206 protein-coding genes, 3 tRNA genes and 1 riboswitch (2 of these 210 only partly in view) are annotated in these 229300 nt (G+C 65.4%); of the genes, 105 read left to right on the plus strand and 104 right to left on the minus strand.

The features are described from left to right. Both K2Y42_RS12660 and K2Y42_RS12665 read left to right on the plus strand, forming a co-directional pair. On the plus strand, positions 1-126 hold the 3' portion of the coding sequence (locus K2Y42_RS12660) for a tyrosine-type recombinase/integrase (protein WP_291152942.1). The gene continues 957 nt to the left of window position 1, outside the view; the window shows 126 of its 1083 coding nt (coding positions 958-1083); its start codon lies beyond the left edge, outside the window; the stop codon is at positions 124-126. 944 nt (positions 127-1070) lie between these two features. After that, positions 1071-2297 (plus strand): hypothetical protein, encoded by a 1227-nt coding sequence (locus K2Y42_RS12665; RefSeq protein WP_291152945.1) that lies wholly within the window; start codon positions 1071-1073, stop codon positions 2295-2297. Between the two features lie 95 nt (positions 2298-2392). On the opposite strand, the gene K2Y42_RS12670 is transcribed toward K2Y42_RS12665, so the two are convergent. The 3 genes from K2Y42_RS12670 to K2Y42_RS12680 all read right to left on the minus strand — a co-directional run bounded on the left by K2Y42_RS12670 (position 2393) and on the right by K2Y42_RS12680 (position 4051). Then, the gene (locus tag K2Y42_RS12670; protein WP_291152947.1) at positions 2393-2599 is read right to left on the minus strand and encodes a hypothetical protein; all 207 of its coding nucleotides are present in this window, start codon (positions 2597-2599) and stop codon (positions 2393-2395) included. A gap of 2 nt (positions 2600-2601) precedes the next feature. After that, positions 2602-3246 (minus strand): acyl-homoserine-lactone synthase, encoded by a 645-nt coding sequence (locus K2Y42_RS12675; protein WP_291152950.1) that lies wholly within the window; start codon positions 3244-3246, stop codon positions 2602-2604. 91 nt (positions 3247-3337) lie between these two features. Further along, entirely contained in the window at positions 3338-4051 is a 714-nt protein-coding gene (locus tag K2Y42_RS12680; protein WP_291152952.1) for a LuxR family transcriptional regulator, read from the minus strand. Between the two features lie 267 nt (positions 4052-4318). Between K2Y42_RS12680 and K2Y42_RS12685 the strand changes: the two genes are divergently transcribed. Next, complete coding sequence (locus K2Y42_RS12685) at positions 4319-4507, plus strand: hypothetical protein (protein WP_291152955.1); 189 nt, start codon at positions 4319-4321, stop codon at positions 4505-4507. Positions 4508-4599: 92 nt separating this feature from the next. Here the strand turns inward: K2Y42_RS12685 and K2Y42_RS12690 are convergent, their stop codons facing one another. Next, positions 4600-5769, minus strand: a complete 1170-nt coding sequence (locus K2Y42_RS12690; protein WP_291152958.1) for a helix-turn-helix domain-containing protein — start codon at positions 5767-5769, stop codon at positions 4600-4602. 184 nt (positions 5770-5953) lie between these two features. On the opposite strand from K2Y42_RS12690, the gene K2Y42_RS12695 reads away from it, so the two are divergent. Continuing rightward, positions 5954-6151 carry a hypothetical protein gene (locus K2Y42_RS12695; RefSeq protein ID WP_291152959.1) on the plus strand — a complete coding sequence of 66 codons (198 nt, stop codon included), beginning with the start codon at positions 5954-5956 and terminating at the stop codon, positions 6149-6151. Between the two features lie 11 nt (positions 6152-6162). Continuing rightward, entirely contained in the window at positions 6163-6825 is a 663-nt protein-coding gene (locus K2Y42_RS12700) for a hypothetical protein (RefSeq protein WP_291152961.1), read from the plus strand. A 179-nt stretch (positions 6826-7004) separates the two neighbouring features. On the opposite strand, the gene K2Y42_RS12705 is transcribed toward K2Y42_RS12700, so the two are convergent. From K2Y42_RS12705 to K2Y42_RS12720, 4 genes are all read right to left on the minus strand, one after another. Continuing rightward, a complete protein-coding gene (locus tag K2Y42_RS12705; RefSeq protein WP_291152963.1) occupies positions 7005-7943 on the minus strand; it encodes a MerR family transcriptional regulator in 939 nt (312 codons plus the stop codon). Between the two features lie 118 nt (positions 7944-8061). Further along, entirely contained in the window at positions 8062-9840 is a 1779-nt protein-coding gene (locus K2Y42_RS12710) for a protein kinase (protein ID WP_291152965.1), read from the minus strand. A 158-nt stretch (positions 9841-9998) separates the two neighbouring features. Beyond that, positions 9999-11129 (minus strand): N-methyl-L-tryptophan oxidase, encoded by a 1131-nt coding sequence (gene solA / locus K2Y42_RS12715; protein ID WP_291152967.1) that lies wholly within the window; start codon positions 11127-11129, stop codon positions 9999-10001. A gap of 26 nt (positions 11130-11155) precedes the next feature. After that, entirely contained in the window at positions 11156-12265 is a 1110-nt protein-coding gene (locus tag K2Y42_RS12720; RefSeq protein WP_291152969.1) for an ELM1/GtrOC1 family putative glycosyltransferase, read from the minus strand. A gap of 269 nt (positions 12266-12534) precedes the next feature. On the opposite strand from K2Y42_RS12720, the gene K2Y42_RS12725 reads away from it, so the two are divergent. Then, positions 12535-13743, plus strand: coding sequence for a hypothetical protein (locus K2Y42_RS12725; RefSeq protein WP_291152971.1), 1209 nt, complete (start codon positions 12535-12537; stop codon positions 13741-13743). 135 nt (positions 13744-13878) lie between these two features. On the opposite strand, the gene K2Y42_RS12730 is transcribed toward K2Y42_RS12725, so the two are convergent. Next, on the minus strand, positions 13879-14199 hold the full coding sequence (locus K2Y42_RS12730; protein WP_291152973.1) for a phasin family protein: 321 nt from the start codon (positions 14197-14199) through the stop codon (positions 13879-13881). Between the two features lie 444 nt (positions 14200-14643). Here K2Y42_RS12730 and K2Y42_RS12735 point away from each other — a divergent pair, with 444 nt between their 5' ends. Beyond that, positions 14644-15546, plus strand: coding sequence for an SDR family oxidoreductase (locus K2Y42_RS12735; RefSeq protein WP_291152975.1), 903 nt, complete (start codon positions 14644-14646; stop codon positions 15544-15546). A 327-nt stretch (positions 15547-15873) separates the two neighbouring features. Here K2Y42_RS12735 and K2Y42_RS12740 read toward each other — a convergent pair whose 3' ends face one another. Together K2Y42_RS12740 and K2Y42_RS12745 are read right to left on the minus strand one after the other, a co-directional pair. Further along, entirely contained in the window at positions 15874-16134 is a 261-nt protein-coding gene (locus tag K2Y42_RS12740; protein ID WP_291152978.1) for a hypothetical protein, read from the minus strand. A 199-nt stretch (positions 16135-16333) separates the two neighbouring features. Further along, positions 16334-16672, minus strand: coding sequence for a hypothetical protein (locus K2Y42_RS12745; protein WP_291152980.1), 339 nt, complete (start codon positions 16670-16672; stop codon positions 16334-16336). Positions 16673-16997: 325 nt separating this feature from the next. Here K2Y42_RS12745 and K2Y42_RS12750 point away from each other — a divergent pair, with 325 nt between their 5' ends. Continuing rightward, positions 16998-17183, plus strand: a complete 186-nt coding sequence (locus K2Y42_RS12750; protein WP_291152983.1) for a hypothetical protein — start codon at positions 16998-17000, stop codon at positions 17181-17183. A gap of 249 nt (positions 17184-17432) precedes the next feature. Here the strand turns inward: K2Y42_RS12750 and K2Y42_RS12755 are convergent. After that, positions 17433-17508 (minus strand) — tRNA-Thr (locus K2Y42_RS12755). Positions 17509-17704: 196 nt separating this feature from the next. Between K2Y42_RS12755 and K2Y42_RS12760 the strand changes: the two genes are divergently transcribed. Continuing rightward, complete coding sequence (locus K2Y42_RS12760; protein WP_291152985.1) at positions 17705-17962, plus strand: hypothetical protein; 258 nt, start codon at positions 17705-17707, stop codon at positions 17960-17962. A gap of 40 nt (positions 17963-18002) precedes the next feature. Here K2Y42_RS12760 and K2Y42_RS12765 read toward each other — a convergent pair whose 3' ends face one another. From K2Y42_RS12765 to tsaD, 4 genes are all read right to left on the minus strand, one after another. Then, complete coding sequence (locus tag K2Y42_RS12765) at positions 18003-18698, minus strand: 50S ribosomal protein L11 methyltransferase (protein WP_291152988.1); 696 nt, start codon at positions 18696-18698, stop codon at positions 18003-18005. Continuing rightward, entirely contained in the window at positions 18695-19138 is a 444-nt protein-coding gene (locus tag K2Y42_RS12770; RefSeq protein ID WP_291152991.1) for an EVE domain-containing protein, read from the minus strand. The genes K2Y42_RS12765 and K2Y42_RS12770 overlap by 4 nt, the downstream gene beginning before the upstream one ends. Before the next feature lie 85 nt (positions 19139-19223). After that, complete coding sequence (locus K2Y42_RS12775; RefSeq protein WP_291152993.1) at positions 19224-20225, minus strand: NAD(P)H-dependent glycerol-3-phosphate dehydrogenase; 1002 nt, start codon at positions 20223-20225, stop codon at positions 19224-19226. A 96-nt stretch (positions 20226-20321) separates the two neighbouring features. Next, positions 20322-21413 carry a tRNA (adenosine(37)-N6)-threonylcarbamoyltransferase complex transferase subunit TsaD gene (gene tsaD, locus K2Y42_RS12780; protein ID WP_291152995.1) on the minus strand — a complete coding sequence of 364 codons (1092 nt, stop codon included), beginning with the start codon at positions 21411-21413 and terminating at the stop codon, positions 20322-20324. A 202-nt stretch (positions 21414-21615) separates the two neighbouring features. On the opposite strand from tsaD, the gene hemC reads away from it, so the two are divergent. The 5 genes from hemC to acs all read left to right on the plus strand — a co-directional run bounded on the left by hemC (position 21616) and on the right by acs (position 29091). After that, the gene (gene hemC, locus K2Y42_RS12785; RefSeq protein WP_291152998.1) at positions 21616-22545 is read left to right on the plus strand and encodes a hydroxymethylbilane synthase; all 930 of its coding nucleotides are present in this window, start codon (positions 21616-21618) and stop codon (positions 22543-22545) included. Beyond that, positions 22545-23282 (plus strand): uroporphyrinogen-III synthase, encoded by a 738-nt coding sequence (locus tag K2Y42_RS12790; protein WP_291153000.1) that lies wholly within the window; start codon positions 22545-22547, stop codon positions 23280-23282. Before hemC ends, K2Y42_RS12790 begins: the two co-directional genes overlap by 1 nt. A gap of 64 nt (positions 23283-23346) precedes the next feature. Continuing rightward, a complete protein-coding gene (locus K2Y42_RS12795) occupies positions 23347-25182 on the plus strand; it encodes a hypothetical protein (RefSeq protein ID WP_291153002.1) in 1836 nt (611 codons plus the stop codon). Between the two features lie 13 nt (positions 25183-25195). Next, positions 25196-26950, plus strand: a complete 1755-nt coding sequence (locus tag K2Y42_RS12800) for a heme biosynthesis HemY N-terminal domain-containing protein (protein ID WP_291153004.1) — start codon at positions 25196-25198, stop codon at positions 26948-26950. 191 nt (positions 26951-27141) lie between these two features. Further along, a complete protein-coding gene (gene acs / locus K2Y42_RS12805) occupies positions 27142-29091 on the plus strand; it encodes an acetate--CoA ligase (RefSeq protein ID WP_291153007.1) in 1950 nt (649 codons plus the stop codon). Between the two features lie 276 nt (positions 29092-29367). Here the strand turns inward: acs and K2Y42_RS12810 are convergent, their stop codons facing one another. Then, entirely contained in the window at positions 29368-31470 is a 2103-nt protein-coding gene (locus tag K2Y42_RS12810) for a M3 family metallopeptidase (protein ID WP_291153010.1), read from the minus strand. Between the two features lie 575 nt (positions 31471-32045). Here K2Y42_RS12810 and K2Y42_RS12815 point away from each other — a divergent pair. Continuing rightward, a complete protein-coding gene (locus K2Y42_RS12815) occupies positions 32046-32450 on the plus strand; it encodes a DUF2794 domain-containing protein (protein WP_291154043.1) in 405 nt (134 codons plus the stop codon). A 109-nt stretch (positions 32451-32559) separates the two neighbouring features. On the opposite strand, the gene K2Y42_RS12820 is transcribed toward K2Y42_RS12815, so the two are convergent. The 3 genes from K2Y42_RS12820 to K2Y42_RS12830 form a co-directional block, all read right to left on the minus strand. Beyond that, positions 32560-33333 carry a Bax inhibitor-1/YccA family protein gene (locus K2Y42_RS12820; RefSeq protein ID WP_291153012.1) on the minus strand — a complete coding sequence of 258 codons (774 nt, stop codon included), beginning with the start codon at positions 33331-33333 and terminating at the stop codon, positions 32560-32562. Positions 33334-33605: 272 nt separating this feature from the next. Next, entirely contained in the window at positions 33606-36188 is a 2583-nt protein-coding gene (locus tag K2Y42_RS12825) for an FtsX-like permease family protein (RefSeq protein ID WP_291153014.1), read from the minus strand. Between the two features lie 5 nt (positions 36189-36193). After that, a complete protein-coding gene (locus tag K2Y42_RS12830; protein WP_291154045.1) occupies positions 36194-36916 on the minus strand; it encodes an ABC transporter ATP-binding protein in 723 nt (240 codons plus the stop codon). 135 nt (positions 36917-37051) lie between these two features. On the opposite strand from K2Y42_RS12830, the gene K2Y42_RS12835 reads away from it, so the two are divergent. Together K2Y42_RS12835 and thpR are read left to right on the plus strand one after the other, a co-directional pair. After that, positions 37052-37765, plus strand: a complete 714-nt coding sequence (locus K2Y42_RS12835) for an arylesterase (RefSeq protein ID WP_291153017.1) — start codon at positions 37052-37054, stop codon at positions 37763-37765. A gap of 15 nt (positions 37766-37780) precedes the next feature. Further along, positions 37781-38359, plus strand: coding sequence for an RNA 2',3'-cyclic phosphodiesterase (gene thpR, locus K2Y42_RS12840; RefSeq protein ID WP_291153020.1), 579 nt, complete (start codon positions 37781-37783; stop codon positions 38357-38359). 33 nt (positions 38360-38392) lie between these two features. On the opposite strand, the gene K2Y42_RS12845 is transcribed toward thpR, so the two are convergent. Next, complete coding sequence (locus K2Y42_RS12845; protein ID WP_291153023.1) at positions 38393-39340, minus strand: DUF2865 domain-containing protein; 948 nt, start codon at positions 39338-39340, stop codon at positions 38393-38395. Between the two features lie 227 nt (positions 39341-39567). On the opposite strand from K2Y42_RS12845, the gene K2Y42_RS12850 reads away from it, so the two are divergent. Continuing rightward, positions 39568-40977, plus strand: coding sequence for an MFS transporter (locus K2Y42_RS12850; protein WP_291153026.1), 1410 nt, complete (start codon positions 39568-39570; stop codon positions 40975-40977). A 36-nt stretch (positions 40978-41013) separates the two neighbouring features. Here K2Y42_RS12850 and K2Y42_RS12855 read toward each other — a convergent pair whose 3' ends face one another. The 6 genes from K2Y42_RS12855 to htpX all read right to left on the minus strand — a co-directional run bounded on the left by K2Y42_RS12855 (position 41014) and on the right by htpX (position 49237). Then, on the minus strand, positions 41014-42678 hold the full coding sequence (locus tag K2Y42_RS12855) for an FMN-binding glutamate synthase family protein (protein ID WP_291153028.1): 1665 nt from the start codon (positions 42676-42678) through the stop codon (positions 41014-41016). Between the two features lie 154 nt (positions 42679-42832). After that, positions 42833-43339, minus strand: a complete 507-nt coding sequence (locus K2Y42_RS12860) for a GNAT family N-acetyltransferase (RefSeq protein WP_291153030.1) — start codon at positions 43337-43339, stop codon at positions 42833-42835. Next, positions 43339-44922 (minus strand): bifunctional phosphoribosylaminoimidazolecarboxamide formyltransferase/IMP cyclohydrolase, encoded by a 1584-nt coding sequence (purH, locus tag K2Y42_RS12865; protein WP_291153033.1) that lies wholly within the window; start codon positions 44920-44922, stop codon positions 43339-43341. Before purH ends, K2Y42_RS12860 begins: the two co-directional genes overlap by 1 nt. A gap of 36 nt (positions 44923-44958) precedes the next feature. Then, on the minus strand, positions 44959-46659 hold the full coding sequence (locus K2Y42_RS12870; RefSeq protein ID WP_291153036.1) for a heparinase II/III family protein: 1701 nt from the start codon (positions 46657-46659) through the stop codon (positions 44959-44961). Between the two features lie 108 nt (positions 46660-46767). Continuing rightward, complete coding sequence (locus K2Y42_RS12875; protein ID WP_291153037.1) at positions 46768-48117, minus strand: transcription antitermination factor NusB; 1350 nt, start codon at positions 48115-48117, stop codon at positions 46768-46770. Between the two features lie 121 nt (positions 48118-48238). After that, complete coding sequence (gene htpX / locus K2Y42_RS12880) at positions 48239-49237, minus strand: zinc metalloprotease HtpX (RefSeq protein WP_291153039.1); 999 nt, start codon at positions 49235-49237, stop codon at positions 48239-48241. Positions 49238-49392: 155 nt separating this feature from the next. On the opposite strand from htpX, the gene K2Y42_RS12885 reads away from it, so the two are divergent. The 4 genes from K2Y42_RS12885 to K2Y42_RS12900 all read left to right on the plus strand — a co-directional run bounded on the left by K2Y42_RS12885 (position 49393) and on the right by K2Y42_RS12900 (position 52594). Beyond that, entirely contained in the window at positions 49393-49650 is a 258-nt protein-coding gene (locus tag K2Y42_RS12885; protein WP_291153041.1) for a DUF1674 domain-containing protein, read from the plus strand. A gap of 142 nt (positions 49651-49792) precedes the next feature. Then, on the plus strand, positions 49793-50224 hold the full coding sequence (locus K2Y42_RS12890) for a pilus assembly protein TadG-related protein (protein ID WP_291153043.1): 432 nt from the start codon (positions 49793-49795) through the stop codon (positions 50222-50224). A gap of 258 nt (positions 50225-50482) precedes the next feature. Next, entirely contained in the window at positions 50483-51709 is a 1227-nt protein-coding gene (locus K2Y42_RS12895; protein WP_291153046.1) for a VWA domain-containing protein, read from the plus strand. A 174-nt stretch (positions 51710-51883) separates the two neighbouring features. Then, positions 51884-52594, plus strand: coding sequence for an extensin family protein (locus tag K2Y42_RS12900; protein ID WP_291153049.1), 711 nt, complete (start codon positions 51884-51886; stop codon positions 52592-52594). Positions 52595-52748: 154 nt separating this feature from the next. On the opposite strand, the gene K2Y42_RS12905 is transcribed toward K2Y42_RS12900, so the two are convergent. Further along, positions 52749-53540, minus strand: coding sequence for a thioredoxin family protein (locus tag K2Y42_RS12905; RefSeq protein ID WP_291153052.1), 792 nt, complete (start codon positions 53538-53540; stop codon positions 52749-52751). A 77-nt stretch (positions 53541-53617) separates the two neighbouring features. Further along, positions 53618-56347: an aconitate hydratase AcnA gene (gene acnA / locus K2Y42_RS12910; protein ID WP_291153054.1), complete on the minus strand. Its 2730-nt coding sequence runs from the start codon at positions 56345-56347 to the stop codon at positions 53618-53620. Positions 56348-56514: 167 nt separating this feature from the next. On the opposite strand from acnA, the gene ccmA reads away from it, so the two are divergent. The 5 genes from ccmA to K2Y42_RS12935 all read left to right on the plus strand — a co-directional run bounded on the left by ccmA (position 56515) and on the right by K2Y42_RS12935 (position 59521). Then, a complete protein-coding gene (ccmA, locus tag K2Y42_RS12915) occupies positions 56515-57231 on the plus strand; it encodes a heme ABC exporter ATP-binding protein CcmA (protein WP_366512397.1) in 717 nt (238 codons plus the stop codon). After that, entirely contained in the window at positions 57228-57896 is a 669-nt protein-coding gene (gene ccmB / locus K2Y42_RS12920) for a heme exporter protein CcmB (protein WP_291153059.1), read from the plus strand. The genes ccmA and ccmB overlap by 4 nt, the downstream gene beginning before the upstream one ends. Before the next feature lie 54 nt (positions 57897-57950). Then, positions 57951-58703 carry a heme ABC transporter permease CcmC gene (gene ccmC, locus K2Y42_RS12925; RefSeq protein WP_291153061.1) on the plus strand — a complete coding sequence of 251 codons (753 nt, stop codon included), beginning with the start codon at positions 57951-57953 and terminating at the stop codon, positions 58701-58703. A gap of 4 nt (positions 58704-58707) precedes the next feature. Further along, positions 58708-58890 (plus strand): heme exporter protein CcmD, encoded by a 183-nt coding sequence (gene ccmD, locus K2Y42_RS12930; RefSeq protein WP_291153064.1) that lies wholly within the window; start codon positions 58708-58710, stop codon positions 58888-58890. A 76-nt stretch (positions 58891-58966) separates the two neighbouring features. Next, entirely contained in the window at positions 58967-59521 is a 555-nt protein-coding gene (locus tag K2Y42_RS12935; RefSeq protein WP_291154047.1) for a DsbE family thiol:disulfide interchange protein, read from the plus strand. A 61-nt stretch (positions 59522-59582) separates the two neighbouring features. Here the strand turns inward: K2Y42_RS12935 and K2Y42_RS12940 are convergent, their stop codons facing one another. Beyond that, positions 59583-60221, minus strand: coding sequence for a carbonic anhydrase (locus K2Y42_RS12940; RefSeq protein WP_291153067.1), 639 nt, complete (start codon positions 60219-60221; stop codon positions 59583-59585). 304 nt (positions 60222-60525) lie between these two features. On the opposite strand from K2Y42_RS12940, the gene K2Y42_RS12945 reads away from it, so the two are divergent. Then, positions 60526-62067: a SulP family inorganic anion transporter gene (locus K2Y42_RS12945; RefSeq protein ID WP_291153070.1), complete on the plus strand. Its 1542-nt coding sequence runs from the start codon at positions 60526-60528 to the stop codon at positions 62065-62067. A gap of 74 nt (positions 62068-62141) precedes the next feature. Here the strand turns inward: K2Y42_RS12945 and nhaA are convergent, their stop codons facing one another. Both nhaA and K2Y42_RS12955 read right to left on the minus strand, forming a co-directional pair. Continuing rightward, a complete protein-coding gene (gene nhaA / locus K2Y42_RS12950) occupies positions 62142-63335 on the minus strand; it encodes a Na+/H+ antiporter NhaA (protein WP_291153072.1) in 1194 nt (397 codons plus the stop codon). Between the two features lie 82 nt (positions 63336-63417). Continuing rightward, positions 63418-64245 (minus strand): bifunctional hydroxymethylpyrimidine kinase/phosphomethylpyrimidine kinase, encoded by an 828-nt coding sequence (locus K2Y42_RS12955; protein ID WP_291153074.1) that lies wholly within the window; start codon positions 64243-64245, stop codon positions 63418-63420. Positions 64246-64361: 116 nt separating this feature from the next. Here K2Y42_RS12955 and K2Y42_RS12960 point away from each other — a divergent pair, with 116 nt between their 5' ends. The 7 genes from K2Y42_RS12960 (at position 64362) to K2Y42_RS12990 (ending at position 71476) form a co-directional block, all read left to right on the plus strand. Then, positions 64362-65252, plus strand: coding sequence for a CoA ester lyase (locus tag K2Y42_RS12960; protein WP_291153076.1), 891 nt, complete (start codon positions 64362-64364; stop codon positions 65250-65252). Between the two features lie 137 nt (positions 65253-65389). Beyond that, positions 65390-66457, plus strand: a complete 1068-nt coding sequence (locus K2Y42_RS12965) for a MaoC family dehydratase (protein ID WP_366512407.1) — start codon at positions 65390-65392, stop codon at positions 66455-66457. Between the two features lie 342 nt (positions 66458-66799). Further along, the gene (locus K2Y42_RS12970; protein ID WP_291153081.1) at positions 66800-67762 is read left to right on the plus strand and encodes an FAD-dependent oxidoreductase; all 963 of its coding nucleotides are present in this window, start codon (positions 66800-66802) and stop codon (positions 67760-67762) included. A 172-nt stretch (positions 67763-67934) separates the two neighbouring features. Continuing rightward, positions 67935-68369, plus strand: a complete 435-nt coding sequence (gene sdhC / locus K2Y42_RS12975) for a succinate dehydrogenase, cytochrome b556 subunit (protein ID WP_291153084.1) — start codon at positions 67935-67937, stop codon at positions 68367-68369. Next, positions 68369-68749: a succinate dehydrogenase, hydrophobic membrane anchor protein gene (gene sdhD / locus K2Y42_RS12980; RefSeq protein WP_291153086.1), complete on the plus strand. Its 381-nt coding sequence runs from the start codon at positions 68369-68371 to the stop codon at positions 68747-68749. Before sdhC ends, sdhD begins: the two co-directional genes overlap by 1 nt. A gap of 7 nt (positions 68750-68756) precedes the next feature. Continuing rightward, positions 68757-70610 (plus strand): succinate dehydrogenase flavoprotein subunit, encoded by a 1854-nt coding sequence (gene sdhA, locus K2Y42_RS12985; protein WP_291153088.1) that lies wholly within the window; start codon positions 68757-68759, stop codon positions 70608-70610. A 266-nt stretch (positions 70611-70876) separates the two neighbouring features. Further along, complete coding sequence (locus K2Y42_RS12990; RefSeq protein WP_291153090.1) at positions 70877-71476, plus strand: hypothetical protein; 600 nt, start codon at positions 70877-70879, stop codon at positions 71474-71476. A gap of 10 nt (positions 71477-71486) precedes the next feature. Here K2Y42_RS12990 and K2Y42_RS12995 read toward each other — a convergent pair whose 3' ends face one another. After that, a complete protein-coding gene (locus tag K2Y42_RS12995) occupies positions 71487-72842 on the minus strand; it encodes an ATP-binding protein (RefSeq protein ID WP_291153091.1) in 1356 nt (451 codons plus the stop codon). A gap of 210 nt (positions 72843-73052) precedes the next feature. On the opposite strand from K2Y42_RS12995, the gene ppk2 reads away from it, so the two are divergent. After that, positions 73053-73970 (plus strand): polyphosphate kinase 2, encoded by a 918-nt coding sequence (gene ppk2, locus K2Y42_RS13000; protein WP_291153092.1) that lies wholly within the window; start codon positions 73053-73055, stop codon positions 73968-73970. 140 nt (positions 73971-74110) lie between these two features. Here ppk2 and K2Y42_RS13005 read toward each other — a convergent pair whose 3' ends face one another. Continuing rightward, positions 74111-74551: a hypothetical protein gene (locus tag K2Y42_RS13005; protein WP_291153094.1), complete on the minus strand. Its 441-nt coding sequence runs from the start codon at positions 74549-74551 to the stop codon at positions 74111-74113. Between the two features lie 214 nt (positions 74552-74765). On the opposite strand from K2Y42_RS13005, the gene K2Y42_RS13010 reads away from it, so the two are divergent. Together K2Y42_RS13010 and K2Y42_RS13015 are read left to right on the plus strand one after the other, a co-directional pair. After that, positions 74766-76058 (plus strand): hypothetical protein, encoded by a 1293-nt coding sequence (locus K2Y42_RS13010; RefSeq protein ID WP_291153096.1) that lies wholly within the window; start codon positions 74766-74768, stop codon positions 76056-76058. Continuing rightward, entirely contained in the window at positions 76055-76969 is a 915-nt protein-coding gene (locus tag K2Y42_RS13015) for a thermonuclease family protein (RefSeq protein WP_291153097.1), read from the plus strand. Before K2Y42_RS13010 ends, K2Y42_RS13015 begins: the two co-directional genes overlap by 4 nt. 192 nt (positions 76970-77161) lie before the next feature. Here the strand turns inward: K2Y42_RS13015 and K2Y42_RS13020 are convergent, their stop codons facing one another. The 5 genes from K2Y42_RS13020 to K2Y42_RS13040 all read right to left on the minus strand — a co-directional run bounded on the left by K2Y42_RS13020 (position 77162) and on the right by K2Y42_RS13040 (position 83907). Then, positions 77162-78019, minus strand: a complete 858-nt coding sequence (locus K2Y42_RS13020) for a CarD family transcriptional regulator (RefSeq protein ID WP_291153098.1) — start codon at positions 78017-78019, stop codon at positions 77162-77164. 680 nt (positions 78020-78699) lie between these two features. After that, positions 78700-79038, minus strand: coding sequence for a ferredoxin FdxA (gene fdxA, locus K2Y42_RS13025; protein WP_291153100.1), 339 nt, complete (start codon positions 79036-79038; stop codon positions 78700-78702). A 130-nt stretch (positions 79039-79168) separates the two neighbouring features. Then, on the minus strand, positions 79169-79579 hold the full coding sequence (locus K2Y42_RS13030) for an RNA-binding S4 domain-containing protein (RefSeq protein WP_291153102.1): 411 nt from the start codon (positions 79577-79579) through the stop codon (positions 79169-79171). Further along, positions 79576-82854: a helicase-related protein gene (locus tag K2Y42_RS13035; protein WP_291153105.1), complete on the minus strand. Its 3279-nt coding sequence runs from the start codon at positions 82852-82854 to the stop codon at positions 79576-79578. Before K2Y42_RS13035 ends, K2Y42_RS13030 begins: the two co-directional genes overlap by 4 nt. A gap of 255 nt (positions 82855-83109) precedes the next feature. Continuing rightward, a complete protein-coding gene (locus K2Y42_RS13040) occupies positions 83110-83907 on the minus strand; it encodes a DUF3108 domain-containing protein (protein WP_291153107.1) in 798 nt (265 codons plus the stop codon). Between the two features lie 457 nt (positions 83908-84364). On the opposite strand from K2Y42_RS13040, the gene rpmB reads away from it, so the two are divergent. Further along, on the plus strand, positions 84365-84667 hold the full coding sequence (gene rpmB / locus K2Y42_RS13045) for a 50S ribosomal protein L28 (RefSeq protein ID WP_291153110.1): 303 nt from the start codon (positions 84365-84367) through the stop codon (positions 84665-84667). A gap of 86 nt (positions 84668-84753) precedes the next feature. On the opposite strand, the gene K2Y42_RS13050 is transcribed toward rpmB, so the two are convergent. Next, on the minus strand, positions 84754-85245 hold the full coding sequence (locus K2Y42_RS13050; protein ID WP_291153113.1) for a VOC family protein: 492 nt from the start codon (positions 85243-85245) through the stop codon (positions 84754-84756). A 245-nt stretch (positions 85246-85490) separates the two neighbouring features. Beyond that, entirely contained in the window at positions 85491-85736 is a 246-nt protein-coding gene (locus K2Y42_RS13055; protein ID WP_291153116.1) for a GlsB/YeaQ/YmgE family stress response membrane protein, read from the minus strand. A 144-nt stretch (positions 85737-85880) separates the two neighbouring features. Between K2Y42_RS13055 and ada the strand changes: the two genes are divergently transcribed. Continuing rightward, a complete protein-coding gene (ada, locus tag K2Y42_RS13060; protein ID WP_291153118.1) occupies positions 85881-87095 on the plus strand; it encodes a bifunctional DNA-binding transcriptional regulator/O6-methylguanine-DNA methyltransferase Ada in 1215 nt (404 codons plus the stop codon). Positions 87096-87390: 295 nt separating this feature from the next. On the opposite strand, the gene K2Y42_RS13065 is transcribed toward ada, so the two are convergent. Continuing rightward, a complete protein-coding gene (locus K2Y42_RS13065) occupies positions 87391-88230 on the minus strand; it encodes an N-acyl homoserine lactonase family protein (RefSeq protein ID WP_291153120.1) in 840 nt (279 codons plus the stop codon). 91 nt (positions 88231-88321) lie between these two features. Between K2Y42_RS13065 and K2Y42_RS13070 the strand changes: the two genes are divergently transcribed. Continuing rightward, complete coding sequence (locus K2Y42_RS13070; protein WP_291153121.1) at positions 88322-88933, plus strand: TetR/AcrR family transcriptional regulator; 612 nt, start codon at positions 88322-88324, stop codon at positions 88931-88933. Between the two features lie 55 nt (positions 88934-88988). Here the strand turns inward: K2Y42_RS13070 and K2Y42_RS13075 are convergent, their stop codons facing one another. Then, positions 88989-89840 carry an ABC transporter substrate-binding protein gene (locus tag K2Y42_RS13075; protein WP_291153123.1) on the minus strand — a complete coding sequence of 284 codons (852 nt, stop codon included), beginning with the start codon at positions 89838-89840 and terminating at the stop codon, positions 88989-88991. Positions 89841-89906: 66 nt separating this feature from the next. On the opposite strand from K2Y42_RS13075, the gene K2Y42_RS13080 reads away from it, so the two are divergent. The 11 genes from K2Y42_RS13080 to K2Y42_RS13130 all read left to right on the plus strand — a co-directional run bounded on the left by K2Y42_RS13080 (position 89907) and on the right by K2Y42_RS13130 (position 103647). Beyond that, positions 89907-90131, plus strand: coding sequence for a helix-turn-helix domain-containing protein (locus K2Y42_RS13080; protein WP_291153126.1), 225 nt, complete (start codon positions 89907-89909; stop codon positions 90129-90131). Between the two features lie 399 nt (positions 90132-90530). Then, positions 90531-92213 (plus strand): PQQ-dependent methanol/ethanol family dehydrogenase, encoded by a 1683-nt coding sequence (locus K2Y42_RS13085; protein ID WP_291154049.1) that lies wholly within the window; start codon positions 90531-90533, stop codon positions 92211-92213. Positions 92214-92272: 59 nt separating this feature from the next. After that, positions 92273-93145: a DUF1194 domain-containing protein gene (locus K2Y42_RS13090; RefSeq protein ID WP_291153130.1), complete on the plus strand. Its 873-nt coding sequence runs from the start codon at positions 92273-92275 to the stop codon at positions 93143-93145. Positions 93146-93337: 192 nt separating this feature from the next. After that, positions 93338-93733 carry a VOC family protein gene (locus K2Y42_RS13095; RefSeq protein WP_291153133.1) on the plus strand — a complete coding sequence of 132 codons (396 nt, stop codon included), beginning with the start codon at positions 93338-93340 and terminating at the stop codon, positions 93731-93733. Between the two features lie 43 nt (positions 93734-93776). Further along, positions 93777-94304, plus strand: coding sequence for a twin-arginine translocation signal domain-containing protein (locus tag K2Y42_RS13100; RefSeq protein ID WP_291153136.1), 528 nt, complete (start codon positions 93777-93779; stop codon positions 94302-94304). A 19-nt stretch (positions 94305-94323) separates the two neighbouring features. Then, complete coding sequence (locus K2Y42_RS13105) at positions 94324-95892, plus strand: GMC family oxidoreductase (RefSeq protein ID WP_291153139.1); 1569 nt, start codon at positions 94324-94326, stop codon at positions 95890-95892. A 99-nt stretch (positions 95893-95991) separates the two neighbouring features. Then, on the plus strand, positions 95992-97683 hold the full coding sequence (dld, locus tag K2Y42_RS13110; RefSeq protein WP_291153142.1) for a D-lactate dehydrogenase: 1692 nt from the start codon (positions 95992-95994) through the stop codon (positions 97681-97683). A gap of 37 nt (positions 97684-97720) precedes the next feature. After that, positions 97721-100405: a pyruvate dehydrogenase (acetyl-transferring), homodimeric type gene (gene aceE / locus K2Y42_RS13115; RefSeq protein WP_291153144.1), complete on the plus strand. Its 2685-nt coding sequence runs from the start codon at positions 97721-97723 to the stop codon at positions 100403-100405. A 25-nt stretch (positions 100406-100430) separates the two neighbouring features. Beyond that, positions 100431-101723 (plus strand): 2-oxo acid dehydrogenase subunit E2, encoded by a 1293-nt coding sequence (locus K2Y42_RS13120; RefSeq protein ID WP_291153147.1) that lies wholly within the window; start codon positions 100431-100433, stop codon positions 101721-101723. 9 nt (positions 101724-101732) lie between these two features. Next, on the plus strand, positions 101733-103154 hold the full coding sequence (gene lpdA, locus K2Y42_RS13125) for a dihydrolipoyl dehydrogenase (RefSeq protein ID WP_291153149.1): 1422 nt from the start codon (positions 101733-101735) through the stop codon (positions 103152-103154). A gap of 109 nt (positions 103155-103263) precedes the next feature. Further along, complete coding sequence (locus tag K2Y42_RS13130) at positions 103264-103647, plus strand: DUF6157 family protein (protein ID WP_291153152.1); 384 nt, start codon at positions 103264-103266, stop codon at positions 103645-103647. Between the two features lie 65 nt (positions 103648-103712). Here K2Y42_RS13130 and K2Y42_RS13135 read toward each other — a convergent pair whose 3' ends face one another. Both K2Y42_RS13135 and K2Y42_RS13140 read right to left on the minus strand, forming a co-directional pair. After that, the gene (locus K2Y42_RS13135; RefSeq protein ID WP_291153153.1) at positions 103713-105764 is read right to left on the minus strand and encodes a prolyl oligopeptidase family serine peptidase; all 2052 of its coding nucleotides are present in this window, start codon (positions 105762-105764) and stop codon (positions 103713-103715) included. A 25-nt stretch (positions 105765-105789) separates the two neighbouring features. Further along, on the minus strand, positions 105790-106191 hold the full coding sequence (locus tag K2Y42_RS13140; protein WP_291153156.1) for a RidA family protein: 402 nt from the start codon (positions 106189-106191) through the stop codon (positions 105790-105792). A gap of 217 nt (positions 106192-106408) precedes the next feature. Between K2Y42_RS13140 and K2Y42_RS13145 the strand changes: the two genes are divergently transcribed. From K2Y42_RS13145 to K2Y42_RS13155, 3 genes are all read left to right on the plus strand, one after another. After that, the gene (locus K2Y42_RS13145; protein ID WP_291153159.1) at positions 106409-106660 is read left to right on the plus strand and encodes a cytochrome c; all 252 of its coding nucleotides are present in this window, start codon (positions 106409-106411) and stop codon (positions 106658-106660) included. A gap of 139 nt (positions 106661-106799) precedes the next feature. Beyond that, positions 106800-107099, plus strand: coding sequence for a DUF305 domain-containing protein (locus K2Y42_RS13150; protein WP_291153161.1), 300 nt, complete (start codon positions 106800-106802; stop codon positions 107097-107099). Positions 107100-107110: 11 nt separating this feature from the next. Then, positions 107111-108490, plus strand: coding sequence for a YncE family protein (locus K2Y42_RS13155; RefSeq protein WP_291153163.1), 1380 nt, complete (start codon positions 107111-107113; stop codon positions 108488-108490). A 181-nt stretch (positions 108491-108671) separates the two neighbouring features. Here the strand turns inward: K2Y42_RS13155 and K2Y42_RS13160 are convergent. Then, a tRNA-Arg gene (locus K2Y42_RS13160) sits at positions 108672-108748 on the minus strand. 187 nt (positions 108749-108935) lie between these two features. Here K2Y42_RS13160 and polA point away from each other — a divergent pair. Together polA and K2Y42_RS13170 are read left to right on the plus strand one after the other, a co-directional pair. Next, positions 108936-111959 carry a DNA polymerase I gene (gene polA / locus K2Y42_RS13165; RefSeq protein ID WP_291153166.1) on the plus strand — a complete coding sequence of 1008 codons (3024 nt, stop codon included), beginning with the start codon at positions 108936-108938 and terminating at the stop codon, positions 111957-111959. Between the two features lie 135 nt (positions 111960-112094). Next, positions 112095-112427, plus strand: coding sequence for a GIY-YIG nuclease family protein (locus tag K2Y42_RS13170; protein ID WP_291153167.1), 333 nt, complete (start codon positions 112095-112097; stop codon positions 112425-112427). Between the two features lie 146 nt (positions 112428-112573). Here the strand turns inward: K2Y42_RS13170 and K2Y42_RS13175 are convergent, their stop codons facing one another. From K2Y42_RS13175 to trxA, 6 genes are all read right to left on the minus strand, one after another. After that, entirely contained in the window at positions 112574-115342 is a 2769-nt protein-coding gene (locus K2Y42_RS13175; protein ID WP_291153169.1) for a [protein-PII] uridylyltransferase, read from the minus strand. A 42-nt stretch (positions 115343-115384) separates the two neighbouring features. Then, on the minus strand, positions 115385-118123 hold the full coding sequence (mutS, locus tag K2Y42_RS13180; protein WP_291154051.1) for a DNA mismatch repair protein MutS: 2739 nt from the start codon (positions 118121-118123) through the stop codon (positions 115385-115387). Between the two features lie 284 nt (positions 118124-118407). Then, a complete protein-coding gene (locus K2Y42_RS13185; protein WP_291153171.1) occupies positions 118408-119418 on the minus strand; it encodes a GNAT family N-acyltransferase in 1011 nt (336 codons plus the stop codon). A gap of 97 nt (positions 119419-119515) precedes the next feature. Beyond that, positions 119516-119746, minus strand: coding sequence for a Trm112 family protein (locus tag K2Y42_RS13190; protein WP_291153173.1), 231 nt, complete (start codon positions 119744-119746; stop codon positions 119516-119518). A 34-nt stretch (positions 119747-119780) separates the two neighbouring features. Beyond that, on the minus strand, positions 119781-120461 hold the full coding sequence (locus K2Y42_RS13195) for an LON peptidase substrate-binding domain-containing protein (protein WP_291153176.1): 681 nt from the start codon (positions 120459-120461) through the stop codon (positions 119781-119783). Between the two features lie 109 nt (positions 120462-120570). Then, positions 120571-121479: a thioredoxin gene (gene trxA / locus K2Y42_RS13200; RefSeq protein ID WP_291153178.1), complete on the minus strand. Its 909-nt coding sequence runs from the start codon at positions 121477-121479 to the stop codon at positions 120571-120573. A gap of 341 nt (positions 121480-121820) precedes the next feature. Here trxA and K2Y42_RS13205 point away from each other — a divergent pair. After that, a tRNA-Gly gene (locus K2Y42_RS13205) sits at positions 121821-121895 on the plus strand. 72 nt (positions 121896-121967) lie between these two features. On the opposite strand, the gene K2Y42_RS13210 is transcribed toward K2Y42_RS13205, so the two are convergent. Both K2Y42_RS13210 and K2Y42_RS13215 read right to left on the minus strand, forming a co-directional pair. Then, a complete protein-coding gene (locus K2Y42_RS13210) occupies positions 121968-122900 on the minus strand; it encodes a ParA family protein (RefSeq protein ID WP_291153181.1) in 933 nt (310 codons plus the stop codon). A gap of 326 nt (positions 122901-123226) precedes the next feature. Further along, positions 123227-123823 (minus strand): hypothetical protein, encoded by a 597-nt coding sequence (locus tag K2Y42_RS13215; RefSeq protein ID WP_291153184.1) that lies wholly within the window; start codon positions 123821-123823, stop codon positions 123227-123229. A 219-nt stretch (positions 123824-124042) separates the two neighbouring features. On the opposite strand from K2Y42_RS13215, the gene K2Y42_RS13220 reads away from it, so the two are divergent. From K2Y42_RS13220 to K2Y42_RS13230, 3 genes are all read left to right on the plus strand, one after another. Continuing rightward, positions 124043-124666: a LemA family protein gene (locus tag K2Y42_RS13220; protein WP_291153186.1), complete on the plus strand. Its 624-nt coding sequence runs from the start codon at positions 124043-124045 to the stop codon at positions 124664-124666. An 83-nt stretch (positions 124667-124749) separates the two neighbouring features. Further along, positions 124750-125619 carry a TPM domain-containing protein gene (locus K2Y42_RS13225; protein ID WP_291153189.1) on the plus strand — a complete coding sequence of 290 codons (870 nt, stop codon included), beginning with the start codon at positions 124750-124752 and terminating at the stop codon, positions 125617-125619. Between the two features lie 63 nt (positions 125620-125682). After that, positions 125683-126309: a TPM domain-containing protein gene (locus tag K2Y42_RS13230; RefSeq protein WP_291153191.1), complete on the plus strand. Its 627-nt coding sequence runs from the start codon at positions 125683-125685 to the stop codon at positions 126307-126309. Positions 126310-126319: 10 nt separating this feature from the next. Here the strand turns inward: K2Y42_RS13230 and K2Y42_RS13235 are convergent, their stop codons facing one another. Continuing rightward, positions 126320-127297, minus strand: coding sequence for an NADPH:quinone oxidoreductase family protein (locus K2Y42_RS13235; protein ID WP_291153194.1), 978 nt, complete (start codon positions 127295-127297; stop codon positions 126320-126322). Between the two features lie 177 nt (positions 127298-127474). Here K2Y42_RS13235 and K2Y42_RS13240 point away from each other — a divergent pair, with 177 nt between their 5' ends. Both K2Y42_RS13240 and K2Y42_RS13245 read left to right on the plus strand, forming a co-directional pair. Then, complete coding sequence (locus K2Y42_RS13240; protein WP_291153196.1) at positions 127475-128032, plus strand: RNA methyltransferase; 558 nt, start codon at positions 127475-127477, stop codon at positions 128030-128032. Between the two features lie 102 nt (positions 128033-128134). Further along, the gene (locus K2Y42_RS13245; RefSeq protein ID WP_291153198.1) at positions 128135-128671 is read left to right on the plus strand and encodes an invasion associated locus B family protein; all 537 of its coding nucleotides are present in this window, start codon (positions 128135-128137) and stop codon (positions 128669-128671) included. Positions 128672-128684: 13 nt separating this feature from the next. Here the strand turns inward: K2Y42_RS13245 and K2Y42_RS13250 are convergent, their stop codons facing one another. From K2Y42_RS13250 to K2Y42_RS13260, 3 genes are read right to left on the minus strand one after another with little or no spacing between them, the layout of a single operon-like run. Beyond that, complete coding sequence (locus tag K2Y42_RS13250) at positions 128685-129305, minus strand: Smr/MutS family protein (RefSeq protein ID WP_291153200.1); 621 nt, start codon at positions 129303-129305, stop codon at positions 128685-128687. Beyond that, entirely contained in the window at positions 129302-130441 is a 1140-nt protein-coding gene (locus K2Y42_RS13255) for an MltA domain-containing protein (protein WP_291153203.1), read from the minus strand. The genes K2Y42_RS13250 and K2Y42_RS13255 overlap by 4 nt, the downstream gene beginning before the upstream one ends. Before the next feature lie 34 nt (positions 130442-130475). Further along, entirely contained in the window at positions 130476-131222 is a 747-nt protein-coding gene (locus K2Y42_RS13260; protein WP_291153206.1) for a Tim44/TimA family putative adaptor protein, read from the minus strand. 331 nt (positions 131223-131553) lie between these two features. On the opposite strand from K2Y42_RS13260, the gene secB reads away from it, so the two are divergent. Beyond that, positions 131554-132060, plus strand: a complete 507-nt coding sequence (gene secB / locus K2Y42_RS13265; protein ID WP_291153209.1) for a protein-export chaperone SecB — start codon at positions 131554-131556, stop codon at positions 132058-132060. A 14-nt stretch (positions 132061-132074) separates the two neighbouring features. On the opposite strand, the gene dnaQ is transcribed toward secB, so the two are convergent. From dnaQ to K2Y42_RS13290, 5 genes are all read right to left on the minus strand, one after another. After that, a complete protein-coding gene (dnaQ, locus tag K2Y42_RS13270) occupies positions 132075-132803 on the minus strand; it encodes a DNA polymerase III subunit epsilon (protein WP_291154053.1) in 729 nt (242 codons plus the stop codon). A gap of 92 nt (positions 132804-132895) precedes the next feature. Then, positions 132896-133510 carry a dephospho-CoA kinase gene (gene coaE, locus K2Y42_RS13275; RefSeq protein ID WP_291154055.1) on the minus strand — a complete coding sequence of 205 codons (615 nt, stop codon included), beginning with the start codon at positions 133508-133510 and terminating at the stop codon, positions 132896-132898. Next, complete coding sequence (locus tag K2Y42_RS13280) at positions 133510-134352, minus strand: shikimate dehydrogenase (protein WP_291153211.1); 843 nt, start codon at positions 134350-134352, stop codon at positions 133510-133512. Before K2Y42_RS13280 ends, coaE begins: the two co-directional genes overlap by 1 nt. Next, a complete protein-coding gene (locus K2Y42_RS13285; RefSeq protein WP_291153215.1) occupies positions 134349-134957 on the minus strand; it encodes a Maf family protein in 609 nt (202 codons plus the stop codon). Before K2Y42_RS13285 ends, K2Y42_RS13280 begins: the two co-directional genes overlap by 4 nt. Continuing rightward, positions 134947-135834, minus strand: coding sequence for a pyruvate, water dikinase regulatory protein (locus K2Y42_RS13290; protein ID WP_291153218.1), 888 nt, complete (start codon positions 135832-135834; stop codon positions 134947-134949). Before K2Y42_RS13290 ends, K2Y42_RS13285 begins: the two co-directional genes overlap by 11 nt. Positions 135835-136246: 412 nt before the next feature. Here K2Y42_RS13290 and hemE point away from each other — a divergent pair, with 412 nt between their 5' ends. From hemE to rho, 3 genes are all read left to right on the plus strand, one after another. Continuing rightward, on the plus strand, positions 136247-137314 hold the full coding sequence (hemE, locus tag K2Y42_RS13295) for a uroporphyrinogen decarboxylase (RefSeq protein ID WP_291153221.1): 1068 nt from the start codon (positions 136247-136249) through the stop codon (positions 137312-137314). Between the two features lie 41 nt (positions 137315-137355). Then, the gene (gene hemJ, locus K2Y42_RS13300) at positions 137356-137883 is read left to right on the plus strand and encodes a protoporphyrinogen oxidase HemJ (protein WP_291153224.1); all 528 of its coding nucleotides are present in this window, start codon (positions 137356-137358) and stop codon (positions 137881-137883) included. Between the two features lie 218 nt (positions 137884-138101). Next, the gene (gene rho / locus K2Y42_RS13305) at positions 138102-139367 is read left to right on the plus strand and encodes a transcription termination factor Rho (RefSeq protein WP_291153227.1); all 1266 of its coding nucleotides are present in this window, start codon (positions 138102-138104) and stop codon (positions 139365-139367) included. A gap of 80 nt (positions 139368-139447) precedes the next feature. Here rho and K2Y42_RS13310 read toward each other — a convergent pair whose 3' ends face one another. The 4 genes from K2Y42_RS13310 to K2Y42_RS13325 all read right to left on the minus strand — a co-directional run bounded on the left by K2Y42_RS13310 (position 139448) and on the right by K2Y42_RS13325 (position 145516). Then, the gene (locus K2Y42_RS13310) at positions 139448-140929 is read right to left on the minus strand and encodes a PAS domain-containing methyl-accepting chemotaxis protein (protein ID WP_291153229.1); all 1482 of its coding nucleotides are present in this window, start codon (positions 140927-140929) and stop codon (positions 139448-139450) included. Positions 140930-141160: 231 nt separating this feature from the next. Beyond that, positions 141161-142114 carry a sterol desaturase family protein gene (locus tag K2Y42_RS13315; protein ID WP_291153232.1) on the minus strand — a complete coding sequence of 318 codons (954 nt, stop codon included), beginning with the start codon at positions 142112-142114 and terminating at the stop codon, positions 141161-141163. A gap of 271 nt (positions 142115-142385) precedes the next feature. Then, positions 142386-143357, minus strand: coding sequence for a sterol desaturase family protein (locus tag K2Y42_RS13320; protein ID WP_291153235.1), 972 nt, complete (start codon positions 143355-143357; stop codon positions 142386-142388). 116 nt (positions 143358-143473) lie between these two features. Beyond that, positions 143474-145516, minus strand: coding sequence for a thioredoxin domain-containing protein (locus K2Y42_RS13325; RefSeq protein ID WP_291153238.1), 2043 nt, complete (start codon positions 145514-145516; stop codon positions 143474-143476). A 96-nt stretch (positions 145517-145612) separates the two neighbouring features. On the opposite strand from K2Y42_RS13325, the gene mnmE reads away from it, so the two are divergent. Continuing rightward, on the plus strand, positions 145613-146962 hold the full coding sequence (gene mnmE / locus K2Y42_RS13330) for a tRNA uridine-5-carboxymethylaminomethyl(34) synthesis GTPase MnmE (protein ID WP_291153239.1): 1350 nt from the start codon (positions 145613-145615) through the stop codon (positions 146960-146962). A gap of 855 nt (positions 146963-147817) precedes the next feature. Here the strand turns inward: mnmE and K2Y42_RS13335 are convergent. Continuing rightward, a complete protein-coding gene (locus tag K2Y42_RS13335) occupies positions 147818-148264 on the minus strand; it encodes a hypothetical protein (protein WP_291153241.1) in 447 nt (148 codons plus the stop codon). Between the two features lie 172 nt (positions 148265-148436). Between K2Y42_RS13335 and mnmG the strand changes: the two genes are divergently transcribed. From mnmG to K2Y42_RS13370, 7 genes are all read left to right on the plus strand, one after another. Then, on the plus strand, positions 148437-150311 hold the full coding sequence (gene mnmG / locus K2Y42_RS13340; protein WP_291153244.1) for a tRNA uridine-5-carboxymethylaminomethyl(34) synthesis enzyme MnmG: 1875 nt from the start codon (positions 148437-148439) through the stop codon (positions 150309-150311). After that, the gene (gene rsmG, locus K2Y42_RS13345) at positions 150308-151027 is read left to right on the plus strand and encodes a 16S rRNA (guanine(527)-N(7))-methyltransferase RsmG (RefSeq protein WP_291153248.1); all 720 of its coding nucleotides are present in this window, start codon (positions 150308-150310) and stop codon (positions 151025-151027) included. Before mnmG ends, rsmG begins: the two co-directional genes overlap by 4 nt. Before the next feature lie 4 nt (positions 151028-151031). Then, entirely contained in the window at positions 151032-151856 is an 825-nt protein-coding gene (locus tag K2Y42_RS13350) for a ParA family protein (protein ID WP_291153251.1), read from the plus strand. A 33-nt stretch (positions 151857-151889) separates the two neighbouring features. Further along, entirely contained in the window at positions 151890-152780 is an 891-nt protein-coding gene (locus K2Y42_RS13355) for a ParB/RepB/Spo0J family partition protein (protein WP_291153254.1), read from the plus strand. A 194-nt stretch (positions 152781-152974) separates the two neighbouring features. Further along, on the plus strand, positions 152975-153295 hold the full coding sequence (locus K2Y42_RS13360; RefSeq protein WP_291153257.1) for a phosphoribosyl-ATP diphosphatase: 321 nt from the start codon (positions 152975-152977) through the stop codon (positions 153293-153295). A 99-nt stretch (positions 153296-153394) separates the two neighbouring features. Further along, positions 153395-154405: a type I pantothenate kinase gene (gene coaA, locus K2Y42_RS13365; protein WP_291153260.1), complete on the plus strand. Its 1011-nt coding sequence runs from the start codon at positions 153395-153397 to the stop codon at positions 154403-154405. A gap of 226 nt (positions 154406-154631) precedes the next feature. Further along, on the plus strand, positions 154632-154886 hold the full coding sequence (locus K2Y42_RS13370; protein WP_291153263.1) for a hypothetical protein: 255 nt from the start codon (positions 154632-154634) through the stop codon (positions 154884-154886). 124 nt (positions 154887-155010) lie between these two features. Here the strand turns inward: K2Y42_RS13370 and leuB are convergent, their stop codons facing one another. From leuB to dapB, 4 genes are all read right to left on the minus strand, one after another. Next, positions 155011-156126, minus strand: a complete 1116-nt coding sequence (leuB, locus tag K2Y42_RS13375) for a 3-isopropylmalate dehydrogenase (RefSeq protein ID WP_291153266.1) — start codon at positions 156124-156126, stop codon at positions 155011-155013. Positions 156127-156249: 123 nt separating this feature from the next. Then, complete coding sequence (locus tag K2Y42_RS13380) at positions 156250-156840, minus strand: DUF4337 domain-containing protein (RefSeq protein WP_291153271.1); 591 nt, start codon at positions 156838-156840, stop codon at positions 156250-156252. Next, a complete protein-coding gene (locus tag K2Y42_RS13385; protein WP_291153273.1) occupies positions 156833-157480 on the minus strand; it encodes a 2,3-bisphosphoglycerate-dependent phosphoglycerate mutase in 648 nt (215 codons plus the stop codon). The genes K2Y42_RS13380 and K2Y42_RS13385 overlap by 8 nt, the downstream gene beginning before the upstream one ends. A 41-nt stretch (positions 157481-157521) precedes the next feature. Continuing rightward, entirely contained in the window at positions 157522-158328 is an 807-nt protein-coding gene (gene dapB / locus K2Y42_RS13390; protein WP_291153276.1) for a 4-hydroxy-tetrahydrodipicolinate reductase, read from the minus strand. Positions 158329-158522: 194 nt separating this feature from the next. Here dapB and K2Y42_RS13395 point away from each other — a divergent pair, with 194 nt between their 5' ends. Continuing rightward, a complete protein-coding gene (locus K2Y42_RS13395) occupies positions 158523-159098 on the plus strand; it encodes a hypothetical protein (protein ID WP_291153278.1) in 576 nt (191 codons plus the stop codon). A 41-nt stretch (positions 159099-159139) separates the two neighbouring features. Here K2Y42_RS13395 and K2Y42_RS13400 read toward each other — a convergent pair whose 3' ends face one another. The 3 genes from K2Y42_RS13400 to K2Y42_RS13410 form a co-directional block, all read right to left on the minus strand. Then, positions 159140-159652 (minus strand): GNAT family N-acetyltransferase, encoded by a 513-nt coding sequence (locus tag K2Y42_RS13400; RefSeq protein ID WP_291153281.1) that lies wholly within the window; start codon positions 159650-159652, stop codon positions 159140-159142. 143 nt (positions 159653-159795) lie between these two features. Further along, the gene (locus K2Y42_RS13405) at positions 159796-160248 is read right to left on the minus strand and encodes a phasin family protein (RefSeq protein ID WP_291153282.1); all 453 of its coding nucleotides are present in this window, start codon (positions 160246-160248) and stop codon (positions 159796-159798) included. Positions 160249-160504: 256 nt separating this feature from the next. Then, positions 160505-161857, minus strand: coding sequence for an AAA family ATPase (locus K2Y42_RS13410; RefSeq protein ID WP_291153284.1), 1353 nt, complete (start codon positions 161855-161857; stop codon positions 160505-160507). A 237-nt stretch (positions 161858-162094) separates the two neighbouring features. Between K2Y42_RS13410 and K2Y42_RS13415 the strand changes: the two genes are divergently transcribed. Then, positions 162095-163123: an aspartate-semialdehyde dehydrogenase gene (locus tag K2Y42_RS13415; RefSeq protein ID WP_291153287.1), complete on the plus strand. Its 1029-nt coding sequence runs from the start codon at positions 162095-162097 to the stop codon at positions 163121-163123. A 59-nt stretch (positions 163124-163182) separates the two neighbouring features. On the opposite strand, the gene K2Y42_RS13420 is transcribed toward K2Y42_RS13415, so the two are convergent. The 5 genes from K2Y42_RS13420 to dapF form a co-directional block, all read right to left on the minus strand. Next, positions 163183-163791, minus strand: coding sequence for a septation protein A (locus K2Y42_RS13420; protein ID WP_291153290.1), 609 nt, complete (start codon positions 163789-163791; stop codon positions 163183-163185). A gap of 51 nt (positions 163792-163842) precedes the next feature. After that, positions 163843-164448 (minus strand): septation protein IspZ, encoded by a 606-nt coding sequence (locus tag K2Y42_RS13425; RefSeq protein WP_291153291.1) that lies wholly within the window; start codon positions 164446-164448, stop codon positions 163843-163845. 63 nt (positions 164449-164511) lie between these two features. After that, on the minus strand, positions 164512-165714 hold the full coding sequence (ftsY, locus tag K2Y42_RS13430) for a signal recognition particle-docking protein FtsY (RefSeq protein WP_291153295.1): 1203 nt from the start codon (positions 165712-165714) through the stop codon (positions 164512-164514). Next, positions 165711-166964, minus strand: a complete 1254-nt coding sequence (gene mtaB / locus K2Y42_RS13435) for a tRNA (N(6)-L-threonylcarbamoyladenosine(37)-C(2))-methylthiotransferase MtaB (protein ID WP_291153298.1) — start codon at positions 166962-166964, stop codon at positions 165711-165713. The genes ftsY and mtaB overlap by 4 nt, the downstream gene beginning before the upstream one ends. A gap of 204 nt (positions 166965-167168) precedes the next feature. Then, on the minus strand, positions 167169-168035 hold the full coding sequence (gene dapF, locus K2Y42_RS13440) for a diaminopimelate epimerase (RefSeq protein WP_291153301.1): 867 nt from the start codon (positions 168033-168035) through the stop codon (positions 167169-167171). A 127-nt stretch (positions 168036-168162) separates the two neighbouring features. Between dapF and K2Y42_RS13445 the strand changes: the two genes are divergently transcribed. Then, on the plus strand, positions 168163-169299 hold the full coding sequence (locus K2Y42_RS13445; protein WP_291153304.1) for a PQQ-dependent sugar dehydrogenase: 1137 nt from the start codon (positions 168163-168165) through the stop codon (positions 169297-169299). Between the two features lie 100 nt (positions 169300-169399). Here the strand turns inward: K2Y42_RS13445 and K2Y42_RS13450 are convergent, their stop codons facing one another. After that, positions 169400-169915, minus strand: a complete 516-nt coding sequence (locus K2Y42_RS13450; RefSeq protein ID WP_291153306.1) for an EF-hand domain-containing protein — start codon at positions 169913-169915, stop codon at positions 169400-169402. Between the two features lie 528 nt (positions 169916-170443). Here K2Y42_RS13450 and ffh point away from each other — a divergent pair. The 6 genes from ffh (at position 170444) to K2Y42_RS13480 (ending at position 174590) form a co-directional block, all read left to right on the plus strand. After that, positions 170444-172021 (plus strand): signal recognition particle protein, encoded by a 1578-nt coding sequence (ffh, locus tag K2Y42_RS13455; protein ID WP_291153309.1) that lies wholly within the window; start codon positions 170444-170446, stop codon positions 172019-172021. A 71-nt stretch (positions 172022-172092) separates the two neighbouring features. After that, positions 172093-172464 carry a 30S ribosomal protein S16 gene (gene rpsP, locus K2Y42_RS13460; protein WP_291153312.1) on the plus strand — a complete coding sequence of 124 codons (372 nt, stop codon included), beginning with the start codon at positions 172093-172095 and terminating at the stop codon, positions 172462-172464. Positions 172465-172763: 299 nt separating this feature from the next. Continuing rightward, positions 172764-172946, plus strand: coding sequence for a hypothetical protein (locus tag K2Y42_RS13465; RefSeq protein WP_291153314.1), 183 nt, complete (start codon positions 172764-172766; stop codon positions 172944-172946). A gap of 120 nt (positions 172947-173066) precedes the next feature. Continuing rightward, entirely contained in the window at positions 173067-173474 is a 408-nt protein-coding gene (locus tag K2Y42_RS13470; RefSeq protein WP_291153316.1) for a hypothetical protein, read from the plus strand. 22 nt (positions 173475-173496) lie between these two features. Beyond that, positions 173497-174069: a ribosome maturation factor RimM gene (gene rimM / locus K2Y42_RS13475; RefSeq protein ID WP_291153318.1), complete on the plus strand. Its 573-nt coding sequence runs from the start codon at positions 173497-173499 to the stop codon at positions 174067-174069. Between the two features lie 83 nt (positions 174070-174152). Beyond that, positions 174153-174590: a nuclear transport factor 2 family protein gene (locus K2Y42_RS13480; protein ID WP_291153321.1), complete on the plus strand. Its 438-nt coding sequence runs from the start codon at positions 174153-174155 to the stop codon at positions 174588-174590. 35 nt (positions 174591-174625) lie between these two features. Here K2Y42_RS13480 and K2Y42_RS13485 read toward each other — a convergent pair whose 3' ends face one another. Beyond that, complete coding sequence (locus tag K2Y42_RS13485) at positions 174626-175939, minus strand: FAD-dependent monooxygenase (protein ID WP_291153323.1); 1314 nt, start codon at positions 175937-175939, stop codon at positions 174626-174628. 122 nt (positions 175940-176061) lie between these two features. On the opposite strand from K2Y42_RS13485, the gene tesB reads away from it, so the two are divergent. The 5 genes from tesB (at position 176062) to K2Y42_RS13510 (ending at position 180888) form a co-directional block, all read left to right on the plus strand. Next, positions 176062-176976, plus strand: coding sequence for an acyl-CoA thioesterase II (gene tesB, locus K2Y42_RS13490; RefSeq protein WP_291153326.1), 915 nt, complete (start codon positions 176062-176064; stop codon positions 176974-176976). 243 nt (positions 176977-177219) lie between these two features. After that, entirely contained in the window at positions 177220-177558 is a 339-nt protein-coding gene (locus K2Y42_RS13495) for a P-II family nitrogen regulator (RefSeq protein WP_291153328.1), read from the plus strand. 45 nt (positions 177559-177603) lie between these two features. Further along, a complete protein-coding gene (locus K2Y42_RS13500; protein ID WP_291153331.1) occupies positions 177604-178932 on the plus strand; it encodes an ammonium transporter in 1329 nt (442 codons plus the stop codon). Between the two features lie 310 nt (positions 178933-179242). Beyond that, positions 179243-179449, plus strand: a complete 207-nt coding sequence (locus tag K2Y42_RS13505; protein WP_291153334.1) for a hypothetical protein — start codon at positions 179243-179245, stop codon at positions 179447-179449. Beyond that, positions 179446-180888: an ammonium transporter gene (locus tag K2Y42_RS13510; RefSeq protein ID WP_291153337.1), complete on the plus strand. Its 1443-nt coding sequence runs from the start codon at positions 179446-179448 to the stop codon at positions 180886-180888. Before K2Y42_RS13505 ends, K2Y42_RS13510 begins: the two co-directional genes overlap by 4 nt. Positions 180889-181232: 344 nt before the next feature. Here K2Y42_RS13510 and K2Y42_RS13515 read toward each other — a convergent pair whose 3' ends face one another. Then, the gene (locus tag K2Y42_RS13515) at positions 181233-181733 is read right to left on the minus strand and encodes a L,D-transpeptidase family protein (protein WP_291153340.1); all 501 of its coding nucleotides are present in this window, start codon (positions 181731-181733) and stop codon (positions 181233-181235) included. 151 nt (positions 181734-181884) lie between these two features. Between K2Y42_RS13515 and K2Y42_RS13520 the strand changes: the two genes are divergently transcribed. Next, positions 181885-182571 (plus strand): response regulator transcription factor, encoded by a 687-nt coding sequence (locus K2Y42_RS13520; RefSeq protein WP_291153343.1) that lies wholly within the window; start codon positions 181885-181887, stop codon positions 182569-182571. A gap of 205 nt (positions 182572-182776) precedes the next feature. Then, positions 182777-183298, plus strand: a complete 522-nt coding sequence (locus K2Y42_RS13525; RefSeq protein WP_291153346.1) for a cyclic nucleotide-binding domain-containing protein — start codon at positions 182777-182779, stop codon at positions 183296-183298. Between the two features lie 86 nt (positions 183299-183384). On the opposite strand, the gene K2Y42_RS13530 is transcribed toward K2Y42_RS13525, so the two are convergent. The 3 genes from K2Y42_RS13530 to K2Y42_RS13540 all read right to left on the minus strand — a co-directional run bounded on the left by K2Y42_RS13530 (position 183385) and on the right by K2Y42_RS13540 (position 186653). After that, positions 183385-184614 (minus strand): ammonium transporter, encoded by a 1230-nt coding sequence (locus K2Y42_RS13530; RefSeq protein WP_291153349.1) that lies wholly within the window; start codon positions 184612-184614, stop codon positions 183385-183387. A gap of 225 nt (positions 184615-184839) precedes the next feature. Next, a complete protein-coding gene (locus K2Y42_RS13535) occupies positions 184840-185763 on the minus strand; it encodes a hypothetical protein (protein WP_291153352.1) in 924 nt (307 codons plus the stop codon). A gap of 212 nt (positions 185764-185975) precedes the next feature. Then, positions 185976-186653, minus strand: a complete 678-nt coding sequence (locus K2Y42_RS13540) for a YggS family pyridoxal phosphate-dependent enzyme (protein ID WP_291153355.1) — start codon at positions 186651-186653, stop codon at positions 185976-185978. A 199-nt stretch (positions 186654-186852) separates the two neighbouring features. On the opposite strand from K2Y42_RS13540, the gene fic reads away from it, so the two are divergent. The 6 genes from fic to K2Y42_RS13570 all read left to right on the plus strand — a co-directional run bounded on the left by fic (position 186853) and on the right by K2Y42_RS13570 (position 194311). After that, positions 186853-187977, plus strand: a complete 1125-nt coding sequence (fic, locus tag K2Y42_RS13545) for a protein adenylyltransferase Fic (RefSeq protein WP_291153358.1) — start codon at positions 186853-186855, stop codon at positions 187975-187977. Positions 187978-188075: 98 nt separating this feature from the next. Beyond that, positions 188076-190712, plus strand: coding sequence for a leucine--tRNA ligase (gene leuS, locus K2Y42_RS13550; protein ID WP_291153361.1), 2637 nt, complete (start codon positions 188076-188078; stop codon positions 190710-190712). Next, complete coding sequence (gene lptE, locus K2Y42_RS13555; protein WP_291153365.1) at positions 190699-191295, plus strand: LPS assembly lipoprotein LptE; 597 nt, start codon at positions 190699-190701, stop codon at positions 191293-191295. Before leuS ends, lptE begins: the two co-directional genes overlap by 14 nt. 106 nt (positions 191296-191401) lie before the next feature. Continuing rightward, the gene (holA, locus tag K2Y42_RS13560) at positions 191402-192448 is read left to right on the plus strand and encodes a DNA polymerase III subunit delta (protein ID WP_291153368.1); all 1047 of its coding nucleotides are present in this window, start codon (positions 191402-191404) and stop codon (positions 192446-192448) included. 125 nt (positions 192449-192573) lie between these two features. After that, the gene (locus K2Y42_RS13565; protein WP_291153371.1) at positions 192574-193572 is read left to right on the plus strand and encodes an adenosine kinase; all 999 of its coding nucleotides are present in this window, start codon (positions 192574-192576) and stop codon (positions 193570-193572) included. A 190-nt stretch (positions 193573-193762) separates the two neighbouring features. Continuing rightward, on the plus strand, positions 193763-194311 hold the full coding sequence (locus K2Y42_RS13570; protein WP_291153374.1) for a hypothetical protein: 549 nt from the start codon (positions 193763-193765) through the stop codon (positions 194309-194311). Positions 194312-194510: 199 nt separating this feature from the next. On the opposite strand, the gene argE is transcribed toward K2Y42_RS13570, so the two are convergent. From argE to K2Y42_RS13585, 3 genes are all read right to left on the minus strand, one after another. Further along, positions 194511-195665 (minus strand): acetylornithine deacetylase, encoded by a 1155-nt coding sequence (argE, locus tag K2Y42_RS13575; protein WP_291153377.1) that lies wholly within the window; start codon positions 195663-195665, stop codon positions 194511-194513. A 10-nt stretch (positions 195666-195675) separates the two neighbouring features. After that, on the minus strand, positions 195676-196086 hold the full coding sequence (gene apaG, locus K2Y42_RS13580) for a Co2+/Mg2+ efflux protein ApaG (protein WP_291153380.1): 411 nt from the start codon (positions 196084-196086) through the stop codon (positions 195676-195678). 116 nt (positions 196087-196202) lie between these two features. Then, the gene (locus tag K2Y42_RS13585) at positions 196203-197420 is read right to left on the minus strand and encodes an O-succinylhomoserine sulfhydrylase (RefSeq protein WP_291153384.1); all 1218 of its coding nucleotides are present in this window, start codon (positions 197418-197420) and stop codon (positions 196203-196205) included. Between the two features lie 90 nt (positions 197421-197510). Further along, positions 197511-197589: riboswitch (SAM riboswitch) on the minus strand. 103 nt (positions 197590-197692) lie between these two features. On the opposite strand from K2Y42_RS13585, the gene K2Y42_RS13590 reads away from it, so the two are divergent. Further along, complete coding sequence (locus K2Y42_RS13590) at positions 197693-198832, plus strand: 2'-deoxycytidine 5'-triphosphate deaminase (RefSeq protein WP_291153386.1); 1140 nt, start codon at positions 197693-197695, stop codon at positions 198830-198832. A 118-nt stretch (positions 198833-198950) separates the two neighbouring features. Here K2Y42_RS13590 and K2Y42_RS13595 read toward each other — a convergent pair whose 3' ends face one another. Further along, positions 198951-199292, minus strand: a complete 342-nt coding sequence (locus tag K2Y42_RS13595; RefSeq protein WP_291153389.1) for a metalloregulator ArsR/SmtB family transcription factor — start codon at positions 199290-199292, stop codon at positions 198951-198953. 202 nt (positions 199293-199494) lie between these two features. On the opposite strand from K2Y42_RS13595, the gene K2Y42_RS13600 reads away from it, so the two are divergent. Next, entirely contained in the window at positions 199495-200268 is a 774-nt protein-coding gene (locus K2Y42_RS13600) for an SDR family oxidoreductase (RefSeq protein WP_291153390.1), read from the plus strand. 206 nt (positions 200269-200474) lie between these two features. Here the strand turns inward: K2Y42_RS13600 and dapE are convergent, their stop codons facing one another. The 4 genes from dapE to dapD all read right to left on the minus strand — a co-directional run bounded on the left by dapE (position 200475) and on the right by dapD (position 203835). Beyond that, positions 200475-201653, minus strand: coding sequence for a succinyl-diaminopimelate desuccinylase (gene dapE, locus K2Y42_RS13605; RefSeq protein WP_291153392.1), 1179 nt, complete (start codon positions 201651-201653; stop codon positions 200475-200477). A gap of 81 nt (positions 201654-201734) precedes the next feature. Then, the gene (locus K2Y42_RS13610) at positions 201735-202187 is read right to left on the minus strand and encodes a DUF805 domain-containing protein (RefSeq protein WP_291153394.1); all 453 of its coding nucleotides are present in this window, start codon (positions 202185-202187) and stop codon (positions 201735-201737) included. A 13-nt stretch (positions 202188-202200) separates the two neighbouring features. Then, on the minus strand, positions 202201-202953 hold the full coding sequence (locus tag K2Y42_RS13615; RefSeq protein WP_291153397.1) for a hypothetical protein: 753 nt from the start codon (positions 202951-202953) through the stop codon (positions 202201-202203). Between the two features lie 45 nt (positions 202954-202998). Then, positions 202999-203835 (minus strand): 2,3,4,5-tetrahydropyridine-2,6-dicarboxylate N-succinyltransferase, encoded by an 837-nt coding sequence (dapD, locus tag K2Y42_RS13620; RefSeq protein WP_291153399.1) that lies wholly within the window; start codon positions 203833-203835, stop codon positions 202999-203001. Between the two features lie 248 nt (positions 203836-204083). On the opposite strand from dapD, the gene K2Y42_RS13625 reads away from it, so the two are divergent. Both K2Y42_RS13625 and K2Y42_RS13630 read left to right on the plus strand, forming a co-directional pair. After that, entirely contained in the window at positions 204084-204575 is a 492-nt protein-coding gene (locus K2Y42_RS13625; RefSeq protein ID WP_291153402.1) for a hypothetical protein, read from the plus strand. 182 nt (positions 204576-204757) lie between these two features. Continuing rightward, positions 204758-205126, plus strand: coding sequence for a flagellin (locus K2Y42_RS13630; protein WP_291153403.1), 369 nt, complete (start codon positions 204758-204760; stop codon positions 205124-205126). A 31-nt stretch (positions 205127-205157) separates the two neighbouring features. Here K2Y42_RS13630 and K2Y42_RS13635 read toward each other — a convergent pair whose 3' ends face one another. Then, complete coding sequence (locus K2Y42_RS13635) at positions 205158-205811, minus strand: TlpA disulfide reductase family protein (RefSeq protein WP_291153405.1); 654 nt, start codon at positions 205809-205811, stop codon at positions 205158-205160. A 66-nt stretch (positions 205812-205877) separates the two neighbouring features. Here K2Y42_RS13635 and argH point away from each other — a divergent pair, with 66 nt between their 5' ends. From argH to K2Y42_RS13655, 4 genes are all read left to right on the plus strand, one after another. Continuing rightward, positions 205878-207263, plus strand: coding sequence for an argininosuccinate lyase (gene argH / locus K2Y42_RS13640; protein WP_291154057.1), 1386 nt, complete (start codon positions 205878-205880; stop codon positions 207261-207263). 64 nt (positions 207264-207327) lie between these two features. Then, positions 207328-207525 carry a lipoprotein gene (locus tag K2Y42_RS13645; protein ID WP_291153407.1) on the plus strand — a complete coding sequence of 66 codons (198 nt, stop codon included), beginning with the start codon at positions 207328-207330 and terminating at the stop codon, positions 207523-207525. Positions 207526-207649: 124 nt separating this feature from the next. After that, positions 207650-208927 carry a diaminopimelate decarboxylase gene (lysA, locus tag K2Y42_RS13650; RefSeq protein ID WP_291153409.1) on the plus strand — a complete coding sequence of 426 codons (1278 nt, stop codon included), beginning with the start codon at positions 207650-207652 and terminating at the stop codon, positions 208925-208927. A gap of 96 nt (positions 208928-209023) precedes the next feature. Next, positions 209024-211717 carry a TIGR02302 family protein gene (locus tag K2Y42_RS13655; protein WP_291153411.1) on the plus strand — a complete coding sequence of 898 codons (2694 nt, stop codon included), beginning with the start codon at positions 209024-209026 and terminating at the stop codon, positions 211715-211717. A 39-nt stretch (positions 211718-211756) separates the two neighbouring features. On the opposite strand, the gene K2Y42_RS13660 is transcribed toward K2Y42_RS13655, so the two are convergent. The 9 genes from K2Y42_RS13660 to phoB all read right to left on the minus strand — a co-directional run. Further along, complete coding sequence (locus K2Y42_RS13660) at positions 211757-213427, minus strand: calcineurin-like phosphoesterase family protein (protein WP_291153413.1); 1671 nt, start codon at positions 213425-213427, stop codon at positions 211757-211759. Positions 213428-213589: 162 nt separating this feature from the next. Continuing rightward, a complete protein-coding gene (locus tag K2Y42_RS13665) occupies positions 213590-214924 on the minus strand; it encodes an APC family permease (RefSeq protein WP_291153414.1) in 1335 nt (444 codons plus the stop codon). Positions 214925-215152: 228 nt separating this feature from the next. After that, positions 215153-216109: a hypothetical protein gene (locus K2Y42_RS13670; RefSeq protein ID WP_291153416.1), complete on the minus strand. Its 957-nt coding sequence runs from the start codon at positions 216107-216109 to the stop codon at positions 215153-215155. Positions 216110-216203: 94 nt separating this feature from the next. Then, on the minus strand, positions 216204-217277 hold the full coding sequence (locus K2Y42_RS13675; RefSeq protein ID WP_291153417.1) for a poly(3-hydroxybutyrate) depolymerase: 1074 nt from the start codon (positions 217275-217277) through the stop codon (positions 216204-216206). A gap of 146 nt (positions 217278-217423) precedes the next feature. Continuing rightward, complete coding sequence (gene pbpC / locus K2Y42_RS13680) at positions 217424-219607, minus strand: penicillin-binding protein 1C (protein ID WP_291153418.1); 2184 nt, start codon at positions 219605-219607, stop codon at positions 217424-217426. Between the two features lie 8 nt (positions 219608-219615). Further along, entirely contained in the window at positions 219616-224967 is a 5352-nt protein-coding gene (locus K2Y42_RS13685; protein WP_291153420.1) for an alpha-2-macroglobulin, read from the minus strand. 303 nt (positions 224968-225270) lie between these two features. Further along, positions 225271-225852, minus strand: a complete 582-nt coding sequence (locus K2Y42_RS13690) for a hypothetical protein (protein ID WP_291153422.1) — start codon at positions 225850-225852, stop codon at positions 225271-225273. A 133-nt stretch (positions 225853-225985) separates the two neighbouring features. After that, a complete protein-coding gene (locus tag K2Y42_RS13695) occupies positions 225986-228628 on the minus strand; it encodes a hypothetical protein (protein WP_291153424.1) in 2643 nt (880 codons plus the stop codon). Positions 228629-228837: 209 nt separating this feature from the next. Continuing rightward, a protein-coding gene (gene phoB, locus K2Y42_RS13700; protein WP_291153425.1) for a phosphate regulon transcriptional regulator PhoB crosses the window boundary here: on the minus strand, positions 228838-229300 show its 3' portion. 233 nt of this gene lie beyond the right edge of the window; only the last 463 of its 696 coding nucleotides appear in the window; its start codon lies beyond the right edge, outside the window — the gene reads right to left on this strand; it ends in the stop codon at positions 228838-228840.

Below are 229300 nucleotides of genomic sequence, written 5' to 3' on the forward strand. Positions count from 1 at the left end.
ATGAGCGTCACGGGGCACAAATGCGTGCCGATTGTCATGGGATACACCGCTGCCGCTGATCGGGCCCGCATAAGCCCGCATCGGATCAAAGGCGTGGGATTGTCTGTCACGAGCGCCGCTAAGTAGTTGTCTCCTTCGTCGGCGAATCTTGCTCTCCCCGCACGCGGAGAGGGAGCCGACGGAGGGCAAAGCATTTAAGCGGGTAGGTGTCCGTAAACTTCTGTGGCTTGGTCTCAGCGGCTTTGCGCTGCTAGTCCTTTTCGGGCCGAAGCCCACAGAAGAGCAGGCTGCGTGAGCGACAGATCAAGCGAACCAACGCTGAGATCGCGAGGGCATCTAAATCGGATTCCCTTACCAGGGATAACGCTCGGCTCGATGCCGAGATTCAACACGCTCGGAAGACCACGGGAGCTTGCGTCCCACCCGCTACCGGCCACTCTGCTTCATCTCGGGGCGACGCCGTTTGGGTTGCCCGCGTCGACGCCTTGGCCTGCCTGTCGGAGCGGAACGCGGCGGCATCCGGAGCTGGGGTGACGGCAGCCGTGTGCCGCACGTGAGTGGCGCTGTCTTGGCGGAGGAGAGAGCAGGGGACAGACCCCCACGCTTCACAAGGGCTCGACGCATCCGCGCCGGACGCCCCCTCCAAATCACGTTTCCGGACCTCCGCATAAGAATTTTATGGAAGTGTTTGAGCGACTTGCTAACGTGGCGTGCTTGTCGACGAGGCCGAGCTTTCTAGCTTGCCGATGCGCCGCCAAGGAGGCGGCCGCCCACCGCTTTTGGGGAAGAAAATCGATGACAGCACGATTGGTTCGCAGCTTGCGCTCCTGGCAGCCCACCATTTCACAGTTTTCCACTTTGGCGGACTGCCAATCCCGCCGCCGCCCAAGCACCCAGCGGAGAGGCGGCACCGCCGTAGAGCGTCATCGTCAAGATCGCGCAGATGCGCGACATCACCGATCAGTCGGCGTTTACAGGGCGCGCGCAGCCGTCTGGGGAGACCGAACTCGTCATGAAACCGCAGTGGTTCTCACGGGCGGCAAAGCACTATCGAAAGGAGAGACAGACAAATGACACGGCTGCTGTTTTTGGGGTTTGCGCTATTGCTGTCCGTTTCCTGCGCCGAAGCTGACGCACTCCAGATAACATCGTTCAAGTTCCCACGGATCAAGGCGTCTACCTACATTGATCATGCGCAACGAAAGATACTGATCTACGTGCCGCACGGCACTGACCCGAAGTCGCTTGAGCCGGAAATTACTCACAACGCCGCTTCATTGAAGCGCACGCCGGAAGGTGTCGTCGGATTCCCATACGCCATCGGTTATGAGTTAACTGGGCTTAATGGTGAAAAGGTCAAGTACGGAGTTTTCGTCACTGTCCACCACTGGGAACTGATCACGAACTCGCCGGGACCGAAACCGCGCGACGGTGCTGGATTGCTTTCATTCAAAGGCAAGCTCTGGCTGCTCGGCGGTTGGGAAGCGCCGCTCACCACGAACCAAGTCTGGAACTCTGACGACGACGGCAAGTCGTGGACGCGCCTAGCCGACGCTCCTTGGCGTCCGCGCCATGGGGCCGGGTGGGTGGTATTCAACGACCGTATGTGGGTCATTTCGGGGGACGAACTCGCCGACGTTTGGTCGAGTCCTGACGGCATCAACTGGACCGAGGAAACCAGCGCCGCGCCGTTCGGCCGGCGTTACACACCCTATGTCGCGCCGTTCAAGGGCCGCCTTTGGGTGATGGGCGGACTATCGTGGATCGACCGTGATGGAAAATCGGTTTGGCCAGGCGTGCGCGCATTCGACGATGTGTGGTCATCTGAAGACGGTCGCGAATGGAAGCTGGAACTTGAACATGCGCCGTGGGCGGCGCGTGGCTTGATCCACGGCTTTGCGGTGCTGCGTGACCGACTTTACATCATGGGAGGCGGCGTAAAGTCTGGCATCGGCGCAGGTCGCGGCACGGACACAACCGCCGAGTATAGTGATGTCTGGTACACAACGGACGGCCGCGATTGGGTCCGATTGTTGGATCGAGCGCCTTGGTCGGCGAGAACGCATTTTACCGTTACCTCGACACCCCTATACATCTATGTCACCGACGGATCGGTCCGCTCGCAACAAAAAATGTCGAATGATGTTTGGCGAACTGCAAGCGGACACACGTGGGAACAACTGACTCCGACCCCGTGGACACCGCGACATGCGTCGGCCCTTACCTACCACAAAGGGCGCCTCTACCTGGCAACCGGATTTCTCACTGCCGACGTCTGGGCGATGGACAGTCGTTAGCCAAGCGAAGCTTTGCGATTGTAGCTAGCTGACTTGTTCGACAATAGTGTGCCATACCCATAACGCCCCCCGCAGCGTCGCTGCGGGGGGCGTTGTCATTGTTCGCCCAAATGGGGTGGTTCTGCGCCGGCGCAGTGGTCGATTTCGATAGCAACGAATGCCAAAACGCGTTCAAGCGCGATGACGTCGTTAGCCGTCGCAACCACGCTCGCGTCGTCCGCCATGGCATGAAGTTGATCCATGATCGCGAACAGGATCGGTGGCGGCTTTTGTGTAACGCTGGATACGATGGATTTGTACATCGCTAAGCCGCGCGGCCGAGCGATGACAGCTGAGAGTCGGCAAAGCAGTCCAGAGGCACGTTGTTTCTGCGGTGCATCTCGGCGACCGTTTCCTCCGAGCACTCCATCAGGATCGCAAGCGAAGGCACGCCCCCGAAATCCCGCGGCTCGGTGAGCCGATCGACCGGGCAGCCCGCCCGCCGCACGATCTTCTCCATGCGGACGTCGAGGACCGTCAGGATGTGCGTGAGGCCGGAGTTGAAACCCGTTTCGAGCAGGGTCGTGAGCATCAACCCGGTTACCTCCGCGAGGCCGCGCGGGCCGCGATCGCGCGCCAGTGAGGTATCGACTGCGAACCGCGTGCTTTCCCAGATGAGCGGGCTGCGGATTGGAATGCCCTCCGGCATCAGCCCGCGGAACACGTCTGCCAACATGTGTGGTCCGGTGGTTTGCAGCAGCCTGAAGGTTGCGACGACCCGGTTCAGATCGTCGATTGCAAGCGCATAGAGAGGATTGAGGTCATCGAACTGGTCGCGTTCGCGGCCGTCGACAACCGTGACTTCCCAGTCGAGCCTGTCCTTGAAGACGCGGGCTCTCAGCTTGAACATTTCGTCGATGAGGTGTGGGTGGTTGCCGGCCTCGTGGCCGGAGATAAGCTGAACTTTCATTGAGCGATCCCCATTGTTTGCACAATCGCGGGGGGATCGTCCGTCCAAGTCCGTTTACCATCTACTGGTCACCTTGCCAGTGGACCGCGGCTCAGATGAGGTTCAGCTTAATTGCGCGCGCGACGGCCTGGATGATCGACGACACTTGCATCTTCGAGCGCACGCATTCGAAGTGGTAGCGGACCAGTCTCTCGGAGATGCAGAGGATGACGCTGATGTCGAAAGCGGATTTGCCGTTGGCAGCCCACTTCAGGCATTCAAGCTCTCGCGTCGTGAGCTTGAAGTCGGGCGGCGGTGCACCAAGCTGCTCCAGCACCCGATTGTGGAAATGGTTTGAGATGACGAGGAAGTCGCGCCTGATGCGCCGCTGTTCCGCCTTCCACCTGCGGCTGGTCCAATCGGCGTTGAGGCTGAACATCGCCGTTTCGTTGTTCGCGCCACGTATCGGAATAGAAAGGCCTTGGTGGCCAAGGCCGAACTCGATCGACTCGCCAAAAAAGTTGCGCGCTGCGGGAGTATGATCGCGCACGTCCGACCAATCAAGCGGCAGAATGCGCCCCAGCCCGACCTGGATGACGGGGTCGATTGAAACGTAGTCCTGGCTGACGTAGCGGTGAACCCAGTCGCGGCTGTAGCTGGTGAGGATGTATGCTGGGTCTTTGACGCGGGGAATGTTTACGCCGAGGTAGGACGCATTGCTGAGCCCGTATCTGGAGGCGATGGCCTTCAGCGTGTCGTCGCCGAGGTCGGAGCTCACGACGTTGTCCAGGTCTTCCACGAGCTGGAAGAAGACTTTCTCCAACATCCGCCACCTGCACCGCTTCTGCTCTTAAATAGTATATCGTGGGATACACCCTCACAAGCAGAGATTGAAACGTGCAGAGAATGTTTGAACACGTTCGGGCGGTTCTGCTCACTCTTGCTGGGGCATTGGCGATTTGGGTCTACTACTCTTGGCTGTATGACGCGGTGGTCGGGCTCTGGTCGTTGTTCTTCAACTGAGAGGGAAAGTTATCCCCGCCCCTTGTACGCGTGTCAGTCTCGCGGCGGATGGAGCGCGGAGGTGGCTGACATGAAGGCAATTGTGAGCGTGTGGGGTGGCGCGGACGGCTTCGACTATCTTGCGTCGTTCACATGCTCCGAAAACGACGCCATCGAGATTGTGCGCGAGGAGCTTCACAAGGGGAACCGCGTGACCCTGCACATGTCGGACGACGCGCCGCGCGGCTTCGTGTTTGATCGCCGCGAGACGATGCATTGAGGCGCGCAGTCCGCGCGGCGCACAAAAAACCCCGAAGGCGTGAGCCTCCGGGGTGAAGCGTTACAATGATACCGAAATTGATTTCGGTAACATCAGTCCGCCGGCGCCAGGCGATGGCAACGACCGACTCGCTGCGACGTGGGAATGAGGTCGTCGGCCCGCCACCGTTTCAGCCATTTGGAAACGGTTGACTTGTTGCGGCCCCATGCCTCGGCGAGTTGGTCTTGAGCGTCAACCGTTTCCCCGGATGCAAGGCGCCGGGTGACGTCGAGAAGAGCCTCGGCGCGCGAGTAGACCCGCTTGCCGCCATTGTTGCCGCCACCGTTTCCGCGATTTCCGCCACCGTTTGGTGGGTTGCCGCGGTTTCCAGTGTCATCGTTGCCGCAATTTTTGCCGCTGTTGCCCGAGTTTCCCCAGTTGCCAGCGCCCGGCTCGCCACCGATCCCGAGTTTCCGGGCTTCGTCAGTGTCAGAGCCGCCGAAGTCGCTTTGCTCGGATGGCGACAACGGTTGACGGGTTGGGGCCTGAGTTTCCGCATGTGCCGCCTTGCGTTCACCGATGACGGCGAACGCCATCGCGATCAGGTGCTCGGCGAGGCCGCCGAGAGCGAAAATCGCGAAGTCGATCCCGACGGCGAACGACAGGACGGAAACCTTGCGGATCGTGGCAGCCGTCATGCCGAACCACGACAGGGCCCATGCCCAAAGCGTCGACCCGAGGTCGCCGGTCGCGCCGGACGTGCCGGCGGCCTTCACTTCGGTTTCGAGCTTGGCTTGACGCTCTTCGAGCGACGTCACCGTGCCTTTCTTGCGACGGCATTTCGGCCAGCCTTCGGGCGGTAGCGGGTCGGGAGCGCCGTCGCACTCGGCCAGCATATCCGGCTTGGCCACGCTCAGAGTGAGCGCGATCGAGGCGAGTTCGGCCTTGTGGCGGGCGACGTCTTCAGCGGTGCTCGCCTTGGCTTCCTTGATCTCGCCCGAGCGTCCCGTCGTGGCGGGCAGGCTGTAGGCGAGGAAGGCAACGAAGGCGATCGAGAGCGCCGCCGCATACTTGCCGGCGCCGTGGCGCCGAGCGAGTGCGACGAACATCGGCAACAGGAAGAGCGCGACCATGGCCGCGATCATCGATAGTTGTGTGCCGGCCGAGCCGCCGGCAGTGTATTCGAGGCCGAGCACGACTTGCAGAGCGAGAAGAGCGCCGGCGCCGAGGATGCAGAACGCGCCGCCCGTGACAAGGGCGGCCGGGGATGCTACGTGTTTCATGTCGAAAGTCCTTTCTTTGCGGAAGTGGGTTTGAGACACGGCCCGGAGGTGTTCGCGCACCTGTCGGGCTTTTTGGGCGCTTGACAGTTATAAATATAACTCATAGCTTCGTTGTCGACAAGTTTGCAATTAAACTCTTGAAAGGGTAGAAGCACCATGGACAGAGCAAATCTTGGAAGTCGGCATGTCTCCCAAAAAGGACCAGCGCGAAGCCTATCTGCAGCCAAGTCGGGAAGGAAAAAAGGCCCTCTTGCTGTGGCTTCCGGAGGAGCTTCACAGGAAACTAAAGCTCTCGGCGGTGGAAGACGGCGTCACCCTGCAGGAAGTCGGGGAAATGGTATTTCGCGCGTACTTAGGCAAGCGAAGCAAGCGAAAGGATTAGCTGAGCCCGCCTTGGCACCGAACTCGACCGCCAACGTGGCGGGCTGGCCGGAAATGGAAGAGTGGCAAGAGTTAGCGGCGAAGGAACGCGACTTCTTCGCGCGAGAGTACCTCGAATGCGAGACAGACGAGGAAGCCGAAGCGATCATAGGGCCGATCGAAGAGCGGTTGCGTTGCCTCGAAGATCAGATGCGCTCCAGACCGTTCCACGGAACGCCAGTCGAAATTATGGCTCTTGCCGTGATGGCACTTCGACATCAAGACATCGTAGGGCCTGACGCGGTAAAATTCGATGGGTCAATGCGTTCGCTTTACAGCGACGACATCGCAGAACGGTCCGCGGCCGAACTCATACGTCATGTTTGCGGGCTTGCCCAGGCAAGTGGGCTATTCCCTATTCTTTCAATCGCGGACTTCCGCCGGCGGCCCGACCTTAAGTTGCTCGACCTCGGCAAGTGTTTCGAGGAGGGATCGCGCGTCTCGGAGAATGTCGTCGGGATGTATGCTGACGAAGCGCTGGGATTGAGAGCCCATACAGTAGCCGGAGTCCGAGTGAAAATGCAGGCGCTCGCACATTTAAGCCGGACACTCGGAGCTGACGAAGTGGCCGAGAAACTACGTCAACTTGCGGGCGAAATGCGCGTCGCTGCGAGGGGCCGCAATCCCTCGATCTGAGTGGTGGACCGATCAGGCTAGAACAGTGGATCCGCTAATGGCTGGCTCGCTTGTTGGTATATTTGTTGGTTTTGGTGAGCGCCATCATAACCTAACCTGCTGTTCTAGATTGATGTTTTATCTCTGTTGTGCACGGCACTCTCCCGCCACTCCCCCGCTTGCGCGCCGCGTATTGCCGATTAGCTTGCGATGGGGAGCGCCTTCAATGCATCGTTCAGCCAGCCCCAGACCTCCCGGTCGGCCGCCATCGGCGACGTTTCTCCGCGCAGGATGACAAGAAGGTCGCGATAGCGCCCTAGGCGTCCGGCATAGGCATCATATTGCGAGAGATGCCAATCGAGCACGCCTCGATCCGCAGTCTTTCCCATCGCCCGCGCTGATCCTTCAAACCATTTCCTGGCGATCGTCTGCGCTTCGGCACTGTCGGGTGAAAGCCCCTCGCACGAAGCCTTGGCGGCGGCATTATAGGCTTCGATCGACACACGCTGATAGGCTTCCGGATCGAGCGCATCGGTCCAGAACGCGGTGGTGCCCTCCTGCACCTCACGCACGAAGCTGGGATCGGCCAACAACGTCGCCAGTTCATCCCACGCCGCCAACTGTTCGGGCGTCGGATCGTCGGGTAGCTCGGGAATGCTCATATCCAGAACCTGTTGTCGCCAATCATCGTTGAGCGACGAGCCGGTGGAGATGTCGTCGATGAAGGCCTCGATCCGCGCCTTCATCTGCTGGTTGCTTAAGCTGCTCATGGTCCAAATCCTCCTCAGGTCATCATCGGCAGGGTTTGGGAGGCGAAGGGTGGCACGCAGAACAGTTGCTGCTCGACGCTTGGACGCGATTTCGGCCTCGAGGACATCGAGCCGGGTTTGCAGCACGTCCTTCAACGTCAGGCGACGGGTCAACAGCCTTTGGATTGTCGCCAGGTCGACCCCGGCGCCGCGAAGCGCCTGGATGAGGTCGAGACGGGCAATGTCCGTATCGGTATAGAGACGATAATTGGTCGCGGTCCGGAGCATCGGGGGTAACAACCCCTTGTCCGAATAGAACCGGATTCGCCTGACCGACTGCCCCGTCAGCCGGGCCAGTTCACCGATCGAATATGCCGCCTTCACTCCCATGGCGTCTCAATTAGGGTCTCCACCAAGTGGAGGGTCAAGAGCTGCTTTGATCAGCGGCCAAGTCGCCTAAGCCATTTCCGCGATGGGTCAGGCCTATCGGGCGCGACAGAGTATTTCGTCACAGCGTCTGCTCGCGCAGGTCGACCACGATCACGATTGCGTTGTCCGGCGCGCCTCCCGACAGCACCGCGTCGATGATGGCCTCCGCGGCGTCCTGAGCCGAAGGGCTCGCGACAATGATCTCGCGCACCCGTTCCGGAGACAGCACCTCGAATACGCCATCCGAGCCCATGACGAGGAACAGATCGTCGTCGCGCCGCTCGATCCGGATCGCGTCCGGCGCACTTCCGACAGCCGGTTTGAACGGGAACAGGCCGAGCGCGCGCGACAGCGCAATGCCGCCCTTGGCCTCGCCGCTTTCCGGCGCGCAAACCCGAAGCGGGCCCCACGGCACCAGCTCGCCGCTATCCATCATTTTCTGTTCGCGGCGGATCTCGCCTCCCCTGGCGCGCACGTCCGCAGCCTCGTCCTCACGATCGGGATGGTGGCCGGTCACGAGCTTGACGGGCGAGACGTCCGCGCCGCCTTCTGCTTTTCGGTAGAGAAAGGCGGGCGAGTCCCCAAGCCAGGACACGAACAGATCGCGGCCACGCAGCACCGCCACGGTGGCCGTGCTTCCGCATTCGATGGCGGGCATCATGCGCTGAAGCGATGCTTCCGTCGTCTCGAATGCGGTTCGCATCGCGCGTTCGGGATCCTGCGCCTCCTTAGCCAAGGTATCGGCGAGCGCGAGAGCCAGCCTCCTCGCGGCAAACGTGCTTGTCCGCGATCCGCGCAGGCCGTCGAACACGCCCAAGACCAAAGCATCCGGCGTTTGCAGCACGCATGCGGCGTCTTCCATCGCGCGGCGCTGCCTTCCGATGGTGCTCGCAATTCCAGCGCGCTCGATCGGAGCCGGTCCGCTTTTGCGCTCGGTCGTTGCAGGTTGGGGCGACCTCTGCCGAGGTGAGCGCGCTTTCAGAAGTCCGGCGATCTCCTCGAACTCCGGGCGATCTGCCGGACTTTCCGCCCAGCACCGCTCTGCGAGGCTCTTCAACGCTTCGTCGTCGTGCACCCAGACGGGACGATACCCCTCGGCCATGACCTTCTCGGAAAACTCAGTGCGGGGAAGCGAGCCCGGCATGCCGGTGGCGACGTTCGCATAAGGCCTCGCGCCGGCGTGCACCACCTCGAACATGAGGATACCGAAGGCGTAGACGTCGACCTTCCGATCGTACTTGCCGTGCGCGAGCAGTTCCGGGGCCATGTGAAAGAGCGATCCGACAGGTTCTTCCAGAAATGTCGCATCGCGCAAACTCACCGTGCGATCGAAATCCGAAACCTTCGCGCGGATGTCATGCCCGCCTCCGGCATTAGCGTCCCGATCAAAGACCAGCACATTCTCGGCCTTGAGATCCCGGTGGACCAGATTGAGCGCGTGGATGTTCACCATGGTTTCAGCGATGTCAGCCAGGATGGATCTGGCCAGATCCGCGTCGAGCATGCCGGTCCCCATTGCGACCCCGCGCAGGACCTTGTCGAGCGAGCCGCGATGAGACCGCTCCATGACGCGAATGACATGCTCTTCCGTGCCCGAGAGTCCCACAAGCTGGACGATGCCCGATGCATCCTCGATATCGCGCAGCCTGGCGTAGGCGTCGATCTCGTCGAACGCCAACGCCGAGCCGACCCACGGCGTGAACTTGTAGAGCAACGACGGCGCCGCTTCGTCCGTCACGATGATCGTGCCATTGGGCTGCCTGCTTCCAGCGGGCGACGCGGGAGGGAGCAGGTAGGGGTGAGCGATCAGCGGTACGGCCTGGTTGGGGCAGCACAGAAGGGCATGGAAGGGTGTCATTGCGGTCAGCCGGGCATTGGAGTGAAGGATGCGCGGTCGATTTTCTCGACCGGAGCGTTCCATCGCACACGCGCGGAACGATCGCTATTCCGGCAATGCCGAGCAGGTCTGCATCATACTCGGATGCCAACGTACGATCGGGGCTCGTGCGACATCGATCAGAGGAACCGGCTCAGCGAAAACAACGAGAGATCGAAGCGCGCGGCGCGCGCGGTTACGAGGTCGGCCAGAATCTCGCCGATGGCGCTCGCGAATTTGAAACCGTGGCCCGAGCAGGGCGAGGCGACGATCACGTCTTCGAAGCCGGGCAGGCGATCGATGATGAAATGCTCGTCGGGCGTGTTCGTGAACATGCAGGTGCGGAGCGCCAGCACGTCGCCGTCCGCGTCGGGAAAGAACTCCGCCACGCCGCGACGCAGCACCGCTTCGTCGGCCGCCGTCGGCTCACGCGAGAGCTGCTCCGGCGCGCCCTGCTCGTGCAGGTGATGATAGAGCCCGATCTTGAAGCCCGGCACGTTCCAGACCGGGAACTGGTAGAAATGACCGAGATCGCCTTTCAGGTTCGACACGGGAAACGCGCCGAGCCGGAACAGCTCCGGGCGTTTGGGCTGAAACCAGCCGAGCACTTGGCGCTCCGGAACTGCGGTGGCGCTGAGGCCGGGCACGAGCTCGCCGACCCACGCGCCGGCTGACACGATGACCTGGCCGGCTTCGTATACGCCGCGCCCGGTGCGCACGCGCACGCCGCCGCCCGCAATCGGCGTCATGTCCAGCACCGGCTCGCGGGCGCGCAGCACGGCACCGCTTTGCAGTGCGAGGTTGGCCGCCGCGACGATGGCGCGTTCCGACGCCACGAAGCCGCCTTCGGGCTGGTGGAGCGCGACGAAATTCTCCGGCAGCCGATAACCCGGATAACGCGCCATGGCGTCCGCAGCGCTGAGGACCTCGTGGTCGAGGCCATGCTGACGGCAGCTCGCGAGCGCGCCCTCGACGATCTTGCTGCCGCTCGCGCCGATGTCGAGCGAACCGGTGATCCACAGGAGCTGCTCGCCCGCAAGCTGCTCCGTTTCCCGCCACAACTCATAAGCCCGGCGCAGGATCGGCACGTAGGCGGGATGCTCGAAGTAGGCGAGGCGGATGATGCGATTGACGCCGTGCGAGGAGCCCATGGCGTTTGGAATGTCGTAGCGGTCGAGGGCGAGCACCTTCTGGCCGCGCCGCGCGAGCTGCCAGCAGGCGGCCGCGCCCATGGCGCCCGTGCCGACGACGATGACATCGAATGCAGCCATGATGCGTGCGCTCCGTTGCGGATGGTTCAGACGCCGATGCGCGTTGCGCGCGCGATCAGGCTCGCGAGGCGATCGAGATGGTTTTCGCGCATCGGCGCAAGGCTCGCGGCCGTCTCCGCGACGCGTTGCGCATCGAGGCCGGCGAGAGGAAGAACGGCAAGCCATCGCTCCGCAACGAGACCGGCCACGGCTTCGTCGTCGCGGTGCGGGCGCGTGATTTCCGGTGCGAGCGCGATGGCCGGGCGTCGCGACAGCGCGGCTTCCGTCGTCATCGACATGGAATCGGCCGTGACGAGCATCACGTCGCAATCGAACGCGGCATCGATGGAGCCGGGACCGGCGACGCGAAAATCGATCATCGAGACGGCACCTGCGGCGCGCTCGACAACGGGCGCGAGGGCCGCGTAGGCGATCTCAGGCGTGCGCGGCGAGGTGGCGAGGGTGATGCGGCATGCCCACTGCGCGGCGAGGGCTTCGACCAAGTTTGCGAGCCGCACCCAGTCTTCAGATTTGAAATCCGCGTTGGGCGTCGGTCCGCCGATCAGCAGACCCACGCGTGCGCCGCGCATCGCATCGGCTGTCGCGATGGCGCGCGGCGGCGGCGACCGGTCCGGGTCGAAGGGCGTGGGCTTTGCGCCAGCCATCACCACCGGTGGGCGGGCGACGGAGGGATAGGGCGTCAACACGAGGCTGAACCCTTCGAGGGGAAAGCCGCGCGTCGACCCGCTGAACACATTCGGCGCGCCCAGAATTTTCGCGAGCACGACGTTGGCGCCGAGCGTGGCGCCGCCCGACGACACGATGATGTCCGGCTTGGAGATCGCGCGAGGATCGATGCCATGCAGGCGCAGCACGCTGCGCGGCGGCAGGAGGCGGCCGAGCTTGGGAATAAAACCCTTCGGTAGCGGCAGCCGCGTTTTCAGCTCGACGCGATCGACCACGACGGGGCCACGCCGTTTCAGGGCCGCCACCACGCCTTCGCTTTGCCGATAATGCCCGGGGCGGCCATCCGAGATGAGCAGCACGCGGGTGGCGGGTGCCGCGAGGGCGGGCTGTCGTTTCTGGTCGGGCAGGCTGTGTCTCGCTCGCTGGCGCTGAAGAGCCGTATTGTCGGCGTGCGCCCCGGTCTTGTCCATATTCCTCGCAACGGTCTCGGGCAACGGCTTGCGGGGTTCCTGACCGCTCGGGAGATGCCCCGACGCAACGCCTCGACTGCCGAAATCGCAGCCCCGGCCGTTAATCTTGACTGGTCGGGCGCGGCCCGGAATCTAGTGCGTCGTTTGTCGCAATGTCTTGCGATGAACCGGTATCCACTTGGTCGGAAAATGCTCTCGGCCGCGTTTGCCCCCTTCCTGCATCCTCTTGCATACTGGGGCGGCCCTTTCGTATCGACAGGACCCTATTCATGTCCCTCGGCGCCCGCCTCTTCGTGTTCTTCGTCTACCTTTTGCTGGGGCTCTCGTTCCTGGCAGTGCCGGCGGTGCTGGTGTGGGAGTTCGGGCTCGACCGGGCGATGGACTTCGCCACATTCGACAGCCACCTGTTCCTCTTCTTCCCGACGCTCGGTCTCGTCGCGCTGGCGGCCTTCTATTTGCCGTCGTGCGCCTTCGTGGACATGTACTGGCGACACGTGACGCTGGGGCCGATCCGTTTTCTGGTCGGACTCGCCGTGCTCGCGGCGGCGGCCGTGCACATCGCCTCGGGGCTCGCGGCGAACCCGCACCGCTCGGTGTGGGACATCGAGCCGGCGACGCTCGCGGCCGACAAGAGCCAGCCGGCCGGATGCGGCGGCGAAGCGCGCCCCTGCGAGCGCATCGCCCTGATCGACGGCATCGCGAACCTGCGCGAGGTGAGCCAGCGCCGCCTGGGCGTGCGCGAGTTCTACCGGGCGTGCCAGGCCGAACCGCTGATCGAGCCCGATGCCGCCGAGGAAGCGCGCCGGTTCTGCTTCGCCTCGACGCCCCTTTCAGCGACGCCGCGTCTCAGCAACGACACAGAGTGCTGCCAGGCGCAGCGGCGGTACCAAACCGCCATCGACACCTACTATCAGGACCCGACGCAGCAATCGATCACGGGGCGCGTGCACAAGCTGCTGCTGCCAGGGAAAGTGTTCTTCCTGTTCATCCTGCTGGCCATCAGCGTGATGCTGACGTTCCGCCATTCGGGCGTGAAGCGGCATTATCCGGATCGCGTCAGCCGCATCGAGTTGTGCGTGCTGGTCGGCGCGGCGGCGATGATCTTCTTCCCGCTCATGAGCCAGGGTTATGTGCAATCGGCCGACGCGTTGTTCGGCGTGCAGCAGAAGGGCGGCTTCCGCTCCATCGTGACGATGATGAGCTTCCTGTTCGGGGCGTGGGCGATGCTGCTGCTGCTGTTCTCGTTCCGCCAGCACGATCAGGATCTGGAGCTGGCGGCAAAGCTCGCCGGTGTCGCCGCAAGTACCATCGCGGTGTTCAAATACGACATCCTGGTTTCGATTATCGTGCGCTACATCGGATCGGGCGCGGATGAGTTCTCCGTGCTGCTGCTGGCGGCGCTCGCGCTGATCGCTGTGATCGTTCTGCTTTCGCCGCTGGCGCGCCGTATCGCGGTCGGGTCCGACACCGCGGCGTAACCTGCGACGCGCGTTGCTCTCGACCGGCAACGCCCTTCAACCGGCAACGCGGGCGCGTGCCGGTGCATCAACGGCCGGTCGTCGTTCAAACTTCGGTGCAGCCGCGGGCAACCGCCGCGGCGGGGCGGCCTGCGCCTAGTGGCGCAGATCCGCCTCGGCTTCTTCCATGCGCGACTTCAACACCGTGGCGGTTTCATCGGCGAGCTTCTGATTGAGCCGCGCGAAATACTGGAACTCCGCCTGATACTGCTGCTGCGCGCGCTGGACGAAGTCCGAGTAGGCGAAAAAGACGTCCTGCACGGTTCTGCATTCCATGAAGCGCTTCGAGGCCGCCATGTCTTCCTTCATGCGGCGGTTCACGAAGCCGAGCCATTCGTTGTTGGCTCGTGATACCTGTTCGATCAGGCGTCCGTTGATCTCCGTCATGGCCTCCAGCATCGGCCTGTTGATGCTCATCCATGTATCGAGAGAGGCGAGGCCCGGATTCTTATCCAAGCCCTGGTCGGCTAGCGATCTTGACGCATTCGCATTCATCGTACGCTCCTCCACCAGTGGGCCGGCACACATGAGCCGGCTCCTACGCGACGTGTTTTTTTGCTCACGACTTCGGGGTAATGCGATCTCCGTTGAAAAGTTGCTGTTTCGAAATGCCGGGATCATGGACTTCAATGTCTAGGACAGTGCCGGCTCTTCGGTCCGCCAGGCTGGCGCGCGGCAGGTTTTCAGCTGCGATTGCGACGCCGGATTACCCGCGGGCGAAACGCCAAGCGGACTAGTGTTGCGCTGGCCGCACGCGCGTGCTGTTCACATTCGGAGTTATCCACAGCATATGCCGTGAACTGTCATATTAAACCCTGACGCCCCTCAACGCAAAATTTCGCCAAGTCCCGGAGCGCGCACATGCTGGACACGTTGGTTTCCCTCGCGGATCTCTGGATCGGACGGCGCGCCACGCCTCAGCCGGGCGCGATGGCGGACGTCGCGAGCCTCCAACCGTGCGTTGTCGTGACGGGCGCGTCGCAGGGCATCGGGTTCGCGCTCGCGTCGCATTTTGCCAACTCGGGGCGGCCGGTGGCGATGGTCGCCCGTTCACGCGACGCGCTCGACAGGGCTGCCGCGTCGCTCCGCCATGGGCGCGGGCCCGCCATCCTCGTCGTGCCGCTCGACGTGACGGACACCGACGCGCCTGCCCGGCTGGATGCGGCGCTGCGCGAAGCCGGGTTCTACGCCGACATCCTGATCAACAACGCAGGCATGGGTCTCTCGGGTAGTTTCTCTACGGATGACGCGGATCGTCTCACGACCCTCATCACGCTCAACATCACCGCGGCCACGCGGCTCATGCGCCACGCGCTTCCCGCAATGATCCGCCGCGGGCGCGGCGGCATTCTCAACGTCAGCTCGCTCGGCGGTCTGGTGCCCGGCCCGCATCAGGCGGCCTACTACGCCAGCAAGGCGTATCTGATCTCGCTCACCGAAGCCGTCGCGTACGAGGAACGGGGGCGGGGCGTGCGCATCGCCACGGTCGCACCGGGGCCCGTCAATACGGGCTTTCATCGAGCGATGCAGGCGGAGAACGCTCTCTATCGCCGCGTCGTGCCGGCGCTCAGCACGCAGGCCGTTGCGGCAAGCGCGTATCGCGGATTCATGTTGGGGCGACGCGTCATCGTGCCGGGATTCCTACCCTGGGCCGCGGCCTTGGCCGTGAAAATCCTGCCGCACGCGCTCACCGTGCCCCTGGTCTCGCTGTTGCTCGCGCCTGCGCCGGAGACCGATGCCGTCCCGGGCGGCGAGGCGCGCTAGCGTCCGACTTTGCGTCCAACGACCGTCGCCACGCTCGAAGAAGTGCGACAGAATGGCTGCTACGTAAGAAAATCGAACGGCGTTTGCCAAGTTGAAACGATTTGGCGCTTTAATGTCTCTCATGCGCCAGGGATTTAGGTCCCGCGTACCTTGGTGCGAATGCAGCGGCGGCCTGGCGAGAGCATGCTCTCGATAGGCTGCCGCAACTGCATTTCGCGCTGCGCTTTAAGGAGCGCCCACCGCGGCCGTTTCAGGCTACCGCGCGAATCCGCGCCCAATTCCCGTTAACGAAATCTTACAGCCGGAAAGTCACCCGAGGGCCGTCGTTTATGCGGCGCCTGTCGTGTCCTTGTTTCCGTGCTCATGATGCTTGGCGACCTCGCGCGCGAGACGATCGACGAGATCGCGATCGAGCGCTGCTGGCTTGCGATGCAGCGGCCGGTCCGGCTCCGCCGTGGTGACGTCGCCGATGGCGATCGGATCGCTGGCGGGGAATGTGTCTTCAAGCGCCTGGTCGAGCTGCTCTTCGAGCTCGGCGTCCGGCCGATCGTTGGTTCTGGCCTTGGTCTGGGCCTTGATGCGGGTCATGCGGTGTCCTCCCGACTGAACTGATCCGTAAACGCGCCGATTGGCGCATCTGTTCCTCGGGCCTGTCCGACAGGGCCGATCCGTGAGGACCTTCCGGTGCAGCACGGCGTCCGCACGAAAAAGGCCCGTCCGAGGGGACGGGCCATAGGTCTTTCAGTTGCGCGGGAGAAACGCGAAGTCGGTGTCGAATGTCGCCGCGTCAGATGCGGCGACGAAGCGCGCGATAGCCGGGTTCGATGTAGCTTGAAACACGCTCCATGAGATCCTGGTCGCGGCGGCCCGACGACAACTTCCAGAGAGCGCCGACCGCGCAGGCGAGCGCGACTACGGTGCCGATGGCGACCACGGGCTGCTGCTGGACGAAACGCTTGGTGGCGTCGATGGCCGTTTCAGCGGTTTCGCTCGCCGTGCGGTAGGCCTTCGCGCCTTCCGTGGCGACGGTGTCGTACGCGTCTTCGGCCTTCTTCTTCAACTGGTGGACGGCATCCTGGGCTTCGGATGAGCGATTGCCCTGCTGCGATTGATACGTCTGGCCCATGTGGCGAGGCTCCTTATGCGACGAGGTGTGAGGTGAGGTCTCGAATTGGATGGTCGCTCGGAAAACGCGGCGCGGGGCGATTTCGTTCCGCCCTTCGCTCCGCCCGCCGTTCCATGGCGCCCGCGCGCGGCGCAGCCATCCAAACTCATATGCCACGCCTCACAGGCCACACCTCGCGTGCCGCAGCCGTTTCCGGGCTTGCAATCGCCTTGGCCCCGCGCCTCAGGAGTGTCCCGATTGCACGCCGATGTGGTTTCTCCGCACTAGAGGCGTCGGGCCGGCGCGGTGAAGATATGAGGGAGATGATTCGATCCGAGGGGATCTCATGCGCAAGCAGACACTTTGCTATTTCGTCATCGGCACAAGCCTGGCGGTTCTTCTGCAGCGGCTCGCTCAGCGTCGGACAAGCGCCCGCCCTGTCACACGGCGCGCCATCAGCGCCGAGGTCATCGATCTCGCAGCGTGGAAGCAATCGCGCGGCCTCGAAGCCGTCGCCGCCGCGTTGAAATAGCCGCGTACTTTCCGCGGGCATGCGGCAATTGCGGATTGCGCATCCGTGATGGCTCGCGTCGCGCACGCTCGTAAAGACCGGACGCATTTGTTCGTGCCGGCACCTCAAGTCTCAGCCGAAATTTCTGGCCGACACCGCGCTCTCTCGAAAGCCCGTCTGGCGCGATGATGCGCGTCATCGCGCCTTCGATATGGCGGCGTCTGTCATGGCGCGGCTGCGCATTGAACTGGACTGATGATCTTGGGGAAATGGTGCCGCAAACAGGACTCGAACCTGTGACCCCGTCATTACGAATGACGTGCTCTACCAACTGAGCTATTGCGGCTGCGCCACCCATCGAGCGGCGGGACTTGATAGGCTGATTTCGCCGCCTGTTCAAGGCCCGCATGTGCCGATTTGGTCGCAGACCACCAACCCGGCCGCCCCCAGGCCGTCAGCGCGGAATTCTGAGGGAACCCGCTTTGGGACTCAATGCGTTATGGTGGGGTCTCTAGCACTGCCGGTTACCAGGGGAGCAGGTCATGACGTCCCGGGACCCCGTTCTGGACGACCTCATTTCGCGCATGCGACAGCCGATCCAGCTCCACGATCTGGCGGATGAAGAGGCGCTGCGGATCATGGTGCGCTACGGCCTTTCGCACCCCGTGACCCTGGCTGCGGCCATCAAGATTGTGGGCGCCGAGATGCGCCACGGGAGGCTCCGGGAGATCGAGGCGACGGCGCGGGCGCTGCATGCGAAGTTGCTTCGCCACCACGACGAGCCCGGCACCAAGCAATAGAGCCATCCCGCCGTCCGCCTGCCTTCAGCCCGCACCGCCTTCAGACGGCCAGCCGCCAGACCGACGTGCGCTTGATTTCCGAATCCTCCAGCTCCCGCGTCACCGGAACCTGATACTCAGCAACGCGCTCGAAGCGGCCTTGCGGGAAATAGCTCCGCTTCGGATCGCCGATCAGCACCAGGGCGCCGCCCGCGGCCGCCGCCTCGATGTAGCTCGTGACGCGTTCGGCGAGCGGGCGCTCATAAAAGAGATCGCCGACGAGGATGACCCCGAACGTCTCCGGCGGGCGGGCTAGAAGGTCCTCGTCCGTGACGGCGACGGGGACGGCATTCAACTCGGCGTTCAGCGCAACGGCGGCCAGCGCCAGACGATCGATGTCGGCGGCAAGGACAGAGGCGGCACGCGCCTGCATGGAGGCGATGGCCGTCAGACCGGACCCTGTGCCGAGGTCCAGCACCGTTTTTCCAGCGACCAGAGACGGCGTGTCGAGCAGATAGCGCGCCAGCGCCTGCCCGCCCGCCCAGGCGAACGCCCAGAACGGCGGCGGCACGTTCAACTCGCCGAGCTCCTCCTCGGTCTTCTGCCAGATGGGCAGGCTTTCCTCAGCCAGGTGCAGGCGGATTTCAGGAACGAGCGGCGGCGAGAGCACGCGCGTGTTGGCAGCTATGAAGCGCCTAGCGGCAGCGCGATCTCCAGGATCCAGTGCACGGGTCTCAGCGCCGGGGGATGGGCTCATGTGGCCTTCTTCGCGCGCTTCGGTGTCGAGACGCCCGCCATGCGGCAGACCTCGGCCCATTCGGCGTCGGTCACGGGTTGCACGGAGAGGCGCGAGGTTTTGACGAGCGCCATGGCGGCAAGACGCGGATTGGCTTTGACGTCGGCGAGCGTGACCGGACGCGGCAGGGGCTCGAGCGCGCGCACGTCGACGCAGAACCATTTGCCGGTGTCATCGGTCGGATCGGGATGGGCGAGGGCGATGACCTCGCAAATGCCGACGACCTCCTTGCCGATGTTCGAGTGATAGAAGAAGCCGAGATCGCCCTTCTTCATGGCCTGCATGTTGTTGCGCGCGGTGAAATTGCGCACGCCCGTCCAGGGCTCGCCCTTCGCGCCCTTGGCGACGAGGTCGTCCCAGGAAAAGGCATCGGGTTCGGATTTCAAAAGCCAGTAAGCCATTGCCGTGCGGTCTCGCTCTTTCGGTCGGTTCGCCGTCGATGCGGTTCACTTCTGCCCATCATCATGCGCGGCGCGTCAGATGGGATCAATCCTCGGCCTTGAACGGGCGGCTCATGAGCCCGGCGATAGCGTCGTCGACCGAGCGGTGGCCTTCGAGGACGCTGTGCACCGCTTCGGTGATCGGCATCTCGATGCGCTTCTCCTGCGCGATGCGAACCACGGCGGCGGCAGTGAAGACGCCCTCCGTCACCGCTACCCGTTCGCCGAGCACGGCCGACAGGCTTTCGCCCTCGCCGAGCGCTCGACCCAGGCTCATATTGCGCGACTGCCGGCTGCCGCACGTCAGCACCAGATCGCCGAGGCCGGAGAGGCCCATCATGGTTTCGTGGCGCGCGCCCAGCGCGTGGCCGAGCCGGCGCATTTCCGCAAACCCACGCGTGACGATGGCGGCGTGTGCACTCGCGCCCAACCCCTTGCCGTCGACGATGCCGGCGGCGATGGCGAGCACATTCTTCAAGGCGCCGCCCAACTCGACGCCGACAATGTCGTCCGACCAGTAGAGACGAAGCTGACGGTCTCCCAGGCGCTCGGCGAGCAGCTTGCCCAGGCGTTCGTCGCGGCAGGCAATCGTCAGGGCCGCGGGGAGGCCGCGCGCGACGTCGGCCGCGAAACTTGGGCCGGAGAGCGCGGCGAGCGTCATGTCGGGCACGGTCGCGGCCGCTACCGCGCCCATCATCAGCCCCGTCGACTGCTCGATGCCCTTGGCGCAGATCACCAGCGGCTGGCCGGGACGAACATGAGGCGCGAGGTCTTTCGTCACCGCGCGCACATGCTGAGCCGGGCAGACGAGGAGAATGGCATCGGCGGATGCGCATGCGGCCAGGCTTTGCGTGGCGCGCAGCTTCTCATCCAGCGCCACGCCCGGCAGGAACGTGCGGTTGACGTGGCGGTCGTTGATGTCGGCCACGGTCTCGGACTCGCGCGCCCAGAGCGTCACCGTGCGCCCGGATTGGACCAGGGTCTGGGCGAGGGCCGTGCCCCAGGCTCCGGCGCCGATGACGGCAATGCTATCGAGGGTCGTGGCCATCCGGCTTTCTCTTGTGGCTGGCGGGGCTCTTACCTAGCATCTTTCGCGTCTCACGCGCACGACAGTGCACAGGTCTCTCCAGGCTTTGGCGCTCTATTACGCTTTGACACCGGCGCCGATGGCGGCAGGCGCGTTGGGGTCGAGCGGCCAGCGCGGCTTGGCGGCAAAGTCGAGCCCGTCGACGAGGCCGCGCGCCAGCCGCTCCGCCCCGGCCCACGCGATCATGGCGCCGTTGTCCGTGCAGAGAGACGACGGCGGCACGGCGAGGCGATATCCGCGTTTGTCGACCAGCGCGGAGAGCGCACCCGAGATGCGCTTGTTGGCGGCAACGCCGCCCGCAACGGTCAGGCAGCGGGGCGTGTTCGGCGGGAAGGCGCCTTCGGCGAGATCCATGGCGCGGGCAACGCGATCGATGACGATGTCGCAAACGGCGGCTTCGAACGCGGCGCAGAGATCGGCCACGTCGCGATCGGTCAAGGTGCCGACGGCTTCAGCGCGCTGGCGCACGGCCGTCTTGAGGCCCGCGAGTGAGAAGTGAGGCTCGGCGCGGCCCAGCATCGGGCGCGGCAGGGGAAAGCGAGCAGGATCGCCGTCGCGAGCGCGCCGCTCCACCTCGGGGCCGCCGGGATAGCCCAAACCGAGCAGCTTGGCGGTCTTGTCGAAGGCTTCGCCGATGGCGTCGTCGACGGTGGTGCCGATGCGCGTGTAGCGGCCGACGTCTTCCACCACCAGCGTCTGCGTGTGGCCGCCGGAGACGAGCAGCATGAGGTAGGGCGGCGCAATGCCGTCCGTCAGCCCCACCGTCAGGGCGTGGGCTTCGAGATGATTGATGGCGAGGAACGGGCGTCCGGCGGCCATCGCGAGCGCCTTGCCGGTGACGAGCCCGACCACGAGACCACCGTTGAGGCCGGGGCCGGCCGTGGCCGCAATTCCCGAAAGATCGCGCAAGCCCACGCCCGCCTGTTCAAGGGCCGCCTCGACTAGCGCGTCCAGGCATTCGACATGGGCGCGGGCGGCGATTTCCGGCACGACGCCGCCGTACGGGCTGTGCTCGTCGATCTGTGAGCGAACGATATTGGAAAGGATGCGGCCCCTGGCAGGCCCCTCGCGCACGACGACGGCGGCGGCCGTTTCGTCGCAGCTCGTCTCGATGCCGAGCACGACGCGGGGGGCTTCCGGCGCGTTCACGCTATTCTCCTTTGGCCGCACATCATTCCCTTCGCCGCCATTCTCTTCGCTGCCGTGTCCGGTCCTGTTTGCGTTCGTCGCACGGGGCGGGCATTAATGGCGCCGCCGGGCCCGGCCCGTCATGGCGGCTCTGTCCGTCTGACCTCCGTCTGACCCGGCCGGCCCAATCTCGTCCGTCGCCCTACCACCCGGAGCCCGAAACGTGCAAGCTCGCGTCCTTCGTATCGGCACTCGCGGATCGCCGCTGGCGCTCGCCCAGGCACATGAAGTGCGCGCGCGGCTGATGGCGGCGCACGCCCTGCCTGAAGATGCGTTCGAAATCCGTACCTTCAAGACGACCGGGGACGTGATCGTCGACCGGCCGCTGGCGGAAGTCGGCGGCAAGGGGCTGTTCACGAAGGAACTCGAGGTGGCGCTGTTTGCGCGCGAGATCGATCTCGCCGTGCATTCCATGAAGGACATGCAGACCGACCTGCCGGACGGACTCGACGTCGGCGCCGTGCTGCCGCGCGAGGACGTGCGCGATGCTTTTCTGTCGCTCAAGTACGCCAGCCTCGCCGCGCTCCCCGAGGGCGCGGTGGTGGGCACGTCGAGTTTGCGCCGCCAGGCGCAGGTGAAGCGCGTGCGGCCGGATCTGCGCGTGGTCGGCTTCCGCGGCAACGTGCAGACGCGCCTCGGCAAGCTCGCCGACGGAGTGGCGGACGCGACGCTGCTGGCCTGCGCCGGTCTCAATCGGCTCGGTCTCGCGGACCGCATCACGTCGGCAATCGAAACGGAGACGATGCTGCCGGCCGTAGCGCAAGGCGCGATCGCCATCGAAATTCATACCGGCGATGCGCGGACGGCCGAGCTGGTCGCGCCGCTCCATCACATCGAAACGGCCATCCGCGTGCGGGCCGAGCGCGCTTTCCTGCGCCGCCTCGAAGGCTCGTGCCGGACGGCGATCGCGGGACTGGCCGAGATCGCGGGCGACGCGCTCGTGTTTCGCGGCATGGTGTTCTCGCCCAACGGCGCGGAATGCTTCGAGATCACGCGCGACGGGACGATCCATGACGCGGAGGCTTTGGGCACTGCCGCGGCCGACGTGCTGCTGGAGCGCGGCGCGGGGGCTCTGATCTCAGAGACGACCTGATGCATCTCCTGTTGACGCGTCCGGAGGGCGGCCCGGAGCGGGACGGGCTTCACGTCGCTCTCGAAGCGGCCGGACATCGCGTGACGTCTGTCCCGCTGCTCACCGTGGTGTTCAAGGACACGGTGCCGCCGCTCGACGGCGTGCAGGGTCTCATCGTGACCAGCCGGAACGGACTGCGCGCCGTGGCGGCGGGCATCATTCCGGACGCCGCGTTCGGCTTGCCGCTGTTCGCGGTGGGGCCCGGGACCGGCGCCTATGCACGCGATCTCGGGTTCCGGCATGTCATCGAGGGGCCGGGAACGGGCCGCGAGCTGGCCGAGGTCATCCGGGCGTCGGCCCAGTCGGACAAGGGCGCGCTGGTGCATCTTGCCGCCGAGCGCCTTGCGTTCGACCTCAAAGCGGCGCTTGCGGCCGACGGCTTCGATGTCGTCGCACACGTGGTCTACGCAACGGAGCCTGCGACGTCATTTCCGCCTGCAGCGGTCCAGAATTTCCAGGCTGGCGCTTTCGATGGCGTGGTGCTGATGTCGCCCCGGACGGCCCGCGTTTACGTTACTCTGATCGCGCAAGCCGGCCTTAACGGGGCGGCAAGGCGTCTTGCACATTTTTGCCTGTCGGACGCCGTTGCGCAGGAACTGCGCGCGCTCGGTTCCGTTAACAACGTTGCTGTCGCCCGCCTGCCCCATTCGCAAGAAATGCTTGCCCTTATCGCCCGCGAGGCGTCAGACTTCTCCTAAGCAATGACGCCCTGCCCCCGCAGGCGCGCGAGCCGACCCCCACGTTCCCGGAGACCCTGCTCCCATGACCGACAAGCCCGATCCCGCAAAGGATGCTGGCCGGACCGATAGTCCTGGCGGAAAGCGTCCGCATGCGACGCTCGAACTCAAAGCGACGGAGGTGCGAGACCCCGCATCGACCGCCGGCGCGAGCGCGTCGGCCGCGGCGGGATCGACGACCTCCAGCGCAACCGGCGACGCGGGCAAACCGTCAGGCGCTTCCTCAGGCCCGACGGCAAGCTCGACCGTTCCGCCCGTGACGCCGCCGTCCGGAACAGACAAAGACAAGGACAAAGCCGGTGCGGCCTCGGCCGCCAAGGCCGCCGCATCCGGCCCGGCCGGGAAATCCACGGCGACGCCTCCTCCTCCGGCCGGCACCGCGAAGCCTGCACCGGCAGGCGGCGGCGGGTTCTTCTCGCATCTGGCTGCGGGCGTGATCGGCGGCGGGCTCGTTTATGCGGGCGCGGCGTTCCTCGGGCCGGGCTGGCTTCCGGTCGCATCGAACGCAACCGTCTCGCAATTGAAGGACCGGATCGCATCGCTCGAAGCGGCGCAGCCGGCCGGCGACATCGCAGTCCTCACCTCGAAGGTGTCTGACGCGGAAAGCCGCCTAGCCGACGTTCAGGCGCTGAAGGACACGCTCGCCACGCTCAAGGCCGAGCAGGAGAAGCTGGCCGCAGCCACGCAGGCCCACGAAGAAGCAAACAGCGGAGGCAGGCTCTCCAAGCTCGAAGAGCGGCTCGCGATGATTGCCTCCAGCGCTGCGCAGAGCGAGGGACGCGTGCCGCAGCTTGCGGCCATCACGGGCAAGATTTCCGACCTCGAAACGACGCTCACGGCGCAGCTCGGCGAGTTGCGCAAGAGCCTGCCCACTGAAATCGATCAGCGCCTCGCATCGACGGCGGAGGCGAGCGAAGCCGCCAAGGCCGCCGCGACGCGTCTCGACCGCGAGCTCGGTCAGTTGCGCACCGATCAGGCGCGCGGCGCTCAGCGCGACGAAGGCGCCAAGTCCGAAATGGACCGCCTCACGGCAGCCGTTGCGGCCGTGAAGGAAGAGGCGGGCCGGCTGACCGGCGACGTCAGCGAGTTGCGCAGCTCCATTGCGACGCAGCTCAAATCCGTCTCGCGACCGGCCGACGTGACGGCCGCCATCAATCCGGTGTCGACCAAGCTCGCCGAACTCGAACAGAATGTGCAGGGCGTCGTCAAAAGCGAGCAGAGCCGCAAGCAGAATGCCGAGCGGATCGTGCTCTCGCTCGAACTGTCCAACCTGAAACGCGCGCTCGATCGCGGGCAGGGCCAGGGCTATGCCGCCGAGCTTGCGGAAGTGCGCAACGCGTCCGCCGGGCGTCTCGATCTCGCGCCGCTCGAGCGCTACTCGCAGTCCGGCGTCACGACGGTGCCCGAACTCAAGACGGAATTCCGGCCGGTGATGAATGCCGTCATCGACGCCGATCTCGATCCCGTCGACGGGTCCGTGATCGACCGCCTGCTGGCGGGTGCAAAATCCGTCGTGCGCGTGCGCAAGGTCAGCCACGAGGCGGGCGACAACAGCACCGAAGCCATCGTGGCGCGCATCGAGACCGCGCTCAACGAGAACCGGCTGGGCGATGTCGTGGCGCAGGCGAAGGCGCTGCCGCCTCGCGCGCAGGCGCCGATCGAAGACTGGCTGAGCAAGGTTTCGGCGCGCCATGCCGTCGATCAGGCCATCGCCACCATCGAGGGCCAGCTCAAGGCATCGCTTGCGGGTGCGGCCGAGCCGGCTCCGGCCGGCGGCGCTGCTCCTCCCGCTGCTGCTCCTCCGGCCGCCGCCGCACCACCTGCCGCTCCGGTTCCGCCGGCGGCTCCCGCGCCCAACTGAGAGGATCGCGCCTATGACGCGTCTCGTTCTGTTTCTTCTCGGTGTGATCGCGCTGGCGACCGGACTGGCCTGGCTCGCGGACCGGCCGGGTTCGCTGCTGGTGGTCTGGCAAGGCTATGAGATCGAAACCAGCGTGTTCCGTGCCGTCGTGATCTTCGCGGCGTTCCTCGGCGTGGCGCTGTTCGTCTGGTCGCTGCTGGGCCAGGTCTGGTCGAGCCCTGCGGCTGTCAGCCATTTCCTGCGGCGCAGGCGGCAACGGCGCGGTCTCGACGCGCTCTCCAGCGGTATGATCGCGATCGGCGCGGGCGACCGTTCCATGGCGACGCGCTATGCCTTGCAGGCGCGCAAGTCGCTTCCCAACGAGCCGCTGACGCATCTCCTGCGGGCGCAGGCGGCACAGCTTTCCGGCGACAAGGCCACGGCGCGGCGCATTTTCGAAGCCATGCTGGCCTCGCCCGACACGGAGCAGCTCGGCCTGCGCGGCCTGTTCCTCGAAGCGGGCCGCGAGAACGAGCGCGAGGCGCAGCGGCAGTTCGCGGAGCGCGCGCTGAAGCTCAATCCCAAGCTGTCGTGGCCGGTCGAAGCGCTGTTCGAGCTGCAATGCCAGTCCGGCGACTGGGAGGGCGCGCTGCAGACGCTGACGCTCGCGAAGCGTCATGGTCATATCGAACGGCCCGTGGCCGACCGCCGCCGCGCCGTGCTGCTGGCTGGACAGGCCCAGGCGCTCGAGGAGGAGGATCCCGAGCGCGCGCTCACGCTGGCCATCGAGGCGCACGGGCTCGCCCCGTCGCTCATTCCCGCGGCCGCCATCGCAGGCCGGCTGCTGGCCGCACGCGGTAACACACCGCGCGCCGCCAAGATCATCCAGAAGACGTGGGTCAAGTCTCCGCATCCCGAACTGGCGACGGCCTATGCCTACGCCCGGATCGGCGACAGCCCGCGCGATCGCCTCGACCGCGCCAAGCAGCTCTTCTCGCTCAACCCGCATTCGATCGAAAGCTCGATTGCCGTCGCGCTCGCCGCCATCGAGGCGCACGACTACGACGAGGCGCGCCGCATTCTGCAGCCCTACACCGAGCAGGGTCTGACGCGGCGCGTGGCCGCCCTGCTGGCGCGCATCGAAGCCGAGGACAGCGGCGACAAGGGGCGGGCGCGCGAATGGCTCGCACGCGCCGTCAGCGCGCCGCGCGATGCGGCCTGGACTGCCGACGGCGTCACCTCCGACCGCTGGTCGCCGATCTCCCCGGTCACGGGCGTGCTCGACGCGTTCGAGTGGCGCGTGCCGGTCGAAGACTTCGACGGCGGGGACGACCGCATTCTCGGCGCGGGCCTCACGGAGCTGATGACAGGTCCCGATTCCGAGACCGTGATCGGCGCCGACACGGTGATCATCGAAAGCGGCAACGTCACGCCGTCCGCCCCTCGCGCGACGACGCCCGAGCCGGATGACAGCGCCGACGAGCCTGCCGACCGCAGCCCCGCTCCGGCGCCCGCCCAGGACGCGACTGCCAAACCGGCGGCCCCTGCCGCAGCGCCGCCCGCACCTGCCGCCGCCGCGTCGCAACCGGCGGAAGCTGCCGCCAAACCCGGCCGCGCGCCGTCCGCACCGTCTTCATCGGCTGCGGCGAAGACCGCGCGCACTGCGGCCCCCGAGCGATCTGCGATTTTCACCTCGCCCCGGCCGCCGGACGATCCGGGCCTCGATGAGGATGGACTTGTTTCAGAGGGCAATGGTTTGAGGACGGCGACGTCCGGGACGCGAAGCTGAGCATCCGGCTCAGCCGCGCACCCTAAGCGTGGTCAACACCGTCTTTGGATCGTTAGTCTTCAAGCGATTTCCGGGGCTTGATGACGTGCGACGGCATGGTTCATCTGTCATTCGACCAAGGACGACGTTGTCGGCCTTCATTGCTTTGCCCATAATGAACCTAGAAAAAAATACTCCCGGGAGGACTAATAATGACGGAAAAGACGTATCCCGTTTCCCCTGAGTGGGCCAAACGTGCGTGGCTCGACGATCAGGCGTACCAGGCGCTCTACGAACAATCCGTCAAAGACCCCGATGCATTCTGGGGCGAAAACGGCCAGCGCCTCGACTGGAGCAAGCCGTACACGAAGGTCAAGAACACCAACTTCGGCCCCGGCGACGTTTCGATCAATTGGTTCGAAGACGGCGAGCTCAATGTGTCGGTGAACTGCATCGACCGTCACCTCGAAACGCGCGGCGATCAGGTCGCCATCATCTGGGAAGGCGATGACCCGACCGAAGACAAGACGATCACCTATCGCCAACTGCATGAGGAAGTCTGCAAGTTTGCGAACGTGCTCAAGGCGCATGGCGTCAAGAAGGGCGACCGCGTCACCATCTATCTGCCGATGATTCCGGAAGCGGCCTACGCGATGCTCGCCTCGGCTCGTCTCGGCGCCATCCATTCGATCGTGTTTGCCGGCTTCTCTCCGGATAGCCTTGCGGGACGCATCGAAGACGCCGGCTCGAAGTTCATCATCACGGCCGATGAAGGTCTGCGCGGCGGAAAGGCCGTGCCGCTCAAGAAGAACGCGGACGAAGCGCTCAAGAAGTGCGCCAAGGGCGACGAGAAGATGCTGGTCGTGCGCCGCACGGGCAATCCTGTCGCCTGGACGGCGGGGCGCGACATGTGGCTCCACGACGAGATCGCAAAGGTCGACGCCGACTGCCCGGCCGTTCCCGTCAACTCGGAGCATCCGCTGTTCATCCTCTACACGTCCGGCTCGACGGGCAAGCCGAAGGGCGTGGTGCACACCACGGGCGGGTATCTCCTGTTTGCGGCCATGACGCATCAGTACGTGTTCGACTACCACCCGGGCGACGTCTACTGGTGCACGGCTGACGTGGGCTGGGTGACGGGCCACAGCTACATCGTCTACGGGCCGCTCGCGAACGGCGCGACGACCATCATGTTCGAGGGCGTGCCGACGTATCCGACGGCGTCGCGCTTCTGGAACGTGGTCGACAAGTGGAAGGTCAACACGTTCTACACCGCGCCGACCGCCATCCGCTCTCTCATGGGCGCCGGCGACGACCTCGTGAAGAGCACGGACCGCTCGTCGCTGCGTCTGCTCGGCAGCGTGGGCGAGCCCATCAATCCGGAAGCCTGGGAGTGGTATCACCGCGTCGTCGGCGAGCACCGCTGCCCGATCGTCGACACCTGGTGGCAGACCGAGACCGGCGGCATCCTGATCACGCCGCTGCCGGGTGCCACGGCCCTCAAGCCCGGCTCGGCGACGCGTCCGTTCTTCGGCGTGCAGCCTGCGCTGGTCGACGACAAGGGCGCGACGATCGAGGGCGCGGATCAGGGCAACCTGGTTATCCTCGACAGCTGGCCGGGACAGGCCCGCACGCTGTTCGGCGATCACGAGCGCTTCGTGCAGACCTACTTCAGCACCTACCCCGGCACCTACTTCACCGGTGACGGCTGCCGTCGCGACGAGGACGACTACTACTGGATCACGGGCCGCGTGGACGACGTGATCAACGTCTCCGGCCATCGCATGGGCACGGCGGAAGTCGAGAGCGCGCTGGTCAGCCACCCGAAGGTCGCGGAAGCGGCCGTGGTCGGCTATCCGCACGACATCAAGGGCCAGGGCATCTACTGCTACATCACGCTCAATGCGGGCGAGCAGCCGTCGGATGCGCTGCGCAAGGAGCTCGTGCAGCACGTGCGCCGCGAGATCGGACCGATTGCATCGCCCGATGCGGTGCAGTTCGCGCCGGGTCTTCCGAAGACGCGCTCGGGCAAGATCATGCGCCGCATCCTGCGCAAGATCGCCGAAGACGAGTTCGGCAGCCTCGGCGATACGTCGACGCTAGCGGATCCGACGGTGGTCGACGACCTGATCGAGAACCGCCAGAACCGCAAGGCTGGCTGACGCGCTTCATCTTCAAGGAAAAGAAATGGCCGCCTGTCCCTTCGGACGGCGGCCATTTTTATTACCCACACCGGTCTCCGCAAGTTCGCCGTCTCGTTAGCGCACCCCGGCTGCAACGTGTTCTGGGCCCCGGCCTTCGCCGGGGTGACGTTGGTGGGTGTGTGGCTGTCGCGCAAACAACGACCTGCCTGCCTTTCCCCCGCTGCGCGATGGATCCTGGGCACAAGGCCTAGGATGACAGAGGGCGGGGCCGCGGCGGCGCGGCGTTGTACGGAGCTAGGCAAGCCCGCGCTTCTTGAGGAGGCCCTCGATCTCGGGTGGGCGGCCGCGGAAGGCCACGTAGGCGTCGAGCGCGTCCTGACGATTGCCGGCGGCGTAGATAAACGTCTTGAGCTTGTTCGCCGTCTTGCGATCGAAAATGTTGCCCGTCTCCTCGAAGGCCGCGAACGCATCGGCGTCCATCACCTCCGACCACAGGTAGCTGTAATACCCCGCCGCGTAGCCGCCGATGATGTGCTGGAAATGCGGAATGCGATGACGCGGCGTGATCTCGGCCGGCATGCCGATGCGCGCCAGCACCTCGCTCTCGAAGGCATCCACGTCGAGGCCGGACGTGTCGGCGAGCGAATGCAGCTCAAGATCGAGAAGCGTCGAAGCCGTGTACTCGACCGTCTGGAAGCCCTGGTTGAACGTGCGAGCGGCCTCGAGCTGCTTCAGGATCCGTTCCGGCATCGGCTTGCCCGTCTTCTCGTGCAGCGCGAATTTCTTCAGCACCTCCGGACGCGACAGCCAGTGCTCGTATAGCTGCGACGGCAGCTCGACGAAGTCGTGCAGCACGTTGGTCATGGCGAGCGACGGGTAGGTGACATCCGAGAGCAGGCCGTGCAGCCCGTGGCCCAGCTCATGGAAGAGCGTGCGGGCATCGTCGAAGGACAACAGCGTCGGCGCACCGGGCGCGCCCTGCGCGACGCTCATGACGTTGACGACGATGGGGCGAACGTTGTTGCCGCCAAGCTTGTGCTGGCCGCGATAGGACGACATCCAGGCACCCGAGCGCTTCGAGGGCCGCGCGTAGTAGTCGCCGTAGAAGACGCCGACGTGCTCGCCCGCCTTCGTGCGGACTTCCCACGCGCGCACGTCCGGATGGTAGACCGGCGCGTTCGGCGCCGGTTCGAAGACCAGGCCGAACAGGCGGCCGGCCGTATCGAATGCGGCGGCAAGCACATTATCGAGGGTGAGATAGGAGCGCACCTCGGCTTCGTCGAGCTCATAGCGCGCCTTGCGCTCCTTCTCGGCGTAGTAGCGCCAGTCCCAGGCCGCGATCTTGAAGTTCTCGCCTTCTGCGCGGGCGCGCTTTTCGAGCGCATCGCGTTCGGCTCGCGCGCTGCGGAGCGCTGCAGGCCAGACCTTGTCGAGCAGCTTGCGGACCTCGGCGGGGGTCTTGGCCATCGTGTCGTCGAGCACGTAGGCGGCGTAGGTGTCGTAGCCGATCAGGCGGGCCAGCTCGCTGCGGAGCGCCATCATGCGGACGACGGTCTTGCGATTGTCCGTCTTGCCGCCGTTCTCGCCGCGCTTGATCCATGCCTTCCACGCGTCCTCGCGCAGGTCGCGGCGGGCCGAGAACTGCAGGAACGGCTCGACGCTGGAGCGCGCGAGCGTGATGGCGTGGCTGCCGGGCCTGCCGAGCTGGACGGCCGCCTGGGCTGCGGCATCGCGAACCGAGGCGGGCAGGCCGTCGAGGTCGGTGTCGCCATCCAGCATCATGTGCCAGGCCTGCTCGTCGGCCAGCACGTTCTGCGAGAACGCCGTGCCGAGGGTCGCGAGCTCGGTGTTGATTTCAGAAATCCGCTTGCGCGCCTTGGCGTCGAGGGCGGCGCCGGCGCGGACGTAGCCCGTGTAGGTGCGCTCAAGCAGACGCAGCGCTTCGGCGTCGAGGCCCAGCTCGTCGCGGCGCGCGTAGAGATCGGCGATGCGCTGGAAGAGACGGCGGTTCAGCAGCACCGCACTCTGGTGCTGAGCGAGCTTCGGGGCGATGTCGCGCTCGATGGCCTGCAGCGCATCGTTCGTGTCGGCGCCGGACAGGTTGAAGAAGACGTTGGCGACCTTGATCAGCAGCGCGCCGCTCTTTTCGAGTGCGACGATGGTGTTGGCGAACGACGGCTTGGCGTCGCGGGTGGCGATCTCCGCAATTTCGCGCTTGTGCGCCTTGAGAGCCTGGGAAAACGCCGGGCCGAAGTGGGCCGGCTTGATGGACGCGAACGGCGGCGCCTTGAAGGGTCCGCGCCACGGCGCGAGGAGGGGGTTGGCACTTGCGGCCTTGGGTGCCTTCTTGGTCTTCGTGGCCGTCTTCTTCGCGATCGTCTTCTTCGCGGTCTTCATTCGCTTTGCCCTCGCATGTGCACGAGTCATGTCGTGCTGCCGTGACCGATACCTGAAGGTAGGGCCACGCGCAAAAAAACAAAGAGCCGGTTGGGGGAACCGGCTCTTCTAGGAGACAAGGAGAAGATGAGGGCATTGGCCCGCTCGGCAGTCCGTTCTCAACCGGACAGGGGGGCTCGGGGTTCCAGTCAGTCAGGACCACCGAGCGGGGATCAATGATGTGAGAGTGCCTGCGATTCTTGGCGCCCGCAGGGCCGAGGCACGACGGCATTCCGGCGGGGCCAAGGAATTTCTGTGCGCGGCCTGCCGCGCGGTCGCCGCGCCCGTGGGGGCGCGCTCACTCATGGAGGAAGGCCTAGAAGGCGAAAGGCCCGGTCCAGGGAGATCTAGCTCGGAAGGGGGCTTGGGATCGGTTCCGAGGCTGGGGATTGGACCGGGCCTGATGCGCAGACTACCGGGCAATGGGGCCGTCCCAGGGACGCTTTGTGGCAGGCATGTGAAAAAGGCGCGCCATGCGTCTTGAAAAAATTGGAGGGCGGCGCGATCATCCTTATGAAACCGTCGAGGAGGACGCATTGAGCGAATCCGATCCCATACGTTTTCGCCCGCGCGACGCGGGCAGCCATTCGCGCAATCCAACGTCGCTTTCTTCCGTCATCGGACACCCCGCACATAGCAGCTCGCCGGTCGTGGCGTTCAACCGCGCTGAGCTGGAGGCGATCCTCGACGTGTACGCGCGCAAGGTCGCGGCCGGGGAGTGGCGGGACTACGCGCTCGAGATGGGGCGGGAGAAGGCGGTGTTCGCCATCTTTCAGCGCGCGAGCGAGTATCCGCTGTTTCGGGTCGAGAAATGCCCGCGGCTGGCGCGACGGCAGGGCGCCTACAGCGTCGTGCTGCGAAGCGGGGCGGTGCTGAAGCGTGGCCACGAGCTGGCGCGCGTGCTGGCGGCCTGCGAAAGCGTAAAGCTCGCGGGGCGCTAGGCTGGAGGCGACGCCTCCAGGCGCGCAGGCACGTCGCTTTGGCTTGGCACAAAAGGAAAGGGCCCCGCCTTGCGGCGGAGCCCCGTTTCGTCAGTCAGACGTTCGGTCGTTACTCGCGGTTGCCCATCAGCGACAGCAAGTTCACGAAGAGACCCACGAAGTCCTGGTAGAGCGAGAGCGCGCCGAAGATCGAGGCCTTGGCGGCGGCTTCCGCGTTGCCGGCCACTTCGAAGTAGGTGTCCTTGATGCGCTGCGTGTCATAGGCCGTGAGGCCGGCGAACACGAGCACGCCGATCACCGAGATCGCGAACTGGATGGCGCTCGACTGCATGAAGATGTTCACGAGGCTGGCGATGATGACGCCGATGAGGCCCATGAACAGGAACGAACCCCAGCCGGAGATGTCCTTCTTCGTGGTGTAGCCCCAGATGCTGAGGCTCGCGAAGGTGGCTGCCGTGATGAAGAACACGTTCGCAACCGACGAGCCGGTGAAGACCAGCAAAATCGACGACAGCGACGCGCCAACCAGCGCGGCGTAGATCCAGAACGAGGTCTGTGCGGCGCCGACGCTCATGCTGTTCGCCTTAAAGGCGAAGAAGAACACGAACGCGATCGGCGCGAGGAAGAACACCCACTTGAGCGGGCTTGCGAAGATCGCGACGCCGAACGACGTCAGCATCTTGCCGTTCGCCAACGTTGCCGCGGCGGAGCCGGGGTCGGTCGTCACGGCCATGGAGTAGATGAGGTAGGAGACGATGCCCGTCAGTGCGACGCCGGCCGCCATGTAGTTGTAAACGCCCAGCATGTATGCGCGCAGACCCGCGTCCACATCGGCGCGGCCGACGGTCGTCGGGTGCGAGTATCTGCTGTCAAACTGTGCCATCGTGATCGAGTCCCCTTAAAGACTTCTAGCGCAAACTCAATTTGCCCCAGCGCATATCGGAACGAATTTGCTCCCTTTCAAGAGAGATCGACCGCCCGTGCGCCAGACGCTTGAAATTTATATAAGACAATTCGGTCAGAAAGTTAATGCGCGACTTCTCGTAAATCGCCGGTCAACACTGACGTATACTTACCTATGGCAGTTTGACTTGGCTTGCGGCGGTTAGACTTTGCCGAAGTCTCGGCGATCGGCCCTTTACTGGCATCTGTCGGCTAGGCTGTCCGCAGCGCCTGGGCGGGCTTGGTCCGCAAAACCGACCACGTGCCGAACGCGCCGAACAGCAGCACCAGTCCCACCGCCACGCCGAGCGCCATCAGCACCGCCCCGAGGCTGAACGAGAACGGGATGTGCATGATCTCCGTGACGGCGATCCAGGCCGCGAACGCGCCGAGCCCGACCGCGAACAGCGCCGAGATCACCGCCAGCAGCAGATACTCGACGAGGTGCGTCGTCAGCACACGCCGGCGGGTCGCCCCCAGCACCTTTAGCACCACGGCATCGAGAATGCGCCGCCGCTGGGCGGTGGCGAGCGCGCCGGCCAGAACCAGCGCCCCGGCCAGCAGCGTCACCGTGCCGGCGGCGCGCACGGCCACCATGACCTTGGACAGAATGGCCGTCGCCGCTTCGAGCGCGTCACGCACACGGATCACCGTGACCGACGGGAAGGCCTTGCCGATGGCGCGGCCGAGCTGGGCTTCCGCGGCGACGGCCGTGCCCTCGGGCAGGCTGACAGTGGCGAGCAGGTTGTGCGGCGCGTTCTCGAGGGTGTTGGCCGAAAAGACCATGACGAAGTTCAATGTCAGGCTTTCCCACTTCACCTCGCGCAAGTTGGCGATGCGGGCCGTAACGTTGCGGCCCAGCACGTTGACCGTCACCATGTCTCCAATCTTGAGGCCGAGATGTCCGGCGAGGTCGCGCTCGAACGAGATCAGCGGCTCGCCGCGGTAGCCTACCGGCCACCACTCGCCTTCAACCAGCGTCGAGCCTTCGGGAATCGTATCGGAATAGGTGAGGCCGCGATCGCCGTTGAGCACCCATTGCGCTTCCGGCGGCACCTTGAACTCCTCCGCCTTGCGGCCCCGCATCTCGACGAGGCGGCCGCGCAGCATCGGGGCTTCCACGACGTGCGCGCCAGGCACCTCGCGTTCGACGATGCCGACCAGCGCAGCCGCGTCCGACTTGGGGACGTCGAGCAGGAAGTGGCTCGGCGCCTTTTCGGGTAACCGGCTTGTCAGCTCCCTGGTCAGCGACGCATCGGCGAGCGCGACGGCGACGAGCAGCGACAGGCCCGCGCCGAGCGAAATCACCACCGACCGCGTCAAGCCGCCCGGGGCGCCGAGATTGCCGATGGCGAGCGCCAGCTCGGGCCACTTGGGACGCGGCACGCGCCGTGCGATCCAGGTCACGGCGTAGCCGAGCGCGGTAAAGACGGCGAACACCAGCACGAGCGCGCCACAGAAGTAGAGCGCGATGCGCGTCGATTCCGACATCATCAGCACGAAACCGAGCAGCGTGGCGGCGATGGCCGCCGTGAGCACGATGATGGACGTGCGCGGCCAGACCCGCTCCGGGGCGACCTCATCGCGAAACAGCACGCTCGGCTTGATCAATTCGGCACGGCCGAGCGGCCAGAGCGTAAACAGCAGCGCGACGAGCACGCCGTAGGTTGCGCTGATCAGCGCGGTCATGGGCGAAAACGCGTATTCGGCCTGGATCGGGAGCTGGTCGCCGTAGGCGGCGATCAGAATGCGCGGCGCCGTGAGGCCCACGGCCAATCCGACCGCCACGCCAATGAGGGTGATGACGACCACCTGGACCAGGAAGATCCAGAGCACCGTGCGGCTCGGCGCGCCGACGGTCTTCATCGTGGCGATGACGTCGCGGCGGCGGTCGATGAACGTTGCCACGGCGCTCGCGATGCCGACGCCGCCGACGAGAAGAGCTGCAAGGCCGAGGAAGGTCAGGAACTGACGCAGCCGGTCGAGCGTGCGCGACACCTGGGGCGAAGGATTGCGCCGGTCGGCGATGACGAAGCCGGACGGCTCCAGCTCCCGCTTCGCCAGCTCGCGAAACGCGCCGACGTCTTCCGGTACGGCGCCGGTGGGCTCCGGGCGCTTTAGCGCGTAGCGCCAGCGCACGAGGGCGCCCGGCTGGATCAGGCCGGTTTTTTCGAGGTTCACGATCGAGAGAAACACGCGCGGGCCGTAGGTGAGCCGGTCGGCTACGGAATCGGGCTCGCTCTCCAGCTCGGCGCGGACGGTGAAATCTACCTGGCCGATACGGATTTTGTCGCCGATGCCGAGGCCGAGCTGGCTCAACAGAACGGGATCGGCCACGACGCCGGGGTCGCCGGGAGCATCGATCGCCTCATGGAAGGACGCGCCTTTCGCCTCCACACGTCCGGCCAGCGGATAGGCCGCGTCGACACCCTTGAGCTCGATCAACGCCTGCTGCTCGCCGTCGATGCTGCGCGCCATCGTGCGCAGGGTGGCGGCTTCGCTCACGGTGCCCTTGCCGGCCAGCCATTGCCGTTCGGCATCGGTGGCGCGGGTGTGCATGCGCGCAAACGCCAGATCGCCGCCGAGAAGAACCTCGCCCTGGCGCTCGAAGCCGTCGCGCAAGGCATCCGACAGGGAGCCGACGGTCGCGATGACGGCCACGCCGAGCGCGACGCAGGCCATAAAAATGTAGAAGCCGCCAAAGCCCGAGCGCAGATCGCGCAACGCAATCGAAACAAGGCGCGCGGGCGAAAGGCCCGTCCGCTTGTGCGGCTCGCCGGTAAAGGGTCCTGCCATGGCCGTCATGCTGCCACCACGGACTGCTCGTCTGCCACGATGCGGCCGTCGGCCATGCGGATCGTGCGTTCGCATTGCTGGGCGAGGCGCTCGTCGTGCGTGACGAGGACGAGCGTGGCGCCGGACTTGCGCTTCATCCCGAACAGGAGATCGACGACGGTGCGTCCCGTCTGGCCGTCGAGATTGCCGGTGGGTTCGTCGGCGAGCAGAAGCTTGGGCCGCGGCGCGAGGGCGCGGGCGAGCGCGACGCGCTGCTGCTCGCCGCCGGAAAGTTGCGCCGGGAAGTGGTCGAGGCGGAGCCCGAGGCCAACGTCGGCCAGCAGGTCGCGCGCGCGGAATCGCGCGTCGGCAACGCCGGAAAACTCCAGCGGCAACGCCACGTTCTCAAGCGCCGTCATGGTCGGGATGAGATGGAACGACTGAAACACAATGCCGATATCCTCGCCGCGCGCCAGCGCGAGCTGGTCCTCGTCCAGAGCATTGAAATCGCGCCCGGCAACATGCACATGCCCATTGGTGGCGCGCTCCAATCCCGCGAGGATCATGAGCAACGAGGTTTTTCCCGACCCGGATGGGCCGACGATGGCAAGCGACTGGCCACGCGCAATATCGAGCGAAATCCCCTTGAGGATCTCGACGAGACCGGCTCTGCTGGCGAGGTTGAGCCGAACGTCGGCAAGGCTGATGATTGGCTGGGACGTCGGCTGGGACAAGGCGTGGGGCTCCATCTGTCGCAAATGCGTCGGCATCCGAATTGTCCGGGTGCGGGATCGGCGCGTGCTGCGGCGCGCATCGCTTCAACCCGGGCTCAAACCCGAACGGAAACAAGCTCGCCGAGTGTTACGGCGTCGTGAGGCAAAAAAATGAAGGCAAAGCAAAGCGCTCCAACTCTCGCAGGTCAGATGGTGCGGTTGCTCGCATTGTTCAACCTTTGGCTGGCGATCGTGGTGGCGCTCTCGGCGCAGGCCGCAGCGCTCGACTCCAGCGACGCCGCGCCGATCCGGATCGTGGCCTTTGGCGATAGCCTGACGGCGGGATACCGGCTCAAGCCGAGCGAGGCGTTCCCGGTCCAGCTCGCCGCGGCCCTGAAGGCCAAAGGCTACAACGTCGACGTGGCCAACGCGGGCGTCTCTGGCGATACGACCGCGGCCGGGCTTGCGCGCCTCGACTGGTCCGTGCCCGACGGCACCGAAGCTGTGATCCTCGAGCTTGGCGCCAACGATGCCTTGCGCGGCATCGCGCCGAACGTGACGCGCACCAACCTCGATGCGATCGTGAAAAAGCTCCGCGAGCGCAAGATCGAGGTGCTGGTCGCCGGCATGAAAGCGCCCAAAAACCTCGGAGACGACTACGAACGGCAATTCGAGCCGATCTTCGTCGATCTGGCCGAGCAATACGGCGCGCTGCGCTACCCGTTTTTTCTCGACGGCGTGGTCCTCGACGCCAAACTCAACCTAGATGACGGCATGCATCCGACGGGCGAGGGCGTCGGCGTCATCGTTTCGCGCATCCTGCCCACGGTCGAGCAATTGATCGAACGCGTGCGCGCGAAGCGCCCCGTGTTGGCGACCCCCTAGCTGAACGGTTCACAAATGCCCCGCCTGTTCACCGCCATCGCGCTGCCCGAGCAACTGGCCGACTATCTGGCCGACCTCGCCATGCCGCTCGCGGGCGCGCGGTGGGTCGAGCCGCAAGACATGCACATCACGTTGCGTTTCGCGGGCGATATCGACAATCCGACTGCCAACGAGTTTCACGCGTCTCTCGCGACCATCGACGAGCCGGCGTTCACATTGCGGCTGTCCGGGTTTGGCGCGTTCGGAGGGCAGCAGCCGCGCACACTGTGGGCGGGCGTCGAGGATAGCCCGTGGCTCGAAGGGCTGGCGCGCGCCAACGAGCGGGCGGCGCGCGTGGCGGGCCTCAAACAAGACAAGCACGGCTTCAAGCCGCATGTGACGCTGGCGCGCCTGCGCGGAACGCGGCCCGAGGCGGTCGCGCGCGTGCTGCAGGAGCTTGGCGCCTATCGCAGCAAGCCGTTTTCTGTCGAGAGCTTCGGGCTCTATTCGTCGCGGCCGAAGGTGGGCGGCGGGCCGTACGTGATCGAGGACAGCTTCAGCTTGCGCGGCGGATCGGCCGATGCGTCCGATTGGGCCGACGAGCGCAGCAGGTGACGCGCCGAAATCGCAGGACCTGGCGGACGCGAGCTAGCGCCGGATGATCAGGCTGGCATCCGACACGCGAATGCGGCGCTCGGTGATGCGGTTCGATGCGCCGGCCCGCAGTGCGCGCACGAGGCGGGGCTGCACTTCCGCCTGCCGCACGAGGCGGACCTTCACGCGCTCCGTGGCGCGAACCTTTGCACGCACGACCAGCTCGCGCGCGGCGGCCTTGCGGACACTCGCGGTTTCGATGCGCTGGCCCGTTGCCCCGGCCAGCACCTCGGGCGACCGGCCGGTGACGAGATCCGCGCCCGTCAGAGCGCGCCCCCGCGCCCGTGTTTCCTGCACAGCTGTGGCGAGCGCTGCCACCTGCGCCCCGCTTACGGGATCGCCGCTCCGGGCCGCCTGCTCGGCCGCGTAGAGACGGTGGCGCTCGGCGGAGGCTTCCGTCCACGGATTCGGCGAGCAGGTGCACTGGGCGTCATAGGAGACGCGGTGCTTGAAGGCGGTCGCGAGCGACGCATAGGGCTTGCCGTCGAGGCTGGTCATCGTTTCCGGCGCGCCGCCGCTGTTCTTGTAGACGAACAGCATGGCGGGCGAACCGCACGTCGCGCGGCACGTCTCTTCGTCGCGCTGGAATTCGCCCGGCTGGGCGGCCGCGCTGATCGGGAAGTAGAAGCCGTCGCAGAGACGGACGCAGAGCGTGCGATAGCCGCCGTTGAGATCACGCAGCTTGGGCTTGCGGCTGGCGCACGCGGTGCCGTCCCTGCCGCAGCGCGCCTTGCGCTTGGCGGTCTTCTGCACGGCGAGGTGCACTTTCGCCTTGCGGCGGCCGTTTTCCTCCGGGCGATCGTAGGTGCCGGAGATGACATCAGACAGGCTCATGGCCGAGCCGAGCACGGCTGAGCCCGCAGGCGCTGGCGCCTCATCGCCACCCCAAAGGATGAACGAGGCGAGGCCGATGACAGCGAGGATCGACAGACGAAGAAACACGGTACGCAATCCTGCCCGGTGAAACGCACTCGAATTAACCACGCGAGGGCTTCGCGCCCTTGCCTTCGTCGAGATCTATCGGAACGCTGCAGCCTCGGCAAACACAAGTTTTTCCGTATGTTAAACGCGACGGCTGCGGCATCTCCCGCAACACCGCGGCGTGCTTTCGGCGCGCATGCGGGCTGCGATTAGGTTAAGACTGGGACGAAGCTTCCGGGGGGGACTACGTGCAGGATTCAATCGCCACCACCGATATTGCGGCTCAGCGCGGCGGCGCGCCTGTCGTTGCCGCTCCGCGGCGCGCGCTCGTCTCCTGGGCGCTGTTCGATTGGGCGGCGCAGCCCTACTACACCCTCGTTCTGACGTTCCTGTTTGCGCCCTACTTCGCCAATTTCGTCGCCGCGTCTCCCGCGCAGGGCCAGGCGCTCTGGGGTTACGCGGCCGCCACGGCCGGCATCCTCATCGCCGTCGGCAGCCCGTTCCTGGGCGCGCTCGCCGATGGCGGCGGACGGCGGAAGCCCTGGATCGCGCTGTTCTCTGTCGTGTTCGTTGCGGGGCTCGCGACGCTCTGGCTCGCGCGGCCGGCCGCCGATACCTCGACCATCGTTCTTGTGCTGGCCGCGTTCGTCGCGGCGACGGCGATGGCCGAGTTCACGACCGTTTTCACCAACGCGATGATGCCGACGCTGGTGCCGCAGAGCCAGCTCGGCCGGCTTTCGGGTCTGGCGTGGGCCATCGGCTATGCGGGTGGGCTCGTCAGCCTCGCTCTCATGGCGGGCTTCATCGTTGCCGATCCGGCCACGGGGCGCTCGGTGCTCGGGTTCGAGCCGGTGCTGACCCTCGATGCCGTGCAGCGCGAGGGCGAGCGCCTCGTCGGGCCGTTCGCGGCGATCTGGTACGTGCTGTTCATGATCCCGTTCTTCCTGTTCGTGCCGGACAAGCGCGGCGCGGGTGGTGCCTCGGGGCGGCCTGCGCTCGCCGAGCTGTGGTCGACCATCCGGTCGCTTTCCGGCGACCGCAACATGCTGCACTTCCTCGCCGCGCGGATGCTCTACTCGGACGGCCTGGCCGCCATCTTCGCGTTCGGCGGTATCTATGGCGCATCCGTGTTCGGCTGGGGCGCGCTCGAACTCGGGCTGTTCGGCATCGTGCTGACCCTCGCGGGCACGGTCGGAGCCGTGATCGGCGGCGTGCTCGACGACAAAGTCGGATCGAAGACCGTCATCATGGTGTCGCTGGTGCTGCTGCTCGCGGGCGCGCTCGGCATCCTGTCGGTCGACGCCGGCCACGTGCTTTATGTGAACGAGGTGGTACCCAAGGCGCCGGGCTCCGGCCCGTTCTCGTCGACCGGCGAACTGGTGTTTCTCGCCTTCGCCGTGCTGGTCGGCATGGTGGCGGCCCCCGTGCAGGCAGCCAGCCGCGCGCTGCTCGCCCGCCTCGCGCCGCCCGAGAAGATGACGCAGTATTTCGGGCTGTTCGCATTCTCGGGAAAGGTCACGGCGTTCCTGGCTCCGCTGCTCGTGGCGGCGGTGACGCAGGCGACCGGAAGCCAACGCATCGGCATGGCGTCGATCGCGGTGTTCCTGATCGCGGGCCTCGTGCTGATGCTGCCCGTGCGCACACCTGTCCGTACCTGATCCGGCCGGACATGAGCCGGTCCGGAACGGCGGCGCTTACTCTGCGGCGACCGCGTGAATAACGGCGCCACCGCGGCCGATGGGCGCGAAGCTCTCGGCGGTGGCGATCGCCCACGCATTCTCGAAGCGTGCGTCTGAGGTTCCGAGCAACAGCTCGCCCGGCTTCAGGGGATGGTACAGCTCGGCGAACGTCACGACGCGGTCGGGCGCAGCGCGGTGCATGAAGTGGTGCGGCTCGAGCTGGCGCGGGTGATCGAGGCCGGCCGCAGCGACCAGCTCGGCTAGCGCCTTGACGGTCTCCTTGTGGAACTGCGCCACGCGTTCGGCCTTGCTCGGCACGTCGATGGCGCGCTGGCGCATCGGGTCCTGCGTGGCGACGCCCGTGGGGCAACGGTCCGTGTGGCACTGCTGGGCCTGGATGCAGCCGACGGCGAACATGAAGCCGCGCGCGGCGTTGCACCAGTCCGCGCCGAGCGCCATCACGCGCGCCATGTCGAAAGCGGTCGTGATCTTGCCCGACACGCCGATCTTGATGCGGTCGCGAAGGTTGGCGCCGACGAGGGCGGCGTGCACGAAGGCGAGGCCATCCCGCAGTGGTGTGCCGACGTGATCCATGAACTCGAGCGGGGCGGCGCCGGTGCCGCCTTCCTTGCCGTCGACGACGATGAAATCGGGCGTGATGTCGGTTTCCAGCATCGCCTTCACGACGGCCAGGAATTCCCACGGATGGCCGACGCAGAGCTTGAACCCGACCGGCTTGCCGCCCGAAAGGTGGCGCAGCTCGGCAATGAAGCTCATCATTTCAATGGGCGTGGAGAACGACGGATGGCGCGCGGGCGAGATGCAATCGCGGCCCATCTCGATGCCGCGGATGCGGGCGACCTCTTCCGTCACCTTGGCGGCGGGCAGCACGCCGCCGTGGCCGGGTTTGGCGCCTTGCGAGAGCTTGAGCTCGATCATCTTGACTTGCGGATTGGCGGAGATCTCGGCGAACTTTTCGGGCGAGAACGTGCCGTCCGCGTTGCGGCAGGCGAAGTATCCGGAGCCGATCTGCAGAATGATGTCGCCGCCGTTCTCGCGGTGATAGGGCGAGTAGCCGCCTTCGCCGGTGTCGTGCGCGAATCCGCCGAGGGCCGCGCCCTTGTTGAGCGCGCGGATGGCATTGGCGGAGAGCGAGCCGTAGCTCATGGCTGAAATGTTGAAGACGGATGCCGAGTACGGCTGAGCGCAGTGCGGCCCGCCGATCACGATGCGGAACGGCTCGGGCGATGCCCGCTTCGGCGCCATCGAATGATGCAGCCACTCGTAGCGGCTCTCGTAGACGTCGTACATCGTGCCGAACGGACGCTTGTCCAGCTCCTTCTTGGCGCGCTGGTAGACGATGGCGCGCTTGTCGCGCGGGAACGGTGCGCCGTCCTTGTCGGCCTCGAAGAAGTACTGGCGCAGCTCGGGGCGGATCTCTTCGAGGATGAAGCGCATGTGCGCGACGATGGGGTAGTTGCGCAGAATGGCGTGGCGCGTCTGCGTGATATCGCGCAGGCCGAGCGCGGCGAGGGACGCGGAGGCCGCCAGCAGCAGGGCCGTCACCGGCGTGACTGCTGCGAGACCGCCCAGCATGAGCACGGCCAGCGCGACCGTTACGGCGACGGCAACCGTTAACGAAAGGTAGCGGGGCGTGAACGGCGTCAGGACAAAGTTCATGGAAACCCCCGGGCGGAGACCGGACAGCGCCTGCGGCGCGTCCTTTGCGCGCGATTTTAGTCGAAATGAATATACGAATTGTTCGATGACGGCTTTTCTGTCGCCGCGCGGCCCATGATGGCGGGCCTTTGCGGCGATTCCCTGCGGGGACGGCCTACTCCCCGCGGCGGGCGACCATGAACCAGGCGGGGCCGGTCTGGGGGTCGTGCCAGACGCGCTGCCAGCGGAACCCGGCTTTCTCGTAGGCGCGCACGGCGCGCTCGTTCTTGACCGAAGGAAACACACAGACAGCCACAGCCAGTGTGGTCGCGAACACTTCCTCGCGCAGCTTCGCGAGCGCGATCTGGCCGACGCCACGGCCGCGTTGGTCTTCGGCGGCGATGAAGAGATCGAGATCCCAGGTGCCGGGCTCCAGCTCGTCCGGCAGGTTTTCGCCCCACAGGGTGGCGTCGACCGCGTGGGCATAGCCGACCGCAACCCCGTCCACCTCGATGACGCGGCAGATGGCGTGGCCGGAGCCGAGCGCCATGTTGACCTCGGCTTCCGTTGCCGACACCGGTCCCCACCAGTCCTGAACGTCGGGACGGGCGAGCCAGCGGCGAATGAGATCGAAATCGGCGCGCGTGGCCGGCCGCAGGGCGATATGGCCGGCCGCGTCCATCAGTGGCGGAAGTGGCGCATGCCGGTCAGGACCATAGCGAGGTCCTTTTCGTCGGCAGCGCGGATCACGTCCTCGTCGCGCATCGAGCCGCCGGGCTGGATGACCGCCGTCGCGCCTGCTTCGGCGGCGGCGAGCAATCCGTCCGGGAAGGGGAAGAACGCGTCCGAGGCGACGGCCGCGCCCTTCACGTCGAGCCCCGCCATCTCGGCCTTGATGGCGGCGATGCGCGAGGAGTTCACGCGGCTCATCTGTCCCGCGCCGATGCCAACTGTCGCGCCGTCCTTCGCATAGACGATGGCGTTCGACTTGACGAACTTGGCGACCTTCCACGCAAACACGAGGTCCGCCATCTCGGCGGGCGTGGGCTGTCGCCTGGTCACGACCTTGATGCTGTCCTGGAAGGCGAGGTCGGCATCCTGAGCGAGAAGCCCGCCGGCGACCGATTTGATGTCCATGCGAGGGGTGGCCTCGGCGGACCACGCGCCCGTCACGAGCAGGCGCACGTTCTTCTTGGCGGCGACGGCCTCCTTGGCCGCGTCCGTCACGGACGGCGCGAGGATGACCTCCACGAACTGGCGCTCGACGATTTTCGCCGCCGTCTCGGCGTCCAGCTCGCGGTTGAAGGCGATGATGCCACCGAACGCGGATTCGGGGTCGGTGCGATAGGCGCGGTCGTAGGCGGCGGCGAGGCTGTCGGCTTCGGCGACGCCGCACGGATTCGCATGCTTGACGATGACGCAGGCGGGGCGATCCGCGAATGCCTTGACGCATTCGAGCGCGGCATCGCTGTCGGCGACGTTGTTGTACGACAGCTCCTTGCCGAGGAGTTGGCGCGCGGCGGCAATCGTGCCGGGCTGCGCGTCGCTTGCGACATATAACGCGCCACGCTGGTGCGGGTTCTCGCCGTAGCGCATGTCGATCGCTTTCTTGTAGGTCGCGCTCAGCGTCGGCGGGAAGCCGGTCGCCGCGCCGTCGGGGCTGTCGGCCACGGCGCCGAGCCAGTTGCTGATCGCGCCATCATAGGCGGCCGTGCGGGCGTAGGCTTTGGCGGCCATACGCTTGCGGAAGGCGAGTGTGGTGCGGCCGTGGTTATCGGCCATTTCTTTGAGCAGGGCCGGATAGTCCGCGCTGTCCACGATCACCGTGACGGAGGCGTGGTTCTTGGCGGCGGCGCGGATCATGGCGGGGCCGCCGATATCGATGTTCTCGACGCACTCATCGAACGAGGCGCCCTGCGCGAGCGTCTTCTCGAACGGATAGAGGTTCACCACCAGCAGATCGATGGCGGCGATCTTGTGCTCCTCGGCCGCGGCGATGTGCTCCTCGTTGCCGCGCACGGCGAGCAGGCCACCGTGAATTTTCGGATGCAGCGTTTTCACGCGGCCGTCGAACGCCTCGGGAAATCCGGTGACGGCCGATACGTCGGTCACGGCGAAGCCCGCGCCCTTGAGCTTGGCCGCTGTGCCGCCGGTCGAGATCAACGCCACGTTCCATTCGGCCAAATGGTGCGCGAGTTCGTCGAGACCGGATTTGTCGGAGAGCGAAATCAGCGCGCGGCGGATCCGGGGATCGGGATCTTTCATCGGGTCGTGTCCTTGTTGGTGTTCGGTATGTATCGGTTACGTCTGGGCTTCAAGCACCCAGCGAATTTCTGCTTCTCCGACGGTGGCGCCGCGCGCGACGAGCTGCAAGGCGCGGCGCGGGCCGGCCGAGTCGGCAAAGTACGTGCTTTCCTCGATGGCGAGGCGCGCGCCTTCCAGGCTGAACCACCACACGGCCCCGCTCGCAAGCTCGATGATCGCGAGGTTGGGGTTGTCGCCGCGGCGGCAGCGTACGCCCGGGTGCAGGTGGAAGTGGATCGCGAACGGAATGTCCTGGGGCAACCGCATCGCTTTCTGTTTGCCCGCCAGCCGATCGATGCCGAGCAGGCGGCGGCCCGAAGCGCTCAGCGCCAGCGTGCGGTGATGCATCAGGCCGAAGCGCTTCATGTAGCCGTCGTGCGAGGTCTTGACCTCCACGCAGTCGTCGTGGGCGTAGATGGCGGACTGCACGTCATCCGGGTGGCGAATGGGAGAGCCGCCGACCAGACCGGCGAGCGTCTTGTGGCGAATGAGCTTCGACGACGACTTTTCGAAGAGGCACAACGTATTGTGGCTGGCGGTCGCGCGCGAGGCCGCGCGCCATTCGGCGCTGCCCGCGCCCGGTGCGCCGCCGTTGACGAGCATCAGCTCGGTCTTGGTGCTGAACTCGAACGACAGGCATCCCGCGTGCGCTTCGGCAGCGGCTTCCAGCGGCGGCGGCGAGCCGACATCCATGATCAGGATCGAGTCACCGCGCTCGAGCCGCGTGTACTTCGAGGCCGGTGCGGACGCCGGGATCGTGCCAGGGTTGTCGTCGTAGACGAGAACCGTTGCGAGCCCGGCCGGCGAGGCCACGCCCATGCCGTTGAAGCGCGCCAGCATGCCGTCGCCGAGCCGCATGTATTTCAGCATCGCCAGCATCGCCTTGAGCGCGTTGCCGAGCTCGGGCGGGGCGGCGCGGCTGCGCGCGGCGAAGCACTGGTTGAGCGGCAGGAGATCCAGGATCAGCTCGACGAGGACTTCGGGATTGCGCCCGATGTGGCCGCCGTCCGGCAGGATCTGGCGGCGCAGCTCCTGGACGAACAGTTTTTCCGTTTCGGGAATCTGGCCCTCGTGGCCGGAAATGCAGAGCTGGGCGAGCAGAAGCGTGGCCAGCGACAAGAGCCGCTGATAGCCGCTCGGACTGTTGCGCCAGCTCGCCGCGAGGCGGACGAGCTGGATACCCAAGCTCTCCGTCACGATTTCATAGGTCTCGGTGTCCGCGTCTTCGAGCAGCAGCGAGGAATGCGAGATCCACGAGATCAGCCGCCGCCCGGTGACGTGCGGCTCCCACGCGACGCCCGAGCCGCCGCGATAGCGCAGCGCCCATTCGGTGGCGAGGAGGCGCGCGATCTCGCGGCCCTCGGGGCGGCCGGCCGCCGTCATATGACGCAGCCAGCCGAAGCCGTGCAGCTCGCGCGCCCACGCCTCGCTCGGCGGCTTGATGTCGAACGGGGAGATTTCGTCCGCGTGCGCGACGGCGCCCGCGAGCCCGTACTGGCCAACCTCGACCTCGTTCAGGAAGCTCGGGTCGGCGGTGCGCAGATCCTGCGGCACGATGAGCAACTGCTCGGCCGCCGACGCGCCGAACTGCCAGCGGAAGGGCGGCGCGTTGAGCACGGACGTCACCGCGCCGCGCCGCAGCTTGTCCGCGGCGAGCTGGGTAATCCTGATGCGTTCCGAAATCTTGAGCCGCGCCATGCGCCTCCTCGTCAGCCCGTCCGCGCAGGGAATGGTAGCATGCCGCCCCGCCTCCTCAATCGGTCCCTTGGAGGTGCGGCGCTGAAACTCCGGGAGAAATCCAGGACGTCAGGCCCGCTTGCGCAAGCGGGCGGCGAAAAAGCCGTCGAGGCCGGCGAGGGCCGGGTCCGGGTGCGGAAGGTGGCAGGGGAGGGTGCGCAGGTCGCCTTCGGCGGAGAGCCACGCGCCGTCAATCCCGCCTTCGCCCGGCGTGAGCGGCACGCGTTCCATATCCTCGGCTGAGGCAAGAAAGCGATCGACGATCTTTGCGCCTTCCTCGGGCTCAAGCGAGCAGGTGCCATAGACGAGTATTCCGCCGGGCTTCACCAGCCGTGCGGCATTGGCGATCAGCCTGCGCTGGAGCGCGACGCGCTCGGACGTGTCGTCCTTGCGCTTGAGGCGCAGGATGTCCGGATGGCGGCGGATGGTGCCCGTGGCGCTGCACGGCGCATCGAGGAGGACGGCGTCGAACTGGCGGCCCGGATCCCAGGCGGTCGCATCCGCCTCGACGATCTCGGCTTCGAGTTGGAGGCGGGCCATGTTTTCGGAAAGACGCCGGAGGCGGATCGCCGAAGCATCGACCGCGGTCACGCGCGCACCGGCGGCGGCGAGCTCCGCCGTCTTGCCGCCCGGCGCCGCGCAGAGGTCGGCCACCTCTCGACCGCGCACCTCGCCCAGCAGGCGGGAGGGAAGCGCCGCGGCGGCATCCTGCACCCACCAGGCGCCTTCTGCGTAGCCCGGCAGATCCTCCACGCGACCGGCGCGCGCGAGGCGCACGGTGGACGTCGGCAACAGCACGCCGCCGAGCTTTTCCGCCCACGCCGGCGCATCGGATTTGATGGAGAGGTCGAGCGCGGCTTCCGCGAGGGAGGCTTCCGCGATGGCGCGCGCGGTGTCTGCGCCGTAGGCCTGCTGCCAGTTTTCCAGAAGACGCGCCGGAATGTTCGCCGTGACGGCATCGACGCCTGCGAGCACGTCCTTGCCGGTGGTGGAGACGCGGCGGAGCACGGCGTTGGTGAGGCCCGCAAACCGCTGCGTCTTGGTGGTGTCGCGGCATTGATCGACCGCGAGGCTGATGGCGGCATGCGGCGGCGTATCGAGGAACAGAAGCTGGGCGGCGGCCGAGAGAAGAATGGGCCGGATGCGTCCGCCATTCGCAGGCAGGGGCTTTTCGAGGAAGGCGTCCAGCACGGCGTCGAGCTCGCCCTTGCGGCGCAGCACGGTCATGACGATCAGGCGGGCGAAGGCGCGGTCGCGGGCGGGAAGATCGTTCCCATGCAGAACCACGGCCGCTTCGAAGGCGTCATCCAGCGGGCGGCCGCGATCGAGCACGGCGGCGAGGCATTCGACGACCAATTCGCGCGCCGCATAGCCGGACGGCCGGGGGCGCTGTTTCTGGTCGCGGTGCGGAGGGGGCATCAGGATCTTTCACAAAGGAAGGCGGGCAAAAGCGCCGGGCAGGTCGGCCCGGGCCAAAAGGGTCCGCTTCCCTTCGCGCCAACCCGGCCGCGCGTCAAGGCGCACGCTCGGGCGCGGGCAATCAGCCCCAGGGGCCGCTGGAGCCGCCGCCGGAAGGACCATCGCCGGAACGGGACGGCGCGTTGTCCGACCACGGCCCCGACGCATCGGAGACGCCGCCGCGCGAGGCGGGCGCGCCTCCGAGGTTGACGCCAGCCTGCGTCAGCTCCTGCGCCAGCGCGTCCAGCGCCGCGACGCGGTTCGCGGTGTTGGGATGGGTCGAGAACAGGTTGTCCATACCGTGCCCGTTCAGCGGGTTGATGATGAACATGTGTGCGGCGGCCGGTATTTCCTCGGCCTCCTCGTTCGGGATGCGGCGGGCGGCGTTCTCGATCTTGAGCAATGCGGACGAGAGCCAATGCGGATTGCCGCAGATGAGCGCGCCCATGCGGTCGGCGCTGTATTCGCGCGAGCGGCTGATCGCCATCTGCACCAGCATGGCCGCGAAGGGCGCCACGAGCATGGCGAGGATCGCGCCGATCATGCCGACGCCGCCGCGATCGTCGCGGTGGCCGCCGAACATCGCGCCGAACTGGAGATACTGCGCCAGCATCGAGATCGCGCCGCCGATGGTGGCGGCAATCGTCATCGTCAGCGTGTCGCGGTTCTTGATGTGGGCCAGCTCGTGCGCGATGACGCCGGCGGCCTCCTCGCGCGAGAGCATGTCCAACAGGCCGGTGGTGGCAGCGACCGCGCCGCGCTCGGGACTGCGGCCGGTCGCGAAGGCGTTCGGCTGCGGGTTCTGCATGACGAAAACGCGCGGCATCGGCAGCTCGGCGCGGCGGGCGAGGTCGCGCACGAGGCCATAATACTCGGGCGCCGTGCGCTCATCGACCTCCTGCGCGCCGAACATCTTCAGGACCATCTTGTCGGAGTTCCAGAAGCTGAACAGGTTCATGCCCAGCGCCACGACGAAGGCGACGACCATGCCCCCCTGTCCGCCGATCGCGGCACCCATGGCCACGAAAATCGCGGTCAGCGCGGCCAGCAGGGCGGCGGTCTTGGCGTAGTTCATCGGCATCCTAAATCTCTCCCTAGCCGGTGCTCGATTTGTCCGGCGCTCGAACTGGCAGCAGGGCGACATGGCAATGGGCCGCGTCTCTTGTCAGTCCGGCTTTGCTATATAGGAAGCATTCCCGACGACGACCAGATTCCCTAGGGATGGGAGTTCCACCGATGACGGATACGTCCGACACCTCCGACGAGCCGACGGCACCACGCACGCTTTCACCTGGCGCGGAACGCGCACTTTCTCCTGCCGCGGAACGCACACTTTCTCCTGCCGCGGAACGCGCGTTGGCCGAGGCCGCCGAGCGGCGCGAAGCGGCCGAGCGCGCCGAGAAGGCGCGGCAGGTCGAGGTCGGTGGGCGCAACGGCCCCGAGCCCACGCGTTACGGCGACTGGGAAAAAGGCGGGATCATCAGCGACTTCTGATGGCACGGACGGCGGTGGCCGCATGGTCAGGCCGCTGCGGCGTTAACGGTTACGGACAGTTGTCTCTTCGGTGCGCGGCACCCGGCATAACGGGTGCAAGGCGCGGTCAAAGCTCTTCGTCAGCTCTGACACCGAGGCCGTCATGACCGAACCCCTTCCTCCAAGCGCCGCCGCGCCAATCGCACACAAAGGCGCGTCGCTCTTTCCTCTTCTGGTGCAAGCGGCTGTCTGCATTTGCGCGGGGCTGGCGCTGGACGCCGCCCGCGTGCTCCACGCCCACTCCAATCTTCAGAATGCGGCCGATGCGGCGGCCCAGGCGGCAGGACACTCGCTCGGCAGCGGCGAACGCGACGACGGCGAAATCCGGCGTCTCGCGGAATCCCATTTCAGGGCGAACGTCGGCGATGAGCGTCTGTTCGGCTCGGTCGGTGCGCTTTCCGTGGTAGCCGATCGCGATGTCGGACGGGTCGCCATCGGCGCCGACGTCTATCTGCCGATGACGCTCACGCGTTTCGTTGGCTTCGACGACGTCGAGATCCCGGTCGCGGCCGAGACCCGCTTCGCGCAGCCTTAGGCGCGCTAGCCCTGGTGGGGACTGGGACATGTCCCAGGATGAGACCCGCACCGCACGCGGCGCGGGCGCTGCGGCGCGCGCACCCTAATCGCACGCTCGTGCAATGCCTTGTATTTGCTATCATATTTTTAAGCGGTAAGACTTTGTTTACGTGCGGGACAGGCCGGTCCGGTTCGCGCCCCTCTCCGCATGTCCGCGGCACCCCGGTTGCAACAGGAGGCTCCACAGCACGCACCAGCCTCAAAGAGAGACACCGGTATGACGCGGTTCCGCACTTCGAAATCCCTTTTCGCGTCCTTCGCGTTCGCCTCCGACGACCGGGGCAGCGTGACGTTGATCTTCGCGTTCGCGATCTTCGTGCTCACGATGGCGGCCGGCGTCGGTCTCGACTACGCCCGCATGCTGCACGCCCGCTTCAATGTCTCGGCCGCAGCGGATGCGGCAGCCCTCGCCGCCGGGCGCGCGCTCGGTGAAGGAACCCGCACCGACGGCGAGATCAAGCAACTGGCCGCTACCTACTTCCGCGCCAATCTCGCGGAACACGGCGACATCGGCACCGTCGGCGATCTCGCCGTGGACATCGATCGCGAGGCCGGCCGCGTGAAGGTCGATGCCGCCGTCAACGTCCCCATGACGCTCACGCGCATCGCCGGCTTCGAGGATGTCGAAATTCCAGTCGCGGCGGAGGCCATCGCAGGCCAGCGCGAGATCGAGCTCGCCATGGTGCTCGACGTAACCGGCTCGATGGGATCGCCGTCGTCGAAGATCGCCGATCTGCGGCAGGCTGCGAACGGCCTCGTCGAGCAGCTTCTTCCCGACGACGGGCGGCCGAGCCGCGTGCGCATCGCGCTTGCGCCCTACGCGGCGAGCGTGAATGCGGGCAGCTATTTCACCGCCGTGACCGACCGGCGCACGGGCACGGGCTGCGTGTTCGAGCGCGGTGGCGCGACGCGCTTCCGCGAGGATGCGCCGGCGAAGAACAGCTATCTCGGCTACGACAAGACTGTCGCCTGCCCGAGCGCGACCGTGCAGCCGCTGACCGACAGCAAACGCGTGCTCTCGCGGCAAATCGACAACCTTCGCCCGGGCGGCCAGACGGCGGGGCATATCGGAACGGCGTGGGGCTGGTATCTCCTGTCGCCCAAGTGGGCGAGCATCTGGCCGACCGACAGCCGGCCGGAAGCCTATCAGCCCACCAAGATCATCAAGGCCGTCCTGCTGATGACGGACGGCGAGTTCAACACGGAGTACGTGTCCGGCAACGGCGCCTCGGCGACGCAGGCCCGGTCGCTCTGCACCAACATGAAGAACGAGGGCGTCGTCGTCTATGCGGTCGGCTTCATGGCCGGCGCGCCCGCCGAGCGGCTGCTCAAGGATTGCGCGACGTCGCCGGGCCACTATTTCCCGGCATCGAACGGAGAGGCGCTCAAGACCGCGTTCAACGTCATCGGGCAGAGCTTGTCCAACCTGCATCTTTCGCAGTGATCCGGACACGGACCGCCGTTGCGCTTGGCCTGTGCGGCGGCGTTTGCGCGGGGTTCCTGTCGCGCGGGAAAGCCATTAGTCTCTTTTCGGGGAGCACTTGAGGGCTGGCGACAGCCCACGGGCGAGCCGGAGCGTGCCATCGTCCGCCCGGCGCCCGAACTGCGGGGGACCGACATGCGAAAGCCGCGCCGAGTTTTTTCGAAGCTGCTGCTGATCTTTCTGTTTCTCGTCGCGGTGTGCGGCGCGTTCTGGTTCGGGCTCGTGCCGCAGCGGCTGAGCCCGTTCAGTCCGATTTCGCTCGAAAAGCCGCCGGGGCTGTTCGTCGACTTCAAGCTTTCGTCGCTGCGCTTCGATGCGCCGCTCTGTAATTCGGTGCTGAAGGATCCCTACATCGACGCCACGCCTATCCCCGACCGGCCATTGAAGGACGGTTGCGGGTGGGTGAATGCGGTGCGTTTCACGCACGCGAGCGAAGCCGAGATCGGTGTGCAGAACCTCACTTGTGAAACCGCGACCGCGCTGACGCTGTGGGTGAAGCACGAGGTGCAGCCGCTGGCGCAGGAGATGTTCGGCCAGAAGGTCACGCGGCTCGGCGACATGGGCACCTACGATTGCCGCAACATCGTCGGCAATCCGTTCTGGAAGGGCGTACGCAGCCAGCATGCAACGGCCAACGCCATCGACATATCCGGCTTCACGCTGGCGGACGGGCGCTCGATCTCTGTGCTGCGTGACTGGAAGGGAGACGACGCGGAGAGCCGCTTCCTGAAAGAGGTCCACCGGCGCGCGTGCAAATACTTCCGCGTCGCGCTCGGGCCGAATTTCAACGCGTCGCACGCCAACCATTTCCACTTCGACCGCGGCCTGATGTGGACGTGCAAGTAGGCGCGGTGGGCAGTGGAAGGTGAGAGCCGCGGACGCGAGCGGCGACACCTGCAACCAAATGCGCACGAGACAATCGTGAATCGCTGGATCCTAGGCACAAGGCCTAGGATGACAGACGAGAGGGTTTCGCCTGTTCAAGGCAACCGACGATGCCTCAATCGCCGAGGCGGGCGGCGCCGATGATCGGGCCGCTGTCGGGCTCCTGAATGAGTACAATCAGGTCTTCGCTCTCGGGGCGCATGATTGCGGCGCGCGCCAGGCGGATGGTCGCGGGCCGGCCATTCCAGAGGCCGACAGGCGTCAGCTCGCGCACGACGTTGTAGTAGGTGAGCGTCTTGCCCTTGTTCTCACCGCTCTTGACCGTCACGGTCACGGTCTTCTGGACGACCGCCAGCCAGATCGTCGACTCCTTAGGCTCCGCATCGCGCGGGGCCGAGCCGGTCTCGATGATGATGGCGGCGCCGTAGTGCCAGAAGTGCAGCGGCACGCGGCTGCTGGCGAGCGCCGTTTCCGTGGCGTTGATCGCGCGCTCGATCTCCGACTTGCTGGAGCCCAGAACCTCAGCCGCGCCGTTCACGATGGCCTGGGGCGTGTAAACCGTACCGGTGCCGAGGCGTTGTGCGTAGGCGCGCTGCCTGTCTGCGTTGCGGGGCACCGCGAGCGTGTCGTTCCAGCCGAGATAGTCCCAGTAGTCGACGGGAAGCGTCAGCCCGAGGACGTTCTCATTTTCGAGATAGTGCTTGAGCAGCGCGTCCGCCGCCGGGCAATCGGCGCAGCCCTGGCTCGTGAACAACTCGATCACGGCGCGGGGGGGACCCGGCCGGGCGACAGCGGGTGCCGTCATGTCCTGAGCGGCGGCGCCCACCGCCATCACGGCGAGCATCGCCGCCGCTGCGAGCGTGCGACCGAGGACGGCGATGGCATTCCGCGCGTGTGCTTGCTGCATGATCCCGCCGAAGAAAGCTTCGGATCGAGTCATAAGATCAGCCCGCCGCCCGGTCCAGTCCAGAGGCGTCCCTCAGGTTAAGCCGCCAGATTGCGGAGCACGTACTGGAGGATGCCGCCGTTCCGGTAGTACTCCAGCTCGTCCAGGGTATCGATGCGGCAGACCAGTGGCACCGTGAACCGGCTGCCGTCCGCCTTTTCGATCTCCGCTTCGACGATCTGGCGCGGCCGCAGGTCCGCGAGGCCCCGAAGCGTGACCTTCTCGCTGCCGTCCAGCCCGATCGACTGCCACGAGGCGCCGTCCTGGAAGACGAACGGGATAATGCCCATGCCAACCAGGTTGGAGCGATGGATGCGCTCGAACGACTGGGCGATGACCGCTTTCACGCCGAGCAGGTTGGTGCCCTTGGCGGCCCAGTCGCGCGACGAGCCGTTGCCGTACTCGATGCCGGCAAATACGACGAGCGGAACGCCGTCCGCCGCGTAGCGCTGTGCGGCATCGTAGATGGCCAGGCGCTCGCCCGACGGCTGGTGGATCGTGAAGCCGCCCTCGACGACGTTGCCCGCCGCATCGCGCACCATATGGTTCTTGATGCGGATGTTGGCGAACGTGCCGCGCATCATCACTTCATGGTTGCCGCGGCGCGTGCCGTACTGGTTGAAGTCAGCCGGCTGGACGCCTTCATCGAGCAGGTATTTGCCGGCGGGAGACGCCGCCTTGATCGAGCCCGCGGGCGAGATGTGGTCGGTGGTGATCTTGTCGCCGAAGAGGGCGAGCACGCGGGCGCCCTGGATGTCTTTGAGCGGAATCGCCGCCTTCGTGATGCCCTGGAAGTAAGGCGGGTTCTGCACGTAGGTGGACTTGTCGTCCCAGCCGTAGGTGAGGCCCGTGCTGGTGTGGATGGTCGCCCACATGTCGTCGCCGCGGAACACGTCGGCGTAGCGCGCCTTGAACAGGTCACGCGTGATGTTCTCGGCGATGAACTGCTGCACTTCCTTGTTCGTGGGCCAGATGTCTTTCAAATAGACCGGATTGCCGTCGCTGCCGGTGGCGAGCGGTTCGGTCGCGAGATCGCGCACGACAGACCCGGCGAGGGCGTAGGCGACGACCAGCGGGGGCGAGGCGAGGTAGTTCGCCTGCACATCCGGGCTGACGCGGCCTTCGAAGTTGCGGTTGCCCGACAACACGGCTGCCGCGACGAGACCGTTGTCGTTGATCGATTTCGAAATCTCGGCGGGAAGCGGGCCGGAGTTCCCGATGCAGGTCGTGCAGCCGAAGCCGACGAGGTTGAAGCCGACCTTGTCGAGATGCTTCTGCAGGCCCGCCTTTTCGAGATAGGCCGCCACGACCTGGCTTCCGGGCGCGAGCGAGGTCTTGACCCACGGCTTGGCCTTGAGGCCCCGGGCAGCCGCGTTGCGCGCGAGAAGGCCGGCCGCAATCAGCACCGACGGGTTCGACGTATTGGTGCAGCTCGTGATGGCCGCGATCACCACGTCGCCGTGGCCGAGCTTGTAGCCATGACCATCGACCGCGACGCGCTTATCGGCCTCGTTCGGCTTTTTGTATTCCGTCTCGAGCGCTGTCAGGAACCCGGCCTTGACGTCGGGAAGCGAGATGCGGCCTTCGGGGCGCTTCGGGCCCGCGACTGACGGCACGACGGTCGCAAGATCGAGATCGAGCGTGCCGGTGAACACCGGATCGCCGGCCTCCTTGGTGCGGAACAGGCCCTGCGCCTTTGAATAGGCTTCGACGAGGGCGATGCGCGAGGCCTCGCGGCCGGAGATCGTAAGGTAGTTGAGCGTTTCGCCATCGACGGGGAAGAAGCCGCAGGTCGCGCCGTACTCGGGTGCCATGTTGGCGATCGTCGCGCGATCGGCGAGCGTCAGGTGATCGAGGCCGGGCCCGTAGAATTCGACGAACTTGTTGACGACGCCCTTCTTGCGCAGCATCTGCGTGACGGTGAGCACGAGGTCGGTGGCGGTGACGCCTTCCTTCAGCGCGCCGGTCAGCTTGAAGCCGATCACTTCAGGAATGAGCATCGACTGCGGCTGGCCGAGCATGGCCGCCTCGGCCTCGATGCCGCCCACGCCCCAGCCGAGCACCGCGAGCCCGTTGACCATCGTCGTGTGGCTGTCGGTGCCGACGAGCGTATCGGGATAGGCGAGCGTGTCGCCCTCGGGAGTGACCGCGGTCCAGACCGTTTGGGCGAGATATTCGAGATTCACCTGGTGGCAGATGCCGGTGCCGGGCGGCACGACGCGGAAGTTCGCGAACGCATCCTGGCCCCACTTGAGGAACACATAGCGCTCGCCGTTGCGGTCGTATTCGAGCTCGACATTCTTGGCGAACGCATCCGCGTTGCCGAACGCATCGACGATCACCGAATGGTCGATGACGAGATCGACCGGCACGAGCGGGTTGATCTTCTTGGCGTCGCCGCCAAGCGTCAGCATGCCGTCACGCATTGCCGCCAGATCGACGACAGCCGGGACGCCGGTGAAGTCCTGCATCAGTACGCGCGCGGGGCGGAAGCCGATTTCCTTTTCGGCCTTGCCCGTATTCTGCAGCCACTCCGACATGGCGACGATGTCGGCCTTGGTGACGGAGCGGCCGTCCTCATGGCGCAACAGGTTCTCAAGCAGCACCTTCATCGAGTAGGGCAGCTTGGAAATGCCGGTGAGCCCGTTCTTCTCCGCCTCGGGGAGCGAATAATAAACGTAGGTCTGCCCATCGACGGAGAGCGTCTTGCGGCATTTGAAGCTGTCGAGGGATGCCGGCGCAGTCGTCACGGTCGTTGGAGCGCTCACATTGATCTCCATGAGAGAGATTGAATTTGAAAGGCGAGAGGCGCGGACCACGCCTCCCGGCATGTCGCGACGCAGAACACTACTCTCATATATTTTTTGCAGTAGCGAATAGGGAAGCAAGCAAATTATATAGGCGACTAAAGTTCAGATCCGCGCAGCACTGCTCAGTGGTTTTGCACTTTTTCTTTCGGTCGCAGGCGCACTCACGCGCAGTTGCATGCGGTTCAGCCTTGTTTCTCCATGCCGACAACCTGACCGTCGAACGCGGGGCGCGCCCTGTGATTTCGGCCTTATCCTTCACGGCTAAAGCCGGGGAAGCGCTACTGTTGGTCGGTCCGAACGGCGCCGGCAAGACAACGCTCATCCGCACGCTTGCCGGTTTCATTCGTCCATCGAGCGGCGCTGTCGCGCTCAAAGGCGACTCCGGGGATCGGGATGTCGCGCAGTGCTGTCATTACGTCGGGCATCTGACGGGCGTGAAAGCAAATCTGACCGTGACACAGAACCTCGCGTTCTGGGGCGCGTATCTGGCCGAGGACGCGAGCGGCCGCGACCGCCTTGCGAGCCGGGTCGAGGATGCGCTCGAAACGTTCGGTCTGTCGCGGCTCTCGGATTTTCCGGCGGGGCTCCTCTCGGCCGGACAGAAGCGGCGGCTGGGTCTGGCGCGGCTCTGCGTCGCCACGCGGCCGATCTGGCTGCTGGACGAGCCGACCGTATCGCTCGACACCGCATCGACCGAGCTGCTGTCGCGCCTGATCAAGACGCACGTGTCCGGCGGCGGGATCGTCATTGCCGCGACGCATCTTCCGCTCGGCCTCGACGAGCCGACCGTCCTCAGGCTCGGCGCCAATCCGGCAAGCTCTGGTCCGGAGGCGCGGGCATGACCGGATTTCTCACGCTTCTCAAACGCGACCTCGCGCTCGCCGCGCGCGAAGGGGCGGCGCTCGGCACCGCGCTCGGCTTCTATCTCGTCGTCGTCGCCATGCTGCCGCTGGGCCTCGGCCCGGACCTCAAGCTGCTGTCGCGCATCGCCCCCGGCGTGCTTTGGATCGCGTTGTTGCTGGCGGCGCTGCTGTCGCTGCCGCGCATGCTCGAAGCCGACCACGAGGACGGGTCGCTGGAGGTGATGGTCACCGCGCCGCTGCCGCTCGAGCTCGCCATCGCGGCCAAGGCGCTGGCGCACTGGATCAGCACCGGCATCCCGCTGACCCTGATGGCCCCGGTGCTCGGGCTCATGCTCAACCTCGATATCGCGCTGACGCCCATGCTCGTCGCAACCATGCTGGTGGGCACGCCGGCAATCAGCTTCCTGGGCAGCATCGGCGCGGCGCTCACGCTCAAGTCGCGGCGCGGCGGGCTGCTGCTCGCTCTCCTGGTGCTGCCGCTCTACATCCCGACGCTCATTTTTGGCATTTCGGCCATTGGCTTCGCGAGCCTTGGACAGGATGGCGCCAGCGCGTCGCTGCTGATCCTGACCGCCATCTCGCTGGCCTCCATCGCGGCCGGCCCGTTCGCGGCGGCGGCGGCCGTCCGCCTTCAAATGTCCTAACCACCGCGGTATCGGCGAATTGCAGGACACGCGGCAAACCATTAGATGAAGCCTATGCAAACGCTCACCCAACGCCTCGCCAATCCCACCCGCTTCATGGAGCTTTCGCGCGCGATCCTGCCGTGGATCGCCGGTGGCGCGGCCCTCTTCATCGGCTATGCGATGTATCTCGTGTTCTTCGTCGCACCGCCCGACTACCAGCAGGGTGAGACGGTTAAGATCATGTACATCCACGTGCCGTCGGCGTGGCTGGCCATGATGGGCTACTCGATCGTGGCGCTGTCCAGCTTCGGGCTGCTCGTGTTCCGCCACCCGCTGGCAGACGTGTCGGCCAAGGCTGCGGCTCCGATCGGCGCCGCATTCACGCTTGCCGCGCTCATCACCGGTTCGCTGTGGGGCAAGCCGATGTGGGGCACCTACTGGGTGTGGGATGCGCGCCTGACGTCGGTGCTGATCCTGCTCTTTCTCTACCTCGGCCTGATCGCGCTGCGGTCGTCGCTGGAAGACGAGGCGCTGGCCGGCAAGCTGACGGCAGTGCTCGCGCTCGTCGGAGTCGCCATCCTGCCGATCATCAAATTCTCCGTCGACTGGTGGAACACGCTGCACCAGCCCTCGACCGGGTTTACCTCGACGGTGGACCCGAGCATGCGGACGCCGCTGCTGCTATCGGCCATCGGGTTTTCGCTGCTCTTCTTCGCGCTGCATCTCAAGGCCATGCAGACGGAGATCCTGCGCCGGCGCGTGAAGACGATGCGGCTTCAAGAGGTCGAGCGCGGCGAGCGGCTGTTTACGGCACAGGCGGAGTAAGCCCATGGACTTCGGACCGCACGCGGCCTTCATCTGGGGCTCCTACGGCGCCTTCGTGCTGATCGTCGGGCTGTTGATCGGCTGGACGTTGTTCGACGCCAAGCGGCAAGCCAGCGCGCTGGCGGATGCGGAACGCCGCGGCCTCAAGCGCCGCTCGGCGGATGCGGGAGCCGATCGTGGCGCCTGATCCCTCGTCCGCAACCCCGTCGTCGGCTGCGAAACCAGCGGCGGCCGCGCCCGCGCGCAAGAGCAGCGTCTGGACGATGGCGCCCGTGCTGATTTTCGTCTCGATGGCCTGCCTGTTTGCCTTCGCGCTCACGTCCGGCGATCCGACCAAGCTGCCCTCGGCGCTGATCGGGCGGCCGGTGCCGCAGACGGATTTCCCCGCGCTCGAAGGCCTGCTCGACAAGGGCAAGCCGGTGCCGGGCTTCCACGCGTCGGACCTTGCCAAGGGACGCGTCTCTGTCGTGAACTTCTGGGCGTCGTGGTGCGTGCCGTGCATCGAGGAGCACCCGCTGCTGATCGAGCTCAAGGCGCGGTCCGGGGTGGACATTTTCGGCGTCAATCACAAGGACCAGGTCGAGGCGGGGCGGCGCTTCCTCGGCCGCTACGGCAATCCGTTCACCGCCGTCGGCACGGACCGGACTGGGCGCAACGCCATCGAGTGGGGCGTCTACGGCATGCCCGAGACTTTCGTGATCAATGGGCGCGGCCAGATCGCCTACAAGCACGTCGGGCCGATCTCAAAAGAGAGCCTCGAGACGAAACTTCTGCCGGCCATCGAGGCCGCGCAGGCCACCCAGCAGACTTCCCCATAAAAAACGCCCGCCCCGGCTTTCGCGGGGGCGGGCGTAGTTCGTCATTTGAACGCTGTACCTGTTAGAGCGGGACGAACTCGCCCTTCGAGTGATTGAGAACGCTCAGCGTGCCGCTCGCGATATCGAAGTAGGCGCCGTGCAGCGACAGGCGGCCCTTGTCCTCGACCTGCTTGACGAACGGGAACGTGCGCAGATTTGCGATCGACGTCTTAATGCCCTCAAGCTCGAGCATCTTCACCTTCACGGCCGTGGGCGCCATCTGGTGCGAGGAGAGAACGCGCAAGCGCGCATCGTCCAGCATCGACATCCAGCGCGAAATGAACATCGCTTCCGTCTGGATCGCCGCGCTCTGGTCGAGAGCAGCCTTGACGCCACCGCAGCCCGAATGACCCATGATGATCAGGTGCTTGACGCGCAGGTTCATGACCGCGAACTCGATCGCCGTCGAGACGCCGTGATAGCGGCCGCCGGTCTCGTAGGGCGGCACGAGGTTGGCCACGTTGCGGACCACGAACAGCTCGCCCGGCATGGCCGTGAAGATGGTTTCCGGGTCGACGCGGCTGTCGCAGCAGGAAATGATCATGACCTCCGGATCCTGCCCATAGGTGGCAAGCTCCTCGTACTGATCAGCGTTGGGAACGAAATGGCGGTGCTTGAAGCGGCGGAAACGATCGGTCAGAACCTCGGGAAAGCTCGACATCCGGGTGTATCCTCATGCGGCGCTGGACACTTGCCGCCGGCGCGGCACGTGGGTCCGCCGGGGCGCTGCTTCGCTTTTTAGCGCAGGCGCGGCGCAACGCCACTTTGCAATCGTCGCACCGGGCGAGAAGCGGTGGATCATGCAGCCCACGTACTCCGGCGCCGTCACCCCCTGCGCGCCGCCGCTGTTGTAGTTGCGGGCGGTGAGACCAGCCGCTATCGTCCCGCGGCTTCGAGCCGCACGGACCGAACGCCGCAGCACACTCCAGGGGACGCCAAGCGTTGAAAGCGCGGCGAAATTCTAAATGACACCGCAAACGCAACCCATTTCGGAAACGATCGGCCGCGACCTTCTCGCCTCCATCGTCGTCTTTCTCGTCGCGTTGCCGCTTTGCATGGGAATCGCGATCGCGTCCGGCATGCCGCCGACGGCCGGCATCATCACCGGCATCATCGGCGGCCTGGTGGTTGGCACCATCGCCGGTTCGCCGCTGCAGGTGAGCGGACCGGCCGCGGGCCTCTCGGTTCTCGTGCTGCAGTTCGTGCAGGCCAACGGCGTGGAGATGCTGGGCGTGGTCGTGCTGTTTGCGGGCCTGATGCAGTTCGCCGCCGGCACGTTCAAGCTCGGCCAGTGGTTCCGCGCCGTGTCACCCGCCGTGATCCACGGCATGCTCGCGGGCATCGGCGTGCTCATCCTGGTGGCGCAGTTTCACGTCATGCTGGACGGCAAGCCGATCGGCACCGGCATCCAGAACCTGCTCGGCATGCCGGGCGCGCTGATGGCCGCCATCGAGGCCGGAGATCATCGTCTCCAGGCCGCGGGCATCGGCCTGCTCACCATTCTCACCATCATCGCCTGGACCTTCGCGCCCAAATCCTGGCGCCTGATGCCGGCGCCGCTCGTCGGCGTGATCGTCGCCATGATCGCGGCCGGCTTTCTCGGGCTGACCAACATTCACTACGTCGAGGTGCCGAACAACATCTGGTCCACGGTGGTATTCCCGACGCCCGAAAACATGATGCGCATTTTCGAGGCGCCGATCCTGATCGGTGCGATCTCGATCGCCTTCATCGCCAGCGCCGAGACACTGCTCTGCGCGACGGCCGTCGACCAGATGCACAGCGGACCGCGCACGAAGTACGACAAGGAGCTGACGGCGCAAGGCGTGGGCAACACGCTCTGCGGCCTGCTCGGCGTGCTGCCGATGACCGGCGTCATCGTGCGTTCCGGCGCGAACGTCGAAGCCGGCGCCGTGACGCGGGCCTCCGCCATCCTGCACGGCCTGTGGCTCTTGGTCTTCGCCAGCGCACTGCCGTTCACGCTGAGCTACATCCCGATTTCCGCGCTCGCCGCGGTGCTCGTCTACACGGGCTACAAGCTCGCCTATCCGAAGATCGTGCCGACGCTCATGAAGTATGGTCGGAGCGAAGTGGCGATCTACTTCATCACCATCGCTACCATCGTCGCCACCAACCTGCTCGCGGGTGTGGTCGTCGGCCTCGTGCTGTCGCTGCTCAAGCTGCTCTATGCGTTCTCACACCTCGAAGTGCGCAAGGAGGAGAACGCGGCCGACAACCGCGTCGACCTGCACCTGACGGGCGCGGCGACGCTCATTCGCCTGCCGCTGCTCGCCAGCGAACTCGAGCAGCTCGCGCCGAACAGCAAGGTCCGCATCCATATCGGCGATCTCGATTACATCGACCATGCCTGCATCGACCTGCTGACGAATTGGGACCGGCAGCACAAGATCAGCGGCGGCTCGCTCGACATCGAATGGGACGGGCTGACGCAGAAGTACCAGAACCGCAGCGGCCTGCGGGCGCGCGCGGAGGCGACCGGTCGCTAGCGATCCCGGGTCTCATCCAAACTGAAAAGGCCGGAGCGAGCTCCGGCCTTTTTTCGTGGCGCGTCAGTTCTTCGTCAGTTCTGGCGCGAGGACGCGGCGGGCTGCAGCCGGCTCAGCAGGATGTAGCCGATCACCGCCGCGCAGACCGAGCCGGCGAGAACGCCGATGCGGATGTCGGCTGCATGCTCGGGCTCCGGAAAGGCGAGCATGCCGATGAACAGGCTCATCGTGAAGCCGATTCCGGCGAGGATCGTGACGCCGAAGAGCTGGCTCCAAGTGCTGCCCTCGGGGCGCGTGCCAAGGCCCAGCGCAATCGCCGCCCGCGCGAACGTGAAGGCGCCGATCGGCTTGCCGATGAGCAGGCCCAGCGCGATGCCCAGCGGAATGGGCGCGAACAGTTGTTCCACCGTCAGCCCCGCGAGCGAGACGCCCGCATTGGCAAACGCGAAGGCCGGGAGAACGCCGAACGTCACCCACGGATGCAGGGCATCCTGCAATCTGGCCGCCATCGAATCCGATGCGCTGTCTCCGCCGATGCGTGTCAGCGGAATGGCGAACGCGGTCACGACACCGGCGAGGGTCGCGTGCACGCCGGACTTCAGGACACACAGCCAGACGAACGCGCCGACCAGCACGTAAGCGGCCGTGCTCGTGACATTGCGCAGGTTGAGAATGGCGAGCGCGACGACGCCGAGGGCCGCGAGGGAGAGCGCGGTGAGCGACAGGTTGGCGGTGTAGAACACGGCGATGATGATGATCGCGCCGAGGTCGTCGATGATGGCGAGCGCAAGAAGAAAGATCTTCAACGAGACCGGAATGCGCGATCCGAGGAGGGCCAGCACGCCGACCGCGAAAGCGATGTCGGTGGCGGTCGGGATGGCCCAACCGCGCAACGCCACGGCGTTGTCCGCGTTGATGGCAATGTAGATCAGCGCCGGCACGATCATGCCGCCCAGCGCCGCAATGGCCGGCAGCGCCGCCTGCTTGAAGCTCGACAGCTCGCCTTCGACCAGCTCGCGCTTGATCTCAAGCCCCACGAGGAAAAAGAAGACGACCATCAGGCCGTCGTTGATCCAGTGAAGGAGGCTCTTGTCGAGCCCGTGCTCGCCGACGCGGACGGACACATGCGTGTGGAGCAGCGCGTCGTAGGTCGCCGCGAGCGGGGAATTGGCGAGCAGCAGCGCCACGACGGCGGCGAAGAGCAGAACAATGCCGCCTGCGGCCTCGTGATGGACGAACTTCAACGCGCCCTGGAGTTTGCCGCTCATCTGCTTCTCATCCTGTCTTCTCGCCATCCCGTCCGGGTGCGGGAGCCTTTTTGCGGGAATGCCGGGAAGGGGTCAATTCGCGTCAGCCCGCGATCTCCGTCAAGAGGACGCTGCCTGAGGCCTGCCACGCCCCGGCATCGGCGAGTTGCAGCTCGGGATGGCTGCGGCTGGCGTCGATCATCCGGGCGACGCGGAAGGCCGCGTGCGCCAGGCTTTCGAAGGCATCCCGGCCGGACGCAATATGCCCTGTGAGCAGCGCGCCCAGCAGATCGCCCGTGCCGCGCGGCACGCCGTCCTCGCGGTCCACCGCACAGAACGCGGCCCGGTCGGGTGTGACCACGACATTGGCGATGGCGCGCTCGCCGTACGGAACGGAGCTCGCGACCACCACCGGCCGGCCGAGGGATCGCGCGGCGGCCACCGCGCTTTCCGGCGAGGTCACGGCGCGGCCCGAGAGCCAGGCGAGCTCGAAGCGGTTCGCCTTCACGACATCCGCGAGCGGCAGCAGCTTGTCGCGCACGGCCTCCGCGACGCTCTCCGCCATGAACAGGCCGTCCGGATCGTCGCCCAGCACGGGATCGCATACGACGAGGGCGTCGGCGCGATTGGCACGGACGCGCGCGATGAGGTCTTCAGCAATGCCGACATGCGCCGCTGACGGCAGATAGCCCGTCAGCACGGCATCGATCTGCGCCAGCCAGCCGTTGGCGTCCAGCGCGGCAACCATATCGGCGAGCGTCGCGGGGTCGGCCGCGTGCCCTGCCCACTGCCGGTGGCGGGGGTGGCTGGAGAGCACGACGGTGGGCACGGCCACCGCCTCATGGCCCATCCGTTCGAGGGCGGGCACGATGGCGCGCAGCCCCACGGCGCCGCGGGCTACGAAGGAGGACAGTGCGGCGACAGTGGCCATCCCAGTCTCATTTTCTTCCGCTGAGGAAACGCCCGCTCTGAACAATGGTCGCGTTGGTGAGGCCGCGCAGTTGCTCTATTTTGCAATGCAGCACCGAAAACCGACAAGGCAACGCTATGGCTCCCATCCGTCCCCGACGCAGTGTTCTCTATATGCCCGGCGCCAATGACCGTGCACTCGAGAAATCGCGATCGCTGGCGGCCGACGCCGTGATCCTCGATCTCGAGGACTCGGTCGCGCCCGACGCCAAGATCGAAGCCCGGCAGAAAGTCTGCGCGATCGTCAAAGAGGGCGGATACGGGCGCCGCGAGGTCATCATCCGGCCGAACGCGCTCGAAACGGCCTGGGGAACCGCCGACATCCTGGCGGCCGCGAGCGCCGCTCCGGACGCCATCCTGGTTCCAAAGGTGCAGCACCCCGGCGACATCATCAGCGCGGCGAAGATCCTGAAGTCGGTTAACGCGCCCGAGAAGACCAAGCTGTGGGCGATGATGGAGACGCCGCACGCCATCCTGCACGCGGCGGCCATCGCAGCCGTCGGTGCGGACCCCGAGAACCGGCTGGTGTGCCTCGTCATGGGCACCAACGATCTTCTGAAGGAGAGCCGGGCGCGGGCGCTACACGACCGGTTCGCCGTCGTGCCGTGGCTCGCCATGGCCGTCGTCGCGGCCCGCGGTTACGGGCTCGACATCATCGATGGTGTGTACAACGACTTCAAGGACGAGAAGGGATTCCGCAACGAGTGCGAGCACGGACGCACGCTCGGCATGGACGGCAAGACGCTGATCCACCCGTCGCAGGTGGCGCCCTGCAATGAGATCTTCTCGCCTTCGGAGGAGGAGGTCACGTGGTCGAAGAAGATCATCCGCGCCTTCGAAGAACCCGAGAACGTCTACAAGGGCGTCATCACGGTGGACGGCAAGATGGTCGAGCGGCTGCATCTCGTGCAGGCCAAGCGCACGGTCGCCATCGCCAACTCGGTCAAAGAGATCGAGGAGTGGTTCTAGGGCCCGGCCGGTAGCGGGCCCCGGGTACGCCGGCCGGCGGAACCCAGCCCAGCCTCCCGGCAGCGCGGCGTCCTTGGCGAGCGAATTGGCGCACTCGCGTCCGCGCCGCAAAAATGGCATAGGACGCCCGAGATCAAATTCGGACGCGAGCGATGACCAAGACCAATCCAGGCAATTTCTTCGAAGACTACAGCGTCGGCCAAATCCTGAACCACGCCACGCCGCGCACGATCACGCCCGGCGACGTGGCCGTCTACAACAGCCTCTATGGCCCGCGCTTTGCGGTTCAGTCTTCGGACGAATTCGCCCGCGCCATCGGCTACCCGCGCTCGCCGGTCGACGACCTTTTGCTGTTCCATGTCGTGTTCGGCAAGACGGTGCCCGACGTCTCGCTCAACGCCATCGCCAACCTAGGCTACGCCAACGGGCGGTTTCTGAAGCCCGCCTATCCGGGCGACACGCTGTCCACGGTCTCGGAAGTGATCGGCCTCAAGGAGAACTCCAACAAGGAGACGGGAACGGTCTACGTCCGCTCGACGGGCCGCAACCAGACCGGCGAGGTCGTGCTCGAGTACACCCGCTGGGTGATGGTGCGGAAGCGCGACAAGGCTTCGCCTGCGCCTGAGGCCGTCGTGCCCAAGCTCACCGATCGCGTCGACCCCAAGGACATCGGCGTCGCGGTGCCGAAGCTCGACATCAGCGCCTACAATTTCGCCCAGGGCGGCGCGTCCTATCGCTGGGGCGGCTACGCGGTCGGCGAGAAGATCGACCATGTGGACGGCATGACGCTCGAAGAGGCCGAGCACCAGATGGCGACGCGCCTCTACCAGAACACCGCCAAGGTGCATTTCAACCAGCACACCGAGTCCAAGGGCCGCTTCGGCAAGCGCATCGTCTATGGCGGCGTGCCGATCTCGCTCGCGCGCGCGTTGTCGTTCAACGGCCTCAACAACGCGTTCCACATCGCTGCGATCAACGGCGGCCGGCACGTGGCGCCCTTGTTCGCTGGCGATACGGTCTATGCGTGGTCGGAGGTTCTGGAGAAGGCCGAGCTACCCGGGCGCACCGATGTCGGCGCACTCCGGACCCGGCTGGTCGCGGTCAAGAACCAGGACTGCGCGGCTCATCCGTTTAAGAAAGAGAGCGGTGAGTACGAGGATGGCGTGATCCTCGATCTCGACATCTGGCTGGTGCTGCCCAAGTAAGGGCTCTGGGAGGTAGCGCGAGTCTTTTCCGGTCTTCGCCGGATCGCGAAAAGACTCCAGTCCCTTGGATTTGTCGAGCTTCTCATCGGCAGCACTCTGTTGGGTCGTGCTTCCTCTCGGGCACCATGATTGGCATGGCTCCGCCATGACCGGGTGCCCACTTTTCCGGAAGCACTCTTGCTGTTGCCGCTTTTCGAATTCGCGCTATGAATGAGCGTGAAGGCCGTTGGCGAATCAACGGTCTCCCGCCGCGACGCGAACCATTTGATTTATGCTGATTTTTGAACACTCTTCATCCGTGGAGGGGCGGACCGGCCGCCAGCAAATGCGTTGACTCACAAGGTGGCTGTCATCGGAGCTGGGCTGGCGGGTCTATCGTGCGCATCGTATTTGCGGCGTGCGGGTTGCTTCGTTGAAGTGTTCGAGCAGGAGCGCGTGCTCGGCGGGCGGGTCGCCACGCTGCGTACCGGCACCGTCGCCTTCGATACGGGCGCCCAGTACCTGACCGCGCGCTCAGACAAATTCCGCTCCTATATCAACGAACTCGTCGCGTCCGGTTACGCGGCACGCTGGGACGCGAAGATGTCGTCCGGCGAGAACAAGGGCGTGCAGCTCCACACCTGGTATGTCGGCACGCCGGGCATGAGCTCGATCGTGCGGCCGCTCGCGGAGAGCGTTCGCGTCCACACCGGCAAGCGGGTCCACACGCTGACCCAGACCGACAAAGGTTGGATGGTCTGGTTCGAGGATCAGACGAGCGTCGGGCCGTTCGCGGCCGTGGCCGTCGCCATTCCCGCGCCCGAGGCGCGCCTGCTCGTCGGGCGCATCGAAGGCATGGTCGAGACGCTGTCGCGCGTGCGGATGCTGCCGACCTGGGCCGTGATGGTGCGCCTCGACGAACGGGTGCTGCCGGACCAGGACGTCTATTCGGACATGTCGGAAGTGCTGCGCTGGATCGCGCGGAACAACTCCAAGCCGGGCCGGAATAGCGCCGGGGAAACGATCGTGATCCACGCTTCGCCAAGCTGGAGCCGTGAGACCGAGGACGCCGATCCGCAATCCGTCGCCGAAGAGATCTGGGCCGAGGTGCGCAACCAGCTCAAGCTGCCGGACGTGAAGCCCTCGCAGATGGCGGCCCATCTCTGGCGCTACGGCCTCGTCGATCAGTCGCTCGGCGAATCCTTCATCTACTCCACGCACTACAAGCTCGGGACCTGCGGCGACTGGTGTCTTGGCCGATTGGCGGAACACGCCTACGAAAGTGGTCAGGGCCTCGGCAGGGCGATCGCGAGCTCGTTAATCTGACCTGTCACATCGCATTTTCGGCACGCCCTGCGAGCCATTCTTTGTGCGGCATTTGTCGAATTGCCCCGCTGGGTGGCGCGCGGTAAAACGCCAAAGGTCTCAAGGTACCTAGGCATTTGGGCGCCGAAGACCTTAGGACCATGTGTGCGTGCATCTGGGGGATCGAGGATCAATGGCCGACGCCAATGGCAACCTGCACACGAAAGCAGCCCTGAAAGCCGCCCGGCCGCTTTCACCGCACCTGCAGATCTACCGGCCGCTCGTCAACATGGTGATGTCGATCATCCATCGCATCACCGGCGTAGCGCTCTATGCCGGCACGCTTATCGTGGCGGCCGTTCTGGTCGCGGCGGCAAGCGGACCGGAGGCCTATAGCACCGCGACGGGACTGCTCGGCTCATGGCCGGGGCTGTTCGTGCTGTTCGGCTACACCTGGGCCCTGCTGCATCACCTCACCGGTGGCGTCCGCCATTTCATCTGGGATAGCGGGCACGGCTACGACCTCGACACTATCGATCTGCTCTCGTGGGGCACGCTGGCCGTCTCGCTCGCGGGAACGGTCGCGATTTGGGGCTATGTCCTGCTCACTCGGGGAGGAGCTGTCTGATGTCCATGCGCACGCCGCTCAAGGATGTTCGCGGCCTCGGCTCGGCCAAGGAAGGCGCGGATCATTTCTGGACTCAGCGCATGACGGGCGCGGCCAATCTCGTGCTGTCGCTGTTCGTCGTCGGCCTCGCGATTTCTCTGATTGGCGCCGACCATGCGTCCGTCGCCTCGACGCTCGGTCATCCGCTGGTCGGGCTCGCGCTCATTCTCTTCATCTGCTCGGCCGCGATCCACATGCGGATCGGCATGCAGGTGATCATCGAAGACTACGTTCACGGAGAGGGCGCAAAGCTCGCGCTGCTGATGCTCAACACTTTCTTTGCGATCGCCGTCGCCGCAGCGAGCGTCTTCTCCATCCTCAAGCTCTCCTTCGGAGGCTAGCGTCACTATGACTGCCAAGACCAACGGAAAGGGCCCGGCCAAGCCGGCCAGCGGACCGGCCCTGATCGGAGCGGCCTATCCCACGCAAGACCACACCTACGACGTCATCGTCGTGGGCGCGGGCGGCGCGGGACTGCGCGCCACGCTCGGCGCCGCCGAGGCGGGGCTGAAGACGGCCTGCATCACGAAGGTCTTTCCGACGCGCTCGCACACGGTGGCGGCACAGGGCGGCGTTGCCGCCTCGCTCGGCAACATGGGGCCCGACAACTGGCGCTGGCACATGTACGACACCGTCAAGGGGTCCGACTGGCTCGGCGATCAGGACGCCATCGAATACCTTTGCCGGCATGCGCCGGACGCCGTCTACGAGCTCGAGCATTACGGCGTGCCGTTCTCGCGCACCGAGGACGGCAAGATCTATCAGCGCCCGTTCGGCGGCATGACGACGGAATTCGGCTCGGGGCCGCCGGCACAGCGCACGTGCGCGGCCGCCGACCGCACGGGCCACGCGATGCTGCACACGCTGTACGGCCAGTCGCTGCGCCATTCGGCCGAGTTCTTCATCGAGTACTTCGCGCTCGATCTCCTGATGGACGAAGAAGGCGCCTGCCGCGGCGTGATCGCGCTGTCGATGGAAGACGGCACGCTGCATCGCTTCCGGGCCAAGCGGACCATTCTTGCGACGGGCGGCTACGGGCGCACGTACTTCTCGTGCACGTCGGCGCACACCTGCACCGGTGACGGCAACGCCATGGTGCTGCGCGCCGGCCTGCCGCTGCAGGACATGGAGTTCGTGCAGTTTCATCCGACCGGCATCTACGGCGCGGGCGTGCTGATCACCGAAGGCGCGCGCGGCGAAGGCGGCTATCTCACCAACAGCCAGGGCGAGCGCTTCATGGAGCGTTACGCGCCGCACGCCAAGGACCTCGCCTCGCGCGACGTCGTCTCGCGCTCGATGACGGTCGAGATCAGCGAAGGCCGCGGCGTCGGGCCCGAGGGCGACCACATCTATCTTCACCTCGATCACCTCGATCCGAAGATCCTGGCGGAGCGGCTGCCCGGCATCACGGAAAGCGCCAAGGTGTTCGCCGGCGTCGACCTCACGCGCCAGCCGATCCCGGTGCTGCCGACGGTCCATTACAACATGGGCGGCATTCCGACGAACTATCACGGCGAGGTGCTGACGCTGCGCGGCGGCAATCCGGACCACGTCGTGCCCGGCCTGATGGCTATCGGCGAGGCGGCCTGCGTCTCGGTGCACGGCGCCAACCGGCTCGGCTCGAATTCCCTGATCGATCTTGTCGTGTTCGGGCGCGCAGCCGCGATCCGCTGCGCCGAGACCATCGAGAAGAGCGGCACGCAGCCGGATTTCGCGCGCGCCTCGACCGAGCAGGCATTGAGCCGCCTCGATCGCTTCCGCTACGCCAAGGGCGGCTCGCCTACGGCAGCTCTCAGGCTGCGCATGCAGAAGGTGATGCAGAAGCATTGCGCGGTCTTCCGCGACGGGCCTCTGCTCAAGGAGGGCGTGAAGCAGATTGGCGAAATCTGGAAGGCGTCCGACGACATCGGCGTGACGGACCGCTCGCTGATCTGGAATTCGGACCTGGTCGAAACGCTGGAGTACGACAATCTCATCTCGCAGGCGGCTGTCACGGTCGTCGGCGCCGAGAACCGCAAGGAAAGCCGCGGCGCACACGCACGCGAGGACTTCCCCAATCGCGACGACGCGAACTGGATGAAGCACACGCTCGCTTTCGCGGACTGCGCCAACAAGTCGGTCAAGCTCGATTTCCGGCCCGTGCATACGCGCACGCTGACGAACGAGATCGCCTACATCGAGCCGAAGGCGCGCGTGTACTGACGCCTCAGGCTGCGCGCAGGAGGGCGGTTTGGCAGACGCGGGCTTGCCAGGCGCGCTTCGGCGCGGCGCTCGTGTGGACTTGGCGGCCGCCAGCTCGGACCCCTTTTCACGACGGGAAGATAAGAAAAAAGCCGCCGTCTTCTCGACAGACTGGCGTGCTCCATGCTGCGGGTGCGCAGCGGAGCCCTTGCCACGAACGGCGGCAACGTAAATTGTGCCTCCTCCCGTCCTCCCAAAAGGCGGGCACAGGCACCAGAAGGTAAGCATTGGCCAAAGATCCCGGACCTACGGCGAGCGAAGAGAGCGACTCGCGGCTTGCGCCGGACCCGTTCGCGGCGGTGCTGCCGGCCATCGCGGCGCTCGGCACCATCGCGTCGATCGCGACCATCAATTGGGCCGCCCGCGAGCGCACCACGGACCGCATGCGCCCGAAGCGCAAGGCCGTCACCGCGCTGCGCGAACTCGAGACCTGCTGCCTGCATCTCACCGAGATCTTCCGCCGCTTTCAGCGCAACCCGAAACTGTTTGCGGGCGAAGGCGCGCAAGGCTCGTCGCCGCTCAAGTTCGGGGTGCACGGGCCGCGCGTCGGGCTGGACGCAACCAAGCTCTACCAGCAGTCGATCAACGACGTGGCGTCGATGCTGGTGCTGGCCTCGCAGAGCGCCTTCGAAGTGATGTGCGCCGTCGAGGACGGCACGATCGAGGCGCCGGAGGACATTTTCTTCGGCTTCGGCGAGTGCCAGGATCGGCTCAACAAGCTGATCCAGAACCGCGCCACGCTGAAGGCCTCCGTCGATACAGGTGCGGAGGTGGCGGACAAGCTCGCCGCGCTCGTGCGCGAGCTGAAAAAGTACCGCACGGACTAGACGCGGTGCGCTAGCCGCGGGAACCCAGCTCATCGAACAGCAGCGAGAACGTCGAGCCCGTGCCGACGACGCTCGAAATCCTGAGCTCGCCGCTGTGGCGGATGACGATGTGCTTGACGATGGCGAGTCCGAGGCCCGTGCCGCCCTTGTCGCGGCTGGCTGCGGCATTTGCACGATAGAAGCGCTCGGTCAGGCGCGGCAAATGCTCCGGCGCGATGCCCGGCCCATCGTCGGCAATGGCCACGAGCGCGCGCGGTTGCGGCGGCGTGCCGTCCAGCACGCGCGACACGGCGACTTCGACGCGGCCGTTCTCCTTGCCGTACTTGATGGCGTTGTGGACCAGGTTCTGGATCACCTGCACGATCTCGTCGCGGTCGCCACGAATGCGGATCAGAGACTCGCTTTTGGTGACAATGATCTTGATCTTGGATGAGGCGGCGAGCGGCTCGAGCGCCTGGGCGACGTAGGCAGCAACCTCGTTCAGCTCGACGATGCCGCGCGGGCGAAGATGGACGCGCATCTCGACGCGGCTCAGCGACAGCAAATCGTCGATCAGGCGCGTCATGCGGTTGGCCTGGCTCGACATGATGCCGAGGAAGCGCTCGCGTGCCTGGACGTCGTCGCGCGCGGGGCCCTGCAGCGTCTCGACGAAGCCGCGCAGCGACGCCAAGGGCGTGCGCAGCTCGTGGCTCGCGTTGGCGATGAAGTCGGCACGCATCTGGGCAAGCTTGTCCTGCTCGGACATGTCGCGCAGCGAAATGATGAGGAAGGGCAGGCCGGTCTGCCGGCTGTCGCGGCCGCCAAGCCGCGAGACGGTTGCCGAGATCCGCCGCTCGACGGGGACACGTTCGAACAGGTCGACGACGACGGGCTCGGCGGACAACACGGCGCGTTCCACCGCTTCGTTCAGTTCCGGATTACGCGAGACATGGCTCAGCGGCTGCTGCACCCGCACTCTCGGGAAGAGATCCTCGAACATCGCATTGAAGTGCATCACGACGAAGTTGTGGTCGAGCGCGACCACGGCGTCGGGCATGGCATCGACGAGTGGCCGCCAGCCGCCGTCGTCGCCCGTATCCCGCCGCGACGGCGACCAAGTCCGCGAAGCCTCCTCGCTGCGCTCCTCGTCACTGCCCGGCGCGGCCTGCTGCATGATGATCGTGGCCATGAGCCCGAAACCGGCGAGCGCCACCCATGCCGGGACATCGCCTGCGCCCATCAGAACGAGAAAGAGCATGCCGGTGATCGTCAGCGCCCCCATGCGCACGCGCATGCGGCGGCCGGCAGCGCGAAGCACAGCCTGGGTTTGCCCGAGCGTGGATGTGAGCGCCGGGAGAATTCGTGAAAGCAGCGGGCGATCCGTCATGGGACCGCATAATGCCTCGATCGCCGCAACCGCCTCAACCCTTACGGTGAGCGGTCCTGCTGGCCTTGGCGATTCATACCCTGTCGCTATGATGCTCATCGACGTCCGCCTGGAGGGATTGCCCATCGCAATCCGGCGACCCGATAAACAACACTTGTGTGACAGTTCATCCGTGGCACCGGCTGAACGTCACGAACCGAGGACAGACGCATGGGAAAAGACAAGGACGGGACCAAGTCCAAGGATGCCAAGCCGGAGAAGGCCGCAAAGGCGGGTCCGGGGGCCGTATTCGACATCGACGATCCCGTCTTTCCGGAAGCGCTCGACGAGCGGGCGTTGAAGTCGGGCGGCTACCCCTACGACGACAAGCTCAAGCGCGGGCTTTATGAGGACGACCTGCAAAAGCTGCAACTCGAGCTCATCAAGTTGCAGGCCCACATCGAGGAGAAGGGCGAGCGGCTCGTCGTCGTGTTCGAAGGGCGCGACACGTCGGGCAAGGGCGGCTGCATCTCGCGCATCCTGGAGCGGATCAACCCGCGCCATTCGCGCTCCGTAGCGCTGTCCAAGCCGACCGAAGCCGAACGCGGGCAATGGTATTTTCAGCGCTATATCAGTCATTTGCCCACGAAGGGCGATTTGGTTCTGTTCGACCGGAGCTGGTACAATCGCGCGGGCGTCGAGCGCGTGATGGGGTTCTGCACCGAGGAGCAGGTGGCGCGCTTTCTGCGCGACGCGCCGGAGTTCGAGGCCCTGCTGGTGCGCGACGACATCCGCTTCTTCAAGATCTACCTGACGGTCGGCCAGGAAATGCAGCTCAAGCGCTTCCACGAGCGCCGGCACGATCCGTTCAAGCAGTGGAAAGTGACCGACATCGATCTCGCGGCCATCAACAAGTACGACGACTACTCGCGCGCCGAGGCGGAGATGCTGCGCCATACGCATACGGCCGTCAGTCCGTGGACGGTCATCAACGCCAACGATCAGCGCCGCGCGCGCCTCGAGGCGATGCGGGTGATCCTCGGCCGGCTCGACTACGCGAAAAAAGACGCGGCGGCGATCGGCGCCATCGATCCCAAAATCACCGTTCCGGCGCCCGAGTATCTCGACCGCCTCAACGCGAAGGCCTGACGCGGCCCGCCGCAAAAGCAGACGCCCGGCCGCGCACTGCAGCCGGGCGTCTTGTCTTGCCGTGATGCACGTTTGGCCGTGACTCACGTGAAATCAATCACGGGTGTATACGGCACCGTGAAACGCGGCGGCAGCCTCGTTCAGGGCAGGCGGCACCCCGACGACAGGAAGCCGTACAGCCAGGCGGTCACGGCACCGAAGCCCGTTGCGGTGACCAGGAACGGCCAGATCAGGTTGATGTCCTGGTTGAGGAACAGGGGCTCGCCCTTGACGAGGGGCATCAGCACCAGCGCGCCGAGGACACCCGGGCCGATCAGCCCCAGCAGCGCGCCGCGCAGGGTCATCGAGCCACGCGGCACGGCGCCCAGAATCAGCGCGAACAGTGCGCCCCAGACGCCGCCCAGGACGGCATCGGTCGCAATCTGCGGATAGCCGGTCAGCGTCGACGGCTCCATCGACCACGGAATGCGCGTTGTATATTCATGAATGTACAGCCATTGGCTGATCAGCTCGTGCACCGTCACCATGGCGATGGCGCCGGCAATGAAGCCAAGCAGCAGCGATTTCAGTACGGATCCCATCTTTGTCGTCTCCCCTTTTCTTTTATGGCCGAAAGCAAGTGTTCGCAGTGTTTTCGGGAAGTATTGACCCGTTCGAGTCCCATTGGATAGGGCGCACACACCACAACGCCGGGCTATCTGATTTGACCGATGTGAGCCAAAGTCATCCCGTATAAGCCAAATATTCAACCTTTGGTTGTTATCGTCGATCCGATGTCACACATCGGAGCGTGCGATGAGTTCCGTCAAAGTCGAACGCGTGCCGGTCGAGATCCTGGGACTGGGATGGCTGGGTTTCGATCACCTGCAGATCGTCTTCGAGACCGGCCTCCAGCCGCTGAAATCGCCGCAAGACGGATGGTTTGTGATTGAGGGTCTGCGCGAGGCCGGACCTGACGGGATCGTTCTCGACGTGGAAGGCTGGGACGGGGGCACCACGCTTTCGGATGCCAACGGAGGGCTGACCGGCGAGGCTTTGACCGAGAGGCTCGGACTTCCGATGGGGCGGGGATCGCGCGCAGTGGTCGAGGGACCCGCGAGCCTCGAAGCGTGGGCGACGCTCGTCTCCTATGCGGCTGACATCGCCGGGCAGCGCTTTCCCTACATCGCCGTTTCGCCGGCCGGCTCGCCGCTGCCGACGATCAACTCGTCGTCGCTGGTCGCGTCGCTGCTGTTCCACGCAGGGATCGACGTCGACAGTGCGCTTCCGCACGGAACCCTGCTCTCGCCCGGGCTTCGCACGCTGCTCGGCACGTCCGGCTCCGACACGCTTTCGGTCGGGCACGGGTTCACCACGCTCGTGGGCGGGGCGGGCGACGACGTGCTGATCGGCGGCGACGATCCGGGCCAGACCGACAAACTCTACGGCGGGCGCGGCAACGACGTGATCCGCTGGTCGCACGGCGTCAATATCATCCACGGCGGGCAGCCCGGGCTCTCCTACGATCAGGACGGCACGGACACCGTCGACTATTCGGGGGCGGGCGAGTTGCGCATCGAAGCGGCGCCGCCCGGCGCGCCTCACCTCGCGCCCGACTTCATCGTCACGCACGCGCGGGGCCAAGACTTTCTGTTCTCGATCGAAGACATCATCTGGGACGTGAGCCGCGACCGCGTTGTGGCCGGTCCCGGCGTGGGGCTCGGCTTGGGGCTCGGAGAGGGTCTGGGGGTGGGTGCCCGTCCGGGCGTTGGCGCGCGACAGCGTCCGGGGCCGTCGCCGTCCGATGGACTGCCGGTGTCGCCTGTGGTCGGCGACGAGCCCATAGGCCGCGACCCTCAGCGCCCGCGCAGGCCCGTGTCGATGACCGAACCCGGCGGGGCGCCTGAGACCGAGCCCGAGACCGATCTCGCGCACGGCCTCGCACGGGATGGGGATCTGGATGAGACCATTGACGCGGACACCGGCGTGACGCTCAACTGGGCCGAGGCGGCCGCTTTCGATACGCCCCTCGATCTCGACATCGACGATCTGCTGGATCCGGCGGCTCTCGTTCCGGCCACCGATCTCGTGATTTCAAGTTTGACGTGAAACGGTTGCGACAGCATCCGTTGCGCTTCCACGCCGAGACCCATCCGCCGGGACAGATCTTCGTGCCTCGCATTCGTCCGCTTTTTCTCCTCGCGCTTTTCCTGGCACCGGCATTTTTCTCCGCGCGCGCCGAGGCGGAAATCGCCTGCGCGCCTGAGACGGGTCCATCGCACTACGTTGCCCGTGTCATCGACGGCGACACGCTGGTGCTCGACGACGGGCGCGAGGTGCGTCTGATCGGGGCGCTGGCTCCCAAACCGGATCTCAGCCTCGGCTCAGCGGAAGGCTGGCCGCCTGCGGACGCGAGCCGCCGAGCCCTAGAAGAGCTGGTGGGCGGCCGGCAGGTGACGCTGCATTTCGCGGGCGGCAAGCTGGACCGGTACAAGCGGGTGCTGGCGCAGCTTTCGGTGGCGCAGCCGGCCGGCGCGGCTTGGGTGCAGCAGCATATGATCCTCTCGGGACAGGCCAGGGCCTACGCCTTGCCGGGAGACGCACCCTGCCTCGTGGCGCTGCTCCAGGCCGAAACGGAGGCGCGACTGGCCCGGCGCGGCCTCTGGAGCGACGACCGTTTCCCGGTCTACGACGCTGCGGACCCGGATGCGCTGTTGCGCCTGACCGGGCGGTTCGCAATCGTGCAGGGCACGGTGCGGACGGCCGCGCGTACGAAAGAGACCACCTACATCAATTTCGGCGAACGCTGGCGCGACGACTTCACCGCGAGCCTGCCCACCGCCGTCGTCGACCGCGGCGGCGCCGAGGTTGCCACGCGGATCGAGGGATTGGCGGGACGCCGAATCCGCGTGCGCGGCTGGATCGAGCGGCGCAACGGCCCGATGATCGTGCTCAGCACCGTGGACGCGATCGAAATCCTAGATGGCGCGAACACGGGCGCCGCCGACCAGGGAGATTAAATCGAAAAGCCCGTCGTTTCAAAGCCATCCCTCCTGGCATCCCAAGCCCTCGCGGCAGGGAGATTAAATGGGACGGGTTCCCGGATCTGGGGAGAGCCGCGGGGAGAAAAACGCAAAACGCCCCGCCGGTGAGGGCAGGGCGTTTCGAACTTCACGATAGCAACCGGACCGACGGGGTGCCCGTCAATCCTTTCAGGCGGCCTTCACTTCGGCGTCGGCGCCTTCGGCCAAACGGCGGCCGCGAGCGCTCTTCGACAGAACCTCAGTGATGCGCTGCACTGCACCGCGCTCGTCCAGCTTCTCGACGGCCGCGAGCTCGCGGGCCATCCGGTCGAGCGCGTCCTCATAGAGCTGGCGCTCGGAGTAGGACTGCTCGGGCTGGGCCTCGGAGCGGTACAGGTCGCGCACGACCTCAGCGATCGAGATGAGATCGCCCGAGTTGATCTTGGCGACGTATTCCTGGGCGCGGCGGCTCCACATGGTGCGCTTCACGCGCGCGCGGCCCTTGAGGGTCTCCATCGCCTTCTTGACGATGCCGTCGTCGGCGAGCTTGCGCATGCCGACGCTGTCGAGCTTTCCGGTCGGAACGCGCAGCGTCAGCTTCTCCTTGTCGAAGGTGATGACGAACAGCTCGAGCGACATGCCCGCAATTTCCTGCTCCTCGATGCCGACGATGCGGCCGACGCCGTGGGCCGGATAGACGATGAATTCGTTCGTCTTGAAGCCGTGGCGCTGGCTGACCGACTTCTTCTGGGCGTTCTGAGCCGCGATGGCGCGGGCTGCAGCCGCCGTCTTCTCGGCGATGTCCTTGGGGGACGCGGGCTGAACGGGGGCCGTCAGCTTCTGGCCGCCAGACTTGGACAGGGCCGCGGCGGCGCGGGCCGGGCTCACCGCGGCGCGCGCGGGGGCAGCAGGCGCAGCAACGGGGGCGGCGGCCTTCTTGGGCGCTGCAGCAGCAACCTTGGCCGCCGGGGCGGCAGCTCGAGACGGAGGAACAACGGCCTTCAACGTCGGCTTCTTGGCGTTGGAGGTGCCCGCTGCTTTCTTCATCTCAATCCCTTTCACGGCAGTTTTGACGACAGTTTTAGCGCCGGCCGCTTTCGCTGCGCCGGGCTTCTTGGATTGGTTCGATGAGACAGCGGCAGACTTGGCAGCAGCTTTGACCGGCGCTTTCACAGCGGGGGCCGGGCGGGCCGCTTTTGCCGAAGGGGGCGCTTTGGACGTGCGGGCCTTTGCGTGCGCTTTGCTTTTCTGAGCCATAGGCTTCGTCTCACTCTCTCGTATCACGAACACTCAACCCCGGGTGGGTTAAGCCATACTATACAACCGGACTTTGCCCGCCGTCCGTCGAGTCACACACAAACCCCGACCGGCGGCCATGTGTTTGCCGTCGTTTCAGGGTCTCCCTCCTATGTCGGATCGCAGTGCAGAAATCGCCAGCCCGTGTTCTTCGCGTCAGACGAATAGTCTCAGCCCGCGAGGCGTGCATTTTGACACGCCTCAACATTCCGTCACGAACAGGGGGGTGCGTCCGTGAAGGGTGCTCTGATGGGCCAGGTTTGTTTGCATTCCGTTCTACAATCACCGAGCATTACTTATAACACAAAATCAGTGATTATTGAAGGGTGCGCCCGAATATAGGTGATCTAGCGCTTAAGGAACTTGCTTAAGTCACCGATTTGGTGCAATGCACATTTTTAGCCTTAGGGCCGGGCGGGCGCAGTCAAACGTCAGTCGCCAGAGCCGGGCTCCGAAGAAAAATATTTATCAAACTTGTCTTTTTCATCTCTGTACTGGTCTGCTTCAGCCAGTGCAGGCTTCTTTGAAGTAATATTTGGCCACTTGTCTGCGTATTCGCGGTTTACCTCAAGCCAACGCTCAAGACCCGGCTCCGTGTCCGGCTTGATCGCATCAACGGGGCACTCAGGCTCGCAGACGCCGCAGTCGATGCACTCGTCGGGATGGATGACCAACATATTGTCACCCTCGTAGAAGCAATCGACCGGGCACACCTCCACGCAGTCCGTGAACTTGCACTTGATGCACTTTTCGTTGACGACGTAGGTCATTGCTGACGGGTCCGGATCACCATGCCTTCGCGCGAATGGGCGCTGGCCCTGGGGTGTGCCAAAAGCCGGACCCCATAGCAAGTCCCGCGACGCCACATCCCCGCCCGGATCAGGCGCTCTCCCAAGCTACTCAGCGTTCGCCATTGAAGGCGTCGATCTTGCGCCGCTCGCGCTTGGTCGGCCGGCCGGACCCTGAGGCGCGCTCAGCCCAGGCGCTGGTGGGCGCGGCCTCGCTGCGCGGAGGCGGTGGCGGGCTCAGATCCTCGTACAGCAGGCGCGCCTCGGGGGCGGGGCCGCGGCGGGTTCCGGGCGCCACGACGCGCAGCACGCGGATGTTCTTCGAAATGCGGGACGTGATGACGTCACCCGGCTTGATCGTGTGACTGGCCTTGGTCACCGTCACACGGTTGACCTTGATCTTGCCGCCGGTCACCTCGGCGGCGGCCGTCGTCCGCGATTTCGTCAGGCGCGCGAACCACAACCATTTGTCGAGCCGTTGCCCGCTCTCGCCTGGGCCACCGCTCGACACGGGCTCGGTCATGTCGGGTTTTTCTCCCGGGCCTGCTTGGCGAGCGCTTCGCGCAGCGCGCCGAGCTGGGCAAACGGCGAATCCGGATCCACGGCGCCGCCCTTCTTCGACGGCGGGCTGGCCGAGCGCATCATCGGTGCGTTGCGGTCCTCATGGCGGCGGCGATCGTCACGTCGGCCGTCACGGCGATGGTCATCGCGGTTGCGGTCGCCCTGGCTGCCACCGCCCTCGCGGCCGCGCTGCGGACGCGGCCGGTTGCGGTCGTTGTCGCGCGCGTTGCGATCGTTATCACGGGGACCGCGATCGCGGCCGCGGTCGCGATGCTGCGGGCGGCCACCTGGCGTTGCCGCATCGGCGGAGGCCGGATTTGCGTCCTGCGGTGCCGCGGTGCCGTCGCCGGCGGGCGCCTGCGCAGCAGCCGGGCGGTCATTCGGCTGGCCATGCGCGCCGGGACGCCGGCCCTGGTGGCGCCGGCGGTCGCCGCGCTCGTTGTTGCGCGACGGGTCGCGGGCGGCGCGGTCGCCTTCGCGGGGCGCCGGGCGTTCGTCGTGACGGCGCTTCGGCCGCCAGATCTCGATCACAGTGGGCACGGCAGCTTCGGCCTTCACGGGCTCAGCGGTCGTGTCGGGTGCTGCGTCCGCGGTCTCAACCGGCGCGGCGGGAGCCTCTTCGGCACCACCAGCTTCGACCGTCTCCGCAGATTCCGACGCGGCTTCAGCAGCCGGCGCTTCGCTCACCGGAGCGGCGATGTCCTCGTTCGCGGAGACCGCGTCGGCTGCGATAGCATCCGCCGGAGCTGCGGGTGTTGCCGCGACCGGCGCGGGCGAAGGCGTCACCGTCTTGCGGTCGACGCGGAAGCCCAGCGCCTTCAGCACGTGGCTCAATTCATCGGGCGAGCAGCCGAGGATCGACATCATCTCGGGCGTGACGACGAAGCCGCCGTCGCCGGTCGAGCCCTTGGGCGGCTGCACCGGATTGTCCGGCTTGGCCCGCCACGCCAGCAGCGGGCGGATGAGATCGGCCAGGCGCTCGAGGATGTCGAGCCGCACGGCGCGCGGCCCGCACAGGTGGAAGCCGTAGACGCGATAGAGCGCCTCGGGCGTAGCCGGGTTGGCGGGCGCGGAGGTGAGACCGGCGCGCGGCAGCTCCGGCAGGGCCTCCAGCGAGAGGCCGTTTGCGGCCGCGTTCTTCAGTGCCCACAGGGTGGCTGCAAGCTCAGCGGGCGCCGGCTTCAAGAGCTGCGGGAAGTAGATGTTGAAGGCCCCGAAACGGACGCCGTACTTGCGGAGCTGGGCGCGCGCCTCCTGATCGAGGTGCTTCATCATGTCGGTGATCTGCTCGCGCTTCAGCATGCCGAAGCTTTCCGTCAGGCGGAATGCGATGCCGCGTGCGAGGCCCGTCACGTCTTCGGCCTTGGCAATGTCGACCAGCGGCTTCAGGCGCTCGGCGATGATCTCGTCGCGCCAGGCTTCGAGACGCGCCTGCACCTTTTCGCGGTCGGGCGGCGACAGATGCTCGTCGGCGAGCACGGCGACGAGCGGCTTGAGCGGATCGTCGGACGCTTCGAGGGTGGCGATTTCCTCATCGCGCCACAGGATGCGCGCCGAGCGCGAGAGCTTGAACGCCTCCGACTTGGCGGCGGCGACGCGGCGGGCGCGCATGCCGAGCTCGCGCGACAGCACCTGTGCAGCCGCGTTGCGCGCGGCCTTGGCATTGACGCCTTCGGTTTGCGTCTCGGGCGAGAAGCGGAAGCCCTTGAGGCTGCCGATGGCATGATTTTCGACGGTGATGGCGCCGTCCTCTCCGATCTCGGCGGCGAGCTCTTCCTTGTCGCGCATGCCCTTCATGAGGGCGCTGGTGCGCCGGTCGACGAACCGCTGCGTCAACTGCTCGTGGAGCGCGTCCGACAGGCTGTCCTCGATGGCGCGCGTGCGGCCCTGCCAGTGGCCCGGGTCCTTGAGCCAGTCGGCGCGGTTCGACACGAACGTCCAGGTGCGGATGTGGGCGATGCGGTTGGCGAGCGTGTCGATGTCGCCGTCGGTGCGATCGGCGAACGCGACCTGCTTGGCGAACCAATCCTCGGGCACGCGGCCTTCGCCGCTCATCAGGTAGCCATAGAGAGAGGCGCACAGCTCGGCGTGGTTCTGCGACGAGATCTTGCGGTAGTCGGGAACCTGGCAGACCTCCCACAGGCGCTGCACGGCGGCGGGCGAGTTTGCGTAAGACGCGATCTCGCGGATGTTCGACAGCGTCTCGAGGGCGGCCACGTCGTCGGCCATGCGCGCCCGTGTCAGGCGCTGCTCGTTCGGCATTTCGCGCAGGCTGTCGCGCAGGCGCTCGAGCGTCGAGAAGTCGAGGCGGCGGTTGCGCCACTGCAGAACGCGCACGCTTTCGAAGTTGTGCGTTTCGAGACGCTCGACGAGATCCGCGTCGAATGGCTCGCAGTTGCCTGTCACGCCGAACGTGCCGTCGTTCATGTGACGGCCGGCGCGGCCGGCGATCTGGCCGATTTCGTTGGCGGTCAGGTTGCGGAAGTTCTGGCCGTCAAATTTGCGCATGGCCGAGAAGGCGACGTGATCGACATCGAGGTTGAGGCCCATGCCGATTGCGTCGGTAGCGACGAGGAAGTCCACATCGCCGGACTGATAGAGCGCGACCTGCGCGTTGCGCGTGCGCGGCGAGAGCGCGCCGAGCACCACGGCCGTGCCGCCGCGCTGGCGGCGGATCAGCTCCGCAATGGCGTAGACCTCATTGGCGGAGAAGGCGACGACGGCCGTGCGGCCGGGCAGGCGCGTGATCTTCTTCTCGCCCGCGTAGGTGAGCTGCGAGAGGCGGGGGCGGGAAATGAAGTTGGCGCCGGGAATGAGATCCTGGATGGCTTCGCGCATGGTCTGCGCGCCGAGCAGAAGCGTCTCCTTGCGGCCGCGCGCGTACAGCAGGCGATCCGTGAAGACGTGGCCGCGCTCGGGATCGGCGGCGAGCTGTATTTCGTCGATGGCCAGGAAGTCGACGTCGATGTCGCGCGGCATCGCCTCGACGGTCGCGACCCAGTAGCGGGCGCGCTCGGGCTTGATCTTTTCTTCGCCGGTGATGAGCGCGACCTTGTCGGCACCGATGCGGGCGGCGATCTTGTCGTAGACCTCGCGGGCGAGCAGCCGCAGCGGAAGGCCGATCATGCCGCTCTCGTGACCCAGCATGCGCTCGATCGCGAGGTACGTTTTACCGGTGTTTGTGGGGCCGAGAACCGCGGTCACATTGCGAATGCGCGCTTCGAAATCACTCGCCATACGCGAAATCTCCATTACAGACGCCCCTGGCATTGCATTGCGGGCAAGCGAGATCAAGCGTTTCGTTTCAAGGACCTGCGGACATTCGGTTGGCGTGGCCCGGACGAGGGCGGAGCGAGCGCGCCAAGGCCGCTTGGCTCCGGCCTCAAGACGGCGAAAACCGGCACGGCAAACTGGACATGACAAAAAAGGACGCCGTTGGGCGCCCTTTTTCAAAATCCTGCCTCAGTAGTCGATCGTTCGGCGGCGCGTGACCTACTGCGCCGACGCGAGTTGCCCGTTCGGCACTTCGATGTTGACGCTCTGCAGGTCGATGCGCGCCTGGCCGGCGGCCGTGGGCAGGGTCATCGACTGAGGGATCATCAACTTGGCCGACGGGACCATGCGGAAGGCGATCTCAATGCCGTTCGAGGTGGCAAGCTCGCGGGTTTCTTCCGTGGGCCGATAACCGGCGATCGGCGTGTACTTCACGCGGCAAACGATGGCGGTTTCGCCCTCGATGCCGGCAACGGCTTCCTTACGGGCAAAGCGCAGATCGATGTCGAAGCGCTGTTTGCCGTCGAAAACGGCGACCTTGCGGCCGCACGGCGTGGCCGCGCTGCTGTGGGTGATGACCAGGATCGCGCTCAGGGGATCGACGACGTTCTTAAGGTGCGCGCGCGTCAGCGGCACGGTGTCGGCCGCTTCGATGGTCGTCGGCAGCACGGACAGCGTTTCAAGGCCGTCCTGGCCGAAGCCCATGGAGATCGACCCGTTGCGCACGGAGCTTTCGTAGTTGAAGCGGAAATCTTCAGGCTTGGGCGCCTTGGCCGAAAGCGTGCCGGTGGAGCGCGTTACGCCCTTCCACTTGAAGACTCCAAGCAGAGCCGAGATCTGAACGTCGGTGTCGAGCGTGTAGCTCGTGCGGCTTACGTTCGACTTGAAGTTGAAGTCGCCAAGCTCGAACCCGTTGAGGGAGATCTTGTAGGCAGCCTGCACCTTGGCCGGAGAAATGGCCGGCGCCGATTGCTGCTGGGCCTCCGCCCGGAGCGGCAGTCCCGCTGCGAGGGCCATAGCCCCCAACGCCACACTCAACGCACGGACGCGACGATAAGATACCTGTACCATGACTACTCACTACCCCTCACGCCGGCAGCAACTACCGTTCGACGTGTTAAAGCGGGTTTACGATATCGAACACACGAGGCCAGTTTGACGCCCAAGGTTTAACAAACCCCTCAACGCTGCGCCGGACTGACACGAACCCTCGCCTTATTAATCCCCAAATCTTCTATTCCGTTCCGCGTCTGTAAAATTTCTCTGTGTGCCCCCCAAGCCGCTGGCGCGGCCTCGCCAATCGGCGGCGAAGGATGGACGCACCGCTTGACGCCCTCGCGGCGGCTCGCGTATAGAAGGCGCCAACGGTCCCGCCGATCCTTTCGGCGGGCCATTTTCATTGAATTTCCCCGCGAATTCCGGTCCGCCCTACGGCGTGGATGGGAGCCGGGCGGAGAGGTAAGGATTTTTCGAGATGACGAGGCGCTGCGAGTTGACTGGCAAATTGCCGCTTTCCGGCAATAACAGAAGCCACGCCGAGAACGCCACGCGGCGCAAGTTCCGGCCGAACCTCGTCAACGTGACGCTGATCAGCGACGCGCTTGGCCGCCAGTTCAAGCTGCGCATCACCGCGCACGCTCTCAAGACGGTCGAGCATCGCGGCGGCCTGGACGCGTTCCTCGCCAAGGCCAAGGCCGACGAGCTGTCGCCCGAGTGCCTGAAGCTCAAGCGCGACGTCGCCAAGGCGCTGGCCGAGAAGGCTGCTGCCGCGGCCTAAGGCTCGGCACGGACATCTTAATCGACGAATTCAGATATGCGCCCGCCGGGGAACCGGCGTGGCGCATATTTCGTGTGCGGCAGAGCTCAGCCGGCGGCGGCCAGGTTCGCGAGGTCGAGGCGCGCGGTCGTCATGGCGAGGGCGCCGTCCGCTCGCCGGGGCCATTGGTCCGCCGGCCTGTCCCAGTAGAGTTCGACGCCATTGCCGTCCGGATCGCGCAAGTAGAGCGCTTCGCTGACGCCGTGGTCGCTTGCGCCTTCGAGCGGAATGCCCGCGGCGCCAAGGCGGCGCAACGCGTCCGCCAGGGCGGCCCGTGTCGGATAGACGATTGCGACGTGATAGAGCCCGGTGGTGCCGCGCGGCGGCGGACTTCCGCCCCGGCTTTCCCAGGTGTTCAGCGCGATGTGATGGTGATAGCCGCCGGCCGACAGGAAAACGGCCTCGTTGCCATAGCGCTGCGTGACCTCGAACCCCAGCACGTCGCGATAGAAGGCAAGCGCTCGCTCGAGGTCGGCGACCTTGAGGTGCACGTGGCCGATCCGCGTTCCGGGATCGATGGTTTTAGGCGGCGTCGTCACGAAGATGCTCCTTCCCTCGATTGGTCACCTATAGGTGGCGTTGCGGGGGACAGGGGACAATGGGCGACATGGAACGGGATCGGTGCCGCGCAGACACCGATGTCAGGCGCAGGGTGTAAAGCGACCGGCCCATAGAAAAAGGGCACGGCGCGTGAAGCGCCATGCCCGACGTTGTGTAGCGTTCGCTTGAAAGCCTGTTTCCGTGCTCGCCGCGAGCCTGACCGCGCGCGGCTCAAACGCAGGCTCTAGCGCGCGACCAATCTGATCAGGAAAATCACGATCACGGCGCCGATGGTGGCGTTGATGATGTCGGCGACAAGTCCGCCGCCGATGTGAAGTCCGATCCGCGGCAACAGCCAACCCGCGACGACGGCGCCGACGATGCCGAGTACGATGTCACCGACGAGGCCGAATCCGCCGCCCTTCATGACTTGGCCGGCAAGCCAACCGGCGATGGCGCCGATGATGAGCCAAATGATAATGCCTTCCATGTTCCGCTCCTGGTTTCGACGCGCACGACTGGCACGCTTCCGCGCCGGTTCGTGCCCCTCGGCCGAACCTCTGGCGCCTGGAAGCTGCCCTGAGGTTACGTGTGTTCGCGGCGGCGCGAAACCAGCTTGGTGTGCAGGTGCTCAGTGACAGCCCGCGGGCGCCTCGCGATCGGACGAAGCGCGCACTTTTCCGAGTTCGAGAGCAAGGAGCGGAGTGCGCGGCGGGCCGTCGCCGCCTATCTTGAGGGCATGACAGGATCGAAAACAGCTAAAGCCCGAAAAGCGGGCGTGCTCACTGCAGGCCTGGGGCCCGCATCCGAGGCCGCGTACTGGGCGGCCGTGACCACGCGCGACGGCCGTTTCGACGGCACATTCTATTATTCCGTGGCGACGACCGGCGTCTATTGCCGGCCGTCCTGCGCGGCGCGCCGTGCCAATCGCGAAAACGTCGCGTTTCATGCCACGGCCGCGGACGCGGAGGCGGCCGGGTTCCGCGCCTGCAAACGCTGCAAGCCCGATCAGGTCTCTCTCGGGGCTCAGCACGCCAACACGGTGGCTGATGCCTGCCGGTTCATCGAGGCCGCAGAGACGCCGCCCTCACTGCACGATCTCGCACAGCGGGCGGGCTTCAGTCCGTTTCACTTTCACCGCATCTTCAAAGCTGCCACGGGCGTGACGCCGAAAGCCTACGCAGCGGCGCACCGTCGCAAACGCGTGCGCGATACGCTCTCCCAAAGCCGAACCGTAACTGAGGCCATTCATGACGCGGGTTTCAACTCCAGCGGGCGCTTCTACGCGGATTCCGCCGCGGCGCTCGGCATGACCGCCTCAGACTTTCGCGCCGGCGGGGCCGCAACGGACATGCGCTTCGCCGTCGGCGAATGCTCGCTCGGCGCGATCCTCGTCGCGGCCAGCGCCAAGGGCATCACGGCGATCCTGCTCGGAGACGACGCAGAGGCGCTGGTGCACGATCTCGAGGACCGGTTTCCGAACGCAACGCTGATCGGCGGCGACCGCGCGTTCGAGGACGTCATGGCGAAGGTCGTCGGTCTCGTCGACGCGCCGCGCAGCGGTTTCGATTTGCCGCTCGACCTGCGCGGCACGGCCTTTCAGCACCGCGTGTGGGAGGCGTTGCGGGCCATTCCCGCCGGGACGACCGTGACCTACTCAGAGATTGCCGAGCGGATCGGCATGCCGAAAGCCGTGCGCGCGGTGGCTTCGGCGTGTGCGGCCAACAAGATCGCGATCGCCATTCCCTGTCATCGCGTGGTTCGCAACGACGGATCGCTTTCCGGCTATCGCTGGGGCGTCGAGCGCAAGCGCACACTCATTGCGCGGGAAGCGGAGGGGACGCGCTGACAACGCGGCTTGCGCACAGCCGCTCAACTTGCGCTTTGCACGCCCGGTTCTTCGAGGCCATGGGGGCGGATGGCTCCGAGCAAACGCTGGAGCTGTCCGAGGCATTGTCGTCCGCGACAGACGTTTCCCTCGCCCTCAGGGAGGTCTCGATCGCAGAGATCACCTCGGACAGCTCAAGACGTTTGTCTCGACGCGTTGTCTCGACACCGTGTTGTGGCGCCACGCGGGTCGTCACCACGCGGTGCTCGGTTACGCCGCTGCGCGCGGCGGGGCCGTTCGATCCGCGACTCGCGGATCAAGAAAGAACCGCGTGCTTGGCCAGCCGGGCGGGACCTTCCGGATCGTGTGCCGGCAGAATGACTGTAGGCTCTCTGCCCGCGAACGCCTTGATGGCGCGCAACGTGGCAATCGATAGGCCGGGGTTGTTCGTCACGCCGTCGGGCTTTTCGGCGCGCAGGTTCTTTTCCGAATACGTCGCGTCGCCGGCCAGGAAGTAGGTGACGCCCTCGCCTCTGACGACGACGGACATGTGCCCCTCGCTGTGTCCGGGCGTCGGCACCATGAAAATGCGGCCATCGCGGGTGATGGGATGGATCAGCGGGAACGGACCGTCGGCGCGGGTCCCGGGCACGATCAGGTCGGGCTTGAACCAAATCGGCCAGTGCTGCGGCAGGCAGCCCATCATCTTGCCCTTCAGACCGACCGACGCCTCATAGCTCTCGCGCGGGGCGATGATGCGGTTGTGCGGGAAATGGTCGAGGCCGCCGGTGTGGTCGTGATGGAAGTGCGTGAGGATGACGGCCGCGACGTCGCGCGCAGGATCGACGTTCATCGCCGCGAGCCGCGTGCCGATCTCCTCTGTGGGCGCCACCTTGATCTGCACCTGCTTGGTGAAGAAGGGATTCCACCACGGCAGATAGCCCGGCACGGAATTGCGCCACGTGTCGCCGGTGTCGACGATGAACTTGCCCTCGGGATGCTCGATCAGAAACGACAGGATCGGCAGCGGATCGACCCAGTTCTTGTCGCGGAAGATATCGATCTTGCGGCCGACGCCGCCCCGACCGTCCCGGCCCGTCATCTGAGCCGTCTTCATTCGGGCCTTGCCAGTCTCGATGGGAATAACGCGGATCACAGTCGCCTCCATATCTAGAACGAACGCTCGTTCTAAATAGGCGACATGCTGCCCTCTTGTCAAGAACGAACGTTCGTTCTAGATATGGTTCATGGCAAAACTCTCTGAAGAACAAAAGCTTGCGCGTCGGCTTCAAATTCTGAATGCCGGCTGGAGGTGCTTCGACCGGAACGGTCTGCACGCGACGCGGATGGACGACATCATCGCCGAAGCGGGTCTGTCGGCCGGTGCCGTCTACTCGTATTTCAAGAACAAGGACGACCTGGTCCAGGCCGCCCTGACCACATCCATGCAGGGGCTGGCGCAAACGCTCCGGCCGATCCTCGACAACGAGAGCCCACCTCCGCCCGTCGAGCTGCTCGAGAGTATCGCGGAGGCGATCGAGGCCTTCACCAAGCGCGACGGGTTCGACCTCAAGCGCATCGCGTTGCTGGGGTGGGCCGAAAGCCAGCGCGACCCGAAGCTCAAGGCGGCCATGCAGGCGTTCTATGACGCGTTCCTGGGCCAGCTCGCCGGCTGCGTCACGCGATGGAAGGCGGCCGGTCTCTTCGGCGCGTCAACGGAGGAGGCCCCCCTCGCGCGGGCACTTCTCGCTCTGCTGCTCGGCTACACGGTGCAGGCGGCCGTCATCGGCGGACTGAGCCCCGGCATTCTCCGGGCCGGTGTGGAATTCCTGATCTCTCAGCATCGCGCGAGCCCGTGATCCTGCGGTCACGGCCGCGCTCGGGCACCGTTGCGCTCGGGGGTCACTCGGGAGATCACTCCGGTGCGATGTAGGTCACGCCGTGCCGGGCGAAGATCTCTTTCAGCTCGCCCGATGACTTCAGCGCCTCCAGCGCGTTGCCGACGGCGTAACCGAGATCGCGGCTGTTGTCCTTGACGGCCGTACCGATGAGCCACGTCTTGCGCGCCAAGCCGGGCATCGGCAAATCGATGAACTCGGCCTTCGCTCCCTTGGTGTGCATCACTCCCTCGAGCGAGGACTGCACTTCCAGCATGGCGGCCGTATCGCCCTTCAAGAACTCGTCGACGCCTTTCTCGAGCTTCGTGTAGTGGGCAATGTTGTTGATCAGCTTGCCGTCGGCGTAGCGAAGCAAGAAGTAGTCGGCGACGGTCGAGTATTGCGCGCCGATCTTGTGCTCCAGGAACACATCGAACGTGATCGGCGGCGTGAGCCGCTTCGTATCGATGGCAAGCGCCACGCGCTCCTGGAAATACGCGTTGCTGATCACGGCGAGCGGATTGCGCGCCATCAGATCGCGATCCACGGGGACGTGCATCATGACGTCGCCGACGCCGCCCTCGGAATAAGGCCCTTTCCACACGTTGAACCGGAGGTCGTCGTCGACATCCTCGGCAAACATGCGCGCGACGATCTCGGCCTTCACACCGAGTTCGCGCGCGATTGCGTGGGCGAGATCGACGTCGATGCCGCGAACCTCCTCGCCCGCCATGTAGGAGAACGGCGGATTGTCCCGGTAGACAACGACGCGGAGGACCTTGGCGGCGACCACCTCGTCGAGCGGACGCGCAACGGCCTGATGCACCGGACACAGCATTGTCGCCAGTGCCATGAAGGCCAGCGCGGTCAGGGACGCCCGCAGTGTCACGCGCTTACTCCTCCGGACGAGAGTCGATATAGGCGCGGATCGCCCACATCGCCGCGAATGGCGCTCGTGGCTGGTGAGACCGACAACGTCATCGATGAATCGGTGGTTGCCATGTTCGCGACCAAACCGGCTGTCGCGGCGCCGCAAGAGCAATCCTTGCGCGAACTGCAGCGCACCCAGTTGCGCAGCGTCTACGCGGAGACCGGCGGCAACATCAGCGAGACGGCGCGCCGGCTCGGCGTGTGCCGCAACACCGTCTATCGCGCGCTCGAAGACAACGCCGAGCAATAACCGCCACTCAAAACCTTGCCTGCGATGTTCGACGCGACGCGGATTTGCGCGTTGTGTGCGGATTTGTATTGCGCCGCACGCGCGTTCTCTCACGTAACAGACGTGCTCACACGTGTTCGCATCTTGAGCAGTGTGCGGGTGCGGCAGGGAAAATACCCTAGCTATTCCATGGACATTTCGAACTGGCACGCCGGTTGCGCCTTATCTTCCTTATGCGGCGCCCGTTTGCTGCTGCAGCAATAATCGTAGCCCAGGGAGGAAGAACATATGCAGCGCGTGAGAGATCTCGCACTACAAAACAACACGGTAAATTACTCGGTGAGAGCGTTGCTCGGCGCGAGCGTGTTTGCGCTTGCTACGGCATTGACGACGTCCGCGACCCTCGCAGAGGGCGTGACGATGGACGACCTCGCACAGGATGCGCAGTCGACGAACAACGTTCTGATGAACGGGCTTGGATGGCACGCGCAGCGTTACAGCCCGCTCAAGACCATCAACGCAGAGAACGTGAACCAGTTGGTGCCGGCGTGGGCCATGTCCTTCGGCGGCGAGAAAATGCGCGGCCAGGAAACCCAGCCTCTGGTCGATAACGGCGTCATGTACGTGACGGGTTCCTACAGCCGCATGTGGGCGATCGATACGAAGACCGGCCACCGGCTTTGGGAATACGCGGCGCGGCTTCCGGAAGGTCTGCTGACCTGCTGCGACGTCATCAATCGCGGCGCCGCACTGTTCGGCGACAAGGTCTACTTCATGACGCTCGACGCGAAGGTCGTCGCGCTCGACAAGAAGACCGGCAAGGTCGTCTGGTCCAAGCAGATCGACGATCCGACCTCCGGGCACACGGCAACGGCTGCTCCGCTGATCGTTCCGTCTGCCGCGCACGGGCCACTGATCGTGACCGGCGTTTCAGGCAGTGAGTTCGGCATCGTCGGACGCGTGGAAGCGCGCAAGGTCGACAACGGCGATCTCGTCTGGACGCGCCCGACGATCGAAGGCAACGTCGGCACACTGAACGGCAAGGACTCGACGATGACCGGCAAGGTCAACGAATCGTGGCCGGGCGACATGTGGAAGACGGGCGGCGGCGCGCCGTGGCTCGGCGGCACATATGACCCTGAGACGAAGACGATCTTCATGGGCGTCGGCAACCCCGGCCCCTGGAACAGCCACACGCGTCCGGGTGACAACAAGTGGGGCTGCTCGCGCATCGCGATCGACCCGGAAACCGGCGAGATCAAGTGGGGCTATCAGACGACGCCTCACGACGGCTGGGACTACGACGGCACCAACGAAGTCGTCTCGTTCGAGATGGACGGCAAGAAGGTTGCAGCGACTGCCGACCGCAACGGCTTCTTCTACATTCTCGACCGCGAGAACGGCAAGTTCATGAACGCCTATCCGTTCGTCGAGAAGATCAACTGGGCGAAGGGCATCGACAAGAACGGCCGTCCGATCTTCGACGACAACTTCCGGCCTTCCGATCCCGCCAAGTCGGCGGACGGCAAGAAGGGCAGCTCCGTCTTCACGATCCCGAGCTTCCTTGGCGGCAAGAACTGGATGCCGATGGCCTACAACAAGGACACGGAGCTGTTCTATATCCCCTCGAACGAGTGGGGCATGGATCTGTGGAACGAGCCGATCACCTACAAGAAGGGCGCTGCGTACCTTGGCGCCGGCTTCACGATCAAACCGATTTTCGAAGATCACATCGGCGCATTGAAGGCGCTCGATCCGAGGACCGGCAAGATCGTCTGGTCGATCAAGAACAAGGCCCCGCTCTGGGGTGGCGTGCTGACGACCGCCGGCGGCCTGGTGTTCTACGGAACGCCTGAGGGCTTCCTGAAGGCCGTCAACGCAAAGACCGGCGAGGAGGTCTGGCAGTTCAACACCGGATCGGGAATCGTCGGCTCGCCCGTGACGTGGGAAGAAGATGGCGAGCAGTTCGTCGCCGTCGTGTCCGGCTGGGGCGGCGCCGTTCCTCTGTGGGGCGGTGAAGTCGCCAAATCCACCCAGGGCATCCCGCAGGGCGCCATGACGTGGACGTTCAAGCTTCTGAAGAACAAGACCGCCTCGAAATAACACGTCGTTTCAATGCAGCGGCCCGGGCAATCCCCGGGCCGCTTTTTTCGAGAGCGCACATGATTCCGCCACTGCGAGGACGAGACGCTCGTGCGCTCGGCGTGTCGCTGTTGCTTGCGACATGGATTGGACTGTTGGCCAACGGGCTCCCGTCCGCCCGCGCGGGCTTGGGCCTGCAAGCCGACGTCGCGCTGATCGTTGCGGTCGATGTTTCGCAGTCGGTCGATCAAGAGCGCTACCGGCTCCAGATGGAAGGCATCGCGCAGGCGCTCGAAGATCCTGGCGTGATCTCGGCAATCTTGAACGGCGCCAACGGAAATATCCTGATCACGATGATCGCCTGGGCGGATTCGGCAACTCCCGTGCTCGATTGGACGCGCATATCCTCGAAGGCCGACGCCTACAACGTCGCCGCGCTTGTCCGCCGCCTGCCGCACAAGGGCGGCGAGTTCACCTGCATGGCGCGCATGCTGCGCGGCGTGGCGCTGCGCGTCATCCCGGACATTCCCGTCAAGGCGAACCGCGTCGTGCTCGACGTCTCCGGAGACGGCATCGACAATTGCAGCGATCGCGACGCGCTCCACGAAGAGCGTGACCGGGTTCTCGCGCTCTCGGCAACGATCAACGGTTTGCCGATCATCGTTCCCGGCGAGAATGAAACCGTCGGCTCCGGCGCCTATCGCGCCCCGGGGTTTGGCCTGCGCGAACTCTCGCGACAGCCCGACAAGGAAACAACGACGCTCGACCAGTGGTTCACGGATCATGTCATCGGCGGGCCGGGTGCGTTCCTCATGGCGGCGCAGGGGTACGCCGATTTCGGCCGCGCGCTCCGGCAGAAGTTCGTGACGGAAATCAGCGACGCGACGTGTGCGCCGGCGATGCCGCGCTGCGTCATGCTCACAAAAGAACGGCGCGTCGCGGGTGGTGTGTAGTTTGTGAACACAAGGCGGGCGCGCGCGGCTCCGGAACGTGTTGTGGCGCTAGGAATTCCGCGGTTGGCACGGGCGTTGCGTTCCAGTGAACTCAGCACCTGTCCGTATGCGGCGACACGCAGACGACCGGAGCGCAGACGTTTGCATCGCAGTATCGCCGCAACGGCGAAGGCATTTCGGGCAGGTCACCACATGGCGAAGATCATCCACAGCATGATCCGGGTACTCGAAGAACAGAGATCCATCACGTTCTACCGCACGGCTTTTGGTCTGGATGTCGCCGATCGCTACCCGTTCGACGGGTTCACGCTGATCTACCTGCGCAACCCCGAAACCGATTTCGAACTCGAGCTGACCGTCAATCACGATCGCGACACGCCCTACGCCCTTGGCGAGGGATACGGACATATGGCCGTCGTGGTTCAGGATCTCGACGGCGAACACAAGCGCATCACGTCCGGCGGCATCGCGGCGACCCCGATCAAGGAGTTCTTTCGCGATGGGGCGCTGATGGCCCGCTTCTTCTTCGTGACCGATCCGGACGGATACAAGATCGAAGTTTTACAGAAGCACGGCCGGTTTCAATAAGCGGCAGCAAACATAACAAAAACGGCACTGAACGGGAGGGAACATGCGGATCATCGACAAAGTCACCCGGGTAGACCGGCGCGGCTTCCTCAAGACGACTGCCGGCGCGGCGGCAATTGCCGCGATCGCGCCCGCGACAAGCGGCTCAGCGCTTGCCGGGCCGCTTTCAACCGTGTCCGCGGATGGAGCCGCCACGCTCGTCAAGATGGCGCGCGATATCTATCCGCACGATCGCCTCGCGGATTCGTTCTACCGGACCGCCGTCACCACCATCGATGCCGATGTGGTGGCGAGTAAATCTGCGACGCTGCTCTCCGACGGCGTCAAGGCGCTCGACGAAGCCGCTCAGAAGTTGAAGGGCACGCGCTACGTCGACATCGCGGACGAAAGCGATCGCCTCGCCGCGTTGCGGACGATCGAGGGCAGCGCCTTCTTCGCAAAGATGCGCGGGAGCCTCGTCACCGCTCTCTACAATCAGAAAGAGCTCTGGCCGAAGCTTGGCTACGAAGGGTCCTCGTTCGACAAGGGCGGGTACATCGAGCGCGGCTTCAACGACATCGACTGGCTGTAAGAAGAAGGGGTGCAGTTCTATGGCTAAGTTCGATTTGACGGACGACAGCGTCGTTGTCGTGATTGGGTCCGGCGCCGGCGGCGGCACGCTCTCCAACGAGCTCGCGCAAAAGGGCATCAACGTCGTCTGCCTCGAGGCGGGCGGCCGCTATGAGAATTCCGATTTCATCAACGACGAGTGGGACAGCTTCGCCCAGCTCGCCTGGGCGGACATGCGCACGACGTCCGGCTCGTGGCGCGTGGCAAAAGACTTTCCGAACCTGCCTGCCTGGATCGTGAAAGCCGTTGGCGGATCGACGACGCACTGGGCCGGTGCTTCGCTGCGCTTCCAGGATCATGAGTGGAAGGCGCGCACCACGTACGGCGACGTGAAGGGCGCGGCCCTGATCGACTGGCCGATCGACGGCGCCGAGATGGCGCCTTGGTATGCCAAGGCCGAAGACAAGATGGGCACGACCGGAACGAACGGCATTCCGCGGCTGCCCGGCAACAACAACTTCAAGGTGCTTCACGCCGGCGCGACCAAGATCGGCTACAAGGAAGTGCACACCGGCAATATGTCGATCAACAGCCAGCCCCGGGATGACCGGACAAGCTGCCACCAGCTCGGCTTCTGCTTCCAGGGCTGCAAGATGGGCGCGAAATGGTCGACGCTCTACACCGAGATCCCGAAGGGTGAGCAGACCGGCCACCTGGAAGTGCGACCCAATTCGCAGGTCCTGCAAATCGAGCACAACGCCAAGGGAAAAGTCACGGGCGTCGTGTATGCCGACAAGGAAGGCAAGCTGCAACGGCAGGCCGCGCGCCTCATCGCGGTGGCGGGAAACTCGATCGAAAGCCCGCGTCTGCTGCTGAACTCTCACAGCACCATGTTCCCGGACGGCCTAGCCAACGGCTCGGGGCACGTCGGCAAGCACTACATGCGCCACACCACGGGATCGGTGTACGCCGTGTTCGACAAGCCGGTGCATATGTATCGCGGCACGACGATGGCCGGCATCGTCAAGGATGAAGCCCGTTTCGATCCGACGCGCGGGTTCGTCGGCGGTTACGAGATGGAAACTCTGTCGCTCGGCGTGCCGTTCATGGCGGCCTTCCTCAATCCCGGCGCGTGGGGCCGCGACTTCACCTGGTTCCTCGACCGCTACGATCACATGGCGGGGCTTTGGATCGTGGGCGAAGACATGCCGCAAGAGTCGAACCGCATCACGCTCAGCCCCGACAAGAAGGATGCCTTCGGTATGCCCGTCGCGAACGTGCATTTCGATGATCACCCGAACGACGTCGCCATGCGCACGCACGCCTATAAGCAGGGTGCCGCGATCTACGACGCGGTCGGCGCGCTCAAGACGTTCGCGACGCCGCCGTATCCCTCGACGCACAACCTCGGCTCAAATCGCATGAGCGAAAAGCCGGCGGATGGCGTCGTGAATAAGTGGGGGCAGACCCACGAGGTGAAGAACCTGTTTGTGTCCGACGGCAGCCAGTTTACCAGCGGCGCGTCGGAGAATCCGACCTTGACCATCGTGGCTCTGGCGATCCGCCAGGCCCATCACGTCGCGGAGCTGATGGCCAAGAACGAGGTCTAGCTCCTTCCGCGGTGCAACGCGCGCGTTGCCCGCGGCCGTCTCACCACAGCATCGAAACGGATGAACGGCCGCTTGGCTGTTGGCATCGGAAGTGACACTATGTCCGAAGACACGCAGGCGCTCGTCCGAAAACTCCGCGAAATTTGCGGACGGCGCTACGTTCTTGCCGACCAGAGCAAGATGCGGGCGTTCGCGACCGGATACCGCAGCGGACGCGGGTCCGCAGCGGCCGTCGTGCGTCCGGCGACGCTGATCGAGCAATGGCGTGTCCTGCAAGTCTGCGTTGCGGCGAAGGTCATTGTGATCATGCAGGGCGCAAACACCGGCCTGACGGGCGGCTCGACGCCGAACGGCGACTACGACCGGCCCGTCGTCATTCTCAACACCATGCGCATTCGCGGCATTCATCTCATCCGCGACGGCACGCAGGTCGTTTGCCTGCCGGGCGCCACGCTGCATGCTCTCGAGCGCAAATTGCGCCCCCTCGGGCGCGAGCCGCACTCCGTCATCGGGTCGTCCTGCATCGGCGCGTCCGTGCTCGGCGGCATTTGCAACAACTCAGGCGGCGCTCTGATCCGGCGCGGCCCCGCCTATACGGAACTCGCGCTTTTCGCGCGGCTTACCGGCTCGGGCCGGCTCGAACTCATCAATCATCTCGGCATTGCGCTGGAGGGCGACCCCGAGGAGATTCTGGCGTGCGTCGAAGCCGGCGACTTTCCCGATGAAGCCGTGCAAAGCGGCAATCGCGCCGCGTCCGACCGGCACTACGGGAACCATGTCCGGCAGATCGATGAGCCTTCTCCGGCGCGCTTCAATGCCGACGAGACGCGCCTGTTCGAGACCTCGGGCAGTGCCGGCAAGGTCGCCGTGTTCGCCGTGCGCTTGGATACGTTCGTTTCCGACACGAACACGGCGACGTTCTACATCGGCACCAACGATCCGGCCGAGCTGACGCAGTTGCGGCGGCACATGCTGGCGACGTTTCCGTCTCTGCCCATCGCGGCGGAGTACATTCACAAGGACGCCTTCGACATCGCCGAGGTCTACGGCAAGGATATGTTCCTTGCGATCCAGTATCTCGGCACCGATCGATTGCCGAGCTTCTTCTCGCTCAAGAACTGGGTCGACCGGACAGTCCGGCGGCTTCCGTTCGGACCGCAATTCCTGAGCGATCGTGTTCTGCAGGGCCTTTCGCGGCTGTTTCCGTCGCACCTGCCCGCGCGCATCAAACGATATCGCGGGCTCTTCGCGCATCATCTCATTCTGAAGGCCGGCCACGACGCCATCGCCGCGACGCGCCAGTACCTGGCCGACGTTCTTCCGTCCACGACGGGTGACGCGTTCGAATGCACGGAAGACGAGGCGCGCAAGGCTTTCCTGCACCGGTTCGCTGTTGCGGGCGCGGCCGTGCGCTACCGGGCCATCCACGCGCGCGATGTCGAGGATATCGTGGCGCTGGACATCGCGCTCCGGCGGAACGACCGCGACTGGTTCGAGCAGCTCCCGGACGCTCTTACGAAGCCGATCATCAGTTCTCTCTACTACGGGCATTTCTTCTGCCACGTCTTTCACCAGGACTACATCGTCGCGAAGGGGCACGACCCGGAGGAGCTTGAGGAACGCATGCTGGACCTGCTCGACGCGCGGGGCGCCCAGTATCCGGCGGAGCACAATGTCGGACATCTCTATCGCGCGAGACCCGCTCTCGCCGCGCACTACCGCGCACTCGACCCCTGCAACGCCTTCAATCCCGGCATCGGAAAGACCTCGAAATGCGCCCATTGGCAGTAGGTCCGGCACCAACCCATCAAGAAGGGACGCTTGTCTCATGACGCAAGAAGCGGCAGACCCCCAAAGCAGCCCATCGATGGATCGCGAAGCGCTCGAGTGGCAGGAAGCGATCGCGTCCGTCATTGCGTTCGAGGGCTCGCAACGGGCCGACGAGCTGCTCGGCAAGACCGTCGAGACGGCGCGCCGGGAGGGCGCGAAGCTCCCGTTCGCCGCGCACACGGCGTACTTCAACACCATTCCTCCGCAGCTCGAGCCGCCGCCTCCGGGCGATCGGGAGATCGAGCAACGCATCCGCAACGTCATTCGCTGGAATGCGCTCGCGCTGGTGCTCAATGCCAACAAGGAGAGCACCGAACTCGGCGGGCATCTGTCGAGCTATCAATCGGCGGCGACGCTCTACGAGACCGGCTTTTCGCATTTCTGGCGCGCGCCGACCGCGGAGCATGGCGGCGATCTCGTGTTCATCCAGGGCCATTCGTCGCCGGGAATCTATGCGCGCGCGTTTCTGGAGGGGCGGCTCTCGGAAGACCAGCTCCTGAAGTTCCGGCGTGAGGCCGAGGGCGGCGGTCTGTCGTCTTATCCGCATCCGTGGCTGATGCCGGACTTCTGGCAGTTTCCGACCGTCTCGATGGGGCTCGGGCCCCTGATGGCGATCTATCAGGCGCGGTTCCTGAAGTATCTGCACGACCGCGGTCTCGCCGACACATCCGAGCGCAAGGTCTGGGTGTTCTGCGGCGATGGCGAGATGGATGAGCCGGAGAGCCTTGGCGCGATTTCGCTCGCCGGGCGCGAACGGCTCGACAACCTGATCTTCGTCATCAACTGCAATCTGCAGCGCCTCGACGGCCCGGTGCGCGGCAACGGCAAGATCATTCAGGAGCTCGAAGCCAATTTCCGCGGCTCCGATTGGAACGTCATCAAGTGCATCTGGGGTTCGAACTGGGATGACCTTCTGAAGCGCGACGTCACGGGCCGTCTGCGGCAGGTGATGGAAGAGTGCAACGACGGCCAGTACCAGGATTTCAAAGCCAAGGACGGTGCGTACATCCGCAAGAACTTCTTCGGGCGCTATCCGGAGACGGCGCAGCTCGTGGCCGACTGGAGCGATGAGAAAATCTGGACGTTGACGCGGGGCGGCCATGACCAGCGCAAGGTTTACGCCGCGTACGCCGCGGCCGTCGCGCACAAGAACCAGCCGACCGTCATCCTCGCCAAGACCGTGAAGGGCTATGGCCTCGGCTCGGCCGGCGAGAGCCAGATGATCGCGCATCAGCAGAAGAAAGTGAACTTCGCGGACCTCAAGCGTTTCCGCGACCGCTTCTTCGTGCCGGTGCCCGACGACAAACTCGAAAGCCTGCCGCTGATCCGGTTTCCCGAAGGCACCGACGAGTACCAGTACCTGCAGGCGCAGCGTGCCGCACTCGGCGGGTATCTGCCGCAGCGGCGCCAGAAGAGCTCGACAGCGCTTACGCTGCCGCCCGCCTCCGCGTTCGACGCACAGATGAACGGTTCTGATGGCCGCGAAATCTCGACGACGATGGCGTTCGTCCAGCTTCTGACGAAGCTCATGCGCGACAAGGGGATCGGACGGCACATCGTCCCGATTGTTCCGGACGAAAGCCGCACGTTCGGCATGGAAGGCATGTTCCGGACGTTCGGCATCTACAGCCAGGTCGGACAGCTCTACCGGCCGGAAGACGCCGATCAGCTCATGTATTACCGTGAAGACCGCAATGGGCAGATCCTCGAAGAGGGCATCAACGAAGCGGGCGCGATGAGTTCGTGGATTGCGGCGGCGACGTCGTATTCGTCGTCTGACGTGCCGATGATCCCGTTCTTCATCTACTATTCGATGTTCGGCTTCCAGCGCATCGGCGATCTGGCGTGGGCGGCGGGCGACATGCGCTCGCGCGGGTTCCTCGTCGGCGGCACGGCCGGACGCACGACCCTCAATGGCGAGGGGCTGCAGCATCAAGACGGCCACAGCCTCTTGCTCTCGGCCACGATCCCGAACTGCATCTCCTACGATCCGGCCTACAGCTATGAAGTAGCCGTGATCGTGCGCCACGGCCTCAAACGCATGTTCGTCGACCAGGACGACGTGTTCTTCTATCTGACGGCGTACAACGAGAACTACGTCCATCCGGCGATGCCCGAGGGCGCCGAAGACGGCATCATCAAAGGCATGCACTTGGTGCGCCGCGCCGCAAACGTCGATGGCGTGCGCAAGGTGCAGCTTATGGGCTCCGGTGCCATCCTGCGCGAGATCATCGCCGCCGCGGACCTTTTGGAAGCGGACTTCGGCGTTGCAAGCGACATCTGGAGCGTGACGAGCTTTTCGGAACTGCGGCGTGAAGCGCTCGCTGCCGATCGTTGGAACATGCTGCATCCGGAAGAGCCGCCGAAAACTTCGTTCGTGACGTCCTCTCTCGCCGCGCGCGGCGACACGCCCGTGATCGCGTCGACCGACTTCATGAAGGCCAATGCCGATCAAGTCCGCGCCTGGGTGCCGGGAACATATCGCGTTCTGGGCACCGACGGATTTGGGCGGTCCGACTATCGCCGCACGTTGCGCAAACATTTCGAAATCGACCGCTACACGATCGTTGTTGCGTCTCTGTCGGCGCTGGCCGCCGAGAACAAGGTGCCGTCGTCACTCGCGACTGCAGCCATCCAGAAATACGGCATCGACCCGGACAGACCTGATCCGGAGCGGGCATGAGACATACCTTGGAAGGACACTGAACATGTCGCACATGGACGTGAGGGTGCCGGATATCGGCGACTTCAAAGACGTGCCCGTCATCGAGGTGCACGTTGCACCGGGCGACCGCGTGAGAGCCGACGATCCTCTCATCACGCTCGAGAGCGACAAGGCGGCGATGGAGATCCCGGCGCCGCAGGCCGGCGAGATCGCCGAACTTCTCGTCAAGGTTGGCGACAAGGTCGGGCGTGGCAGCATCATCATGCGGCTCACCGGAACTGGCGCAGGCACCGGCGCTGGCGCTGTTGCGCCGGCCCCGTCTGCCGCGCCGCCTTCCGAGCCGAACCAGGCGACGGCTCCGGCGCAAGCCAATCCGGATGCTCCGCCGGAACGGCATTTGCCGCCGGTTCCGAGCGAAGGCGCGGTTCCTTCGACGGTCGACTACTCGAACGTTCTCGCCGGGCCGTCGGTCCGGCGTCTCGCGCGTGAGCTCGATGTCGATATCACGAAGCTCAAAGGGACCGGCGACAAGGGCCGCGTCACCAAAGACGACGTCAAAGCGGCACTCGCCGGTCTTGCCGCGCCATCCGGCGGCCACACAGGCATTCCCGAAATTCCCGCGCAGGATTTCGCCAAGTACGGACCCATCGAGGTTCGCGCGATGTCGCGCCTGCGCCGTCTGTCAGGCCCGCACCTGCATCGCGCGTGGCTCAACGTTCCGCACGTCACGCACACCGATGAAGCCGACATCACGGCGCTTGAAGCCTACCGCAAGGAACTCGACGCGCAGGCCAAGGAGAAGGGCTACCGCGTAACGCTGCTCGCGTTCCTGCTCAAGACGAGCGTGCCGGTGTTGAAGGAGTTCCCGGAATTCAACGCGTCGCTGGCGCCGGAGCGCGATGCGCTGATCTACAAGCGCTACTTCAATATCGGTGTCGCCGTCGATACGCCTGATGGGCTCGTCGTGCCGGTCATCAAAGACGTCGATCGCAAGGGCATTCTCGAGCTTAGCCAGGACCTGGCGGCCGCCTCCGCGCGCATGCGCGAAGGAAAAATTTCGCCCGCCGATATCTCGGGCGGGACGTTTTCGATCTCCAGCCTCGGCGGTATTGGCGGCACCGCGTTCACGCCGATCGTCAACGCGCCGGAGGTCGCCATTCTCGGCGTGCCGCGCGCGGCCATCAAGCCGGTGTGGGATGGATCTGCCTTCCAGCCCAGGCTCGTGCTGCCGCTCTGCGTGTCCTACGATCATCGCGTGATCGACGGTGCGCTGGCCGCTCGCTTCACACGGCGCTTGGCGGAAATCCTGGGCGACGTCCGCCAACTGGCTCTGTGAGGAACACGAATGACCACGTTGGAACCGTTGTCCTGCGACGTAGCCGTGCTCGGCGCCGGTCCGGGCGGCTACGCAGCGGCCTTCCGCGCCGCCGACCTGGGCCTCAGCGTCATCATGATCGACAGCAATCCGACGCTCGGCGGCGTCTGCCTCAACGTCGGGTGCATTCCGTCGAAGGCGCTGTTGCATGTCGCGGCCGTGATCGATCAGGCGGCGGCGCTTGCCACGCACGGCGTCGCGTTTGACGCCCCGCGGATCGATCTCGCGAAACTGCGCGCCCACAAGGAAGCCGTCGTTTCGAAACTGACCACGGGCCTCGCCGCCATGGCACGCGGCCGCAAGGTCCGCACCCTTCAGGGTACTGGTCAGTTCAGCGACGCGCACCACTTTGAGGTGACTTCGGCCAACGGCGATGTGCAACGCGTTGGCTTCGAGCATGCGATCATCGCCGCAGGGTCTCATGCCATCCGGTTGCCGTTCATGCCGGACGATCCGCGCATCGTGGATTCGACCGGCGCTCTTGAGCTCACGAGCATTCCCAAGCGGCTGCTCGTCATCGGCGGCGGCATCATCGGCCTCGAGCTGGCAACGGTCTATTCGACGCTAGGCAGCCGCATCGACGTCGTCGAAGCGCTCGACGGGCTGGTGGCCGAGGCCGACCGCGACCTGGTGAAGATCTGGGAGAAGAAAAACGCGTCGCGCTTCGATCGGGTGCTTCTGAGTACGAAAGTCGTAGCGGCCGACGCGCAATCCAACGGTGTAAAAATCAGCTTCGACGGCGCGGCCGGCTTGCCGCCCGCAACCTACGATATGGTGCTCGTGGCCGTCGGGCGCGCGCCGAACGGTCGGCAGATCGCGGCCGGCAAAGCCGGCGTCAACGTCAACGACCGCGGGTTCATCACGACCGACAGCCAGATGCGCACCAATGTTCCGCACATCTTCGCGATCGGCGACATTGCGGGCAACCCGATGCTCGCGCACAAGGCCGCGCACGAGGGTCACGTGGCGGCCGAAGCCGCAGCCGGCAAGCCGAGCCATTTCGACGCGCGCCAAATTCCGTCCGTCGCCTACACCGATCCCGAAATCGCGTGGACCGGAAAAACCGAAGCCGCGCTCAAGAAGGACGGCATCGCCTATCGCAAAGCGATCTTCCCGTGGGCTGCTTCAGGGCGCGCCATCGCCAACGGACGCGATGAAGGGGCTACCAAATTACTGGTCGATGAGGAAACGGGTCGCGTTCTCGGCGGCGGCATCGTTGGCCAGCATGCGGGCGACCTGATCGGCGAGATCGGGCTCGCGATCGAACTCGGCGCCGAAGCGGACGATCTCGCGCTGACCATTCATCCGCATCCGACACTGTCCGAAACGGTCAGCATGGCAGCCCAGGTTTACGAGGGCGTGTGCACCGATCTGCCGCCGAAACGGTCATGAAGCAGACGCGTCAGGCGCTTCGAAGCGTCGGGACTGCGGCGCGCCCTTCTCTTTGCACGAATTCCCGCCTAAATACGCCTCCGACAGGATCGGCCGGCGGCGCGGAACCATGCACAGCACCAACTACGTCAACACTCTGATCACGGTATCGACCGATTGCCCCGTCGCGGTGGCAACGCCTCCCACCAAGGAGGGAACGATAGCTGAGCGGCAGTTCGCGAGGCTTTCCGCCGCCCCCTATGCCATGACCTCGGACGAGTTGCTGCTCGCCGTCGAGAATGACCGCAAGGGAGACGTAACCGCGGAGGAGTTCTTTGCAAAGCCGCTGGCCTGCCTGCGCGTTTCTCCGCTGGTCAAGAATCACGGCTATGGATTGCATCACGATGCGAAAAGCCGGGTCGCGCTCGTGCCGGTGGAAAGCGCGGCCTACAAACGGCTGATGTCCGACGCTTCGGTCAAGAAAAGCCCCGGAATGCGCAGCAAGCGGGGCTGACGCGCGCATCTCCGCGAAGCTCTCTCGTCAAGCGCGAGCGGCGATGTGGGACCTGGGCGTCGCTCTCAAGCGCCATGGGCCAAGCCGCTCCAATGCGCGGCGAACGCCAAAAGATCGGCCAGCTCGTCCAGCGCCTTCCCAATCGGCTTTCCGCCTCCGTGCCCTGCGCGCGTGTCGACCCGGAGGATGCGCGGCCGATGCCCGAGATCGTCGGCCTGAAGGGCTGCGACATACTTGAAACTGTGCGCGGGCACGACGCGGTCATCGGTGTCGGCGGTGGTCACGAGAATGGCCGGATAGGACGCCCCTGCGCGGACCGTGTGGCACGGTGAGTACGACAGCAAGTTGCGGAAATCGGCCTCTTTGCGCGGGTCGCCGTATTCCGAGGTCCAGTACTGCCCGTTCGTGAACTGGGCGAAGCGCAGCAAATCCAAAACTCCGACGCCGGGCAGCGCCGCCGCAAAGAGATCCGGCCGCTGGTTGACCACGGCTGCGACCAGAAGCCCACCGTTGGACTCGCCCTGGATCGCGAGCCCATCTGCCGACGCGATGCCCTCGCTCTTCAGATACTCGGCGGCGGCAATGAAATCGTCGAAGGTGTTCTGCTTGTTCGCGAGCCGTCCCGCGTCGTGCCAGGCTTTCCCGTATTCCCCGCCGCCGCGCAGGTTGGCAACCGCGTAAGCGCCGCCCGCTTCCACCCACGCGAGAACGGCGGGCGAATAATAAGGGACCATGCTGATGCCGAAGCCGCCGTAGCCGTAGAGGATGGTCGGCACCGGCGTCCGGATGTCCGCACGGCGCACGACAAACATCGGAATGCGCGTGCCGTCCTTCGAACGGTAGAAGCGCTGCTCAACGACGATCTGGTCGAGGTCGATCGCCACATCCGGCGCGGCCCAGACCGTGAGATGCCGGCCGGCGACCTCATAGCGGTAGATCGTTGTCGGTGCCTTGTGGCCAGTGAAGACGAAAAAGGCTTCGTCGTCGTCGGGGCGTCCGCGAAAACCGCCGGCGGTTCCGATGCCCGGGAGATCGATTGCTCCGTCCGGCGCGCCATCGAGACGATGGCGGCGGATTTCACTCTTGGCGTCGACCAGGTACGTCAAGAAAAGCCGCCCGCCGAGAAGAACGGCTTCGTTCAGCGTCCCGTCTTTCCGCTCCTCGACCAGATCTGAAAACTCCAGTTTGGACGCGGCGAGGTCGATTGTGACGATCTTGCCGCGCTCGGCGTTTTCGTCCGTCGCGAGAAAGATGCGCGTTCCCTGATTGCCGACAACGGACCAGTTGTGGTCGTAGCCTTGAACAAGGGGACGCGGCGTCCAGCTCGGATCCTCGAGGTCGATGATCGACAAGGCGTTGCCGCCGGCGCCGGGCGTGAAGGAAATCGTCGCGTAGCGCCCATCCGGAGTTACGCCGACGGTCTGAATGAGCAGTTGCCCATCCGGCGTCGCGTGGACAAGCCGGTCGGCGGCCTGCGGCGTGCCGAGCGCATGGAAATGGATGGAGTGCGCGGTCACCGGCGCTTCGAAGGCGTTCTCGCTCGGTGGCTCCGGATAGCGGGAGTAGAAAAATCCGGATCCGTCCCGCGTCCATGCAATGTTGGTGAAGCGCGCCCAAGCGATCTCGTCGGCAAGGACGTTGCCGCTCTCGACATCGAGAACACGGATGGTGCGCCAGTCCGTGCCGCCCTCCTGCTTGGCGAACGCGAGATATCGTCCGTCTTCACTGACGGCCCATTCCGCAAGCGCGGTGGCCCCATCTTCGGACCACGTGTTCGGATCGATCACGGTCCGGTCGGTGCCATCCACGCCGTCTCGCACGACGAGAACCGCCTGATTGTCGAGACCGGCGTTGCGCATGAAAAAGTAGCGCGTGCCGCGCTTTTCGGGAGCCGTGAGGCGGGCATGGTCGAAAAGCTCCGCCAGACGCTTGCGGAAGCGTTCGCGGCCCGGCAAAGCGGCCAGATGCGACCGTGCGAGGTCGTCCTGCGCGCGGACCCAATCGGCAACGTCCGGGTGGCTGCGCGCGTCTCCTTCCAGCCAGCGGTAGGGATCAGCGACGGCAATGCCGAAGTGCTCTTCCACGGTGTCGGTGCGCCGGGTCTCGGGGTAGATCACTATGGCTTCCTCGCAATTCTTCGGCTCATGCAATGATCGCGGTCACGCGAATCTCGATGCGCATGTCCGGCAATCCCAACGCCTCGACACCCAGCTGCGTCCAGATAGGCGCGTGGTTCGGCATATACTGCCTGTATAGTCTGGTCATCGTTTCGTTGACCTCAGGCGGGAAGCCGCCGACATGATACGAGTTGACGTGGACGACATGGTCCCAGCTCGCTCCTGCTGTCGCCAGGGTCCGCTCCAGATTTCGGAAGGCCTGTGCAATCTCGTCGCCCAGTTCTTTTGGAATCTGCAGATCGTCGTTCCAGCCGCCCTGGCCCGATGTCTCGACGCGATTTCCGATCTTCACCGCCTGCGAGTAGTGCAAGAGGTCCCTGAGTTTCGACCCGTATCCGGGGGTGACGAAGAACGTGGGTTTTTCCATGGCGATTGGCTCCAGCTCTATGAATAGAGCTGATCTATGAAGCGCGCTCGACGGTTTGTAGGACCGTCGGGACCTGTCATTTCCGCGTCCGGCGCAAGGCCACAATCAATCATTTCTGCTGATTGAACCGATACAAATAATCAATTTGAATTCTCTATCTGGCGATCCGATCTTCGTGTTCAGCCGGTTTGTCGATCGCGGCGCTGCCGTGACCCCCATGACCTTTCAATCCTTGAATGCCGACCTACCTACGGGCGACGCGGTCTTTTCCGGCCCCGGCTCAGACCCGGTCAACACCAACTGTCTCGCCTGTCATTCCGCTGAGATGGTGCTGACGCAGCCTGCGCTGCCTAAGGAGAAATGGGGTGAGGTCGTTCACAAGATGATCAACGTCTACAAGGCGCCGATCGATGAGAGCGATATCGACCCGATCGTCGCCTACCTCAGCGCGCTACCCACCAAACAATAGAAAGCGAAATATGAAGCTACAGTTCAGATCTCAATTTCGATCTCTGGCGGTTTGCCTTTCGGCATCGCTGATCGCAGGCCTGCTGGCGACTGCGGGCGCACGCGCTGCGGACGATCATCATGGGCATCACGCGCCTGATATGTCGCAACCGTTCGTGGCGTCATCCGATGTTCCGTTCGACAAGGCCATGGACGAAACGATGGCGCGCATGCATGCGGGGATGGCCGCCGCGAAGCCGACGGGCAATCCTGACCGTGACTTTCTCACCATGATGATCCCCCATCATCAGGGCGCCATCGACATGGCGAAAGTCATCCTGCTGCACACCAAAGACCCGGCCATGCGCAACCTCGCGCAATCGATCATCACCGAGCAGACCTCCGAGATCGAGCTGATGAACGGGATGCTCAAGGCATCGCCCGAAGCGACAAAGAAGTGACAGGAGACTAAATGCGCCGCGTTACAGCATTCGTTTTTGCGCTCGCTCTTCCCATGGCTGCCTCCGCCGAGCCGTCGACGCACGACCGCGTCTACACGGCCGACCAGAACAGCAACACCGTGTCCGTCATCGATCCATCGACGAACACGCTGCTCGCGCAAATCAAGCTCGGCAACCAGCGGCCCGACGTTTTGAGCCCGCTCTACAAGGGCCAGGTCAACGTGCACGGGCTCGGCTTCTCGCCGGATCACAAGACGCTGATCGCCATCTCCACGGTCACGAATTCCGCGACCTTCATCGACACGGCGACGAATGCCGTGAAGGGCATCGCCTACATCGGCCGCAACCCGCACGAGGGCTTCTTCACGCCGGACGGCAAGGAAGCCTGGATCGTCGTGCGCGGCGAAGACTATCTCGCCGTGATCGATCCCACGACCTTCCGGGAGACGGGACGCATCAAGACCACCAGCGGCCCCGGCATGGTGATGTTCTCCAAGGACGGCAAGCTGGCGTTCGTGGTGAACAGCTTCAATCCTGTTGTCGAAGTCATCGACGTTGCGACACGCAAGACCATCAAGACCATTCCGGTCGTGTCGCCGTTTTCGCCGTTTGTCCAGGTCGCTCCCGATGGGCGCGAGGTGTGGCTCACCCACAAGGATGTCGGCAAGGTGACGCGCATCGACACCTCGTCCTTGGAGGTCGTCGGCGTCATCGATACCGGACCGATCACCAACCATCTTGCCTTTGCGAAGTCGGGCGGCGCAACGCTCGGCTACGTCACCGTGGGTGGCGAGAACGCGGTCAAGGTCTACACGATGGACAAGGAGGCCAAGCTGGTCAAAACGATCCCCGTCGGCGCGCTGCCGCACGGCATCTGGCCCTCGGGGGATGGCTCTCGGGTTTACGTCGGCCTCGAGAATGGCGATGCGGTTGACGTCATCGATACCGCCTCGAACACGGTCATCGCCCACATTCTTTCCGGGCAGGCCCCGCAGGCGCTGGTCTACGTTTCGGACGCGGCTTCAGGAAGTGGGGATCCGAAGGCCAACCTCACGCCGCGCCCAGACACGCCCGAGAACGTGGCGCTGAAGCTCAAGGCGCCGGACGGCGCGGGTGCCGGCTACATCGTTTCGCGCAATGTGGGCCTCGTCGACATTCTGGAGATCGGCGTGCGCAAATTGAAGCCCGAGACCGCCTACAGCCTGTACTCGGCTGCGGCCGGCGAGGCGATCGCCATCGTCAAAACCGACAAGGCGGGCGCCGGCGTCGTCTCCGTCATCGGTCCGACGCGCAAAATCCGCCCCAAAGCGGCAAGCGAAGAAGCCCCGACGGACTACTGGCTCGCCGAGGGAGACGATCAAAACTCCAAGGCGCTCGTTCTGGTGCGCTAGTTTTGTCTGCTGGGCCCGGGGCGTGCGCCTCGGGCCTACTGCCTGAAAAGTCGACATAGGCGCCGGGCTTCGACAGCCGTCAGCGCAAGCAGGCGCGACGCCCCGATCCGCGCGATCCGGGTCTCGCGGTCCCGCAAGGCTTCGAGAAAGCCCCGCCCGAGTTCTCACTTCTGTTTGAGACTGGCGCACCCGGCAGGATTCGAACCTGCGACCTCTGCCTTCGGAGGGCAGCACTCTATCCAGCTGAGCTACGGGTGCATTTCCATCTGAGGCAACGGCACCTGCACCGGGCCGATCCGGCCCGGCGTGTCCGTCGCCTAGGACGCTCCTGATAGCGCATTCCGGATGCGGGAGCAAACGCCCGATGACGTCCGCCACGAATTCGCGTGAGCGGTGTCCACCGGGGGCTGACCGCGGCGGCGGGCCGCCCTATATTGCGCGCGCCATGACCGAAAAATCCGTCGCAAAATCATCGAGACCCGCCGCCGCCTGCTCCGTTCCCGACGGCGAGGCGGTGCCTGTCATCAAGGGCAGCCACGTCTACCTCGTGGACGGCTCAGGCTACATTTTCCGCGCCTTCCACGCGCTGCCGCCGCTGACGCGCCCCTCCGACGGGCTGCCTGTGGGCGCCGTGCACGGCTTCACGGCCATGCTCTGGAAGCTTCTCGTGGAGACCAAGGCGTCCGAGGCGCCGACGCATCTGGCCGTCATCTTCGACGCCTCGGAGAAGACGTTCCGCAACGAGATCTACCAGGAGTACAAGGCGCACCGGCCGCCCGCGCCGGAAGAGCTGGTGCCGCAGTTCCCGCTCATCCGCGATGCCGTGCGAGCCTTTAACGTGGCGTGCCTCGAGCAGCTCGGCTACGAGGCCGACGACCTGATCGCAACCTACGCCAAGCAAGTGGTGGATGCTGGCGGCAGCGTGACCGTTGTGTCGTCCGACAAGGATCTGATGCAGCTCGTGCGCCCCGGCGTCGTCATGTTCGACGGCATGAAGAACAAGAAAATCGGGCCTGACGAGGTGTTCGAGAAGTTCGGCGTGAAGCCGGACAAGGTCGTCGACGTGCAGGCGCTGGCGGGGGATTCGACCGACAACGTGCCGGGCGTGCCCGGCATCGGCGTCAAGACGGCGGCGGAGCTGATCACGGAGTACGGCGACCTCGACTCGCTGCTCGCCGCGGCGGGATCGATCAAGCAGCCGAAGCGGCGCGAGAAGCTGATCGAGTTCGCGGAGCAGGCGCGTATCTCGCGCGAGCTCGTTCGGCTCAAGGAAGACGTGCCGGTCGAGATCACGATGGATCAGCTCGGCGTGCACGATCCGAAGCCCGAGACGCTGCTCGGCTTCCTGCGCCGGATGGAGTTCACGACGCTCACGAAGCGCATTTCGGAAAAGCTGGGCGTGGAAGCGGCGGATTCTCCGGGTGAGGAGAGGGCCGCCGGCGGAAGAGCCTCCCCCCCTCCCGGCCTCCTCCACAAGGGGGGTGGAGAAGGCAGTGCGTCGTCCTTCCCGCCGGAGGCGCCGATAGGCGGCCCGGGCACACCTTCTTCGGGTGCGACCGCTCACGCGGCACTTATTGCAAAAGTGCCGTTCGACCGCGCGACCTACGAGACGGTCATCACGCTGGATCGGCTGCAGTGGTGGCTCGCTGCCGCGCGCGAGGCCGGCCGCTTCGCGTTCGATCTCGAAACGACGGCGCTCGATTGCATGACGTGCGACCTCGTCGGCTTCTCGCTCGCCATTGCGCCGGGCAAAGCGTGCTACGTGCCGGTGGGCCACCGCCCGCCGACGGGCGGCTTCGATTTCGGCGATGCGGGCGGCCTGCCGCAGGCGCCGCTGCGCGAGACGCTGGCGTTGATCAAGCCGCTGCTTGAGGACGCCTCGCTGCTCAAGATCGGCCACAATATCAAGTTCGATGCGCTGGTGCTGATGCGGCATGGCATCCGCCTCGCGCCGCTCGACGACACCATGCTGCTGTCCTACGTGCTCGACTGCGGGCGCGGCGCGCATGGCATGGACGATCTCTCGCTGCGCCACCTCGGGCACACCTGCATCCCGTTCGAGAAGGTTCTTGAACTGGCGCCGGGCAAGAAGGCCGAGAAGTCGTTCGCCCAAGTGCCGATCGACAAGGCGGCGGAGTATGCGGCGGAAGACGCCGACGTGACGCTGCGGCTTTGGCATCTGCTCAAGCCGCGCCTGATCGCGGAGCGGCTGTCGACGGTCTACGAAACGCTCGAACGGCCGCTCGTGCCTGTGATTGCCGGCATGGAGAACGCGGGCATCCACGTCGACCGCAACGTGCTGTCGCGCCTCTCGTCCACGTTCGCGCAGACGCTGACGCGGCTCGAGGAGGAGATCAACGGCCTCGTCGGGCACAAGTTCAACCTCGGCTCGCCGAAGCAACTCGGCGAGCTGCTGTTCGACCGGCTGCAACTGCCGGGCGGCAAGCGCACCAAGAGCGGGCAGTGGGAGACGCGCGCGGGCCTGCTCGACGAGCTGGCGGCAAACGAAGAGATCCCAGAAGACGCGCGCGGGCTCATCAACAAAATGCTCGAATGGCGCCAGCTTTCTAAGCTGCTGTCGACCTATACCGACGCGCTGCCCGGCTACGTCAATGCCGAGACAGGCCGCATTCACACGAGCTATGCGCTGGCCTCGACGACGACGGGGCGGCTCGCGTCGTACGATCCCAACCTGCAGAACATCCCCATCCGCACGAAGGAAGGCCGCGCCATCCGCACGGCGTTCGTGGCGGATAAGGGCAACGTGCTCGTCTCGGCGGACTATTCCCAGATCGAGCTGCGCGTGCTCGCGCACATCGCCGACATTCCGCAGCTCAAGCGCGCGTTCGCAGACGGGCTCGACATTCACGCGATGACGGCGTCGGAAATGTTCGGCGTGCCGGTGAAAGACATGCCGGCGGACGTGCGGCGGCGCGCGAAGGCGATCAACTTCGGCATCATCTACGGCATTTCCGCGTTCGGGCTCGCCAACCAGCTCGGCATCGGACGCGACGAGGCGGGCGCCTACATCAAGACGTACTTCGAGCGCTTTCCCGGCATCCGCGACTACATGGAGACGACGAAGAAAGCTGCGCACGAAACCGGCTTCGTGGAGACGATCTTTGGGCGGCGGATTCACTATCCCGAGATCAACACGAAGAACCCCGGCCACCGTGGAAACCTCGAACGCGCCGCGATCAACGCGCCGATCCAGGGGAGCGCCGCCGACATCATCCGGCGCGCCATGATCCGCATGCCGGGCGCGCTCGACGATGCGAACCTGTCGAGCGCCCGGATGCTGCTTCAGGTGCACGACGAGCTTGTGTTCGAGGTTGCGGAGCGGGAGGCGGACGCGCTGATCAAGATCGCGCGCTCGGTGATGGAGGGTGCTGCCGCGCCGGCCGTGCATCTCAGCGTGCCGATCCACGTCGATGCGAAGTCGGCCGCGAACTGGGAAGCGGCGCATTAGGGGCGAGCGCACGACTTACAAAGGGACCGAGACGCCAATCTACTCTCCGTCATCCCGGCGCAGGCCGGGACCCACGCCAGATTGCAAAACGCACGACGTCAGCGATTTACTCGCCCCATCCGCTGGGAGCGTCCGATGAAGCAACCCTGTGTCTATCTGCTCGCCAGCAGTCGCAACGGCGTCCTCTACATCGGCGTGACGAGCGACCTTACACATCGCATGGCCGAGCACAGCCAAGGGTTGATCCCGGGGTTCACGCGGCGATACGGCGTGAAGCACCTCGTCTACTACGAAATGCACGCAACGATGGACGAGGCGATCGCGCACGAAAAGCGGCTCAAGGAATGGCGGCGCGCGTGGAAGGTCCGGCTTATCGAAAGCATGAACCCGGACTGGCGCAATCTGTTTAATCCGGCGACCGGAGAAATAGAGCTTGGCCCCGCTGACATCGCGCGCCAGCGATCATGACGAGGAGTTTGTTGTCGACTTGCGTGGGTCCCGGCCTGCGCCGGGATGACGGGCTTATTCTGCGATCCGCGGCGCGCGTGGATTCCGCGCATTGGGGTCGGACACAGACTGGACTGATACGACAGTCCACTCTCGGTCATCCCGCTCTAACTCGTCGCGGGCTGCGGCCCCTCCAGAATCGTCGTGAGGCGCTGCTTGATGGCTTGCTGGCGGGCTTCGCTTTCGATCTTCTTGCCGGTCAGATCGGTGACGTAGAACACGTCGACGGCCTTCTCGCCGAAGGTCGTGATGTGCGCCGAGCCGATGTCGAGCGAAAGATCCGAGAGCGCGTTGGTCAGCTCATACAAAAGACCCGTGCGGTCGCGGCCCGCAACCTCGATCACAGTGTAGGCGTCCGACAGGGCGTTATTGACGTACACCTCGGGCGCGACCGTGAACGCTTCGGCGCGCGTCGCCATCGGGCGGCGCTTTTCCAGGAGCTGCCCCACCCAGGTGTCGCCGCGCAGCAGCCGCTCGATGGTGTCCTCGATGCGCTTGGCGCGGCGCAGCTCGTCCTCGTCCTCGTTGAACTCCCGCGCCAGCAGGAAGGTATCGAGCGCGAATCCGTCGCGCGTCGTCGTGATGTGCGCGCCTGCGATGTTGGCGCCGTTGGCCGCGCACGCGCCCGCGAAGAGCGACAGCAGCCGCGGATGGTTGGGCGCGAACACCGTCAGCTCCGTCACGGCCGTGAACGCATCCGTGGCGCGCTCCGCGGCGAGCGTGCGCCCTTCCGATTCCGCCTTGCGCAAGAGGCGCGCATGCTCGATCTGCCGTTTCGGCTCGGTGCGCAACCAGTAGTCCGGATAGTGACGGCCGATAAACCGATCCACGTCAGCGGCCGGCCAGTCGGCGAGGGCGGCGCGCAGCGCGTCCTGTGCCTCCTGCACAATCGTGCCGCGCGGCATCTGCGTGTGTCCGCCCGAGAGCAGTGGCTCGGTTTCCTGATAGAGCGTACGAAGAAGCTGGCCCTTCCAGCCGTTCCAGACGCCGGGACCGACGGCGCGGATATCCGCCACCGTCAACAGCAGCAGCAGCTTGAGGCGCTCCGGGCTCTGCACGATGTCGGCGAAGTCGCGCACGGTCTTGGGATCGGAGATGTCGCGACTTTGGGCGACGTTGCTCATCGTGAGGTGCTGCTCGATGAGCCAGACCACCATGTCGGTTTCAGCCGCCGAGAGCCCGAGGCGCGGACAGAGCTTCTTGGCAATCTCCGCGCCGACGATCGAGTGATCCTCGATGCGGCCCTTGCCGATGTCATGCAGGAACGCGGCGACGAACAGCACGCGGCGGTTCTGGATGGTCTTGATCAGCTCTGTCGAAAGCGGAACTTCGCTCGCGAAACCGCCGCGCTCGATGTCGATCAACATGCCGACGGTGCGGATCAGGTGCTCGTCGACGGTGAAGTGGTGGTACATGTTGAACTGCATCATCGCCACGACGCGACCGAACTCCGGAATGAACCGGCCGAGCACGCCCGCTTCGTTCATGCGCCGGAGCGTTGCTTCCGGATTGACGCGTCCGGTGAGCAACTGCAGGAAAATGCGGTTCGCCTCAGGATCGTTGCGCAGGTTGTCGTCGATCAGCCGGCTCGAATGGCGGAGCTGGCGGATGGCGTTCGGATGCAGGAACGTGTTGGCGTTCTCGGCCTGGGCGAAGAACCGGATGAGGTTTGCGGGATCGCGCTCGAACACGGCCGGATCGGCGATGTTGATGCGGCCGTTGTCGATGCGGAAATCCGTCTTGTCGCGGATCTGGCGGCGCTGCATCCACGACATCGGATTCAAGATGCTGCCGAGCGCGGGCGAGCTCTTGAGCTGCTGCATCTCCAGCGCCGTGCAGAGGATGGTGGTGAGGTCGCCCACATCCTTCGCCACCAGGAAGTAGTGCTTCATGAAGCGCTCGACGCCGCGCAGGCCGCTCTTGTCCTTGTAGCCGAGACGCTGGGCCAGCACGGGCTGGATGTCGAAGCTCAGCAGCTCCTCGGCGCGGCCGGTGTAGAAATGGAGATAGCAGCGCACGGTCCAGAGGAAGTCTTCGCACTTTCGGAAGGTCGCGGCCTCTTCCTTGGTGAAAATGCCCTTGGCGACGCTCTCCGGTCCGACGTCGTGGCCGAGCAGATACTTCGACAGCCAATGCAGCGTGTGCAGATCGCGCAGGCCGCCTTTGCCGTCTTTGATGTTCGGCTCGACCTTGTAGCGGCTTTCGCCGGCGCGCCGGTGGCGCTCGCTGCGCTCGGCCATCTTGGCGTCGATGAAGGCGCGCTCTGAGCCGCGGATCACCTCATTGCGGAAGCGCTGCTCGAGGTTCGCATAGAGCTGTGCGTCGCCGTGGATGAGCCACATGTCGAGCAGCGACGTGCGGATCGTCGTGTCCTCGTTGGCGAGCTTGATGCACTGGTCCACGGTGCGCGTCGCGTGGCCGACCTTGAAGCCGAGATCCCACAGCAGATAGAGCATGTACTCGGCGACGCTCTCGCCCCAGGGCGTCTGCTTGTAGGGCAGCAGGAACAAGAGATCGATGTCGGAGCCGGGCGCCAGCATCTCGCGGCCGTAGCCGCCGGTCGCGACGACGGCCATGCGCTCGGCGTCGGAAGGGTTGGTGGCGCGGTACACGTGGGCGACGGTGTAGTCGTAGAGCAGGCGGACCAGCTCGTCCTGGAACGTGGCGAGGCCGGTGGCGCAGCGCCGTCCGTTGCCGTCGGCTTCAAGTTGCAGGCGCGCCGTGCCGCGAGCCGCCTTCACGAGAAACTTCAACCGTTCGACGATGGCGGGACGCGCCTCGGCCGGGTTGCCGCTGGCGTTCAGCAGCGCCGTCAGCGCGTGGCGCATTTCCAGGGGGTCGAAGTAGGGGGCCGGCGGAAATTGGGTGATCTGCATCGGATCATTCTAAGCAAGGCGGCTGTTGCCGCGAAAGAGCCCTCATTGGCGCGGCCCGCCCGTCCGGAGTGATTTCAAGCGATAGAGAGCTTCGAGCGCCGCCTTCGGCGACAGCTCGTCCGGGTTCAGGTCGTCGAGGGCGGTTTCCACCGGGCTAGGGCCTGCGGGTATACTTTCGGCCGGGCGGGCGGCGGCGAACAGCGGCAGCTCGTCCAGCGCGCCTGCTCCCTGGCCTCGGCGGCGATCCGACTTTTCGAGCAGAGCCAGCACCTCGCGCGCCCGCTCGATCACCGGCAGCGGCAGGCCAGCCAGCTTGGCGACCTGGATGCCGTAGGAGCGGTCGGCGGCGCCGGCCTTCACACGATGCAGGAAGACGATCTCGTCCTGCCATTCCTTGACGTCCATGGTGACGTTGGCGACAGACGCGAGGCGGCCCGAGAGCGCCGTCAGCTCATGATAGTGCGTGGCGAAGAGCACGCGCGCGCAGGTGCGCTCGTGCAGGTACTCGACGGCGGCCCAGGCAATCGACAGGCCGTCGAAGGTGGCCGTGCCGCGGCCGATCTCGTCCAGGATGACGAGGGAGCGTGCGGTCGCCTGATTGAGGATGGCCGCCGTCTCGACCATCTCGACCATGAACGTCGAGCGGCCGCGCGCGAGATCGTCGGCGGCGCCGACGCGGCTGAACAGGCGATCGACGACGCCGATGTGGGCTGCGGCGGCGGGCACGAATGCGCCCATCTGGGCCAGGATCGCGATCAGAGCGTTCTGGCGCAGGAACGTCGATTTGCCCGCCATGTTCGGGCCGGTCACCAGCCAGATGCGCGCGTCCGGCGTCTCGCGGGTGTCGTTCCCGCTGCTGGGTAGACTGTCGGCGGACGAGCGGCCCAGCGTACAATCGTTGGCGACGAACTGCGCGCCGTGCACGCGCTTGAGCGCACCCTCGACGACGGGATGGCGGCCAGCGCGAATATCGAAGACCTGGCTCGCATCGACGATGGGCCGGACGTAGCGCTCGTGGTGGGCGAGGTGGGCGAGGGCCGCCGTGTGATCCAGCTCGGCAAGCGCGGCCGCGATGTCCGACAGCACGCGTTCCTCACGCGCCACCGCTTGCGACAGCTCGTTGAAGATCTCCTGCTCGATGGCGAGCGCCCGGTCGGCCGCGGAGGCGATGCGGCCCTCGATGTCCTGCAGCTCCTGGGTGGTGAAGCGCATGGCGTTCGCCATCGTCTGCCGGTGGCGGAAGGTGTCGGAGAGCGGCGCTTCCGTCAGCGGCTTGGCGTTGCCTTGCGAGACTTCGATGAAGTAGCCGAGGATGTTGTTGTGGCGCACCTTCAGCGTCTTGATGCCCGACTGCGCGATGTAGCGCGTCTCGAGTTCGGCCATGACGCGGCGGCTGTCGTCCCGCAACTGCTGGGCTTCGTCGAGTGCGGCGCGGAAACCTGGGCGAACGAAGCCGCCGTCGCGGCGCAGGTGCGGCGGCTCATCGACAAGGGCGGCTGAGAGGAGAGCCAGGAGCTCCGTTCCGCGGCCGTCGATGCGCTCGCTCATGCGCGCGATTTCGCCTGGAACGCCGATCGGATTCTTGCTCGCGCGCAGGTGGGCTGCTGCCCCTTCGGCCGCCTGAAGTCCGGCGGCGATGCCTGCCAGATCGCGCGGGCCGCCGCGCCCGAAGGCCAGTCGCGACACCGCACGCGCCAGGTCAGGCGCGCGCTTGAGGGCGTCGCGAACGGAGTCGCGCAGGGGTTCATTGTCGACGAAGTAGGCGACCGCATCGAGGCGCGCGTCTATGGCCGCCGCATCCGACAGCGGAGCCGCGAGCCGCGCGGCCAGCTCGCGCGCGCCCGCACCCGTCACCGTGCGATCGATCGCATCGAGCAGGCTGCCCGCCTTGTCGCCGGACGTCGAGCGGACCAGCTCCAGGCTGGCGCGGCTCGCAGCGTCGATGATGAGGGCCGCGCCCGCACCCGTTTTTCGCGGCGGGCGGACGACGGGCTTCTTGCCGATCTGCGTGAGATCGACATAGCGCAGCAGGGCGCCGATGGCGGCAAGCTCGGGCCGCGAGAACGCGCCGAACGCGCCGAGATCAGCGACGCCCAAGTGGGTTTTGAGATCGCGCTCTCCGGCGAGGCTGTCGAACGAGGCAGCCGGCACCGGCGTTGCGGCGCCACCCGCGCGCCCGATCCACGCCTTGAGGTCTCCGTCGGCGAGGGTCGTATCGGGCGCGATGACTTCGCCGGGCGCGAGCCGCACCAGCTCGCCCGGAAGGTCCGGCCCGCGCACTTCACCGACCTCGAACTCGCCGGTCGAGATGTCGAGGGACGCGAGCGCGTATGTCGTTCCGGGCGAGAGCCCCGCCGCATCCGACGACGCACTGGGGGACGCTCCTGGGGCGCGGAACAGCGCCGTCAGATAGTTCCTGACGCGCGCATCGAGGAGCGCTTCCTCGGTGAGCGTGCCGGGCGTGACGAGGCGGACGACGTCGCGGCGCACGACGGCCTTGGCGCCGCGCTTGCGCGCCTCGGCCGGATCCTCGAGCTGCTCGCAGACGGCGACGCGGTAGCCGCGCTTGATGAGACGTTGCAGGTATTCGTCGGCCCGATGGATCGGCACGCCGCACATCGGGATGTCCTCGCCGAGGTGCTTGCCGCGTTTCGTCAGAACGATGCCCAGCGCCTGCGAGGCGACCACGGCGTCGTCAAAGAACAGCTCGTAGAAATCGCCCATCCGGTACCAGAGGATGCTGTCCGGATTGGCGGTCTTGATTTCCAGGAACTGCGCCATCGAGGGCGTGGCTTCGCCAATGCCGGCCGTGGGCTTCGGAGGCGCGTCTGTTACGTGCACGGGGGTCGTCTCGGGCGCGTCGTCGCGCGAGGGCGCGGGTTCAGGGCCGCGGCCGGTTTCTTCCTTGCGATTGGACTTCGTTGCCGCCATTCCGCCGCTGCCTGCCCCCGGCCATGTTGTCAGGGGACACGGATAGCCGGTTGGCGGCGAAAATGGAAACCCGCCCAACGCGATCGGGGTGCGATCCCGGGCATTTTCCGGCAGATCGTGGCCGCGAGGCCGGATCAGATGTCGACGGAGATGCGGCTTTTGAGCTCGTCCGGCGCGCCGAAGTGGTCGAAATAGCGCGGGTCGATCTTCTCGACCGGCAGGATGATGAACACGTCCGTGGTGCCGAACTGGCGGTCGATCACGGCGCCGTCGCCGACGAACGCGCCGAGCCGCAGATAGCCTTTGATCAGCGGCGGCAGAGCCTTCAGAGCGGCCTTGGCGTCGATCTTGTCCGGGGCGATGCGGTTCATCGGAACATGCAGGCGATCATGCGCGCGGCAGCGCCACTCGGGCGGGGCCAGCGCATTGGCGTGCAGGAAGCTCAGCGCCATCGCGTGTGCGTCCGGGTCCGTGCCCTCGAAGCTCGCACAGCCGATCATGACGTCGACGCGGTGCTCGCGGATGTAGGTCCAGAGGCCGTGCCAGAGAAGCTCGACCGAGCGCTTGGTGCGGTAGGGCTGACGCACGCAGGAGCGGCCCAACTCCATGAAGCGGTAACGGGGCGACTTGGCCGCGATCATCGGGCCGATGTCGTATTCGCTCGCGGTATAGAAACCGAGCGAACGCTGCGCCACTTCCTGGCGCAGAACGCGATAGGTGCCGACGACGTGCGGTTTGCGCGTGCGCATCCAGGCTTCGGGCTCGAACGCGGCATCGAGGCTGCGATCCTCGACGAGAAGATGATCGCAAATGGCGTCGTAAGGATCCTGGTCGAGGCGGCGCATGCCCGCGATCACGCTCGGGGTAGCGGACATTTCCTCGTAGAACACCTCGTAGCGCAGCCGCTGGGCGCGCTGGATGTCCTTGCGGCCCTGGGCGAGGCGGACTTCGAGATTGCCGATGCGGCCGTAGATTTTCGCGGGCGGCTTGCGGATGAAGGGCAGGCCCTTCGTGCGGGCCTTTTCGTTCAGCTCACGCAGGGCGAGCAGTCCACGAGGGGCGGCGGCGAGGAGCGGATTGCTTTGCCAGCGGCCGGCGATGTCTCGGGCCATCCGCCGCATCTTCGCCTGACGTTCGATGGTCATTTCCAGTCCGTCCGCATTCCAACCGAACTCATCGTCGGCGTAGCGCAATCAATCACGAGTCGGAGACAATTTTGCGACGGTGCTCTCACGCGGGCAGTTAACCCTTCGTCTGAGGCGATGCCGGCTTGTCCAGCGAGCGCGCGGCTTCCGCGGTCATGAGGGGGACGCCGTTGCGGATCGGATAGGCGAGGTTGGCCTTGGTGCTGATCAGCTCGCGGGCGGCGCGATCATAGGTCAAGGGACCCTTGGTGACGGGGCAGACGAGAAGCTCGAGGAGCTTGGGGTCCGGCTCTTCGGCGGCGGGATCGCGCGGGGTGTCTTCGCTCATCGTGTCCTCACACTTTCAACTGCAACGTACCGGCTTACTGCAACGTGCCGCCGGATCCGCCGCGCGCGGCAAGATCCATCTCCGCGAGAGCAACCAGCACTTCGGCGCGCGTCTTGAGATCGCTCGCTTCCAGCAGCGCCTGTTTTTCTTCCGGACCGTAAGGGCACATGACGCACAGCGCGTTGATGAGATACTCGCTCGGCGCGCGATCGATGACGCTCCAGTCGGTCTGGAGATTGTTCTCGGTCAAATAGGACCGCAGAACGCCGATGAGGCGCGCCCGATCGATGCGTTCCTCGCCGAAGCCGCGCGTGAGGTCGCTGGTGAATCGATCATAGCTGACAGTGGCGGCGCGATAGGATTTGCCGGTCTCCGCCTCGCCCACGATCTCGAAGCGCGAGATGCCGGTGACGCCAATCGCGAAACGCCCATCGTCGAGCTCCTGATAGCTCGTGATGCGGCCGGCCCCGCCGATGCGGCGCAGCTCGACGTGACGCTCAGGCGGGCTCTCCTGTTGCTCCGAGCCGACGGGCTGGATCATGCCCAGCACGCGCGCGCCGCTCATCACGTCTTCGATCATTTCGAGATAGCGCGGCTCGAAAATGTTCAGCGGCAGGGTGGAGCCCGGCAGCAGAATGGCACCGCGTAGCGGAAACAGCGGAATGCGCGATGGCAAATCTGCTGGTCGGCGGTAGCGGTCGGCTAGAGATACCATTGGTTCCTCGGCATTGGACGCTCGTGCTTCGGATCGGGCCGTCTTCGGATCGGGACGTGTGGCGTCGCACGTGTTCGCCAAGCCCGGGTTCCGACTTTTCCGGATGCGTTCAGCGGAAAAGAACGGCCGACAAGCGCCGGCGGCCGTCGATCGTGTGCTCGTCCTTCGGGCCCCAGGCATCGAAGAGTTGCACGAGCTGCTTGCGCGCCGCATCGTCGTTCCAGCTCCGGTCGCGGCTCATGATTTCGAGAAGATGATTGAGCGCGACATCCTTCTTGCCGCGCGCGGCAAGCGCCACCGCGAGGTCGAATCGCGCCTGATGATCGGCCGGGTTGGCGGCCAGGCGCTGCTCCAGCTCGGCGCTGTTGTCGGACTTGCCGGCAAGCTTGGCGAGATCGAGCGCGGCGCGCGCGCTTTGCACGGGCGCGCTACCCTGCTTGTCCGGCGGCACGAGGCTCAACGTCTGCTCGGCGCGCGCGGGATCGCCGCTGATCAGATAGCAGCGCGCGAGCCCGGCGAGGGCCTGAACGTTCTGCTGGTCTTCCTGCAGCACGGCTGCGAACGCTTCCGCCGCGCCTTGCAGGTCGCCCGCGTCGAGCGCGCCTTCGGCCGATTCGAGTACGGCTGCTATATCGCCTTCACCATCGTCGCCGAGCAGGCGATCGATGAAGGCGCGCACCTGGCTCTCGGGCAACTGGCCCGTGAAGCCATCGAGGGGACGGCCGTCGCGGAAGGCATAGACGGTGGGCAGCGACTGAATGCGGAGCTGGCCGGCGATGGCCGGATGGGCATCGGTATCGATTTTAACAAGGCGAACCTTGCCGCCGTAGCTTTTGACGACCTTCTCGATGATGGGCGTGAGCTGCTTGCAGGGGCCGCACCAGGCGGCCCAGAAATCGACGAGCACCAGCGCATCGCGCGACGCCTCGATCACATCCTTGCCGAAGCTCGCCGACGTGCCGTCCTTGATCAGGCCAGCCGACGCTGCCCCGCCGGGCTTCAAAGCTCCCAAATCCATGTCATCACCCCTCGAGAGTTTTGCGATCGCCTCGCACCGGCCGGCCGCACCTTTGCGGTCCGGGCGCCGCGCCCGCTATATAGGATGCGGAGCAAAGCTGTGCGAGGCCGCACGACGCTGCCGAACGGACTGAACCGCAATTGTCCGCGGCATGCAACGAGTTCGGATCGATGCCGCCCCGTCCGGGCGGCCGGCGGCGGCGGGGCGCCGCAACTGGCCCGGCCGGGCCCAAAAAACGGGCGTCCGGCACACGCATCAGGAAGACGCTTGCAAAGCCCGGTCGGTTGAGCAATAAGACCGGGCGCACCGCTTCGCGGCGCGCACTTACCCCATTTCCGGACGCGGGCGTAGCTCAGGGGTAGAGCATCACGTTGCCAACGTGAGGGTCGTGAGTTCGAATCTCATCGCCCGCTCCATTTTTCTCGACAGACTTCGAAACGCACCGCCTGGGCCTCTACCCGGGCGTTTTCGCGTGCCCGAAGGGCTGTCTACGAGGCAGCCTGTTCCGCCGACGCACCGTTCGAGATGCCGTCCGGCACGGCGGGTTTGGGGGGCACGGGCGTAGAAGCCGCTGGCTCGGCGGTCGCGGCCGGCGCCGGTCCCAGCCGGGCCAGAACCTCTTCACTCAGTTGGCGCAGGGCCTTGCCGGTGTCGCCCGGATATTTCGCGAAGTAGGAGCGGTCGGGCGCGTGGAAACGCGCCGATTCCTGCAACGCCACCGAACGCGGGACGACCTGATTGAAGCACCGGTTGTCCGGATTGCTGAGCAGCCAGGCGTGATAGTCCTCCTCGGTCGGCGAGGCCATGTCCTTCATGTTGACCAGCACGCCGAGATTTTCGGCGAAGCCCATCTCGGGGTTCAGCGCCTTGAAGCGGCGGAAGACCTCGAGGCCGCACACGGACACATAGTCCGCCTTGGTCGGCGAGATGTGATAGTCCGCCTCGCGCAGCCAGCTTTCGGTCAGAACCGACAGTCCCGGCGGGCAGTCGATCAGGATGACATCGAAGACGCGGCGCGCATCTGCCAGCAGCACGCTGATCACGTTGCGCAGGCGGCCGTGCAGGCTCTCCTTCGATACCTCACGCTCGAACAACGTGAGCTGCATGTCGCTCGGAATGAGGAACACGGTGCGCGCGTCATCGACATCGGACACGTTGCGGACGACATAACGCAGCCAGTCCGCCTCGGCGTCCTGCAGAACGCGCGCGACCAGGAAATCCACCATGGTCAGGCCGTTCTGCTGCAAGCGGTGCAGGTTCGGCACCGTCATCAGCATGCTCGACACGGAGGCCTGCGAGTCGCTGTCGATCACGAGCACGTTCTTGCCGTGATAGGCCGACAGGGTTTCGGCCAATGCGAGCACAAGCGTGGACTTGCCGACGCCACCCTTGGTGTTCATGACAGCGATGGTATTGCGCATCGTGATCCGAGCCCTCCCCGGCCCGATTCCGTACTGTCCCACAGCGTCCCGGTGCGTACTTAGCACGACGTCGACCGCGCACTCCGCACGACTTTAAAATGCGTACTCTGCACGACTTCAGATATGTGCTCCGCACGATTCGATAAACGTGCTCCGCACGATCTGATGTGCGTCGGGAATGTGGCGGTCTGGCGAACGGCGTCCCATTTCATGGGAACTTTCGCGCAAGCCCGCCTGATCTTAGCAAACTGGGTCTTAGCAAAGATGACGTCTCTCGCGTCAAGAGACTTCGCGGCAATCTTCACCGCCCAGGTCGCAACCCGCGTCTACCAGCGCGTGTTGGCCCGCACCCAGGCCGTGCCGCCGCGGCGCGCCAGCACGCGGGTGCGCTCGTAGCCGATCACGGGCGGGTAATCGACGACATAGCGTTGCGCCGGGCGAACGGCGACCGCCCGGTTGCGGATGCCGTAGACCGGCGGCTCGACCATGCGGACGCGTCGGCCGGGATGGACGAGGATCTCGCGCGGAACGACCTTCACCTCGGCCGGAACCGGCACCTTGCAACGCCGCTCGCCGTAAGGACCGTAGGTGGTTTCCCAGCGCCAGCCGGCGCGGCGCACGACCACCTCCTGGAACACGGTGCGCGTAACGGGCGGCGTCATGGCGTAGCCGACGCGGCCCGGCTGCAGCATCACGCGCTCCTGGCGCACGACAACCGAAGGTCGCGTTTCGTAGACTTCCCGGTAGCCGCGCTCGACGACCACCGGCCGCTCGACCGTGCGGTAGACGTCAGGGTAGCTCACCCGGTCGTAGCATTCGCCACCACCCCGGCAGGCCGCAGCCGGCGAGGCGGCGGCCGCAACGATGAAAAGACCCGTGACGGCAGAAAGACCGGCGACGGCGACGCGACCGCGTGACAACATAGACATTCGCTCCGGAGCAAGACCCTGACCGATACTAATCCAACAGGCTCTCATCGAAGCGAGGAACGTCCCGCGTTGGTTAAGCTCAACGCGTTGACTCATTTATACTTTTAATAGGTTTGAACGATTTCATTGCCCGGCCGTTCGCGGCGCCGATATCGCAGCGCACTGCCATCTGATAAAACAGTGTCGCCTTTGCCCCTCACGAGGATCTCTCTCATGACCCCCGCCCTTTCCTTTCCCTCGTTTCGCCCGCTCGCCCTGATCGCGACGCTCTTTGCGGCGCTGCTTCTCGGCGGCTGCGGCATCAACAACATCCCCACCTACGAGCAGAGCGCGAAAGCCGCCTGGGCCGAGGTGCAGAACCAGTACAAGCGCCGGACCGACCTCATCCCGAACCTCGTCGAGAGCGTCAAAGGCTTCGCCGAGCAGGAGCGGAAGGTGCTGACCGACGTTACGGAAGCGCGCGCGAAGGCGACCAGCGTGCAGATCCCGGCCGACATCCTCACCAACCCCGAGGCCATGAAGCAATTCCAGGACGCGCAAAACACGCTGGGCGGGGCGCTGCGCCAGTTGCTCGCCGTCGTCGAGCGCTATCCCGACATCAAGTCGGGCCAGAACTTCCTGGCGCTGCAGAGCCAGATCGAAGGCACCGAGAACCGCATCTCCATCGCACGCCGCGACTACATCCAGGCGGTGCGCCAGTACAATACGGAGATCACGACCTTCCCGGGACGCCTGTGGAAGTCGTTCATGTATCCCTCGGCCGAGCCGATGGCGACGTTCGACATTCCGGCCGAAGAGCAGAAGGCGCCCAAGGTCGATTTCGGCACGAGCAAGTGAGCTGAACCCTTGCGCGCGACGCCTTCACCCTCCCTCTCGACGGGGAGGGTGGCGCTGCGGGCGCCGGATGGGGTGATGATCGAATGCCAACATCGACGCTGCGCTTGCCCATGACTGACCACGCGTCTTCTCGGCGTATCGGCCGCGGCGCCGTCGCGGCGTTCGTGGCGGCGCTCACTCTGGTTCTGCTCGCCGGTGTGTCCGGAGCCCGTGCGGCGCCGGCGTTTCCGGCGCTCACCGGCCAGATCGTCGACGACGCCAAGCTGCTGACGGCCGAAGACCGCGCGGCGGTCGAGACCGAGCTCAAAGCGCTCGAGCAAAAGTCGACCGACCAGTTCGTCGTCGTCACCGTGCCGTCGCTCGGCGGCCTTGAGATCGAGGACTACGGCTATCAGCTCGGCCGCCATTGGGGCATCGGCCAGGCCGGAAAAGACAACGGCGTGCTGCTGATCGTGGCGCCCAACGAACGCAAAGTGCGCATCGAGGTCGGACGCGGGCTGGAGCCGATCGTCACCGACCTCATGAGCCGCATCATCATCGAGAACGCCATCCTGCCGGAGTTCCGGCGCGGCAACTTCAGCGGCGGCATCCGGGCGGGCGTGCGCGATATCAAGGATACGCTGCTGGGCGATGCGGAAGCGGTGAAGGAGCGTGCGCGCGGTCTCAACGGCCAGGATGAGCCGGACTGGATCGGGCTTCTGATGATCGCCTTCTGGATCGCGATCGTCGTCTACATCATCTACGCGCAGTCGCGTTACGCCGCGCAATCCCCGCAGACCATCAGCCGGGATCAAAGGCGGCGCGGGCGGCGTATGCGCGACGCGGGGCCGATCATCATTCCGGGCGGCGCGTCCGACTCGTGGGGCGGCGGCTGGTCCGGCGGTGGAGGCGGGGGCGGTTGGTCTGGCGGCGGCGGCGATTTCGGCGGCGGCGGCGGATCCGGCAGCTGGTAGGTATGGGATGGCTTTCTGCGGAAGAACGGCCGACGCATCAATGGAACTCCTAAGGACGATGCCATGCGACTGACGTTTTCGGAAACCGACGAGCACCGGATCGCGGAAGCCATCACGAACGCCGAGCGCAAGACCTCGGGCGAGATCGTGGCCGTCGTTTCATCCGAGAGCAGCACGTATCTCTATGCGCCGTTCCTCTGGGCATCCGTCGCCGCCCTGCTGACGCCGTGGCCGCTGATCCTGTGGACGTGGTGGCCGGCGTCGTGGGTCTATCTCGCGCAGGTGGCGGTGTTCGCCGCCGTGCTTCTGCTGACGCTGCCGAGGCCGATCCGCTATCGCCTCGTGCCGGCGCGGGTCAAACGCGCGCGCGCACACCGGCGCGCGATGGAGCAGTTCGTCGCGCAGAATCTGCACACGACGGCTGGGCGCACGGGCGTGCTGATTTTCGTCTCGGTTGCCGAGCGCCACGCCGAGATCATCGCCGACACGGCCATCGACGGCCGTGTTCCGAAGGGCACGTGGAAATCCATCGTCGCGCGTTTGACGGGCGCATTCGGGAACGGGCAACCGGTCGAGGGCTTCGTCACCGCCATCGACGAAGTCGGCGCGCATCTGGCGACCCACTTTCCGCCGGGCTCGTGCGATGTGAACGAGCTGCCGGACCATCTCATCGTGCTCGACGGCGTGTGATCGCGGCCCGCTATCGCAGCGTGACGACGATCTTGCCGGTGGCCTCGCGCCGGTCGATGACGCCGATGGCTTCGCGGATCTCGGCGAGCGGATACGTCGCCTGAATGCGGGGCGCGAGCTTGCCCTCCGACACCCAGCGCAAGACATCGATCATGTTGGCGCGATGGCCGGCGGGGTCGCGCTTGACGGCCTCGCCCCAGAACACGCCGATCGCATCGGCGCCTTTCAGCATCAGAAGGTTGAGCGGCAGCTTCGGAATGTCGCCGGCCGCGAAGCCGACGACGAGGAAGCGGCCCTGCCACGCCAGCGCGCGCACGGCGGGTTCCGCATAGGGTCCACCGACGCAGTCGTAGACCACATCGACGCCGCGGCCGCCGGTCAGCGTTTTCAACGCCTCCTTGAGGTCGACGGCGTCGTAGTTCACGACCTCATCGGCGCCGAGTGCGCGGCAGATCTCGAGCTTGTCGTCGGACGAAGCAGCCGCAATGACGCGCGCGCCCATCGCCTTGGCGATCTCGATGGCGGCCTGGCCCGCGCCGCCCGATGCTCCGAGGATGGCGACGGTCTCGCCGGGCTTCACGCGCCCGCGGTCCTTGAGGCCGTGGATGGCCGTGCCGAACGTCACGCTGACGGCGGACGCCACCTCATCGGATACGGATGCGGGGATCGGGATCAGCGCGTCCGCGCCCACGACGACCTTCTCGCGCGCGCCGCCGTAGCCCACGGCCGCGGCCACGCGATCGCCCACGGCGACGCCTGTCACCCCGGGGCCAAGGCTCTCGACCACGCCCGCGATTTCACCCGATGGCGAGAACGGCAGCGACGGCTTCGTCTGGTACTTTCCGCGCGTAATCAGGGTGTCGAAAAAGTTGAGTGCGGCGGCATGGACGCGCACGACGGCCTCGCCTGCTCCGGCCACGGGATCGGCAATCTCCTCCACCACCACGGCCTCCGGGCCATCGAGGCTCTTGCAAAGTGCCGCCTTCATGTGTGACCTCCCGGGACGAAACGTATCTTTATCTGCTCTCCGGGCGGACTCTGGCGGACCATGACGGTGAGTTGTCCCTCGCGGATCGCCCTTTGCGGCGCACCTCTGTGTCCCACTGGGATCTGCGAGGTCCGCCAAGGTCTCTAGCCGGAGTGCCGTCATCATGCGAGCCCAAATATGACGTCCACGGCCTGGCCCCCCAAAGCACGCGGCTATTTCGCAATCGGCGCGGAACGCTCCTCGAAAGCGCTCAACCTCGGCAACCTGATGCGGTCTGCGCATGCGTTCGGGGCGAGCTTCACGTTCACGATCGGAGCGCAGTACCAGGCGCTCGAAGCCCGCGCCGACACGTCGAAGGGGCACTGGCACCTGCCGCACTACAACTGGACCGCGACCGGCGACATGGTGCTGCCGAAGGGCTGCAAGCTGGTCGGCATCGAATTGCTCGACGAAGCCGTGGCGCTGCCGAGCTTTCGCCATCCTCTGCAGGCCGCCTACGTGCTGGGGCCGGAGCGCGGTTCGCTCTCGGACGATCTGCTCGCGCGATGCGATTTCACCGTCAAGATCCCGACCAGCTTTTGCGTCAACGTGGCGATGGCGGGGGCCATCGTGATGTACGACCGGGTGAAAAGCATGGCGCCATTCGCCGAGCGGCCGATATCCGAGGGGGGACCCGCGCCAGCAAGTGGGGCGGTACGCGCGGATGGACACCGCAAGGGGCGCGCCGACGGCTAATGCGCCAGACCGAGCGGTGCGCCGGCAGTCCGACGGGTGGCAAATTGACCAAGCTCCAAGTATAAAGGCGCAGATTCGCCAGAAGGGGACTGTCGAACTTCCATGAAGCCAATCCGCATCAAGCCGTTCGCCGCCCTCCCGCTCATCGTGGGCTTCACGCTCACGGGCGCCGCCCCGCTCGCCGCGCAGGCGCTCGCCCAGGGCGCCGTCGAGATGAAGAAATTCGGCGACTGGATCGTGCACCAGAACAGCGGCGAGGGGCCCAAGATCTGCTTTGCGGCAACGCTGCCCAAAACCAAAGAGCCGGCGACCGCCAACCGCGCCAAGATCGTCTTCTATGTTTCGGCCTGGCCCAAGGAAGGCGTGAAGTCGGAAATCTCCATCAAGCTCGGCTATCGCATCAAAGCTGACGCACCCATCGCCGTGACCGTGGGCGACGACGAATTCCAGCTCTTCGCGCAGGACGACCGCGCCTATGTGGCGGACGCCACGCAGGAGCTGAAGATGATCGAATCCATGAAGAAGGCTTCGAAGCTCACCGTCAAAGCCACGTCCACGCGCGGCACGCAGACTGTCGATACCTATTCGCTGCAGGGGCTCGGCCAGGCGCTGCAGGCGATCGCGACGGCCTGCCCGTAAGCGCTCAAGCGGATTAGCGGACTTTCTCTGGATTGCGGAGCTGCACGTAGAGCGCTCCTTCGCCACCGTGCGAGATCGCGGCCACCGTAAAGCTGACGACGATGGCGCGCAGCTCCGGTTCCGCCAGCCACATCGGCACGTTCTTCTTCAGGATGCCGCGCTCGGCCACGCCGAACATGTCGTCATCGTCGCGCGGGCGGCGCGGCCCGCCCTTGCCGGTGATGACCAGCACCCAGCGCTGACCCTTGCGAAACGCGGAATGCAAAAAGCCTCTCAGCGCGGTGTGCGCTTCGTGCTGGCGCATGCCGTGCAAGTCGATGCGGGCTTCGATCTCGAAGTGACCCTGGCGCAGCTTGCGCGCGGCTTTGCGGTCGAACGTGCTCAGCGACGGCGCGTTCGCTTCCGAGGTCCGCGGTGGCGTCGGCAGCGGTTTGGTTTCGGGTTTGGAGGGGCCGGGTTTCGCCGCTTTCCCATCGGTCAGAAACGGCGTGATGCTGTCGAGGTCCGGCATCTCGGCAAGGTGGCGGTCCTTGCGCACCTTGAGCGGCTGCAGCGATGACGCCGTGTGCTCCCAAAGCGCCTCATCCTCTTTGCTCAGGTGGCGGCGACGCGGCTTTGAGGGTGGCTTGCTCACGCGAGGCCGCCGGCCGCGGCAAGCAGCACAACGAACGAACCGGCATGCTTGGTCGTGCCGGCGAGCAGGCCCGCTTCGTCGCCGGAGCCGAAGTAGATGTCGCCGCGCTCGGGTCCGCGGATTGCAGAGCCCACATCCTGCGCGATCATCAGGCGCGCGAAGCTTTCATTCGGCGTCCACGGGCAGAGGTCCGGCGCCGTCACGAACACCGGCGTGCCGATGGCATGAAAGGCCGTGTCGACGGCGAGGCTGCGTCCCGGCGTCAGAGGAATCTCGATGGCGCCAAGCGGGCCGTCGTCTTCATTCTGCAGCTCGCGGAAAAAGATGAACGACCGGTTCTCCTGCATCACGGCGCTGCCGCGCGCGGCGTCCGCCGAAAGCCAGACCTTCAACGCGTCGAGCGTCATGTCGTCGGCAGAGAACAGACCGGCGTCGATCAGGTAGCGGCCGACGGACGTGTAGGGATGCCCGTTCTTGCCGTCATAGGTGATGCGGATGGTCGTGCCGTCGGGCAGGCGAATGCGGCCCGACCCCTGGATGTGCATGAAGAACGTATCGACCGGGTCGGACAGCCAGACGAGCTCGAGGCCTTGTCCGGCGAGTGCGCCCGCTTCGATCTCGGCCCGCGTCGAGTAGGGTTCGGTGCCGTCCGCCGTCCGGCGTGCGTGGGTGAGGCCGCCTGCCAGCGCGCCGCGCTCGGCCTCGGCGACGAGGTTCACGAGATCGGGCGGGCGGCGATAGACGGGGATCTGGAAGGGTCCGGTCTCTTCGCGCGAACCCGGCAGAACCGGCTCGTAGTACCCAGTCAGCAAGCCCGGGTTGCGATCGTGGACGACGCGATGGGGAATGAAGTTCGCCTCGAAGAAGGCTTTGGCCTCTTCAGGCTTCGTAATGCCCGGCGCCTCTTGCTGCGCGCGTTGTGCTGCTGAGAGGAGCGCCGCGCCGGCGACACAGGTCTTGCCGCTCGTCGCACCGCTTGACGTGCTTGCCCGCGCAAGCGCAGGCGCCGACCTTACGAACGCGCGAAAGGCGGCTAGGTGATCGTCTGCATCCCAACCGGAGAGCGCTGCATACGGCACCGCCTCGAAGACGATGTCCTGTCCTGCCACTTCAGATGTGCGGGCTCCAAGCGGCATGGGGGTCAGCGGCCAATTGCGTGGGCAACCTCAATTAGTTGGGCGCCTGCGTGCCGACCAGCTTCCAGTTCAGGTTCCGGCGCGCGTCCTTGCTCGAGATGTCGCGCGAGAACGTCCAGATGTCGGTCACGTCCTTGATGCGGGTCTCGTCGCCGTCGATCACGTTGCCCTTGTTGTCCCGCGTCGCCGTGATGAGCTGGCTGATGAAGCGCACGGTGATGCTGGCGATGCCCTTGGAACTGACCTCGGCTTCCAGAATGTCGGCCTTGTTGATGCCGACGAAGCTCTGGTCGATGACCTCGCCCTTCTGCTCGCGCTCGACGATGGCGCGGGTAAAGCTGTCGAGCACGTCGGCGCTCAGGAGATCGCGCAGCATGCGGCGATTGCCTTCGGCGAAGGCGGTGACGATCATTTCATAAGCCTGGCGGGCGCCGCGCAGGAAGCTGTCCGGGTCGAACTTGCTGTCCAGTGCCAGGATGCTCATGAGGCGCGTCGCGAGCGCCGTGTCCTCGCCCGCGAACGATTTGATCCGCGCCTCGACCTCGGCCACCGTGACGGCCGTGTCGACCGGCTCGACGTCGCGGTCGCGCCGCGGGAGGGTGACGACCTTGTCGGACTGGGCCGCAGGCTGCGACTTCGGCATGCTCGCCTCGCGGCGGCGCTTGTCGACCCTGGCGTCGTCGTCACCCGTGCGGCGGCCCAGAACGCTCCTGAGCTTCACGATCGCAATCACGGCAATGACGAGGGAGAGAAGCGTGAGAAGATTGATTTCGCCATTCATCGTCAGCAGCTTCCCGGCAAGGCCCGCGCAAACGGGGCGTTTGCCCTGATGTAAGATCGCTAATGAGGTTCGTCCAGGCTTCGAATTCCCGGCCGATCGGGGGTGCCCGTCGGGAGAGACCTGATCATGTGCCGTAACTTAGGCCACAACGAGGGAGAAGCCAATATTCTTGCGTCGGCCTTTCCCGGTCCCGAACGATCGGGTTATTGGCCGATTGCGTGGCGGCCCCTCGCCGTGATAGCCACGGCTTTCTTTCAACAAACCGGGGCGCGCGGACCGGGCTTTTGCTCCCATCCGTCGCGATCATCGAAACGTCCAGGGCTGGTAGGCGATGGCTGACGAAAACGATCCAAAATCCACCGAGGACGAGCTGGCCAACGAAAAGCCGGTCCGGCAGATCGAAGCCCAGGTCGTCGGCCAGTTCATCAAGGATCTCTCGTTCGAAAACCCGAACGTCGAAAAGTTCCTCTCCGCCCCGAGCGAAACCCCGAACATCAAGCTCGAAATCAACGTCGGCGCCCGGCGGCTCCAGGAAGAGCTGTTCGAGAGCGCCATCGATTTCAAGGCGACTGCCACCGTTAAGGAAGGCACGATCTATCATATCGAGATCGTCTACGCTGGCATCTTCCGCCTCCGGAACGTGCCGAACGAGATGCTCGAGCCGTTCCTCGTCATCAACTGCCCGACGCTGATTTTCCCGTTCCTGCGCCGCCTCGTGGCCGACCTGACGCGGGAAGGCGGCTACCCGCCGCTGCTGCTCGATCCGATCGATTTCGCGCAGCTCTACATGCGGCGCAAAAACGAGATGGCCGCGGCCGGTCAGAAGACGGTCAACTAACTCCGTCGATCAGATCAGGATTGCCTGGTCTCCGCGCCCTCGCTCGGCGCGAAGAAGCGCTTCCAGAGCGCCTTGGGGCCGAGCGTTTCCACGAATGCGCGATGGGCGGCCACGATGTCGTCCGTGATGCGCGGGGGAAGCGGCACCGGGCGCGGGCCGCGCACGGCCGCCCGTTCCGCCGTTTCACGCCCCCGCAGCTTGCTGCTCTTGGTGCTGAGCCCAAGATTGCCCTGCCGCTCGCCCAGAAGCTCGACGTAAACGTCGGCCAGCAGCAGCGAGTCCATCAAGGCGCCGTGCTTGATGCGCTTCGAATTGTCGATGCCGTAGCGTTTGCAAAGCGCATCGAGCGTGTTGGGTCCGGCGGGGTGCTTGCGGCGCGCGAGCTGCAGGGTATCGACGACGCGGCTCATCGACAGCGCCGGATTGCCCAGGCGCTCCAGCTCGGCGTTCAGGAAGCCGATGTCGAACACGGCATTGTGAATGACCAGCGTATCGCCCGCGATGAAGTCCAGAAATTCACCGGCCACGGCGGCGAAGAGCGGCTTGTCGAGCAGGAATGCCGTCGACAGACCGTGCACGGCCTCAGCCTCGGCGGGAACGTTGCGCTCGGGATTGATGAACTGGTGGTACTCGCGGCCCGTCGGAATGCGGTTCACGAGCTCGATGCAGCCGATTTCAATCAAGCGGTCGCCGCGGCGGGGATCGAGGCCGGTCGTTTCGGTGTCGAGCACGATCTCGCGCAGCATGAAGGTCTCTCGGTCGTTGGCGGGTCGGTCGTTAGCGGGAATGAGCGAAGCCGGCGCCGGGTACTCAGACCGTTCGAGGACGGTGCGCTTCAACGCCAGTGGCGCGCGTAGGCTTCGGCGGGACGCGACTGCAACGCGTCCAGGATAGCATCGACCTGGGCCTCGCTGTCGGCCAGCGTGCCCCCAGTGTCCACAACAAAGTCGGCGCGGCGGCGCTTTTCGGCGTCCGGGAGTTGCCGCTCGAGCAGGGCATCGAGGCGCGCGGCCGTCATGCCCGGGCGCGCGAGCACGCGTTCACGCTGGACCTCCGGCGGGGCGGAGACGACTACGACCTGATCGACATGAGCGTCGAGCCCGGTTTCATAGAGCAGTGGAATTTCAAGGACGGCGATCGAGCCATCCCATTTCTTGATCTCGTCGAGGAAAGCCTGCTCGGCGCGGCGCACGAGAGGATGGACGATCTGTTCCAGCTCCCGGAAGCGCGCCGGGTCACGCGCAAGGCTGGCGGCCAAGCGGGTGCGATCGACGCGGCCGTCCGCCGTGGTGCCCGGAAATGCCGCCTCGACTTTCGGCACCGCATCGCCCTCGTACAGGCGGTGCACCTCCTGGTCGGCATCGAACACCGGCACGCCGCGGGCGCGCAACATGGCCGCGACGGCGGACTTGCCCATGCCGATCGAACCGGTGAGGCCGACGATCCGCATCACGCACCCTCGATGTCGGCGGCGATGCGGTCATAGAGTTCGTCCGTCACCTCGGGGCGGACGCCGAACCATTTCTCGAAACCCGGCACGGCCTGGTGCAGCAGCATGCCGAGGCCATCGACGGTGCGCAGGCCATGCCGGCGTGCGTCGCGGATCAGGCCGGTTTCCAGCGGTGCATAGACGATGTCGGAGACGATGCAGTCGGGATGGAAGTCCGTGAAATCGAGGTCCAGCGAACCGGCGCCCTTGAGGCCGACGGACGTGGTGTTGACGAGCACGGAGGCTTCGGTCGAGGCGCGCGAGCGCTGATCCCACGGCATCACCTTGATGCGCGGCCCGAAGGCCTGCGCCAGGACTTCGGCGCGTTCGGCGGAGCGATTGAACAGGCGGATCTCGGACACGCCCGCCTCGAGGAACCCGTGAATGATGGCGCGCGCGGCACCTCCCGCGCCGAGGATCGACACGGGTGCGTCGCGGCGGGACCAATCCTCGGCTTCGAGGCCAAGATAGGTCATGTAACCGTAGGTGTCCGTGTTCGACGCATGCAGCTTGCCGCCCTCGATCCACAGCGTGTTCGCGGCGCCAACAGCAGTCGCCGAGGCGTCGCGCTCATCGACGAGACGGAAGGCCGTTTCCTTGAACGGAATCGTGACGTTGCAGCCGGACAGGCCCTCGCTCGCCAAGGATGTGAAGAACGTTTCGACGGTGTCCGGCGGCACGGCCCGCTTTGTATACGTGCCGTCGATCCCATAGCGCGCGAGCCAATAGCCGTGAATGGCGGGCGAGCGCGAATGCTCGATCGGCCAGCCGATGACACACGCATGCTTTGGGCTTTTCGTCATGACACGAGCACCTTCCGGCGAAGCAGCTCGCCAAGCAACGGCACCAACGGCAGGCCCAGGATCGTTGCGTGGGCGCCATCGACGCTTTCGAAGAGCTGAATGGCCGGTCCCTCGATCTGGTATGCGCCGACGGACGACAGCACGACATCGCCCACTTTCGCGAGATAGGCATCGAGCGCGGCGTCGCTGAAGGCGCGCATCGTCAGGTGCGCGGCGGCGCTCTCGCGCCAGAGCTCTTCCCCATCGCGTGCCAGCGACGCACTGGAATAGAGCGTGTGGGACTTGCCGCGCAACGCGCCCAGAACCTCGCGGGCTTCGCGCATCGATGCTGCTTTTTCGAGCAGCCGTCCTTCGAAGGAGAGGACCTGATCGCCGCCGATGACGAGCGCGCCGGGATGGCGGGCGCTCACGGCTTTCGCTTTTTCTTCTGCGAGCCGCCCCGCGACCTGGCTGTGCGATCCGCCGGCCGCAAGCACCTGATCGCGAATGTCCGCTTCGTCCACGTTCGCCGGATCGACCGTGAAGGCGAGGCCGGCAGCTTCCAGCATGGCGCGCCGCGTGGCGCTGCCGGAGGCCAGGATCAGATTTCGCGCCTCACTCACCATGGGTCGGCTCGTTTGCCGGCTCGGGCGGCACCGTCTCCGAATCGTCACTCGCGCCCGCCTCGCGGTCCTGCATCAGGCGAATGATGGTCGCGGCCGTTTCTTCGACCGAGCGGCGCGTGACGTCGATCACCGGCCAGCCGTGCTTGGCGCAGAGCTTGCGGGTGTAGGTGATCTCGGCGGCGATCCGGCTGCGGTCGACGTAGTCGTCGAGGTCGCGATCGGCCAGCAGCAGTGCGCGGTTGCGGCGGACTTCGGCGATCCGGTCCGGGCTCGCGATCAGGCAGACGACGAACGCGGAATGCTGGCTCGCGATCTGCTCGGGGAACGGCAGCGACGGCACGAGCGGCACGTTCGCCGTCTTGTATCCGCGCTGCGAGAGATAGATGCTCGTCGGCGTTTTCGACGTGCGCGAAATGCCGAGCAGGATGATGTCGGCGTCGTTGAGGTCTTCCGGCAGGCGGCCGTCGTCATGCGCCATGGTGAAGTTGAGCGCGTCGATGCGACGGAAATAGTCCGCGTCGAGCACGTGCTGGCCGGCGACGCGCGGCGTCTTGGGCGCGCCAAGGTACGATTCGAACACCTGCATGATCGGTTGCAGCACCGCCAGGCACGGCACCTTCAGCTCTTTGCACTTGAGCTCGAGCGCAGCGATCAAATCGAGATTGACGATCGTGTAGAGCACGATGCCGGGCGCCTGCTCGATCTCCTGCAGTACGCGCTTCAACTGGCGCGCATTGCGCACGAGGGGGTGCACATGCTCGATCGGCCGGATCTGCGCGTATTGCACCGACGCCGCCTTGGCGATGGTGGTCAGCGTCTCGCCCGTAGAATCCGACACGAGGTGGAGGTGGAAATAGCTCGGCTGGCTGTGGGCCATCTGTGGATCAGAAGCCTTGTATTCGGTTCGTCACGGCCGGAGTTGTGCCTGCCGTTGGCAACGTGTGCTGGTTGTCCACCGGGATACCCCGATTACAGCCGATGTGAAGCAAATTTCTGTGGCGAGGCTCTTCCCCGTGGATGACATGATCCTCGACAGGCCATCACGGTCAATCCACAAGGCATCCCCAGAGACGTGATGCGCTGGGTGGGCGACAAGCTGTTGACTCGCATAGCCTCTGCCGGGCCTAGTGGCGCCGATCCGAACGGCACCCAAGGTCTTGCGCGTTGGCGATCCAGCGCTTGAGAGGCTTGGGACGGCACGGGGAAAACGGTGCAATGCCCAGAACCCCCAGCCCTAATAACAATAAAAATAACCTTAAGATTCTTAATCTTTTATTGAAGGGAAGATCATGAGCGAGAGAGGACAGGCCGGGGCAGGCTCGGCAGTCGAGAGGCGATTTCTGGCACCGTTCCGTGGTCAGACGCTCGACGTGCCCCCGATCTGGCTCATGCGGCAGGCGGGGCGCTATCTGCCGGAGTACCGCGCCACGCGGGCGGAGGCCGGTAGCTTCCTCAAGCTTTGTTACAATCCGAAGCTCGCCGCCGAAGTGACGCTGCAGCCGATCCGCCGCTATGGCTTCGATGCGGCTATTCTGTTCGCGGATATTCTGATCGTTCCGGATGCGCTCGGGCAGGGCGTGCGGTTCGAGGACGGCGAGGGCCCCCGGCTCGATCCGATCCGGTCGGTCGCCGACCTCGCGCGGCTCGATCTCAAGGGCACGTCGGGCAAATTCGATATCATTGCCGAGACGGTGCAGCGCCTGCGGCAGGATCTGCCGAGCGAAACGGCGCTGATCGGGTTCTGCGGCGCGCCGTGGACGGTCGCGACCTACATGGTCCAGGGGCAGGGCTCGGCGGACCAGGCGGAAGCGCGGCTGTGGGCCTATCGCGACCCGGAAGGGTTCGACCAGCTCATCGATCTTTTGACCGCGGCCTCGATCGACTATCTCGACCGGCAGGTCAAAGCGGGCGCGGATTGTCTCCAGATTTTCGATACTTGGGCCGGTTCTCTGCCAGATGACGAGTTCGACCGCTGGGTCGTGGCGCCGACCCGGACGATCCGTGAAGCGCTCAAGGACATGCACCCGGATGTGCCGGTCATCGGCTTTCCGCGCGGCGCGGGCGCGACGGCGGTCTGGTACGTGTCGGAGACGGGCGTCAACGGCATCGGCTGCGATACGGCGACGCCGCCGTTCGTGATGAGCGAGGCCTTCGACGAGGAGGACGTGGTCATCCAGGGCAATCTCGATCCGCTGCTGCTGGTGGCAGGCGGGGCGAGGCTCGACGAGCGGGTGGACGAGATCCTCGACCTGATGCGCGACAAGAGATTCATATTCAACCTGGGGCATGGAATCGTGCCACAAACGCCGCCGGAGCACGTGGCCAAGCTGGTCGAGCGGGTCCGGCGCGGGGGGTGACCGCCCGCGCGCTGGGGAGTTTCGGGTGAAGGATCGATCCGATGGCTGAGACAGCGCAGGGTGACAGTTCCGGCAAGCGGGCCGCCATTGCGTTCGCCTCCGTGATCGGGTTCGGCGCGGTGATCGCCTATCTGGCCGGCCCGAATGCCTACAACTGGCTCAAGGCGCTGCATGTGATCGCCGTCATCTCGTGGATGGCGGGCATGCTCTACCTGCCGCGCCTGTTTATCTACCATTGCGGGGCGGCGCCCGGATCGGAGCTCTCCGAGACGCTCAAGGTGATGGAGCAGCGGCTGCTGGCGATCATCATCACGCCGGCGATGATCGCGACCTGGGTGATCGGCCTGTGGTTGGCCTGGCAGGGCGGGTACTTTTCCTCGGGCTGGTTCCACGCCAAGTTCGCGCTCGTTTTCGCGATGTCAGGCGTTCATGGTTTCTTCTCGGCCTCGGCGCGGCGGTTCGCCGAAGACCGCAACACGGTGCCGGCCGCGCGCTGGCGGCTCTGGAACGAGGTGCCGACCGCGCTCATGATCTTCATCGTTATCCTCGTGATCGTGAAACCGTTTTAAAGCTCTTGCGTTTGGCTGGTAACGCTTTCGCTCACCAAATTCGTTTGCTATAGAGAGAAGGATCGAATCGACCCCTGGTCTCTCCGGCCGGGATGTTGGCTGCAAGGCGCACCGCGCTTCGGCCAACCGGCTTTCCAGCCACCTCTCACAATTCCCCACCTTTCCGGCTACCGGCGACCCTCTCTCCCCCCTTCGCCGTGGCTGCTATGGAGCGGTTCATGACCGAAATGAAGCTCGAGGACCTCAAGCTTAAGTCCCCCACCGAGCTGTTGAGCTTTGCCGAAGAAGTCGGCGTCGAAAATGCCAGCACGCTGCGCAAGCAGGAGCTGATGTTCGCAACCTTGAAGCAGCTCGCTGCCAAAGAGGTGGACATCACCGGCATCGGCGTCGTCGAGGTTCTTCAGGACGGCTTCGGCTTTCTGCGTTCGCCGGACGCGAACTACCTGCCCGGCCCGGACGACATCTACATCTCGCCTTCGCAGATCCGCCGCTTCGCGCTCCGCACGGGCGACACCGTCGAGGGCCAGATCAGAAGCCCGAAGGATGGCGAGCGCTACTTCGCTCTGCTCAAGGTCAACCGGATCAATTTCGAAGATCCCGAAGCCACCAAGCACAAGATCCACTTCGACAACCTGACGCCGCTCTATCCGACGAGCTGGCTCAAGATGGAAATCGAAGACCCGACCATCCGCGATCTCTCCGCCCGCGTCATCGACATCGTCGTTCCTCTCGGCAAAGGCCAGCGCGCCCTCATCGTGGCGCCTCCGCGCACCGGTAAGACGGTGCTGCTCCAAAACATCGCCCACTCGATCACCGCCAACCATCCCGAGTGCTACCTCATCGTGCTGCTCATCGACGAGCGGCCCGAGGAAGTCACCGACATGCAGCGCTCGGTGAAGGGCGAGGTGATCTCCTCGACGTTCGACGAGCCGGCCTCGCGCCACGTGCAGGTTTCGGAAATGGTGATCGAGAAGGCCAAGCGCCTCGTCGAGCACAAGCGCGACGTCGTCATTCTGCTCGACAGCATCACGCGCCTCGGCCGCGCCTATAACACGGTCGTTCCGTCTTCCGGCAAGGTGCTCACGGGCGGCGTCGACTCCAACGCGCTGCAGCGCCCGAAGCGCTTCTTCGGTGCGGCCCGCAACATCGAAGAGGGTGGCTCTCTGACCATCATCGCGACCGCGCTGGTCGATACCGGCAGCCGCATGGACGAGGTCATTTTCGAAGAGTTCAAGGGCACGGGCAACTCGGAAATCATTCTCGACCGCAAGGTCTCCGACAAGCGCGTTTTCCCGTCGATCGACGTGGCGCGCTCGGGCACGCGCAAGGAAGACCTGCTGGTGCCGAAGGATCAGCTCAAGAAGGTCTACGTGCTGCGGCGCATCCTCAATCCGATGGGAACGATGGACGCCATCGAGTTCCTGCTCGACAAGCTGCGCTCGACCAAGACCAACGGCGAGTTCTTCCAGTCGATGAATACCTGAGACGGGAAACGATCAGTCTCTCTGGCGACATGAAAAAGCGGCGGGTCAGGCGACCCGCCGCTTTTTTGTCTCGTGCGAGATCAGGCGACGAGGGCTTGAGACGCGGTCTTCACCTTCTGCGTCGAAGTGTTGGCGGTCGCCGCTGAAGCGGCGATGCGGCGCATGTTCTCCGAGATTTCGTGCACACCTTGGGATGCGGTCTGCATGTTCGCGGAGATGTCCTGGGTGACGGCGCCCTGTTCTTCCACGGCGGCCGCAATGCCCTGCGAAATGTCGTTGATCGACGCGATGATGTCGGAGATTTCCCGGATGGCGGCCACGGCATCGTGGGTGCCGCTCTGGACGGTTGCGATCTGGGTCGAAATCTCCGCCGTTGCCTTCGCCGTTTGATTGGCGAGCGCCTTGACCTCCTGGGCGACGACTGCAAAGCCCTTGCCGGCATCGCCGGCGCGCGCCGCTTCGATGGTGGCGTTGAGGGCGAGCAGGTTGGTCTGCGACGCGATCGTGTTGATCAGCTCAACGACTTGCCCGATCCGCTCCGTCGTGCCGGACAGCCCGGCGACAACGCCGTTGGCGTGGGTGCTCTGCTGGACGGCGCGATGGGAGATCTGGGATGCTTCGTTGACGCGGCGGCTGATCTCCTGCACCGACGCGACAAGCTCTTCCGCGGCGGAGGCTACGGCCTGGACGTTTGCCGCCGTCTGGGACGACGCGCTTTCGGCGCTCACGACCTCGGTCGCCGTGCGCGCGATCTCGGTGGTGATGTGGCCGAGATCCGAGTCGATCTCGGTCTGGATGCGGGCCCGGCGCAGACGATCTTCCACGGCGCTCGTGATGTCGGTGCAGAATTTCACGATCTTGTACGGCACGCCCGACGGATCGAAAATCGGGTTGTAGGTTGCTTGCAGCCAGACGGTCTTGCCGCCCCGTCCGATGCGCTTGTATTCGGCCGATTGATATTCGCCGCGGTTGAGGGCGGCCCAGAACTCACGATACCGCGGGCTCGAGCGCTCCGTACTCTCGACGAACATCTGGTGGTGTTGGCCCTTGACCTCGTCGAGGGTGTAGCCGGTGGCGGCGAGAAAATTGGCGTTAGCGGAAATCACAGTGCCGTCCAGGTTGAACTGAATGACGCCCTGGCTCTTGTCGATGGCTGCGACCTGTCCCTGGAAATCGGCGTTGCGGAGCTTTGACTCGGTGATGTCGGTGCAGAACTTGATCACCTTGGTCGGCTTCCCGTTCGATCCGAGAATGGGATTGTAACTGGCCTGGAGCCAGATCACTTTGCCGCCCTTGCCGAGGCGCTTGTATTCGCCGGACTGGAACTCGCCGCGATTGAGATTTTCCCAGAATGTCTTGTAGCTCGCCTGCCTGTGTTCGGATGGTTCGACAAGCATGCGGTGGTGCTGGCTGCTGAGCTCGTCGAGCGAATACCCGACGGTCGAGAGGAAGTTGGCGTTCGCGTGCCGGATGGTGCCGTCCATGGAGAACTCGATCAGCGCCTGGGACCGATTGATGGCTGCAAGCTGCGCGTCGAGCTCCGTCGACTTGGATGAAAACATCGTGCGTCCCCCGTGAAAACATGAAGCAGCGCCCGAATCATTATTTTGATAGCTGCAAATCCTCCGTTACCTGAAAGATATTTCACTGTCTATTACACGCTGCTCAAATTTCAGCCACGTTTTGACAAGGAATTCCCAGATCTTAATCTGCCGCATGAAGATGCTATGACGTTCTCGCAACAAAAAAGGCCGCCAAGATCTGGCGGCCTTTTTCGCGTCTAGAGGTCTTGTTCAGCGCGTGGTCGGCATCGGCCTGTGGGCCGGCTCGTGGTGTTCGGGCTGCGCGCTGGCCGGGCCCACGTAGGGGGTTCCGGGCGTGTAGCGGAACGGGAACGCCAAGTGCTCGCGGTAGGACTTCGGGAACTGCGGGACGTCGTCGATACCCATGTCGTTGGCGGTGATGGGACGGGGCGGCTCCGGCTGGAAGGTGCCGAACATGCGGTCCCACACGGTGAGGAAGAGGCCGAAGTTGACGTCGCCTTCCTTGCCCCAGTTGACGTGGTGGAGGTGGTGGATTTTGCCGATCGACAGGTGATTGCGGAGCGGCCCGAGGGCGGCATCGACATTCGAATGCTGCACGATGAGCTGCACGGAGATCACGAAGCCGAGGAGCGTCGCCACTTCGACGGGCATGCCGCAAATCGCCATCGGCGCGGTGCCGAGGGCCATGTCGAGCGCCTGATGGAGCGGGTGGCGGACAAGGCCGTTGAAGCCGTAGAGCCGCGAGACGCCGTGATGAACCGCGTGCAGCTTCCAAAGCGTCGCGTAACGGTGGCTCAGCCAATGAATGAACGTGAACATGAAGTCGGCGATGACCAGCGCCAGGACGAGCTGGGCGAGGAGGGGCCACTCGCGCGGCCAGATGCCGATCAGTCCGCCGGGCTTGATGCTGAACAGCCAGGCGATGAACGGGATCATCAGGATGCCCGTCAGGCTCGTGCCCTCATAGACGATGGTGTGCCAGATGTTGGTCTGCTCGTCGCCGTGGGAGTGGTTCCACTCCTCGTGGAAGGGCAGAGCGCGCTCGGCGATGTGCGATGTTGCAAAGGCAAGGGCCAGCAACGGGGCGAGCCACGCATACGAGTGGCCGTTGGCCACGATGAAGAAGGCCGCGCCGTTCAACCCGATCACCATGAACGGGAAATAGCCGTAGCGGACGATGGTCTGCCAATGTCCAGGTTGCATCACATCCTCAGTGCGTCGTTGGTGTCGCCGTGTTTAACCGGGGAGCCAGGAACCGCGCATGCAAAAGTCGGTTGCTGGTAAACAGTCGAGAAAGACCAATGGTGGGTAACGCTCGACAGATCAATTTGATCCGGATCAGCGTGTTGCTTCATTGGGCTAAGATGTCGCATGTAACTCTGGCATCATCCGATCACGAACGTTATTGCCGCAGCACAGTTCATCCTGCGCGATCCTTCGCGCCGGTCGTTCCGTTGCTGTTTCAGACGTCAGATTAAATCTCTCCCGGACTGGCAGCGCCGCGCGCCCTTGCGGCCGGCGTCGCCGAGGCGGCGGTCCGTTGCGGCGGCGCATACGGGATTTCGGTTCCGGGGCAATAGAGACGCGGGAACGCAAGGTGGGCGCTGTAGGTGGTCGGAAAGTCCGGCACTTCGTCGATGCCAAGGTCGCCGGCGCGGATTGGTCTCGGCGGCTCGGGCGCGAACGTGCCGAGCAGGCGGTCCCATACGGTTGAGAACAGCCCGAAGTTGACGTCGCCCTCCTTGCCCCAGTTGACGTGGTGGAGGTGGTGGATCTTGCCGATCGACAGGTGATTGCGAAACGGCCCGAGGGCGGCATCGACATTCGAGTGCTGGACGATGAGTTGTATGGAAATGACGAACCCGAGCAGCGCGGCGACCTGAACGGGCATGCCGGCAAGCGCCATCGGCGCCGACCCGACGGCCATGTCCAAGGCTTGATGCAGGGGATGGCGGACAAGGCCGTTGAAGCCGTAGAGCCGCGAGACACCGTGATGGACCGCGTGCAGGCGCCAGAGCCAACTGAAGCGATGGCTGAAATAGTGCACCATCGTGAAGGTGAAATCGGTGACGACGAGGGCCATGGCGAGCTGGGCCCACATCGGCCATTCCCGGGGCCAGAGCCCAATCAGCGTGCCGGGCGTGATGCTCAACGCCCAGGCCACGAGCGGGATCATCAGCACGCCGATGGCGCTGGTGCTCTCGTAGACGATCGTGTGCCAGACGTTGGCCTGGCCATCGCCGTGGCCGTGGTTCCATTCCTCGTGCACGGGAAGGACGCGCTCGGCCGCGAAGGCGGTTGCAAAGGCAACGGCCAGCAGCGCCGGCAGCCAGAGATAGGAATGCCCGTTGGCGATGGCGTAGTAGGCGGCGCCGTTCAGCCCCAGGACCATGGCGGGAACGTATGCGTACCGAACGATTGTGCGCAGACCGTTGGATCTCATCATGAACCCCATAATCCCGTTCGAGTGTAGGCTCGTTCGGGCGGCTCAGAGCGCGAGTTCGGCGGCGTTGGTAAACACCCCCGGCGTCGCGTCGAGATCTCCTGCTTAGGTTATGCTCCCTAGGTAGTCGAGCGCAATTCGACGATGAGGGTTCTGAGGGCGGCCCCGGTCGTGACGGGGAGGGCACATTCGGGACCGATGCAGACGTAGGCGGCCGGCTTGCCGTCGATCGCCGATTTTCCGTCGAGCGCGGCGACAGGCGGGAGAGACGAGGTGGGCGGAGGGGTCGCCACCGTGAGCTCGGCCGCGCCTGGCATCGACAACGCGTGGAGCTGGTGGAGCAGGTCGCGTCCGTCGTCGGCGCCTTCAGCCTTCGCCACGACCACGAGTTGTGGCGACAAGAGATCGAACGAGGCCGCCAGCAGTCCGGTGTGGGCGGCAAGGTTCTGCGCCATGTCCTGCGCGAACGCGTGCGCGGTTTCCTCGGCGCGCTGCTGGTAAGTCTGGTCGCCGGTCAGGAGAGCGAGCATGGCCAGGTTGGACACCATCACCGAATTGGCTGACGGGGTGGCATCGTCGCTGCCGGGCTTCAGGCGCACGATCACATCCTGGGTGTCGTCGGCGGCGGTGAAGTAGCCGCCCCCGTCCGCGTCCCAATAGTGGGTATCGAGCACCTTCACCCATCCCTCGGCGGTCTCGAGGTAGGTGCGCTCGCCCGTTGCCTGGAACAGACGCAACGCGCCCCAGATCATGTTGGCGTAGTCGCTCGCCGTGGCAGGTGCACGGCCCTGGCCGTGACGCACCGAGTGCACGAGGCGACTGGATACCGTCATCGTTTCCGCAACAAAGGTGAAGGCTGTTTTCGCCATCGTCACCCACGGTGCACGATCGAAGACGACACCTGCACGCGCGAGCGCGGCGATCATCAGGCCGTTCCAATCGGCGAGCACCTTGTCGTCCCAGCCGGGACGGACGCGTTTGCCGCGGGCTTCGAGGAGCTTTGCGCGCAGGGCGGCGAGCTCGGCTTCATTGTCGGGCAGATCGGATCCCTTTGCGTTGAGGCGGTTCAGGATCGTGTGGCCTTCCCAGTTGCCTTCGGGGGTGACGTCGTAGGCTCGTCCGAACACGGCGGCCTGCTCCGGCCCGAGCACGGCTTCGATCTCGGTGGCCGACCAGACGTAGAACCGGCCTTCCTCGCCTTCCGAGTCCGCGTCGAGCGCGGAGGCGAAGCCGCCGCCGTCGACGATCATCTCGCGGGCGAGCCAGTCGACGGTTTCAGCGATGCGCGCTTCAAGCAACGGGCTTTGCGTTTCGCGCCAGACCTCCGTCATCAGGTCGATCAGCAGTGCGTTGTCGTAGAGCATCTTCTCGAAGTGCGGGGCGAGCCAGAACTCGTCGACCGAGTAGCGCGCGAAGCCACCGCCAAGGTGATCGTAGATGCCGCCCTGTGAGATGCGCTCCAACGTCTTGGTGACAGCGGCCTCGGCGGACTTGTCCTTGTAGCGGATGGCGCCGCGCCACAGGAGCCAGAAGAAGCTCCACTGCGGAAACTTGGGTGCACCCGTGATCCCGCCGTTGATGGGATCCACCACCCGCGCCAGGCGCTGGGTGACCTCGCGCAAGAGAGTATGGGTGACGGATGTTTCTGCATCGGTCACCGGGCGGTGACTGAGTGCGTGCACCAAGGCCGCGGCGTTGCTCGCGACCTTCTCTGGCTCCTGGCGGTAGATGTTCGAGATGCGCTGCAGGACATCGACGAAGGGGGGACGGCCGTATGCGCCCTGCTTCGGAAAGTAGGTGCCGCCCCAGAACGGGCGTGCGTCTGCGTCGAGGAACATCGTCAGCGGCCAGCCGCCCTGCTGGCCGAGCCGGTGGAGGGCGCCCATGTAGATGGCGTCGATGTCGGGCCGTTCCTCGCGGTCGACTTTGATGTTCACGAATAGCTCGTTCATCACCGCGGCCGTCGCCTCGTCCTCGAAGCTCTCGTGCGCCATGACGTGACACCAGTGGCAGGCGGAGTACCCGACCGACAGAAGGATGGGCTTTCCCGTTCGCTTGGCTTCGGCCAACGCTTCCGGACCCCAGGCCCACCAGTGGACGGGATTGTCCCGGTGCTGCACCAGGTAGGGGCTGCTCTCGTCGCCGAGGCGGTTGCGGCTCATGCCTTCTGTCCTTTGTTTGGCTTTGCGGCCCGTGTCAGGTAAGTCGCGGGTGACGGCTTTGCGTTCCGACGAGGTTGCGTTCCAGCGAGACTAGCCATGACGACCACCCTTCAGCCAACCATCTTTGCGCTTGCCAGTGCACCGGGCCGCGCCGGCGTTGCCGTCGTGCGGATCTCGGGCACGGCGGCCGGGCGCGTGATCGACGCCATGGCCGCGCCGCGTCCCGAGGCGCGCCGCGCCACCGGGCGGTTCATCCGTCATCCGGAGAGCGGCGACAAGCTCGATCGCGGAGTGGTGCTCTGGTTTCCGGCTCCGGCGAGTTTCACGGGCGAGGACGTGGTGGAGCTTCATCTGCACGGCGGGCGCGCTGTGGTGGCGGCGGTGCTCACCGCGCTCGGCCTGCTGCCGGGGCTGCGCATGGCCGAGCCCGGCGAGTTCGCGAGGCGGGCATTCGAAGCGGGCAAGGTCGATCTCGCCGAGGTGGAAGGTCTTGCCGACCTCATCGATGCGGAGACCGAAGGCCAGCGGCGCCAGGCGCTCGCGCAGGCCTCGGGCGCTCTGTCTGATCTCTACGACGGCTGGCGCGCAAGCCTCGTCGATGCGCTCGCGCTGATCGAAGCCGGTCTCGATTTCGCCGATGAAGGCGATGTCGGGACGCGCACCTTCTCCGAGGCGACATCCGTCATCAAGGTGCTCAACCAAGCGGTGATCCATCACCTCGAGGACGGTCACCGCGGTGAGATCCTGCGCGACGGGTTTCGGGTGGCGCTCGTCGGTCCGCCGAACGCGGGCAAGTCGAGCCTGCTGAATGCTCTGGCGCGGCGGGACGCGGCGATCGTTTCGTCGGAAGCCGGGACGACGCGAGACGTGATCGAAGTGCGGCTGGATCTCGGCGGGCTGCCGGTCATCGTTTCCGACACGGCCGGGTTTCGCGAGGCCGCCGGAGATGTAGAGCGCGAAGGCATGCGGCGCAGCCTTGTGGCGGCGGAAGCGGCCGATCTCGTGCTCTGGCTCACGGAAGCGTCGGCGCCGGAGACCGCATTGCCGCCGGCGCTGGCGCCGCTCGCCGAGCGCACGCTGCTGGTGCTCAACAAGACAGACCTGATGGCGGGCGGCACGGCACCCGCGGCGCTGCCGGATGACATGGTGCCACTATCGGTGACGACTGGCGACGGGCTCGACGCGCTCATCAAGCGCATTGCGGTGATCGCTTCCGAGCGCATCGGTCACCATGCGGAACCTGCTCTCACGCAAGTCCGTCACCGGCGGCTCGTGGAAGCCTGCCGTGACAATCTCCAGGCCTTCCTCGACGGCGCATCGGAGGATGTGGAGCTTCGTGCGGAGGATTTGCGGCTTGCGGCAGACGCGCTCGGGCGCATCACGGGCCGCGTGGATGTCGAGGACGTTCTGGATCAGGTGTTCGGACGCTTCTGCATCGGAAAGTAGAGCGGCCTGGTCTTGTCTGGCTGCGGCTTGCGACGGCCAAGTGGCACGCAATGTTTCACGTGAATCCACTTTTTTGCGGCGACGCGCTGAAGCATCGCCGCTGGTCACGATCCGTTTCACGTGAATCCATTTCGCGCCTGAACCGACCCATCCTCATCGGTCCGTCATCCCGACGCAGGTCGGGACCCACGCAAGTCAATCTTCGCGCAGCGCTCCGGGCGTGCGGGCGGGTACGAGGATGTCGGGTTCGATTGCGCGGGCGACGATCCCCGCGTGGCACGATGTGTTTCACGTGAATCCTCTTTCGCGGCGATGCGTGGGAGCATCGCGTCTCCCAGCACGATCCGTTTCACGTGAATCCAAATCTTGCCGGGGTTGATGCCGGTTGTGCGCGCTGGCGGTGCCGCCCGTCCTGGGAGTCATCCTAGGCCTCGTGCCTAGGATCCATCGCGCAGCGGCAACGAAGCGTGGAGGTGGCGGCCAAGTCATGCTTCCTGGTGAGTCCCCTTCCCATGCTGAACCTTGGGTCCTCGGGCGTCCCTGCGAGCATGGCTGCGCCATGATCCCGAGGATGACAGTGAAGGGCGACGTCGGGAGCGACACGGGGGTCGCGTAGCAGCTCAATCGGCATGCAATGTTTCACGTGAATCCACTTTTGCGCGGATACTGGCACCCGATGTTTCACGTGAATCAGCGACGGCACCCGTCTTGCGCATCGCGCGGCGCCGGACGTGCGCTCGCCGTTCGAGGCGTCTCCGGCCGAGAGCTGGATCCTAGGCACAAGGCCTAGGATGACAGTGTGGGTGAGTGTCTCATCGCCAGTCAGGGAGCGCTTTGCCCGCCCCGTCAAACCGCCTAACGGCTCAGGGCGGACTGCATGTCGGCGTTGGAGGCGAATGCCGACTGGACGACGACCGTATCCGGCACATCAGGCAGGCTTGCGGTCTGAGACTTGGGGCGGCAGCGGTCACGGGCGAGCGCGAGAAGGTGCGCGTTGCGCTGGGAGAGGGCGTCGGCCTCCTTGCCGGCTGCGTTCTGGAAGTCGAGCCCGATCCAGGCCGGCCACACGAAGATGCCCGCGACGCCTGCAACGACGTTCTGGCCGAGCTTGAAGCCCTGCTCGGCGGAAAGGTCGGTGATCTTGGCATTATTGATGCGCGTCTCGGCCTCGATGGCCTCGCACGTCACGTGCTTGTCGGACGCCAGCACGAGCGGGGAAATCTCCGGCGCGCGGCCCGCACAGCCGCTCAGCGTCAACGCGACGCTCACCCCAACGCTCACCCCCGTGACACCTTTCAGCATACAGCACTCCCCCCAACAAACGCCGAGGTAGCGTCGGCTGGAAATGAGGTGTCCGTAAGCGGCGGAATCTCCCTTTCCACATCAAAACGGAGATTTCCACGGCTTGCGTGCGCTTTGACCCTCGCGCAGGCGTCCTGTATCTCTCGCCGGACTCTTGGATGGGCGAAAGCGGATGGACGAGACAACTTTCGATGTGATCGTCGTGGGCGGCGGACATGCGGGCGTGGAAGCGGCCGCCGCTGCCGCGCGCATGGGCGCGTCGGTGGCGCTCGTCACGCACAAGTTCGCGACCATCGGAGAAATGTCGTGCAACCCCGCGATTGGTGGTCTCGGGAAGGGTCATCTGGTTCGCGAAATCGACGCGCTCGACGGCCTCATGGGCCGCGTGGCGGACGCGGCCGGCATTCAGTTCCGGTTGCTCAACAGGTCGAAGGGGCCGGCCGTGCAGGGCCCGCGCGCGCAGGCGGACCGGACGCTCTACCGCGAGGCGATGCAGGCGGCTGTCCGCGCGACGCCGGGGCTCACTGTGCTCGAAGGCGCGGTCGAAGATCTGATCGTCGATGGGGGCGAGGTCGGCGGCATCGTCACGCAGGCCGGCGTGCGTATCCGGGCCGGCGCTGTGGTGTTGACGACTGGTACTTTTCTAAACGGTCTCATCCACTTAGGCGATCAAACTCATTCGGCAGGTCGGGTTGGCGACGCGCCCGCGCTGAAGCTCTCCGAGCGGCTCTATGGGCTGGGCCTCGCAATGGGCCGGCTCAAGACCGGAACGCCCGCGCGCCTCGACCGGCGGTCGATCGATTGGGATTCGCTCGAGCAGCAGGCGGGCGACGAGGAGCCCGTGCCGTTCTCGTTCCTGACCGAGCGCATCACCAACCGCCAAGTGACATGCGCCGTAACGGCGACGACGGAGGCCACGCACGAGATCATTCGCGCAAATCTGGCGCGATCGCCGATGTATTCGGGGCAGATCGCGTCCAAGGGGCCGCGCTATTGCCCGTCCATCGAGGACAAGGTGGTGCGGTTTGCCGACAGGGCGGCGCACCAGGTGTTTCTCGAGCCGGAAGGCCTCGACGGCGAGACGGTCTATCCGAACGGCGTTTCGACGTCTTTGCCCGCCGATGTGCAAGAGGCTTTTCTTAAGACATTACCAGGACTTGAGCGCGTTATGTTAAAGCGTCCTGGTTACGCGATCGAATACGATTACGTCGACCCGCGCGCGTTGCTGCCGACGCTCGAAACCAAGATCCTGGGCCGGCTTTTTCTGGCCGGGCAGATCAATGGCACGACCGGGTACGAGGAAGCGGGCGCTCAGGGGCTGGCTGCGGGCATCAATGCCGCCTTGCGGGCGTCCGGCGGGGCCAAAACCTTCGTTGTTTCGCGCGCCGATGCCTATCTCGGCGTCATGATCGACGATCTGGTGACGCGAGGGGTCACGGAGCCCTATCGAATGTTCACGTCGCGCGCCGAATTTCGCTTGCGGCTGCGGGCAGATAACGCCGATCAAAGGTTAACGCCGCTGGGTGAGAACATTGCGTGCGTGAGCCTCGTTCGTTCACGGTCGTATCATAATAAAAACAATGCATTACGTGATACTGCTAATCTACTTTCTCAAAAAACGCTCACACCGTCAGAAGCGGAACGAATCGGAATCGAAATTAACCAGGACGGGAGGCGGCGTTCGGCATTCGAACTTCTGTCTTATCCTGCAGTGACCTTCGCGCGCTTGGCTGAGATTTGGCCTGAGCTTCTTTCCGTCGACCCGGCGGTTGCGGCGCAAACAGAAATTGACGCTCGGTACGCCTCTTACGTGCGTCGGCAGGAGCTCGATGTGGCGGCGCTGCGGAAAGATGAGGGGATCGCGATCCCGGCGGATTTTGACTATGCGGCGCTTCCGAGCCTCAAAGCGGAGCTGCGTCTCAAGCTGGCGACGCAGCGGCCGGCCACGCTCGCGCAAGCCGCGCGCCTCGAAGGCATGACGCCGGCGGCGCTCATGGTGATTCTGGCGGCCGTGAAGAAGCAAGCGGCGCAAAAGAAGGCCTCATGAGCCCGCGTCCGGCCCACATCGGCAGCGCCGAGGCGTTCCAACAGGCTTTCGGCGTTTCACGTGAAACCCTCGACCGGCTCAAGACCTATGAGACGCTGCTCAAGACGTGGCAGCGGACGATCAACCTCGTCGCCCCGTCGACCCTGGACGACGTTTGGCACCGCCATTTCGCGGATTCAGCCCAACTGTTTGCTGTTTCACGTGAATCGGCACAGTTCGTGGCGTTTGAGGCGGACAAACCGGAGGGAGAAAAAAGCGCCGGCCCGCGAAACTGGCTCGATTTAGGGTCCGGAGGCGGGTTTCCGGGGCTCGTTCTGGCCATTCTACTGGCCGAACGCGATCCGGCGGCCCGCATGACGCTCGTGGAATCGGATTCGCGGAAGGCCGCGTTCCTGGGCGAGGTGGCCCGCAAGACCGGCGTGGCTGTGGAGATTCGCACGGAGCGGAGCGAAAAATTCGCGACTCAGGCTAAGTCTCAGATAAGAGACGTGATCACTGCGCGTGCGTTGGCGCCTTTGCCGAAGCTGTTGGGGCTCGTATTCCCGTATTTTTCGCCTCATACCGTGGCTGTGTTCCCGAAAGGGCGCGATGCGGCGGCGGAACTGGCCCAGGCGGCAGACGCATTCCGGTTTGACGCCACGACCGAGCCGAGTTTGACCGACGACGAGGCGCGCATCGTGATCTTGAGAAATTTGGCTGTTAAGTCGGAGGGTTAGCCCCGTGACAGGCCCTGGTTCGAACCTCAGAGTTCTGGCGATTGCCAATCAGAAGGGCGGCGTGGGCAAAACCACGACCGCGATTAATCTCGGAACGGCGCTGGCCGCGATCGGCGAGCGCGTGCTCGTGTTGGATCTCGATCCGCAGGGCAACGCGTCGACGGGCCTCGGCGTGCCGCCGGATGCCCGGAAACTTACGTCCTACGATGCCGTTCTCGGTACCGTGAGCCTCATCGAGGCGGCCGTTCCGACTGCAATTCCTGGACTTTTCGTCGTACCGGCGAACTCGGACCTGGTCGGCCTCGAAGCCGATCTTTCGGGAGATGCCAGCCGCGCCTACAAGCTGCGGGACGCGGTCGCGGCGCTCGTGGCGCAGGCGCAGTCGAAACCCGCCGATCAGGCCTTCAAGTACGTCCTGATCGACTGCCCGCCGTCGCTCAATATCCTAACCTTGAACGCGCTGGCGGCGGCAAATGCCGTTCTGGTGCCTGTTCAGTGCGAGTTTTTCGCGCTGGAAGGCATTTCGCAGCTCAAGGACACGATCGATCAGATCCGGGCGACGCTCAATCCGCGCCTCGAAATCCAGGGCGTCGTGCTGACCATGCATGACGCGCGGACGACGCTCTCGCGCGAAGTCGCCGACGAAGTACGGGCCTTCTTCGGCCCCAAGGTCTACGAATCGATGATCCCGCGGAACACGCGGGTCGCGGAGGCTCCCTCGCACGGCAAGCCGATCCTTCTCTACGATTACGACTGCGCGGGCAGCCAGGCCTACATTCGCCTTGCGACCGAGATCATCGAACGCGAGCGTCACACGAAAGCTGCGTAACGGCCTTAAAACACACGATAAACGGGTCAAGTCATGAACTCAGCGCTACCCAAGAGCCGGCTCGGCCGGGGATTGGCCTCTCTGATCGGGGAGTCGCCGCAAAGCCAGCCGCGTCTGCCGGCGGAGGGCGAGCAGCGGCTTTGCCCCGTGGACCAGTTGCGCAGCGGCCGGTTCAACCCGCGCAAGGATTTCGTCGAGCAGGATCTGGCCGAGCTTTCGGAATCGATCCGCACCAAGGGTCTCGTACAACCCATCGTGGTCCGGCCGCATCCTGAGGATGCCCAGGCCTACGAAATCGTCGCTGGTGAGCGGCGCTGGCGCGCCTCCCAGAAGGCCGGGCTGCATATGGTCCCGGTCATTATCCGCGACCTGTCGGACCGCGAAGTTCTCGAACTCGCGATTATCGAGAACGTCCAGCGCGCCGACCTCAACGCCATCGAAGAGGCGAACGGCTACCGGGAGCTGATCGAGCGGTTCGACTATAGCCAGGAGCAAGTCTCCGAGATTATTGGCAAAAGCCGCAGCCACGTGGCGAACACTCTGCGTCTTCTCAAGCTGCCGGCGCCGGTCCAGGCGTATGTTCTCGATGGCCGGCTGACGGCCGGGCACGCACGCGCGCTGGTCGGGCGCGACGACGCGGAGGCGCTGGCGCTCAGGATCGTTGAGCAGGGGCTCAACGTGCGCGAAGCTGAGGCCTTGGGGCAGGCGGGCCCGATCGGCGTTGCGGGTCCGACGGGGGCGCGCAAGGTCCGGGACAAGGATCCGGATACGAAGGCCTTCGAAAAGGAGCTGGCCGATACGCTCGGCCTCAAGGTCGAGGTCAAGCGCGGTTCGGGCGAGAGCGGCAACCTCGTGATCAAGTACGGGAATTTCGATCAGCTCGACTACATCCGCATGCGGCTGACGGGCGCGACAGGCGGCTAAAGGGTTCGCCGTTCGCTTTTTCGCAAGATGAGGTGCCCTACCTTCGTCGGAAATGGGCGTGGCACGTTAAGCTCGCGAAGGCTGAGGACTGGACAGCGCGCTCCCACGGTGCTTAACGCCGTGTTCTGCCGCGCCGGTTCTGCGCCGGTGGGATGTTGGCGCGGCGGTCTCTTCCCGGCACGAAAGCGAATACCATGAGCAACGACGTTCTTTCCCGTCTGGCCGCGACGATTAAGGCGCGGCGGAGCGAGCCCGCGTCCGCGTCCTATACGCGGCAATTGCTGGACAAGGGTCCGGCGCATTGCGCCAAAAAGCTCGGCGAGGAAGCCATCGAGACGGTGCTGGCCGGCGCCGGCGAGGGCGATGCGGCGCTGCGTGCGGAAGCGGCGGATCTTCTTTATCATTTGCTGGTGCTCCTCGAGGCGCGCGGTGTCGCCTGGGACGACGTGCTGGCTGTCCTGGACAAGCGGGCCGGTCAATCTGGTCTGGAAGAGAAGGCGGCGCGTTCGCGCTGACCGGCTCGCGCCAGGGCCGGCAATCGTCGATGCGGTTGGCGCGGCCCCGTGTGTGTGCAACTTTGAAGGAGGAGCCAGGTGAGGCTCCCGGGTGCGAACATGACCACGGCGCTGGATATCGCGGATGCGGGCAAAGGCCCGGCGTCTGACGGACGCAGCCGGTCGAGCGGCGACCTGAATTTTTCTCCCTACCGGATTTTTACTCGCGAGCAGTGGGCTAAACTGCGCGCCGACACCCCAATGACGCTGGAATCTCAAGAGCTTGAGATTCTATCCGGCATCCTGGAGGAGCTGAGCGTCGAGGAGGTGGAGACAATTTATCTCCCTTTGTCACGCCTGCTCAATCTGTACGTTGCTGCAGCGCAAAAACTGCATGCGGTGAGCTCGACCTTTCTCGGCCGGACCGACTGCAAGGTCCCCTTCATCATCGGTGTGGCGGGGTCGGTTGCAGTCGGTAAGAGTACGACAGCGCGCGTGCTCAAAGCGCTTCTGGCGCGATGGCCGGACCATCCGCGCGTCGATCTTTTGACGACCGACGGCTTCCTGTACGCCAACCGGGAGCTTGAAGCGCGCGACCTGATGAACCGGAAGGGGTTTCCGGAGAGCTTCGACACGGCCCGGCTGATCAAGTTCCTGGCCGACGTCAAAAGCGGCAAGGCCGCGATCGAGGCTCCGGTCTACTCCCACTTCTTCTACGACATCATGCCGGGGCAGACGGTCGTCATCGACCGGCCGGACATTCTGATCGTCGAGGGCCTCAACGTGCTGCAGCCCGCCACGTACGAGCGCGGGTCGGACGCGGGGCCTTTCGTGTCGGATTTCATCGACTTCTCGATTTTCATCGACGCGGAGCCTGAGCTGATCGAGCGGTGGTACGTGGAGCGCTTCATGCGGCTCCGCAGCACGGCGTTCCGGGATCCGGCGTCGTTCTTCCATCGCTACGTGACGCTCACGCACGACAACGCGGTGGCGCGGGCGCTGGAGCTTTGGCGGACGATCAACCTCAAGAACCTGGTCGACAACATCCTGCCGACCCGTCCGCGTGCGCGGCTGATCCTGCACAAGGCGCAGGACCACAGCGTCAAGACTGTTGCGCTGCGAAATCTCTGATTCGATCTGATCGAATTTCGAGCAATCGGGAATTTATTTTCGCAAAGAGCCGAATCGGCCTCGCTGGTTTGCGCCTGTCTGGGCTCAGTCGCTCGGAATATTTTGCATAACGCTTCAAGGCATTATGGCTCTCCCGGATATTTTGGGAATAAGTCCCTCTAGACTTGCTGCGGCGCGGCAATCAATTATGGGAAATATTCCTGCTTTTCTCTCAAGGAGATCTATCATGAAGCGCACCGTAGCCCTCGCCGCCGCTCTCGCATTCTGCTCGACCGCAGCATTTGCAGACGACAAGCCGACCGCTGATGAATCGGCGAAGATCAAGGACGCCGTTGCCGCCTGGGGCTGCGAAGGCGGCAGCTACGAGAAGGAGACCGAGGGTTCGGGCGTGTACGAGGCTGAGGACGTCAAGTGCAAGTCCGGCCAGTACGATTTCCGCCTCGACAAGGATTTCAAGGTGTTCGTGATCACCAAGGACTAAGGCGCACCTGGGATCGAGCCTGTCTCCCCCAAGCGTCCATACGAAAAGGCGGCTCTCCGAAAGGAGGGCCGCCTTTTTTACGTCGAATTCGATGACCGGGGCAGGGTTTAAGGCTGCTGCCGGATCAGCCAACCAGCTTTTCGAGCTTGGCGAGGATCGCGCCGCCCATCTCGGTGGTGCCGACCTGGCGCATGCCGGGCTGCATGATGTCGCCCGTGCGATAGCCATCCGAAAGGACGCCGGCGATGGCCTGGTCGATGAGATCGGCCTCCGCTCCCATGCCGCACGAATAGCGCAGCGCCATGCCGAAGCTCGCGATGGTCGCGATCGGATTGGCGAGGCCCTTGCCGGCGATGTCCGGGGCCGAGCCGTGAACGGGCTCGTACAGGGCGAGCCGCTTGCCGGTCGTCGGGTTCTCGGCGCCGAGCGAGGCCGAGGGGAGCATGCCGAGCGAGCCGGTCGCCATCGCCGCTTCGTCCGACAGCACGTCGCCGAAGAGGTTATCGGTGACGATGACGTCGAACTGCTTCGGGTTGCGGACGAGCTGCATGGCGCAGTTGTCGGCCAGGATGTGGTGCAGCTCGACGTCCGGGGCGTAGGACTTGTGGGTCGCGGTCACGACCTCGTTCCACAGCACGCCGGTCTTCATGACGTTGCGCTTCTCGGCCGAATGGACCTTGTTGCCGCGCTTGCGGGCGAGGTCGAAAGCGACCTTGGCGATGCGCTCGATTTCGCGCGTCGTATAGATCTGCGTGTCGATGGCGCGCTTCTGGCCGTTCTCGAGCGTCACGATTTCCTTCGGCTCGCCGAAGTAGACGCCGCCGGTGAGCTCGCGCACGATCATGATGTCGAGGCCTTCGACCAGCTCGCGCTTGAGCGAGGAGGCGTCGGCCAGCGCGGGATAGCAAATGGCGGGGCGCAGGTTGGCGAACAGGTCGAGATCCTTGCGCAGGCGGAGCAGGCCGGCCTCGGGACGAACCTCGTAGGGCACCTTGTCCCACTGCGGGCCGCCGACGGCGCCGAAGATCACCGCATCAGAAGCCTTGGCCTTGGCGACGCAGGCGTCGGTCACGGCGACGCCGTGCTTGTCGTAGGCCGAGCCGCCGACGAGGTCGAACTCGGTCTGGAATTTGGACGTGCCGCTCTTCTTGTTGAAGAAGGAGATGATGCGTTCCACCTCGGCCATGGTTTCAAGGCCGATGCCATCGCCGGGCAGGAGAAGCAGCTTGAGCGTCGTCATGTGTCGAGGTTCCGTCCGAGGGTTGGGTTTGCGTGGCTCGCGTACTACCGCGCCGCCTCGCGCCCTGCAAGCGGACCTAAGCCTGGGCGTCTCGCCCGACGGCCGCGACGCGGGCGGGCGGCGTTAACCTATGAAGGGGACGGCGACGAGAAGCAGGAAGCCGTTGAGGGTGATCACCGTGCCCGCGACACCCATGACGGCGCTGGCGATGAGGACGGCGGACCCACCCGAGATGATGGCGACGGACGCCAGCACGATGGCGATCTGCAGAAGGGCCTGCCCGTAGTCGAAGTACGGGTCCTTGCGGAGCGCGAGGTCGCGGGCGGTTTCGAGCGCCTTGCCGCGCATGAACAGCTCGTCGAGGCCTTCGCCCGATTTGGGATCGGAGGTGAGCTTGCGATCCTCGGCCTTGTAGTCGGCGACCTTCTTTTCGATGGCCGCGCGGGTCTCGGCGCTGAGGGATGGGTTCGCAAGCGCGACCAGCTCCAGTTCGTCGGCCTGCGTTCTCAGGACATGGCGGCGCAAGTTCTTGGCCTGGAAGAAGTTCCAGGTGTTCGCGGCCTCGATGTTCTTGAGCGTGGCGTCTTTGGCGGCGTTGCCGCCGCCGAGCGTGCAGACGGCCAGGATGACGGCGAGCACGCCGATGTAGACGCCGATCCAGCGGTCGCGGCGGTGGTTGGCTGCGGTCGTGTCGTGGGCCAGATGATCAGCCAAGGCCACTGTCGCGGCCTTCAGAACGGACCAGCTCGCGGTATTCTGCGACGTCGCCCGTTTCGGTCATCCGGTAGACCTGGGGGGCTGCCGTTGCAAGCTCGCGGTCGAGGATCTGATCCTCGGAGAGCTTCTCGAGAGACATGATGAGTGCGCGCAGCGAGTTGCCGTGCGCGGCGACGATGACGTTCTTGCCGGCGGCCACGTGCGGCCAGATGAATTCCTGATAGTAGGGCAGGACGCGGTCGGCCGTGTGCTTCAAGCTCTCGCCGCCCGGAGGGGGAATGTCGAAGCTGCGGCGCCAGGCGAGCACCTGCTCTTCGCCCCACCGCTCACGGGCCTCTTCCTTGTTGAGGCCGGAGAGCTCGCCGTAATCGCGCTCGTTCAGCGCGGCGTTCTCGAACACTTCGGGGGCATCGCCGCCGATTTCGCCGAGGATGATGTCGAGGGTGTGCTGGGCGCGCTTGAGCTTGCTGGTGAAGGCGACGTCGAACCGGAGGCCTTCGGACTTCAGGACGCGGCCGGCCCAAAGGGCTTCGATCACGCCCTTATCGGTGAGGTCCGGATTGCGAATGCCGGTGAAGATATTCTTCTTGTTCCATTCGCTCTCTCCATGGCGCACGAGCACGAGTTTGTTCGTCATGGAGTCTACCCGTTTCGTCCTTTGCAACGTCGACATGCGTTTCAAATTCCTAATACATCGCTCATGCTGAAAAGTCCGGGTCCTTTGCCTTGGCCCCAGAGTGCCGCCTTGACGGCACCACGCGCGAAGATGCTCCGATCGCCGGCCTTGTGAGTGATCTCGATGCGCTCGCCTTCGCCCGCGAAGATGACGGTGTGGTCGCCGATGACGGAACCGCCCCGCAACGTGGCGAACCCGATGTTGCCGCGCTTGCGCGGTCCGGTGTAGCCGTCCCTCACCATGTCTGCGTTCGACTTGAGATCGATCTTTCTCCCCTCGGCCGCGGCGGCGCCGAGCATCAGTGCGGTCCCCGAGGGGGCGTCGACCTTGTGACGATGATGCATCTCGACGATCTCGATGTCGAAATCCGCGTCGAGGACTTCGGCGATGCGCCGCGTCACAGCCGTCAGCAGGTTGACACCCAGGCTCATGTTACCGGCCTTGATGACGGTAGCATGGCGGGCGGCAGACTTGATTGCGGTCTCGTCGCGCTCGTCCAGTCCGGTCGTGCCGATGACGTGCACGATGCCGGCCTGGCCGGCCAGCTCGGCCATTTCGATGGTGGCGGCGGGCGCGGTGAAATCGATGATGGCGTCGGACCGGCTGACGAGGTCGCGAGCGTTCGAGGTGACGGCGATGCCGAGGGCGGGGAGGCCGGCGAGAATGCCGAGGTCGGCGCCGATGTGGGGCGAGGAGCGGTTTTCCGTGCCGCCGCTCAGGACGCAGCCCGACGTCGTGGAAATCACACGGATCAGCTCGCGGCCCATACGGCCCGCTGCTCCAGTCACGGCGATTCTGACCTCGCTCATCGCAACCTCGTGTTTCGATTGCGCGCGATATAGCATGTGTGTGGCGGAGCGGAAGTGCGGCTCTTGGGCCAGGAGTCGGTTGTCAACGGTCGAGGGTCTGCTGCGGGCAGAATGAACCGCGCGCGCCACGGATTTTGGCCAAGATGGCGTGTACAAGGAAGCCCAGGGATCAGGCTGGCGTGGGAGGTCTGCCGATGAGCTGGCGCTCTGCGCATCTGATGGCGTTTCTGATCGTACTTTCGTGCACCCGCGCGGAGGCGATCCAACCCGTCAAAAGTCTTTATACAGCGCTTGATTTTGCGCACTGCAAACCGGCGCCTGGCGACCGGTCCGGCGAGGCGCGGATGTGCGCGGGGCTGCCGGGCTATCCGGTCTATGTGTCGGAAGGCAGCCGCGGCACGTACCTGAGCGTCGGTCCGGATGCGCACAAGCGCCGAGCTGCGCGGCAAACGCTTCGTGCTTTCAATACGTTGTTCGACAAGCGCGGCCAGCGGAGCACGATCGAGTGGCGGTTCGTGGTGCGCGGCGAGCAGCCCGTGCCCTACGCCACCATCGTGCGCTACTTCACGGAAAGCCCGTCGGGAGCCGGTGAGGTGCTGGTGGTCATGCGCGTGACGGATCGGGAAGCCTGTCAGGTGGCCTACGTCGATGCGCTGGCCAATCTCGACGCCATCGTGCTGGCGCGGAAGCTCGCGGATACGGTGGCGCGTCAGCGCTCGTGCCCGGCGGAACCCGCGGTTCAGGGTGCGGCCGGGCGCAGTCCGATGTGAGGCAAGCGTAAGAAGGGAGATGTGCTGGGCGTGCCGCGGCCTCAGGCCGGCCAAGCGAATGCAATCTTTTCGAGCTTGCGGCTGCCGATGTTCTCAATGGCCTGCTTCACGGGGCGGCCGCCCCGGCGCCAGTAGAAGTCGGTCGCCATCGTGTTGTCGGCGAGCGCCCAGACGATGAGGCCCTTGAGGCGGCGCTGGTCGAGACCGTGGCGGCATCCCTCGAACAGGTGTTCGCCGAGACCGAGGCCCTGATGGACCGGCGCAATGTAGAGCTCGTAGATCTCGCCCTGGTAGGGGCCGCGCGTGCGCGAAAACCCGAGCGTGGAGTAGCCGACGACGGTGCGCGAGGATTCGATGACGAGCAAACCATCGCCGCTGCGAATGACGCTCGCCCACCATTCGGGGCCGCGCCGGCGGATCATGTCGTCGAGATGGGTCTGAGGAAGGATGCCGCGGTAGGCTTGCAGCCAAGACTGCCTAAAGGTCTCCGCGACCGATGCGGCATCGGCGAGCCGGCCTTTGCGAATTTTGATATCGGAACGCGACCCTAACATTCCCGCACTATAGCGCGAATTTCGATGCGTGAAAGGCTCCACGCGCCGGACGCGAAGCAATTATTTTTTGGTCATAAAAAAAGCCCGGCGACCTAAGTCGCCGGGCTTCACGTCGTGCGCGAGAGTGAAACGTCGAAAGCCGATTAGCTGGCCTTCTTGATCTGGTCGAAGCTCTTCGTGGCAGCCGAGTTCAGGCTCTCGAAGGTCTGCTGTGCAACCTTGGTCGAAAGCTCGAAGAGCTCCTTCGACTGGGCACCAGCGGTCGTGAACTGCTGCTGCACGAACTGCGTCTGGAGGCGCAGGAACTCAGGGAAGGTCTTGGCGCGAGCGAGAGCCTGGGCAGCCTCGAAAACGGCTTCCGTGTTGGTCTCGGTGTTCTTCAGGACCTTGTCGCCGATCGACTTGGCGCCAGCCTGTGCTGCGATCAGCACTTCCTCGAGGACCTTGGCGTTGTCCTTGGCGACGGTGTTGAACTTGCCGTAGGTCTCGCGAGCCTTGGAAACGCTGTCCTCAGCGATGGCCTGGACCTGCTCCGGAATGCGGGCTTCCTTGGCGGCGGCGATGAAGTCTTGCGTCTGGCGGGTAAAGTCGTTCACGGGAATGCTCCTGTTGCAAAATCTTGGGACTGAGTGACGTCTGCGGGCGATGCGACTTGTCCGGGCAACGTCTGAACTCTTCGATCGTGACCATAGCAGCATTTTGCTGCGGTGCAACATTAAAATTTGCTGCCCTGCGGTACGAAATTCTCCGTTGGAGAAATACTGTTACCGATCGGTATCTTATCCTGAGTATATGACAGCACTCCAGCACGCGCCCTTCGCACGTGCGAGAAACTGTCGAAAAATCATGCTCTTACGGCTGAAGACTTGGGAAGCGGTCGCGGTAGCCCATGGCGGCCGGATCAAAGAGAATGTCCCGTGGCGTGAGGGTGCGGGCCAGGGCCATGCCCTCCAGTGTCCGGCACCGCGACAATGCGACGTAGGCCTGTCCGTGCGCGAACGTCCCGCGGCCGAGGTCGATGTAGACGCTGTCGAGCGTCAGCCCCTGCGCCTTGTGGATCGTGAGCGCCCAGGCGAGGCGGACGGGATACTGCTTGAAGGTGCCTGCAACCGTGCCGACGATCTTCTCCTGGTCCTTGTCGTAGGCGTAGCGGCGCTGCTCCCAGCTCGCGGGCTCCAGCTCGTGCTCGCGTCCTGCCACTTCGACGAACACCTTCGTTTCTTCGAGCCGGGAAATGCGGGCGATGGTGCCGTTCACCCAGCGGCGGTCCGGGTCGTTGCGCAGGATGATGACCTTGGCGCCCACTTTAAGAGTGAGAGCGCTGTCGGTTGGATGAGACGCCGACGTGAAGTCGCCCGTGATGCCGGCCTCGTAGGTGCGAGGCTGGGCGGGGAGAGCGTCGAGATAGGCCGAGTTGATGCGCTGGGCGGCGGCGTTGGTCGGCGTCAGGATGACGAACTGCTCGCCCTCGCTGAGGGTGCGGATGGGGCTGACGCGCGTGTTCAGATCGGCGAGGTCGTCTTCGTCGGCCTCGCCGTCGCGAATGCGGTTCAGGACTGAGATCAGCCGTTCGTCGCTCTGGCGGAAGACGTGCGTCAGCTCGAGGCGTGCGGTTCCCGCGCCCTCTCCGAGGGCCGGACAGGAAAAGAAGAACGGGCCGCCGAACTCCGAGTCCAGGTGCTGGGCGACCTCGGCTTCCTGCACGACGGGCGGAAGCTGATGCAGATCCCCGAACATGATGAGACGGACGCCGCCGAACGCTTCGCGCGGGCGGCCGCGGTTCACGCGCAGCGATTGGTCGATGGCCCACATCAGATCCGAACGAACCATCGACACTTCATCGATGACCAGGAAGCTGATCTTGCGCATCACCTGGCCGTTGCGGCTGCGGCGGATGTCGTCGGGGCGAATGAGGCGCGGGGGAAGGCCGAAGAAGGAGTGAATGGTCTGGCCGCCGACGTTGACGGCGGCGAGGCCGGTCGGCGCGACCGCGACGAGCTCGTGATCGAGCGTTGCCTTGAGAGCGCGCAGCAGCGTCGACTTGCCGGTGCCGGCGCGGCCGGTGACGAACAGATGCCCGTCAGCCTCGCGGACGTAGTCGACGGCGGCGGCATATTGCTCGGTCGGCGTGACGCCGGGCGGCCAGGACGCATCCGGCAATACGGCGGGCGGGCCCGCGGGCTGAGAGGGGGGAGGTGTCCGCAAGGCTAACCTTCTGATCCGGAACCGAGCCTCCGACCTAAAGTGATGCGGCAGCCGTGTCAAAGCGCAGCGGCCGGAGGGCCTGGGTGCGGCTTCAACCAATTGGTCCTTGAAAGCGGGGTCCGCGGCGCGTAAGTCAACGCCGCCTAGGATAAATTCCAATTTTTCGACACGGCCTAGGATATTCCCTAGCTGGGCGCCCCACCGTGGCGTCTCGCTGCTGAAAGGACGATCGAGACCATGGGCTACAAAGTCGCTGTCGTCGGCGCCACCGGAAACGTCGGGCGCGAGATGATGAATGTGCTGACCGAGCGCCGTTTCCCGGCCGATGAGGTGTTTGCCATTGCTTCGCGCCGTTCGCTCGGAACGGAAGTGTCGTATGGCGATCGCACACTCAAATGCCAGGATCTCGAAAAGTTCGATTTCTCGAAGGTCGACATCTGCCTGATGTCGGCGGGCTCCTCCGTGTCAAAGGAGTGGAGCCCCCGCATCGGCGCCATGGGTTGCGTCGTGATCGATAACTCGTCGTGCTGGCGTTACGACCGGGACGTGCCGCTCGTCGTGCCGGAGGTCAACCCGGACGCGCTCGCGGGCTTTTCGAAGAAGAACATCATCGCCAACCCGAACTGCTCGACGGCGCAGCTCGTCGTCGCGCTGAAGCCGCTGCATGACGCGGCGACGATCAAGCGCGTGGTCGTTTCGACCTATCAGTCCGTGTCGGGCGCGGGCAAGGATGCGATGGACGAGCTCTGGTCGCAGACCAAGGCCAAATACGTGCCGGGCACGGAAGTGGAACCGACGAAGTTCCCGAAGCAGATCGCCTTCAACTGCATTCCTCATATCGACGTCTTCATGGAAGACGGCTTTACGAAGGAAGAATGGAAGATGATGGCGGAGACGAAGAAGATCCTGGATCCCAAGATCAAGCTCACCGCTACGTGCGTGCGCGTGCCGGTGTTCGTCGGCCATTCGGAATCGGTCAACATCGAGTTCGCACGTGCGATCTCGGTCGAGGAGGCGCGCGAGCTTCTGAGCAATGCGCCGGGCATCCTGGTCGTCGACAAGCGCGAGCCGGGCGGCTACGTGACCCCGGTCGAGGCAGCCGGCGAATACGCGACCTATGTGTCGCGCATCCGCGAGGACGCGACGACCGAGAATGGCCTCGCGATGTGGGTCGTGTCGGACAATCTCTTGAAGGGCGCGGCGCTCAACACGGTGCAGATCGCCGAGACGCTGATCGAGCGCAACATGCTCAAGAAGGCGGCGTAACGCCTGCTCCGAAATCCATCATGGCCGCCGGTGTGCGGCCATGATGGGCGCTCGCGCCATTAGACCGGCGTTTGCTCTTCGTCCTCGGGCTTGTCGAGCGCATGGCGCTGCAGGAGCCCGACCTGGGCAATGGCGAAGACCATCGTGATCGGCATGATGCCGAATACCTTGAAGGCCACCCACGAGTCCGTCGACAGCAACCGCCAGGCGAATTCGTTCAGCACCGCGAGCAGCACGAAGAAGCAGGCCCAGCGGAAGGTGAGCTTGCGCCAGCCTTCTTCCGTCAGGCTGAACACGTCGCCGAACAGGTAGCGCAGCAGCGACTTTCCAAAGAACAGCCCGCCGAACAGCACGCTTGCGAAGATGGTGTTGACGATGGTGGGCTTGAGCTTGATGAACAGCTCGTCCTGCAGCCACAGCGTCAGTCCGCCGAAGACGAGAACCACCACGCCCGAGACGAGCGGCATGACAGGCACGCGCCCGAACAGGAAGCGGGAGGCGATCAGCGAGACGATTGTCGCGGCGATGAAGCAGCCCGTGCCGTAGAAGATGCCGGCGCGCGAATTGACGATGAAGAACACGACGAGCGGACCGAGCTCGACGAGGAATTTCAGGAGCTGCTGCGTGCCGCTGTCCTGCGTTTCGGTCTTCATCTCGGTCTGGCTCATCGACGTTCCATTTTTATCGGCGCTGCTTTGGGCGGTGCAGAGGGGTGCGCCTTAGAGGTGGTGCTTGCTCATCAGCTTCGTCAGGACCCACGCATAGAGCCCGCTCAGCGGAAGGACGACGAGAAGCTTGAACGCGATCCAGATGTCCAAGCCGTTCATGGCGTGTCCCAGGACGTTGTAGACCTGATCGTCCTTGAAGTAGAGCCGCACGGCTTCGTTCAGCAGCGCCGTGAACAGGAAGAACCAGGCGAAGCTCTTCGTAAAGGCGTTCCAACCGGCCTCAGTGTAGTGGAAGGTCTTCTCGAACACGTACTGGAAGAAGTTGCGCTTGAGATAGAGGCCGAGAAACAGGAAGCACGCGAACATCGCGTTGAAAATCGTGACCTTGATCTGCACCCACATCGGGTCGTGCGTGATCAGGGTCAGGGCGCCGAAGACGATCGTGACCGTCGAGGCGATCAGCGGGAACACCGGCGGACGGTGGAACATGTAGATCATCGCGATGATGGCGAGGACGGTGGTCGTGATCAGAGCCCAGGTTCCGGCGTTGATGCCGTACAACGCGTTGACGACGAACATCGTCACCAGCGGACCGAACTCGCTCATAATGTTGACGGTCTGCTCGGCGTTGAACGGATAGAGGCTTTTGCGGCTCATGGTCCCTTGGTCGTCCCTGGTTGTGCGTTCGCGGCAGGCGGAGTCCGTTCGAAACGTCCGGCGTCAAAGTTCGGCAATGGCGCGGGCGTAATCCTTCGCAGAGAAACTTTGCAGATCTTCGACACCCTCGCCGACGCCGATGGCGTGAACAGGGAGGCCGTGCTTGGCGGCGATGGCGACGAGGATGCCGCCGCGCGCGGTGCCGTCGAGCTTCGTCATGATGAGGCCTGTCACGCCGGCGCGCTTGCCGAATACTTCCACCTGCTGCATCGCGTTCTGGCCCGTCGTCGCATCGAGCACGAGGAGCACGTCGTGCGGGGCCGTCTCGTCGACCTTGCGCAGCACGCGGACGACTTTCTCCAGCTCGGCCATCAGGCCTTCCTTGTTCTGAAGGCGGCCAGCGGTGTCGATGAGCAGAACGTCCGTTCCGGCTTCGCGCGCATCCTTGAGCGCGTCGAAGGCGAGACCCGACGCGTCGGCGCCGACGTCGCGGGCGATGACGGGCGCGCCCGTGCGCTCACCCCAGACCTTGAGCTGATCGATGGCAGCGGCGCGGAACGTGTCGCCGGCGGCGAGCATGACGCGGTGGCCTTCGCGCGAGAGCTTGGAGGCCAGCTTGCCGATGGTGGTGGTCTTGCCGCTGCCGTTGACGCCGAGCACGAGCACGACATGCGGCTTGTGGCTGGCATCGATGACGAGCGGGTGGGCGACGGGCTCGAGAACGCGCGCCACTTCGTCGGCCAAGATTTCGCGGATTTCCGTCGGCGTGACCATCTTGCCGAAACGGCCTTTGGACAGTGCGTCCGTGATGCGCGCCGACGTTTCGATGCCGAGGTCGGCGGCAAGCAGCACTTCCTCCAGCTCTTCGAGCGTGTCCGCGTCGAGCTTCTTCTTGGTGACGAGGCCGGTGATGCTTTCGGTGAGCCGCGACGACGTCTTGGCCATGCCCTGCTTGAGGCGCTCGAACCACCCGAGGCGTGCGGGGGGCGCTGCCGGGGGCGGTGGCGTCGCGGGCTCGGGGTCTTCGGGTTCTATGGGGAGCGGCGCTTCGACGTGAGGCGTGTCGTCAGCGTGCGCGACGTCCAGCTCGGTGCTGTCGAGCGCGGGCTCAGGCTGAGACGTGCTCTCAGGTGCCGGCGTTTCAAGCGCGGGTTCTTCGGGTGCGTGCGTTTCGGGCGCGAGGGCTTCCGGCGCCGCGGGTGCGTCGGAGCCTGGCCGGAGCCAGCGGCTGAACAGTCCCTTTTTCTTCGGTTCGCCGGTGCTCACGCGTGGACCGTCCCGTTGACGCGACGGCCGTTATGGCTGCCGAGGGTGGCCCATTGCATCGATCCCACGGGGACGTGCCGGTCGACGTGGACCTCGGCGTATTGCGGCGTGCGGCCGAGCTGATCGCGTTCCATCAGAATTTCGATGCGTTGTCCCTTCAGGCGGTCGAGGTAGCGGGCGTGGGCGGTCTCGCCCGCGGCGCGCAGCCGGATGGCGCGTTCCTTGATGGCCGGGCGGTCGACCTGCGGCATGCGCGCGGCGGGGGTGCCCTTGCGCGGCGAGAACGGGAAGACATGCAGGTACGTGAGACCGCAGCTCTCGATCAGGTCCAGCGTGTTGGCGAACATCTCTTCGGTCTCGGTCGGGAAACCTGCGATCAGGTCGGCGCCGAAGATTACGTCCGGACGCAGTCGGCGAACCTCATCGCAGAAACGGATGGCGTCATCGCGGCGGTGGCGGCGCTTCATGCGCTTCAGGATCAGATCGTCGCCAGCCTGCATCGACAGGTGGAGGTGCGGCATCAGGCGCGGCTCGGTGGCGATGGCGTCGAGCAGGTGCTCGTCCGCCTCGACCTGATCGACGGACGAGAGGCGCAGGCGCGGCAGCGCGGGCACGTGCTTGAGCACCTGCTTGACGAGGCGGCCCAGCGTCATGGGGCCGGGCAGGTCGGCGCCATAGGACGTGATGTCGACGCCGGTAAGGACGATCTCGGGGGAGCCCGCTTCGACGAGCTTGCGGACCTGCGCGACGATCTCGCCCGCGGGCACGGAGCGGGACGGGCCGCGGCCCATCGGAATGATGCAGAAGGTGCAGCGGTGATCGCAGCCGTTCTGGATCTGCACGAACGCGCGCGCCAGGCCGAAGCCCTCGATCATGTGATGCGCCGTCTCCTTGACGGCCATGATGTCGTTGACGGCGACGCGCGCGAGGCCGTCGTCTGCCAGGGCGCGAAAGGTCGCCGGGTCGAGCTTCTCGGCATTGCCGACGACATGATCGACGCCGTCGATGGCGGCGAATGTTTCAGGTTCGATCTGGGCGGCGCAGCCGGTGACGATGAGGCGCGCCGCCGGATGATCGCGGCGCAGGCGGCGAATGGTCTGGCGGGCCTGCGCCACGGCTTCGCCCGTCACGGCGCACGTGTTGACGATCACGCAATCGGTGAGCCCCGCGTCGGCCGCGTGGCGGCGCATGACCTCGGACTCGTAGGCGTTGAGCCGGCAGCCGAGGGTTACGATCTGGGGTTCGGACATCGGTCTTTCGGGGGACATTGTCACGCGACGTTCCCGGGTGATTAGGGCAATCGAGGGCGCCGAACAAGGCGGGGAAGCGCCGTAGCGACTGTTCGCTCAGTAGGGGATGCGCGCGAGGCTCATTAAATTCTGTAGTCTCCAAGACTTAAGCGTCAGGTGCCGATCCGGATCGCGGGCAGGCTACCATTCGCCTCACGCGTTGCCTTACACGGGCGCGGCCGCGGCCGGCCCGGCTTCTCCCACATGCTCGATTTCGACCGGACCTGTCATGAGAATGCGGTTTTCGGGGGTCCATTCTATGACCAGGTCGCCGCCGGGCAGCGTCACGGTGATCTTGCGGTCGGTAAGCCGCTTGCGCATGGCCGAGATCGCGGACGCGCAGGCGGCGGTGCCGCACGCCCGCGTGAGGCCTGCGCCGCGTTCCCATGTGCGGATCTTGATCGCGGTGCGCGACGTCACTTCGGCCAGTGTCACGTTGGTGCGCTCGGGAAACAACGGGTGGTTCTCGATCATCGGCCCGAAACGGCCGAGGTCATAGGTGTCGACCGGCTTGTCGGCCCAAAACACGACGTGCGGATTGCCGACGTTCACAACCGACGGCGAATGCAGGATCGGCGCGTCGATGGGGCCGATCTGAAGCTCGATGGCGCGCGTGTCGTGGAAAGGCTCCGACAACGGAATGTCTTCCCAGCCGAAGCGCGGCTCGCCCATGTCGACGGTGATGGCGGAGATGTCTTCGATCGAAACGGCGACGAGGCCGGATCGCGTTTCGAAGCGCATGGCGGATTGGCCGGTGCGCTCGCGCTCGAGCCAGCCGATGCAGCGCGTACCGTTGCCGCAGGCGGCGGATTCGGATCCGTCGGTATTGAAGATCTGTACGAACGCGGCCGTGCCCGGTGTGCGCGGCGGCAGCATCACCATCATCTGGTCGAACGCCGTCGCGGGGTTTGCGGCCAGCGTCTTGATTTCGCTTGCATTAAGGGTGCGTCCGCTGCCGCGCAAGTCGACCGCGAGGATCTCGTTGCCGAGGCCGTTCATCTTGACGTAGCGGAGGGGTGCGTGTGCGCTCATGGGGCCACTATATGGGCAAAGCCCGCACAAATGACAATTCGGCGGGTGACTTCGTCGGTGGCGGGTCTCGGCAATCGCCTTTCGCTCACTACATGTGGGGGACACTTTTCCAGCCAACGAGGTCTTTATGATTCCCCGCTTGAGCCTCACCGCTCCTTTGCTGTTTCTCATGACGCCGCCTGCAGTCGCCGAGCAGACCAACGCGCCGGAGGCTCCCAAGACAGCCGTGACGCTCAAGACGGTCGCCAAGGGTCTCGAAAATCCGTGGGCTCTGGAATTTCTGCCGGACGGGCGGATGCTGGTCACGGAAAAAGCGGGGCGGCTTCGTGTGGTCGCCAAGGACGGGACGCTTGGCGATCCGATCAGCGGCGTGCCGGAGGTCGTGAGCGAAAATCAGGCCGGGTTGCTCGACGTGGCGCTGGCACCGGACTACCTCGACAGCGGACGCATCTATTTCTCCTACTCGGAGCCACGCGAGGGTGGAGCGAACGCCACCAGCCTCGCGCGGGCCCGGCTGGTGCTCGACGGCGATAACGGCAAGCTCGAAGACCTCTCCGTGATTTTCCGCCAGGAGCCCGCCTTCAAGAGCTTCCACCACTTCGGATCGCGCATTGCATTCGCGGACGATGGCACGCTGTTTCTGACGACCGGAGAGCGCAACATCGCGCGGCAGGAGTCGCAGAACCCGGCCAACACGGTCGGCAAAGTGATCCACATCACTGGCGATGGCGCGGCAGCCGCGGACAATCCGAAAATCGACGGCTGGGATCCGAAGGTGTGGTCGATCGGGCATCGCAACGTTCAGGGCGCGGCGATCGATCCGGCGACGGGCAAGCTCTGGACGCTCGAGCATGGTCCGCAGGGTGGCGACGAGCTGAACCAGCCCGAGGCCGGCAAGAACTACGGCTGGCCGATCATCATCTACGGCAAGGAGTATTCCGGCTCGCCGGTCGGTGAGGGGATCACGTCCAAGCCGGGCCTCGAACAGCCGGTCTACTATTGGAACCCGTCAATCGCGACGTCGTCGCTCACTTTCTATACCGGCGATCTCTTTCCCGGCTGGAAGGGCAGCATTCTGGTGGGCGCGCTCAAGTACATGCATGTGCAGCGCCTGGTGATGAAGGACGGCAAGGTCATCGCGCAGGAGATTCTCGCCGACGACATCGGCGAACGGGTGCGCGACGTGAAACAAGGCCCGGACGGGGCCATCTATCTCGTCACCGACGATGCCAATGGCCGCATCGTACGCATGGCACCGCAGTAGGGCGGCTTCGATCGCCTCTCACACCTCCCCCGCTGAAACGGGGGAGGATCGTGGGACGCACGCTGCGCGTGGCGGCGGGTTCGCCGCTCAATGATTGGCTCTAGTAGCGGCTGCTGCCTGACGGCGGGCCCTGACGCGTCGTGTCCGGCGCCATATCCTTCGCCTTCACGCGGTCGGAGCCGTGGACCTGCACCGTTTCCGTGCGGTCGATCTGGCAATCCTGGTTGCGGTCGAGCAGCTTGAAGGCAAGGTTCTGCTTGCCCGTCATTTCTTCGAGGCTGAGCTTGCCGTCGCCGTTGGCGTCGTAATAGGCGATGTTCGCGACCTCGAAGAGGCGGTCGTTCTTGACGAGGATCTTGTGCTCTTCCGCGTCGATGAAGCCGTCGCCGTTGGTGTCGGCCTCGCGGAACGACGTCGTGATGTACTGGACCCATTCGTCGCAACCGACGGATCCGTTCTTATCGAGGTCCCAGGTCTGGGCGGCGCCGATGAAGGTGCGGTCGAAGTCGTTGGTATCCTTGAACGGATTACCGATGCCCGTCGAGCAGCCGCCTCCGAGCATTGCCGGGACTACAGCCGCTGAGGCCAACGCGCACTGCCAGCGCCACTTCAACATTACGTCTCTCCCCCAAGGGGCTTTCCGGAAATCTGCTCGGTCGCGGAAAGACCCTATCTCTTTGATCCGGCGTGCATCTTTCCGGAATGCGTTTTTCCGGAAGCGCTCATTTGCCCGCGCCCAACGTTCGCCCAGGGTGTCCTGGGCTCAGATCGGCACGGAATTATGGTTGCGGGCCAGGCCGGGAGGCAACGATTTCACCCGGTCAGCCCCCATTTTTCGGGTACGCGTGGTCCTGCAACACACCTTCGGGCCGGCCAACTGCCGGTAAATCGCGCCGTTTCGCCGTCTGTCTCCGCCGGGGCGTTGACAGGGGCCGGTCGATCGGAGATTGTGCGCCCAAATTCCGACGGCCCTGGTCTTCAGAGCCGCCGCCCTGCACATGGCCTAGTTACTGACCGATGATTCACGTTTCGGACTGATAGGGTCCGAAACGATCATGGTCCACCGGGCCGGGAGGCAGGGGGGTGAACATCCGACAGCGCGTTGCGCCCTCGGGTGCTTTCAGCGTTTTGCATATGAGGCACGATGTTTCAATCGCTCTCCGATCGCCTGGGGCAGGTTTTCGACAAGCTGACGAAGCGCGGCGCGCTGTCCGAGAGCGACGTGTCGGACGCCATGCGCGAGGTGCGCCGGTCGCTGATCGAAGCGGATGTGGCGCTGGACGTGGTGCGCGACTTCATCGATCGCGTCAAAGCTAAGGCCGTCGGGCAGGAGGTTCTGCGCTCGGTGACGCCCGGCCAGATGGTCGTCAAGATCGTCAACGACGAGCTGATCCGCATGCTCGGATCTGACGCGGCGCCGATCGATCTGCATGCGAGCCCGCCCGTCGCCATCCTGATGGCCGGCCTGCAGGGCTCCGGTAAGACGACGACGACGGCGAAGATCGCCTGGCGCCTCAAGACGCGCGACAAGAAGAAAGTGCTGATGGCGTCGCTCGACACGCGCCGTCCCGCGGCACAAGAGCAGCTTCGCGTGCTCGGCGAGCAGACCGAGGTTGCGACGCTGCCGATCGTGGCCGGCCAGACGCCGCTGCAGATCGCCAAGCGCGCCATCGAGGCCGCGCGCCTCGGCGGCTACGACGTGGTGATGCTCGACACGGCCGGCCGTACGACGCTCGACGACGAGCTCATGACCGAAGTGGCCGAGGTCAAGGCCGCAACCAACCCGCATGAAATTCTGCTCGTTCTCGACAGCCTGACCGGCCAGGACGCGGTCAACACGGCCAAGGCGTTCGACAGCCGCCTCGCGATCACGGGCACGGTGCTGACGCGCGCCGACGGCGATGGCCGTGGCGGCGCGGCGCTCTCCATGCGCGCGGTGACGGGCAAGCCGATCAAGCTGCTCGGCACGGGCGAGAAGTGGGACGCGCTCGAAGACTTCGATCCGCAGCGCGTCGCGGGCCGCATCCTCGGCATGGGCGACATCGTCGGGCTGGTCGAGAAGGCCGCGCAGACGATCGACGTCGAAAAAGCGAAGTCCATCGCCCAGAAGATGAAGAAGGGCGACTTCGATCTCGAGGATCTTGGCGAACAGCTCGCCCAGATGGAGAAGATCGGAGGCATGGGCGGCGTGCTCGGCATGTTGCCCGGCGTTGGCAAGATCAAGCAGCAGATCAACGCCGCCAACATCGACGACAAGGTCATCCGGCGTCAGCGCGCGATCATCTCGTCGATGACGCCCAAGGAGCGGCGCGCGCCGAAACTGCTCGACGCCAAGCGCAAGCGGCGGATCGCGGCGGGCTCCGGCACCAAGGTCGAAGAGATCAACAAGCTCATCAAGATGCACCGCCAGATGGCGGACATGATGAAGCAGATGGGCAAGAACCGCGGAATGATGTCGCGCATGTTCGGCATGGGCGGCGGTGCGGGCCCTTCCGAAGCGGAGATGGCGCAGATGCAGGAGGAGCTCGCGCGGCTCGATCCGAAAGCGATCGCGCAATTGCCGCCTGAGCTTCGTGACGCGCTGCCTCCGGGCGGGGCGAAAGGATTGCCGGGACTGAGTGGGGGCGGGGTGCCGCGTCTGCCAGGTCTTGGCGGTGGCGGCCTGCCGGGTCTCGGCGGCTCGCTTCCGAAATTCCCGGGTTTCCCGGGGAAGAAGAAATAGACGTCACTTCAGATTCAAAACATCAGGCGGTGCGCCGCCGAAACAGAAGAACCAGAGAAAGGACTTTTCGTATGTCTGCCAAGATCCGTCTTTCGCGCGGCGGCGCCAAGAAGCGCCCTTACTACTACGTCGTCGTGGCCCACAGCGCCTCGCCGCGCGACGGCCGCTACATCGAGCAGATCGGCACCTTCAACCCGATGCTGCCGAAGGATAGCGCCGATCGCGTCAAGTTGATCGAAGACCGCTGCAAGTACTGGCTGTCGGTCGGCGCGCAGCCGACGGACCGCGTCGAGCGTCTGTTCGACGGCGCGGGCCTGCTGAAGCGCGAGCCGCGCAACAATCCCGAGAAGTCGAAGCCGAAGAAGAAGGCGCAGGAGCGCGCTGCCGCCAAGGCCAAGGCTGCCGAGGACGCCGCTGCTGCCGCTGCCGGTGGCGACGCATAAAGTCCGACACACCGATGTCGCTGCGAAAGTGCCCGGCGGTGCCGGGCACTTTTTTGTTTGGCGGATTTGTTCCGCGCGCGGTCGGATATACCGGCGCTGCTGCAATTCTGCATCAGGCACGAAACTTTGGCGGGGCCTACCCGGGCGGGTGTCGTGAGGGCGCGCGAATTGTCATAGCTTCGTCGTAGCTGCTGTTTGGGGATGGCAGCCCGCATGAGCGGAGGCGAAGGGGACAGGAGCGGCGATGGCCGGCATGTCCGGCGGTCGGGTTGGTCCTGTAAGCGACGGGGACGACTTCCATGCCATTGAGGACCAATCTCGACGAGGCACAAGCGGCCTGGTGGGATCGGAGAAGCGACGTGCTGGTCCAGGGGACGGCACTCATGACCGAAAAGCCCGACACCGATACGTGGACGCACCGGGAGCGGCGGCTCTGGCTCTATGCCATCGCCATCGGCAACCGCATTGAGCGGCTGCAGTAAACAGCGCATCTGCGCGACGCCTTCACGCCCTTGCCGGGTGCGCGGCCTTAAGGATGGGCTGCGGTGGCTCGTGCGCCCGCGCTGCAATCCGTGGTAGTGCTTTTCCACAAAGACACTCGGATGGGTCCAGCGGACGGCGAGGCGATCGGCGTGGTGCACGAAGGCGTCTACGGGTTGAGTTTCACGACGGCGGCCGAAATGAACGGCGCCGAGCGGGTCGAAGGGCTCGCAGTGCTGCGCGGCGGCCGGGTGCTCGGCTCGGATCCGCACGGGGGTGTTTTCACCGGGCGCTATCATTATGATGCGGCTTGCGGCGAGGCGGTCATCGCCGTGCGGCTGGCCGTTCCGCCCGGCGGGATGCTGCTGACGGGGCTCGAAGCGGGTCCCGACGGTCTCGTGGTCGACATTGCCGGCCGGTTCGCGCCGGCACGGCCGGTGTCATCGGCGGTGGTCGACGTGGCCGGAGCGCCCATCGAGGTCGAGTTGCGGTTCGTCGGGCCGCTGTCGGCCGGTTCCGCGGCAGCCTAGAAGATCAAATGCGAAGTTCTCAATGACAGACAAGACGAGCCATCAGGGCGAGGGCGCGAAGCGGCGGGTGCTGCTCGGCCACATCATCGGCGCGCACGGCATTCGCGGCGCGGTGCTGGTGCGGAGCTATACGGCGGACCCCGACGGCATCGCGAGCTATGGACCGCTTCAAAGCGAGGACGGGCGCGGCGCGTTCGTGCTCAGCGTGGAGGGCGAGACGGCCAAGGGACTGATCTGCCGCGTCGAGGGCGTGTCGGATCGCACGCGCGCGGAGACGCTCAAGGGCACGGCGCTTTATGTGTCGCGCGATCGCCTGCCGCCGCCGGAAGACGGCGAGTACTACCATGCGGATCTGATCGGGCTCGCGGCGCAGACCGAAGACGGCGCGCCGCTCGGGACGGTGGTGGCGGTTGCGAACTACGGTGCAGGCGACATTCTCGACGTGCGTCCCGAGGGCGCGAGCCGAACGGTGCTCTATCCCATGACCGATGACGTGGTGCGGCGCGTGGACATCGCGGGCGGCGTCATCGTGCTGGCCCCGCCCGATGAAGTGGACGCGGGCGACGAGGGTGTGGACGAGCCGGACGACGCGTAGCGCGCGTTCGGGCGGGATCCATTCGGTTGCTTTCGCGTTCTGCTTTCGCGCCGGCAGGCATCATTGCCTCACGCGGAGGACGGATGGACGAGACACGCGTGAGGACATTCTTCGAGCGATACGCGCGGTTCTTCAATCGGTCGCTGGGTGGCGATTTCGACGGGGCGGAAGTCGAGTCACTGTATGCGCCCGTGTTCATCGCGGTCTCGCCGGCCGGTGTGATAACGGGTCAGAATGACGATCACCTCAAGCAGACGATGATCGAAGGCTATGCGCGCTATCGCGCAATCGGGACGAAGGAGATGCGGATACGCCATGTCCGCGTCGTCCCCATCGATGTGCTGCATTGCGTGGCGCACGTCGCGTGGACCGGCATCTATGCCCGCAACGGCCAACCAGAAACCGAGATTCCCTTCGACGTGCACTACCTCGTGCAGGCGCTCGACGACGGCGAGCCGAAGGTGTTCGGCTGGGTATCCGGCGACGAGGACGCGCTTCTGCGGCAGCACGGCATTGCCTGAATTGCTACCGTCCGCTCCCGGCTGACGTCACGTCGTCAGAGCCGTTCGGATTTGAAGAGGCGGGGGAGGTCGCCGGTGAGGCCGGCGGCTTCGGCGACAAGGCGGCTTTTCAGACCGGGCAGCCGGTCGACCAGACCCAGGCCGACATCGCGCGCGGCGCGGACCAGCATCGAGTCATTGGAGAATAGGCGGTTGAGGCCGTCGAATGCGGCGGCGGAGGCGAAGCTGTCGAAGCGGCGCCAGCGCTCGTAGCGGCCGAGGGCTTCCATGCTGCCGGGATCGAGGCCGAGACGCAGGCTGTCGGCCACGATTTCGCTCAGCGCGGCCACGTCGCGCAGCGCAAGGTTTACGCCCTGGCCCGCGATCGGATGCACGCCGTGGGCGGCATCGCCGATCAACGCATAGCGCGGGGCGACGTAGGCGCGGGCCAGATGCAGGTCGAGCGGCCAGGACTGGCGGGGGCCGACGACCTCGATCGCGCCGAGCCGGCCGCCGACGCGCGTTTCGACCTCGGCCAGGAAGCCTGCGTCGTCGAGCGCCAGGATGCGGCTCGCCTCGTGCTCCTCCTCGGTCCAGGTGAGGCAGGCGCGGTTGCCCGGTAGTGGCAGTATCGCGAACGGTCCTGCCGGCAGAAAGTGCTGGGTGGCGATGCCGCCGTGCGCGCGTTCATGCGCGATGGTCGTGACAATGGCCGTCTGGCCGTACTTCCAGCCGACCGCCTTGATGCCCGCGCTTTCGCGCGACGGGGAGCGGCGGCCTTCGGCGCCGACCAGCAGGGGCGCGGCGAGTGTTTCGCCCGACTTAAGTGTGATGTCGACGGCGGCGCCGTCTCCGGAAAACTGCGCGATCTCGCCGGGCATGAAGAACGTGACGTTCGGCTGTGCGGCGACGGCGTTCTGCAGTGCGCGTTCGAGGACCGATGCCGGCACGATGTGGCTGGCGGGCTCGGCGGGTGCGCGGGGCGCGCCGCTCGGAGTGTTGTCGCTCGGGCTGTCGTCGCGCAGGTGGTTGTCGTAGGTGAGCAGCACGGGGCGGATGCCCGCTTCGAGGCTCGAGTCCGTAATCTCGATGCCAGTGACGGGCTCGGCGGAGGCTGCGATTTCCGGCCAGATGCCAAGCGTCTCCAGCATGCGGCGCGCGCCCGCCGAAAGTGCAAAGGCCCGCGCGTCGGGCGCGGCGGTTTGCTTGTTGGCGGCGCGATCGTTGGCGATTGGTGGCGCGCGGTCGACGACAGCGATGCGCAGGTCGTTTGTGAAGGCGGTGCCGAGCGCGCGCGCCAAGGCGAGGCCGGCAAAGCTCGCGCCGGAAATGACAAGGTCGAAGCGGTGCGTCGGGCGCGTGTCGGACATCGGCTCTCGCGAAATCGGAGGCTGCGGCACGCGCGCCAGGGGGGTGCCGGTCACCTTGACCCCTCGGGCGCGTCAGCCCATCGTTTGGGTTTCGTCGTTAGCATCAAAACCGAGGTGGCACCATGTCCGCTGGCCAAGAGCAGTCCCGTTCGGCGCAAACTTGTCCGGCGCTGGGCGGATTGCTCGATGTGCTCAATCTGGAGCGGCTCGAGGTTAACGTGTTCCGCGGCATCAGCCCGCAGAACGGGTGGCAGAGGGTCTACGGCGGGCAGGTGCTGGGGCAGGCGCTCGTCGCGGCCGGGCGCACCGTGGAAGACGGCCGCCCCGCGCATTCGCTGCACGGTTACTTCCTGCTGGCCGGCGACCCCACGCATCCAATCCTCTACGAGGTCGAGCGCATCCGCGACGGGGGCAGCTTCACAACGCGGCGGGTCCAGGCAATCCAGCACGGACGGCCGATCTTCGCGACGATTGTGTCGTTCCACAAGGACGAGGAGAGCTTCGAGCATGCGTCTTCCATGCCCGACGTGCCGCCGCCTGAAAGCCTGCCGCCCGCCAAGGAGCGCGTGTCCGAGCTGATCGACGCCCTGCCCGAGTCGATGCGCAATTATTGGCTGCGTGAAAATCCGATCGAGCTTCGGCCTGTCGATGTCTCGCGGTACCTGAGCCGGGAGGCGCATCCGCCGCGGCAGGACATCTGGCTCAGGGCCAACGGGCGTCTTGCGGACGATCCGCTGCTGCACCAGTGCGTGCTGGCCTACGCGTCGGATTTCACGCTGCTCGACACGGCGCTGATCGCGCATGGCAAGCTGCTGTTCGATCCGGACATCCAGCTTGCGAGCCTCGATCATTCGCTGTGGTTTCACCGGCCGTTCCGGGCCGACGAATGGCTGCTGTACACCCAGGACAGCCCCATCGCGGCCGGAGCACGAGGGTTTTGCCGCGGCAGCTTCTATACGCGCGACGGCCGGCTGGTGGCCTCGACTGCCCAAGAAGGGCTCATTCGCAAACGTCAGACCGCTTACCTGATTAAATGACGTGCAATCGCTCACCGCTGCACAAAAAGTGTGCGGAAAGTGCGGGCAGTGATGGCTAATTTATGGTCGAACGTTTTTAAAGTCTGAACGAATTCAGACGCCTATCGGGTTTCCGCCGAGTTGGCACATCTCTTGACTCTCCTTGCTCCGATTGCCGCTCGCGGATCCCGCTGACGGCATCGGAGGCCTGTCTCGCGCTACTCCAAAAAATAGCGGGGGGACGAAACTCAAGGGGTGCTCTCGATGAAGCTCATCACTGCCGTCATCAAACCGTTCAAGCTCGAGGAGGTGCGGTCAAACCTGACCGATATCGGTCTCCAGGGCATGACCGTCACCGAAGTCAAAGGCTATGGCCGCCAGAAGGGCCACACGGAAGTCTATCGCGGCGCCGAATACGCCGTGAGCTTCCTGCCCAAAATCAAAATCGAAGTCGTCGTCGCGGATGTGCTCGTCAGCAAGGCTGTCGACGCCATCGTCAAGGCGGCCAAGACCGGCCAGATCGGCGACGGCAAGATTTTCGTCTCCTCGATCGAGCACACCCTGCGCATCCGCACGGGTGAAGCCGACGACGCGGCGCTCTGAATCATGCGCGAAGCACACAGTTCGAAAGACAGGGGAGTTCACGATATGAAGCCAAGCCTACTCACGCGCGTCACGGGGGCCCTTGCGACCGCCGCCGCGTTTGCGCTCTACACGCTTCCGGCGATGGCGCAGGACGCCGCTCCGGCCGCGGCGCCGGCGCCCACGCTCGATACCGGCGACACCGCATGGATGTTGCTTTCCTCGATCCTCGTTCTCTTGATGGCCATTCCGGGCCTCGCGCTGTTCTACGGCGGCATGGTGCGCAAGAAGAACGTGCTCAACGTCTGCATGATGGTGTTCGCCACCTTCTGTACGCTCTCGCTCGTCTGGATCCTGGTCGGCTACTCGCTCGCCTTCACCGACGGCGGCGAACTGCAGCCGTACATCGGCGGGCTCAGCAAGGCGCTGCTCGCGGGCGTCACCAAGGACAGCCTGCAGGGAACCATCCCTGAATCGCTGTTCGTCTTCTTCCAGATGACCTTCTTCGCGATCACGCCGGCCCTCATCATCGGCTCGGTCGTCGATCGCATGAAGTTCTCGAGCCTGCTCGTGTTCATGGTGCTGTGGTCGCTGATCGTCTACGTGCCGGTCTGCCACTGGGTCTGGGGCGGCGGCTTCCTCTCGAAGGACGGCGTTCTCGACTTCGCAGGCGGCACGGTCGTGCACATCAACGCCGGCGTCGCGGGTCTTGTCGCAGCCATCATGCTCGGTCGCCGCAAGGGTTACGGGCAGGAGAACCTGGCTCCGCACAACCTCGTGCTGACGATGATCGGCACCGCGCTGCTGTGGGCCGGCTGGTATGGCTTCAACGCGGGCTCGGCTGTTGCCGCGAACTCGTCGGCAGCCATGGTCGCTCTCTCGACGCAGGTCGCGACGGCTTCAGCGGCGATCGCCTGGATGGTCGTCGAGTGGATCGTCCATCGCAAGCCGACGATCCTCGGCATCTGCTCGGGCGCCATCGCCGGTCTCGTCGCCATCACGCCTGCGTGCGGCTTCGTCACTCCGCTTGGCGCAGTCATCATCGGTCTTTCGGCCGGCGTGATCTGCTACATCGCCTCGACGGGCGTGAAGCGCGCGCTGGGCTACGATGACAGCCTCGACGTGTTCGGTGTCCACGGCGTGGGCGGCATCGTCGGCGCAATTCTGACCGGCGTGTTCGCCGCGGAAGCGATCGGCGGCACGGCCGGCCTTCTCGAAGGCAACCCCGGGCAGGTCTGGACGCAGGTCTATGGCGTGCTCGCCACCATCGCCTGGTGCGCGGTCGCGACCTTCGTGATCCTGCTCGTCATCAAGCTCGTGATGGGTCTGCGCGTGTCGGAGAGCATCGAGGTCGAAGGTCTCGATGCAGGCCTCCACGGCGAGACCGTTCAGTAAGACCGACAACGGCCGGCGGCGCACGCCGGCCGTATTTCGATCGCCCCGGGAGTTCCGCTCCCGGGGCGTTTTGCTGCCCGCGAAACCTCGGCATTTTTTTTGCGCGGCTCTTTCGCTCAATAAACAGGCGTCCAACGCAAAGTGCCTGAAAGTTCGGCTGGCCAAGACTTGAGCGCATCCGGCGCGGATGCGGGTTGCGCGGGAAAGCCATTACGTTTTCAACGAGCTATCTGCGTTTTTCAGATTGGCATGACTTTTGAAAACTAAGTCAGCGGTGCGCTTCAAACACGGTGCGCACTGGGGGCAGTTCATGATCTCGACGCGCAGACGCTTCGCTTCCTTCAAGAACCAGACCGGCCGTCGCGGGGAGCTTCTCTCCGCGCATCGGACGAGCTTCGCGCAGCAGATCATGGGCCACGACACGGCCGACACGCACGGGGCGGCGCAATCGATCGCCGTTGGGATCGCCGTGCTCGGGCCGCGATCAATGGGGCAATACGAGGGAGTTCGATCATGACACTCAGATTACTGACACGCGTGGCGGGTGCATCGGGTGCCGCCGCACTCGTTGCTATCGGGACGGCTGGTGCCGCGCTGGCGCAGACCACGCCGACCGTCGACAAGGGCGATGCGGCCTTCATGTTCCTCGCGACCATCATCGTGCTGCTGATGACGGTTCCGGGATTGGCGCTGTTCTACGGCGGCCTCGTGCGCGCGAAGAACATGCTGTCGATCCTGATGCAGGTGTTCGCCATTACCTGCATGGTCTCGATCATCTGGGTGACGTACGGCTACAGCATGGCCTTCACGCCGGGTGGCGCGCTCAACGATTACGTGGGCGGCTTCTCGAAGGCGTTCCTGTCGGGCGTCACGCCCGCGTCTCTCGGCGCGACCTTCACGAACGGCGTCTACATTCCGGAACTCGCGTTCGTCGCGTTCCAGATGACCTTCGCCTGCATCACGCCGGCGCTCATCGTCGGCTCGCTCGCCGAGCGCATGAAGTTCTCGTCGGTGATGCTGTTCGTCGCCCTCTGGGTGACGTTCGTCTATTTCCCGATGGCGCACATGGTCTGGTACTGGGGCGGCCCTGACGTCATGGCTGAAGCGGCCAAGGCGGGCGGCGCCGCACTCGAAGCGGCAAGCGCTGACGCGGGTCTCCTCTTCAAGTGGGGCGCCATCGACTTCGCAGGCGGCACGGTGGTGCACATCAACGCCGGCATCGCGGGTCTCGTTGGCGCGCTGATGGTTGGCAAGCGCGTCGGCTACGGCCGCGAGCAGATGGCTCCGCACTCGCTGACGCTGACGATGGTCGGCGCTGCGCTGCTGTGGTTCGGCTGGTTCGGCTTCAACTGCGGCTCGAACCTCGAAGTCAGCTCGACGGCCTTCGTTGCGATGATCAACACGTTCGTTTGCACGGCTGCGGCCGGCATCTCGTGGATGCTGATCGAATGGCTGGTGAAGGGCCGTCCGTCGCTGCTCGGCCTTGCTTCAGGTGTTGTTGCCGGCCTGGTGGCCGTCACGCCGGCAGCCGGCTTCTCCGGCCCGATGGGCGCCATCGTGCTCGGCCTCGTTGCTGGTGTGATCTGCTTCTTCGCCTGCACGGGCGTCAAGCGGCTGCTCAACTACGACGACAGTCTCGACGTGTTCGGCGTGCATGGCGTGGGCGGCATCGTCGGCGCGATCGCGACGGGCATCCTCGTCAGCCCCGATCTCGGCGGATCCGGCCTTGCGGACTACGTGTCGAAGCCCGGTGAGCTCGTCGCCGGTTCCTACGATATGGCTACGCAGGTCTTCATCCAGGCCAAGGCCGTCGGCTTCACGATCCTGTTCAGCGGCATCCTGTCGGCGATCCTGTTCAAGATCGTCGACATCCTGGTCGGTCTCCGCCCGGGCGCCGAATCCGAACGCCAGGGTCTCGATCTCGTCGACCACGGCGAGCGGGCCTACAACCACTAGGGCTGGTCCCGCCCTGGTGGCGGACCATCTCTCGACTTTTGTTTCTCGTGCTTACGGCCGGTCACTGCGGCGCCCAATGGCTCAGCCGTGACCGGTCCCACTTTCCGGACGCACCTAGGACCCCGCAGCACGCCGATCTCGTGACGGCGCGCTGCAGCCATCTGGATCTTCTCCCGAGCACGCGTCTCCCCTAGACGTGCTCCAAACTCGGCCCGGGGCTTCGTGCTCCGGGTCTTTTTCTTTTCCGAATACAAGTTGGGAGCGGCTGTTCAGGTACTGCCGGGTCGCCTTGCTCGCGAGCGCTGACGCGCTTTTTTTATAGCGGCCGTATCTCGCTTGGCGGGTCAGACGACGATGAGGCGGGTGGCGGGGCCGATGCGGGCCAGCACCTTGAGAAGGTCGGCGTAGGCGAGCGCGATGCAGCCTTCCGTCGGCGCGTATCCGTCTTTTGCGACGTGCATGAAAATGGCGCTGCCGGCTCCGCGGCGGCGCGGGCGGCGGTTGTAGCCGATGACCAGCACGACATCGTAGAGGCCGTCGTCGCGCCACAGGCGTTCGGCGCTTTCCGGGTAGGGATGGCGGACGAAGCAATTGTAGTTGCGGTCATCCGCTGCGTCGCACCATCCGCCGTCTCTCTGCGTCGCGGCAAGGCGCAGCGCGGTCTGCGGCCGCCGATGGCGATCGGGGCGAAAGTAACCGCTTTCGAGTCGGTAAACGCCACGGGGCGTCGCGCCGTCGCCTTCGCGCTTGCGGCTGGTGATGCCGCCGCGGCCGAGGGCACAGGGCAGGACGAGGTTGCCGCAGCGGAGCGTTCCCTGCGTGCGGCCGGGCGCGAGGCTCCTCACGACGATGTTATGGGCAATAATGCGACTTTCCCTTTCCCATCCGGTGCTGACCCCGCTAACCCTCGGGGTTCACGGCACCCTACCTCAGGGCGGTAGCAGATGCTAAGAGGGTGCATCCGCCGTCATCCCGCAAAACACGGAGCCCCCGAGAATGAGCGCTGCCCGCAAGATCCTGCTTGTCGATGATGACGAGGATCTCCGTGGATCCCTGCACGACCAGCTCGCGCTCCACGAGGAGTTCGAGGTGTCGGTTGCGGGGACGGCAGGCAAGGGCATCGAGGCGGCGAAGGCCGCGCATCCGGACCTGGTGGTGTTCGACGTCGGCCTGCCGGACATGGACGGGCGGGAAGCGGTGCGCATGTTGCGCAAGACCGGCTTCAAAAACCCGATCATCATGCTGACCGCCAACGATACCGACGCGGACCAGATTCTGGGTCTCGACGCGGGCGCCAACGACTATGTGACGAAGCCGTTCAAGTTCGCCGTGCTGCTGGCGCGCATCCGGGCGCAGTTGCGCCAGCACGAACAGAGCGAGGACGCGGTGTTCGGTATCGGGCCGTATACGTTCAAGCCGGCCTCCAAGCTGCTGCTCGACGAGAAGGGCGGTAAAATCCGGCTGACGGAAAAGGAAACGGCGATCCTCAAGTACCTCTACCGGACCGGCGACAAGGTCGTGTCGCGCGAGACGCTGCTGCACGAGGTATGGGGCTACAATGCTGGCGTCACGACGCACACGCTCGAGACGCACATCTACCGGCTTCGCCAGAAGATCGAGAAAGACCCGTCGAACGCTGAGATTCTCGTGACCGAGACCGGCGGCTATAAACTCGCTTCGTGAACAAGTTATCCAGGGCTCGTCCACACTCCGACGACTGACCCTGGACCCCAACCCCCGAATCGCCCGACTTTTTGACTACGCCGACTGCAAGAGGCTGGGCGTGCGGCCCGACATCTTGCCTCTCTGCAGCGTGGCGCAGTTGGAAATGTGCGGTGTGGCATCGCGTATTGCATGCCGGGTTCAAGTTGCGGGGATTTTTGTTGTCATGGCGATCGATGCGCTGGTGTTACCACTTCTCAAGGTGCCTCTGTTTCAAGGGCTGAAGCCGCTTCAGCTCACCGAGATCGCGCGGCGCGCGGACCGGATCGTCTACAAGCCGGGAGACGTCATCGTGACGGCCCGCGCGGAGACGGACGCGGCGGTGCTGGTGATTTCGGGCGAAGCCGTGCGGACGGACGGCCCCGGCCTTTCGGGCGACAGCGAAGACATTCCGCCGGGCGCGCTGATTTCCGAAATGACGATGCTGATCGAGACCGAGTGCTCGTCCACGGTGGTGGCGCGCACGCCGGTGCGGGCGCTCAGGATCACGCGCTCCGAGATGCTGGCGCACATGACGGCCGATCCGTCGCTCGCCGATCATTTCATCGAGAAGATTTCCGGGCGCCTGTCGGCGTTCGTCGAGGATCTGCGCGCGATCGACCGGTCGCTGTCTGCGGAGACGGCAGACGCAAGCGCCGTGCCGCCAGCAGAGGCTTCGGCCGCCGAGGCGCCGGCCGTGCTGCATTGATCGCGGATTTCTTTCTCAGGATAGACAAGTGGCCGTAGCGCGGTGATGCGCTCCGGCCATGTTTGTTTTGTAGGGATGATCGCCCCTCAGACGCGGCCCAAGCGCACGTCTTCTTCCGGGTTGGCGCCGATCTTGTGGATCGAGAGGTCCGCGCCGCGCCGCTCTTCCTCGGGTGACAGGCGAAGGCCGAAGATCGCGTTGACGAGAGCGTAGACCGCGACGCCGCAGATGAGGCCGAAGCCCGCCCCGAGGACGCTGCCCACGAGCTGAGACTGGATCGTCACGCCACCGAGACCGCCAAGCGCGGTCTGTCCGAAGATCCCGCATGCGATGCCGCCCCAGAGACCGCAGAGGCCGTGCAGCGCCCAGACGCCGAGGACGTCATCGATCTTCCAGCGGTTGGACGAGACCTGGAACATCACCACGAAGATCACGCCGGCCGCGCCGCCGGTCACGAAGGCGCCCACGGGATGCATGATGTCGGAGCCCGCGCAGACGGCGACGAGGCCCGCCAGCGCGCCGTTGTGCACGAAGCCCGGATCGTTGCGGCCCGCAATGAGGGCTGCGAGGATGCCGCCACACATGGCCATCAGCGAGTTGATGGCGACGAGGCCCGAGATGCCTTTGAGGCTTTGTGCGCTCATGACATTGAAGCCGAACCAGCCGACGCACAGCAGCCACGAGCCCATGGCCAGCCACGGCAAGGACGAGGGCGGAATGCCGACGGACCGGTTGCCGTCATAGCGGCCGAGGCGCGGACCGAGGCAGAGGATGGCGCCGAGCGCGACCCAGCCGCCGAACGCGTGCACGACGATGGAACCGGCGAAGTCCTTGAAGTTGGCTCCGAGCACGCCGAGGAAAAGGGTCTCCTGAATGCCGAAGTTGCTGTTCCAGATGACGCCTTCGATCAGCGGGTAGGCGATGCCGACGATCAGCGCGGTTGCCGCACACTGGGCGGGGAAGCGCGCGCGTTCGGCGATGCCACCGGAGATGATGGCCGGAACGGCGGCGGCGAAGGTGGCGAGGAAGAAGAACTTCACGAGCGCCATGCCTTGGGGCGCGAAGGCCGGGTCGGCGCCTGAGATTGCGGCGGCATCGGCGAGGAACATCACGCCGTACGCGATCCAGTAGCCGATGAAGAAGTAGCAGACGGTCGAGATCGCGAAATCGACGAGGATTTTGACGAGCGCGTTGACCTGGTTCTTGTGGCGGACGGTACCGACTTCGAGAAACGCGAAGCCGCCGTGCATGGCGAAGACGAGGATGGCGCCCATCAGAAGAAAGAAGACGTCGGCGCCCTGTAGCGTTGGATCCATTTCGTGCCCCCAGTGCATGAGTGTTTCTTGTGCAGGGTGGCGTCGTTTTGCGCGTCCTGCTTATTGTGCGGGCCTATGGATCAAGTTTTGTGCCAATTGGTCTTCGGGCTGTTTTCTCTCGCAGGTTCAAATGATAAGGGCGCGAGCCGTTTACTGCTCGCGCCCTAGATGATGAAAAGTTGTGCTGTCTCGTATGCGCGCCTGCCTGCTGAGCAGGCAGTGGCGTCAGCGCACGCGGCGCGGGTTCATGTAGAGGTCCGCTTCCTGGCGATCCAGCTCTGGCGTGATCTTGCCGGACTGGACGCCCTTGTACAGGCGCTTCATGTGGCGGCGGCAATCGCTGTTGAAGACCATCATCGAGCCGAACAGCTTCATGACCGTCGTCAGGCGCTTGTCGGCGCCTTCGCGGATCTGGCACTTCCACTTGCCGCCGATGGAGAACACCTTGCCGTCGATGTAGCCGACGGTCTCGTTGTTCTGATCGATCAGCGCGTAGTCGCCGCCGAGATTGATGAAGGCGCGCTTCAGGCGGTAGAACTCAGGCTTGCCCTTGCCGTCGATGATGAAGAACGAGAAGTGCTCGGGCATGAACGGCCATTTGTTGGCCGAGCGCTCCAGGTAGATGATGTAGTTGTCGTCGTCGGTGTTGATCGAGTAGGTCATCACCGGCAGGCCGCGCGCGCCGATCGTCTGCTGCAGAGAGCGGCCGACCATCAGGTCCATCGTGGCGCGCCAGCCGAGGTTGGGCGTGAACAGCTTGAAGACCAGGCGGCGGTCCATGCCGGTCGCCTTCTTCCAGATCTCCTCGCGGTAGCCGAACAGGCCGGTGCGCTCGCCGTTCTCGATGATCTCGCCGAAGATATCCATGTCGGACGTGAACTGGCGCGACTTGGCGCGATTGCGCGTGCGCCGGTAGAGGCCGAACTCGGTGAAGTTGAAATCCGTGAGCCAGATGTCGACGACGAAGCGGTTCCAGCCGTCGGAGGCGCGCTTGGACGGCTTCTTGCCTTTCGTGCCCTTTGTTTTGGCCTCTGCGGCCTTCACTTCCGCGGCGGCTTCCTTGAGAGCCTCGGCGCGTGCGTCGCGAGCGGCGTCGGCTGCCGCGGCATCGGCGCGGGCGTCCACGACCTTGAGTGCGGGTGCGTTCATGCCGGTCTCCCTCCTCTTGAGCTTTCGTGCCTGAGCGGACTTTGGAATCCGGCGCGATCCGAATGGTTCCGCCGGATCCGCTCGAGCGAATCACACAGTTGCCGAAAGGCTAGCATCGGCCATCGGTTGGCGTGGGGCACGGCGACGCCGCGCGTGTGCGAAAGCTGTGGGTAGGTGGGGAGCAGGCAGTCGGCAACGGGCAGCGGGTGGTGTCAGCGGGCGCCGAAGATGGCGGAGCCGACGCGGACGTAGGTGGCGCCGAATTCGGCGGCGGTCTCGAAATCGCTGCTCATGCCCATGCTGAGCTCTGGCAGGCCGAGCTCGCGGGCGAGCTTGGCCAGGAAGGCGAAGTGGACGGCCGCTTCCTCGTCGACCGGCGGGATGCACATGAGGCCCGCGATCCCGAGGCCGAGGTCGTCGCGGCAGTGGGCCAGGAAAGACGCGGTGTCCTTGGGCGCGATGCCGGCCTTCTGCGCTTCCTCGCCAGTGTTGACCTCGATGAAGAGCTTGAGGCGCTTGCCCTGCTTCTGCTGCTCCTCGGCGATGGCGCGGGCGATCTTGGGGCGGTCGACGGTGTGGATGGCGTCGAACAGCTCGACCGCTTCGCGGGTCTTGTTCGACTGCAGCGGGCCGATGAGGTGCAGCTCCGTGTCGGGATAGCGGGCGCGCAGGTCCGGCCACTTCGCCTTGGCCTCCTGCACGCGGTTTTCGCCGAACAGACGCTGGCCGGCGTCGAGCACGGGGACGATGGCTTCGGCTTCGAAGGTCTTCGAGACGGCGATCAGGTGGACGGACGCGGGATCGCGCCCGGCCTCGCGCGCGGCGGCGGCGAGGCGGGATTGGACGTCAGCGAGGGCAGCGGCGGGCGAGGATGGGATCGGGTTGGTCATTGGTCGGGTTTAATCCATATGCGCAATAAATCAAATATTTTGCGCACGTCCGGACCCTCATGCGCACGGCGCGTGCATGTGAGGAGGAATATGCGCAAAAAACGATGAAATTTGCGCATATTTGGTGGACATGCGCGCCGCTTGCTCATATCATCCGAATATGCGCAAAAAATCTGAAAATTTACGCATATCAGATCACGTGACGGTGTTCGATCCGGAACAGCCCTACAACGCGCTGCCCCCGCTTCCACCGCCGCATGACATTGAAACAAAAAGCGTTCTCAAGAAATGCGTGACGGCGCGGGCGGCGTTGGCCGCCCTCCAGCAGGCGACGGCGCTCATTCCCAACCAAGATGTGCTGATCAGCAGTGTGCCCCTGCTGGGCCTGAGAGAGGCCAAGGACAGCTCGGAAATCGAGAACATCGTCACCACCAACGACAGGCTGTTTCAGTATGCTCACAGCGATCCGGACCAGGCGGATCCCGCGACCAAGGAGACGCTGCGCTACCGCAAGGCTCTGCTCAAGGGCTTCGAAAGCCTCGCAGAGCGGCCGTTGACGACGCGCACCGCCGTCGAAGTCTGTCGCGCCATCAAGGATGTCGATCTCGATCTTCGCCGTACGACCGGCACCCATCTGCGCAATCATGCCAGCGGCAAGGTCATCTATACGCCGCCCGAGGGCGAGGCCGTGCTGCGGGAGTTGATGGCGAACTGGGAGGCCTTCCTGCATGACGGGTCCGATATGGATCCCTTGGTGCGGATGGCAATCGCGCATTACCAGTTCGAGGCCATCCATCCATTTCCCGACGGCAATGGGCGCACCGGGCGCATCCTGAATATTCTCGTGCTTGTCCAGGAGGGGTTGCTGGATCTGCCGGTCCTCTATCTCAGCCGCTACATCAACGACCGCCGCAACGACTATTACCGATTGCTGCTCGGCGTGACCGCCGAGAAGGCCTGGGAAGCCTGGGCGCTCTTCATGCTCGATGCAGTCGAGACGACGGCCCATTGGACGCGGGACAAGATCCTGGCGGTGCGCGCGCTCATGGAAAGCACTGTCAGTCACGTACGGGAGGCGGCGCCGAAAACCTACCGGCGCGAGCTTGTCGAGACGATCTTCAGGAAGCCTTACTGCCGCATCGGCGATCTGGTGGAGGCCGGGGTCGGTAACCGCACCACGGCGTCCAAGTATCTCAAGGATCTCGTGGAAGCGGGCGTGCTGCAGGAGAGGAAATCAGGCCGGGATCGCATCTATCTGCATGTCCGGTTCTTCGATCTGCTCATGAACGACAGCAACGAGGTCGCGCCGTTCCCGCCGACATGAGGCGTTTCAGCGCCCTCATCAGCGGGTCGCCTTGACCGGGCGGGCCCTTTCGGGCTCATTACGCCGCAAACCTTAATCCCGAGACGACCGAAAGCCCCATGGCCAGCGAACGATACAACGCGCCCGCACGAGAAAAGCATTGGCAGAAGGCGTGGGAGGACGGCGAGATCTTCCGCGCCTCCGACGACCGCAGCAAACCCAAGTGCTACGTGCTCGAGATGTTCCCCTATCCCTCGGGGCGCATCCACATGGGGCATGTGCGCAACTACGCCATGGGCGACGTGTTTGCGCGCTTCAAGCGGGCCAAGGGCTTCAACGTGCTGCATCCGATGGGGTGGGACGCGTTCGGCATGCCGGCCGAGAACGCCGCGATCGAGCGCAAGACGCATCCGGCGACGTGGACCTACGCCAACATCGACACCATGAAAACGCAGCTCCGCTCGATGGGGCTTTCGCTCGATTGGAGCCGGGAGCTGGCGACGTGCAGCCCGGACTACTACGCGCATCAGCAGAAACTGTTTCTCGATCTCCTGAAGACCGGGCTCGCCTACCGGCGCTCGTCGAAGGTGAACTGGGATCCGGTCGATCACACGGTGCTCGCCAACGAGCAGGTGATCGACGGGCGCGGCTGGCGCTCGGGGGCGCTGGTCGAGCAGCGCGAGCTGACGCAGTGGTTCTTCAAGATCACCCAATACTCGGACGAGCTGCTGGAGGCGCTGGGCACGCTCGACAAGTGGCCGGAGAAGGTGCGCCTGATGCAGGCGAACTGGATCGGCCGGTCCGAAGGCATGCTGGTGCGCTGGGCGCTCGATGCGGCCACGGCTCCTGCCGGGTTTTCGGAGCTTGAAATCTACACGACGCGGCCGGACACGCTGTTCGGCGCATCGTTCATGGCGATCGCGCCGGATCATCCGCTGGCGAAATCGGCCGCGGAGAAAAATCCGGAGCTGGCCGCGTTCTGCGACGAGTGCCGCCGCATGGGCACTTCGGTTGCCGATCTCGAGTCGGCGGAGAAGCGCGGGTTCGATACCGGCATTCGCGCCGTGCATCCGTTCGATCCGTCCTGGACGGTGCCGGTCTATGTCGCGAACTTCGTTCTCATGGAGTACGGCACGGGCGCGATCTTCGGTTGCCCGTCGGGCGACCAGCGCGACCTCGATTTCGCACGCGCTTACGGGCTTCCGGTCGTGCCTGTCGTTCTGCCTGCGGGTGCTTCGGCCGAGACGTTCACGATCGGCGACGAGGCGGCCGACGGCGAGGGCACGATGATCAACTCGCGCTTCCTCGACGGGCTGTCGACGGATGCCGCGTTTGAGGAAGCGGCGAGCCGGCTCGAAAAGGCCAGCCTCGGCGGCCGTCCGGCCGGTCAGCGCAAGGTCAATTTCCGCCTGCGCGACTGGGGCATCTCGCGCCAGCGCTATTGGGGCTGCCCCATCCCGGTCGTGCATTGCGACGATTGCGGCATCGTGCCGGTACCCGCGAAAGACCTGCCGGTGCGCCTGCCGGACGACGCGACCTTCGACAAGCCGGGCAATCCGCTCGACCGGCATCCGACGTGGAAGCATGTGGCCTGTCCGACGTGCGCCAAGCCCGCGCGGCGCGAGACGGACACGATGGACACGTTCGTCGACAGCTCCTGGTACTACGCGCGTTTCACCGCGCCGCATGCCGAGACGCCGATCGATACGGACGCGGCGAATTACTGGCTGCCGGTCGATCAATACATCGGCGGCATCGAGCATGCGATCCTGCACCTGCTCTATTCGCGGTTCTTCTATCGGGCGATCTCGGATTCCGGGCACGGCACCAAGAACTTGCGCGAGCCGTTCGCGGCGCTCTTCACGCAGGGAATGGTGACGCACGAGACCTACAAGTCGGAGGCGGGCGCATGGCTGCTGCCGAGCGAAATCCGCTTCGACGGCGAGGGTGACGGCCGGTCTGCGGTCGAGGTGGCGACGGGTAAGCCTGCCGTCATTGGCTCCATCGAGAAGATGTCGAAATCGAAGAAGAACCTGGTCGATCCGGACGACATCATTGCCGGCTGGGGCGCGGATTGCGCGCGCTGGTTCATGCTGTCCGACAGCCCGCCCGAGCGCGACGTGGTCTGGACGGAAGCGGGCATCCAGGGCGCGGGCCGCTTCGTGCAGCGCGCCTGGCGCGTGGTGGACGAGCTGGCCGACAAGGCCGCGGCCAAGGGCGCGCCGCAGCCCGATACGCTGTCTGACGAAGCCGTTGCGTTGCGCCGCGCCGCCCACAAGGCGACGCATGCGGTGGCGCAAAGCATCGAAGGTCTGCGGTTCAACGTGGCCGTGGCGCAGATCTATGAATTTACCAACGTCTTGTCTGCCGCACTGGCCAAAACTGGCGACGCCACAAAGACCAGCCAAGATGTCGCCTGGGTTCTGCGGGAAGCCGTCGAACTATTGGTGCAGATGATCGGCCCAATGATGCCTCACCTGGGCGAGGAATGCTGGGCGCGGCTCGGATACAACACTTTGCTCGCCAATCAGCCTTGGCCGGCCGTGGATGCGGCGTTGCTCGTTGACGATAAGATCACCATTGCCGTACAGGTGAATGGCAAGCGCCGCGACGAGATTTCGGTAGCGCGCGACGCTGCGGAAGACGAGATCAAAGCCGCTGCTTTGGCGCTGGATCCGGTGATCCGGGCGCTGGAAGGGCGGCAGCCCAAGAAGATCATTGTCGTGCCGCAAAGGATTGTGAATGTCGTTGCCTAACACGGGCGGGACCATGCGTGCAGGCGTCATGAACCGGAACGTTTCGAGCCGGACTGGCGGATGGTACTCGGCATCGCGGCTGGCGATGGCGGCGGTTCTCGTCGTGCCTTTTCTGGCGGCGTGCGGCAACGGCGGGTTCAAGCCGCTGTACGGTTCGGCCGGCATCGGCGCAAACGCGGACGCCCGGCTGGCCCAGGTCTCCGTCACCACCATTCCCGGCCGCGTCGGCCAGCAGATCCGCAACGAACTGATCTTCCACGCCACAGGCGGCGGCGGTGAAGTCGTCAATCCGGACCTGCGTCTCGACGTGGCCATCCGCGAGAGCGTGACCTCGACGCTCGTCGAGATCGACGGCAACTCGGCCGGCCAGATCTACAACGTCGAGGCGAAGTTCCAGCTCATCCGCATCTCGGACAAGACGGTCGTGCTCTCGGGCACCAGCTTCGGGCGCGCCAGCTTCGAGCGCAATCTCTCGATCTTCTCGAACGTGCGCGCACGCGAAGACGCCGAAGACCGCGCCGCGAAGGTGATCGGCGAGGACCTCAAGGCCCGCCTCTCGGCCTATCTTGCAGGCGCCGCCTAAGCTTTCGGTTTCATTGCCGCTCTCGGTTTCATTGCCGCTCCGGAGCCGACGGTCCAGGCGGTGCCGACTTGGGCGACCTTGCGGCTGCTCTCGAAGGCGTTGATCCATGGTTGCCGTCAAGGCGCATCAGGCCCAGGCGTTTCTCAACGCTCCCGATCCCAAGATCCGCGCGGTGCTGTTTTTCGGCTCCGACGTCGGGCTCGTCAGCGAGCGCGCGCAAATCCTCGCGAAGGCGGCCGCGCAGCGATTCGATCCGCCGGGTGAGCTGATCCGGCTGGACGACGTCGATCTCGACAGCGATCCCGACCGGCTTGCGGTCGAGCTCAACACCGTGCCGATGTTCGGCGGCCCGAAAATCATCCGGACGGCCCAGAGCCGGCGTGTCAACGCGGCGCTGCTCAAGCCGCTCGTCGAGGGCGGGGTGCGCGAAGGCGTGCTGATCGTCGAGGGCGGCAATCTCAAGCCGGACGACACGCTGCGCACGCTGTTCGAGAAGTCGCCCGTGGCGGCGGCCATCGCCTGCTACGCCGACGCAGCGCAGGACCTCGAAGGGCTCGTGCGCGACATCCTGCGGGAGGCCAACGTGACCATCTCGTCGGACGCTCGCCACGCGCTGGTCGAGCGGCTGGGCGCGGACCGGGCGCTGTCGCGCGGCGAGATCGAAAAGCTCGTGCTGTACGTCGGGCCGGGCGGCACCATCGATGTCGCCGAGGTGGAGGCCATCGTCGGCGACGTGTCCGAGCTGGCGCTGGAGCGGATCACGAACGCGGCCGCGGCCGGCCAGGCGGCGCGTGCGGTCGCGGAATGCGGCCGGGCCGTCTCCTCGGGTGAAAGCCCGCAGGCCATCATCGCGGCCACGCAGCGGCACTTCCAGCGGCTGCACCGGACCCGGGCGGCGCTGGATCGCGGCAGCTCGCTCGAAGATGTGCTGCGGCAGATGCGTCCGCCCCTGCATTTCAAGCAAAAGGACGCCTTTGCCGCCCAATGCCGTCTCTGGACGGCGCCGCGGCTCGAGGAGGCGCTGGCGCGGATCGCGACTGCGGCCAAGGCCGCGCGGCTTGCTGGCGCGCTCGAAGCGGCGCTCTCGGAGCGCCTCATGATGGGCCTCGCCATGATGGTCAGCGGCCGGAGCGACGCGCGGCGTCCCCGCTGAGGCTGAACGGACCCCCAAGCCCGGCGGGCGAAGAGGCTCCTCACAGGCCGCACCGGCGTCGCGTTGCCCCCGGCGCGCCAATGGTATAGTTGCAGCACGCTTAGGGGTTAGACGGGGAGAGACTTATGACAGGCGCGCAATTCGATGTGGTCGCGATCGGCAATGCGATTGTCGACATCATCGGCCGCTGCGACGACGGCTTTCTGGAGCGTCACGGCGCTTCCAAGGGGATCATGAACCTCGTCGATACGGACCGCGTCGCCACCCTCTATTCGGCCATGGGGCCGGGTATCGAAATTTCGGGCGGCTCGGCCGCCAATACGGCAGCGGGCATCGCCTCGCTCGGCGGGCGTGCCGCCTTTATCGGCAAGGTTGCCGAGGACGAATTCGGGTGCATCTTCCGCCACGACATCCGCGCTGCCGGCGTGGCCTTCAACACGCCAGCCGTGGCGGGTGAGCGGGCCACCTCGCGGTCGCTGATCCTCGTCACGCCGGACGGGCAGCGGACGATGAACACCTTCCTCGGCATCAGCACGGAGCTCGACCAGGGCGAAGTGGATCCGGCCGTCATCCAGAACGCGAACATCGTCTATCTCGAGGGCTACCTGTTCGACCGGGACGAGGCCAAGGCCGCGTTCCGGCAGGCCGTCGATATCGCCAACAAGGCCGGCCGGCGCGTGGCGCTGACTCTCTCGGACGCGTTCTGCGTCAACCGCCACCGGGCCGAGTTCCTGCAGCTCATCCGGTCCGGCATCGGGATCCTGTTCGCCAACGAAAGCGAGATCCTGTCGCTCTACGAAACCGAGAACTTCGAAGAGGCGGCCCGGCGGGTCGCCCAGGATACTCCGCTCGCCGTGCTGACCCGCAGCGAGAAGGGCTCTCTCATCATCTCGAACGGCGAGCGCGTCGAGGTGGCGGCGGAGCCGATCAGCAAAGTCGTGGATACCACCGGGGCGGGCGACCTCTATGCGGCCGGCTTCCTGTTCGGCCTGGCGCTCGACTACGACCTGGCCGCGGCCGGGCGGCTCGGCAGCTTCGCGGCGGCCGAAATCATTGGCCAGATCGGCGCGCGCTCGGAGGTGAAACTCTCAAACCTGGCGCGAATCCGCGGCTTCATCGGCTGAGATCCGATTGCGGCAAAGGCGGAGTGCTTTCCGCCTTTGTTCCCGCCTGACATACAAGTTAAAGAATCATTTTCGCAACATTTGTTAAATTGACCGTCTTTGTTCTTGGTTCTACTCACTTTTTCTCCTTTGCAAATCTGACCAAAAGACCGCAAGGTTTTGGTCATTGAATCGGCAATTGGATCACGGCATGCCCCCCGAAGATGCCCGCCGCGGCCGCCCCAAGGGTAGCGGCTTGGATGACAGTTCTCAGCTCCGCCGCGTGGCGGACCTGCTCGAGGCGGACCCGAACCTCAAGCCCACCACCGCCATCAAGGCAATCGGAGTTTCGGATCCCTCGACGATCCGGCGTCTCCGCGAAAAGCTGAAAGTCGAGCCTCTGCGCAGCACCGGCGGCGGTGCTGGCGTGGCGGAGTTTCCGGCGGCGCTCGGCGCCGCGCCGCAAGTTTCGGATCGTGCGCCGGCACCGGCCGGCACAGGGTTCGCAAGCGCCGGCTCGTCCGCAGGATTGGCAGAAGCATCGGTTTCCGCCCTATCCGAGTCCGAGACGGCACTGTTTGCCAAGTGGTGTGCGTTGGGCCTTTCCGCCGTGTCTTCGACGCTCGAAGCGCACGTGGCCCTGATGACCGATCTCCTGCGTACCCCGCAGGTCGCGTGTGCCTTGCGTCAGCAGATTCTGTTCAACGAAGTCGCGAAAGCGTTGTGTCCCAAGCGTTCGGATATCCGAACTTTTCACTGACCTAATTTCTCCAAACCAACACGACCTAAGGCCGCCCCCAAGCGGCCTTTTTTCACTTTTCATGCAGGACGCAAGCTGCGAAGTGGAGTCGTTCAATAGGCGTTGTGCTGTGTGGAGGGCCGGCGCATTTGCGCCGGGTCGCGTTGCTCCCGAGCGCTTCGCGCTGTTTTTGTTTGGGCGCGAGCTGAGAGAGGGGCGGTTAGGCTTCGGCCCAGTCCGCGAGGCGGTCCATGAAAGCGAGGCAGCTTTCGATCTCGGAGACGGCGATCCACTCGTCCGCCGTGTGGGCTTGGGCGATGTCGCCCGGACCGCAGACGACGGCGGGCACGTTCGCGGCCTGAAACAGGCCCGCTTCGGTGGCGTAGGAGACCGCCTGCGTGTCGTTCTGCCCGGCGAGCTTGAGCGCGAGCGCGACGATGTCCGACGAGCCCGCCGCGAACGGCGGCACGCGGTTGGTCTGGCGGATGGCGATGCAAGCTTCGGGGGCGACGCGCTGCATCGCGGGCAGAAGCTCGGCGTTCGCAAAGTCCACGAGGCGCCGCTCGATGGCGTCAATGTCGATGCCGGGCAAGGCGCGCACTTCGAAGCCGAAGCGGCATGCGGCAGGCACGATGTTGGCGGCGATGCCGCCTGAGATTTCCGTCACCTGCAAGGTCGGGAAGGGCGGCGTGAAACGAGGGTCCGGCGGCAGCGCCGCCAGATCGCGCTCGATGCGCTGTAGCTCGACGATCAGGTGTGAGGCCGCGGCGATCGCATTGACGCCGAGCGGGGCCATGCTCGAATGGGCGGCGCGGCCCGTGATGTCGACCGACCAGCGGACCGGGCCTTTATGTGCATCGACGACGGCCATGGAGGTCGGCTCGCCGACGATGACGGCGCGCGGTTTCGGCAGCCTGTCGCCCAGCTCGGCGATCATCGGGCGCACGCCCGTGCAGCCGGTTTCCTCGTCATACGAAAACAGCAGGTGGATCGGCGTGCGCAGCGGGCGCGCCTTGAACGATGGCACCATGGCCATGGCGCAGGCGAGGTAGCCTTTCATGTCGGCCGTGCCGCGGCCATAGAGGCGGCCATCGGACTGGCGCAGCGTAAAGGGGTCGGAGGTCCACGCCTGCGGATCTGCCGGCACGACGTCGGTGTGGCCGGAGAGGCCGATGCCGGGGACGCCGGCGGGGCCGATCGTGGCGAACACGGAGGCTTTTTCGCCGTCCGCGGTCGGGACGATTTCAGACGCGATGCCATGGCCGGACAGGTAGTCCTGCACGAAGGCGACGAGTGCGCGATTGGATTTGTGGCTCGTGGTGTCGAACGACACGAGACGATCCAACAGGGTGATTGCAGATGAGGTTACGTCCACGGGTCAGGCTCTAGTTCACGCGCCGCGCCGCGTCGTACGGGCTGTCGAGCGAGAAGGCAGGGATGGCGACATCGAACAGGCGGCCACCTTCGTCGATCATCTGGTAGCTGCCGACCATGATGCCGGAGGGCGTCGAAAGCGGGCAGCCGGACGAGTAGGTGAACGACTGGCCGGGCGGGATGACGGGCGTCTGACCGACGACGCCGGGGCCGCGAATTTCGTCGGTCTTGCCGTTGGCGTCGGTGATGCGCCAGAGGCGGCTTTTGAGCTGAACGGAGTGCTCGCTCTCGTTGGCGATCTCGACGGTGTAGATCCAGAAAAAGTAGGCTTCTTCCGGCGTCGACTGCTCGTCGGAATACTCGGGCGATACGCGGATGCGTACCCCTTCCGTCACCTGCTCGTAGGGTATGTCGTCGCTCACGGGGGCTGCTGCCTCTCGGTTTCGCGAGCATTACCACGCACGCACGCGCAGACGTCAATGATTTCAAACCGCCCCGCCTCGCTGCCAGTCCTGGGCCGCCAGTCCGGGGCCGCGCGTCAGGATGTGCGCGCGGCCTTCACGGCCTCTTCGAGGTCGGCGGCGAGATCGTCGGCGCTTTCGAGGCCGATCGAGAGGCGGAGCATGCCGTCGGTGATGCCGAGTTCGGCGCGTGCCTCGGGCCCGATGCGGTAGTGCGTCGTGGTCGGCGGGTGCGTGATGATCGACTTCGCATCGCCCAGGTTGTTCGAAATCTTGATGATCTTCAATGCGTTCTGGAGCTTGAACGCGGCGTCCTTGCCGCCCTCGATCTCGAACGCGATCATCTGGCCGCCGCCCGTCATCTGCTTCTTGACGATTTCCGCCTGCGGATGGTCGGCGCGCCCGCAATAGATGACGCGGCTTATGCCTGGGAGCCCGGCCAGATGGTCGGCCACGCGGGCGGCCGAGGCGGACTGCGCGCGTACGCGGATCGGCAGCGTTTCAAGGCTTTTCAGCATAACCCAGGCGTTGAACGGGCTCAGCGACGGGCCGGTCTGGCGAATGAAGTCCTGCAGGTAGTCGGTCAGGAATTTTTCCGAGCACAGGATTGCGCCGCCGAGGCAGCGGCCCTGGCCGTCGATGTGCTTCGTTGCGGAATACACCACCACATCGGCGCCGTGGGCGAGCGGGCGCTGCTGCATTGGCGTCGCGAAGACGTTGTCGACCACCGTGGTGATGCCGTGCTGGCGGCCGAGCGCGGAGACGGCGGCGATGTCCACCAGGTCGAGCGTCGGGTTGGCGGGCGTTTCGAAGAAGAAGCCGCGCGTGTTAGGGCGGATCGCGGCTTTCCAATTCTCGATGTCGCGGCCGTCGATCAGGGTCATGGAGATGCCGAAGCGTGGGCACAGCGTTTCGACGATGTAGCGGCAGGAGCCGAACATGGCGCGGGCGGCCACGATGTGGTCGCCGGCCTTCAGAAAACAGAGCAGGCCCGCGGTGACGGCGGCCATGCCGGTTGCGGTGGCGCGGCAGACTTCGGCGCCTTCGAGCAGGCGCAGGCGCTCTTCGAACATGGTGACGGTGGGGTTCGAGAAGCGCGAATACTGGAAGCCCGGGTCTTCGTTTTTGAAACGCGCTTCGGCCTGCTCGGCGGAATTGTAGACGAAGCCCTGGGTGAGGAAGAGCGCTTCCGAGGTCTCGCCGAACTGCGAGCGAAGAACGCCGCCGTGCACGAGCTGTGTCTCGGGGCTCCAGCTTGCGGGGTCGGCCGAGACCGGGGTCTTGTTATTTGCCATCGCTCGTGTCCTTCGCGCGGGCGTATGCCTTCGCCCATGAAAAAACCCGGCCGTCCTCCCCGCTTGCATGAGCCAGGGCGGACCGGAAACCGGGTCGCGCGTGGGCCCTCTTTAGCGAGTTGTTTAACGTGGCTGCAAGCCGGCCGGCCAAATCACCACGATGCGGGCCGAGATGTCACGCGCGGCCCACGATAGGAGCGGATTAGCCTCTCCGGCCTCTTGGCGTCAAGAGGCGCTTCGTCTAGGACGCAAGCAGCAAGGGAGCTTCCCCGATGACGCAAGACGCCAAGACCGCCGCAGATACCGCGCAGCAGACGCCGCTCGGGGCGGCCGCTGCCGCCGGGATTTTGCCGGTGCAGGCCATTCGCGCGCTGATCTCCGGCGGGGCGCTGGCGAGCGGGGAGCCGACTGAACCCGGGCAGCTTCAGCCGGCCAGCGTCGACCTGCGGCTCGGGCCGAAGGCCTACCGCGTGCGTGCGAGTTTTCTGCCGGGACCGGGCGGGGCGGTCGCGGACCGGCTCGACGATCTCAAGCTGCACGAATTCGACATCGAGCACGGCGCTGTGCTCGAGACGGGCTGCGTCTACGTCGTGCCGCTGCTGGAGAGCCTGAAGCTTCCGGACGCGATTTCGGCGTCCGCCAACCCGAAGAGCTCGACCGGCCGCCTCGACGTGTTCACGCGCGTGATCGCGGATGGCGTGTCGGCGTTCGATCTCGTGCCGGCGGGCTATCGCGGGCCGCTCTATGCCGAGATCTGTCCGCAGACTTTTCCCATCGTCGTGCGCAAGGGCTCGAAGCTGTCGCAGCTTCGCTTCCGCCATGGCGATCCGCGCGAGAGCGATGCGGGCCTCGAAAATCTGCAGGCTACGCAAACTTTGGTGTCGGGTGCGAAGGCCGACATCCACGACGGCATCGCGCTTTCGGTCGCGTTGGTGGGCGACGGCGAGGGGCTGGTCGGCTATCGCGCGCGCAAGCATACGGGCGTGGTCGATGTCGATCGGCCGGGCGCGTGCGCGGTGGCGGACTACTGGGAGCCGGTGCGCGCGGACGCCAAGCAGCGGCTCATCCTCGATCCGGACCAGTTCTACATTCTGGCGTCGAAAGAAGCCGTGCACATTCCGCCGACGCATGCGGCCGAGATGATGCCGTTCAATCCGCTGGTGGGCGAATTCCGCGTACACTACGCGGGCTTTATGGATCCGGGCTTCGGGCATTCGCCGGCGGGTGGTGCGGGCTCACGCGTCGTGCTGGAGGTTCGCTCGCACACGGTGCCGTTCATCCTGGAAGACGGCCAGATCATCGGGCGGCTGGTCTACGAGCGCATGATGGAAGTGCCGGAAATTCTCTACGGCCGCGACCTCGGCAGCAACTACCAGGCGCAGGGGCTGAAGCTGAGTAAGCATTTCAGATAGGGCTCAAGCCGGTCGGATACCTCGACCGTTGCACGCACGGATGGTGGCGTGGGTGCCGGCCTTCGCCGGCATGACGTTGTTTTGGCTCGGTGGCGGCTTTGCGTGGACGGCCGAGAGGTCAGGCCTTGTCCGCGTCGGGGCAGACGAGGGGCTTGGCGGCTTTCAGGATGGCGTCGATCACGCCGGGAAAGCGCGCGTTGATCTCGTCGAGGCGGATAGAGTTCACGACCTCGGTGCCGCGGCGCTCGGACTGGATGAGGCCCGCTTCGCGCAAAATCTGGAAATGATGCGACTGGGTCGACTTCGGCACGTGCGAGGGCGCGGCCTTCGAACAGTTCAGAGGACAGTCTCCGGCCGCTAAGCACCGCACGATCTCAAGGCGCATCGGATCGGCTAGCGCGTAGAGAACGCTTTCCAATTTCAGGTCTTCCGACGCGGGGTGGAGCAGGGGTCTTTGCATGCCCGATATATGGCCGACCCTAGGTGAAATTCAATAGTTCGATAGTCTTGAACTACCGGAATGCCGTCCCTATCTGGGGTTCAGCCGATGCTTTGCTCTCGCCGGTGCCGCCTTCGGATGGGGGGATCTCCAGTCCAGGCGCACCCTGACGCCGGCCCCCTCTTTCGCGGGATTAGCGAATGAAAAAGCTGGAGAAATTCATATGTCTCGTCCCCTTGAAGGCAAAGTTGCGCTGGTTACGGGCGCGAGCCGCGGCATCGGCCGCGCCGTTGCGCAAAGGCTTGCAGCTGACGGCGCACTGGTCGCAGTCCACTTCGGACGCAATCAGTCTGCCGCGACGGAAACCGTCTCGGCCATCACGGCCGCGGGCGGCTCCGCGTTCGCCATCGGATCCGACCTTTCCGCCAAGAATGGCGTGAAGGTGCTCTTTTCCGCGCTGGATGAGGAGCTCAAGGCGCGTAACGGCTCGACGAAGCTCGACATCCTCGTGAACAACGCAGCGGTTGCGCCCTTCGTCAATTTCGAAGGCACGACCGAGGAGGTGTTCGACGAGATCTACACGGTGAACGTCAAGTCGGTGTTCTTCGCCACGCAGGAAGCCGTCAAACGCATCCGGGACGGCGGGCGCATCGTCAATCTCACGAGTGCTGTGGTGCGCACGCCGGTTCTGGACGCGGCGGCCTACTCCATCCTCAAGGCGCCGATCGACAATCTGACGAAGGTGCTCGGCCAAGTGTTGGGTGAGCGCTCGATCACGGTCAACGCAGTTGCGCCTGGTGTGATCGAAACGGACATGTCCGCTGCGTTCGCGCGCGATCCGGCGATGGCTGAGGCCGTCAAGGGCAAGCAGGCGCTGAAGCGGATCGGGCAGCCCGAAGACATCGCGGATGTGGTCGGCTTCCTTGCCGGCCCCGAAGGGCGCTGGGTCACCGGGCAGGTCATAGAAGCCTCGGGCGGCTCGGGTTTGACGTTCTAACGCGTTTTGCGTGACCCGGCTTTCGTCCGGGTGACGGAGCATGCAGTGCGCCGGCTTCCCCCTGTCCCCCAGCGGCGGCTGCTCACACGCCCCCTCCTGGTCCACGACCCGCGCGCCGTACGCAGGCGCGCGTCTGGCCCAGGACGCTCCGTCACCCGCACGAAGGCCGGGTCATCCGTTTGTCCGGGGTGGGAGCGAGGGCGACGTCACGCTTTCGCGAAGTAGCCGGCGAGAAAGCGCTCGTAGATCGCGGTCAGCTTTTCGATGTCGGCTACCGACGTGTGCTCGTCGACGGCGTGGATGGTCTTGTTGACGAGGCCGAACTCGATGACGGGGCAGATGTCCTTGATGAAACGCGCGTCCGAGGTGCCGCCGCCGGTGGTGAGCGCGGGCTTGCGGCCGGTTTCGGTTTCGATGGCGGCGACGAGCGTTTCGACGAGCACGCCCTCGGGGCTCGTGAGGAAGACGTCGCCGGTTCCGGATACGGTGAGGTCGAAGCGCGCATCGACGGTCGCGGCGGCCGCCGCGACCTGGTCGCGCAACCAGGTTTCGATCGTGCGGCGGTTCCAGGTGTCGTTGTAGCGAATGTTGATGGTCGCGCGCGCTTCCGCCGGGATGACGTTGGCGGTCCGGTTCGGCACGGAGATGACGGTCGTCTGCAGGTTCGACGGCTGGAAGTGCGCCGTGCCGCGATCGATCTCGGCGGTGGCGAGCCGATCGATGATGCGCGCGAGCTTCGGGATCGGGTTCTCGGCTTTCTGCGGATAGGCGGAATGGCCCTGGCGGCCGTGGACGACGATCTCGCCGTTGATCGAGCCGCGGCGTCCGATCTTCATTTCGTCGCCGAGCGCTTCCGGGTTCGAGGGTTCGGCCACGAGGCAGGCGCTGACCTTTTCGCCGCGTGCGCGCATCCAATCGAGCACCTTCATGGTGCCGTTGATCGAGGGGCCTTCCTCGTCACCCGTAATCAGGAATGAGATCGAGCCGCGATGCGCTGCAGCGCCCTTCGATGCGAGATGGCGGAGCGCCGCCGAGACGGAGCAGGCGACGCCGCCCTTCATATCCACGGAGCCGCGGCCATAGAGGATCCCGTCGCGGATCACGGCGGCGAACGGCGGATCGGTCCAGGCGTCGAGATCGCCCGGCGGCACGACGTCGGTGTGGCCTGCGAAGCAAATGTGCGGCTCGGCTTCCCCGATGCGCGCATACAGGTTTTCGACGTCCGGCGTACCCGGTTCCGTGAACGTCATGCGGTGGCAGGTGAAGCCCGCTCCGGCGAGCACGGTTTCGAGCAGCGTCAGGGCGCCGCCTTCATGGGGCGTCACGCTCTCGCAGCGCACGAGCGCTTGCGTGAGGGATACGGGGTCGAGCGGGTCAAAGGTCATCGGGTGCGACACTGGTTGAGGGAGCGCGAGACATAGACGCTCAGGCTTGCGATCGCAATCCGGCGCTTGCCGGGCGAGACTTCAGGCGGTGGGCGTCAAGGGATCTTCGCCATGCCGGTTGGGGCCCTGGGTGCCGCGCACGAACCCATTGTCGACGAAGACGGTCAGCACGAAGATCGCCAATATCGCGAATACGATTCCGCCCGCGCCGGGCACACCTGCGCCGATTTCCAGACCCAGATGCGGGGCCGCCAGATTGAAGGCATTGGCGGCTACGAACGTGGGTGCGATCCAAGCCGGCCAGTCGCGGTCGTTGCCCCGCTTCGCGGTGATTGCGGCAAGCGGTATGAGCAGGATCGCCTGCCAGATCGTGTCCGGCATGTTCGCCGGCGGAAGCACTTCGGCCGTGAAGTATTCGGGATTGAGGATGAGACCTCCGCCGATGTTTAGGATTGCGTAGACGATCAGCCCGGTCCACCACGCCTTGCGGCCGATGCGCCCTTTGAAGGTGGTCAGCAGATGCCAGAGGCGCATCGGCATGTTCCAGTTATGCGTGGGGGGCGAGCGCGTCGTTCGCGGGGCGCGTCGGCATGCGCTGCTGAACCAGCTCGATCTTCTGCCAGATTTTCTGCCCGAGATGGGCGGTCAGCCGCTCGATGTCGCCGACGGCGTCGACGATGGCGGGATCGCGCAGCTTGTCGGCGTAGAGCGCGGCCACCTTGCTCGCGAGAGACAGCAGCTCCGAGCAGTATCCGAGGTAGCGCAAGAGCTGGTTGGGCGACATCCCGCGCTCTGGCGAAGATGAGGTGCGCGGCGCGCCGAACGCGCTCGGATCCTTGGTGAGCTGGTGCATGTCGATGACGTGGATGATCGCGCGCAGCTCATGCAGCGCCTTGAGCGCCTTGTCGCGCCGCCAACGGCTTTCGAGCGTCGAGAGATAGAGCGCGAGACCGCCGAGCACGATCAGGAAGCTCGTCGCCGAGTCGACGCCCTGCATGATGTTGGTCAGCTCGGTCGAGGTTTCGAGATCGACCGCCTCCCACAGCAGCCATCCGAGCAGCGCGAGGGCTGACGCCAGGATGATGGCGACGAAGGTGCGGATCGTATAGTTCGGCCGCGCGATCTGGACGATGGTCGCCGACGTGTGGCGCGCGACCTCGGTCAGCTCGCGGCTGACGCGCTCAAGGCCCGTTCCCGGAAAACGCTCGGCGACGCGGCGCGCGAGCGTTTCCAAGGTCTCGATGATTTTGCCCGGATCGAGGGAGCGAAACACGGGCTTCGTGGCGTTGGGTTGCGACATGGCCGGGTCCGATGGCAGAGGTGCGAGAACCTAGCACGAGCCCCGTCAGTCGCGCAGAAGCTCGTTGATCGAGGTCTTGGCGCGGGTCTTCTCGTCGACGCGTTTGACGATGACGGCGCAGTAAAGGTTCGGGCCGGGCTCGCCGTTCGGCAGCGGCTTGCCCTGCATCGAGCCGGACACGACCACGGAGTAGGGCGGCACGCGGCCGAAGTGCTTCTCGCCGGTGGCGCGGTCGATGATGGTGGTGGAGGCGCCAAGATATACGCCCATCGACAGCACCGAGCCTTCGCCGACGATGACGCCCTCCGCAACCTCGGCGCGGGCGCCGATGAAGCAGTTGTCCTCGATGATGACGGGGCCGGCCTGGAGCGGCTCGAGAACGCCGCCGATGCCGGCGCCGCCAGAGATGTGGCAGTTCTTGCCGATCTGCGCGCAGGAGCCGACCGTGGCCCAGGTGTCGACCATGGTGCCCGTGTCGACGCGAGCGCCGAGATTGACGAACGACGGCAACAGCACGACGCCCGGAGCGATGTAAGCGGAGTGGCGCACGATGGCGCCGGGCAGAACGCGGAAGCCGCCCTTCTTGAAGTCGTCCTCGGTCCAGCCGGCGAACTTCGGCGGCACCTTGTCCCAATAGAACGAGCCTGCCGGGCCGCCGGGGATCAGGCCCATGTCGTTGAGGCGGAACGACAGCAGGACGGCCTTCTTGAGCCACTGGTTGACGACCCACTCGCCGCCGGTCTTCTCGGCGACGCGGGCCTCGCCCTTGTCGAGCAGCTCAAGCGCGGCGACCACAGCATCGCGGATCGGGCCGGTGGTGGCTGCGTTGACGCCGTCGCGGCTTTCCCAGGCTGCTTCGATGGTGGTCTGAAGGTCGCTCATGCGCGTCGCCGCCCCGTTTTCGTCGTTCTGTTTGTCGTTCTGTTTCAGGCGGCGTTCATGGAGGCTCGCCAGGGGTCTGTCAATGCTGCCCCGGGGCTCCGAAAATTCCCGAGGGCGCACCCCGCACGGCAAACGTCGTGTTAACGCGGATGCGCTAATTTGAGGGAACGGGGCTCCGTCTAAGTGCTGCGCGATACGCGCCGAGGGCTCCCAGCTTTGTTTTTGTAGTGCGTAGGCGGGAGGTTGGCGTGCTTGGAGTGCAAGACCTCGGGTCCCGGGATCCGAATGGCGTCGTGAGGGCTGGTCCCTGGCTGCCGCGCGAGGGCGCCGCGGCGGATGCTGCCATTGCCATCGACCGCCTGACGGCGAAGATCGAGCGGCTGGAGCGGCGCGAGGAAGCGCTGCAGAAGCAGGTGGCGGAGCTGGTCGAGCTTTCCCACCAGGCCGGACGCTTCCAGGCTTTGGCTGAAAGCCTCCGTAATTCAAGGGATTACAAAGTCGAGGAAACCGCCCGGCAGATGCGCGATCTGCGCGGCCGGATCGATGCAATCGAAGGCCCGAAAAGCGACTTCGCCGGGCTCGCGTTCAAGTCGCTGACCGATATTGGCCGCAAGCTCGGTGAGCTTGATGGGGTCGAATCCCGCGCGGCGACGATGACGCGGCGTTTTCATGCCGCCACCCTGGCCTTCCGGGTTCTGGCTGTCGGCCTGTTGTGCGTGGCTGCGCGCAGCTCGTTCTGACGCTGGCTAACACGGGCGCGCGATAAGCAGCCTGCGGACCACATTCTGGTCGTCTCCCCCCGCGCTCTGGCTAGCGATGGGATCCGCACGACTTGAGTAAAATTCTGCCGGCCGAGTTGGCGCCTGCCTTAAGGGGCATTGGGTAGTCTCTGTGCAGTCCGAAGCTGCAAGGGTCTGCGCACATGTCGCTCGTTATCGGCACCAACACGATATCGCTCGCCGCTGAGCGCGCGGGCGCGGCGGCCCTGCAGCAGTCAATCGAGCGGACCTCGCGCGAAGTCCAGCCGTCGGCTCCAGCCCCGCAAACCCAGAGCGCCGGTCATTCGCAGGTTCAGTTTGGGGCAAGCCTGGAGAGCCGTTTCCAAGCCGTTATCAATGAGTTGGCTTTGGGCGGCAATCTCACGTCGGCCAACGCGCGCGTTGTGGACAGCGATTTCGCGCAGGATACCAGCAGCCTCACCAAGAACCAGATCCTTGCGCAAGCCGGCGTTGCAATGACTGCTCGGGCCAACAGTCAGCCGCAAAGCGTGCTGGCGGCGCTCAACGGCTAAGATCGGTCTGAAGAAGCCCGGCCGCGCCGGATCACGGGCTCGCGGGCGCGGAGCCCAGGGTTTTCCGTATCAGGTTCTTGGCCGCATCCGAATCCCATTCGGCCGGTCCGATCAGGCGGCCGATCTCGCGGCCCTCCGGATCGATCAGGATCGTGACCGGCATGCCGACAGCCTTCAGTGCCGAGCCGCTGCGTGTCGTCGTGTCGGTGTAGAGCTTGAGCGACTTGACGTGCACGCTGTCGAGGAACTTGCGCGCGGCCTCAGGGCCGGTGCGGTCGACGGCGAGGGCGACGACCTCGAAGGTGTCCGATCCCAGCTCCGCCTGCAGCCGGTCGAGCGACGGCATTTCCTCGCGGCACGGGGCGCACCATGTCGCCCAGAGGTTCAGGAGGATCGTCTTGCCGTGAAAGTCCTTCAGGGTCTTCGTCGCGCCCGTCGCATCGTTAAATGTCACATCTGCGACAGCCTCGGGGGCTGACTTGTAAACGAAGGCCGGCAGGCCCGGCGCGCGCGGGCGGGTCGCCTCGGCGGGAGCGGCGGCCTCCGGCGACGAAACGGCGGTATTGTCAGGCCGCCCAAGGGTGCCGTATACCGCCGCAAAGCCTGCGATTGCAGCGACGGCGGCCACGGCGACGATGGCCGCGTTTCTATTTTTGGGCGGGCCGGACGGGGTGCCGTCGTTCATTTCGACTTCCGATGCTTTGGGTCTCGCGGAGGGGCTGTTCCGGTGACAGAGAAAAACGCCAACAAGATGTGGGGCGGCCGTTTTGCGCAGTCGCCTGCCGAGATCATGCAGGAGATAAATGCCTCGATCTCGTTCGACAAGGTTCTGGCACCGCAGGATATCCGTGGCTCAAAGGCGCACGCGGCGATGCTGGGCGAAACCGGCATCATCACGCGGGCGGATGCGCGCGAGATCCTGAGGGGTCTCGACCAGGTGGCATCCGAGATCGAAAGCGGCACCTTCGTCTTCCAGCGCGAGTTGGAAGACGTGCACATGAACGTCGAGAGCCGTCTCAAGGAAATCATCGGGCCTGCGGCCGGGCGGCTGCATACGGCGCGCTCGCGCAACGACCAGGTGGCGACCGATTTCCGGCTGTTCGTGCGGGACGCGGCCGACAGCCTCATTCGCTCTATCGGCGAGCTGCAGAGCGCGCTGGTCGAAAAGGCCGAGGCGCACGCGGGCACCGTGATGCCCGGCTTCACGCATATGCAATCGGCGCAGCCGGTGACGTTCGGCCATCATCTGCTCGCTTACGTGGAAATGCTGGGGCGCGACCGGGGGCGGTTCGTGGATGCGCGGCGGCGCCTCAACGAATGTCCGCTCGGCTCGGCGGCGCTGGCTGGCACGTCGTTTCCGATCGACCGGCAGAAGACGGCCGAGGAACTGGGCTTCGATCGCCCGATGGCGAATTCGCTCGACGGCGTGGCTGATCGCGATTTCGCGCTCGAAATTCTGGCGGCGGCCTCGATCACGGCCATGCATCTGTCGCGGTTCGCCGAGGAAATCGTGATCTGGATGACGCCGCAGTTCGGCTTCGTGAAGCTGTCTGACCGCTTCACGACTGGGTCGTCGATCATGCCGCAAAAGCGCAACCCCGACGCGGCGGAGCTGGTGCGGGCCAAGGTCGGGCGGATCGCGGGCGCCTTCCACGGGCTGCTGATGGTCATGAAGGGCCTGCCGCTCGCCTACTCGAAGGACATGCAGGAAGACAAGGAAGCGACGTTCGACGCGCTGGATTCGCTGCGGCTCGGGCTGGCGGCGATCACGGGCATCGTGCGCGACGTCGAGCCCGAGGCCGAGACGCTGCGGGCGGCGGCGGGGCGCGGCTATTCGACGGCGACGGATCTGGCCGACTGGCTGGTGCGGGAGCTGAAGATGCCCTTCCGGGAGGCGCACCACGTCACGGGCTCGATCGTCAAGGCGGCCGAGGACAAGGGGCTCGACCTCGAAAATGTGCCCCTCGAAGTCATGCAGGCCATCGAGCCGCGCATTTCGAAGGGGATTTTCTCTGTGCTTTCAGTGGAGAACTCCGTGAAATCCCGCAAGAGCTATGGGGGAACTTCGCCACAGAACGTCGCAAAAATGGCTCGAAGCTGGGCCAAGCGCTTGGAAAAGGAAGCGGCCGCACGGTAAGGTGGCGGGGACGGCTGGCTTCCCGAAGATGTCTTCGAGGCCGGCTCCACGGGGTTTGATCGCAATGATGAGTTGGGTTCGTACTTTCCTGGCTGCCTCGACGCTGGCGCTCGCGCTGGCCGGATGCGGCGTGAAGGGTTCGCTCGAAACTCCTCAGGCCGCGCCGGAATCGACGGCGGAAGCACAATCCGGCCAGGGCAAGCCCGAGGGCGCAGCGGCCAAGCCGCACAAGAGTTCCGTTCTGGACGCGCTCGTTCGCTAACGAACACAGCCTCGGAGAGGCCCGGCCGGCCGCTTCTCAGTCGGACAGGTGCTAAGGCTCCTGTTGCGTTGGCGCGGCGGCCTGTATAGCTCGGGTGTCGATCACTCCGGACACCTGCGCCCCCATGCACCACTTCCACTACAAAGACGGCGTGCTGCACGCCGAAGACGTCAGCCTCGCGCATCTCGCATCGGATGTCGGGACGCCGTTCTACTGCTATTCCACCGCGACGCTGGAACGGCACTACCGCGTGCTCGAACGCGCGTTTGCCGGGCAGAACGCGACCATCTGCTTTGCGGTCAAGGCGAACTCCAACCAGGCTGTGCTGGCCACGCTGGCGCGGCTCGGCGCGGGCATGGACGTCGTCTCGGAAGGCGAGCTGCGGCGCGCACGGGCGGCCGGGACGCCGGCGGACAAGGTGATTTTCGCGGGCGTCGGCAAGACCCGCGAGGAGATGGCCTACGCGCTGGGCGAGGGCATCTGCAGCTTCAACGTCGAAAGCGAGCCGGAGCTTCATGCGCTGTCGGAGGTCGCGGAGTCGCTCGGCGTGACGGCGCGCGTCGCGATCCGGGTCAATCCGGACGTCGACGCCAAAACGCACGCCAAGATTTCGACCGGCAAATCCGAGAACAAGTTCGGCATCCCGTATCTGCGCGCGCCGTCCCTCTACGACGAGGCGCGCAAGCTGCCTTATCTGGACGTGGCGGGCATTCACATGCACATCGGCAGCCAGATCACGGATCTCGCGCCGTTCCGCGATGCGTTCCGCCTGATGCGCGACCTGATGCTCGAGCTTCGGCGCGAGGGGCATGCGATCCACCATCTCGATATCGGCGGTGGGCTCGGCGTTCCCTATCGCGGATCGAACGAGGTGCCGCCGCATCCGGACGAGTATGCGGCGCTGGTGGCCGCGAGCCTCGGCGATCTCGACGCCAAGCTCTATCTGGAACCCGGCCGCATGATCGTCGGCAACGCGGGCGTTCTCGTCACGCGGGTTGTCTACGTGAAGGCGGGTGCGGGCAAGCGCTTCACGATCGTGGACGCGGCGATGAACGACCTGCTGCGGCCGACGCTCTACGAGGCCTTTCACGAGGTGTGGCCGGTTTCGGAGGCGCGCACCTCCGATGCGACGGTGCTGCAGGATATCGTCGGGCCGGTGTGCGAGACGGGCGATTATCTGGCCGTGGAACGCGCGCTGCCGCCGTTCGAGCCCGAAGAGCTGATGGCGGTGATGACGGCCGGAGCCTACGGCGCAGTGATGTCGTCGACCTACAATACCCGCCGCCTGGTGCCGGAAGTGCTCGTCAATGGAAGCGCTTACGCCGTGGTGCGGCCGCGGCCGAGCTATGAGGAAATGATCGGGCTGGATCGCCTGCCGCCGTGGATAACGCCCGAGGCCTAGAAGGTTGCCCGTGGGGCCGGGCCGGCACGGAAACGGGTGGTGAACGTTAGCTCTTTGTAATGATGCGCCCCGGGCGCTCGTGCTAGGTTTTGAGCAATGGAACGGGATCCCATTTCGCGTCCGGCCGAACGGGCGTTCGAGCGCAAGATCTGGCGCGCGCGCGTTGCGGTCGCATTTGAGCAAATCTGGCTTCGGCTCTGGCTGCTGCTGGCCGTGGCGGCGGCGTTTCTGCTCGTGTCTTATGCCGGCCTCTGGCCCCGGCTTCCCGCCTTTGCCCACATGGCGCTGCTGGCCCTGTTCGGACTCGCTGCGCTCGCGGGCCTGATCTCGCTCACCCGCGTGTCCTGGATTTCGCGCGACGAGGCGATCCGGCGCATCGAGCGCGTCTCGGGCGTGCCGCATCGGCCGGCCTCATCCTATGAAGATACCGTCAGCGCGCCGTCGTCCGATTCGGCGACGCTCGCGATCTGGCAGGAGCATCGCAACCGCATGGCGGCGATGCTCGCGCGGCTGCGTCCGGGGAAGCCCGAGCCGCGGACCGACCGGTTCGATCCGTTCGCGCTTCGCGCGGCGCTCATGCTGGCCATGGTCGGAGTCACGGCGCTGCTCGGCCACACGGCTGCCGATCGCGTCCGTTCGGCGTTCACGTTCGGCTCCACGGCGGCGCTCGCGCAGGCGCGTCTCGATGCCTGGCTCACGCCGCCGACGTACACCGCCAAGCCCCCTGTGATGCTGGCCGACGGCGCCGGGCAGATGCCGGCGGCCGATAAAGGCGCGCCAGCCACCCAGCCCGTCTACGAAGCGCCGTTCAAGAGCCTGCTGATCGTGCGTGTCGGCGGCATGGGCGACCAGCCGCTCGCCATCGAGGTGCAGCCGGCAGCGGCCAAGGGCGAGCAATCGCCGGCCGAGCGTGTCGAGTCGAAAGCCGAGAAGGACACCGGCGATCTTAAGGAAGTTCGCTTCGAGATGACCCGGTCGTCGACCGTGCGTGTGCTGTCTGGCGCGCGCGAGATGGCGCGCTGGACCATTTCGGTGACGCCGGACAAGGTGCCCCAGATTTCGTTGTCGCGCCCTCCTGAGCTGACGCCGCGCGGCTCGCTCAAGCTCACCTACAAGGTCGAGGACGACTACGGCGTGGTGTCGGCTGGTGCGGATCTCAAGCGCCTCAAGGACGCGCCGCGCGATGCGAGCAAGGCCTGGGCGCAGGCGCCGGCGCCCAAGGGTCCGCGCGCGCCGCTGATGCGCCCGCCCAAGCTGGAACTGCGTCTGCCGAAGGCGAATTCGACGGAGGCGCATACGTATTTCGAGATGGCCTCGCATCCGTGGGCCGGGCGCAAGGTCATCATGACGCTGACCGCCAAGGACGCCGCGGGGCAGATCGGCAAAAGCGCCGGGTTCGAGATGATCCTGCCGGAGCGCAAGTTCACCAAGCCGCTGGCGCGCGCCGTCGTCGAGCAGCGCAAGAAGCTGATGGAAGATAGCCGCTACCGCTCGCCGGTCGTGGCCGCGCTCGATGCGCTGACGCTCGAGCCGGACGGGTTCATCGAGGACACCAAGGTTTATCTCGGCCTGCGTACGGCGCGCCATCGCCTGCGGGTGGACCGCACGCGCGCGGGCTTCAAGAGCGTCGTCGACCAGCTCTGGCAGATCGCGCTGCGGATCGAGGACGGCAGCCTGTCGGATGCCGAGCGGGCGCTCAAGGACGCTCAGGACAAGCTCTCGAAGGCGCTCGAGAACGGCGCGTCCGAGGAAGAGATCAAGCAACTGATGCAGGAGCTGCGTCAGGCGCTCAACGAGTTCATGAAGCAGTTGGCGCAGGAAAGCGGCGACCAGCAGCAGCAGGATGGCCAGAACCAGGATCAGCAGACGCTCGGGCAGCAGGACCTCGAGCGCATGATGCAGAACCTCGAAGACATGGCGAAGAGCGGATCGCGCGAGCAGGCGCAGCAGATGCTCTCCGAAATGCAGGATCTCATGGAACGTCTTCAGTCCGGGCGGCAGGACCAAGCCCAGGCTCAGAAGAACCAAGAGATGATGAAGATGATGGAAGAGCTGGGCGGCATGGTCGGCGACCAGCAGAAGCTCATGGACGAAACGTTCGGCGAGCAGGGCCAGGAGAAGCCGGAGTCCGGGCAGGGCGGGCAGAAGCCGCCGCCGGGCATGAAGGGCATGGGCGGCGACGGCCAGCAGAAGGATGCGGGCGGCGGTCCGGAGAGCCAGTCGGGCGAGGCGCAGCAGGGCCGTGGGCAGCGCGGCGGGCAACAGGGCGGGCAGCAAGGTCAGCAGGGCCAGGGCGATCAGCTCGGGCAGGGTGACAAGCAAGGCGGTCTCGCGGATCTGTCGCAGCGCCAGCGCCAGTTGCGCGATCGCCTGTCGCAACTTCAGAAGAACATGCGCGAGAAGGGCGGGCCGTCGAGCCAGCAGCTCAAGGACGCGGAAAGCGCCATGGAGAGCGCCGAGGATGCGCTCAATCGCGGCGATGTCGCCGAAGCCACCGAGCAGCAGTCGCGGGCGCTGGAGCAGATGCGCCAGGGCGCGCAGGACATGGCGCAGGAGATGATGCGGAACATGCCGCAGCGCTATGGCCAGTCCGGCGATACGCCGCGCGATCCTCTCGGGCGGCCGCAGCGGTCGCAGGGGCCGGACCTCGGAACGTCCGTCAAGGTGCCGGATCAGATCGACGTGCAGCGTGCGCGCGAGATCCTGGATGAGCTGCGCCGGCGGCTCGGTGAAGCGCGGCGCGCGCCGGTCGAGCTCGACTATCTGGAACGGCTGCTGCGCCGGTTCTGATCGTTGGCGCGTACCGCACGCGGGGCCTAGCGCCCTAGCCTAGGCGACGATGTCGAGAACCATCTGGTCGGCGATGGGGCGGCCGAACTCATCCGTTCCGCGCACGGCGACGCGATAGACGCCCGGTGAAAGGTCTTCCGGCAGCGGCGCGGTCCAGATGTGCGATGACGGCGCCGGCTCGACCCAGGCCTTGTAGGCGTGGCGGTCGCGGGCAAACACGTCGACGACATGCGGATCGGTCAATCGCGCCCGCTGCATGGATTGCGGTGCGCGGTCGATGCCTTCGATTTCAAACGTGAGCTGTGTGCGCGGGCCGCCGTCGAACACGTCGACGACAAGCTCGGTGTCGCACAGCGAGGATGACCGCAGCGGGCAGTACAGCGCGCCGCTCTGCTCCCGGGCCGTTTCGTGTTGGCTCGATCGCTTCGACAGCATCATCCGCATCTTCGTCTCACGGCCGCGGCTGACCGGCACGAAACGGGTCGCATAGCGCGCGCCGTCCACGGAAAGGACGTGAAATCCTTTCGGACTGCCGTCCCGGCTCAGCGCCGTCGGAATGCCCCGCTCGTCGGCAAGCCCGCCCCACCAGCTTCCCGACGCCGCGGTGAGGACGTGGTGGTGATGCGGCGCGGTTCCCGTGAACCCTTCGTCGCGTCCGAGGTAGTGATGCTCGGTCGTGTGCGAGTGGCCTGCGAAGCTCACAGTGTTCGGCCGAGCGGAGAGCGTCGCCATGAGCGCGCGCGCGTCGGCCGTGGTCTCGCGCGGATCGTGCGGCGCGTTGAAGCTCGTCAGCGGAATATGCATCGAGACGACGACGAGGCGATCTTCCGGCGTGTGGCGAAGTACATTGCCGATGAAGGCAAGCTGATCCGGTCCGATGCGGCCGTGGTATCCTTCGGAGCGAGACACATCGACGTTGTTGAGGATGATGAACGTCGCGGGTCCGTATTCGAAGGCATAGTGCGTCGGGCCGAACACGCGCCGCCAAGTCGTGAATGCCGTCTTGTGGTCGCGCGCGCCGCCGTCCATGTCGTGATTGCCGGGGCAATGGTGCCACGGCATGCGCAGCGCGCCGAGCATGTCGAGATAGCGCCCGTAGAGCGACAGGTCGTCGCCCACCACGTCGCCGTGATGGATGCCGAATGCCGCGGGTATGCCGAGGGCGGCGCTGACGATCTCGTCGCGGAAGTAGCCGAGTTCGGCCGCGTTGGACGGCTGGGTATCCGCAAACAGCAGAACATCGAACGCGGTGGGCTCGTCGCTGCGGCGAAGTGCGAAGTCGAGCAGGCCGTCTCCGGCACGGCGCGAGAAGTCGGGCACGCCGCCCGGCTTGTGCGCCGTCGTCCAGCCCGATGGCTTGATTAGGAAGATCAGATCGTCGTCGTGGGCTGGCATTGACCAGGTGCCGTCGGGACCGGTGACGGCGATGTCGCGTCCGTTGGAGACCATCACGCCGGCGATGCCGCTGCGGTGTTGGCCGTCCTTGCGTTCAGTGTCTTCGAAAACAGTGCCGTGCGCGATTCCGTTCGCGCGTGCGGGCTCGGTCGCGAACAGCACGGGCGTCGCCAGAACGGCCGGGAGTAGTGCGGGAGCGGCAAGGACCGCCGGCAACAACATGGGAGCGGCAAGAGCCGCTCCGGCGCCCGTGAGCACCGCGCGCCGCGAGGGCGCGCCGAACTCGTTCGGCCCGATGTCGTTGGAGTGCTTCACCGCTGCTCCAGCCCCGCTGGGTCGAGTTCCCGTCATCCTGGGCGGGACGGTAGCGATGATTCACGACGGTTCCCGAACAGCACGGTGACTGGTTGATGACACCGGGGCCGCTTTGACGCTGCCGGGGCTCTCAGGGTTGGGACGTTTTCGTTGCGGTCCGGACTACGATGGCGCGGGGATTTTCCGCCCCGTCTGGCGCCGATACACCCATTCCGCCGCGAACGAGGCCGCTGCGATTGCTGCGAGCGCCAGCAGGGCCGCGGGCTGCTGATGGTAAATGTAGGTGCTCAGGATCACGAACATCGCGACGCAGGTGAGGAGCGATAGCCAGACGATGATCGCGTTCGCGCCGGTTGTGCCGAGCACGCGCAAGTGGCCGGCATTCACCGCAGCGTAGACGAGCAGGAATGCGGCGCTCCCCATCATGGCGATGCCCGAAAGATCGAAGCACAGGATCATCAGGATCACGAGCGCTGCCGTGAGCAGGAGGCCGCCGCTCGCGCTCCTCCACGGTGTGCGCGTCAGTGCGAGTGGCAGTTCTCCATCGCGGGCGATCATGTAGCAAACGTTGGCCGAGCCGAACAACGTGGCGTTGATAGCGGAGGCCGTCGAGAACAGGGCGGCCACGGCGATGAGGCGAAAGCCGAACTCGCCGAGAAAAGGCTTTGCCGCTTCGGCCAAGGCGTAGTCGGAGGCGCGCGCGATCTCGGCGTTCGTCAGATTGCCGGAGACCGTCACGGCGACCGCGAGATAGATGACGATGACGAGCAGCACCGACGTATAGAGCGCGCGCGGCAGCATGGTTCGCGGGTTGCGCATGGCGGCGGCGGCGTTCGTCACGAGGCCGAAGCCTTCGTAGCCGATGAAGAGCACGCCCGCTCCGAACAGCACCGATTGCATCGGCGGCCAGAGCGTGGGTGAAAGGTTGTCGGGCTTCATGAAAAAGAGACCGGCGGCGGCGAACAGAACCAGGATGGCGACCTTCACGGCCACGACGATGGTTTCGCTGCGCCCCATGGCTCGCGCCCCGAACGCGTTGACGACTGTCAGCGCGACGACGGAGCCGACCGCAAGTGCATCTGAGATTACGGGCGATGGATCGGTCGTGATGAAGGTTGCGCCGTAGCTTCCGAACGCCGTGGCGTAGAGCGCGAGCGAGATGATGTAACCGGCCCACATGAACAGGTTGATCCCGCCCGCCAGCACGCCGTCACCGATGCTCCGGACGAGGAAGTGCACCGCGCCGCCCGCGGATGGGAAGGCGGCGCCGAGGCGCGCATACGAGTACGTGGAGAGCAAGGCCACCACGCCGCCGATGGCGAACGAGAGCCACATGGCGTTTCCGGCCGCCTGGGCCACGACGCCGAGAATTGAGAAGATTCCAGCGCCAACCATTCCGCCGATGCCGATGGACACGGCTGCGGTCAGGCCGATCTCGCCCGAGCCGTTTTCAGGGCTTGTCTGGCTGGGTGTTGGCCGAGGGGCGGACGTGGCCATGACGTGGCTTGCTCCCGTCCCTGGCCGCGCGACTACCGCAAGACTGTCGGCGGGTCGCCGACGACGACCGGCGCATCCGCAAACACGAACAGATACGCCAGCATCCCGAGGATGCAGGCGACTGCGCCGAACATGATAAAATGCTTTGTATGCATAGAACGGAGTATCGCCTCGGCGTGCCCGTGCCGCAAGAGCCGATCGGCGCGATAGAGAGCGCGGCCGCCCGGCCTATGGCGCGGCGGCGATGGGTGCGGAGCGGATGCCGAGGCCGAAAATGCCCTGGTGGCTGACGAGGCTCGTCGATGCGTAGCCGCCGGGTGGCTCAGTCCCGCTCAGCCAGTTGCGAAACTGGCGCGTGAGGTCGAGCGGCAGCCAGCTTCCGTCCTGCTCGGACAGCGGCATCACGTAGGGCGCGAGCGTGAACTTGTATTCGAAGAAGTACGAGACGCGGCGCGTGCGCACTTCGAGGCCGAGCAGCGCCTGCCCGACGGGGCCCGCAACCTGATACTCGTAGGTGCGCTTGTCGCTGTTGGCCATCTGCACTTCCGCGTGCGGAAGCGAGACGCCGGCGCCGACGCCGACATAGGGCTGCAGTCTGAGGCCCAGGCTCGGCAGCCGGAACAAGCCGTTGAGGGTCAGCATGTTGTGGCCGTGGCTCGCTTCGAGGCGGCGGAAGATGTCGCGCAGCGTGGCGCGGGCGGGCGCAGGCGCGCCGTTCAGCGTGCCGGCGAACTCGATTTCCTTCTCCAGGCGCGCGATCGTTTTCGAGTGGGTGAAGTCCAGCATCGTGCCGGTGCGGCCGTTGCCGAAGCGCACGATGCGCGCGCCGTAGTAGATCGGATTGACGAACGGCTTGCCCTCCCAGTCGACCTGCTTGGCGGTGAAGTCGTGCGTGCCGGTCTTGGTCAGCTTGACGTCGCTCGGGTAGGTGTACGGCACGCCACCGTAGCCGGCGAACATCCACTCGGCGCCAGGAGGGGCAAGTTTCGCGATTGGCGCGCTGCTTTGGGCGGTGCTCTCGGCGTGCGGCTCGGCTGACTGCTCCATCGTGGCGGACCATGTCGCGGCGGTGAGGGCGGCAGCAGCGAAGAGCGCGGAGGCGGCGTCGAATGGAGAGACGCGCGCCGGGGTACGGGATGCCCGGGGAGGATTCGCCGTCCACGCGGCGGCCGAGATGAAATTCATCAGTAGTTCCCCCGAGGTATTTTGCTGTGCCCCGCTGAGTAGCGGATCGCGCCGCGATGCTCAACCATTCCTGCGTCGCGCCCTTGCGCGCCGCTCAGGATTGCGGTTTTGCGAGCGTTTCTAGCATCTTGTAGACGATGCGGATCTGGGCCGCGTCGCGCGTCAGGTAGTTGGCGCCGGTATAGCCCCACCAGTCCCAGCACCCTTGCGGGTTGACGGCCGAGACGGAGGCCTGCGGAAACAGAACGATCAGCCGGTTGGTGTCGGCCCAGTTGGCATAGCCCGATTCCTTGATGAACGCCTCGCCGGTGGCGGACCGGTTTTGCCCGCACCCGTGGTAGGCGATGTGCACGCGGCAGGTTTCGTCCTTCAGGCATGCAGGGGGAACGTAGACGACGCCGCTCTGCTCCATGCCGTCGTTGTTCTCGCCTTCGAGAAAGGGGCGCTGGTCGAACTCGGTGAAGGTGCCGGCGGGTGTTGGGCTGCGCGGGGCCAAGTCGCCGTAGATCTGTTTCAGGACGACGCCGGCCTGATCGTAGTCGCAGTCGACCACGTAAGGATTGCCGGTGTTCTCGCAGGCGAGGCCGTCCGCTTCCGTGACGAAGGCGTGGCCGGCGGGCAGGTCCGATACGTAGACCATGTTCGCTTCGGGAACGCCGATGCGCTTGTAGTATTCGAAGGCGGCCGCGACGATGGCGGGCACGACGGTGCGATCGTTCGTGCCGGAGAACAGATAGATGCGGTCGTTCTTCAGGTCTGCGATCGGGTCGATGCGGCCCGCGTCAGCCAGCTTTTCCGTTTTGCGCACGAGCTGGTCGACATCCGGCACGCCCCACAATGCGAGCGCGTTCAGCATGCAGCCGTTGACGGCTTTCGACAGGTTGAGGATCGCGGCGCCGGGGCCGGGCATGAGGTCGGCAAATGCGCTTTCGGCGCAGCCGTAGGGGCCGCCCGCGATGATGGCGGCGCCGACCACGATCTTCGAATGAGCGATCTGAAATTGTCCGGCCATGTAGGCGCCGGACGAAATGCCGGACACCGACGTCTGGGAGAGGTCGGCGGCGAGGTTCGGCAGCGTGGGGAGTTTGGCGTCGTCGGCACGGCACGGGGAGAGCGCGGCCAGCGCCAGCGCGCCGATCGCCAAGGCTCGTGCGGTCACTGCTCTCATCAAGGTGTCACCATCCGGCCGTTCGACGCGTTGCAGCATCGCGCGCTTCCCGAGGGCCAGATTGCGAGATCGACCAGCGAGCGAGGCTTTCTGATCAGTATCTTAACGCGCTGCGGCGGCGATGGCCATGGCGGCAATTTCGCCCGTCACCGTAACCGTATCGTGACGCGGTCGACATGGCCCTTGGCGTCGATGACGGTGAGCTTGGCGAAGCCGCGTCCGTCTGGCCGCCACTCGGTTTCTCGGCGGAGGGGGTCCGACACCACAGGATCGCCGTCGATCAGCCAGGTGAGCGGCAGCGCGCCGCCCTCCGCCTTGATGATCAGTGGCTCGGCGTCGCGCTCTTCCATGTCGAGCTCGGAGCGATCGGGGGGAAACGAGATCAGAACCGGCGGTTCGAGGTAAGGACCGGTCGCGACCGTGTCGTCGCCCGGTTCGCGGAAGCGCTTGAGCGGCTGGGGCAGCTCGGAGCCCGTCGCCTTGACGACGCCGTTGGGGGCGGCGCGGAAGGGCGTGCGGCGCTCGGAGATGCGCGCGAAGGTGTCGAACAGGATCGGCGCGGCGGAGAGGCGGCCCATCAGGCCGGGCGTGGAAGCGGCATCGGGACGGCCGACCCAGACGGCGACGACGTGGCGGCCGTCGTAGCCCACGGCCCACGCGTCGCGGTAGCCGTAGGAGGTGCCGGTCTTGTAGGCGATTGCGCCGCCTTTCGTGTTGGGAGGCGGAGGTGCGTCCTTCAGGATGTCGGTGACGTACCACGACGAAACCGGCGACAGGAGACGGCGGCGCGCGGATGCGACGGGCTTGGCGCCCGCCTCGTCGCGCCGCCAGGAGAGCGTGACGGGATCGCCGCCGCGTGCGAGGGCGGCGTAGAGCGATGTCAGATCCTTCAACGTCATGCCGAGGCCACCAAGCGCGATGGCGAGCGAGGGCTGTGCGTTGTCCGGCAGGGCGGGCTCGACTCCGGTGCGGCGGATGCGGCCCATCAGGCGGCCCGGGCCGACGGCGGCGAGAACCTTGACGGCCGGGACGTTGAGCGAGCTGCCGAGGGCTTCGCGGATCGTGATCGTGCCGTGAAAATCCTCGTCGAAGTTCTGCGGACGGTAGTTGCCGAAGCGCGTCGGGCGATCCTCGATCAGGGTCTCGGGATGGGCGATGCCGTTCTCGAAGGCGAGGCCGTAGATGAAGGGCTTCAGCGTTGAGCCGGGCGAGCGGATGGCGGCCGTCATGTCGATGGCGCCCTGGCGGGTGGGATCGAGATAACCGGCCGAGCCGACATGCGCCAGCACCTCGCCCGTCGTGTGATCGACGACGAGCACGGCGGCGGAGAGCTTCGGGCCGAGCAGCTTGGTCTGCTCGGTGGCGAGCGTCTCGACGGCGGCCTGCAGGTCGCGGTCGAGCGTCAGGCGGTGAATGGTGCGGCCGGGATGGGCGGCGACCTCGGATTCGGAAAGATGCGGGGCAAGCTTCAGCACTTCGAGGCGCTGCTTCGGGATGCGTTCGCCCTTCGCGCGCTCGGCCTCCGCTTTCGGCAGCACGCCTTCCTCGACGGCGCGGTCGAGCACGCGGTTGCGGGCCTTGCGGGCGGCTTCGCTGTTGCGATCGGGACGGCGGACTTCGGGAGACTGCGGAAGCGCCACAAGGAGGGCTGCTTCGCCTGCCGAAAGATGGCGCGGCTCCTTGCCGAAGTAGGCGAGCGAGGCGGCGCGCACGCCCTCGATGTTGCCGCCGAACGGGGCGAGCCGCAGATAGAGACGCAGAATCTCGGGTTTGGACAAGCGCTCCTCAAGCTGGAGCGCGCGCGCGATCTGGCGCAGCTTGCCGGACCCGGTGCGCTCGTGCTTGCCGTCCAGCAGGCGCGCGACCTGCATGGTCAGCGTGGAGCCGCCGGATTTGATCGCGCCGTGACGGGCGAGCAGGTATCCGGCGCGCAGGATGGCGAGATAGTCGACGCCGCCGTGCTCGTAGAAGCGCTTGTCCTCGAATGCCATGAGCATGGCGAGATAGCGCGGATCGACTTCGCTGACATCGAGCGGCAGGCGCCAGCGGCCGTCCTTGGTGGTGAAGGCGCGCAGCAGACGGTTCTCGCGATCGAGCACCGTGACCGAAGTGGCCTCGGCGGCCTCGAGCGGCAGCGGGCCGATGTTCTGCTTCGTCACCTCGAGAGTGACGCCCGTGGCGGCGGCAAGGCCTGCCACCGCCACGAGAGAAAAGACGGCGAGCCGCAGAGGGCGTGGGGGAGTGAGCCACTTCCATCGCGGGGAGCGATCGGGGGGAGCGGAAGGGCCCTGCTCTGCGGCGCGCCGTTTCTTGAAGAACGAGAGGTTCATGCCCGTTCCTAGTTCTTGACGACGAGTGTGCCCGCGCCCGAGCGCGCATAGCGTTCCGGACGGTACATGTCCTCGATGGTGGCGGCCGGGTGGATGAACGATCCGGGCGTCACGGCGCGGACGATGTAGGCGATGGTTGCCGACGCTGCGACGGTTTTTAGTTTGCTCGCCTCCGGGGTCGTAGCATCGGCTGCTGTGTCGTCCGCCTCGTTTGCGTCATCGGAATTGTCCGAGGCCGCGCTGTCGTTGTCGTTCTCCTCCGCGCTCTCCGAGGACGTCGAGCCCCAGAGATTGAAGGCGGCCACGAAGCGGTCGTCGCGGAACTCGGTGTGCTCCGGACGCAGCGTCGTGCGCAGCCAGTCGAGGGTCTTGATGTCGCCCGAGTCCACGAGGCGGGGGTTCTCGATTTCGAGGCCCGCAGGCAGGCGGTCGACGAGCAGGACGCGGCCGGCGGCTTCGTCGCTTTCGATGGTCAGCACCGCGACGAGGCGCTCGTTCTGCGCGATCTCGCTCTTGCCGCCTTCGGCGCTGGCCAGATCGACCTTTTCGCCATCAAGCTTGTAGTACGTGCGCTTGACGGTGAAGCCCTTCGAGATGGCGGGCTCCGTCGTGAGCGAGGCTCCGATGACGCTGACGACGACATCGGTGGAGGCTTCGCCGGAGTTCGTGATCGTCAGGCCCTGCTCGACCTCCTCGGCCGTGAGCGAGCGGACGAGCGCGCCGTCAACAGGCGTGCCGTTGATCGCGACCTTCGCCATCTTTGCCTGATCGCCGAGAGCGTGTGCGGCCAGCAGCATCCACGCCTGCTCCTGCGTAGAGGTGTAGTTGCGGGCGAGGTAGGCCTTGGCGATGACGTTGACGAGGCGCGGCGTCTCCGATTTCACGATGCCGCTTTCGGACGCGAGCGTCACGAGGGCGGCGCCGTCGCGGATGTCGGAGCCGTAGTCAGAGCGGGCGACGCGCAGCGCAGCCTGATCCGAGAAGGCGTCGAGTGCGCCCTTGAAGGCGGCCTCTGCGCGTTCCTTGTCGCCGACCATCGCGAGTGCGGCGCCGAGCTGGGCCTTGCCGAGCGGGGTCGTGAAGCGGTCGAGGCGGGTGTCAGCGTAGTAGCGCAGCTCGCCGATCGGCGCGCGGCCGTTGCGGGCCAGCACGTAGAGCGCGTAGGCGCGATCCTCGCCGCCCTTGGTGAAGTCCTCGCCGTTCAAGGCGAAGTTCTGGAGGCGGTCGAGCGCCTGATTGAAGGGAAGCTGGCGTACCTCGTAGCCGGCTTCACGGGCCCGCGTCAGGAAGTCCGTGACGTAGCTCGTGAGCCAGAGATCGGTGTTGCCCGGACCCCAGCTGCCGAACGCGCCGGAGCTGTCCTGCATGTCGAACACGCGGGCGATGGCACCCTGCACGCGCTCCTTCAGGGCTTTGTCCGCACCGATGCCGATGCTGGTGGCGACGGCGTTGGCGTAGAGCAGCGGCAGTGCGCGCGAGACGGTCTGCTCGGCGCAGCCGTAGGGGTAGCGGTCTAGCGCGGTCAGCAGGCCGGGCACGTCCATGGTGGCGGCTGGGCCGACCGAGAGGTTGACGCGCGTGCGGCTCTTAATGAGGCCCGCGATCAGGTCCTTCGACACCGTGAGCTTGCCGCCGCTGGCCGAGAGAGACGCAACTGTCGTGCGTTTGATGTCGCCCGCGGGCGGCTTGATGTCGAGCGTCAGGCGGCGCGAGACGGCGATGCCGCCCGGGCCCGTGACGCTGACGTCATAGGTGCGCAAGCCGACTTCGTCCGGCTTGAAGGTGACGATGTGGGATTTGCGCTCGCCAGCGGCCAGGGCGATGTCCTTTTCGGCCACCACGAGGTCGGTCGCGGCGTGGTCGATCAGCTTGGCTGCATAGCTGCCGGCCGGGCCGTCGACGTTGTGCAGCGAGAGATCGACGCGTGCCTCGTCGCCAAGCGTCAGGAAGCGCGGCGCGGAGGCAGTGAGGGCTACCTCGTCGCGGACGATGACGTCGTTGGTGCCGTGGCCGAGTTTCGATTTCGACCAGGCGACGGCCATGACGCGGACCGTGCCGTTGAAGCTCGGAAGGGCGAACTCGACGTTGGCGATGCCATCGGCGCCGACGGTGACGATGCCGGAGTAGAACGACACCGTTTCCTCGACCGGCGGGCTGCCTTGCAGGCCGGCGCCGTCCGTGCCGTCGCCGCCGGAGCGGAGCTTGCCGCGCTCGGCGCGCATGCCGTCGATCAGGCGGCCGTAGAAGTCGCGCATTTCGAGGGCGAGTTTCTGCTGCGCGTAGAAGTGCGATTCCGGCGCGGGCGCCTGGAAGCGCGTGAGGTTGAGGATGCCGAGATCGACGGCGGCGACCGTCACGCGGGCCTCTTCACCCGCATCGAGGCCCTTGATCTTGACCGGGATGGTGAGCGTGGATGCGCCCTTGACCTTGGCTTCAGTCGGGATCTCGACGGCGAGCGTGCGCTTCGACTGGTCGATGCCGATCCAGCGGACGCCGATGGCGCGGCTGGGCATGCGCTTGGCCGTCTCATCCATCGGGCGATAAAGAAGCGCCGTCGCGTAGGCGCCAGGACCCCAGTCGCTGCCGACCGTGATTTCCACGTCGCCGCCGCCCTTGGCGATGTCGACTTCCTGCTTCGAGAGAAGGCCGCGGCCGAGCACGGTCACGAGTGCCTTGCCGCCCTGCTTGGAGGCGATGCGCAGCTTGGCCGTTTCGCCCGGCTGATAGGTGGGCTTGTCGAGCGCGACGTCGAGCATTTCTGGGCTCTCAGCCGTTTCGCCGCTCGTGTACCAGCCGGCGTTGAAGATCACGCTCGAGAGCGTGCCGGCGGTGCCAGAGGCGCTGACCTCGAGGCGGTAGCGGCCGTAGTCGACGTCGGCGGAAATCGCGGCCGGTGCGGCGGTCGTGGCGTCGAGCTTGCCGTCGGCAACCTTGCGCGTGATCGTCTGGCTCTCATAGGTCCACGAGCCGTCGCGGCGATACCACTGCCACGACGTGTCGAGGCGCACGAGCTGCCAGTCGAGGTTCGCGGCGGTAGGCTTGCCCTCGCCGTCCAGCAACACGATGTCGAAGCGGGCCTTCTCGCCTTCGCCGAGCGAGGACGTTTCGAACAGCGGCTTGATGCCGATCTTGGGGTCGCCGAGGTTGACGGGCAGCAGGATGGATCGCTCGATGCTGCGGCCGCCGGCTTCGCGCAGGCGAACGATGACGTTGGCTTCGAGGGGCTTTGCGGTTTTCGTGACGGCGGGGAGTGCGATGGCGAGCGCGGCCTTGCCGGCGTCGTCGGTCAGGGGGAGCTTGTCGAGCGGCTGGCGCACGGGGCTCACGGATTCCTCGGCTTCACCGAAACGATAGCCGGCATAGCCTTCGAGATCCTTGGCAGACGGGCGCACGATGATGTCGCCTTCGAGCGCGAGACCGGCGGCCGGGGGGCCGTAGAGGTAGCGGCCCGTCACGTCGACCGTCTTGGTCTCCTCGGGTGCGAGCGTGCCCGCGCCATCCTTGAGCGTGAGATCGAGGCGTTCGGGAACGTAGTCTTCGACCAGGAAGGAAATCTGCGTCAGCGCATCGGCCTTCGGATCGGCGTGAAGGCGCGCGCGCCAGGTGCCGGTCATCGCGCCGCCGCCGAGGGGAAGGCGCAGCGTGCGTCCGCCCAGGCCTTCGTCGGCGAGCGGATAGCGGCCCTGCTCGACGCCGTCGGGGCGGACGACGATCAGCGTGGTCGGCAGCGTGGCTGCGGCGCCCGTGCCGTCGCGTACGATGGCGGTGACGTTCACCTCCTCGCCGGGGCGATAGACGCCGCGTTCCGTGTAGAGGAAGCCGTCGAGCGGGCCGGGCGCGTCGCGGCCTTTGACGCCGCGGTCCGAGAGATCGAAGGCGTTGGTCGCGAGATCGAGGAAGGCGTATTCGCCCGCGCCGTTCTCGGCCACGAGGATTGCCGGCGCGTTGCCGCCTTCGCCCTTGGACTGGCCGGGCTCGAAGCGCACGTAGCCGTTCTTGTCCGACTTTCCGGTGGCGAGAACCTCGTTGTTGCGCGCGATCAGGCGAACGTTGGCGTCGGCCACCGCATCGGTGCTGGCGAGTGAGCGCACGAATGCATGCACGCCGTCGTCGCCGGAAAAGGCGGTGAGGCCGAGGTCGGAAACGATGAACCACTGCGTGGCCTGCTCGCGCCACGTGTCCTGCTGGGCGATGTCCGCCGGGCGGGCGATCATGGCGTAGGCGCCGGGCTGCAGGTTGCCGATCGCTTCGCTGACCGGGAAGGCGGCCGTCACTTCTGCGTTCAATTTGGTCGCGACGTCGAGCTCGCCTTTGTAGACGAGGCTGCCGGTGCGGCTCTTCAGGGTTTCGAGGTCGTAGCCCTGAAGCTGGCGATCGAGATCGCCGTTGCTGATGGCGTTGGCGAGGCTGCGGTCGCCGATGCGGTAGACCTCGACTTCGACGCGGCCGGTGTTGATGGCGACCAGCGGGATGCCCTGCTGGCCGCGGCTCGGCAGCACGTAGCTCTTGCCCGTGAAGTGGACCATCGGCTTGCGGTCGGGGACATAGACGGCGAGCGTCACCTGCTTGGCGAGCGCTTCGTTGACGTCGGACGGCAGGCCGGCGCGGATCTGGATCTCGTAGCGTTGGCCGTGCTCGACGCCGTCGATGCAGAGCTGGCTGCCTTCGACGGAGACGGCTTGCGGGTCGCGGCCGTTGACGGAGACGAACTTGGCGAAGTCGCTCTGGCCGCGCGACAGGCTTTCCGAGAACTGGATGCAGACGCGCGGCGTGGCGGCGTCGCCGTCGGCCGTGTAGTCGGTCATGCGGAAGCCGTGCTCGGTGCGGAGCTTTTCATAGGCGTCGCGGACGCTCGCGGTTTCGGCGAGCGCAAGGCTGGTCTTCAGCGCGTCGATGGCGGGGCGCCAGTAGGAGCGGCGCTGCATGGCCTCGCCCAGCACGGCGAGCGCGCGGGCCTTCATGGCGGTGTCGGTGCTCAGCATGTAGGCGCGGTAGGCGGCGCCCGAGGCGTTGACGGGGAGGTCGTAGTTTTCGGACTTGTCCGGATCGGGCTTGATGGCGAGCAGCGCCTTGGCGAGGCCAATCCAGTTTTCAGGGCTCTTGCGGTCGGCGACGACGGCGGCTGCATACGTGCGCGAGGCGGCGCGGGCATCCGGACCCATGAGCTTTTCGGCGGCAAGCCGCAGGTCGGGGGAGGTTCGCCCGTCCGGTTTCCAGGTGTCGCGAATGTAGGTCTCGTAGCGGTCGGCGTCCTTGGCGATGCCCTTGTGGGCGAAGACCGGTTCCTGGGCGATCGCCGCCGTCGTGAGGGAGGCGGTGAGAAGTGCCACGCCGAGGATAAGGGATTTGAGGATGCGCATCGCCGATGACCCTGATGAGCTTTGGCCGGATATGGACCGGCAACCAAAATTTCCAGGATGCAACATAGCATTAGGGCATCCGGCGTCGGGAGCCCATCAGACGCGAATGATCAAACGTTGGCGATAAGGTGAAACTTTCCGGCAAATTCCGATCAATGCTGACGGTTGATGCCGCGGCGACCGGAAAAAGCAAAACCGCCGGCCCGTTTTGCGGGGACCGGCGGTTGCTGTCGAAACGGTTAAGACGTGCCGGTTAATGCCGGAACGGCTCGTTGGCTCTTAGTGCCGGAACGGCTTTTCTGCTTAGTGCCGGAACGGCAACGTCGTCGGTGCGGCGTCGGCGCCCGCGATCAGCGACGGATCGAACAGCGGGGCGTGGCGGGGCGCCTGTGCGCGGCGCTCGCCCGTCAGGCTGCCGGTGGGGCCGGCGGCGCGCCAGATCTGGGCGAAGGAGCGGACGGCGCGGGCGGCCGTGGCGCGGCAGGCATCCGAGAAGAGCTCGTAGGTGTCGCGGCGCTGCGGGTCGCGGCGCATGCAGTCGCCGATCCATACGGTGGTCTCGTCGAGCACGAGCTGCTCGTGCGCATCGAGGAGACGGACATCGGTGACGAACCGGCACTCGCCGGATTGCGTGGCGGCGGGCTGCGAGCGGTTGGCCAGCACGGTCTGGACGGTGACGCCGGCGGCGGACAGCTCGGAAGCGAGCGACTGGAGTGCGCGAGCGGCGGGGCTTTCGGCGGACAGCGCCAGAAGGCGGTAGGTGATCGGGGTGGCCTCGGGCGAGGCAAGGGCAGTGGCAAGGTGGTCGGAGATAAACGCTTTCAGTCTCTCTTCTTTCTGCTCCTTGGAGACGACATTCAGACGAGCATTTGGACTGAAGCGCATTTCGTTTGTCCTTTAGGGGGGAGCGGACGAGCATCCGGAGTCCCATCGTGTAGTCGCGGCGTCATTTAGGCGACAAGACGGTTAAGCAAATGTTTCGCACAGGGTCGTTCGGAGAAGCTGGCTATGCTCGCGCTCAACCGTTTCGAAATGCCGGACGAAGCCGGCTCGCCATGGTTGCGGCGTCGTCGTTTGAGAGATCACTTTCATTGTCGTGCGCAACGGGTTCTAAAAGCTTCATGTCCTGCTCACTGTCGCGTGCGCCGATTTTCGACGGCGCAAAGCCCGTGATGTCGATGACGGCCGTGTGAAGGGGCGACGAATTTTTTTCATCGGCGCTGTCGATGCCGGTCAGCGCTTCGCTCAGCCGGCCGATCAGACCGCCGTGGTCTTCGGCGCGATCGAACGGCAGGGACACGGTTGCGGTCTCGCGTTTGAGGATGACATCGACGCGATCGGCCCGGGGCGCGACAGGTTCGAGAACCGCTGTTTCCAGGACCTCGGCGCCGGCGGTGGTGGCGGGCTGGGCTGAGGCTGGTGATTCGATCCCGGCCAGGATGCCGGTCACTGGCGCATCCGCCGCTTGCCGGGCCGCGTCGGCGACATCATCCGCACGGCGAAGCGGGGCGGTGTTGGAGTTGGCGGGAGCGGCGAGCGCGTCTTCAGCGTCGACATCGGAGAGCGCGCCGAGCTCGGCGGCAGCACTGCGCGCATAGGGACCGAAGCCCCCTGTGGCCTGAGCGGCAGCCGTCGGCGCATAACGGAAGCGCGGCGTCTGCCACGTCTCTGTGGCGGGCTCCGGTTTGCGGTCTTTGGCGGGCGTCCATTCCGGGGCGGCGGTCCACTCGGGCTCGACGCGCGCCTTCAGCGACTCGGATGGGCGCGTGGAGAAGACAGGATCGGCTGGGCCGAAGCCGTATCGGGTCCGCTCGTGCGGGCTTGTGCGCGTGCTGGGTTCGGTGCGCGGGTCGCCTTCGGTCCGCAATCGCGGCTCTGTCCGGGTCGCGGGCTCCATCCGGATGGCGGGTTCCGAGCGGCGCAGGATGTCGCGTTCGATGCGGCGGCGGTTAGCGTCGGCTTCGGCGCGCCGGGCGGCGCCCATGACCGCGCCCAGGATGAACTCCGACCAGGCGCCGTCGCGGAACTTGTAGATCCGGAACGCCTCGGAGCGCGCGAACTTCGAGCCCTGCTTGGCGAGCTTCTTGCGCACGGCGCCGTTGAAGGGCGTCCAGGTGCGCTTGAAGATGCGATCCTTCTCGAAGCTCGTGAAGAGGTTGGCGAGCAACTGGGCTTCGGTGCGCAGATCCTCGCGCACGGCGGCGCTGGCGTCGGGCGGGGCGTCGAGCGGCACGGCGACGTAGTAGCTGCCGTGCACGTCGAAGACGACATGGCGGAACAGCTCGAAGCTTTCGCGGATCTCGGGATCGCGGTGGATGTCGTTGAAGCGCGAGAGGATTTCGATCACGGGGCCGCGTTCGGCCTCGCGCATCTTGGGCATCAGGCCGTGCAGGCGATGGCCGCGGCGGCCGATGGAGACGAGCAAGAGACAGATGTCGACGAAGATGGCGACGGCGAGGGGAACGTAGTCGCGCTGGGAGAGGCCGCCGCCGTCTGTCGGCGGGGGCGGCGTGGAGCCGCCGGTCTCGACGGAGCGGATGGCCTTCTTCTGCAGCTCGCGCAGCTCATCGGCCGAGGGCGGCAGCTTGAACGACAGCGCGCCATAGAAGGTGGTCGTGAGGCGGCGGAAGGCTTCGATGGTGGCTTCGGAGCCCTCGACGGCGGCGATCTTCGGCGTTTCGAGCACGGGGAGTTCGGCGATGGCGCGGGCGGCGCCGCGCAGGGCCTGGGCCAGCTCCGCATCGGGGCAGGAGAAGCCGCCGGCCTTCGGGTCTCCGAACGTGGTCTTGTCGGCGCGGTCGGTCAGGTCCTGGCGCAACTGCTGAAGCTGCGGGTCGGTGCGCAGCGCGTTGAAGCCGGACACCGTCATGTCGAGCTTGCGGCCGAGCTGCTTCATGAACTCGTTGCGCGCGCCCGACTTGGGATCGATGATCGAGGGATCGTTGGCGGCAATCTTGGCGAGGTCGCCGTCGAGGGCGCCCATGGATGTTTTCACGGCGCCGACCCGACCGGTGACAAACTCGGACGCGAATCCAAAGCGCTGGGCGTCGTCTTCGCGCATGCGGCGGCGGGGGCCGTCGCCGGGCTTGCTGTTCGGACACGACGTGCCCTTGTCGCGCTCGATGTCGGCTTTGCGCTTCGACAGTTCGGCCACCTGAAGCAGCGTCGCATTGAGCTGCTCGAGGCGTGTGGAGCCGACATTGAGGGATGTCTGTACGCCCGTGACGGCGAGTTCGGCGGAGCGCGAGCTTTCGGAGCGGCTTTCCAGAACCTTCCAGTAAAAACCGAAACCGAAGCCGACCGAGATCAGGCTCAGGAACAGATAGCCCGCGACGTAGGCGAGGCGGGTGGCGAAGCCCACGGGCTGGAACATCTGGTCGAGCAGCCAGACGATCATCATCATCAGCATGGCGACGGAGAAGCCGACGATCAGCTTATGGATCAGCGGCAGGTCGCCCATGTTGGCCTGGATCAGCTCCAGCATGCCGACGTAGGTCGCGACCCAGGACAGCGTGCCGAGGCCGATGATCAGAATGAGCTTTTTGAGGTCGCGCGGAGAATGGGACTCAGGCTCGTCGCCCGACGCGTCCGGCAGCAATCCAAGCTTGAATGAGCGCGCAAATAGTCCGCGCGAACGCCCCGGGTCCGGCGCGTACACCATGGAAGTCGACCTGTCCTAAGAGACCTTGCGGGAGACGGTTGTTGGGTCTCTCACGCAAGTGCAATACGCGATAAAAGCCGATCAGCCCCCGGCATCGTGATCCGGATCCTGAGTATTCGGAATTTTTGTCGCGAGTGCGGCCGAGCGGTGTCGGAATCGGCGCGGGAGGTGCGCGCGCGATCAATCAGGGACAGAGGCGTGAGACGATCTCAGGCGCCGGAGCGTTCGCCGAAGACGTAGCCGGAGCCGCGCACGGTGCGGATCGGATCGCGTTCCTTGCCGCGGATGAGCGCCTTGCGCAGGCGGCCGACGTGGACGTCCACGGTGCGTTCGTCGACGAACGCGTCGCGGCCCCAGACGCCGTCGAGAAGCTGGGTGCGCGAGAGCACGCGGCCCGGGCTTTCCATGAGGAACTCGAGGAGGCGGAACTCGGTCGGGCCGAGGTGGACCTCGCGCAGGCCGCGCGTGACCTTGTGGGCGGGACGATCCAGCTCGATGTCGGCAAAGCGCAGCACATCGGCCATACGGTCGGGCGATGCGCGGCGCAGGATGGCCTTCACGCGGGCCATCAGCTCGGGAAGCGAGAACGGCTTTACGACATAGTCGTCGGCGCCGGTCGAGAGACCGCGAATCCGGTCGCCCTCCTCACCGCGTGCCGTCAGCATCACGATG

The organism is Hyphomicrobium sp., assembly GCF_019744875.1.
Classification (GTDB): domain Bacteria; phylum Pseudomonadota; class Alphaproteobacteria; order Rhizobiales; family Hyphomicrobiaceae; genus Hyphomicrobium_C.

Bases quoted from the DNA above. Each gene is read 5' to 3' on its own strand.
- K2Y42_RS13695 (WP_291153424.1), bottom strand. From the start codon at position 228,628: ATGGTGTACGCGCCGGACCCGGGGCGTTCGCGCGGACTATTTGCGCGC.
- K2Y42_RS13130 (WP_291153152.1), top strand. From the start codon at position 103,264: ATGCACAGCACCAACTACGTCAACACTCTGATCACGGTATCGACCGAT.
- K2Y42_RS12890 (WP_291153043.1), top strand. From the start codon at position 49,793: ATGACCGAACCCCTTCCTCCAAGCGCCGCCGCGCCAATCGCACACAAA.
- K2Y42_RS13220 (WP_291153186.1), top strand. From the start codon at position 124,043: ATGACCCCCGCCCTTTCCTTTCCCTCGTTTCGCCCGCTCGCCCTGATC.
- ccmD (WP_291153064.1), top strand. From the start codon at position 58,708: ATGGACTTCGGACCGCACGCGGCCTTCATCTGGGGCTCCTACGGCGCC.
- K2Y42_RS12935 (WP_291154047.1), top strand. From the start codon at position 58,967: ATGGCGCCCGTGCTGATTTTCGTCTCGATGGCCTGCCTGTTTGCCTTC.
- K2Y42_RS12955 (WP_291153074.1), bottom strand. From the start codon at position 64,245: ATGGCCACTGTCGCCGCACTGTCCTCCTTCGTAGCCCGCGGCGCCGTG.
- K2Y42_RS13040 (WP_291153107.1), bottom strand. From the start codon at position 83,907: ATGGCCCTCGCAGCGGGACTGCCGCTCCGGGCGGAGGCCCAGCAGCAA.
- K2Y42_RS13585 (WP_291153384.1), bottom strand. From the start codon at position 197,420: ATGGCAAATAACAAGACCCCGGTCTCGGCCGACCCCGCAAGCTGGAGC.
- K2Y42_RS13590 (WP_291153386.1), top strand. From the start codon at position 197,693: ATGACGCAAGACGCCAAGACCGCCGCAGATACCGCGCAGCAGACGCCG.
- coaE (WP_291154055.1), bottom strand. From the start codon at position 133,510: ATGCGGATCGTCGGCCTCACCGGTTCGATCGGCATGGGCAAGTCCGCC.
- argH (WP_291154057.1), top strand. From the start codon at position 205,878: ATGTGGGGCGGCCGTTTTGCGCAGTCGCCTGCCGAGATCATGCAGGAG.
- K2Y42_RS12905 (WP_291153052.1), bottom strand. From the start codon at position 53,540: ATGCAGCAAGCACACGCGCGGAATGCCATCGCCGTCCTCGGTCGCACG.
- K2Y42_RS12730 (WP_291152973.1), bottom strand. From the start codon at position 14,199: ATGAGCATCAACAGGCCGATGCTGGAGGCCATGACGGAGATCAACGGA.
- K2Y42_RS13140 (WP_291153156.1), bottom strand. From the start codon at position 106,191: ATGGAAAAACCCACGTTCTTCGTCACCCCCGGATACGGGTCGAAACTC.
- K2Y42_RS13170 (WP_291153167.1), top strand. From the start codon at position 112,095: ATGAAGCAACCCTGTGTCTATCTGCTCGCCAGCAGTCGCAACGGCGTC.
- mtaB (WP_291153298.1), bottom strand. From the start codon at position 166,964: ATGTCCGAACCCCAGATCGTAACCCTCGGCTGCCGGCTCAACGCCTAC.
- K2Y42_RS13290 (WP_291153218.1), bottom strand. From the start codon at position 135,834: ATGGCCCACAGCCAGCCGAGCTATTTCCACCTCCACCTCGTGTCGGAT.
- K2Y42_RS13325 (WP_291153238.1), bottom strand. From the start codon at position 145,516: ATGAGCCGCAACCGCCTCGGCGACGAGAGCAGCCCCTACCTGGTGCAG.
- leuS (WP_291153361.1), top strand. From the start codon at position 188,076: ATGGCCAGCGAACGATACAACGCGCCCGCACGAGAAAAGCATTGGCAG.
- K2Y42_RS13630 (WP_291153403.1), top strand. From the start codon at position 204,758: ATGTCGCTCGTTATCGGCACCAACACGATATCGCTCGCCGCTGAGCGC.
- mnmG (WP_291153244.1), top strand. From the start codon at position 148,437: ATGGACGAGACAACTTTCGATGTGATCGTCGTGGGCGGCGGACATGCG.
- K2Y42_RS13355 (WP_291153254.1), top strand. From the start codon at position 151,890: ATGAACTCAGCGCTACCCAAGAGCCGGCTCGGCCGGGGATTGGCCTCT.
- K2Y42_RS13185 (WP_291153171.1), bottom strand. From the start codon at position 119,418: ATGACCATCGAACGTCAGGCGAAGATGCGGCGGATGGCCCGAGACATC.
- K2Y42_RS13095 (WP_291153133.1), top strand. From the start codon at position 93,338: ATGGCGAAGATCATCCACAGCATGATCCGGGTACTCGAAGAACAGAGA.
- K2Y42_RS13235 (WP_291153194.1), bottom strand. From the start codon at position 127,297: ATGAAGGCGGCACTTTGCAAGAGCCTCGATGGCCCGGAGGCCGTGGTG.
- K2Y42_RS13665 (WP_291153414.1), bottom strand. From the start codon at position 214,924: ATGGCCACGTCCGCCCCTCGGCCAACACCCAGCCAGACAAGCCCTGAA.
- rsmG (WP_291153248.1), top strand. From the start codon at position 150,308: ATGAGCCCGCGTCCGGCCCACATCGGCAGCGCCGAGGCGTTCCAACAG.
- pbpC (WP_291153418.1), bottom strand. From the start codon at position 219,607: ATGAACCTCTCGTTCTTCAAGAAACGGCGCGCCGCAGAGCAGGGCCCT.
- K2Y42_RS13090 (WP_291153130.1), top strand. From the start codon at position 92,273: ATGATTCCGCCACTGCGAGGACGAGACGCTCGTGCGCTCGGCGTGTCG.
- K2Y42_RS12860 (WP_291153030.1), bottom strand. From the start codon at position 43,339: ATGGACGCGGCCGGCCATATCGCCCTGCGGCCGGCCACGCGCGCCGAT.
- trxA (WP_291153178.1), bottom strand. From the start codon at position 121,479: ATGGATTTGGGAGCTTTGAAGCCCGGCGGGGCAGCGTCGGCTGGCCTG.
- ppk2 (WP_291153092.1), top strand. From the start codon at position 73,053: ATGGGAAAAGACAAGGACGGGACCAAGTCCAAGGATGCCAAGCCGGAG.
- K2Y42_RS13120 (WP_291153147.1), top strand. From the start codon at position 100,431: ATGTCGCACATGGACGTGAGGGTGCCGGATATCGGCGACTTCAAAGAC.
- K2Y42_RS13520 (WP_291153343.1), top strand. From the start codon at position 181,885: ATGAGCGCTGCCCGCAAGATCCTGCTTGTCGATGATGACGAGGATCTC.
- K2Y42_RS12995 (WP_291153091.1), bottom strand. From the start codon at position 72,842: ATGACGGATCGCCCGCTGCTTTCACGAATTCTCCCGGCGCTCACATCC.
- K2Y42_RS13425 (WP_291153291.1), bottom strand. From the start codon at position 164,448: ATGAGCCGCAAAAGCCTCTATCCGTTCAACGCCGAGCAGACCGTCAAC.
- hemE (WP_291153221.1), top strand. From the start codon at position 136,247: ATGAGCGAGAGAGGACAGGCCGGGGCAGGCTCGGCAGTCGAGAGGCGA.
- tesB (WP_291153326.1), top strand. From the start codon at position 176,062: ATGTCCGCTGGCCAAGAGCAGTCCCGTTCGGCGCAAACTTGTCCGGCG.
- dld (WP_291153142.1), top strand. From the start codon at position 95,992: ATGTCCGAAGACACGCAGGCGCTCGTCCGAAAACTCCGCGAAATTTGC.
- sdhA (WP_291153088.1), top strand. From the start codon at position 68,757: ATGACTGCCAAGACCAACGGAAAGGGCCCGGCCAAGCCGGCCAGCGGA.
- rpsP (WP_291153312.1), top strand. From the start codon at position 172,093: ATGTCTGCCAAGATCCGTCTTTCGCGCGGCGGCGCCAAGAAGCGCCCT.
- K2Y42_RS13105 (WP_291153139.1), top strand. From the start codon at position 94,324: ATGGCTAAGTTCGATTTGACGGACGACAGCGTCGTTGTCGTGATTGGG.
- K2Y42_RS12665 (WP_291152945.1), top strand. From the start codon at position 1,071: ATGACACGGCTGCTGTTTTTGGGGTTTGCGCTATTGCTGTCCGTTTCC.
- dapD (WP_291153399.1), bottom strand. From the start codon at position 203,835: ATGAGCGACCTTCAGACCACCATCGAAGCAGCCTGGGAAAGCCGCGAC.
- polA (WP_291153166.1), top strand. From the start codon at position 108,936: ATGACCGAAAAATCCGTCGCAAAATCATCGAGACCCGCCGCCGCCTGC.
- K2Y42_RS12745 (WP_291152980.1), bottom strand. From the start codon at position 16,672: ATGGGCCAGACGTATCAATCGCAGCAGGGCAATCGCTCATCCGAAGCC.
- K2Y42_RS13240 (WP_291153196.1), top strand. From the start codon at position 127,475: ATGACGTCCACGGCCTGGCCCCCCAAAGCACGCGGCTATTTCGCAATC.
- K2Y42_RS12705 (WP_291152963.1), bottom strand. From the start codon at position 7,943: ATGGGAGTGAAGGCGGCATATTCGATCGGTGAACTGGCCCGGCTGACG.
- K2Y42_RS13150 (WP_291153161.1), top strand. From the start codon at position 106,800: ATGTCGCAACCGTTCGTGGCGTCATCCGATGTTCCGTTCGACAAGGCC.
- lpdA (WP_291153149.1), top strand. From the start codon at position 101,733: ATGACCACGTTGGAACCGTTGTCCTGCGACGTAGCCGTGCTCGGCGCC.
- lptE (WP_291153365.1), top strand. From the start codon at position 190,699: ATGTCGTTGCCTAACACGGGCGGGACCATGCGTGCAGGCGTCATGAAC.
- dapB (WP_291153276.1), bottom strand. From the start codon at position 158,328: ATGAGCGAGGTCAGAATCGCCGTGACTGGAGCAGCGGGCCGTATGGGC.
- K2Y42_RS13055 (WP_291153116.1), bottom strand. From the start codon at position 85,736: ATGGAAGGCATTATCATTTGGCTCATCATCGGCGCCATCGCCGGTTGG.
- htpX (WP_291153039.1), bottom strand. From the start codon at position 49,237: ATGCCGATGAACTACGCCAAGACCGCCGCCCTGCTGGCCGCGCTGACC.
- K2Y42_RS13400 (WP_291153281.1), bottom strand. From the start codon at position 159,652: ATGTTAGGGTCGCGTTCCGATATCAAAATTCGCAAAGGCCGGCTCGCC.
- K2Y42_RS13395 (WP_291153278.1), top strand. From the start codon at position 158,523: ATGAGCTGGCGCTCTGCGCATCTGATGGCGTTTCTGATCGTACTTTCG.
- K2Y42_RS13370 (WP_291153263.1), top strand. From the start codon at position 154,632: ATGAAGCGCACCGTAGCCCTCGCCGCCGCTCTCGCATTCTGCTCGACC.
- K2Y42_RS13615 (WP_291153397.1), bottom strand. From the start codon at position 202,953: ATGTCGCAACCCAACGCCACGAAGCCCGTGTTTCGCTCCCTCGATCCG.
- K2Y42_RS13670 (WP_291153416.1), bottom strand. From the start codon at position 216,109: ATGAATTTCATCTCGGCCGCCGCGTGGACGGCGAATCCTCCCCGGGCA.
- K2Y42_RS13610 (WP_291153394.1), bottom strand. From the start codon at position 202,187: ATGCGCCTCTGGCATCTGCTGACCACCTTCAAAGGGCGCATCGGCCGC.
- K2Y42_RS13145 (WP_291153159.1), top strand. From the start codon at position 106,409: ATGACCTTTCAATCCTTGAATGCCGACCTACCTACGGGCGACGCGGTC.
- K2Y42_RS12685 (WP_291152955.1), top strand. From the start codon at position 4,319: ATGAAGGCAATTGTGAGCGTGTGGGGTGGCGCGGACGGCTTCGACTAT.
- K2Y42_RS13175 (WP_291153169.1), bottom strand. From the start codon at position 115,342: ATGCAGATCACCCAATTTCCGCCGGCCCCCTACTTCGACCCCCTGGAA.
- K2Y42_RS12770 (WP_291152991.1), bottom strand. From the start codon at position 19,138: ATGGCTTACTGGCTTTTGAAATCCGAACCCGATGCCTTTTCCTGGGAC.
- secB (WP_291153209.1), top strand. From the start codon at position 131,554: ATGGCTGACGAAAACGATCCAAAATCCACCGAGGACGAGCTGGCCAAC.
- K2Y42_RS12750 (WP_291152983.1), top strand. From the start codon at position 16,998: ATGCGCAAGCAGACACTTTGCTATTTCGTCATCGGCACAAGCCTGGCG.
- K2Y42_RS13230 (WP_291153191.1), top strand. From the start codon at position 125,683: ATGCGACTGACGTTTTCGGAAACCGACGAGCACCGGATCGCGGAAGCC.
- sdhD (WP_291153086.1), top strand. From the start codon at position 68,369: ATGTCCATGCGCACGCCGCTCAAGGATGTTCGCGGCCTCGGCTCGGCC.
- K2Y42_RS13690 (WP_291153422.1), bottom strand. From the start codon at position 225,852: ATGCGCTTCAGTCCAAATGCTCGTCTGAATGTCGTCTCCAAGGAGCAG.
- K2Y42_RS12830 (WP_291154045.1), bottom strand. From the start codon at position 36,916: ATGGAGCCCCACGCCTTGTCCCAGCCGACGTCCCAGCCAATCATCAGC.
- K2Y42_RS13210 (WP_291153181.1), bottom strand. From the start codon at position 122,900: ATGCGCAATACCATCGCTGTCATGAACACCAAGGGTGGCGTCGGCAAG.
- rho (WP_291153227.1), top strand. From the start codon at position 138,102: ATGACCGAAATGAAGCTCGAGGACCTCAAGCTTAAGTCCCCCACCGAG.
- sdhC (WP_291153084.1), top strand. From the start codon at position 67,935: ATGGCCGACGCCAATGGCAACCTGCACACGAAAGCAGCCCTGAAAGCC.
- K2Y42_RS12795 (WP_291153002.1), top strand. From the start codon at position 23,347: ATGACCGACAAGCCCGATCCCGCAAAGGATGCTGGCCGGACCGATAGT.
- K2Y42_RS13320 (WP_291153235.1), bottom strand. From the start codon at position 143,357: ATGATGAGATCCAACGGTCTGCGCACAATCGTTCGGTACGCATACGTT.
- K2Y42_RS13600 (WP_291153390.1), top strand. From the start codon at position 199,495: ATGTCTCGTCCCCTTGAAGGCAAAGTTGCGCTGGTTACGGGCGCGAGC.
- K2Y42_RS13525 (WP_291153346.1), top strand. From the start codon at position 182,777: ATGGCGATCGATGCGCTGGTGTTACCACTTCTCAAGGTGCCTCTGTTT.
- K2Y42_RS13005 (WP_291153094.1), bottom strand. From the start codon at position 74,551: ATGGGATCCGTACTGAAATCGCTGCTGCTTGGCTTCATTGCCGGCGCC.
- K2Y42_RS13255 (WP_291153203.1), bottom strand. From the start codon at position 130,441: ATGCCGCTTGGAGCCCGCACATCTGAAGTGGCAGGACAGGACATCGTC.
- K2Y42_RS13445 (WP_291153304.1), top strand. From the start codon at position 168,163: ATGATTCCCCGCTTGAGCCTCACCGCTCCTTTGCTGTTTCTCATGACG.
- K2Y42_RS13285 (WP_291153215.1), bottom strand. From the start codon at position 134,957: ATGGTGAGTGAGGCGCGAAATCTGATCCTGGCCTCCGGCAGCGCCACG.
- K2Y42_RS13315 (WP_291153232.1), bottom strand. From the start codon at position 142,114: ATGCAACCTGGACATTGGCAGACCATCGTCCGCTACGGCTATTTCCCG.
- K2Y42_RS13645 (WP_291153407.1), top strand. From the start codon at position 207,328: ATGATGAGTTGGGTTCGTACTTTCCTGGCTGCCTCGACGCTGGCGCTC.
- coaA (WP_291153260.1), top strand. From the start codon at position 153,395: ATGACCACGGCGCTGGATATCGCGGATGCGGGCAAAGGCCCGGCGTCT.
- K2Y42_RS13020 (WP_291153098.1), bottom strand. From the start codon at position 78,019: ATGAAGAAAGCAGCGGGCACCTCCAACGCCAAGAAGCCGACGTTGAAG.
- acs (WP_291153007.1), top strand. From the start codon at position 27,142: ATGACGGAAAAGACGTATCCCGTTTCCCCTGAGTGGGCCAAACGTGCG.
- K2Y42_RS12695 (WP_291152959.1), top strand. From the start codon at position 5,954: ATGTCTCCCAAAAAGGACCAGCGCGAAGCCTATCTGCAGCCAAGTCGG.
- fdxA (WP_291153100.1), bottom strand. From the start codon at position 79,038: ATGACCTACGTCGTCAACGAAAAGTGCATCAAGTGCAAGTTCACGGAC.
- hemJ (WP_291153224.1), top strand. From the start codon at position 137,356: ATGGCTGAGACAGCGCAGGGTGACAGTTCCGGCAAGCGGGCCGCCATT.
- K2Y42_RS12835 (WP_291153017.1), top strand. From the start codon at position 37,052: ATGAAGGCAAAGCAAAGCGCTCCAACTCTCGCAGGTCAGATGGTGCGG.
- mnmE (WP_291153239.1), top strand. From the start codon at position 145,613: ATGACGACCACCCTTCAGCCAACCATCTTTGCGCTTGCCAGTGCACCG.
- K2Y42_RS13540 (WP_291153355.1), bottom strand. From the start codon at position 186,653: ATGACCAACCCGATCCCATCCTCGCCCGCCGCTGCCCTCGCTGACGTC.
- K2Y42_RS12940 (WP_291153067.1), bottom strand. From the start codon at position 60,221: ATGTCGAGCTTTCCCGAGGTTCTGACCGATCGTTTCCGCCGCTTCAAG.
- K2Y42_RS13465 (WP_291153314.1), top strand. From the start codon at position 172,764: ATGCCATTGAGGACCAATCTCGACGAGGCACAAGCGGCCTGGTGGGAT.
- lysA (WP_291153409.1), top strand. From the start codon at position 207,650: ATGCACCACTTCCACTACAAAGACGGCGTGCTGCACGCCGAAGACGTC.
- K2Y42_RS12825 (WP_291153014.1), bottom strand. From the start codon at position 36,188: ATGGCAGGACCCTTTACCGGCGAGCCGCACAAGCGGACGGGCCTTTCG.
- K2Y42_RS13335 (WP_291153241.1), bottom strand. From the start codon at position 148,264: ATGCTGAAAGGTGTCACGGGGGTGAGCGTTGGGGTGAGCGTCGCGTTG.
- K2Y42_RS12720 (WP_291152969.1), bottom strand. From the start codon at position 12,265: ATGGACAAGACCGGGGCGCACGCCGACAATACGGCTCTTCAGCGCCAG.
- K2Y42_RS13100 (WP_291153136.1), top strand. From the start codon at position 93,777: ATGCGGATCATCGACAAAGTCACCCGGGTAGACCGGCGCGGCTTCCTC.
- K2Y42_RS12800 (WP_291153004.1), top strand. From the start codon at position 25,196: ATGACGCGTCTCGTTCTGTTTCTTCTCGGTGTGATCGCGCTGGCGACC.
- dapE (WP_291153392.1), bottom strand. From the start codon at position 201,653: ATGACCTTTGACCCGCTCGACCCCGTATCCCTCACGCAAGCGCTCGTG.
- ccmB (WP_291153059.1), top strand. From the start codon at position 57,228: ATGACCGGATTTCTCACGCTTCTCAAACGCGACCTCGCGCTCGCCGCG.
- K2Y42_RS12870 (WP_291153036.1), bottom strand. From the start codon at position 46,659: ATGGCGCGGCTCAAGATTTCGGAACGCATCAGGATTACCCAGCTCGCC.
- K2Y42_RS12680 (WP_291152952.1), bottom strand. From the start codon at position 4,051: ATGTTGGAGAAAGTCTTCTTCCAGCTCGTGGAAGACCTGGACAACGTC.
- K2Y42_RS12670 (WP_291152947.1), bottom strand. From the start codon at position 2,599: ATGTACAAATCCATCGTATCCAGCGTTACACAAAAGCCGCCACCGATC.
- K2Y42_RS13500 (WP_291153331.1), top strand. From the start codon at position 177,604: ATGAAGCCAAGCCTACTCACGCGCGTCACGGGGGCCCTTGCGACCGCC.
- ffh (WP_291153309.1), top strand. From the start codon at position 170,444: ATGTTTCAATCGCTCTCCGATCGCCTGGGGCAGGTTTTCGACAAGCTG.
- K2Y42_RS13570 (WP_291153374.1), top strand. From the start codon at position 193,763: ATGCCCCCCGAAGATGCCCGCCGCGGCCGCCCCAAGGGTAGCGGCTTG.
- K2Y42_RS13215 (WP_291153184.1), bottom strand. From the start codon at position 123,823: ATGTTGTCACGCGGTCGCGTCGCCGTCGCCGGTCTTTCTGCCGTCACG.
- K2Y42_RS13565 (WP_291153371.1), top strand. From the start codon at position 192,574: ATGACAGGCGCGCAATTCGATGTGGTCGCGATCGGCAATGCGATTGTC.
- K2Y42_RS12790 (WP_291153000.1), top strand. From the start codon at position 22,545: ATGCATCTCCTGTTGACGCGTCCGGAGGGCGGCCCGGAGCGGGACGGG.
- K2Y42_RS12710 (WP_291152965.1), bottom strand. From the start codon at position 9,840: ATGACACCCTTCCATGCCCTTCTGTGCTGCCCCAACCAGGCCGTACCG.
- K2Y42_RS13085 (WP_291154049.1), top strand. From the start codon at position 90,531: ATGGACGACCTCGCACAGGATGCGCAGTCGACGAACAACGTTCTGATG.
- K2Y42_RS13245 (WP_291153198.1), top strand. From the start codon at position 128,135: ATGAAGCCAATCCGCATCAAGCCGTTCGCCGCCCTCCCGCTCATCGTG.
- K2Y42_RS12765 (WP_291152988.1), bottom strand. From the start codon at position 18,698: ATGAGCCCATCCCCCGGCGCTGAGACCCGTGCACTGGATCCTGGAGAT.
- K2Y42_RS12725 (WP_291152971.1), top strand. From the start codon at position 12,535: ATGTCCCTCGGCGCCCGCCTCTTCGTGTTCTTCGTCTACCTTTTGCTG.
- K2Y42_RS13485 (WP_291153323.1), bottom strand. From the start codon at position 175,939: ATGTCCGACACGCGCCCGACGCACCGCTTCGACCTTGTCATTTCCGGC.
- aceE (WP_291153144.1), top strand. From the start codon at position 97,721: ATGACGCAAGAAGCGGCAGACCCCCAAAGCAGCCCATCGATGGATCGC.
- K2Y42_RS13010 (WP_291153096.1), top strand. From the start codon at position 74,766: ATGAGTTCCGTCAAAGTCGAACGCGTGCCGGTCGAGATCCTGGGACTG.
- K2Y42_RS13310 (WP_291153229.1), bottom strand. From the start codon at position 140,929: ATGTTTTCATCCAAGTCGACGGAGCTCGACGCGCAGCTTGCAGCCATC.
- K2Y42_RS13535 (WP_291153352.1), bottom strand. From the start codon at position 185,763: ATGAACGCACCCGCACTCAAGGTCGTGGACGCCCGCGCCGATGCCGCG.
- K2Y42_RS13530 (WP_291153349.1), bottom strand. From the start codon at position 184,614: ATGGATCCAACGCTACAGGGCGCCGACGTCTTCTTTCTTCTGATGGGC.
- K2Y42_RS13260 (WP_291153206.1), bottom strand. From the start codon at position 131,222: ATGAATGGCGAAATCAATCTTCTCACGCTTCTCTCCCTCGTCATTGCC.
- rpmB (WP_291153110.1), top strand. From the start codon at position 84,365: ATGACGAGGCGCTGCGAGTTGACTGGCAAATTGCCGCTTTCCGGCAAT.
- K2Y42_RS13225 (WP_291153189.1), top strand. From the start codon at position 124,750: ATGCCAACATCGACGCTGCGCTTGCCCATGACTGACCACGCGTCTTCT.
- dapF (WP_291153301.1), bottom strand. From the start codon at position 168,035: ATGAGCGCACACGCACCCCTCCGCTACGTCAAGATGAACGGCCTCGGC.
- K2Y42_RS13635 (WP_291153405.1), bottom strand. From the start codon at position 205,811: ATGAACGACGGCACCCCGTCCGGCCCGCCCAAAAATAGAAACGCGGCC.
- K2Y42_RS13470 (WP_291153316.1), top strand. From the start codon at position 173,067: ATGGGTCCAGCGGACGGCGAGGCGATCGGCGTGGTGCACGAAGGCGTC.
- thpR (WP_291153020.1), top strand. From the start codon at position 37,781: ATGCCCCGCCTGTTCACCGCCATCGCGCTGCCCGAGCAACTGGCCGAC.
- K2Y42_RS13675 (WP_291153417.1), bottom strand. From the start codon at position 217,277: ATGAGAGCAGTGACCGCACGAGCCTTGGCGATCGGCGCGCTGGCGCTG.
- K2Y42_RS13450 (WP_291153306.1), bottom strand. From the start codon at position 169,915: ATGTTGAAGTGGCGCTGGCAGTGCGCGTTGGCCTCAGCGGCTGTAGTC.
- K2Y42_RS13415 (WP_291153287.1), top strand. From the start codon at position 162,095: ATGGGCTACAAAGTCGCTGTCGTCGGCGCCACCGGAAACGTCGGGCGC.
- purH (WP_291153033.1), bottom strand. From the start codon at position 44,922: ATGAAAGATCCCGATCCCCGGATCCGCCGCGCGCTGATTTCGCTCTCC.
- solA (WP_291152967.1), bottom strand. From the start codon at position 11,129: ATGGCTGCATTCGATGTCATCGTCGTCGGCACGGGCGCCATGGGCGCG.
- K2Y42_RS13480 (WP_291153321.1), top strand. From the start codon at position 174,153: ATGGACGAGACACGCGTGAGGACATTCTTCGAGCGATACGCGCGGTTC.
- K2Y42_RS12895 (WP_291153046.1), top strand. From the start codon at position 50,483: ATGACGCGGTTCCGCACTTCGAAATCCCTTTTCGCGTCCTTCGCGTTC.
- K2Y42_RS12735 (WP_291152975.1), top strand. From the start codon at position 14,644: ATGCTGGACACGTTGGTTTCCCTCGCGGATCTCTGGATCGGACGGCGC.
- K2Y42_RS12900 (WP_291153049.1), top strand. From the start codon at position 51,884: ATGCGAAAGCCGCGCCGAGTTTTTTCGAAGCTGCTGCTGATCTTTCTG.
- K2Y42_RS12760 (WP_291152985.1), top strand. From the start codon at position 17,705: ATGACGTCCCGGGACCCCGTTCTGGACGACCTCATTTCGCGCATGCGA.
- K2Y42_RS12775 (WP_291152993.1), bottom strand. From the start codon at position 20,225: ATGGCCACGACCCTCGATAGCATTGCCGTCATCGGCGCCGGAGCCTGG.
- K2Y42_RS13360 (WP_291153257.1), top strand. From the start codon at position 152,975: ATGAGCAACGACGTTCTTTCCCGTCTGGCCGCGACGATTAAGGCGCGG.
- K2Y42_RS13385 (WP_291153273.1), bottom strand. From the start codon at position 157,480: ATGACGAACAAACTCGTGCTCGTGCGCCATGGAGAGAGCGAATGGAAC.
- K2Y42_RS13070 (WP_291153121.1), top strand. From the start codon at position 88,322: ATGGCAAAACTCTCTGAAGAACAAAAGCTTGCGCGTCGGCTTCAAATT.
- K2Y42_RS13035 (WP_291153105.1), bottom strand. From the start codon at position 82,854: ATGGCGAGTGATTTCGAAGCGCGCATTCGCAATGTGACCGCGGTTCTC.
- K2Y42_RS13195 (WP_291153176.1), bottom strand. From the start codon at position 120,461: ATGGTATCTCTAGCCGACCGCTACCGCCGACCAGCAGATTTGCCATCG.
- K2Y42_RS13685 (WP_291153420.1), bottom strand. From the start codon at position 224,967: ATGCGCATCCTCAAATCCCTTATCCTCGGCGTGGCACTTCTCACCGCC.
- K2Y42_RS12960 (WP_291153076.1), top strand. From the start codon at position 64,362: ATGGCTCCCATCCGTCCCCGACGCAGTGTTCTCTATATGCCCGGCGCC.
- leuB (WP_291153266.1), bottom strand. From the start codon at position 156,126: ATGACGACGCTCAAGCTGCTTCTCCTGCCCGGCGATGGCATCGGCCTT.
- K2Y42_RS12810 (WP_291153010.1), bottom strand. From the start codon at position 31,470: ATGAAGACCGCGAAGAAGACGATCGCGAAGAAGACGGCCACGAAGACC.
- K2Y42_RS13495 (WP_291153328.1), top strand. From the start codon at position 177,220: ATGAAGCTCATCACTGCCGTCATCAAACCGTTCAAGCTCGAGGAGGTG.
- K2Y42_RS12820 (WP_291153012.1), bottom strand. From the start codon at position 33,333: ATGGCACAGTTTGACAGCAGATACTCGCACCCGACGACCGTCGGCCGC.
- nhaA (WP_291153072.1), bottom strand. From the start codon at position 63,335: ATGAGCGGCAAACTCCAGGGCGCGTTGAAGTTCGTCCATCACGAGGCC.
- K2Y42_RS12885 (WP_291153041.1), top strand. From the start codon at position 49,393: ATGACGGATACGTCCGACACCTCCGACGAGCCGACGGCACCACGCACG.
- K2Y42_RS13505 (WP_291153334.1), top strand. From the start codon at position 179,243: ATGATCTCGACGCGCAGACGCTTCGCTTCCTTCAAGAACCAGACCGGC.
- K2Y42_RS13155 (WP_291153163.1), top strand. From the start codon at position 107,111: ATGCGCCGCGTTACAGCATTCGTTTTTGCGCTCGCTCTTCCCATGGCT.
- K2Y42_RS12740 (WP_291152978.1), bottom strand. From the start codon at position 16,134: ATGACCCGCATCAAGGCCCAGACCAAGGCCAGAACCAACGATCGGCCG.
- ccmC (WP_291153061.1), top strand. From the start codon at position 57,951: ATGCAAACGCTCACCCAACGCCTCGCCAATCCCACCCGCTTCATGGAG.
- K2Y42_RS13655 (WP_291153411.1), top strand. From the start codon at position 209,024: ATGGAACGGGATCCCATTTCGCGTCCGGCCGAACGGGCGTTCGAGCGC.
- K2Y42_RS12875 (WP_291153037.1), bottom strand. From the start codon at position 48,117: ATGCCCCCTCCGCACCGCGACCAGAAACAGCGCCCCCGGCCGTCCGGC.
- K2Y42_RS13420 (WP_291153290.1), bottom strand. From the start codon at position 163,791: ATGAGCCAGACCGAGATGAAGACCGAAACGCAGGACAGCGGCACGCAG.
- K2Y42_RS12855 (WP_291153028.1), bottom strand. From the start codon at position 42,678: ATGAACTTTGTCCTGACGCCGTTCACGCCCCGCTACCTTTCGTTAACG.
- K2Y42_RS13190 (WP_291153173.1), bottom strand. From the start codon at position 119,746: ATGAGCGAAGACACCCCGCGCGATCCCGCCGCCGAAGAGCCGGACCCC.
- K2Y42_RS13510 (WP_291153337.1), top strand. From the start codon at position 179,446: ATGACACTCAGATTACTGACACGCGTGGCGGGTGCATCGGGTGCCGCC.
- K2Y42_RS13030 (WP_291153102.1), bottom strand. From the start codon at position 79,579: ATGACCGAGCCCGTGTCGAGCGGTGGCCCAGGCGAGAGCGGGCAACGG.
- K2Y42_RS13280 (WP_291153211.1), bottom strand. From the start codon at position 134,352: ATGACGAAAAGCCCAAAGCATGCGTGTGTCATCGGCTGGCCGATCGAG.
- K2Y42_RS13595 (WP_291153389.1), bottom strand. From the start codon at position 199,292: ATGCAAAGACCCCTGCTCCACCCCGCGTCGGAAGACCTGAAATTGGAA.
- rimM (WP_291153318.1), top strand. From the start codon at position 173,497: ATGACAGACAAGACGAGCCATCAGGGCGAGGGCGCGAAGCGGCGGGTG.
- holA (WP_291153368.1), top strand. From the start codon at position 191,402: ATGGTTGCCGTCAAGGCGCATCAGGCCCAGGCGTTTCTCAACGCTCCC.
- K2Y42_RS12945 (WP_291153070.1), top strand. From the start codon at position 60,526: ATGACACCGCAAACGCAACCCATTTCGGAAACGATCGGCCGCGACCTT.
- K2Y42_RS12690 (WP_291152958.1), bottom strand. From the start codon at position 5,769: ATGAAACACGTAGCATCCCCGGCCGCCCTTGTCACGGGCGGCGCGTTC.
- K2Y42_RS12675 (WP_291152950.1), bottom strand. From the start codon at position 3,246: ATGAAAGTTCAGCTTATCTCCGGCCACGAGGCCGGCAACCACCCACAC.
- mutS (WP_291154051.1), bottom strand. From the start codon at position 118,123: ATGGCGCAGTTCCTGGAAATCAAGACCGCCAATCCGGACAGCATCCTC.